Origin of the sequence: Pseudomonas fortuita, assembly GCF_026898135.2 — a bacterium.
GTDB lineage: Bacteria > Pseudomonadota > Gammaproteobacteria > Pseudomonadales > Pseudomonadaceae > Aquipseudomonas > Aquipseudomonas fortuita.
In genome coordinates this window covers 4400049-4630734 of the sequence record NZ_CP114035.2, presented here as the reverse complement: position 1 = coordinate 4630734, position 230686 = coordinate 4400049, and the positions used below count along the sequence as shown (strand labels likewise).

Below are 230686 nucleotides of genomic sequence, written 5' to 3'. Positions count from 1 at the left end.
GAGGTCTGGTAACAGACGTTTCGGGATTGATGCGTTAGAAGAGTTTTGCGCCGGCCGCCGCCGCCGCACAAGGAGATAGCATGATCGTTCGTCCTGTACGCAGCAGCGATTTGCCTGCGTTGATCGAATTGGCACGCAGCACCGGCACCACCGGGCTGACCACGCTGCCGGCCAACGAAGAACGCTTGGGGCATCGCGTTGGCTGGGCGGAAAAGAGCTTCCGTGGCGAAGCCGAGCGTGGCGACACCGACTACCTGTTCGTGCTGGAAAACGACGAAGGCCTGGTGGTGGGCATCAGTGCCATCGCGGGTGCCGTCGGCCTGCGCGAGCCGTGGTACAACTACCGGGTCGGCTTGACCGTCAGCGCCTCGCAGGAGCTGAAGATCTATCGCGAAATCCCCACCCTGTTCCTCGCCAACGACCTGACCGGCAACTCTGAACTGTGCTCGCTGTTTCTGCGCAGCGACTACCGCTCCGGGCTCAATGGCCGCCTGCTGTCGCGCGCGCGCATGCTGTTCATTGCCGAGTTCCCGGAGCTGTTCGGCAAAAAGATCATCGCCGAAATGCGTGGCATGTCCGACGAGCATGGCCGTTCGCCTTTCTGGGAAAGCCTTGGCCGGCATTTCTTCAAGATGGAGTTCAGCCAGGCGGACTACCTGACCGGCGTAGGCAACAAGTCGTTCATCGCCGAGCTGATGCCCAAGTTCCCGCTGTACACCTGCTTCCTGTCCGAGGCGGCGCGCGAGGTGATCGGCCGCGTGCACGTCGACACCGAGCCGGCGCTGGCCATGCTCAAGCAGGAAGGTTTCAACTATCAGGGCTATGTCGACATCTTCGACGCAGGCCCCGCCATCGAGTGTGATACCGCCAAGATCCGCGCCGTGCGCGAGAGCCAGACCTTGGTGCTGGCAGTCGGCACGCCGGGCGATGACGCCACCCCTTACATCATCCACAACCGCAAACGCGACGATTGCCGCATCACTGCCGCTCCGGCGCGGCTGGCCGCCGGTACCCTGGTGGTCGACCCGTTGACCGCCAAGCGTCTGCGCATGGGGGCTGGCGACAACGTGCGTGCCGTGCCGCTGTCGGCCAGCCGGGAGGCCCAATAAATGACCACGCATTACATCGCAGGCAATTGGCTGGCGGGGCAGGGCGAAGCCCTGCAGTCGCTGAACCCGGTAACCCAGGCTGTCATCTGGCAAGGGCAGGGCGCTGACGCCAGCCAAGTGGAGGCCGCTGTGCAGGCAGCGCGCCGGACCTTCCCAGCGTGGGCACAACTGAGCCTGGAAGCGCGCATCGATGTGCTGGAGAAGTTCGCCGAACAGCTGAAAAAGCATGCCGAAGCGTTGGCACAGTGCATCGGTGAGGAAACCGGAAAGCCCCTGTGGGAGTCGGCGACCGAAGTCACCAGCATGATCAACAAGGTGGCGATCTCGGTACAAAGCTACCGCGAGCGCACCGGGGAAAAGAGCGGCCCGCTGGCCGACGCCACGGCCGTGCTGCGGCACAAGCCCCATGGCGTGGTGGCGGTGTTCGGCCCCTACAACTTCCCCGGTCACTTGCCCAACGGCCATATTGTGCCGGCGCTGCTGGCGGGTAACTGCGTGGTGTTCAAGCCCAGCGAGCTGACGCCCAAGGTCGCCGAGCTGACCGTCAACTGCTGGATCGCCGCCGGCCTGCCGGCGGGCGTGCTGAACCTGGTGCAAGGCGCGCGTGAAACCGGTGTGGCACTGGCCGCCAACCCGGGGATCGATGGCCTGTTCTTCACAGGTTCCAGCCGCACCGGCAACTTGCTGCACCAGCAGTTCGCCGGTCGCCCGGACAAGATTCTGGCCCTGGAAATGGGGGGCAACAACCCGCTGGTGGTAGACGAGGTCAAGGACCTCGACGCTGCGGTGTACACCATTATCCAGTCGGCGTTCATTTCTGCCGGGCAGCGTTGCACCTGCGCGCGGCGCCTGCTGGTGCCGCAAGGCGCCTGGGGTGATGCGCTGATCGCACGCCTGGTCGAGGTGTGCAAAACCATCACGGTGGGTGCATTTGACGATCAGCCAGCGCCGTTCATGGGCTCGGTCATTTCGCTGCAGGCGGCGCGAGCGCTGATTGCGGCCCAGGCCGAACTGGCCGCCAAGGGTGGCGTGAAGCTGCTGGAAATGACCCAGCCGCAGGCCGATGCCGCGCTGCTGACCCCGGGCATTGTCGATGTCACAGGCGTGGCCGAGCGCCCGGACGAGGAGTTCTTTGGCCCGCTGTTGCAGGTGATCCGTTACGCCGACTTCGATGCCGCCATCGATGAAGCCAACAACACCCAGTTCGGTCTGGCCGCCGGCTTGCTGTCCGACTCGCGTGCCCGCTACCAGTACTTCTGGCTGCGAAGCCGCGCCGGCATCGTCAACTGGAACAAGCAACTGACCGGCGCCGCCAGCAGCGCGCCGTTCGGTGGCGTGGGTGCCAGTGGCAACCACCGCGCCAGTGCCTACTACGCGGCTGACTACTGTGCTTACCCCGTGGCTTCGCTGGAGACCGCCAGCCTTGCCTTGCCGGCGACACTCACGCCGGGCGTCACCCTATAACAACAGGTCACGGAGCCTAGCCGATGAAATCCTATGAAGTGAATTTTGATGGCCTGGTGGGGCCTACCCACAACTATGGCGGCCTGTCTTACGGCAACGTGGCTTCGCAGAGCAACAGCCAGCAGGGTTCCAGCCCGCGCGAAGCCGCGCGTCAAGGTCTGGCAAAAATGAAAGCGCTGGCCGACATGGGCTTCAAGCAGGGCGTGCTGGCGCCGCAAGAGCGCCCGGATGTGGCCGCGCTGCGCCGCCTGGGGTTTAGCGGCAGCGATGCCGAGGTCATCCAGCGTGCTGCGAAAGACGCCATGCCGTTGCTGGTGGCCAGCTGCTCGGCCTCGAGCATGTGGGTGGCCAATGCGGCCACGGTCAGCCCCAGTGCCGACACGGTGGATGGCCGCGTGCACTTCACCGCCGCCAACCTGAACTGCAAGTACCACCGCAGCATCGAGCACCCGACCACCAGCCGTGTGCTGGGCGCCATGTTCAACAACGAGAAACACTTTGCCCACCACGCAGCATTGCCGGCCGTGGCACAGTTCGGTGACGAGGGCGCGGCCAACCACACGCGCTTCTGCCGTGCTTATGGTGACCCCGGCGTGGAGTTTTTCGTTTATGGCCGCAGTGCCTTCGACAGCCGTTACCCGGCGCCGCAGAAGTACCCGGCCCGGCAAACCCTGGAGGCTTCGCAGGCCGTGGCCCGGTTGCATGGGTTGAGCGATGGCGGTGTGGTCTACGCTCAACAGAACCCCGCCGTGATCGATCAGGGCGTGTTCCATAACGACGTGATTTCGGTGGGCAACGGCGAAGTGCTGTTCTATCACGAGGACGCGTTCCTCGAGACCGACGCGGTGCTTGGTCAGCTGCGCGCTAAACTGGCCAACAAGGGCGGCCACTTCCAGGCCATCTGTGTGCCACGTGCGGCGGTGGCGGTAGAGGATGCCGTGCGCTCTTACCTGTTCAACAGCCAGTTGCTCAGCCGCGATGACGGCTCCATGCTGCTGGTGGTGCCGGAGGAGTGCCGCAACAACGAGCGGGTCTGGGCCTACCTGGGCCAGCTGACCAGCCAAGGTGGCCCGGTCAGGGAGGTCAAGGTATTCGACCTCAAGCAAAGCATGCAGAACGGCGGTGGCCCGGCTTGCCTGCGTCTGCGCGTGGCGTTGAAGGAATCGGAACTGGCGGCGGTGAACCAAGGCGTTATCATGACCGCCCCGCTGTACGACACCCTGGTGCAGTGGGTCGACAAGCATTACCGCGATCGCCTGGGCGAAGCGGACCTGGCCGACCCGCAGTTGCTGGTGGAATGCCGTACGGCACTGGACGAATTGACCCAGATCCTGAAGTTGGGCTCGGTATACCCGTTCCAACGCCAACCTTGAAGAGAGACTTTGCAATGACCGATGCCCTGCGCCTGATCCTTGAAGATGAAGACGGCACCCAGCTGGAAACCTCCTGCACCCGTTTTGCCGTGGTCTGGCAAGGCAAGGAAGTGTGGATTCAGCAGGACGGCCGTGGCCAGCTGCTGATCGGTGTAGATGTCGATGAAGATGACACCGAGTACGCCAACCTGCTGCTGCGCCCGATGGCCACCAACCTGGTCAGCCTGCAGCTGGAAATGGAGCCGGCCGAGGTTGGCGAAGACGACGATCACGTCCATGGCCCTGACTGCGGCCACCACCACTAAGGAAGCCCCTATGCTCGCCCTTGGCAAATTGCTTGAGCTGACACTCACCGATCACGAACCGGCCGAGAAGACCCAAGTGACACCCAAGGGCGCGCGTTTGCGCTGGCTGGGGGAGGGCGCGCTCGAAGTGCGCCCCGCCGAAAGCGATGATTGCGGGCTGGACTTGTTATTGTCTGCGGGCATTCATGGCAACGAAACGGCGCCGATCGAATTGCTCGAACGGCTGTTGCACGGTGTGGCCAACGGCAAGATCAAACCCAAGGCACGGCTGCTGTTCCTGTTTGGCAACCCGGCGGCGATCCGCAAGGGCGAACGGTTCATCGAGCAGGACATCAATCGGCTGTTCAACGGCCGCCATGAGCTTTCCAGTGGCTTCGAGGCATTACGTGCCGCCGAGCTGGAACAGTTCGCCCGGGTGTTCTTCAGCAAGCCGGAGCGCAGCCGCCTGCACTACGACCTGCATACCGCCATCCGCGGTTCGAAGATCGAGCAATTTGCCTTGTACCCCTATAAAGAAGGGCGCAAGCACTCCCGTCGTGAACTGGCGCGCCTGGCAGCGGCAGGCATGGAAGCGGTGCTGCTGCAGAGCAAATCCTCCATCACCTTCAGTGCCTTTACCTACGAACAGCTGGATGCCGAAGCTTTCACTCTGGAACTGGGCAAGGCCCGCCCGTTTGGCCAGAACGAGCAGGTCAACCTCGACCGGCTCGAAGAGCGCCTGATCCAGATCATCGAAGGCACCGAGCCAGAGGGTGAAGGCTCGCTGGATGGCCTGCAACTGTTCAGCGTTTCGCGTGAGATCATCAAGCACAGCGACAGCTTCCACCTGCACCTGCCGGCGGACATCGAAAACTTCTCAGAGCTGAGCAAGGGTTACCTGCTGGCCGAAGACCTGGCCGAAATGCGCTGGGTGGTCGAGGAGGAGGGGGCGCGCATCATTTTTCCCAATCCCAAGGTCAGGAACGGCTTGCGGGCCGGCATCCTGATCGTGCCGGATTCGGGGCAGCGGCTGGGCTGATTACCTGTCTTCCTGCCCCGGCCCTATCGCCGGCAAGCCAGCTCCCACAGGGACTGCATGACAGCCAGACCTGGGGTTATCCTGTGGGAGCTGGCTGGCCGGCGATAGGGCCCTGACAGGATGAATTGGATCCTTCATTCCCCGTGAAACTCTTTTAATTCACCGCCTGTTCCATTTTCCCTTCCCATCGGCGGTAATTGGCTTGCCAGTGGCGAAAGACAGGATTTAGCATCCGGTCATGTCATTTTCGTTTGCATAGCCCGAAAAACCGTCCAAACGATGGTTTCTATCGTATAAACACACTGCATCGAGATTGCAGGACCGATATAATGCGGCCCTTTGCCGTCGTTTCGTCGACGCGTTTGCCCGACAGGGCCGCCGTTTCCGTGGAAGAACCTATGAAAAGCGCAGAAATCCGTGAAGCCTTCCTTCGCTTCTTCGAAGAGCAGGGACACACCCGAGTCGCCTCCAGTTCGCTGATCCCGAACAACGACCCAACCCTGCTGTTCACCAATGCCGGCATGAACCAGTTCAAAGACTGTTTCCTCGGCGCGGAGAAGCGTGCCTACACCCGGGCTGTCAGCAGCCAGAAGTGCGTGCGCGCCGGTGGTAAGCACAACGACCTGGAAAACGTCGGTTACACCGCGCGTCACCATACGTTCTTCGAAATGCTGGGCAACTTCAGCTTCGGCGACTATTTCAAGCGTGATGCCATCACCTACGCCTGGAACTTCCTGACCTCGGACAAGTGGCTTAACCTGCCCAAGGAAAAGCTCTGGGTCACCGTCTACGCCACTGACGACGAAGCCTACGACATCTGGACCAAGGAAATCGGCGTGCCGGCCGAGCGCATGGTGCGCATCGGCGACAACAAGGGCGCCCCTTACGCCTCCGACAACTTCTGGACCATGGGTGACACTGGCCCGTGCGGCCCGTGCACCGAAATCTTCTACGACCACGGCGCTGACATCTGGGGCGGCCCGCCCGGCTCGCCAGAAGAAGACGGCGACCGCTACATCGAGATCTGGAACAACGTCTTCATGCAGTTCAACCGCACCGCCGACGGCGTGCTGCACCCGCTGCCAGCGCCGTCGGTGGACACCGGCATGGGCCTGGAGCGCGTCAGCGCCGTGCTGCAGCACGTGCACTCGAACTACGAGATCGACCTGTTCCAGAACCTGCTGGCGGCTGCGGCCAAGGCTATCGGTTGCAGCAATGACGGCCAGGCGTCGCTGAAGGTGGTCGCCGACCATATTCGCTCGTGCGGCTTCCTGATCGCCGACGGTGTGCTGCCGTCCAACGAAGGCCGTGGTTATGTGCTGCGGCGCATCATTCGTCGCGCCTGCCGCCACGGCAACAAGCTGGGCGCCAAAGGCAGCTTCTTCTACCAGATCGTTGCCGCACTGGCCGCCGAAATGGGCGAGGCCTTCCCTGAGCTGAAGAGCCAGCAAGCGCACATCGAGCGTGTGCTGAAGGCTGAAGAAGAGCAGTTCGCCAAGACCCTGGAGCAAGGCCTGCGCATCCTCGAGCAGGACCTGGCCCAGCTGAAAGGCGACGTGGTACCGGGCGATGTGGTGTTCAAGCTGTATGACACCTACGGGTTCCCGATGGACCTGACGGCCGACATTGCCCGTGAGCGCGAGCTGACCATCGACGAAGCCGGCTTCGAGCGCGAGATGGACGCCCAGCGTGAGCGTGCGCGTTCCGCCAGCGCCTTCGGTATGGACTACAACAGCGTGGTCAAGGTCGACAGCGCCACCGAGTTCCTCGGTTACGACGCCACCGAAGGCCAAGGCAAGATCATCGCCCTGTACAAAGACGGCCAGGCCGTCGACCAATTAGGTGAAGGCGAGCAGGGCGTGGTCGTGCTCGACCGCACGCCGTTCTATGCCGAATCCGGTGGTCAGGTGGGTGACACCGGCTTCCTGCAGGCCGGCGCTGCGCGCTTCGATGTGCGCGACACCACCAAAACCGGCGGTGCCTTCCTGCACCACGGCGTGGTCGCCAGCGGTGCGTTGGTGATCGGTTCGCCGGTCGTGGCCAAGGTCGATGCCGAGGTGCAGCACGCCACTTCGCTCAACCACTCTGCTACCCACCTGCTGCACGAAGCGCTGCGCCAGGTGCTGGGCGAACATGTACAGCAGAAGGGCTCTCTGGTGGATAGCCAGCGCCTGCGTTTCGACTTCAGCCACTTCGAGGCGCTGAAGCCAGAGCAGATCAAGGCCCTGGAAGACATCGTCAACCGCGAAGTGCGCAAGAACACTCCGGTGCAAACCGAACTGACCGACATCGAAACCGCCAAGGCCAAAGGTGCCATGGCGCTGTTCGGCGAGAAGTACGGCGACACCGTGCGTGTGCTGAGCATGGGCGGTGATTTCTCGGTAGAGCTGTGCGGCGGTATCCACGCCAAGCGCACCGGTGACATCAGCCTGTTCAAGATCATCAGCGAAGGCGGCGTAGCCTCTGGTGTGCGCCGTATCGAAGCCGTGACCGGCGCTGCTGCGCTGGCCTACCTGAATGCTGCCGAAGAGCAGGTCAAGGAAGCCGCGCAACTGGTCAAGGGCAACCGCGACAACCTGATCGACAAGCTGTCGGCTGTGCTCGAGCGCAACCGTCAGCTGGAGAAGCAGCTGGAACAGTTGCAGGCCAAGGCTGCCAGCGCCGCCGGGGACGATCTCTCCAACGCGGCTGTTGAGGTCAAGGGTGCCAGGGTTCTCGCCGCCCGCCTGGATGGGCAGGACGGCAAGGCCTTGCTGGCCCTGGTCGATCAGTTGAAAAACAAGCTCGGCCACGCAGTGATCCTGCTGGGCAGCGAGCATGAGGGCAAGGTTGTGCTGGTGGCCGGCGTGACCAAGGACCTCTCCAGCCAACTCAAGGCTGGCGATCTGATGAAACAAGCCGCTGCGGCGGTGGGTGGCAAGGGCGGTGGTCGTCCGGACATGGCCCAGGGTGGTGGCGTCGACGTCGCTGCACTGGACCAGGCCCTGGCGCTGGCCGTGCCATTCGCAGAGCAGGGACTTTGAGATGAAGGGGTGGGTGGTCTGGTGGCCTGTACGGCTAATTCGTGCGCTCAGTCTCGGGTGCAAGGCTTAGCCACACAGGCCACTCCCGTCCACTCCTTCATGTTGGATTGTTTTTTGAGGCCCTGTATGGGCTGAGGCACCATTGAAATGGCGTTGATCGTACAGAAATTTGGCGGCACCTCTGTCGGTTCCATCGAGCGGATCGAGCAGGTTGCCGAAAAGGTCAAGAAACACCGTGAGGCAGGCGACGACCTGGTGGTTGTGCTGTCGGCCATGAGCGGTGAAACCAATCGCCTGATCGACCTGGCCAAGCAGATCACCGATCATCCGGTTCCGCGTGAACTGGACGTGATCGTGTCGACCGGTGAGCAGGTCACCATTGCCCTGCTGACCATGGCCTTGATCAAGCGTGGTGTGCCAGCCGTGTCCTACACCGGCAACCAGGTGCGCATCCTCACCGACAGCTCGCATAACAAGGCGCGCATCCTGCAGATCGACGACCAGAAGATTCGTGCCGACCTCAAGGAAGGCCGCGTGGTCGTGGTAGCAGGCTTCCAGGGCGTCGACGAGCACGGCAGCATCACCACCCTGGGCCGTGGCGGCTCCGACACCACGGGTGTGGCCCTGGCGGCAGCGCTGAAAGCTGACGAGTGCCAGATCTACACCGACGTCGATGGCGTCTACACCACTGACCCGCGCGTCGTGCCACAGGCCCGACGCCTGGAGAAGATCACCTTCGAAGAGATGCTGGAAATGGCCAGCCTCGGTTCCAAGGTGCTGCAGATCCGTTCGGTGGAGTTCGCCGGCAAGTACAACGTTCCGCTGCGCGTGCTGCACAGCTTCAAGGAGGGTCCGGGTACCCTCATTACCATTGATGAAGAGGAATCCATGGAACAGCCGATCATTTCCGGTATCGCCTTCAACCGTGATGAAGCCAAGCTGACCATTCGCGGCGTGCCGGACACCCCGGGCGTGGCCTTCAAGATCCTCGGCCCGATCAGCGCTTCGAACATCGAAGTCGACATGATCGTGCAAAACGTTGCCCACGATAACACCACCGACTTCACCTTCACCGTACACCGCAACGAGTACGAGAAGGCGCAAAGCGTGCTGGAAAACACTGCCCGCGAAATCGGTGCCCGTGAAGTGATCGGCGATACCAAGATCGCCAAGGTCTCGATCGTTGGCGTCGGCATGCGTTCGCACGCCGGTGTTGCCAGCCGCATGTTCGAAGCCCTGGCCAAGGAGAGCATCAACATCCAGATGATCTCCACCTCCGAGATCAAGGTTTCGGTCGTGATCGAAGAGAAGTACCTGGAGCTGGCCGTGCGTGCGCTGCACACCGCGTTCGAGCTCGACGCACCTGTCCGACAGGGCGAGTAAGGCGCTGCCAGGAAGGGCGCGGCTTGCCGCGCCCTTCGCGTTTCTGCTCGCCACGCATGGCCTGTCCTGCCCTGTGTGGCGAGTAACCGGGGCCTGGTCGTCGTCCACGACCAGGCCCTGATACCAAAGACTGTTACCCCTGAATGTTTTGCGTAAGGAGAAAGCTATGTTGATTCTGACTCGTCGGTGCGCCGAGAGCCTGATCATTGGAGACGGCGAGATCACCGTGACGGTGCTTGGCGTCAAAGGCAACCAGGTGCGTATTGGCGTCAGCGCCCCTAAAGAAGTGGCCGTTCACCGCGAGGAAATCTACCTGCGGATCAAGAAAGAGAAGGATGAAGAGCCAAGCCTTTAATTTTTTTGAAGTTTTTTTCAAAAAAAGGGTTGCAAAGGTGAAAGAGGTTCTTTAATATTCGCCTCGTGTTGCGGTGAGGTGGCCGAGTGGCCGAAGGCGCTCCCCTGCTAAGGGAGTATACCTCATAAGGGTATCGGGGGTTCGAATCCCCCCTTCACCGCCATTATTCGCTTAGGGCGCTGTAAACGGTAAGAACGCTAAGTAGTTGATTTTAAACGAAAAAGTTCTTGCAAAAATGTTTCAGCGACCTATAATGCGCGGCAAGACACGGACTCATAGCTCAGCTGGATAGAGTACTCGGCTACGAACCGAGCGGTCACAGGTTCGAATCCTGTTGAGTCCGCCACTTTTTGAAGTGGCTTTGTTTGCAAGGCTGCTTCAAGAAACCAGTGGTAATCTGGTCTAAAACTACCAATGCGGACTCATAGCTCAGCTGGATAGAGTACTCGGCTACGAACCGAGCGGTCGCAGGTTCGAATCCTGCTGAGTCCGCCACTTTTTGAAGTGGCTCTGCTTGCAAAGCTGCTTCAGTCAACCAGTGGTAATCTGGTCTAAAACTACCACCACGGACTCATAGCTCAGCTGGATAGAGTACTCGGCTACGAACCGAGCGGTCGCAGGTTCGAATCCTGCTGAGTCCGCCATACCCCATCAAGAAGCCCGCTCAATTGAGCGGGCTTTTTGTTTTTTGCGCCACTGAATTGTTGGCGATGTCGATCTAAGCTCTTCTGTCATGAGCAGGGTGTAGCGTGTGGCTGTAAGGCAGCCCCAAATTGATCAGGCGCAGCGTACCTGAACTTCAATGTGCTTCCCCATCCACAACAATCGTCGCACTCATAGCTTCGAGCGTTGTCCCACCTTTATCACGCAAACGATTGTTCTGACCAAAATTTTAAGCGATCTGACAGCTTGAGCAGTGTATGATTGCGCCCGTCAGCCCCGCCGGGGCTTGTGGAAAACCACCATGGACTTACCCAGTAGTTACTCGCTAACAAGATTCATACAGAAAGATCTGACCGATTGATTCTCCCGGCGTGCTCCGCTGCTGGGAGTGGAGTTCGCCTATGACTGAAGTAGAAGTAAAAAAAGCGCAAGAAAGCCTGCAGGATCGCCTGGCCCAGGTGGTCGAACTGCTGCAACGCCAGCGTGTGGTCGAAGACCTGACGCACCGCCAGGAAGGCGCGCACAATGACCTGGTAGAAAACCTGGTCCACCGCCAGAACCTCGTCGAGCTGCAGCGCAAGCTTGATGACCTGCACCCCGCCGACATCGCCTATATCCTCGAAGCCTTGCCCCTGGAAGACCGCCTGACGGTCTGGCAGCTGGTGCGCTCGGATCGCGATGGCGACATCCTGCTGGAAGTTTCCGACTCGGTTCGTCAATCGTTGATCGCCGACATGGACGATCACGAGCTGCTGGCCGCCGCCAAGGAAATGGACGCCGACGAGCTGGCCGACCTGGCCCCTGAGCTGCCGCGTGACGTTGTTCACGAGCTGATGGAAACCCTCGATGCCCAGCAACGCGAGCGTGTGCGCTCGGCGCTGAGCTACGACGAGGAGCAGGTCGGTGCGCTGATGGACTTCGAGATGGTCACCATCCGCGAAGACGTCAGCCTGGAGGTGGTACTGCGCTACCTGCGCCGCCTGAAAGAACTGCCCAACCACACCGACAAACTGTTCGTGGTCGATTATGACGGCATCCTGAAAGGGGTATTGCCGATCAAGCGCCTGCTGGTCAACGACCCAGAGAAGAAGGTAGCGGAGGTCATGGCGACCGACCCGGTGTCCTTCCAGCCTGAGGAAGATGCCTATGATGCGGCGCAGGCTTTCGAGCGTTATGACCTGGTATCGGCACCTGTAGTGGACAAGAGCGGTCGTCTGATTGGCCGTTTGACCATTGACGAGATGGTCGACCTGATCCGTGAGGAGAGCGAGAGCGAAGTCCTCAACATGGCGGGTCTGCGTGAAGAGGAAGATATCTTTGCCTCGGTCTGGCGCTCGTTCCGCAACCGTTGGGCATGGCTGGCGATCAACCTGATCACCGCCTTTGTTGCCTCGCGCGTGATCGGGCTGTTCGAAGGCTCGATCGAAAAGCTGGTGGCGTTGGCGGCGTTGATGCCGATCGTTGCGGGTATTGGTGGCAACTCGGGTAACCAGACCATCACCATGATCGTCCGCGCCATGGCGCTGGACCAGGTGTCGCCGGGCAACACCAGTCGCCTGATGCGCAAGGAGCTGGCGGTGTCGCTGATCAACGGCCTGGTTTGGGGAGGCGTGATTGGTGCGGTGGCTTTCTGGTTGTATGGCAGCTGGTCACTGGGTGTGGTGATGACCGCAGCGATGACCTTGAACCTGTTACTGGCGGCGCTGATGGGTGTGCTCATCCCGATGACGTTGGCCCGCCTGGGGCGCGACCCGGCGATGGGGGCGAGTGTGATGATCACTGCCGTGACGGACAGTGGCGGCTTCTTCATCTTCCTTGGCCTGGCTACGCTGTTCCTGCTGTAAACCCCTTTTCTTGCAGTTGCGCGGCCCTGTGGGAGCGGCCTTGTGTCGCGAAAGGGCTGCGAAGCAGCCCCAGAAATCTGTGCATTGCTGCTGATGCCCCGGGGCTGCTTTGCAGCCCTTTCGCGACACAAGGCCGCTCCCACAGGGGCTGCAGCGCGGCTAGTCAGGCGCCCACAAAAAAGCCAGCTTACGCTGGCTTTTTCATGTTCGCTGCACGCCTCAGGAAGCGTCGGCGGCCATTTCCACATCGTGAGCGATGAGGGCAACCAGGGCGTTCTGCTGTCGGTGGGACAGTTGGCGGAAGCGCTGCAGCAACTCGCGCTCATGCAGGGACAGCTCAGGGCTGTCCAGGCGCATGCTCAGCTCGTCACCCAACGCACCTTCCTGGATAAGGCTCTGTTCCAGGCGCGCGATAATTTCAGAGTTCATGCTGCGGTGATGGTTGCGCGCTACCTCGGCAATGCGCTCACGCATCCCGTCTGGCAGGCGGACGACAAATTTGTCAGCGGTGCGGCTTGAATAAATAGCCTGTTTCATTGGGCGCATATAAATTGACCAGATTTTGGTTCAGGGGAAGCGGTTCTCAAATTGGCCGCACGGGGTGGAAATACGACCGTGGCGACGACAAAATGTTCAACCGTCAGTAAAAATGGATGCTCATCTTGCCTTATGGTCGCCGTTTCCTTGGCGTCAATTCTGTGACAAATAGTGAGCCGGATAAAGGCTTTATGCCAGTACCAATTATCAGAAATGAGCACTGGTTTGAAAAGTTTTACATGCTCCGGCTTGCCCAACCGTCAGACTTTTGCCGTCAAAAACAGGTAAAACGCAGCAAAAGGCCAGGAAAACACCTAGAATGCGGCGGTTTCCCTTCATAGAGCATAGTGGCTATGCAACATGACGCAAGCGACCGTCGATCAGGGACAGGCCGGTTGATATTTCTGGTAGGACCGTCGGGTTCGGGGAAAGATTCCCTGATCGACGGCGCACGTGAGCGGCTGGCGGCTGCCGGGGTAGAAATTGCCCGGCGTGTCATTACCCGTTCGGCCGAAGCCAAGGGCGAAGCCGCCCATGGTGTCACGCCTGAACAGTTCGAGACCCTGCGCGTGCAGGGTGCTTTTGCCATGCACTGGCACGCCAACGGCCTGGACTACGGGATTCCCCGGCAGGTGGACGACTGGCTGGCGGAGGGCCGGGCAGTGCTGGTGAACGGCTCGCGCGCTTACCTGGCCGAAGCGCGTCAGCGTTATCCGGGCCTGTTGGCGGTGCTTGTGCAGGTCAGGCCGCAGGTGTTGCGCCAGCGCCTGGTGGCCCGTGGCCGCGAAACCGCCGAGGAAGTCGAGCAGCGCCTGGCTCGCAGCGCCCGCTTGCAGGCACTGCCTGATCCGTCGGTGCACCTGCTGGACAACTCTACAACCCTGGAGGCTGCGGTATCAGCCCTGTTCGGGGTGCTTCGCGATGAAGGTGTGCTGCCGCAGGTGTAGCAGTGCCAGAAAAGGATTACGCGAAAAAGCCCGGTAGGTGCATGACAAATGCCAGCATGCTGGTTAACATGCTGGCCGTCCCGCTGTGCAGCGCTCGCTGCCGGTCGTAGCGTCTCAGTAGCTCAATTGGATAGAGCATCCCCCTCCTAAGGGGAAGGTTGCAGGTTCAATTCCTGCCTGGGACGCCATTTCTTGTCTCTCCTGTCTTGACCTCCGCCTCCTTTGCAGCGGCCGCCGTTTGCTGGCGCATCAGGAAGTACCCCGCCACAACCAGCAGTAGCGTCAGCACCGTGAACCAGAACTGGAAACGCGACGCCGGGTCGAACGCCTGGGTGCCGATCACTGCCAACAGGGCGAACAGCGCAACGATGTTGGCGTACGGGAACAACCAGGCGCGAAAGGCCTTGGGGTCGACCGCTTCGTGACGGGTTCTCCAGCGCATGGCCACGTGGGCGATGATGATGAAGATCCATACGACCATCACCAGGCTGCCGGTACTCTTGGCCAGGGTCATGAACAGGTCACCGGCGCTGATAAAGTGCACGGTCAGGATCATCGTGCAGATCGACAGGCTCAGCAGCAGTGCATTGATCGGCACGCCCTTGGCGCTGGTGCGCGAGAACAGCTTGGGCGCGTGCCCGCGCTGGCTAAGCGAGAACAGCATGCGCGAGTTGGAGAACATGAACGAGTTCATCACCGACATGAACGAGACGAACAGCACCAGTTTCATGGCCACCGCAGCACCGCCGAACCCGGCCAGGGTGAAGAGCGAAACATAGGGCGAGGCCAGGTTGGCCTTGTCGGTCCATGGCAGGCACAGGATCAGGATCGACACGGAGCCAACGTAGAACAACATCACTCGCAGGATCACGCTCTTGATCGCGCGAATCACGTTCTGCCGCGGGTTCTCCGATTCACCTGCGGCCACCGCGGCAATTTCGCTGCCGCCCAGGGAGAATATCACCACGATGACACCCGCCATGACGGGCGATAGGCCATTGGGCATGAACCCGTCGTGGGCGGTGAGGTTGACCAGGCCAGGCGAAGGAATGTCGTTGTGCAGGCCCAGCAGGATCGAGATGCCCAGCAGCATGAAGATGAGGATGGTGGCGACCTTCATGGCCGCCAGCCAATACTCCACTTCGGCAAACGAACGCACCGAGTAGGCGTTGCTGGCCATCAGTGTCACCAACATCAGGAAGGCGCCTGCCCAGATCGGCAGCCAGGGTAGAAAGTCATGCAGGATGGAGCCCAGCAGTACCGCTTCGAGGGTGATGGTCATCATCGACTTGAACCAGTACAGCCAGCCGACTGAAAACCCTGCCCAGTCGCCGAGCCAGGTGTTGGCATAGGTCGAGAATGACCCCGCATCCGGGTTGCGACAGGCCATTTCGCCCAGCATGAACATCACCAGAGTGACCACCAGGCCACCAATGAAATACGACAGGATGGCCGCAGGCCCTGCCGATGCGATCAGTGCGCCCGAGCCCATGAACAGCCCTGCACCGATCACCCCGCCCAGTGCGATCATGGTGATGTGCCGCTGCTTGAGGCTTTGCTTCAAACCGTTGGATTGCATTTCCTTGTCCTCTCTTATTGTTGGGGGGATCCGACAACGTCCCCCAACGCAGGCATCGTCATGCGCCTGCGTCCACGCGTGGCAAATAGCTACCAGCCTGCCACCATGGACAATAAGGCCAAGGACCTCAAACGAATTCTCTGCACAACATCCTGCCGATTTTTCCTGAGGCGTGTTGCCTCAGGCGCTGCTGCACCGCCATCCCTGTGGGAGCGGGCGTGCCCGCGAACACCGGCAAAGCCGGTGCCAGGCACCGCGTCGCCTGCTTCGCGGGCCAAGCCCGCTCCCACAGAGAACGCGGCGGGGCCTTGGTAATCAGGCGATGTTCTGCTCGGCCGACCAGTTGGCGTACCAGCTGCGGAACAGCGCGTATTGCTGCTCGGCATAGTTGCGCTGGGCGTCGGTCAGCACGTCGGTTTCGTTGAAATGCAGGCTGTACTCGCTGTCGCCGTTCAGCACCATCAGGTGCTTGTAATACAGCACCAGGTCGCAGCCCTCATCGAACGACGACAGCACCGCCAGCGCCGCTTCCAGTTCGCGCGCCAGGCGACGGGCCTTGGCATCGCCTTTGGCCGCCTGCTTGCTCAGGCTCACCAGGTGCAGCACCTCACGGGGCAGGGCATTGCCGATGCCGGTGATGGCGCCGGTGGCGTTGCAGTTGACGAAGCCATGCACCACCTGGGTATCCACGCCCACCATCAGGGTCACGTCGTCATCCTTGGAGGTGATGTGCTCGGCGGCATAACGCAGGTCGGCACCACCGCCGAACTCCTTGAAGCCGATCAGGTTGGGGAATTCGCGGCGCAGCTCGAAGAACAGATCGGCGCGGGTGGCGAAGCCGTAATAGGGGCTGTTGTAGATCACCGCTGGCAGCTTGGGCGCGGCGGCGAGGATGGCCGAGAAGTGGTGCTTCTGGGCGATCAGCGAGGCACCGCGGCTGAGCACGCGAGGGATGACCATCAGGCCGGCGGCGCCGACCTTGGCGGCGTGGGCGGCATGGGATACCGCTTCACGGGTGTTCACCGCGCCAGTGCCGACAATGGTCGGGATGCCGGCGGCCACCAGGCGCGCCACGCCTTCCTGGCGCTCGGCCTCGGTCAGCAGTGGCCAGTCGCCCATCGAACCGCAGTACACCACGGCGCTCATGCCGGCCTCGATCAGCTGGTGGCCCATGCGCACCAGGGCGTCGAAGTCCGGTTTGCGCTCGGCGGTGCACGGGGTCATCAGGGCGGGCATGGTGCCGTTGAAGATATTGCTCATGGTGGTTACCTATTGTTGTGTGATTTTTATGGGTTGCTTAACGGCCGGCGTTGCGGGCCGCGGATTCTTCGTCAACGGCGCGCAGCGACTTGCCGCGGGTTTCCTTGGCTGCCGCCACGGCAACAATCGAGATCGCTGCCGCGCCCACCAGGTACCAGGCAATAGGCGTGGAGCTGTTGTATTCCTTCAGCAAGGTGACGGCGATCAGCGGGGCCAGCGAGCCAGCCAGGATTGGCGCCACCTGGTAGCACAACGACAGGGCGGTGTAGCGCACGTGGGTGGGGAACAGTTCGGCCATCAAGGCCGAGTACGGCGCATAGGTCATCGACTCGATGGCCAGGCCCAGCGTGATGGCCGCCATGATCAGCCAGTCGTTGCCGGTGTCCATCATCGGGAAACCGACAAAGCCCCAGAACGCGGTGAGCACGGCGCCGATCAGGTACACCGGCTTGCGGCCGATGATGTCTGAGAGGTAGCCCATGGCCGGGATCATGAAGAAGTGCAGCAGGTGAGCGCCGAACATCAGCAGCAGAATTTGCGAAGTGTCTTTGTGCACCACCAGTTTCAGGTAGGTGATGGAGAACGTGACCACGGTGTAGTAGAGGATGTTTTCCGCAAAGCGCGCGCCAATGCCGATCAGCACTTCGCGCCAGTATTTGGTGACCACCTCCACTACGCCCAGTTGCTGGCTTTCCAGCTTCTGCTGCTTGGCCTGGGCTTCCTTGAAGATGGGGGCATCATCGACTCGGGTGCGGATCCAGTAACCGATCAGCACCACCACTGCCGAGAACCAGAAGGCCACCCGCCAGCCCCAGTCCAGGAACTGCGCCTCGCTAAGGTTGGACGACAACAACAGCAGGATGATAGTGGCGATCAGGTTGCCGGCCGGCACGCCCGCTTGCGGCCAGCTGGCCCAGAAGCCGCGGCGGTTGTCCGGGCTGTGCTCGGACACCAGTAGCACCGCGCCGCCCCATTCGCCGCCGAAGGCGAAGCCCTGGATCAGCCGCAACACCACCAGGAGGATGGGCGCGGCATAGCCGATGCGCTCGAAGGTGGGCAGGCAGCCCATCAGGAAGGTGGTTATCCCGACCACGATCAGGCTGATCTGCAGCAAATGCTTGCGGCCGACCTTGTCCCCGTAATGGCCAAACACCAGGCCACCGATGGGGCGGGCGAGAAAGCCCACTGCGTAGAGGGCAAAGGCGGCAATGATGCCGTCCATGGCGCTGCCCGTCTGGCGAAAGAACAGCTGGCCGAACACCAGCGCCGAGGCGGTGCCGTAGAGGAAGAATTCGTACCACTCGGCGACTGCGCCGGCCATGGCCGCAGCTACCACACGCTTGATGCCCGCAGGGGCCTTGTCTGCTGTGTTTGCGACATTCGCTGATGCCGCCGAAGAGGGTGTGGCCATGGTTTTGCACTCCGATACGTAATTATTGGAAGAAGGAGTAGGCAGGGTGGCGCCGGGGAAATCGGAGCCGCCGATTCCTTATATGGTATTTCGTATACGATATCTAGATAAGCAAAAACGAAGCCAGAAAGGGAGATTTCCAATCGAGCCATTGGCAGGATAGAACGGGGTCATTGTGGGAGCGGGCTGGTCCCGCGAAGGGGGCCACGGGGTGTATGGCACCGGCTTTGCCGGTGTTCTCGGGGCAAGCCCGCTCCCACAGCGTCCCCGTTAAATCAATACGTCATGGTTTTTCTGTAAGGGCCGCAGGAGGCTGCTCCTGCACGGGGCGGTGATAGCCTGTCGGGTCAGTTATGGGGCAGGTGCTCGTACAGGCTCTGGCACACGCCATTGATGTGTTCTTCTATCAGCCGCGCCGCCAGTTCTACATCCCGCGCCCGGCAGGCGGCAACGATATCCCGGTGCTCGTGATCCGCGCGCAGCTTGCCCGCTGACAGGCTCATTTGCATGCGCAGGTAGCGTTCCACCTTGTCATGGATCGAGCGGATAAGGCCGACCAGGTAAGGCCGCCGCGCCGGTTCGTACAGGCAGGCGTGCAGCGCCCAGTTCAGGTCGGCCCAGCGGCCCACATCGTCCTCGCCGATGAACTCCGCGCAGATGGCTTCGGCCTGGGCAAAATGTGCTTCGGTCATGTTCGGAATCGCCAGGCGAATCGCTTGCACTTCCAGCAACACACGTACCTCGAACATCTGCGCCAGTTCAGGTTCCGAGATGCGGGTAACCAGCGCGCCACGGTTGCGCTGAAAATCCACCAGGCCTTCGGCTTCCAGGCGCTTCAGGGCTTCGCGCACCGGGATCTTGCTGACGTTGAACGCCTGCGCCACTTCGTCCTGACGCACCGGTTCGCCTTCGGCCAGCTGCCCCGAGATAATTGCCTCGCGCAGGTGTTTGGCGATGATTTCCGACATCGAGGGCGTTGCACCCAGGTCGGTAGCTTTGAAAGACGGCAACGGCACGGGAAATTCCAGAATCAGGCGGTGCGGATATCTTATACGAAACACTTCGGCAGCCATACCGCCTGCAGCGGTGGGCGAAAATAGCGCGTTGCGACTATTTCCGGCGGCAGCACGGGGGGCATATGCTTGCCGGTTCAAGCATCCTCTTGCCGCCTGCGGCAATTACCACCACTGTCGGCAGCCCCGTGAACGGGGCGCAGTTGCTGGGCATCAGGGAGAGCGTCCATGAATCAGGAAACCGGGCCGGCACCCGCCGGCTTCAGTGAACAGCAATTGCACACCTTGTTCGAGTTGATCAGCGATGGCATCTGGGACTGGAATGCCAATACCGGCTACGTCTATCGCAACCCGGGCTGGTACGCCATGCTCGGCTACACCAGCCATTCAATGGCCAATTCAGTCCTCACCTGGGAAAGCGTGATCCATCCGGAGGACTACCCGCGGGTAATGGCGCATTTCGAGGCGTATATCAACCAGCGCAACGAGCGCTACCTCATCGAATACCGCTGTCGTTGCCAGGATGGCAGCTATCTGTGGATCGAAGACAGCGGCTACATCATTGCCCATAACCAGGACGGTTCGGTGGCGCGCATGCTCGGGGCGCACCGTAATATCGATGCCGGCAAACGCCGGGTGGCCCAGTTGGAACAGAAGAACCAGTCGCTGGAGTGCCTAGTGGCCGAGCGCACTCGCGAGCTGTCCTGGGTGAACCAGCAGTTGCAGCGGCAACTGGACGAAAACCGCGAGTTGGCCGAGCGCGATGCATTGACCCGCATTGCCAACCGCTATCGGTTGGACAAGACCCTGCAACTGGAGTGCGAGCGGGCCAAGCGCTTCCGCCAGCCGTTGTCGCTGATCGCCATGGACATGGATGACTTCAAGCCGATCAACGACCGCTACGGCCATGCTAGGGGCGATGCGGCGCTGGTGCGGGTGGCCGAAAACCTGCGCACCTGCCAGCGTGAACTGGACCTGTTGGCCCGCTGGGGCGGGGATGAGTTTGTCCTTGTACTGCCGCAGACCACGCTGAGGGATGCACTTGAGGTGGCGGTACGCTTGCGTCAGGTGATTGAGCAGCTGGAGCCTGTGGGCGATTGCCGGCTGACCCTGAGCTATGGCGTGGTCCAATGGCAGGAAGGAGAGGACCAGCCTGCGCTGCTGGCGCGGGCCGACAAGGCGCTGTACCGGGCCAAGGCGGCAGGCAAGAACGCCATAGCCGAGTAGCGCGCGGTCATTGTGGGAGCGGTGCCTGTTGCTGGATCGTCCTGTGGCCTGAATGAAAAAAGACCCGCGGCGCCTCTCGGCGCAGCGGGCCAAATCGGCCTCGGCCGCTTCAGTGTCAGATATGCAGGGCGTGGCCCAGGGCGCGCAATGCCGCTTCCTGTACCGCCTCACCCAGCGTCGGGTGGGCATGGATGGTACCGGCCACATCCTCCAGGCACGCGCCCATCTCCAGCGACTGGGCAAACGCCGTAGACAGTTCGGAAACCGCCACGCCAACCGCTTGCCAGCCCAGGATCAGGTGATTGTCCCGGCGCGCCACCACGCGCACGAAACCGCTCTTCGATTCCAGGCTCATTGCCCGGCCGTTGGCGGCAAACGGGAAGTGCGCGACGATGCAGTCCAGCCCTTGCTGGCTGGCCTGCTCCGGGGTTTTGCCGACCACTACCACTTCCGGGTCGGTGAAGCACACAGCAGCAATCGCGGCAGGCTCGAAGCGGCGTGCCTTGCCGGCGACGATTTCGGCCACCATCTCGCCCTGGGCCATGGCCCGGTGTGCCAGCATCGGTTCGCCGGCCACGTCGCCGATGGCCCACACGTTGTGCATGCTGGTCTGGCAGCGTTCGTCGATGGCAATGGCGGCGCCGTTCATTTTCAGGTCCAGGCATTCCAGGTTGAAGCCTTGGGTGCGTGGCCGGCGGCCCACGGCCACCAGCACCTGGTCGGCTTCCAGGCGCAGTTGCCCGCCCTTGCCGTCGTTGGCCAGCAGGCAACCGTTTTCGTAACCTTCGACGCTGTGGCCAAGGTGCAGGGCGATGCCCAGCTTCTTCAACGACTCGGCCACCGGGGCGGTCAATTCGCTGTCGTAGGTCGGCAGGATGCGCTCACGCGCCTCCACTACGCTGACCTGCGCGCCCAGTTTGCGGTAGGCAATGCCCAGCTCAAGGCCGATATAGCCCCCGCCCACCACCACCAGGTGTTGCGGCAGTGCCGTCGGTGCCAGCGCTTCGGTTGAGGAAATCACTGGCCCACCCAGCGGCAGCATCGGCAGTTCGACGCTGCTGGAACCGGTGGCCAGCAACAGGTGTTCGCACTGGATGCGCTGGCCATTAACCTCGACCTGCTTGCCATCAAGCACCTTCGCCCAGCCGTGAATCACTTTGACCCCGTGCTTCTTCAGCAGGGCAGCTACCCCGCTGGTCAGGCGGTCGACGATGCCGTCCTTCCAGGCCACGCTCTGGCCGATGTCCAGGCGCGGCGAAGCAACGCTGATGCCCAGGTCCGACGGCCCGGCAAAGCGTGAAGTCTGGTGGAACTGCTCGGCCACATGGATCAGCGCCTTGGACGGAATGCAGCCGATGTTCAGGCAGGTACCGCCCAGTGCCTGGCCTTCCACCAGCACGGTAGGGATGCCCAGTTGCCCGGCGCGGATGGCGGCCACGTAGCCACCAGGGCCACCGCCGATGATCAACAGGGTAGTCTGGATAGTCTGTTGCATGCTCACTCCACGAACAGGCAGGCGGGTTGTTCGAGCAGGCCACGCACGGCCTGGATGAACAGCGCGGCGTCCATGCCGTCGACCACGCGGTGGTCGAACGAGCTGGACAGGTTCATCATCTTGCGCACGACGATCTGGCCGTCGATCACCACCGGCCGCTCAACCATGCGGTTGACGCCGACAATTGCCACTTCCGGGGTGTTGACCACCGGAGTGCTGACGATACCGCCGAGGGCGCCCAGGCTGGTCAGGGTGATGGTTGAACCCGACAGCTCCTCGCGGTTGGCCTTGTTGGTGCGCGCAGCGTTGGCCAGGCGCGAAATCTCGCCGGCATTGGCCCACAGGCTGCCCGCTTCGGCATGGCGCAGCACTGGCACCATCAGGCCGTTGTCACCCTGGGTAGCAATGCCTACATGCACCGCGCCATGGCGGGTGATGACCTGCGCTTCGTCGTCGTAGGTGGCGTTGATCTGCGGGAAGTCACGCAGCGCCACGACCAAGGCACGCACCAGGAACGGCAGCAGCGTCAGCTTGCCGCGGCTGTCGCCGTACTTGCTGTTGAGCTGCTGGCGCAGGGCTTCCAGGGCGGTGACGTCGATTTCTTCCACATAGCTGAAGTGCGCGACCCGGCGCTTGGCATCCTGCATGCGCTGGGCGATCTTGCGGCGCAGGCCGATCACCGGCACCTGCTCGCTGTCGGTGCGCTTGGCATAGCCATTGGGGGCTTGCCCGGCGGCGCTCTGCGGCTTGCTCATGAAGGCGTCAAGGTCTTCGTGCAAGATGCGCCCGGCCGGGCCGCTGCCGTGCACATAGCGCAGTTCGATACCGGTATCCAGCGCACGCTTGCGCACCGCCGGTGAGGCCAGCGGCTTGTCGCCCGGCTGGCGCGGCACGATGGGCGCAGCTTCGTGGTTGACGGGTGCCTGGTACGCAGCGGGTTTTACGTCTTTCTGCAGTTCCGGCTTGGCTGCCACAGGGGCGGCGGGCGTTTCTATCTGTTTGGCCTGAGGCACATCCACATGGTTGCCGCTGCCTTCCACTTCGATGCGGATCAGTTCGCTACCGACCGCCATCACTTCACCGGGCTGGCCGCCCAGTGCCAGCACCTTGCCGCTGACCGGCGAAGGGATTTCCACAGTGGCCTTGTCGGTCATGACGTCGGCCACCACCTGGTCTTCGGCGATCATGTCGCCGACCTTGACGAACCATTCCACCAACTCGACCTGTGCGATGCCTTCGCCAATGTCCGGCATCTTGATGACGTGCGTGCCCATTCAGACCTCCATGACCTTTTTCAATGCCGCACCTACCCGCGAAGGCCCTGGGAAATACGCCCATTCCTGCGCGTGAGGGTAGGGGGTGTCCCAGCCGGTGACGCGCTCGATGGGCGCCTCCAGGTGGTGGAAGCAGTGCTCTTGCACCAACGACACCAGCTCGGCACCGAAGCCGCAGGTACGGGTGGCCTCGTGCACCACCACGCAGCGGCCGGTCTTTTTCACCGACTCGACGATGGTGTCCAGGTCCAGCGGCCACAGGCTGCGCAGGTCGATCACTTCAGCATCGACGCCGCTTTCCTCGGCGGCCACCTGGGCCACGTACACCGTGGTGCCGTAGGTGAGCACGGTCACGTCATTGCCGGGGCGGGTAATGGCGGCCTTGTCCAGCGGTACGGTGTAGTAGCCGTCTGGCACAGCACTGTGTGGGTGCTTCGACCACGGCGTTACCGGGCGGTCGTGGTGGCCGTCGAACGGGCCGTTGTACAGGCGCTTGGGCTCCAGGAAGATCACCGGGTCGTCGCATTCGATCGAGGCAATCAGCAGGCCTTTGGCGTCATACGGGTTGGATGGCATGACAGTGCGCAGGCCGCACACTTGGGTGAACATCGCTTCCGGGCTCTGGCTGTGGGTCTGGCCGCCATAGATGCCACCGCCGCACGGCATGCGCAGGGTCAGCGGGGCGATGAACTCGCCGGCTGAGCGGTAACGCAGGCGCGCCATTTCCGAGACGATCTGGTCGGAGGCCGGGTAGAAGTAGTCGGCGAACTGGATTTCCACGACCGGGCGCAGGCCGTAGGCGCCCATGCCCACGGCGGTACCGACGATACCGCTTTCGGAGATTGGCGCGTCGAACACGCGGGACTTGCCGTACTTGTTCTGCAGGCCTTCGGTGCAGCGGAACACGCCACCGAAGTAGCCGACGTCCTGGCCGTAGACAACCACATTGTCGTCGCGCTCAAGCATGACATCCATGGCCGAGCGCAGGGCCTGGATCATGGTCATGGTAGTGGTGGCCATGGCGGTTTCCGGGTTGATGCTGTTGTTGTGATCGTTCATCTCAAACCCCCAGTTCCTGGCGTTGACGGCGCAGGTGGTCGGGCATCTCCTTGTACACGTCCTCGAACATCGAGGCGGCGCTTGGGATGTGACCGTTGGCCAGGGTGCCGTACTGCTCGGCTTCTTTTTGTGCGGCAATGACCGCAGCCTCGAATTCGGCCGTGGTGGCCTGGTGCTCTTCCTCGGACCAGTGGCCGATCTTGATCAGGTGCTGCTTCAGGCGGGCGATCGGGTCGCCCAACGGGAAGTGGCTCCAGTCATCGGCAGGGCGGTACTTGGAGGGGTCGTCCGAGGTCGAGTGCGGGCCGGCACGGTAGGTGACCCACTCGATCAGGCTTGGGCCTAGGCCGCGGCGGGCGCGTTCGGCGGCCCAGCGCGAGGCGGCGTAGACAGCGACAAAGTCGTTGCCGTCCACCCGCAGCGAGGCAATGCCGCAGCCCACGCCACGGCCGGCGAAGGTGGTCGATTCGCCACCGGCGATGGCCTGGAAGGTAGAAATGGCCCACTGGTTGTTGACCACGTTGAGGATTACCGGGGCGCGGTACACGTGGGCAAAGGTGAGGGCGGTGTGAAAGTCTGACTCGGCTGTGGCACCGTCGCCGATCCACGCAGAGGCGATCTTGGTATCGCCCTTGATCGCCGAGGCCATGGCCCAGCCGACCGCCTGCACGAACTGGGTCGCCAGGTTACCGCTGATGGTGAAGAAGCCAGCCTCGCGTACCGAGTACATGATTGGTAGCTGGCGCCCCTTGAGCGGGTCGCGTTCGTTGGACAACAGCTGGCAGATCATTTCGACCAGCGACACGTCTCGCGCCATCAGGATGCTTTGCTGGCGGTAGGTAGGGAAGCACATGTCGGTACGGTTCAGCGCCAGCGCCTGGCCGCTGCCGATGGCTTCTTCGCCCAGGCTCTGCATGTAGAAGGACATCTTCTTCTGGCGCTGGGCAACCACCATGCGGCTGTCGAAAATCCGCGTCTTGAGCATGGCACGCATGCCTTGGCGCAGGACTTGCGGGTCGATGTCTTCAGCCCAAGGGCCTTGGGCGTCGCCCTGCTCATCGAGCACGCGGACCAGGCTGTGAGCCAGGTCGGCAGTGTCGGCAGCCTCGACATCGACGGGGGGTTTACGGGCTTGACCTGCGTCGTTGAGGCGCAGGTAGGAAAAATCGGTCTGGCAGCCTGGCCGGCCGGTGGGCTCGGGCACATGCAAACGCAGGGGGGCGTACTCGTTCATGCTTTTTACGCTCGCTCGGGTATTTGTTTTTGTGAGCTCTGAAGCGGCCGCCGCTGAACACCGGCTTGTGACTGGTAGGTCAGCGTCATCTACATCTTAGTGGTCCGGCAGGAGAATTTTTCTCTCAAGTTGATTGCCTTTGCCGAGCGGTGCAGATAAACATTCCGCATAAACACAAAAAACCGGTGATTTTGTCTCATGCGCAAACTCGATCGTACCGATATCGGCATTCTCAACAGCCTGCAGGAAAACGCCCGCATTACCAACGCCGAGCTGGCCCGCTCGGTCAACCTGTCGCCCACGCCCTGTTTCAACCGCGTGCGGGCCATGGAGGAACTTGGGGTAATCCGCCAACAGGTGACGTTGCTGTCACCCGAAGCGCTGGGGCTGGATGTAAACGTGTTCATCCATGTCAGCCTGGAAAAGCAGGTGGAGCAGTCGTTGCACCGCTTCGAGGAGGAAATTGCCGAACGGCCCGAGGTGATGGAGTGCTACTTGATGACCGGGGACCCGGATTACCTGCTGCGGGTACTGCTGCCGAGCATTCAGGCGCTGGAGCGGTTTCTTGACTACCTGACGCGGTTGCCGGGGGTGGCGAATATCCGGTCGAGTTTTGCCTTGAAGCAGGTGCGGTACAAGACGGCTTTGCCGCTGCCGGCCAACGGCATGACCTTGCGGGAATAGAGGTTGCCAGTGCTGGCCTCTTCGCGGGCGCGCCCGCTCCCACACGGATCTCGCTAACTTCAAGGGCGGCGCCGTACCTGTGGGAGCGGGCATGCCCGCGAAGGGGAGCACGCGGTGTTGAAAGCGGGTGCTTGATATTTTAAACACCCCCAGCCTATGTTGTTGTCAGCGTACAACAACAAGGACAAGCGTCATGAGCACTGCTCAGCTTCACGGCATCGATGAAATCGAATGCGTCACCCCCGACCTCAACGGCGTCCCGCGCGGCAAGGTGATGACTGCCGAAGGCTTTTTGGAGGGCCGCCGCCTGCAGATGGCCCGGGGAGTGTTGCTGCAATGCATCATGGGCGGTTACCCACCGGCGAAATTCTACGGCAGCGACGACGGTGACCTGGCGCTGGTGGCCGAACCCAGCCAGGTGCACCGCCTGCCCTGGAGCAGCGACGGCCGCGCCCTGGCCATCTGCGATGCCAATGAACTGGATGGCCGGCCCTCGGCACTGTCCACCCGGGGCCAGCTCAAGGCGGTGATCGCCCGCTATGCCGCGCTGGGGTTGGCGCCTGTGGTGGCGACCGAGCTCGAATTCTTCGTGTTTGCCCCCAACAGCGACCCGCAGCAGCCGTTCCAGCCTCCCGTTGGCAGCGATGGCCGCCGCGAGCTAGGCCATTCGGCGTTCAGTGTCAGCTCCAACAACGGCCTGCGACCGTTCTTCAAAGAGGTGTACCACTGCATGGCTGCGCTCGGCCTGCCGCGCGACACGTTCATGCACGAAATGGGCGTCAGCCAGTTCGAGATCAACCTGTTGCACGGCGACCCGCTGGTGCTGGCTGACCAGACCTTCCTGTTCAAGCACCTGCTCAAGGAAGTGGCGCTCAAGCATGGGCTGACCGTGGTGTGCATGGCCAAGCCGTTGGCGCGCACGCCTGGCAGTTCCATGCACATTCACCAGAGCCTGGTCGAAACCGGCAGCGGGCGTAACGTGTTTAATGACGAGCAAGGCCGGCCGACCGACACCTTCCACCATTTCATCGGTGGCCTGCAGGCGTGCATGGCCGACTTCACCGCGCTGTTCGCGCCCAACGTCAATTCCTATCAGCGCCTGTGCCACCCCTATGCCTCGCCAAACAATGCCTGCTGGTCCGAGGACAACCGTGCCGCCGGCCTGCGCATTCCGGCCAGTGCACCGGCAGCGCGGCGGGTCGAAAACCGCCTGCCCGGCGCCGACGCCAACCCCTATCTGGCCATCGCCGCCAGCCTGGCCGCCGGGTTGCACGGCATCGTGCAGCGCCTGCAGCCATCGCCGGCCATCCAGGGCGAGTTCGAAGTGCCCGAGCACCTGAGCCTGCCATGTACCCTGCATGCCGCCCTCGAACGGCTCAAGCGCAGCGCGCTGGCACGGGAACTGTTCGGCAGCGAGTTCATCGAAGGCTACATCGCCAGCAAAACCCTGGAGCTGACTGATTTCTTCGACGAGATCACCCCGTGGGAGCGCCGGGTGCTGGCGGCGCAGGCCTGATCGCGACATCACCTGCACCGGACACGCCCTGGCAGCGCTATTTCGCTGCCGGGGCCTGCGCGACACAATTTTTGCCCGTATGCTTCTAGCACCCAACCGTCACCTGATCAGGGAGCTTCTCGGTACGTATGCGAAATGTATGGAAGCCGTTTCAGTCGTTGTATTTCGCCGCGCTGATGATGTTGATCGGTTCTGGCCTGCTCAGTACCTACCTGGCCCTGCGCCTGGCGGCCGACCATGTCGACAGCCTGTGGGTGGGTGCGTTGATGGCGGCCAACTACTTTGGCCTGGCCGTCGGCGGCAAGGTCGGCCACCGGCTGATTGGCCGGGTAGGGCACATTCGCGCTTACGCCACCTGCGCCGGTATCGTTGGCGCGGCGGTACTTGGCCATGGCATGACCAGTTGGCTACCGGCCTGGGTCGGGCTGCGGATGATCGTCGGCCTGGGGATGATGTGCCAGTACATGGTCATTGAAAGCTGGCTCAACGAGCAGGCCGATGTGAAGCACCGCGGCGCGGTGTTCAGCGGCTACATGATCGCCTCGTACCTGGGGCTGGTGCTCGGCCAGCTGATTCTGGTGGTGCACCCTGAGCTTGGCCCGGAGCTGCTGATGCTGGTGGCGATGTGCTTTGCCCTGTGCCTGGTGCCGGTGGCAATGACCCGGCGTATTCACCCGGCACCCTTGCGCCCGGCACCGATGGAGCCGAAGTTCTTCATCAAGCGCGTGCCGCAGTCGCTCAGTACGGTATTGGGCTCGGGGTTGATCGTTGGCTCGTTCTACGGCCTGGCGCCTTTGTATGCCTCAAGCCAAGGGATGACGACCGAGCAGATCGGTCTGTTCATGGGTAGCTGCATTTTTGCCGGCCTGCTGGTGCAGTGGCCGCTGGGCTGGTTGTCTGACCGTTACGACCGGGCGGTGCTGATCCGCAGCGTGGCAATAGGCCTGGCGCTGGCCGCTGCGCCATTGGCGATACTGCCCAGTGTGCCGCTGGAGTTGCTGTTCGGGTTCGGCTTCCTGATTTCGTTGCTGCAGTTCTGCCTGTACCCGCTGGCGGTGGCGTTTTCCAACGACCACGTGGAAAGCGAGCGGCGGGTGTCGCTGACGGCCATGTTGCTGGTCACCTACGGCGTAGGCGCGTGTATCGGGCCATTGGCGGCGGGCGTTCTGATGAAAATGCTGGGCGCGCAGATGCTGTATGCGTTCTTTGTATTTTTCGCCTTGGTGCTGGTGTGGCGCATTCGGCCGAAGGCGGTTACCGGGCTGCACCAGGTGCAGGATGCGCCGCTGGGCCACGTGGCGATGCCGGCAGCCGGTTCGCCCTTGTCGGCGGCGCTGGACCCTCGGGTGGATGAGCAGACCGTGCAGGACGTGATGCAGGCGCCGGTGGCGGCTGAGGATACCGAGGAAGAAGATAAAGGTGCTGAGCAACAGGCTGCTGAACCGGAGGAGGTCAGCAAGTCGGTATAAGCCTGCACTGGCCTCTTCGCACAGGTACTGTATAGCCTCAGGTTTGACGCCACCACTGTGGGAGCGGGCTTGCCCCGCGAAGAGGCCGCGGCAGGAAGAACGCAAATGAAAACGCCACCTCAGCAGGTGGCGTTTTCGCATTCAGGCGACGATCAATAGTCGTCTTTGTCAAACCGCCGCGCCTCACGCTGCAGCTGATACACAAAGCTCTCGATCTTGCGCTGTGCCTGCCCGCTCAGGTTGTGGAAGCGCACGCCGGCAAAGGTGGTATTAATGCGCTCTTCATAGTGCAGGTGCCGCAGTTCGACCATGGTGTCCACCAGGCCCAGCGGGTTACCCGCCTTGAAACGTTCGTACACCTGGCCCAGCTGCAGGCGATCTTCGACATTGCCTTCAAAGCGCAGTTTGCACCCGGTGGCCGAGATGTCCAGCAGCTTGCCACGCAGGGCGCCCTTACCCTTCAGGTGGGTGCCATCGAGAATGATGTCGACCAGTTGCGACAGCTTCAGCGCGGCGCGGAAGGCGTTGCGGCGCTGGTGGTAGGTCATCTCCTGCGGCATGGCACCGCTGTAGCAGCGGTGGCCGTTGACTTCGGTGATCTTCAGCGCGTGGTCGCATTCCCAGGCGATGCGTACGCCATCGTGAAAGCCCTCAACGCGGAAGTGCTCGCCGTTTTCGATGAATTTTTCACCGTCGCGCGGGATCATCTCGTCCAGTGCCAGGGTGTTGCTTTCACGGTCCACGTGCACCACATAGCTCTGGAAGCGCTGGCTGCGGTCATGGAAGGTGATGATCAGGGGGTCGTGGCTTTCCTGCAGCTGCCGCAAGTTGGCCGCAATCTCCAAGGGGGTGTTCAGCACCTTTGGCGGTTGCGGGGCTTCGGTTTCATTGAACACGGCTTATCGTTCTCCAGGCAAAAGCGACACACGCAAGTAACGGCATTTTGCCAGTATGTTCCGTGCCTTGATAGAAAAATCACACTTGGCTGAGGGCCCGTGGCTTGGCCAGCGGCGAGGTGCTGCCTCGGCTATCGTAGAGCGACGGTGAGTCGCCGCCCATGAGGATTCTGATCTGGTTGTTGGTGACGTGTTGCTGTACCTGGATGATCCGGCCGTTGGTCTGGTTGACCTGCTGGCAGTCGTCCATCAGTTTCGACAGCATGTCGAGCCGCTGCAGCATCGCGTCGCCATGGGGCGATTGTGCGGCTACCGCCTGCACGCCAGTGCGATCGGCACTCAGGCCCAGGCTGCCGAGCAACTGGCTGCGGCGCTGGCCATGCTGCTCGAGCAAGATGATCAGCGACTGCTTGCGCGCCAGGATCTGTTCCAGCAGCGGCATGTCGCGGCCATGCAGGGCGATCGCTTCTTTATTCAGAAGGTCGAGCAGTTCCTGCATCGGGGCAATGTCATCTTCGATCAGTTGCAGCAAGGTGGTGTCGTGCATGGCTAACTCTTGGCTTTTCTAGCGTCCGTGAAGTCAGCGCGCCGAAGGGTCAGCGCTGGGCTTCGAAATCGAGCAGTTTGCTGGCGACCCGGCCGGCATCGACCTGGTAGCTGCCGTCGGCGATCGCCTGTTTCAACTGGGCCACACGGGCACTGTTGACAACCGGCTCGTCGCGCAGCTTGTCGCTGATCTTTTGCAACTGCTGTGCCTCTTGGCTGAGGTGTACCGCTTCTCCGCTGGCGCTGGTGTCTTTCACCGCTTCCTGGCTGGCTGCCGGTTTTTCGGCATTGCCCGCCGCGGTGTTGCCGCGCACGCCGCCCGTGACGGACGGAGAGTTATTCAAACGACTGAAGTCGATGACCATGATCAGGAACCTCTGGGTATTTGGACGCTTGCCTTGTTTTCGGCCAGCCCGAAAGAAACTTTAGGCACAAATGCTTGGCCGCCTGTCAGCAAGCTCGCCAACCCGTTCTCTGACACAGTTTAGGAAAAGCGGTTCCTCCCTGCCAGCGCAATCTGTGGCGGGCTACATGCTCACCTCGACCTGGCCCGGGCCCGTCACCCTGGCCTTGACCACCCGTTTGGAATTCAGGTTGCGTACCCGTATCTGTTCGCTCAGGCCGCCTTTGCTAAGGGCCTCGCCCGGCATGCGCACGCTCAGGCTGCCGCTGCGGGCGATGATCACCACCTGGTCGCCCTTGCGCACCACCTCGGCCTGCTCCAGATGTTGCGGGGTAAGTACCTGGTCGATCACCGTGGGGCGCAGCATCTTCATGCCCACCGCCTGGTCCAGTTCGGTCAGAAAACCCTGGCCAAGGGTGCCGACATCGCGCTCGCGCAGGGCCACGTCGCCTTCGCCCACTGTGTTGTCGCGCTTGAGCGGGCGGGTGACCACCACCACGTCGCGGAACAGCCGTACCGTGGCCGGGACAAACACCGTCCACGGGGCCGCACTGTCGCAGCGCACCCGTACCGTTACCCGGCCAAGTGGCAGGGAAGGGCTTTCCAGCGAGGCGTCCAGCTGCTGGCTGCACAACGGCATGCGCAGGCGTGGGTCCAGCGGGTTGACCTGGATTTCATAGCGGCCGGGGGTCTGGGTGGTAGCCAGGTAATCTTCGACGGTGAATTCAAGAAACCCTTGGGTGACACCGATAAGCTGTTCAGGCAAGGTGAGCGCGTCCGCTACCGTGCGAACGCCGGGCACCAGCAGGCACAACGTGGCCAGCGAGCCCGTCAGCAGGCGCGTCAATCGTCGGAAAAATGTCGTTTTCGTATGCATGACGCTCAAAAAAGCAAAGCCCGTGCCGACTCGTAACCTGAGTTGCAACGAAAGGCTGAAAGATAAGGAGTCTGGCATGGCGGGTGTTATGGATTCGGTCAACCAGCGCACGCAGCTGGTGGGGCAGAATCGCCTGGAATTGCTGCTGTTCCGCCTCAACGGCGAACAGCTTTACGGCATCAACGTGTTCAAGGTCAGGGAAGTGCTGCAATGCCCTGCGCTGACCCTGCTGCCCAAGGCGCACCCGGTGGTGCGTGGCGTTGCCAACATTCGCGGGGCGACCATCCCGATCCTCGACTTGTCGATGGCCACCGGGTTGCGGCCGCTGCAGGAAGAGACGCGCAACAGCTTCGTGATCATCACCGAGTACAACACCAAGACCCAGGGCTTTCTGGTGCACTCGGTGGAGCGCATCGTCAACATGAACTGGGAAGAGATCCATCCGCCACCCAAGGGCACCGGCCGTGACCACTACCTGACGGCGGTCACCCGGGTGGACAACCGCATGGTCGAGATCATCGATGTGGAGAAGGTGCTGGCCGAAGTGTCGCCGTCGTCCGAGTCGGTCTCGGCCGGGGTGATCGATGCCGAGACGCAGGACAAGGCCGTGCTGATGCGGGTGCTGACCGTGGACGATTCGTCGGTGGCACGCAAGCAGGTCAGCCGCTGCCTGCAGACCGTGGGGGTGGAGGTGGTGGCGCTCAATGATGGCCGTCAGGCCCTGAACTACCTGCGCCAGCTGGTGGAGGAGGGCAAAAAGCCGGAAGAAGAGTTCCTGATGATGATCTCGGACATTGAAATGCCGGAAATGGACGGCTATACGCTAACGGCGGAGATCCGCAGCGACCCGCGCATGCAAAAATTGCACATCTGCCTGCATACTTCGCTTTCCGGGGTGTTCAACCAGGCAATGGTCAAGAAGGTCGGTGCCGATGACTTCCTGGCCAAGTTCAAGCCGGACGACCTGGCCCAGCGGGTGGTCGACCGGATCAAGGCAGCGCATTGAAGCAGCCGGGGGCACGCCCCCGGCACCAGTGATTGAAAAGAGGCGGCAAGAGTGTCTACGGGTAATTTGGATTTCGAACAGTTCCGGGTATTCCTGGAGAAAGCCTGTGGCATCCTGCTGGGCGAGAATAAGCAGTACCTGGTTTCCAGCCGTCTCAACAAGCTGATGGAGCAACAGGGCATCAAGAGCCTGGGCGAACTGGTGCAACGCATCCAGGCCCAGCCGCGCGGTGGTTTGCGTGAGCAGGTGGTGGATGCGATGACCACCAACGAAACCCTGTGGTTTCGCGATACCTACCCGTTCGAAGTGCTGAAGAACAAGGTGATTCCCGAGTTCATCCGCAACAACCCCGGCCAGCGCCTGCGCATGTGGTCGGCGGCCTGTTCGTCGGGCCAGGAGCCGTATTCCATTTCGATGGCCATCGACGAGTTCGAGCGCAGCAACCTTGGCCAATTGAAGATGGGCGCGCAGATCGTTGCCACCGACCTGTCCGGCACCATGCTGACCAACTGCAAGACCGGTGAGTATGACAGCCTGGCCATCGCCCGCGGCTTGTCCCAGGAGCGCCTGCAGCGCTACTTCGACCCCAAGGGGCCGGGGCGCTGGGCGGTCAAGCCGGCGATTCGCAGCCGCGTCGAGTTCCGCTCGTTCAACCTGCTCGACAGCTATGCCGCCCTGGGCAAGTTCGACATCGTGTTCTGCCGCAACGTGCTGATCTACTTCTCGGCGCAGGTGAAACGGGACATCCTGCTGCGCATTCACAGCACCTTGAAGCCGGGGGGCTACCTGTTCCTTGGTGCTTCGGAAGCGCTGAACGGGTTGCCGGAGCATTACCAGATGGTCCAGTGCAGCCCGGGGATCATCTACCAGGCCAAGTAATCAAGAAGGCTGGCAGCGAAAGCTGCCGGCCTTTTTGCTGTATGTGCCGGCCTCTTCGCGGGTAAACCCGCTCCCACAGGTTCGGTGCCGCCCTCAGGCCTTGCACGGGTCCTTGTGGGAGCGGGTTTACCCGCGAAGGGGCCGGCACAGGAAAATCCCTGACGTCAATTTTTTGATTTGCCGCATTTGCCGCCCGGCAATTGCCGCTTTCGCCGCCGTGGGCGGAAGGCCTTTGCCGCTTTTCTGGCATCACCCTGACAGCACTGCGCCTCGTAGCCCCGTATTTGCGGGCTTTGCATGGGTTGGCACAGCCCTTGCTATACCTTGCTCAACGATATTCCGGTCAACCTCCGAAGGTTTCCCCGACATGAGCATCAGCTTCGACAAGGCGCTTGGTATTCACGAAAAGGCTCTGGGCTTCCGCGCCCAGCGCGCCGAAGTGCTGGCCAACAACATCGCCAACGCCGACACGCCCAACTACAAGGCGCGTGACATGGACTTCGCCTCTGTGCTGGCCGCCGAAAGCGACAAGCAGCAAAGCGGCCGTTTCGCCATGGACCGCACCAATAGCCGCCACATCGAAGCCGAAGGCCTCGCCATCGCAGCCGACGATACCCTCAAGTACCGCACGCCGCTGCAGCCGTCGATCGACCAGAACACCGTGGACGCGCAGATCGAGCAATCGAACTACACCGAAAACGCCATTGGCTTCCAGGCCAGCTTCACCTTGCTCAACAGCAAATTCAAAGGGCTGGTATCGGCCCTGCGGGGAGAATGACCATGTCCCTTTCCAGTGTCTTCAATATTGCCGGTAGCGGCATGAGCGCGCAGAACACGCGCCTTAACACCGTCGCTTCCAACATTGCCAACGCCGAAACCGTTTCTTCGAGCATCGACCAGACGTACCGCGCCCGCCACCCCGTGTTCGCCACCACCTTCCAGGATGCGCAAGCCGGCAGCAGCCAGTCGCTGTTCGAAGACCAGGGCGAAGCAGGGCAGGGCGTGCAGGTAAAAGGCATCGTCGAGGATCAGAGCACCCTGGAAGCACGCTACGAGCCCAATCATCCGGCGGCGAACAAGGACGGCTACGTCTATTACCCGAACGTCAATGTGGTCGAGGAGATGGCAGACATGATCTCCGCCAGCCGTGCGTTTCAGACCAACGCCGAGCTGATGAACACGGCCAAGAGCATGATGCAGAAAGTCCTGACCCTGGGGCAGTGATAGGAAGCCGACATGACCACCACCAATTCCACCTCTGACGTCAGCAGCGCGTACCTGACCTCGCTGCAGAAGCAGACGTCGAAGACCGACAGCAGCACCGGCGCTGCCGGCAGCGCGCTGGGCAAAGATGCTTTTCTGCAGTTGCTGGTTACCCAGATGAAGAACCAGAACCCGCTCGATCCACAGGAAAACGGCGAGTTCGTGGCGCAGCTGGCGCAGTTCAGCAGCCTCGAGAGCATGCAGTCGCTGAACGATTCTGTGACCTATATCGCGGCAGGGTTGCAGTCTTCCCAGGCGTTGCAGGCCTCGTCACTGGTCGGGCGCAATGTAATTGTCCAGACCGACAAGGCTGTGGTCGACACCAGCAAGGATATGAAAGGCACGGTCAACCTGACGTCGTCCAGCACCGCCACCTCGGTGGGCATCTACGACAAGGATGACAAGCTGGTACGCACCCTCGACCTGGGTACCCAGAAAGCCGGCAAGGTCGACTTTACCTGGAATGGCCTGAACGACGACGGCGAAGCGGCGCCAGCCGGTACCTACACCTTCAAGGCCACCGCTTCGATCGACGGCAAGGCCACGGCCATGACCACCAACCTGCCGGCCTCCGTTACCAGTGTGACCATGGGCACCAACGGTTCTGAGATGACGCTCAACCTGGCTGGGCTGGGCAGTGTTGCGCTTTCCAAAATCCAAAGCATCGGCATCTAGGGCCTGAGCAAAACGACAGGAGTTACACATGTCTTTCAATACCGGCCTTAGCGGCCTCTATGCAGCGAACAAGGCCCTGAACGTTACCGGCAACAACATTGCCAACGTTGCCACTACTGGCTTCAAGTCCTCGCGCGCCGAGTTCGCCGACCAGTATTCCAACTCCATCCGCGGCACCAGTGCCGGCAAGAACGTGGTCGGCACGGGTGTGAAGACTGCCGCTGTGTCGCAATTGTTCACGCCGGGCAACATCAATGGCACCGGCCAGGCGCTGGACATGGCCATCGATGGCAACGGCTTCTTCGTGATGAACGACAACGGCTCGAAGATCTACACCCGTGCCGGTGCTTTCTACAGCGACAAGGACGGCTACGTGGTCAACTCGTCGGGCTCCAACCTGCAAGGTTATGCAGTGGATGCCAACGGTAAGATCGTCCAGGGCGTGCTGACCAACCTGCAGATCGACACCTCGAACCTGACGCCCAACCCGACCGGGCGCATCTCCGAGAACGTCAACCTCAACTCCACTGCGACTGCGCCCAGCCAGACGCCGTTCGATCCGACCAATACCAGCACCTATAACTACACGTTCAATACCGACGTGTATGACAGCCAGGGTAACGCGCACCAGCTGAACCAGTACTTCGTCAAGGACGCCACCAGCAACTCCTGGACCATGTACACCACCATCGACGGGCGCAACCCGGCCAACCCGGCCTCGACCACGCCGCTGGCCAACAATCTGCCGTTCAAGTCTGACGGCACCCTGGATTCTGCCTCGATGACGGCAGGCCCGGTGGCCGGTGGCATGACCATCGCGGCCAACAAGACCTTCACCCTCGACAACTGGATCCCGGCACAGAAGAACGCCGCCGGTGTGTGGAGCGCCAACGGCGCTACCGCCAACGTCGCCGGGGTGAACCTGGACATGCTCGGTACCACCCAGTACAACGCAGCCTCCGCCACCACTGCCAAGAGCCAGGATGGCTTTGCCACGGGTGAGCTCTCGGGCCTGACCATCGACGAAAGCGGCAATATGTTCGCCAACTTCACCAATGGCCAGGACAAGGTGATCGGCCAGGTGGCGATCGCCAACTTTGCCAACCTGCAGGGCCTGACCCCGGTGGGTGGCACCAGCTGGAAAGAATCCTATGGCTCGGGTGTGCCGGTGATCGGCGCCCCGGATACTGGTACCTTGGGCCAGATTACTGGCGGTGCGCTGGAAGACTCCAACGTCGACCTTACCGGTGAGCTGGTCAACCTGATCAAGGCGCAGAGCAACTACCAGGCCAACGCCAAGACCATTTCCACCGAAAGCACCATCATGCAGACCATCATCCAGATGACCTGATGGCCGCCTGCTAGTGTGGTTTTGTCTGTAATTGGGGCCGCAAAGCGGCCCCAGGTTCTTCAAGGTTCACGCCCATGAAACGGCTAATGCTCACCGCCCTCCTGGCCATGGCCTTGCCGCTCTCGGCCGCTCCCGCCCCGTTCTACCAATGGCAAAGCCTGGCCACCGGCCGCTACCTGTGCTCTGCCAACAACCCGGGCGAGGGCTGGGTACGCCATTCCGGCCCCTACAACAACGCCGCTTGCCGCACCTTCTGAGCACGCCCTTGCCGCAGGCGGCAAACTTCCGCCGACAAACTGACGTTTGTTGCCCCTTGCTGCGCTGGAGCCCCTGTAAACAGGCGGTTTCAGACTTGGTTCGATTATTGCTTCGGACCTGGCCAGTGACAGCGCGGCAGCGACGCGCAGAGGAGATACTGTGGACAAGTTGCTTTATGTGGCCATGACCGGCGCCAGCCAGAACGCGCTGGCGCAAAAGGCCCACGCCAACAACCTGGCGAACATTTCCACCAACGGTTTTCAGCGTGACCTGGAGCAGGCCCGTTCGATGCCGGTGTTCGGCGACAGCTTTCCGGCGCGGGCCTTTGCCATGACCGAACGCCCGGCCACCGACTTCAGCGAGGGCCCGTTGGTCGAGACGGGGCGTGACCTGGATGTCGCCGTGACCGGCAAGGGCTTCATTGCCGTGCAGGCCCCGGACGGCAGCGAAGCCTACGTGCGTACCGGTAGCCTGAACATCGACGCCCTCGGCGTGCTGCGTGCCGGCAACGGCATGCCGGTGATCGGCAACGGTGGCCCGATTGCCATCCCGCCAGAGCAGAAGGTTGAGGTGGGTGCCGACGGCACCCTCAGCATTCGCTCCATGGGTGAAGACCCCCGCGTGATGGCCGAGGTCGACCGGATCAAGCTGGTCAACCCAGACACCAAAGGCCTGCAAAAAGGGCTGGATGGCTTGATCCATACCGCTTCTGGCCAACCGGCCGATGCCGACGTCAACGTTCGGGTGGTGTCGGGCTTCCTGGAAGGCAGCAACGTCAATGCTGTCGAGGAAATGACCTCGGTGCTGGCGCTGTCTCGCCAGTTCGAACTGCACGTCAAGATGATGAACACGGCCAAGGAAGGCGACGAAGCCATGGCTCGGGTTTTGCAAATCGGCTAATCACTTTTGAACGGGTGCCGTAAAACAGGCGCACGAGGAGAAACTACATGCTTCCGGCTCTTTGGGTCGCTAAAACCGGCCTGTCCGCCCAGGACACCAACCTGACGGTCATTTCCAACAACCTGGCCAACGTCTCCACCACCGGCTTCAAGCGTGATCGCGCCGAATTCGCAGACCTGCTCTACCAGATCAAGCGTCAGCCTGGCGCGCAGTCGACCCAGGACAGCGAGCTGCCTTCGGGCCTTCAGGTCGGTACCGGTGTGCGCATTGTCGGCACGCAAAAAAGCTTCGTCGCTGGCAGCCTGCAAACCACCGAGAACCCGCTGGACATGGCGGTCAACGGCCGTGGCTTCTTCCAGATTCTGCAGCCGGACGGCACCGTGTCGTACACCCGTGACGGCACCTTCCACCTGAACTCCGACGGCCAGATCGTCACCGCCAATGGCTACGCCCTCGAGCCTGCCGTTGTGGTGCCGAACGACGCGCAAACCTTCACCGTCGGCCAGGACGGCACCGTATCGATCACCACCGCCGGCAACCCGGCTGCGCAGGTGATCGGCAACATCCAGACCGCCGACTTCATCAACCCGGCTGGCCTGCAGGCCATCGGCGACAACCTGTTCCTGGAAACTGCCGCCAGTGGTGCGCCGCAAGTCGGCACACCGGGCTTGAACGGCTTCGGTACCACCCAGCAGCAGACCCTGGAAAACTCCAACGTCAGCACCGTGGAAGAGCTGGTGAACATGATCACGACCCAGCGCGCTTACGAGATGAACTCCAAGGTCATTTCCACCGCCGACCAGATGCTGTCGTTCGTGACTCAACAGCTCTAAGCCCTGTCGCTTCGTTACACCCGTGAGGTATGCACCATGAATCGTCTGTTGTCCGTGTTCGCCCTGGGGGGGGCGGTGTTGCTGGCAGGTTGCGTCGGCCCGACGCCCAAGCCCAACGACCCGTACTACGCGCCGGTACTGCCGCGCACCCCGTTACCGGCAGCGGCCAACAACGGTTCCATCTACCAGGCCGGTTTCGAGCAGAACCTGTACAGCGACCGCAAGGCGTTCCGGGTGGGTGACATCATCACCATCACCCTGAACGAGAAAACCTCGGCCAGCAAGAACGCAGGTTCGCAGATCCAGAAAAACAGCAAGGCCGATATCGGCCTGACCTCGCTGTTTGGCAGCACACCGAACACCAACAACCCGTTCGGCGGTGGTGATCTGTCGCTGGAGGCCGGCTACAACGGCGAGCGTGCCACCAAGGGCGACAGCAAGGCCACCCAGGGCAACACCCTGACCGGTTCGATTACCGTGACCGTGGCCGAAGTGCTACCCAACGGCATTATCGCCGTGCGCGGCGAGAAGTGGCTGACCCTGAACACCGGCGAAGAGCTGGTGCGCATTGCCGGCATGATCCGCGCCGATGACATCGCCACCGACAACACCGTGCCGTCCACCCGGGTGGCCGACGCGCGCATCACTTATTCCGGTACCGGCTCGTTCGCCGATGCCAGCCAGCCCGGGTGGCTGGACCGCTTCTTCATCAGCCCGCTTTGGCCTTTCTGAGTACGGATGACCATGTTCAACGTGAGGCAGCTGATTGCCGCAACCCTGCTCCTGTCCTGTGCCTTCGGTGCCCAGGCAGAGCGCCTGAAGGACATCGCCAGCATTTCTGGCGTGCGTTCCAACCAGTTGATCGGTTACGGCCTGGTGGTGGGCCTGAACGGCACGGGTGACCAGACCACCCAGACGCCGTTCACCCTGCAAACCTTCAACAACATGCTGTCGCAGTTCGGCATCAAGGTGCCGGCCGGCTCCGGCAACGTGCAGTTGAAGAACGTCGCGGCGGTGTCGGTGCATGCCGACCTGCCGGCGTTCGCCAAGCCCGGCCAGGTGGTGGACATTACCGTGTCGTCGATCGGTAACTCCAAGAGCCTGCGTGGCGGCAGCCTGCTGATGACCCCGCTCAAGGGTATCGACGGCAACGTCTACGCCATCGCCCAGGGCAACCTGGTGGTGGGTGGCTTTGACGCCGAAGGCCGTGACGGCTCGAAGATCACCGTCAACGTTCCGTCGGCGGGTCGTATTCCGGGTGGTGCCAGCGTTGAACGGGCTGTGCCGAGCGGCTTCAATCAGGGCAACAGCCTGACCCTGAACCTGAATCGCCCGGACTTCACCACGGCCAAGCGTATCGTCGACAAGGTCAACGAGCTGCTTGGTCCGGGTGTGGCCCAGGCCGTGGACGGTGGTTCGGTGCGGGTCAGTGCGCCTATGGACCCCAGCCAGCGCGTGGATTACCTGTCGATCCTCGAGAACCTCGAAATCGACCCGGGCCAGGCGGTGGCCAAGGTCATCATCAACTCGCGTACCGGCACCATTGTCATCGGCCAGAACGTCAAGGTGTCGCCCGCGGCGGTGACCCACGGCAGCCTGACCGTGACCATTACCGAAGACCCGATCGTCAGCCAGCCGGGGGCCTTCTCCAATGGCCAGACGGCCGTGGTGCCCCGCTCGCGGGTCAACGCCGAGCAGGAAGCCAAGCCAATGTTCAAGTTCGGCCCAGGCACCACACTGGATGAGATCGTCCGGGCGGTGAACCAGGTGGGCGCGGCGCCCGGCGACCTGATGGCCATTCTCGAAGCCCTGAAACAGGCCGGCGCCTTGCAGGCCGACCTGATCGTGATCTGAGGACGGCGCGGATGAATATCAAAAGCCAGGTCTCCGGCAGTGCCGACAGCGGTGCCTATACCGACCTCAACCGCCTGAGTGCTCTGAAGCACGGTGATCGCGACAGCGAAGCCAACGTGCGCAAGGTGGCCCAGGAGTTCGAGTCGCTGTTCATCAGCGAAATGCTCAAGGCCTCGCGCAAGGCCAGCGACGTGCTGGCCGATGACAACCCGATGAACACCGAAACGGTCAAGCAGTACCGCGACATGTACGACCAGCAGCTGGCCGTGAGCATGTCCCGCGAAGGTGGCGGTATCGGCCTGCAGGATGTGCTGGTGCGCCAGCTGACCAAGGGCCGCAGTGCATCGATCAATACCAGCCCGTTCCCGCGTGCCGATGGCAGTGGTCCGGCGCTGTGGGGCAACAAGGTGGCGGAGCCGGTGCATGCCACGGACTCGGTCAGCACCCGCAACGACGTCGCTGCGCTCAACTCGCGGCGCCTGGCCTTGCCGAGCAAACTCACCGATCGCCTGCTGGCCGGTATCGTGCCATCGGCCGCCAGTGCCAATCCCGCCGCCGTGCCTGCCCGTGACGGCCAGCAGGTGGCCAAGGCTTTCGCTGTGCCGGACAACGGCCTGCGCATTGTCGGCCGCGCCGTGGCCCAGCCCCCGCTGGCGCCGAACAAGGCCTTTGCCGACAGTGACGAATTCGTTGCCACCATGCTGCCGATGGCCGAGCAGGCCGCCAAGCGCATTGGCATCGACCCGCGTTACCTGGTGGCCCAGGCCGCACTGGAAACCGGCTGGGGCAAATCGGTGATGCGCAATACCGATGGCAGCAGCAGCCACAACCTGTTCGGCATCAAGGCCACCGGCAACTGGCAGGGTGAGCAGGCACGGGCGATCACCAGCGAGTTCCGTGATGGCCAGTTCGTCAAGGAAACCGCAGCCTTCCGCAGCTATGACTCGTACCAGGACAGCTTCCACGACCTGGTAAACCTGCTGCAGGGCAATTCTCGCTATCAAGATGCGTTGGCCTCGGCCGATAACCCTGAGCAGTTTGCAAGAGAGCTGCAAAAGGCAGGTTATGCGACCGACCCGGGCTATGCGAAGAAGATCATCAGCATCGCCCAGCAAATGCAGACAACCCCGCAATACGCCATGGCTGGCAGAACCACGAATCTATAAAAGGACTAAATCATGTCGAGCCTGATTTCCATCGGCCTGAGTGGCCTGAGTGCCAGCCAGGCGGCCTTGTCGGTAACCAGTAACAACATCGCCAACGCCGCGACCAGTGGCTATTCGCGCCAGCAGACGATTCAGGCGGCGGGGCCTTCGCACAACATCGGCGCGGGGTTCCTGGGTACCGGTACCACGCTGTCGGACGTGCGTCGCATCTACAGCTCCTACCTGGACAACCAACTGCAGACCGCGACTTCGCTGCAGGCGGACTCGGTTGCCTTCCAGGACCAGATCACCAGCATCGACAAGCTGCTGGCCGATCGCGATACCGGCATCAGCTCGGTCCTCACGGCGTTCTTTTCGGCCCTGCAGACGGCAGCGGCCAAGCCCGGTGACGTTGCCTCCCGGCAGCTGTTGCTGACCCAGGCACAAACCCTGAGCAACCGTTTCAACGCGGTGAGTACCCAGCTGACCCAGCAAAACGAAACGATCAACTCCCAGCTCGACACCATGGCTGGCCAGGTCAACAAGCTCACGGCCAGCATTGCCGAGTACAACAAGCAGATCGCGGCGGCCTCGGGCACTGGCAACACGCCGAACAGCCTGCTGGATGCGCGCAGCGAAGCGGTACGCCAGCTCAACGAGCTGGTTGGCGTGACCGTGCAGGAGCGTGACGGCAACTACGACGTGTACCTGGGCAGCGGCCAGTCGTTGGTCACCGGCAACAAGGCCAACACCTTGTCGGTGCAACCGGGTACTGCCGACAAGAGCCAGGCCAGCCTGCGTATCAACTACGAGTCGTTCAGCTCCGACGTGACCTCGGTCGTGACCGGTGGCGCGATCGGCGGCCTGGTGCGCTACCGCCAGGACGTGCTGACACCGTCCATGAACGAATTGGGCCGTGTAGCCCTGGTGGTTTCGGACAGCATCAACAGCCAGCTGGGGCAGGGCCTGGATGCCAATGGCCAGTTCGGCAGCTCGCTGTTCTCCAGCATCAACAGCGCCACTGCCGTTGCCCAGCGCAGCCTGGCCTCGTCGAGCAACAGCACCGGCTCCGGCAACCTGGACGTGACCATTGCCAACAGCGGCGCGCTGACCACCTACGACTACGAGGTGAAGTTCACCAGCGCCAACCAGTACAGCGTACGCCGCTCCGACGGCACCGACATGGGTAGCTTTGACCTCAGCGCCGACCCGGCGCCGGTCATCGACGGCTTCAGCCTGTCGCTGAAAGGCGGTGGCCTGGCGGCAGGCGACAGCTTCAAGGTCATCCCCACTCGTGCCGCAGCAGGCAGCATCACCACAACCCTGACCGATGCCAACAAGCTGGCCTTTGCCGGGCCGATCAGCGCCGCCTCGGGTAGCGGCAACAGCGGCACCGGCACCATTACCCAGCCTACCTTGAGCCAGTCGCTGGATATCTATGGCGGTGCCGACACCGCACTGATCCAGCAGTCTATTCGCGACTCGATGCCGGTGCGCGTGGTGTTCGACGCTGCCAGTGGTGGCTCACAAGGCTACAAGCTGTTCGATGCCAAGGGCACCCAGATCGGCACCGGCAGCGTGGTGCCGGGTACGGACAACAAACTGTCGGTGGCCGTGCCAATGCTCGATGCGGCTGGGCAGCCGATTCTCGATGGCAGCGGCAACCCGCGCACGTTCAGTGTCGAGACCACCATCGGCGGCAGCCCGGCGGCCAACGACAGCTTTACCCTGTCGTTCAATGCCGACGGCAAGGCCGACAACCGCAACGCAACGGCGCTGCTGGGCCTGCAGACCAAGTCGACGGTGAACACCGGGTCCGGCGGTGGCACTAGCTTCACGTCGGCCTATGCCTCGCTGGTGGAGCGCGTGGGTGCCAAGGCCAACCAGGCGACCATCGACACCACGGCGACCGAGGCGGTGCTCAAGAGCGCCAGCGAAAGCCGCAGCGCGGTGTCTGGCGTCAACCTCGATGACGAGGCGGCCAGCCTGGTGAAATTCCAGCACTACTACACGGCGTCGTCGCAAATCATCAAGGCGGCGCAAGAAACCTTCAGCACCCTGATCAATGCCTTGTAAGGAGTAGACTCTCGTGCGTATTTCCACTGCTCAGTTCTATGAGGCCAGCGCCAGTAGCTACTCCAAGAACTTCTCCACCATGAACAAGACCAACGATCAGGTCACGTCGGGTATCCGTATCCAGACGGCCGCCGATGACCCGGTCGGCGCGGCGCGACTGCTGCTGCTGCAACAGCAGCAGTCGCTGCTGGACCAGTACAGCGGCAACATCAACACGGTGAGCAACGCCCTGCTGCAGGAGGAGAGCGTGCTCTCCACCATCAACGACACCATGCAGCGCGCCAGCGAGCTGGCGATCCGTGCTGGCGGCCCTGGGGTTACCGACTCTGACCGTGTGGCCATCAGTACCGAGCTGAAAGAGATCGAGGCCAACATCTTTGGCCTGCTCAACTCGCGCGATGCCAACGGCGACTACATGTTCGGCGGCTCCAAGAGCACCACGCCACCCTATGTGCGCAACTCCGATGGCACCTACAGCTATCACGGTGACCAGACCCAGCTGAGTCTGCAGGTCTCCGACACCCTGAATCTGGCCACCAACGACACCGGCTTCACCATCTTTGATTCCGCCAGCAACAAGAGCCGCACGCAGTCGACCCTGGTGGTGCCGGCAACTGACGATGGCGTTGTCGGGGTATCGTCTGGCCTGATGACCTCAAGTACCACCTACAACAACAGCTTTACTGCCGGCCAGCCGTACAAGCTGACCTTCACCAGCGCGACCCAGTACACCATCACCGATGCAAGTGGCAGGGACATCACGTCTGAAACCGCCACCAACGGTACCTTCGACAGCAAGACCGAGGGCGCCAACAGCATTGCCCTGCGTGGCGTCGAGTTTGAAATCACCGTTACCGTGGAGGAGGGCGCCGATGCCGACGCCGCGGTGGCAGGGCGCGAGTTTTCCCTGGCGGCGCGCCCGGACTCGTTCAACGCTACCCGCAACGCCAGCAATACCTCCAGCGCCCAGATCACCGGCAGCACCGTGACCGACCAAGCGGCGTATCGCAGCACCTTCCCCAGTAACGGGGCTGTGATCAAGTTCACCGGGCCCGGCGCCTACGAGCTCTACGCCCAGCCGCTGACGGCTGACAGCAAGGCCGTGGCCACGGGTACCTACACCGCGCCAGCCTTGACGGTGGCAGGTGTGACCTACCAGGTGACCGGTTCGCCGGAGGCGGGTGACCAGTTTGCGGTCACCGCCAATACGCACCAGAACCAGAATGTTCTGGAAACCCTCAGCCAGCTGCGTGCTGCGCTGGATACGCCGGTAACGGGAGTAGGCCAGGCCAATGCGCTGAAGGATGCAGCGGCCTCGGCGATCGCCAACCTGGCCAGTGCCCGTGAGCAGGTCGATATCACCCGTGGTTCGATCGGCGCCCGTGGCAACTCGCTGGAGATCCAGCGCCAGGAGAACACCAGCCTGGGCCTGGCCAACAAGACCACCCAGAATGCCATCGGCAACACCGACATGTCGCAGGCGGCCATTACCCTGACCTTGCAGCAGGCCATGCTGGAGGCGTCACAACTGGCCTTCTCGCGCATTTCGCAACTGAGCCTGTTCAACAAGCTCTGATCTGTCTTGCTGCTCCATCAGGCTGGGAATGCCCTGTGGGAGCGGCCTTGTGCCGCGAAAGGGCTGCGAAAGCAGCCTTGGCATTCTGCATTAACGCTGAGATCGCCGGGGCCGCTTTGCGGCCCTTTCGCGGCACAAGGCCGCTCCTGCAGGGATTTGTGTCCGCCTGGTCATTCCCCGAATTCCCCAGTCTCCACGCCCTCGCCACGGCTTTCGTAGCATTTCAATGTGACCAATGAGTCAAAACGATCATCTTCCCTGTATTCTATGCAGCAGCTGTTGCAGCATTTTGTTACCGGTGCGCAGGTGAGCTCTGCCTTCAACCCCTGGCGGTGACGCCCCGGTATTTGGCGCCCTCAATTCATCGAGTGGTGGTCTTTGGCTGTTTTCATTGGGAAGCCAGAATGATTGGCATCAAAAGCATCGCGAGTTACGTGCCTACCGCTGGCCTGGACAACTACGTCCAGGGTGCGAAGTTTGGCAAGGACGAAGAGTTCATGTTCGGCAAGATCGGCGCGTCGTTCCTGCCGCGCAAGGCCGAAGAGCAAGAAACCTCCGACCTGTGCGTAGAAGCCGCCCAGGCCCTGTTCGCCAGCAACCCTGACCTGGATCCGCAGTCGATCGATGCGCTGATCGTGGTCACCCAGAACGGTGACGAAGAAGGCCTGCCGCACACCGCAGCCATCGTCCAGAGCAAGCTCGGTCTCTCTACCCGCGTGGCGGCGTTCGACGTGTCGCTGGGCTGCTCCGGTTACGTGTATGGCTTGTATGCGATCAAAGGTTTCATGGAAGCTGCAGGGCTGAAAAACGGCCTGCTGATCACCGCCGACCCGTATTCGAAGATCGTCGACCCGGAAGACCGCAACACCACCATGTTGTTCGGCGATGCCGCCACAGCCACCTGGATGGGTGAAGGCGCCGTATGGAACCTGGGTCAGGCGCGCTTCGGCACTGACGGCTCCGGTGCCGAGCACTTGAAAGTGACCGACGGCAAATTCTTCATGAACGGCCGCCAGGTGTTCAACTTCGCCCTGGTCAAGGTGCCGGCGCACCTGCACGAGCTGCTGGATGCCAGCGGCCTGAAGTCGTCGGATATCGATGCGTTCTGCATCCACCAGGGCAGTGCGGCGATTGTCGATGCCGTGGCCCGGCGCTTCGAAGAGCAACACCCGGAGAAGTTCGTCAAGGACATGCTGGAAACCGGCAATACCGTGTCCTCCAGTGTGCCGCTGCTGCTGCAGAAGCACATGCTCGACGGCAGCTGGAAGCGTGTGGCGATCAGCGGCTTTGGCGTGGGCCTGTCGTGGGGCTCGGCCATCCTGTACCGCGACTGATCCCTCAGCAGTCCCCCGAAGCGCCCGGCGGCCACCGCCTGGCGCTTTTTTTTGCCTGCAAAATGCTGTGGCATGGCGCAGCTTCTGTGGGAGCGGGCATGCCCGCGAAGCAGGCGACTCGGTGTATGGCACCGGCTTTGCCGGTGTTCGCGGGCGCGCCCGCTCCCACAGGTGGAGGCTGGTAGGTGATGCTCAGTGTGCTTGGGAGTGGAATTTGACGCCAATAAAATGCCCTTAACCCCTTGATTTCTCGGGGCTGGCCCCATGCCAGCATTTTTTTTTCGAAAAACCCCTCAAGCATCCCGCGCACCCGACGATAACTATTACGAAGGTTCTCTAGGCCAGTCCGGCGGTTGCCAAGGCCGGAAGCCGCAGTACCCATCCAACGAGGATTTCGTCATGGCTTTAACTGTAAACACCAACATTGCGTCGATCACCACTCAGGGCAACCTGACCAAGGCTAGCAACGCTCAGACTACTTCGATGCAGCGTCTGTCCTCGGGTCTGCGTATCAACAGCGCTAAAGACGACGCTGCAGGCCTGCAGATCGCCAACCGTCTGACCAGCCAGATCAATGGCCTGGGCCAGGCTGTCAAGAACGCCAACGACGGTATCTCGATCGCCCAGACCGCTGAAGGTGCAATGCAGGCTTCGACCGACATCCTGCAGAAAATGCGTACCCTGGCCCTGTCCTCGGCTACTGGCTCCCTGAGCGCCGACGACCGTAAGTCGAACAACGACGAATACCAGGCTCTGACCGCTGAGCTGAACCGTATCTCGGAAACCACCACCTTCGGTGGCCAGAAGCTGCTGGACGGCTCCTACGGCACCAAGGCCATCCAGGTCGGCGCCAACGCCAACGAAACCATCAACCTGGCGCTGGACAACGTTTCGGCCAAGAGCATCGGCTCGCAGCAGATCAAGTCGGGCACTATCGCGCCGAGCGCTAGCGGCGTGGCAGCAGCAGATCTGGTTGTAACCGGCAACGGCCAATCCAAGACTGTCAGCTATGATGAAGGCGCTTCGGCCAAAGATATTGCTGCCAAACTCAATGGCGCAATCGGTGGCCTGACTGCCTCTGCCAGCACCGAAGTGAAAATGACCGTTGCAAGTGGTGCCGCAGCCACCCCTGCCAACTTCGAGCTGACCGTTGGTGGCAGCACCGTAAGCTTCATTGGTGTTACTGACACTGCGAGCCTGGCTGATCAATTGAAGTCCAACGCCGCCAAGCTGGGTATCAGCGTCAACTACGATGAATCGACCAAGAGCTTGTCGGTGAAGTCGGACACTGGTGAGAACCTGAAATTCACCTCCAAGGCTGGCGCTGATGCCATTTCTGTCGGTGCGCGGGATGGTAATGGTGATTTCCCGAACTCTCTGACCACGCTTTCCGCTACTGCTGATGACACATCGGTTGTAACTGGCCAGATTTCCCTGGACTCTGCCAAAGGTTACTCGGTAGCCGATGGTACAGTCGGTACTGGTGCTACCGACCTGTTCGGTTCAGCTTCCAAGTCTTCGGCCAAGACCACCATCGCCGACACCGATGTGACCGACGCCGTCAACGCCCAGAACGCCCTGGCCGTTATCGACAAGGCCATCGGTTCGATCGACAGCGTCCGTTCGGGCCTGGGTGCTACCCAGAACCGTCTGCAAACCACCGTCGACAACCTGCAGAACATCCAGAAGAACTCCACCGCTGCCCGCTCCACCGTGCAGGACGTGGACTTCGCTTCGGAAACTGCCGAGCTGACCAAGCAGCAGACTCTGCAGCAGGCTTCGACTGCGATCCTGTCGCAGGCTAACCAGCTGCCATCTTCGGTCCTGAAACTGCTCCAGTAATTCAGGCGCCTGAGTAAAGGGTGAAAGGGCGCGTTTACGTGCCCTTTCACCCTTTTTGACATGAGGAGTTCGAAACATGGACATGAGTGTCAAGCTGAGCCAGGTGTATCCGTCGGTGTTACCCCAGGCGCCAGTCGCTGATCGGGATCGGGACCCGGCAGTGCCTGCCAAGGTGCAGGACGCTGCGGCCCCCGATAACCAGCCGCACTCGCGCGAAGACCTGGAAAAAGCGGTTGGCGAGATCCGTGATTTCGTCCAGTCAAGCCAGCGTCAGCTGGATTTTTCCATTGATGATTCCACTGGTCGGGTTGTAGTCAAGGTAATTGCCACCCAGTCCGGTGAGGTGATCCGGCAGCTTCCGTCGGAAACTGCGCTGAAATTGGCGCAGAGCCTCAGTGAAGCCAGCAGCCTGCTGTTCGATGATCAGGCATAGGCTGGCATGATTTTTGTTGCTGCTGGCCCATTGATGGATTTATCCGCCAAGGATCCGGCAGCTACTGAACAAGGAGAGCAATGATGGCAGGTACAACAGTCAGCGGTATTGGCTCGGGCATTGATACCCAGGCGATCGTCGATTCCCTGGTGGCCGCGCAGAAGGCGCCCAAACAGGCGCAGATCAATACCCAAACGCTGAAGGCAACCACCACGTTGTCCTCTATCGGCAAGATTCAGTCGGCGCTGGATGCCTTCCGTGGCGCCTTGACCAACATGACCGACACCAACAGTTTCGGTGGCCTTAGCCTGAAGTCTTCGGATGAGAAGGTGGCGACCGTCACCATGGGTACCGGGGCTGCCAACGGTTCGTTCAAGTTGATTGTCGACAAGCTGGCGACTGCGTCGAAGGTGTCAACGAAGGTCTACGCAAATGGCGCGGGCTCTGTAGTCAACGCCACTGGCAGTCCGACCACGTTGACCATGACCCAGAATGGCAAGGCCTACGATCTGAGTGTTCCTGCTGGCGCAACGCTGCAGCAGGTGCGCGATAGCATCAACAGTCAGTTCAGTACGGCAGGCCTGAGCGCCAACGTACTGACCGACGCCACGGGTTCGCGTCTGATCATCACCTCGACCAAGATGGGTGACGGCTCTGACATCACCCTTTCGGGCAATTCGGGCATTGATACTGGCTATACCGTGGTCGACGAGCCGGCGGACGCCGAGTACACGCTTGACGGTATTGCCATGAAGTCCAAGACCAACGACATCACCGATGCCGTGAGTGGTCTGAACATCAAGTTGCTGGGTACTTCACCGAAAAACGCTACCAGTGGCGAGGTTACAGCCACTGTTCTCTCGCTGACTACCAGCTCCACTACTTTGAAGTCGGGCCTCAAGGGTTTCATCGATACCTACAACGCCCTGCTCAAAGTCATGAATGCCGAAACCAAGGTCACCAAAAACGCTGATGGCACAATGACGTCGGCGGCGCTGACCGGTGATGCCACGATGCGCACGTTGATGTCCTCCATTCGTGAAGAGCTCAATGCGGTGTCGGGCAACGGTACCTTGAAATCGCTCGCTGCCTTTGGCGTCACTTCTGCCCAGGATGGCGGTACGCTGAGCCTGGATGACAAGAAATGGGACAAGGTCGCCTCCACCAATGCGGCGGACCTGACCAGTATCTTCAATGGCAAGGATGGACTGTTGGCACGCCTGCAAAAGGTGACCGAACCGTTTGCCAAGGCCAGTACCGGTACTTTGGCCGAGCGCTCCAAGGTGCTGAGCGAAAGCCTGACCAAGCTCAAGAGCGAGCAAGATACCCTGGACACCCGCATGGAAGCCCTGCAGAAGAGCCTGCAGGACAAGTACAACAACATGGATACCCTGGTCACCCAGCTGCGCCAGCAGCAGAGTTCCGTGCTGAGTACGCTCAACGCGCTGAACAAGTCGAGCAGTGACGATTAAACCGTGAACATTGCATGAAGTGCGGGCATGATGCCCGGCTTCATGTCATCGGCCGGTAAAGTTTTTCACCGTCTGCCCGATACAAGGAATATCTCTCCCTTAAGCCTGCCCGTCACGAGGTCGCAAGATGAATCCCATGAGAGCCCTTCGTCAGTACCAGAAGGTCAATTCCCATGCCCAGATTTCCGAAGCCACGCCGCACCGCCTGGTGCAGATGCTGATGGAAGGCGGCCTTGATCGCATGGCCCAGGCCAAGGGTGCCTTGGCGCGTGGCGACATCGCGGAAAAGGGCCTGATGCTCGGCAAGGCGATCGACATCATCATCGGCCTGCGCGATGGCTTGCAGCCTGAAAAGAGCGAAAACCCGGAATACGTCGAAAAACTGGACGCCCTTTATGTCTACATGACCAACCGCCTGATGCAGGCCAATGTCGATAACGATGCCGGCATTATCGACGAAGTTGCCCAGTTGCTGATTACCGTTAAAAGCGGTTGGGACGGCATTGCCGACGCCCAGCCTGCCAGCTGACGGCAAGGAGATTACCGTGACCGCACTGCAACGCCTCGATGACACCTGCGATGCCTTGGTTGGTGCCTTGGGTGAGCGTGACTGGGATGCCATTGCCAAGTTGGATGTGGCCTGCCGCGCGTGCATCGACGAGGTGCTGGAAACCCATGCGATGGACCAGGCGTTGCTGCGCGAGAAGCTGGAAGGGGTGCTGCTGGTCTACCGCAACCTGATCGAAGTGACAACCGGTGAGCGCCAGGCAATTGCCGAAGAGATGATGCAGATCAACCAAGCGAAAAATGCTTCGAAGGTTTACCATCTGTTCAGTTAAGATGCACACAACTTGACAAAAGGCGCCATAAATTTGACTGTGCGGGCCTTTTTGACTTTACTAGTGGCTGTTCTCGAATTTCAGACGTCCGAACACTGACCATTCAGTCGGAATGATGTCGAGCATGCCCCTGCAGGGCGCCGATATGACTAGGGAAGTTGCTATTGCATGTGGCGTGAAACCAAGATTCTGCTGATCGATGACGACAGCGCGCGCCGCCGCGACCTTGCGGTGGTGCTGAATTTTCTCGGCGAAGAGAACCTCGCTTGCTCGAGCCAGGATTGGCAGCAAGTGGTCGAGCCGTTGTCCTCGAGTCGTGAAGTGCTGTGCGTACTTGTCGGCGCTGTAGACGCTCCGGGTAATCTCCTGGGGCTCATTAAGACACTGGCTGGATGGGATGAGTTCCTTCCAGTGATGCTTTTAGGTGAAATTTCTTCTGCGGAGTTCCCGGAAGACCTTCGCCGTCGTGTGCTGTCCAACCTGGAAATGCCGGCAAGCTACAGCCAGTTGCTGGACTCGTTGCACCGTGCCCAGGTCTATCGCGAGATGTACGACCAGGCGCGCGAGCGCGGCCGCCAGCGTGAGCCCAACCTGTTCCGCAGCCTGGTCGGCACCAGCCGTGCCATCCAGCACGTGCGGCAGATGATGCAGCAAGTGGCCGATACCGACGCCAGCGTGCTGATCCTGGGTGAGTCGGGCACCGGCAAGGAAGTGGTGGCGCGCAACCTGCATTACCACTCCAAGCGCCGTGAAGCGCCGTTCGTGCCGGTCAACTGTGGCGCGATCCCGGCCGAGCTGCTGGAAAGCGAACTGTTCGGGCACGAGAAGGGCGCCTTTACCGGGGCGATCACCAGCCGTGCCGGGCGTTTCGAGCTGGCCAATGGCGGTACCCTGTTCCTCGACGAAATCGGCGACATGCCATTGCCGATGCAGGTCAAGCTGCTGCGCGTGCTGCAGGAGCGTACCTTCGAGCGTGTGGGTAGCAATAAAACCCAGAGCATTGACGTGCGCATCATTGCTGCAACGCACAAAAACCTCGAGACCATGATCGAGGACGGCACCTTCCGTGAAGACCTGTACTACCGCCTGAACGTGTTCCCCATCGAGATGGCGCCGCTGCGTGAGCGGGTGGAAGACATCCCGTTGCTGATGAATGAACTGATTTCACGCATGGAGCACGAGAAGCGAGGTTCCATCCGCTTCAACTCCGCCTCGATCATGTCGCTGTGCCGCCACGGCTGGCCGGGGAACGTGCGTGAGCTGGCCAACCTGGTAGAGCGCATGGCGATCATGCACCCGTACGGGGTGATTGGCGTGTCCGAGCTGCCGAAAAAATTCCGCTACGTCGATGACGAAGACGAGCAGATGGTCGACAGCCTGCGCAGCGATCTGGAAGAGCGCGTGGCCATCAACGGTCACACGCCAAACTTCAGCAACCCTGCGATGCTGCCACCTGAAGGCCTGGACTTGAAGGACTACCTCGGTAGCCTGGAACAAGGCCTGATCCAGCAGGCGCTGGACGATGCCAGCGGTGTCGTTGCACGCGCGGCTGAACGTTTGCGTATTCGCCGGACCACCCTGGTCGAGAAGATGCGCAAGTACGGCATGAGCCGACAGGGCGGCGAGGACCAGGCGGAGGATTGACGCCTGGTCTGGGTGTTCGCCTTGGGCTTTCTGGCGTCTGTGAGATCGAGCGCCGCCCGCGCGGCGCATCGCGAGCTGCGCTCGCTCCTACGTTTTTTTTCGGGCCAGTTATGCCTGTGACAGGCGCGCGCGGCCGCCTGGTGAGTACGACGCTATATCGCGCCATGTGCCAAGGCATTCGCGCGCAAATCCCCCAGGAATAATTGGCCCGAAACAAACGTAGGAGCGAGCGCAGCTCGCGATGCGCCGCGCGGGCGGCGCTCGATTTGCGCCCCCTATAAATCTCCAGTCATGCATTGCGATTGCCACCCTAAAGCAGGCATGCGTTTTGCTTTGCCTAGCATAAAGGGCCCGGGGCCAGTTTTTTGTCGCCGCCCCCTCCGACCAATGCGGACCAACAGTACAATGAAAGCAGTCATTCTGGCCGGTGGGCTGGGCACACGCATCAGCGAAGAATCTCACCTGCGCCCCAAGCCGATGATCGAGATAGGCGGCAAGCCGATCATCTGGCACATCATGAAGATCTACTCGCACTACGGCATCAACGACTTCGTCATTTGCCTTGGCTACAAGGGCTACGTGATCAAGGAGTACTTCGCCAACTATTTCCTGCACATGTCGGACGTGACCTTCGATATGGCGGAAAACCGTATGGATATCCACAATCGCCACGCGGAGCCGTGGCGGGTGACGTTGGTGGACACCGGGGAAAACACCGCCACAGGTGGTCGTCTAAAGCGTGTTCGCGATTATGTCGGCAATGAAACCTTCTGCCTGACTTACGGCGATGGTGTGTCCGACGTCGATATCCCGCGCCTGGTCGAATTCCACTGCCAGCACGGCAAGATGGCCACGGTTACCGCCGTCCAACCGCCGGGCCGTTATGGCGCCCTGGATGTGCAGGGCGAGCAGGTGCGCGGCTTTCAGGAAAAGCCGGCGGGCGACGGTGGCTGGATCAACGGTGGCTTCTTCGTGCTTGAACCGGCTGCGCTCGAGTACATCGAAGGCGATGCTACCACCTGGGAAGACGAGCCCATGCGTCGCCTGGCCGAAGACGGCCAGCTCATGAGCCACCTGCACCGTGGCTTCTGGCAACCGATGGATACCCTGCGTGATCGCACGTTGCTCGAAACACACTGGAAGAACGGCGAAGCAGCATGGCAGCTATGGCGTTGAGCCCGGCATTCTGGGCAGGGCGCCGCGTCCTGCTGACCGGGCATACCGGTTTCAAGGGCGGCTGGCTGGCCGTGTGGCTGCGTCAGCTTGGCGCCGAGCTGCGCGGTTTCGCCTTGCCTGCCGCTACCACGCCATCGCTGTGGCAGGTCGCGCAACTGCAACAGCAGATTCCAGGTGATTTCGCCGATATCCGTGATGCCTCGGCCCTGGCCCGTGCCCTGCAGGATTTCCAACCCGAACTGGTGCTGCACCTAGCGGCTCAGCCACTGGTGCGCGAGTCGTACCGGGCGCCGGCTGACACCTACGCTACCAACGTCATGGGTACGCTGAACCTGCTGGAGGCCGTGCGTGCCACGCCCTCGGTACGTGCGGTGCTGGTGGTGACCACTGACAAGTGCTACGACAACCGCGAGTGGCCCTGGCCCTACCGCGAGCAGGATGCCCTGGGCGGCTTCGACCCCTATAGCAGCAGCAAGGCCTGCGTCGAACTGCTGTGCGCAAGCTACCGCGACGCTTTCCTGCGCTCCGCCGGCGTGGCCCTGGCCACGGCGCGCGCAGGCAACGTATTGGGTGGCGGGGACTGGTCTGCCGAGCGCCTGCTGCCGGATATCTTGCGCGCCTGGCAGGACGGTGAAGAAGTGGTCTTGCGCTATCCCCATGCGACGCGCCCCTGGCAGCACGTCCTCGACCCGCTGATGGGCTACCTGCAGCTGGCGCAGGGCTTGCTCACAGACGCCGAGCGATACGCAACTGCCTGGAACTTCGGCCCGGACAATGCAGGCCTGGCTACCGTCGGCGAAATCGTCCGGCGTCTTGCCCTGCGCTGGCCAGGCGAGGCGCGCTGGTCGGTTGCCGGCGATGCCCAGCCGCACGAAGCCGGTTTGCTGGCACTGGATTCCAGCAAGGCGCGGCAAGTGCTTGGCTGGTCACCGCGCTGGTCGCTGGATGACACCCTGAACCACACCCTGGACTGGCACCTGGCCTGGCGCGCAGGGCGTGACATGAACATCGTTACCCGCGAGCAGATCGCGGCTCACCAAGGCGGAACCCATGAGTGACAGTACGGCGCAGCAGTTGCGCCAACAGATTGCCGAACTGGTCGGGCGCTATGCCGAGCTGCAGATGGCACCCAAACCTTTCGTGGCGGGGCAGAGCAACGTGCCGCCTTCCGGCAAGGTGATTGGCGCCGGCGAGCTGCAGTCCATGACCGAAGCCGTGCTGGATGGCTGGTTGACCACCGGCCGCTTCAACGAGGCGTTCGAGAAGCGCCTGGCCAAGTACCTGGGGCGTCGCTGCGTACTCACCACCAACTCCGGCTCGTCGGCCAACCTGCTGGCGTTTTCCGCGCTGACCTCGCCGCGTCTCGGCGACCGTGCGATCAAGCCAGGTGACGAGGTGATCGGGGTTGCCGCCGGTTTCCCCACCACCGTCAACCCGATCCTGCAGTTTGGTGCGGTACCGGTGTTCGTCGATGTCGAGATGGGCACCTACAATATCGACCCCGCGCTGATCGAAGCGGCCATCGGCCCGAAGACCAAGGCCATCATGCTGGCCCATACGCTGGGCAACCCCTTCGACCTCAGCGTTGTGCGCGCCCTGTGCGACAAGTACGGCCTGTGGCTGATCGAAGACTGCTGCGATGCGCTGGGTTCCACCTACCAGGGCCGCATGGTTGGCGGCTTCGGCGATATCGGCACCCTCAGCTTCTACCCGGCGCACCACATCACCATGGGCGAGGGCGGTGCGGTGTTCACCGACTCGCCGTTGCTCAAGCGCATCATCGAGTCGTACCGCGACTGGGGCCGCGATTGCTACTGCGCACCGGGCGAGGACAACACTTGCAGCAAGCGCTTCTGCTGGCAAATGGGTGACCTGCCGCAAGGCTACGACCACAAGTACACCTACTCGCACCTGGGCTACAACCTGAAGATCACCGACATGCAGGCCGCCTGCGCGCTGGCGCAGATGGACCGGGTTGATGATTTCGTTGCCGCGCGCAAGCGCAACTTCGCCTGGCTCAGCGACCGGCTGGCCGGTTGTGCGGACAAACTGATCCTGCCGCAGGCCACCCGCGAAAGCGACCCTTCCTGGTTCGGCTATCCGATCACCCTGCGCGATGGCTGCGGCATCAATCGCGTCGAGCTGGTGCGCTACCTGGATGAACAGGGCGTGGGCACGCGCTTGCTGTTTGCCGGCAACCTGACGCGCCAGCCCTACATGCAAGGGCTGAATTACCGTGTTTCCGGCGAGCTGTCGGTGACTGACAAGATCATGAACGACACGTTCTGGATCGGCCTCTGGCCGGGCTTGAGCGACGACCATCTGGAACATGCGGCCAGTCACATCGAAGCCTGGCTCAACCGAGGATCCCACTGATGAGCACAGCCCCTACCGCCAACGCGGGAACGTTGTTCGACAAACCGCTGTTCATTCTGGAAATGGCGAACAACCACATGGGCGATGTGGCGCATGGCGTGGCGCTGATTCGCGCCTTTGCCGAGGTGTGCAAGGCATTCCCGTTCCGCTTCGCTTTCAAGCTGCAATACCGTGATCTGGATACCTTCATTCATCCGGCCATGCGCGGCCGTGACGATGTCAAGTACATCAAGCGCTTCAGCGAGACGCGCCTGTCCCGTGAGCAGTTCGATAGCCTGGTGGCGGAAATCCGTGCCAACGGTTTCCTCTGCCTGTCCACGCCGTTCGATGAGGCATCGGTGGAGGTGATCGAGCAGCAGCAGCTGGATGCGATCAAGATCGCCAGTTGCTCGATGAGCGACTGGCCATTGCTGGAGCGTGTGGTGCAGACTCAGCATCCGCTGATCGTTTCCACTGCCGGTTCGACCCTGGAAGAGCTCGATCGCCTGGTCAGCTTCCTTGCCCACCGGGAAAAGAATTTCGCCATTCTGCATTGTGTTGGCGAGTACCCGACCGCCGATGCCAACATGCATCTGTCGCAGGTGGATTTTCTGCGTCGGCGTTATCCGGGCGTGCGCGTGGGCTTTTCAACGCATGAGAACCCGGACAATACCGATATCGTCAAGATTGCACTGGCCAAGGGCGCGCGCATCTTCGAAAAGCACGTTGGTTTGCCCACCGAGCAGTTCCCTCTCAACGCCTATTCGGCAAGCCCTGAGCAGGTTCGACGCTGGCTGGAAGCCGCGCAGTATGCCTTGCTGCTCTGCGGTGAAGGCGAGCAGCGCTTGCCGGTAAACGAGAGTGAAGTCGCCAGCCTGCGCTCCCTGCGTCGTGGTGTATTTGCGCGCAGGGCCATTGCCGCAGGCGAGGTAGTACAGGCTGACGATGTGTATTTCGCTTTCCCGCCGCAGGACGGGCAGATCACTGCCAACGACTGGTCGAAATACGCCACCTTTACTGCCCAGGCGGACATTCCCGAGCATGCAGCGCTGAGCACACAGAACAGCACGCGGCGCGATGTGCGTGACAAGGTCTGGGAGATCGTCCAGCGCGTTCGCGCCCAGCTGAGCAGCAGCCACGTGGTGGTGCCGGGCCGGGTCGATCTGGAAATATCCCACCACTATGGTCTGGACCATTTCGACGAGATCGGTTTGACCATGCTCACCGTGGTCAACCGGGGTTACTGCAAGAAACTGCTGATGCTCCTGCCGGGTCAGCAGCACCCGGAGCAATATCACCAGCGCAAGGAAGAAACCTTCCACGTCCTGCATGGCGAGCTGACGCTGCAGCTGGACGGTGTGAATCGTGCCTGCCGTCCGGGGGATGTGGTCACCGTCGAGCCGGGTGTTCGCCATGCCTTCCACAGTCAGGAAGGGGCAATCATCGAAGAGCTGTCTTCCACGCATTTCAGCAATGATTCGTTCTATACCGACGAAGCGATCAATGCCAATCGCGACCGTAAAACCCTCTTGAGCTATTGGATGGACTGACGTGCCAAGCCCTTATCGTGTTGCCGACTACATTGCTGACTTCATCGCCGATCTGGGCGTGGAGCATGTCTTCCTGTTGCCAGGCGGAGGTGCCATGCACCTCAACGACGCAGTCGGCAAGCACCCCGGCCTGGAGGTAGTGGCCTGCCACCATGAGCAGGCTGCCGCGATTGCTGCCGAAGCCTACTGCCGCATCAACGAGAATATCGGTGTGGCCATGGTCACAACCGGGCCGGGTGCGACCAATGCCGTGACTGCCGTCGCTGGCGCCTGGATCGAGTCGGTGCCGTTGCTGGTTATCTCCGGCCAGGTCAAGCGTGCCGACCTGTTGCGTGGTGCGCCACTGCGGCAGAAGGGCGTGCAGGAAGTGGATATCGTCAGCGTGGTCGAGCCGATCACCAAGTACGCGGTAACCATCCAGCAGCCAGAAGACATTCGCCGAGCGTTGGAGCGGGCTGTCTTTGTGGCACGAGATGGCCGTGCCGGCCCGGTATGGATTGATGTACCGCTGGACGTGCAGGGCGCGCCGATTGATCCCGACAACCTGGTGGGTTGGGACGAGGCCGCTGCACCTGTTGCAGCGCTGGAGGCGCAAACGCTGACGCAGATCCGCAGCTTGCTTGAGGGGGCCCAGAGACCGCTGATCCTCGCCGGCCATGGCGTTCGCTTGAGCGGAGCGGCAGCAGCTTTTCGTGATCTGATCGAATCCATGGGCGTGCCGCTGGTGACGACCTGGAATGCAATGGACCTGCTGCCTCATGAGCACCCGTTGTATGTGGGGCGGCCAGGTGTGGTTGCACTGCGTGCGCCGAACTTCGCGGTACAGAATGCCGACCTGCTGATCACCCTCGGCTGTCGTCTGGACAACATCATCACTGCCTATGCTCCACGCGACTTTGCCCGCAATGCACGCAAGGTCGTCGTGGATGTGGATGCCAACGAGATCGCCAAGCTCGACATGGATATCGATGTCGCCGTTACCAGCGACGCCGCCAGCTTTGTCGACACACTGGCTGCCTCTCTGAAAGGCGCTTCGTTCAGCCGTCCACAATGGTTGGAGCGTTGCCGCGACTGGAAGTCACGCTATGGCGTCAACGACGGCAAGCCCTTCGCCGCCAGCGGGCCGATCAGCCACTTCCAGTTTGCTGACTCGCTTTCCAATGCAGTGCCGGAAAATACCTTGGTCAGCACCGGCAGCTCCGGGCTGGCGGTCGAAGTGTTTTACACCGTATTCCGCAATCGTCCAGGCCAGCGTGTGTTCCTGACCTCGGGTCTGGGTGCGATGGGTTACGGCCTGCCAGCTGCGATTGGTGCTTGCTTCGCCAACGGCTGCAAGCCGATGGTGGCGGTGGAGAGCGATGGCAGCCTGCAATTGAATATTCAGGAGCTGGCCACGCTACGCGGTTTCAACCTGCCGATCTGCCTGGTGGTGATGAACAACGGCGGTTATGCCTCGATCCGCAATACCCAACGCAACTACTTCGAAAGCCGCTATGTGGGCACAGGCCCTGAAGCTGGCTTGTGGATGCCGGACCTGGAAGAACTGGCGCGTGCCTACCATTTGCCGTTCAAGCGTATCAGCGATGCCGCCGAATTGGATCAGGGCCTGGCCGAGGCGATGCAAATGCCGCGGCCGATGATTCTGGAAGTCCTGTTGATGAAAGATGAGGCATTGAGCCCGAAAGTCGCCGCGATTCCGCAGGCCGATGGTTCGATGACCTCCATGCCGCTTGAGGATATGTCGCCCTTGCTGCCGCTGGCAGTACTGGAGGAAGAAATGGCTGGCAACATCGCCCCGGTATCGCGCCAGGTTCGGCAGCAGGTCAAGTGATGAAGCGCCACGTCCTGTTCGACTTCGACGGCACCTTGGTTGACTCCGCGCCGGCCATTCTGGCCTGCTTTGCCCGTGTGCTGAAGGCACACGGTCTGCACGCCATGTGCCCGATAGACGCCAGCCTGATCGGGCCGCCTTTGCGCCAAACGCTGGCGACACTCAGCGGTAGTAGCGACGCAGCATTGCTGGATGCCCTGAGCGCTTCGTTCAAGGACATCTACGACGCCGAAGCCTGCCTGGAAACGGCCGCTTATGAAGGGTGCCAGGCGGCCTTGGAACAGCTGCGCGCGCAGGGCTTCAATCTGTCGATCGCGACCAATAAACGGCTGCTGCCAACCCAGCGCATCATTGCGGCATTGGGTTGGCAAGGGCTGTTCAGCGAAGTGTATGCCAGTGACTCCTACCCTGGTCGCTATTCAGACAAGAGCGGCATGATCGCTGCCTTGCTGGAAGACGGCGGCATTGCAGCGCAATCGGCCATCTACATTGGCGATACTGTAGCGGATGGTCGCGCAGCGGCTGCCAATGGTGTCGAGTTCTGGCCAGTCGTTTGGGGCTATGGCCAATTTGCCAGCGATGAGCAGCCGTTGCCTTCGCCGCAACAACTGTTGGAACGCCTGGTACGCGCATGATGACAACCACTACAGCCAGTGCATGCCCCTGCTGCGGATCCATCGAGATGCTGTTGCCCAGCCCGGAGTACACACCTTGCCGGCTGTGTGGCCATCGCTGGCGGATGCCGTTGGACCAGGCGGGCTACTATGAGACGTTGGTTGCACGTAACGATCTGAACACACCCTGGTTCAAGCGCAAGATGCGTGAACGCGTCGCTGCGGTATCTGACCTGCTGAAGACGGGTAAGGAGCGCGTGCTCGAAGTCGGCTGTGCGGAGGGTGAGCTTGGGCGCGAGATCAAGGCGCGCTTTGCCGTCAGCTATGAGGGTGTGGAGTTGTCGCAAGACAGGGTGCTGGCCGAGCAGAAGCTTGACCGCGTCTTCCATACGCCGACCAGTCAGATCGAGGCAGCGCCGTACCAGTTGATCGTGTCCTTTCATGTGCTGGAGCACATCGCCCGACCCGAGCAGGAGCTTGCGGCCTGGTCGAGTCTTCTTGGTGCGGACGGGCGTGTGCTGATCGAGGTACCGAACCAGGCCGGGCATCCACTGCTGGCCAGTGATCGCAATCTTGAGCACTTGCACCAGTTCACCCCGGCTTCGCTGACCCTGCTACTTGCACGTTGCGGGTTTAGCTGTGATGGGGTGTCCGTGGGGCATTACGAATCACCGGTCTACTCGGACTCGATCCGCATCGTCGCCCGCCTGCAACTTGGGGCAGAGCGCCGCGAGCAGCAGCTGCTGCAGCGTTTTCGTGAAAGAACCGGTGGCCCGTTCCTGGTGTACGGAATTGGCGGCGACTACCTCAATTACCTGGCACCGTTGGCCGAGTCGCTGGATATCCACGCCTTGCTGGACTCATCCGAAGCGAAATGGGGGCAACGCCTGGGTAAACACGTGGTGTGTGCTTACGACCCGCAAGCGCATGCGGAATTACCCATCGTCATCTGCTCCATCCGCTTCGCAGCAGAAATCCGTCAGCACCTGCTCAATCTCGGGATTGCAGCGCAGCGTATCATCGGTCTGGACAGCATTTATGAAGACGCCTGATTCCATTCTTGCGGGGGATTTGAGCGGTATGCTCGCCGCCCCGTTGCCTTGGGAGGCCCTGTACGGTCGTCACATCCTGGTCACTGGGGCCTCGGGTTTTATCGGTGGGCACGTAGTCGAGGCCCTGGCCTGGCTCAATCGCCTTCAGCCCCAGGCGAACCTGCAGGTGTATGCCTTGGCTCGGGACCTGGAAAAACTGCGTCAACGCATGCCCTGGCTGGATATGCCTGGTGAAGTGACGCCCCTGATCCAGGATGTCACCCAGCCCTGTGGCCTTGCTGCACCACTGGATTTCATCATCCATGCCGCCAGCCCTGCCAGCCCCAAGGACTATCTGCAGCGGCCGGTCGATACGATTCGCGCCAATACCGATGGCACCCGGGCACTGCTTGAGCTGGCCCGGGACAAGCAGGCACGTGTTCTGTTTCTCAGCAGCGGTGCGGTGTACGGCGATAATCCCTGGCAAACCGATGCAATCGCGGAAGGTGATTTTGGCCGTGAAGACCCGTTGGCTCCTCGGGCCTGCTATGGCGAGAGCAAGCGCCTGGCCGAAACCCTGTGCCGGGCCTACCACACCCAGTACGGCGTGGATGCCAGGATTGCGAGGATTTCCCATTGCTATGGGCCGGGTATGCGTCTGGACGATGGCCGGGCGATTTCCGATCTGCTTGCCGATGTACTTCACAACCGGGATATCCAGCTGGATTCCGATGGAAGCGCCTCGCGTCCGTTCTGCTATGTCTCCGATACCGTGCTCGGGCTGTTCCACATCCTGTTCCGGGGCCAAGCGGGCCATGCCTACAACGTCGGTGAAACGCAGGAAACCAGTATCCTGGAATTGGCCGAAAAGTTGATTGCCTCAGCCGGTAAGGCTGGGCAGCTCAAAGTCAGGCCGAAGTCGCGCAGTGGTCCGGCGCCCGCCGTGCGAAGCGCCGGGCATTTCAATATCGACAAGATCCGCGCTTTGGGGTGGGTGCCACTCACATCTCTGGATGTGGGTCTAACCAGACTCTTGCAGGCCAATACATGAACGCTCCCGATTCGCGTCCGACTCTGATTGGTTACCTTCCCCCGCCTGAGGGGATTAAAAAGACAGGGGCCAATTACCAGTATCATTCCCAATTTATCAACATTGGGGATATTGTTTACGCCCATGCCGGCGCGCTGTTGACTTCGGGGCGCAATTTTGAGGCCTGGAACTTTCGGATGACCGCAGAAGAGGTCAATGAACGATTCTCCAAGGTGATATTTTTCATCCCTTGCAGGATTGCGCCGCCTCCGTATGACCAGGATGGTTATCCTTACGCCTACGTTACGGACTTTATCGAAAAACTGAAGATTCCTTTTTTCAGCCTTGGCGAATCCATTCAAGCCAGGGAGTACGATTATCAGCCTGGGTTCCACAAGCAGCTTTCGCCTGCGGTGGTCCGCTATCTGAATGTGATCGCTGATAGGTCGCCGGTGGTGGGGACGCGCGGTTATTATTCAGCGGATGTGCTGAATAGCCTCGGGATCAAGAATGCCGTTCCCTTAGGCTGCCCATCCCTCTACTTGAATGGCCCTGCGCTGCGCACGTCCTTGCTGGAGGTGCCGAGCAACCCTGAAAAGGTTGCGGTGTGCTACTCGAATTATCAGGGCAATCGGCATAGCCGGATCGACGACTTTCTTCGCCTTGCGAGTGAGCAGAATTATTACTATGTCGAGCAGGTCTTTGGCCTGCTTACGCAGGCACTCTATTACCCCGGGAAAGTCAGCGGGGCCGATATCCATGCGGCGCGGCGGTTCTATAAAGACTTGGCGCCTGTGCTTGCCTTGTTGAAACAAAAGCGCGTTCGCTACTTTACAAACTACAGCCTGTGGAAGGAATTCCTCGGGTCGATGGATTTTGTGTTCGGGGCCAGAATGCACGGTTTGACGCCGGCGATCCATGCCGGAAAACCTGCCGTTTTCATTGCGCACGATTCAAGGGTGCGGGAAATGTGCGAGTTCTTTTCACTGCCGTTTGTGGCGGAACATGAACTGCCCGCATCAATGGATATCAACTTCTTCTTGTCACGCTGTGACTACACCGCAACGCTTTCGCAGTATCAGGACACGTATGCGCGATTCGTTCAGACGCTGCGCGCGCTTGGGCTGGACGGCAATATCGATGCAGCGGGTTCGATTATTGACTGCTGGGAGCCCGCGCCTGACGTGCAGGTGGCCGGCGAGGAGCGAATCCCCCGTTACTCACCCGAAGAAATGTTTAACCTGGAGCAGCAACTTGCCATTTGCGCCGGGATTCCGGACGAGGCCTTTGTGAGGCTTGCCCAGATCCGTGATATTTCTCAAAGTTGGTACCGTTCTCGCCTCAATACACAGGCGGGCTAAGACCGCTTTTTTGGCCAGTTATTGTTGCGTCTTCTGTTTTGGCAAGGCCGTTCGTAAAGTTCAGGGTAGGCGATATGAGAGCGTGTGAAATTTGTGGCGCAAGCCATCCGGAGCAATTGCACCGTCAGCATTTTCTGTTCCCGGGGCTTCCCCAGGCAGTCCATTACGATGTGGTGGCCTGTCGGAACTGCGGTTTTGCCTACGCCAGCGACATTCCGGATCAGTCGGCGCTCGATCAGTTCTATCAGAACGTCGAGCATCACCTGCATACTGACCTGCCGCCCGGATTGGCGCGGATTCATGGGGATTTTTTCCACTTCGTCGAGCAGTATGCAGACTTGGCAAGCGACGCTCGCATCCTCGATATCGGTTCGGGCATGGGGCATTTCCTTGCACATTTCCAGCAGGCCGGCTTCCAGCGGCTACTCGGTATGGAACCTAGCCCGGCTGCTGCCAAGCTGGCGCGCGAAATCTACGGGGTGGAGATCAGAAGCGCGACCGTGGATGCTTTCGTCACTGAAGAGCGCTTCCAGTTGATCAGTCTTTGCGGCGTGCTGGAGCATATTGCCGACCTGCGCAACAGCCTGGCGAAGATTGCGGCGCTGCTGGCGGATGACGGCTATCTGTTCATCGCTGTTCCCGATGCCGAAGCCTTCGGCAAGACGCCGCCGGCTGAGCCCTTCCTCGAGTTTGCACTGGAACACATCAACTTCTTCAGTGCTGCCAGCCTCGACAACCTGCTGGCGGCTAACGGCTTCGAGAAAGTGACGGTGATCTCCCAGCACAACGATTTCTACGACAACCATTACCTGCTGGCCATGTACCGCAAGACCAGCCCGGCCGCGAAGCGTTTCACGGTTGATGCTGTGGCGGCTGCCAGCCTGCTCAGTTATGTCGAGCTTTCACGGCAGGTATTGCGCCCGGTGGAAGCGCTGGCCCAGCAACTGGAGGCCAGTGCTGAGCCGGTGCTGATCTGGGGTGCTGGCGCGCTTACCAGCCGGTTGCTCTGCGATACCCGGCTGGGCAAGGCCAATATCTGCGGCATCGTCGACCGGAACAGGAACCTGCAGGGCAAATCCCTGCTCGGTTTGACCATTACCGGCCCCGATGAGCTGGCGCAGCACCAGGGGGCCACGGTCTTCATTGCCAGTACCACTTACGCTGCAGAGATCCGCGACACACTGACCCAGCAACATCACTGGCGCGGCAGAATCCTCAGCCTCGCAACCGGAGCCCGGTAATGCCGATGAACACGCTCAACCACATCCGTACGGCCTATGAGGCCGGGGGCTCTGCCAAGCAGGATTACATCGAAGCCATTCACGCGCGGCACACCAGCCTGTTCGAGTACCCTGAGTTTATCGCCGGTACCGATGTGGAGTCTTTGCGCATTCTGCCAGAGGGCATCTTCGTGCGTTCCCGCTCGCAGCAGATCGAGTTGTTTGTGGACCCCCAGGACCAGCATCTGGTGCCCTGCACCCTGATGAACTTCCGTGCCTATGAAACACAGGAAACCGAGTTCCTCAAAGCCATAACCCAGGAAAACGCGGTGATTCTGGACATCGGCGCCAATTGCGGCTGGTATGCCCTGGCGCTGGCTCGGCATTGCCCGTCGGCGCGGATTTACGCCTTCGAACCGATCCCCCATACCCATGAGATTCTCGAGCGCAACATCCGCCACAACGGCTTGTTCAACATAGAGGCGCACCGGCTGGCCTTTTCCAACCAGCAGGCGACGCTGGAGTTTCTTTACACGCCCAACTGCTCCGGCGCCACTTCCCAGGTACTGGCCGGGCAACCCGGCCGCCAGGAAAGTCTTCAGAAGGTATGCTGCCCGGCCACGACGCTGGATAGCTTTTGCGCCCAGCATGAGCTGGCGCCCCAGCTCATCAAGTGCGATGTGGAAGGGGCGGAGTTGATGGTGATCCAGGGCGGCGAGGCGATGCTCGCCCAACACAAGCCTGTGATTCTGATCGAACTGTTGAGGAAGTGGGCCAGGAAGTTTGACTACCACCCCAATGAGGTCGTGGAACGGCTTGGTCGTCTTGGCTATCAGGCCTATACCCTGAGCAACGAGGGACTACGTCCATGCCCGGGCATTGACGAGCAAACCCAGGAAACCAATTTCGTCTTTCTACACGGGCAGAAGCACCGTGATATTCCTGACCTGGTGCGCGCCTTACCATGAAACCCGCCATTCCGCCGCTGACTGTTGCCCTGCTGACTTACAATCGGGTGCACTACTTGGAGCAGTCCATTGCTGCCGTGCTCGGGCAGAGCTATGAGCATTTTGAACTGCTGGTTCTCGACAATAACAGCAGTGACGGGACTGCGCAGTTCATCCTCGGCTTGCAGGACCCGCGAATCCGTTATGTCAGGAACGCCAGCAATGTTTCCACCGTGGAGTTCAACTGCCTTTCGGCTTATCACCTTGCCTTGGGGCATCGGGTGATTGTGACCCACGACGATGACATCATGGAGCGCGATATGCTGGAGCGGCAGATGCGTTTCATGGACTGCCACCCTGAGGTGCGGATGGTATGGACGCGCGTCAGCGACATCGATCAGGATGGCCATGCGCTGGTCGACGGCAGCGCCATGCTCGGCTCGGAGCGGGTTTTCGCGCCCGGGGAATACGTCAGCAGTTTCCTCAAGGAGCGGCTGTGGCCGATGCCCAGCGGCGTGATGCTGGAGCGGGCCGTACTGCCCAAGTCCTATGCGGTACACCGCTACCTCGGCGACGCTCCTCGCAAGCAGACAAAGGACGCGGCGGGCATCGAGGACGTGCTGTTACCGGCGCGCATCAACCGCCGGCATGCCATAGGCTACCTTGACCAACCATTGCTGCGCCGTCGCGTGCATACCAAGCAGTTCTCCCATGTGGCAAGCCTGTCGCTGCCAGGCGTCGCCCTCTATCAAGGGCTCAAACGCATCGCCAAGGGTGTGCCCGGTATGCAGGCAGAGGCTCTGCATTTCGATGCCTGCACAGCGCGCTTCGAAATTCAGGAGGCGATTACCACCCAGCCGGGCAGGGCAATCAGCAAGGGCGTTCTGAGCAAAACCGGCAAAGCTGCCGCGAACCTGCAGCGCAATATGCAGCAAGCACCCGACGCCTTTCTGGCGGGCTTGCCTGTGGTTCTGCTTGCCCAGTTTCTATCGTTGACTGAACAAACAAGCCAGCTGGAGAAACTGTCGGTCTGCGGACATGCCGGCGCAACCCAGAAACTCCTGAGCTGGGCGCGCAGAGCTAGTGAGAGTCCATCGGCGAGCATTCTCGCCAGCCTGGAGGGGCGCCGAATCATCATCTTTGGCAGCGCCTTCATCGCTGCGCTGCTGATTCTTGAAGCCGAGAAGAGCAGCAGCCAGGTCGTTGCCTGCATCGATTCCAACCTCAACCGCCAGGGCAATCAAATGCTTGGCGTACCCATTCAGCCGCTGGCCTGGATAAGCGAACAGGTCGGGGCGGACGATGTCGTGATCATCAGTTCCGAGCGCGACCATGAACATTACATCGAAGCGATCATTCGCCAACATCTCAGGACGCAGGCGCGCATCGTGTCCTGGAAAGAACTGGCTGAATCCGCGTGATTCAGGGCATACCGGCTGCGTGCCGACAGGCGCCGCATTGCCTGCAGCAAGCGAGCAACAATTTAGGGGAGTGACAGCATGACGAATTGGGCTTTGATCGCGGGTGGTCGTTGTATCGGGCAACCTTGGCGGGTACGGGTTGCCGGCTATTGCCTGGGCGATCAGCAGGCATTCCTGCTGTCCGATGCTGATTGGCAAGCACTGAAGGGGCAATTGCCGCTGGAGCCCCTGGCGGTCTATGGCGTCAGCAACGGAATCTGGTTCGAACGGGCTACCAGTGCCGAAGATGAGGCCGATGCTGTCCTGCTGATTGCCCATCCGCGCCAGGCTCAGTTGCCGTTGCAGTTGCCAGCGCAGGCGCAACGGTATCTGCTCCTGCGTAATGCCGAGCAGTCGGAGGCGCTGCAAGAAGACGCGTCTTTCAGTAAAGTGTTGGTCCAGGCATGGTCAGGGCGTACGGCTCATTCGCGGACCTACATCGGCAGTTTGAGGCTTGCTGAGGGCGATGGGCTCGAATTGCAAGCGTGGCCAATTACGCGGGAAGCGCAAGACCGTGATCACTCCCGCAATTACCACTGCTCGGCAGACTACTGGCTTTATCAGGTAACCTGCGCCATCGCCGATGATGCGGCCGCCGTACGCCACGTCGAGCCGCTGCTGAGCGTAGTCATCCCCACCTACAACTACGGGCGTTATCTGGCCCAGTGTGTTCAGTCGGTGCTCGATCAGGGTGTGGACAATATCGAGATCCTGGTCCTGGACAACGCTTCCACGGACGATACCGCTGAGGTAATGGCGGCATTCGCGAGCAACCCGAAAGTGCGTTACATCCGTAACCGATACAATTACGGCCCGGGTTACAACTGGCGAAATGGCTTGCGTATCGCACAGGGGCGTTATTTCACGTTCCTTTCCGCCGATGACTATTTCAACCCGGGGCACCTGACGCGTTTGCTGCCCACGCTGGAAAACAATCCCAACGTTGCAGTGGGCTATACCGGCATTCGCTGGGTCGATGGTGCCGGGCAGCCCTTGAACCGGTCTCGCCATCCGGGATACCGCAATGGCGATTACGTAGGCGAGCGCAATGAAGTCGCTGATCTGTTGATCCACGACCTTTACATGACGCCCTCGGCGGTAATCTACCGGCGTGAAGCGTTTTGCAGTGTCTGGAAGCCGGGGAACACCTACGGTGCTGGTGACTGGGAAATGGTCGTGCAGATGGCGGAGCGTTACCCCGATTTCGCCTACGTCGACATGCCGGGTGTCAGCTATCGCTGGCATGGTGCGCAGTATTCGAGCGGGTTTTATGCCTCCAGCGAGCCATTGATGGGGCACCTGGCCATTGTCGAAGGCGTATTCGAGCGCAATGCGCAGCATCACCTTCACGGGCGTGAGCGCGAGGTGGCGGGGCACCTCAAGCGGCGTCTGGATCTGTATCCTGACGAGCAGGGTTCCGAGCTGGGGGCCCGGGCGCGCCGGCTTTGCGAGCGCCTGGAAGAACAGGCGCGGCAGCAAGATGAGACGTTGTTCTCTGTTATCCTGACCACCTACAACCGCCCGCAATTGCTCAAGGATGCGCTGGACAGCATTGCTCATCAGTCCTTCAAGGACCTTGACGTCATCCTGGTCAATGACAACGGTGACCCGGTCGAGTCGCTGCTGGCTGAGTACGATTTCCCTGTCACGTACATCCGCCAAGGCCGTAATCGCGGCCCTGCCGCAGCCCGTAATACCGCGTTGCACGTGGCCCGGGGTCGGTACGTCGTGTATCTGGACGACGACGACCTGTACCTGCCTGACCATCTTGAAACATTGGCCAAAGCGCTGGATACCCACCCCGACAGTGTGGTGTACACGGATGCAGTCTTCATTCAGGAAACCATTGCGGCAGGCAAGCGGACCGAGGTGTCGCGTGAACAACGCTATCCACACGAGGCCTACTCGCGAGAGCGTTTGCTTGTAAACAACTACATCCCGATCAACACCTTTGCCTGCCCACGCGCGCTTGCCCTCGCCGTGGGGGACTTCGACGAGTCGCTGGCAGGGCTGGAGGATTGGGATTTCCTCATGCGCCTGAGTGCGCGAAGCGCTTTCCATCATGTGCGCAGCGAGACGGTGGAAGTCCGTATGCGCCGGGACGACAATGCACCTGCACGACGCTCCGAGCAGGCACTGAAAGATTACCCAGCGCTTTATCGCGAGCTGTATGCGCGCCATGGCGACGTCGGCAGCGAAGAAGTACAGCGCGGGCGCCAGCAAATGCTGGAGCATCTGGGTGGCAAGCCCAAGGCGTTGACACTGCAAACCTGGCTGGCCGAACGCATTCCGGATGCCATGCAGAGTCGCCTGATCGAACAGCGTCTGCAGGCCCATCAGGGCGGCCCTGTGATCGGCATTATCGTGGTTGACGCTGATGGGCACGCAGATGCATTGAAAGCCTCTGTGCAAAGCCTGAGTAGCGATCACTGCCTCTATTCCACTTTGAAAATTGTGGCGCTGACAAGGGGCGAGGCACCCGCGACTTCGGCGCAGGACAAGCTGCATTTCATGCGTTTGACCGATGCCAGTCTGGGCGATCAGCTGAACCAGGCAGTTCAGGCGGGTGAGTTCGACTGGTTCATGCTGGTAGAGGCGGGGAGTGAGTTCACTGCGAGCGGCTTGCTGATTGCCGCGCTTGATCTGTTGGCGGCGCCAGGCTGTCGTGCCGTATATGGCGATGAAGGGTTGCGTTTCGATGGGGCGGAAATGGGCGCCGCGCTGCGCCCTGATCTCAACCTTGATCTGCTGCTCAGTTTGCCGGCAAGCCTGTCACGCCACTGGCTGTTCAACCGTCAGGTGTGGCTGGAGATGGGGGGCTTCCGCCAGGAGGCCGGCCAGGCATTCGAGCTGGATTACATCCTGCGCCTTATCGAGTCTGCCGGTTTCGAGGGGTTGGGGCATATCAGCGAGCCGTTGTTGGTCTGTGATGCCCCGTCGCTGCGCGACTGCCCGGACGAGCGTGGTGTCATTCAGCGCCATCTGCAGACCCGCGGCTTTGCCCACGCCCGCGTCGGGTCTCGTCTGCCCGGTCGTTATGATCTCGACTATGGCGCCCCCGGTGACGCACCGGTCAGCATCCTGATTCTGCTCCAGGGCAACAGCACCGAGCGGGTGCAGCGTTGCATGGAAACCATTCTGGAGAAGACAACCTATCGAAACTACGAGGTGCTGCTGCTGGCGCGTGATAATGCCAGCCCGGCAGTAAACAGCTGGCTCGACAACGTTGCCCGGCTTGGCACCGATGCCATTCGTTGCATGCGATTCCCGGCAGGCATGGCGCCTGTGCAAATGCGCAACCAGGCTGCCGGGCAGGCCCGTGGTGATTTCTTGCTGTGGCTGGACGAAGGCGCAGCGGTGCTCGATAACGATTGGTTGCAGCAGATGCTCAACCACGGCATGCGCCAGGAAGTCGGCGTAGTGGGGGCCAAACTGGTGGCGGGGGACGCCACCATCAGCCATGCCGGTTACGTGCTTGGCCTGAATGGCCCTGTTGGCGAAGCCTTTGCTGGTCAGCCGATGGACGCGTCCGGCTATCTGCAGCGCCTGCAAATCGATCAGAACTATGTCGCAGTCAGCGGCAAGTGCTTGCTGGTGAGCAAAAGCCTGTTCCTGGAGGCAGGCGGTTTCGACGAGGCGCCCGAGTTGCAGCGCTGGACGGATGTTGATCTGTGCCTGCGCCTGCACCGTGGCGGCTACCTGAACGTGTGGACGCCGCGTGTGCAGTTGCTGCTCAGTGAGGATGCTGTAACGCCGGCCACCGCCGCAGAAGAAGATGCGTTGTATGACCGCTGGCTGCCTGTATTGGCACGCGACCCGCTCCACAACCCGAATTTCTCGCTGTCTTCCAACAATGGCCTCGGCCTGGCGCCCTCCGGTCTGAGCTGGCGACCGTTGTCGTCCTGGAAACCGCTGCCGACTGTCCTTGCCCATGCGGCGGACAGAGGGGGGTGTGGCAACTACCGGGTCATTCAGCCGCTGGATACGCTCAACCGCGAGGGGCTGGCCGAGGGGGTGGTGGCGTGGAATTATCTGGCGCCAGCGGAGCTTGAGCGCTATCAGCCGGACAGCATCATCCTGCAGCGCCAGGTGGGCGACGAGCAGATTGAGCACATGCGCCGGATGCACGCATTTTCGCGGGCCTTCAAGGTCTTCGAGCTGGACGACTATCTGCCCAACCTGCCACTCAAGAGCGTGCACAGGGCGCACATGCCCAAGGACATTCTGCGCTCTCTGCGTCGCGGCCTGGCCTATGTGGACCGCTTTGTCGTCTCCACCCAGCCGCTGGCCGAGGCCTTCGCAGGCCTGCATGGCGATATCCGGGTGGTGCACAACACGCTGGACACCCGCTACTGGAAAGACCTCAAGGCCCTGCGCCGGCAGTCGCGCAAACCGCGTGTCGGCTGGGCGGGTGGGGCGAGCCACACGGGCGACCTGGAAGTGATCGCGGACGTGGTCAAGGAATTGGCCAATGAGGTGGAGTGGGTGTTCTTCGGCATGTGCCCGGACAAGCTGCGGCCTTATGTTCATGAGTTCCACCCGAGTGTCTCGATTGAGCAATACCCCGCGACGCTGGCCAGGATGAACCTGGACCTGGCCCTGGCGCCCGTCGAACAGAACCTGTTCAACGAGTGCAAGAGCAACCTGCGCCTGCTGGAGTACGGCGCCTGTGGTTTCCCGGTGATCGCCAGCGACCTGCGTTGCTACCAGGGCTACAGCGATTTGCCGGTCACACTGGTGAAAAACCGTTTCCGAGGCTGGGTAGATGCCATTCGCATGCACATCTCGGATCTGGACGCCACGGCCAAGGCCGGTGATGCGCTGCGCGATGCAGTGCTGGGCGGCTGGATGCTCGAAGGTGACAACCTGAGGAACTGGCGCAAGGCCTGGCTGCCGGACTGATACATCGCCGTAGGCTTGGGCCGGCCTCTTCGCGGGCTTGCCCGCTCCCATAGGTACAGTACAGGGCTTAAACCCATGCTGGCCCCGTGGGAGCGGGCAAGCCCGCGAAGAGGCCGGCACAGGCAACTCAAATCCCCATCTCCGGCACGGCTATTGCTACACCGCTGGCAACACACCGTTTTTATGACGGTCAGCCACGCGAGAGAGCACGATGCCCCAGGCCGCCCACGTAACCCGAGCCCCCAATCAGCAGGGGCATGCCCCGATCGAGCAGGACAGCCACCAGGGTATCGAGCACGCCTTCGCCCTGTTCAACCAGGTGTCCAGCCAACTCAGCCAGTCCTACAGCCTGCTCGAAGCCCGGGTCAGTGAGCTGAAGGGCGAGCTGGCGGTGGTCAGTGCGCAGCGCATCGAAGAACTCAGCGAAAAGGAACGCCTGGCCAACCGCCTGCAGAACCTGCTGGACCTGCTGCCTGGCGGGGTAATCGTGATCGATGGCCATGGCCTTGTACGTGAAGCCAACCCGGCTGCCTGCGAACTGCTCGGCGAACCGCTGATCGGCGAATTGTGGCGCCAGGTAATCGCCCGCAGCTTTGCGCCGCGCAAGGACGACGGCCATGAAATCTCGCTGCGCGATGGCCGCCGCCTGTCCATCGCCACCCGGTCGCTGGATGCCGAACCCGGCCAACTCGTGCTGCTCAACGACCTGACTGAAACCCGTCGCCTGCAAGACCAACTGGCCCGCCACGAGCGCCTGTCATCGCTGGGGCGGATGGTCGCCTCGCTGGCCCACCAGATTCGCACGCCGCTGTCGGCAGCCATGCTCTATGCCAGCCACCTGGCCGATAGCGAGCAAGCGTTGAGCGCGGAAACCCGCCAGCGTTTCGCCGGTACCTTGAAGGAGCGCCTGCACGAGCTGGAGCATCAGGTGCGCGACATGCTGGTGTTCGCCCGTGGCGAGTTGCCGCTGGGTGACCGGGTTACCCCAAAAGCCCTTTTCCAGGCCCTGCAGCAGGCGGCCCAGGCCCATGTGCAGGGGCACGCTGTGCGCTGGCAGTGCGACAGCCATCTGGGTGAGCTGCTGTGCAATCGCGATACCTTGGTCGGTGCCTTGCTCAACCTGATCGAGAATGCCCTGCAGGCCAGCGACAGCCCGGCGCGGTTGAAGGTGCACCTGTTCCGCCGCGAGCGCACCTTGCAGATGTGCGTAAGTGATGCGGGCAGTGGTATCGACGCCGGGTTGTTGGCGCGTCTGGGTGAGCCGTTCCTGACTACCAAAGCCACTGGCACCGGCCTTGGCCTGGCGGTGGTCCAGGCCGTGGTGCGTGCCCATCAGGGCCGTTTGCATCTGCGCTCGAAAGTGGGCCGTGGCACCTGCGTGCGGGTAGAGCTGCCGTTGATCGACGGGCAATTGGCGGAGGGGGTGTAATGGCAATCAAGGTGCTGCTGGTCGAGGACGACCGCGTATTGCGCCAGGCGCTGGGCGATACCCTGGAAATCGGCGGTTTCGCCTACCAGGCGGTGGGCAGCGCTGAGGAAGCGCTGGAGGCGGTGCTGGATGATGCTTTCAGCCTGGTGGTCAGCGATGTGAACATGCCCGGTATGGACGGGCACCAGTTGCTGAGCCAGTTGCGCCGTCAGCAGCCCCAGTTGCCGGTGCTGTTGATGACGGCGCACGCCGCCGTCGAGCGTGCCGTCGAGGCCATGCGCCAGGGGGCTGCCGACTATCTGGTCAAGCCGTTCGAGCCCAAGGCGCTGCTCAGCCTGGTCGAGCGGCATGCCGCGGGGCGGGTGGTCGCCGAAGAAGGCCCGGTGGCCTGCGAGCCGGCCAGCCGCCAGTTGCTGGAGCTGGCCGCGCGCGTGGCGCGCAGTGATTCGACTGTGCTGATTTCCGGGGAATCCGGCACCGGCAAGGAAGTGCTTGCACGTTACATCCACCAGCAATCGCAGCGGGCAGCGCAGCCCTTCGTGGCAATCAACTGCGCGGCCATCCCCGACAACATGCTCGAAGCCACCTTGTTTGGCCATGAAAAGGGTGCCTTCACCGGTGCTATCGCTGCCCAGGCCGGCAAGTTCGAGCAGGCCGAAGGGGGCACCTTGTTGCTCGACGAAATTTCGGAAATGCCAATGGCCTTGCAGGCCAAGCTGCTGCGCGTGTTGCAGGAGCGCGAGGTGGAGCGGGTCGGCGGGCGCAAGCCGATCAGCCTGGACATCCGTGTGCTGGCCACGACCAACCGCGACCTTGCTGGCGAAGTGGCCGCCGGGCGTTTCCGTGAAGACCTGTACTACCGCCTGTCAGTGTTCCCCCTGGCCTGGTGCCCATTGCGTGAGCGCCCGGGCGATATCTTGCAACTGGCCGAGCGCCTGCTGGCGCGCCACGCGGCCAAGATGAAACACGCCCCGGTGCGCCTGTCGCCGCAGGCCCGGGCTTGCCTGCAGGCCTATGCCTGGCCGGGCAACGTGCGCGAACTCGACAACGCGCTTCAGCGGGCGCTGATCCTGCAGCAGGGCGGGGTGATCGAGGCGGCGGATTTCTGTCTGGCAGGCGCCATTCCATTGTCAGCTGGCACAGAGCCATCACCTGCAGTGTCAGTCGAGGCCAGCGGGCTGGGCGATGACATGCGTCGCCATGAGTACCAGATGATCATCGACACCCTGCGCGCCGAGCGCGGTCGGCGCAAAGAGGCGGCCGAACGGCTGGGCATCAGCCCACGCACCTTGCGCTACAAGCTGGCGCAGATGCGCGATGCCGGGTTCGACGTCGAGGCCAGCCTGTTCGGCTGACACTGCGCCCCGCTGTGAATGGATACCACCCTGTGGGAGCGGGCATGCCCGCGAAGACCCCACGCGGTGGCTGGCACCGGCTGCGCCGGTGTTCGCGGGCTCGCCCGCTCCCACAGGGCCGCGCCAACCCGTGAAGGTGATTGCCAAGGCTGGCACCTTTGTTGCTTTACGTAGGCTATTCGCCGCATGAGTGTCAAAAAAATGCGGCCGCAGGAGAGAGAAGGGTCATGAGCCAAGGTGTTGAATTCAATCGTCTGATGCTGGACATGCGGGCCATGCAGGCCGATGCCATGTCGCTGCCTAAGGTCACCGCAGCCCCCGAGCTGGCACCGGGGCAGAGTACCTTTGCCGACATGCTTGGCCAGGCCATCGGCAAGGTGCATGAGACGCAGCAGGCATCGACCCAACTGGCCAATGCCTTCGAGATCGGCAAGAGCGGCGTCGACCTGACTGACGTGATGATCGCTTCGCAAAAGGCCAGCGTGTCGATGCAGGCCATGACCCAGGTACGCAACAAGCTGGTCCAGGCGTATCAGGACATCATGCAGATGCCGGTTTGAGGACGGACGTAAACCATGGCTGAAGCAGTCGTCGACAACGCCCCCGCCAAGACTGGCTCGGCAGCGGCCAAGCGCCCGCTGCCAGGTATGTCGTTCCTGGAAAACATCGCGCAGATGCCCATGCTGCGCCAGGTCGGCCTCATGGTCGGCCTGGCGGCCAGCGTGGCGATCGGCTTTGCCGTGGTGCTGTGGTCGCAACAACCCGATTACCGTCCGCTGTACGGCAGCCTGTCGGGCATGGACACCAAGCAGGTCATGGACACCCTGGGTGCCGCTGATATCCCTTATAACGTTGAGCCCAACTCCGGTGCTCTGCTGGTCAAGGCCGACGACCTCTCCCGTGCGCGCCTGAAACTGGCGGCTGCCGGCGTAGCGCCCAGCGATGGCAATGTTGGCTTCGAACTGCTCGACAAGGAGCAAGGCCTGGGCACCAGCCAGTTCATGGAGGCCACGCGCTACCGCCGCAGCCTGGAAGGCGAGCTGGCGCGTACCGTTTCCAGCCTGAACAACGTGAAGGCCGCGCGCGTGCACCTGGCCATCCCGAAAAGCTCGGTGTTCGTGCGTGACGATCGCAAGCCCAGCGCCTCGGTGCTGGTCGAGCTGTACCCGGGCCGTGCCCTGGAGGCCGGTCAGGTGTTGGCCATCGTCAACCTGGTGGCGACCAGTGTGCCGGAGCTGGATAAATCCCAGGTCACCGTGGTCGACCAGAAGGGTAACTTGCTGTCCGAGCAGTTGCAGGACTCTGCCCTGACCGAAGCCGGCAAGCAGTACGACTACAGCCGCCGCATGGAAAGCATGCTCACCCAGCGCGTGCGCAACATCCTGCAGCCCGTGCTGGGCAATGACCGCTACAAGGCCGAAGTGTCTGCCGACCTGGACTTCAGTGCCGTCGAGTCGACCGCCGAGCAGTTCAACCCCGATCAGCCAGCATTGCGCAGCGAGCAGTCGGTTGAAGAGCAACGTGCCAGCAGCCAAGGCCCGCAAGGCGTGCCTGGTGCGCTGAGCAACCAGCCGCCAGGCGCCGCTTCGGCACCGCAAACCACCGGTGGCGCCGCTACCCCGGCCGCCGCCATTCAGCCTGGCCAGCCGCTGGTGGATGCCAACGGCCAGCAGGTCATGGACCCGGCCACCGGTCAGCCGATGCTCGCGCCGTACCCGTCGGACAAACGCCAGCAAAGCACCAAGAACTTCGAGCTGGACCGCTCCATCAGCCACACCCGTCAGCAGCAGGGGCGCATGACCCGCCTGTCGGTGGCGGTGGTCGTGGACGACCAGGTCAAGATCGACCCGGCCACCGGCAACACCAGCCGTGCGCCGTGGGCTGCCGAAGACCTGGCGCGCTTCACTCGCCTGGTGCAGGACGCGGTCGGCTTCGACGCCAGCCGTGGTGACAGCGTGACGGTGATCAACGTGCCATTTGCCGCCGACCGTGGCGAAGAAATCGCCGATATCGCCTTCTACCAGCAGCCGTGGTTCTGGGACATCGTCAAGCAAGTGCTGGGCGTGGTGTTCATTCTGGTGCTGGTGTTCGGCGTGCTGCGGCCGGTGCTTAACAACATCACAGGGGGCGGCAAGCAGGCGGCTTCCGATAGCGACATGGAGCTGGGCGGCATGGTGGGGTTGGATGGCGAACTGGCCAACGACCGCGTCAGCCTGGGTGGCCCGACAAGCATTCTGCTGCCTAGCCCGAGCGAGGGTTACGAGGCACAGCTCAACGCAATCAAAGGCCTGGTGGCCGAAGACCCGGGCCGTGTAGCCCAGGTCGTCAAAGACTGGATCAACGCCGATGAGTGATAACCGAGCCGTTACCGCCAAGCTGAGCCGCGTCGACAAAGCGGCAATCCTGTTGCTCTCGCTGGGCGAGACCGATGCGGCCCAGGTACTGCGGCACATGGGCCCCAAGGAAGTGCAGCGGGTGGGTGTGGCCATGGCGCAGATGGGTAATGTGCACCGTGACCAGGTGGAGCAGGTGATGAGCGAGTTCGTCGACATTGTCGGCGACCAGACCAGCCTGGGCGTGGGGTCCGATGCCTATATCCGCAAGATGCTCAACCAGGCGCTGGGCGAGGACAAGGCCAACGGCCTGGTCGACCGCATCCTGCTGGGTGGCAACACCAGCGGCCTGGACAGCCTGAAGTGGATGGAGCCGCGCGCCGTCGCCGACGTGATCCGCTACGAGCACCCGCAGATCCAGGCCATCGTGGTCGCTTACCTCGACCCTGACCAGGCGGGTGAAGTACTGAGCAACTTCGACCACAAGGTGCGCCTGGACATCGTCCTGCGCGTGTCGTCGCTGAACACCGTGCAGCCGGCGGCGCTCAAAGAGCTGAACCAGATTCTGGAGAAGCAGTTCTCGGGCAACTCCAACGCCGCGCGCACCACCTTGGGCGGTATCAAGCGCGCTGCCGACATCATGAACTTCCTCGACAGCTCCGTGGAAGGTGCACTGATGGATGCGATCCGCGAAGTCGACAGCGACCTGTCGGAGCAGATCGAAGACCTGATGTTCGTCTTCAACAACCTGGCCGACGTCGACGACCGGGGTATCCAGGCGCTGCTGCGCGAAGTGTCGTCCGACGTGTTGGTGGTCTCGCTCAAGGGCGCCGACGAGCGGGTCAAGGACAAGATTTTCAAGAACATGTCCAAACGTGCCTCGGAACTGCTGCGCGACGACCTGGAGGCCAAAGGGCCGGTGCGGGTCAGCGACGTGGAAACGGCGCAGAAGGAAATCCTCACCATCGCCCGCCGCATGGCCGAGGCCGGCGAGATCGTGCTCGGCGGCAAGGGTGCCGAGGAAATGATCTGAGTCACTAGCGGCGGGCCTTGAGGGTTCTGTGTAGGAGCGGGCTTGCCCCGCGAACACCGGCAACGCCGGTGCCATGCACCGCGGCGCCTGCTTCGCGGGACAAGCCAGCTCCCACAGGGGCCAGACCTGTATCCCTTTGAACAGGGTTGTGAGTACCTGAAAACATGTCCAGCAAAGAACATCACCCCAGCGACCTGATCCGCGCCCGCGACCTCGAGGGCGTGGACGTGTGGACGCTGCCCAGCTTCGACCCGGAGCCAGAGCCCGTACCCGAGCCTGAGCCTGAACCCGAGGCGGTCGAGGAAGAAATCGAGGAAGTGCCGCTGGAAGAAGTCCAGCCACTCACCCTGGAAGAGCTCGAGGCGATCCGCCAGGAAGCCTACAACGAAGGTTTCGCCACCGGCGAGCGAGAGGGCTTTCACAGCACCCAGCTCAAGGTCCGCCAAGAGGCCGAAGCGGCCCTGAAGGCCAAGCTCGACAGCCTCGAGCAACTGATGACCAACCTGATGGACCCGATCGCCGAGCAAGACACGCAGATCGAGAAAACCCTCGTTCACCTGGTGGCGCACATGACCCGCCAGGTGATTGGCCGCGAATTGCGCAACGACTCCAGCCAGATCACCCAGGTGCTGCGCGAAGCACTGAAGCTGCTGCCCATGGGGGCGGACAATATCCGCATTCACCTCAACCCGCAGGACTTCGAGCTGGTCAAGGCCCTGCGCGAACGCCATGAGGAAAACTGGCGGTTGCTGGAAGACAGCGCACTGCTACCGGGGGGCTGCCGTATCGAGACTGCCCATAGCCGCATTGATGCAACCATGGAAACGCGCATCGAGAAAACCGTGGCGCAGCTGTTCGACCAGTTGCACGATCATTCTCTGCACCCGGCGGCGCCAGACATGTCGGTAGACCTGGACGCCCCCGTCGAGCGTTCGGTGGAAAGCCCTGATGCACCTTAAGCGCACCAGCTTCGGCAAGCGCCTGGGCAGTTATGCCGAGGCCATCGCGCTGCCGACCCAACCCATCGTGGAAGGCCGCCTGCTGCGCATGGTCGGGCTCACCCTGGAGGCCGAAGGCCTGCGCGCTGCCGTGGGTAGCCGCTGCCTGGTAATCAACGACGACAGCTACCACCCGGTCCAGGTGGAAGCCGAAGTCATGGGGTTTGCCGGGCCCAAGGTGTTCCTCATGCCGGTCGGCAGCATTGTCGGTATCGCCCCCGGCGCCCGGGTGGTGCCGCTGGACGACGGCGGCCGATTGCCCATGGGCATGAGCATGCTCGGTCGGGTGCTGGATGGCGCCGGCCGTGCGCTGGATGGCAAGGGCGGGATGAAGGCTGAGGACTGGGTGCCGATGGATGGGCCGGTGATCAACCCGCTCAACCGTGACCCTATCAGCAAGCCGCTGGACGTGGGCATCCGCAGTATCAATGGCCTGCTGACCGTTGGTCGCGGCCAGCGCCTGGGCCTGTTCGCCGGTACCGGCGTGGGTAAGTCGGTGTTGCTGGGCATGATGACCCGCTTTACCGAAGCCGAAATCATCGTGGTTGGCCTGATCGGCGAACGGGGCCGCGAGGTGAAGGAATTCATCGAGCACATCCTGGGTGAGGAGGGCCTCAAGCGCTCGGTGGTGGTGGCTTCACCTGCCGATGATGCGCCGCTGATGCGCCTGCGTGCTGCCATGTATTGCACGCGCATTGCCGAGTATTTCCGTGACAAAGGCAAGAACGTGCTGTTGTTGATGGACTCGCTCACCCGTTTCGCCCAGGCCCAGCGGGAAATTGCCCTGGCCATCGGTGAGCCGCCGGCCACCCGTGGTTACCCGCCGTCGGTATTTGCCAAGCTGCCCAAGCTGGTGGAGCGGGCGGGCAATGGCGAGCCGGGCGGTGGCTCGATTACCGCGTTCTACACCGTATTGTCCGAAGGTGATGACCAGCAAGACCCCATCGCCGACTCGGCGCGCGGTGTACTCGACGGCCACTTCGTGCTGTCGCGCCGGTTGGCCGAAGAGGGCCATTACCCGGCCATCGACATCGAAGCCTCGATCAGCCGGGTGATGCCCCAGGTGGTCGACGCCGACCACTTGCGCCAGGCGCAAAAGTTCAAGCAACTGTGGTCGCGCCTGTCGCAAAGCCGCGACCTGATCAGCGTGGGCGCCTACGTGGCCGGCGGCGACCCGGAAACCGACCTGGCCATTGCCTTGCAATCCAGGCTTGTGGATTTTCTGCGCCAAGGCCTGCAGGAGAATGTGGGCATGGCGCAGAGCCGCGAACAGTTGGGGGCGATCTTCACGCCCCCGGCAGGCTGATAGGGCATGGCCCTGCCTGGGCGCGCGGCGCGCCTGACGCCGGTGGTGGGCATGGCCGAAGAGGCCGAGCGCAAGGCCGCCCAGCGCCTGGGGCATTTCCAGCAGCAAGTGGCCACGGCTCAGGCCAAGCTGGCCGAACTGGAGCGTTTTCGTGAGGATTACCAGCTGCAGTGGATCAACCGTGGCGGGCAGGGGGTAAATGGCAGCTGGCTGGTCAACTACCAGCGTTTTCTGGGGCAGCTGGAAACGGCCATGACCCAGCAGCGTCAGAGCCTGGTCTGGCACCAGAACAACCTCAACAATGCCCGTGGCATTTGGCAGCAGGCCTATGCCCGGGTAGAGGGGTTGCGCAAGCTGGTGCAGCGCTACATGGACGAAGCCCGGCGCGCCGAAGACAAGCGTGAGCAGCGGTTGCTGGATGAGTTGTCGCAGCGCTTGCCCCGCCAAATCCTTTAGCCAAAGCCTTGCGCTGTGCCTTGTAGGAGCGGCCTTGTGCCGCGAAAGGGCCGCAGAGCGGCCCCGGCGATATCTGCTGCGAAGCTGAAAATCTGGGGCCGCTACGCGCCCCTTTCGCGGCACAAGGCCGCTCCTACAGGGGGCGCGTTCTTGCGACCCATGCCATCGCCTGCTAAACCTTACTGGAGTTGCATTCGCCATCATCGAAGGAATCGCTAGCATGGCAGTCGAGACTGATTTTTCGCAGGAAGGGAAAAAGCTGACAATCAAGATCAAGGGGCGCTTCGATTTCGGCAAGCATCAGGAATTTCGTGACGCCTACGAACGCCAGCCCGACCGGCCCGACTCGGTGATCGTTGACCTGAAAGACACCACCTACCTCGACAGTTCCGCGCTCGGCATGCTGCTGTTGCTCAGGGACCACGCGGGCGGCGATGAGTCGGACGTGCGCGTGGTGCATGCCAGCTCTGATGTGCGCAAGATCCTTGCGATCTCCAATTTCGAAAAACTCTTCGACATCAGTTGAGCGTCGACATGCCCGCCGAACAGGCGTTGACAGTGCTGGTCGCCGAAGACGGAGCCGCCGACCGACTGCTGTTGGCGCAGATCGTGCGACGCCAGGGCCATCAGGTAGTCACCGCAGAAAATGGCGAGCAGGCAGTGGCGCTGTTCGTCGAGCGGCGCCCGCAGCTGGTGCTGCTGGATGCACTGATGCCGGTGATGGATGGCTTTGAGGCGGCGCGGCAGATCAAGGCCCTGGCCGGCGAGGCGCTGGTGCCGATCATTTTCCTGACGTCGCTGAATGAAGAAGAGGGCCTGGTGCGTTGCCTGGAGGCCGGGGGCGATGATTTCATGGCCAAGCCTTACAGTGCGGTGATCCTCGGCGCCAAGATTCGCGCCATGGACCGCCTGCGCCGGCTGCAGGCTACCGTGCTGGAGCAGCGCGACCAGATCTCCCGGCACCACCACCACCTGCTCAACGAGCAGCGGGTGGCCAAGGCGGTGTTCGACAAGGTGGCTCACTCCGGATGCCTGTCTGCCCCCAACATCCGCTACCTGCAATCGCCCTATGCGCTGTTCAATGGCGACCTGATGCTGGCCGCGTTCACGCCGGCCGGTGACATGCGCGTGCTGCTCGGCGATTTCACCGGCCACGGCCTGCCGGCGGCGGTGGGGGCCATGCCACTGGCAGAGGTGTTCTACGGCATGACTGCCAAGGGCTACGGCATGGCGCAGATCCTGCGCGAGATGAACGCCAAGCTCAAACGCATCCTGCCAGTGGACATGTTCTGCTGTGCGCTGCTGCTCGACCTCAGCTTGCAGCGTGGCGCAGTAGAGGTGTGGAATGGGGGCATGCCCGATGGTTATCACTTGTCGATTGATGGCCAGGTGCTATCATCGCTGAGGTCGCGGCACCTCCCACTGGGCATCCTGGCTGCGGAGCGTTTCGATGACAGCACCGAAGTGTTGCCATTGGCGCCGGGTGAGCGGCTGTTATTATTGTCGGACGGCGTGCTGGATACCGCCGATGACCAGGAGCGGTTATTCGGCGTCCGGCGCCTGCGTACGGTGCTGGCCGACAATCGCGACCCGGAGCGGCTGTTCGATGAGGTGATGCAGGCATTGAAGCGCTTTGGCGGGCGCCCGCGGGACGATATCAGCCTGTGCGACATTCGCATGTTCAGCGCTGAGGAGCGGGTGCCGGCGCCGATCATCTACTCTGATAGCGGCCGCTCCAGCCCGCTGGACTGGTCGCTGGGGTTCGAGGTGCGGGGCGAAAGCCTCAAGCGCTTCAATCCGGTGCCGTACCTGGTGCAGTTGTTGCAGGAAATTCACGGCCTGCGCGCACGCACCGGCAGCCTGCACGCAGTGCTCAGCGAACTGTATTCCAATGCGCTGGAGCATGGGGTGCTGGGCCTGGATTCGCGGCTCAAGCGCGATGGGCAGGGGTTTGCCGACTATTACCAGGAGCGCGCCCGGCGTCTGGGCGCGTTGACCGACGGGTTCGTGCGCATCGACTTTACGGTTGAACCGCACGCCGGTGGCGGGCGTCTGATAGTTGAGGTGCTCGACAGCGGCGCCGGGTTCGACGTGCAGCGTGTGCTGTCGCGGCCTTCGCTGGCGCACGGCCTGAGCGGGCGTGGCCTGAACCTGGTCCAGCGGCTGGCCAGCAACGCCCGCTGGAGTGAGGACGGGCGTCGCGCGCATGTGGAGTTCATATGGTGAGCCACAGGTTGGCTCGGGCATAATCTGGCTTGATCAAGGAGTGAGCAAGTGACTGACATGCATATTGACCACAAGGTCCTCAGTGACCTGCGTGAAGTCATGGAAGATGGCTTCCTGCAGTTGGTGAAGACCTTTCTCGACGATTCCGAGCGGCGCTTGAGCCAGTTGCACGCGGCCAAAAGCGCCGAAGAGCTCGGTGCTGCCGCCCACAGTTTCAAGGGCAGCAGCAGCAACATGGGCGCAGTGGCCCTGGCTCGCTTGTGTCAGCAACTGGAAGACCGCGCCCGGCAGCGTCCACTGTATGGTATCGAAGACCTGATCAACCGTATCGATCTGGAATATGGCGTGGTGCAGCGCTTTTACCGTGATGAGCAGCAGCGTATTTCTGCAGGCTGATGCGTGAGTTGGCGCGAGTCTTGCTTTTCTCTGGCTGGATGATTTTACTGTTCCTGGCGCGGAGACCGCTCAATGCCTGTCGCACCCAACCCTTTGTTGCAAGCCAACGCCATTAAAAGCACCTCGCGTTCGGCCACCGCGCAGGCGGATAAACCGCTGCAGGCGTTGGGTGACAAGGGTGACGGCTTTGGCCAGGTGATGGCCAGGCAGGGGCGTGACAAGGCCGCTGGGCAAAATGACAAGGTCGCCCCGGCCCAGCTCAAGGACAAACCTGAGGCGGCAGCGGGGGGCAAGAAAGAGCCCGCCGAGAAAACTGCGGTTGCCGATGACGGCAACAAGTTGCCAGCTGATGACGCTGCCCAGGCCGATACCGCGCTGCGTGATGCCAGCCTGGTGGCCGGCCAGGTCACCGACGCCCAGCCTGGCGCCCAGCTGATCCAGGCGCAGGCCGAGGCTGTCGCGCCGGTGCTGCAGGCGGCCACGGCGCAGGCTGCGGCACTGCCCGAAGCGCCATCTGCCGAAGAAGCCTTCGACCCCGATGCCGACCCGTTGGCCAACCTGCCAACCTTGCGCCTGGCGCTGGAGCACAGCGCCCATGCCAAAGGCGCTACCTCGGCGCATGCCCTGGACCCGTCCCGCGCCCAGGGCGAAGATGGGCAGGCAACCGTCAATACCTTGGCGAACCTGGTGGAGCATGCCGAGGGTGAAGCGGGTGAGTCGGGTGACAAGGCTTTTGGTGCCCTGCTTGAAGATGGCCTGAAGGACACCAAGAGCGCCGATAGCGACACCCGCATCGATGATTTTGCCAACCGCCTGGCCAGCCTGACCCAGGCTGCCACGGCCAAGACCGCCAACGCCGTACCGGCCAATGCCGGCCCGCTGCACCAGCCATTGCCGATGAACCAGGGCGCCTGGGCCGAGGGCTTGGTCAACCGGGTCATGTACTTGTCCAGCCAGAACCTCAAGTCGGCGGATATCCAGCTGGAGCCGGCCGAGCTGGGCCGTTTGGATATTCGCGTCAATGTTGCGACGGACCAATCGACCCAAGTCACCTTCATCAGCGGCCACGCCGGTGTGCGTGATGCACTCGACAGCCAGGTGCACCGCTTGCGCGAACTGTTCGCCCAGCATGGGCTGGCGCAGCCAGATGTCAACGTGGCCGACCAGTCGCGTGGGCAGCAACAGCAGGGGCAGGCGCAGGGCAGCAACCTGTCCGGGGTGGCGGCGCGGCAGGCGGAGCAGGGTGGGGCCGAGCCAGTCGAAAGCGCCCGACCTGTGGAACAGCAAGTGGTTATCGGCGACAGTGCGGTTGATTACTACGCGTGATGCATGGCTGGGGGGTTTTGGCGCCTACTTAGATCGAGCGCCGCCCGCGCGGCGCATCGCGAGCTGCGCTCGCTCCTACGTTTGTTTCGGGCCAGTATTGCCTGGGCCGGGCGCGCGCGACCGCTTGGTTTTCAGGACGTGATAACGTGCCATGCGCCCAAGCGTACGCGCGCAAATGCCACAGGATTAATTGGCCCGCAACAAACGTAGGAGCGAGCGCAGCTCGCGATGCGCCGCGCGGGCGGCGCTCGATCTCACCGCCGTAAAATCCCTGAAGCCGAATTCTGGCATAACACTTGCTCAAGCCAAGCCATCCACCTTTGAACCCCCGATGGACGACGGATTATTGGCATGGCGAAGAGCGAAGCAGTCAAAGACCCCGCCACTAAAGGCAAACTCAAGCTGATCCTGCTGGCGGTCGTAGGCCTGTTGCTGGCAATCGGCCTTTCGGTGGGCGCTACCTGGTTCATCATGCACAAGAGCGAGTCGGCCCCGGCCGCCGAGCCTGCCGCCGGCAACGTCAAGCCTGCGGCGATCTACGAGGCGCTGACCCCGGCATTCGTGGTGAATTTCAACCAGAACGGCCGCCAGCGCTACATGCAACTGAGCATCACGATGCAGGCGCGTAACCAGGCTGACCTGGATGCCCTGAAGGTGCACATGCCGGTGATCCGCAACAACCTGGTGATGATGTTCTCCGGGCAGGGTTTCGACACCCTGGCCAGCAGCCCGGTCGGGCAGGAGATGTTGCGCCAGAAGGCTACCGCAGTGGTCCAGGAAGTGGCGCAGAAGGAAGTCGGCAAGCCGGTCATCGACCAGTTGCTGTTCACCAATTTCGTATTGCAGTAGGAGTCCGCAATGGCCGTACAGGACCTGCTGTCCCAGGATGAAATCGATGCCCTGTTGCACGGCGTCGACGACGGGCTGGTGCAGACCGAAAGCGCATCCGAGCCTGGCAGTATCAAAAGCTACGACCTGACCAGCCAGGACCGTATCGTACGGGGTCGCATGCCGACCCTTGAAATGATCAACGAGCGCTTCGCCCGTTACACCCGTATCAGCATGTTCAACCTGCTGCGCCGTTCTGCCGACGTGGCCGTGGGCGGCGTGCAGGTGATGAAGTTCGGCGAATACGTGCACTCGCTGTACGTGCCCACCAGCCTTAACCTGGTGAAGATCAAGCCGCTGCGCGGCACCTCGCTGTTCATCCTCGATGCCAAGCTGGTGTTCAAGCTGGTAGACAACTTCTTCGGTGGCGATGGCCGCCACGCCAAGATCGAAGGCCGCGAATTCACCCCTACCGAACTGCGCGTGGTGCGCATGGTGCTGGACCAGTGCTTCGTCGACCTCAAGGAAGCCTGGCAGGCGATCATGCCGGTCACCTTCGAGTACATGAACTCCGAAGTCAACCCGGCCATGGCCAACATTGTCGGGCCCAGCGAGGCAGTGGTGGTGTCCACCTTCCACATCGAACTGGACGGCGGTGGCGGCGACCTGCACGTGACCATGCCGTACTCGATGATCGAGCCGGTGCGGGAAATGCTCGATGCCGGTTTCCAGTCCGACCTGGACGACCAGGACGAGCGCTGGGTCAAGGCCCTGCGCGAGGACGTGCTGGATGTGGCCGTGCCCCTGACCGCCACGGTCGCCCGCCGCCAGCTGAAGCTGCGCGACATTCTGCACATGCAGCCTGGCGACGTGATCCCGGTGGAGCTGCCCGAGCACCTGGTGCTGCGTGCCAACGGCGTGCCGTCGTTCAAGGCGCGCCTGGGTTCGCACAAGGGCAACCTGGCCCTGCAGATCATCGACCCGATCGAACGCCGCTGACGGCGTACCGGTCGCTCATAACGAATTGAATGCCTGTAGAGGAAACCATGGCTAACGAAAACGAGATCACCTCCGCAGAGGACCAGGCGCTGGCCGATGAGTGGGCTGCGGCCCTTGAAGAGACCGGCTCGGCGGGGCAGGCCGACATCGATGCGCTGCTGGGCGGTGACACCGGCAGCAGCGGCGGCCCCGGCCGCATGCCGATGGAAGAGTTCGCCAGCTCGCCGAAGCCGAACGAAAACGTCAGCCTCGAAGGCCCGAACCTGGATGTGATCCTGGACATTCCGGTGAACATTTCCATGGAAGTGGGCAGCACCGAGATCAACATCCGCAACCTGCTGCAGCTCAACCAGGGCTCGGTGATCGAGCTTGACCGCCTGGCCGGCGAGCCGCTGGACGTGCTGGTCAACGGCACACTGATTGCCCATGGCGAAGTGGTGGTGGTCAACGAGAAGTTCGGCATTCGCCTGACCGACGTGATCAGCCCCAGCGAACGTATCAAGAAGCTGCGCTGAGTGAAGGGCACGATGCGCGCCTTTGCGGCGTTCGCTGCGCTGCTGGCCAGCCAGGCCTGTCTGGCTGCAGCCACGCCGGCGGCAACCCCGGCGACGGCGCCTGGCAGCCTTGGCGGTCAGTTGGCGCAGATGGTCTTCGGTCTGCTGCTGGTGGTGGGCCTGATCTTCTTTCTGGCCTGGGTGCTGCGGCGCATGCAGAGCACGGCGGTGAAGGGCGGGCAGGTGATCGAGATCGTCGGCAGCCGGGCCATCGGCCCGCGTGACCGCCTGCTGCTGGTGCAGGTGGGCAAGGAGCAGATCCTGATTGGCCACACCCCCGGTAGCATCGAGGCGCTGCATGTGCTGGCCGAACCCGTGGAAGTGCCGGCTGGCGCACGTCAGGCAACGCCGGAATTTGCCCAGCGGTTGATGGAGCTGATGGGCAAGGACCCTAAGGACAAGAAGTGATGAGCGGCCCGCTGCGTATGTTGTTGACTTTGGCGCTGCTGCTGGCTGCGCCGCTGGCCCTGGCCGCCGACCCGTTGTCGATCCCGGCCATTACCCTGTCCAACGGGGCGGACGGGCAGCAGGAGTATTCGGTCAGCCTGCAGATTCTGCTGATCATGACGGCGCTCAGCTTCATCCCGGCGTTCGTCATCCTGATGACCAGTTTTACCCGCATCATCATCGTGTTCTCGATCCTGCGTCAGGCCCTGGGCCTGCAGCAGACGCCGTCCAACCAGATCCTGACCGGCATGGCGCTGTTTCTGACCATGTTCATCATGGCGCCGGTGTTCGACCGGGTGAACCAGGACGCCCTGCAGCCGTACCTCAAGGAGCAGATGACTGCCCAGCAGGCCATCGACAAGGCCCAGGTGCCGCTCAAGGACTTCATGCTGGCGCAAACCCGGCAAAGCGACCTGGACTTGTTCATGCGCCTGTCCAAGCGCACCGACATCGCCGGCCCCGATCAGGTCCCGCTGACGATTTTGGTGCCGGCATTCGTTACCTCCGAGCTGAAAACCGCGTTTCAGATCGGCTTCATGATCTTCATCCCGTTCCTGATCATCGACATGGTCGTGGCCAGTGTGCTGATGGCCATGGGTATGATGATGTTGTCGCCGCTGATCATCTCGCTGCCGTTCAAGATCATGTTGTTCGTGCTGGTGGATGGCTGGGCGCTGATCATGGGCACCCTGGCCAGCAGTTTCGGCGGCGTCTGACGCCGTCAAGGAGAGCCGCCGATGACACCCGAAGTAGCCGTCGACCTGTTCCGTGACGCCCTGTGGCTGACCACCCTGATGGTCGCTGTGCTGGTGGTGCCGAGCCTGCTGGTGGGCCTGGTGGTGGCGATGTTCCAGGCCGCCACGCAGATCAACGAACAGACCCTGAGCTTTTTGCCGCGCCTGCTGGTAATGCTGGTTACGCTGATCGTTGCCGGGCCATGGCTGGTACAGAAGTTCATGGAGTACATCACCACCCTCTACACCAACATCCCGCAGCTCATCGGTTGACGCTGACATGCTGGAGCTGACCGACGCGCAGATCGGCACCTGGGTCGCCACCTTCATCCTGCCGTTGTTCAGGGTGACTGCGGTGCTGATGACCATGCCGATCTTTGGCACTCGCATGCTGCCGGCGCGGGTGCGCCTGTACGTGGCGGTGGCCATTACCGTGGTGATCGTGCCGGCGCTGCCGCCGCTGCCCGAATTCGACCCGCTGAGCCTGCGAGGCCTGTTGCTGTGTGGCGAACAGATCATCGTCGGCACGCTGTTCGGCCTGGCCCTGCAGTTGCTGTTCCAGGCTTTCGTGATTGCCGGGCAGATCGTCGCGGTGCAGATGGGTATGGCCTTCGCCTCGATGGTCGACCCCGCCAACGGCGTGAACGTCACGGTGATCAGCCAGTTCATGACCATGCTGGTAAGCGTGCTGTTCCTGTTGATGAACGGCCACCTGGTGGTGTTCGAAGTACTGACCGAAAGCTTTACCACCTTGCCGGTGGGCAATGCGCTGGTGGTCAACCAGTTCTGGGAACTGGTCGGGCGAGTGGGTTGGATGTTTGCGGCCGGCCTGCTGCTGATCCTGCCGGTCGTCGCCGCCTTGCTGGTGGTGAACATCGCCTTTGGCGTGATGACCCGAGCCGCGCCACAGTTGAACATCTTCTCCATTGGCCTCCCGTTGACCCTGGTCCTGGGCATGCTCATTTTCTGGGTGGGTCTGGCCGATGTGCTGTCCCACTATCAGGCATTGGCCAGCGAAGCGCTGCAATGGCTGCGTGAACTGGCGAGGGCGCGCTGAGCATGGCAGAAAGCGAGAGCGGTCAGGACAAGACAGAAGACCCCACCGAGAAACGCAAGCGCGATGCCCGCGAGAAAGGCGAGATCGCGCGCTCCAAGGAGCTGAACACGGTGGCGGTGACCTTGGCTGGCGCTGGAGGCCTGCTGGCGTTCGGCGGTCACATGGCCGAGACGTTGCTGAGCATCATGCGCATGAACTTCAGCCTCACGCGCGACATCATTGTCGACGAGCGGGCAATGGGCGCCTTCCTGCTGGCCTCGGGCAAGATGGCGATATGGGCTGTGCAGCCGGTGCTTATCCTGCTGTTCGTGATTTCCTTCGTTGCGCCCATTGCCCTTAGCGGTTTCCTGTTCTCGGGCAGCTTGCTGCAGCCAAAATTCAGCCGCATGAACCCTCTGTCGGGGATCAAGCGGATGTTCTCGGTGAACGGCTTGACCGAGCTGCTCAAGGCGCTGGCCAAATTCTTCGTGATTCTGGCGGTGGCGGTGGTGGTGTTGGTCAGCGACCGCCAGGCATTGTTGTCGATCGCCAACGAACCGCTTGAGCAGGCGATCATTCACAGCCTGCAGGTGGTGGGCTGGAGTGCGTTGTGGATGTCGGCCGGGCTGCTGCTGATTGCGGCGGCGGACGTGCCCATCCAGCTGTACCAGACGCACAAGAAAATGAAGATGACCAAGCAGGAAGTGCGCGACGAGTACAAGGACAGCGAGGGCAAGCCCGAGGTCAAGCAACGTATTCGCCAACTGCAGCGCGAGATGTCGCAGCGGCGCATGATGGCGGCGGTGCCGCAGGCCGATGTGATCATCACCAACCCGACGCACTATGCGGTGGCCCTGCAGTACGACCCGGAGAAGGGCGGGGCAGCACCCTTGCTGCTGGCCAAGGGCACCGACTTCATGGCCCTGAAGATTCGTGAGATTGGTGTGGAGCACAAGATCCAGATCCTCGAATCGCCGGCGCTGGCGCGGGCGATCTACTACTCCACCGAGCCTGAGCAGGAAATCCCTGCCGGCTTGTACCTGGCCGTGGCGCAGGTACTGGCCTATGTGTTCCAGATCCGCCAGTACCGCGCTGGCAGGGGCAAGCGGCCAGAGCCGTTGAAAGAAGACCTGCCGATCCCGCCGGACCTGCGCCGCGACAGTTGACCTTGTGTCAGGGCTTCTGGCCCTTTCGCGGGCACAGGAAACATAAATCTCCCACCGAGCAAAGTTGGAAGGCTTCTTGCAAAGCCACGCCCAGGCGCCCCCTGGGCGTCAAAGTTTTGCATCAAGAGGACTCGCGGTGGATCGCACTCAGTTAATCAGCAACGCCCGCAACAACCTGGCCGGCCTCGGCCGGGGCAATCTGGGTGTGCCGTTGCTGCTGCTGGTGATGTTGGCAATGATGATGTTGCCGATACCGCCGTTCCTGCTCGACGTGTTCTTCACCTTCAACATCGCCCTGTCGATCGTGGTGCTGCTGGTCTGCGTGTACGCCCTGCGCCCACTGGACTTTGCCGCCTTCCCCACCATCCTGCTGGTGGCCACGCTGTTGCGCCTGGCCCTGAACGTGGCGTCCACCCGTGTGGTCATGCTGCACGGCCAGGAGGGCCATGGTGCTGCCGGTAAGGTAATCCAGGCCTTCGGTGAGGTGGTGATCGGCGGCAACTACGTGGTCGGTGCCGTGGTGTTTGCCATCCTCATGATCATCAACTTCGTGGTGGTGACCAAGGGTGCCGGGCGTATTTCGGAGGTGAGCGCGCGTTTCACCCTCGACGCCATGCCCGGCAAGCAGATGGCCATCGACGCCGACCTCAACGCCGGCCTGATCGACCAGGCCCAGGCCAAGCACCGCCGTGCCGAGGTGGCGCAGGAGGCGGAGTTCTACGGCTCGATGGACGGTGCCAGCAAGTTCGTGCGCGGTGACGCCATTGCCGGCCTGCTTATCCTGTTCATCAACCTGATTGGCGGCATGCTGATCGGCATGCTGCAGCACGGCATGAGTTTCGGTGATGCCGGCAAGGTGTACGCCTTGCTGACCATCGGTGACGGTTTGGTGGCGCAATTGCCATCCCTGCTGCTGTCCACTGCCGCCGCAATCATGGTTACCCGTGCCTCGGGCTCCGAGGACATGGGCAAGCTGATCAACCGGCAGATGTTCGATTCGCCCAAGGCGCTGGCGGTGTCCGGCGCGCTGATGATCGTCATGGGGCTGGTGCCTGGCATGCCCCACGTGGCCTTCCTCGGCCTTGGCCTGCTGGCCTGTGGCGGTGCCTACCTGGTGTGGAAGAAGCAGCACAAGGCCAAGCTGGACGCGCAGCAGGAGGCGCAGCGGCAGCAAGACCTGCTGCCCTCGCCGCAGCGCGCGCTTGATACCAAGGAACTGGGCTGGGACGACGTGACGCCCATCGACATGATCGGCCTGGAAGTCGGCTACCGGCTGATCCCGCTGGTCGACCGCAACCAGGGCGGCCAGTTGCTGGCGCGGATCAAGGGTGTGCGCAAGAAGCTGTCCCAGGACCTGGGTTTCCTCATGCCCACCGTGCATATTCGCGACAACCTCGACCTGCAGCCCAGCGCCTATCGCCTGACCCTGATGGGGGTAATCCTGGCCGAAGCGGAGATTTACCCGGACCGGGAGCTGGCGATCAACCCTGGGCAAGTGTTCGGCACCCTCAACGGCATTGCCGCACGCGACCCGGCGTTTGGCCTGGAGGCGGTGTGGATCGATGTCGGCCAGCGTTCACAGGCGCAGTCGCTGGGCTACACCGTGGTCGACGCAAGCACCGTGGTGGCCACCCACCTCAACCAGATCTTGCAGAAGCACTGTCACGAGCTGATCGGCCACGAAGAGGTTCAGCAACTGCTGCAGGTACTGTCCAAGGCATCGCCTAAACTTGCAGAAGAGCTGGTGCCCGGTGTCATTTCCTTGTCGGGCCTGCTCAAGGTGCTGCAAGCGCTGTTGTCGGAACAGGTGCCGGTGCGCGATATTCGCAGTATTGCCGAAGCCATCGCGAACAACGCCGGCAAGAGTCAAGATACCGCCGCGCTGGTGGCGGTGGTGCGCGTCGGATTGTGTCGCGCCATCGTGCAAAGCATTGTCGGCGTTGAGTCGGAGCTGCCAGTGATTACCCTGGAGCCAAGGTTGGAACAGATTTTGCTCAATAGTCTGCAAAGGGCCGGGCAGGGTCAGGAAGATGGTGTTCTTCTGGAGCCGAGCATGGCCGAGAAGCTGCAACGTTCGCTGATCGAAGCGGCCCAGCGTCAGGAGATGCAGGGCCAGCCGGCCATCCTGCTGGTCGCCGGCCCGATCCGCGCCATGCTGTCGCGTTTCGGTCGCCTGGCTGTACCGAATTTGCATGTGCTGGCGTATCAGGAAATACCGGACAACAAGCAAGTCACCATCGTTGCCACCGTGGGCCCTAACGGCTGAGGTAGTGGATAATGCAAGTTAAGCGATTTTTCGCCGCCGATATGCGTCAGGCCATGAAACTGGTCCGTGACGAGCTGGGCGCCGATGCCGCGATCATTGGCAATCGCCGCATTGCCGGTGGTGTCGAACTGACGGCCGCGCTGGACTACAAGCTGTCCGCCCTGGCCCCGCGCGTGCCTAACGCCGAGCTGGAACAAGAGCTGCGCAAGACCCACACGCGCATCGCTACCGCCCAGGCCGAGCTGGACCACCGCCAGGACAGCAGCGACAACAACCGCCAATTGTTTGCCGGGCAGTCGCTGACGGCCGCCGAGCCGTTGATCGAGCCGCACGTCGATGCCCCTGAGCCCGCCGCTGCCCCGGCTGCCGCGCCGGTCGACCCGCGCCTGTTCGATGCGATGCGCTCCGAGCTGTCGGGCCTGCGCGAGTTGCTGGAAGTGCAGCTCGGTTCGCTGGCCTGGAACCAGCTGCAAGGCAGCAAGCCACAGCAGGCCAATCTCTGGCGCCGTCTGCAGCGTATCGGCCTGTCCGGGCCGATCGCCCGTGAGCTGCTGGACCTCACCACCGAGATCGAAGAGCCTCGCCAGGCTTGGCGCATGCTGCTGGCGCACCTGGCGCGGATGATCGAAATGCCGGAAATCGAGCCGATCGAAGAGGGCGGGGTGATTGCCATGGTCGGCCCTGCCGGCATGGGCAAGACCACTACCCTGGCCAAGCTGGCTGCCCGCTACGTGCTCAAGTACGGCGCGCAGAACCTGGCGCTGGTGAGCATGGACAGCTTTCGTATCGGCGCGCAGGAGCAGCTCAAGACCCTGGGCCGCATCCTCAACGTGCCAGTGACCTACGTCGACCCGGGCCAGTCCCTGGCCGCGGCGCTGGAACCGCTGTTGCGCAAGCGCGTTGTGCTGATTGATACCGCCGGCCTGCAGGCCAGCGACCCGGCACTGCGCATGCAGCTGGAAACCTTGGCCGGGCGTGGCATTGCCGCGAAGAATTACCTGGTGCTGGCCACCACCAGCCAGAAACAGGTGCTGACCGCCGCCTACCACAGCTACAAACGTTGTGGTCTGGCCGGTTGCATCCTGACCAAGCTGGATGAAACGGCAAGCCTTGGCGATGTGCTGAGCCTTGCCATCAGTCATGAACTGCCCGTGGCCTACCTGACCGATGGCCCGCGCATTCCTGACGACCTGCACCTGCCGCGCGGCCACCAGCTGGTCTCCCGTGCGGTCAATGTGCAGCAGCAGGACGAGCCCAGCGAAGAGGCCATGGCCGACATGTTCGCTGATCTCTATCACAACCCCCGGCGAGCGGGTTGACCATGAAGCGTGTGCAAAGTAGCTATGCCAAGGGGTACGCAGAATTGCCCCACGTGTGGCCTGAGTCCCAGCGAGACAAGGTAAAGAACAGACATGGGTAGCATGCATCCCGTACAGGTGATCGCCGTGACCGGTGGCAAAGGTGGCGTCGGCAAGACTAACGTTTCAGTGAACTTGTCCCTGGCGCTGGCCGAGCTTGGCCGCAGGGTCATGCTGCTGGACGCCGACCTGGGCCTGGCCAACGTCGACGTGTTGCTGGGCCTTACCCCCAAACGTACCCTGGCCGATGTCATCGAAGGGCGCTGTGAGCTGCGTGACGTGATGTTGCAGGGCCCTGGCGGCGTGCGCATCGTCCCCGCAGCCTCGGGCACCCAGAGCATGGTGCACCTGGCCCCGGCCCAGCATGCCGGTCTTATCCAGGCGTTCAGTGAAGTCGGCGACAACCTCGACGTGCTGGTGATCGACACTGCAGCGGGGATTGGTGAGTCGGTGGTCAGCTTCGTTCGCGCCGCCCAGGAAGTGCTGCTGGTAGTGTGTGACGAGCCCACCTCGATCACCGATGCCTACGCCCTGATCAAACTGCTCAACCGCGACTACGGGATGAATCGTTTCCGTGTGCTGGCCAACATGGCGCAGAGCCCGCAGGAAGGGCGCAACCTGTTCGCCAAGCTGACCAAGGTCACCGACCGCTTCCTCGATGTGGCCCTGCAGTACGTGGGTGCCGTGCCGTACGACGAGTGCGTGCGCAAGGCGGTGCAGAAGCAGCGCGCCGTCTACGAAGCGTTCCCACGCTCCAAGTGCGCGCTGGCCTTCAAGGCGATTGCCCAGAAGGTTGACAGTTGGCCGCTGCCGGCCAATCCGCGCGGTCACCTGGAGTTCTTTGTCGAGCGTCTGGTGCAGCCCACCAGCGCGGGACCCGTGCTATGAATGCCAGCGGCTTCAAGATGTACAGCCGGGCAGCGAAAGACGGCCAGTACGAGCTGATCGAACGCTACGCCCCGCTGGTGAAGCGCATTGCCTACCACCTGTTGGCGCGGTTGCCGGCCAACGTGCAGGTCGAGGACCTGATCCAGGCCGGCATGATCGGCCTGCTTGAAGTGGCCAACAAGTATGACGCCAGCAAAGGCGCCAGCTTTGAAACCTATGCCGGCATCCGCATCCGCGGGGCCATGCTGGACGAGGTGCGCAAGGGCGACTGGGCACCGCGTTCGGTGCACCGCAACACCCGCATGGTCAGTGACGCGATGCGTGCCGTTGAAGCCAGAACCGGTCGAGACGCTAAAGATCATGAAGTTGCTGCCGAACTCCAGTTGAGTCTCGATGATTACTACGGGATCTTGAACGATACCTTGGGCAGCCGCCTGTTCAGCTTTGACGACCTGTTGCAGGACGGCGAACACGAAGGGCTGCATGAGGATGGCGCCAGTGGCCACGTCGAACCTGCACGTGGCCTTGAGGACGAACGCTTCCAGGCTGCCCTGACCGAGGCCATTGCCAACCTGCCGGAGCGTGAGCGCCTGGTATTGGCGCTGTACTACGACGAAGAGCTGAACCTCAAGGAAATCGGCGAGGTGCTTGGGGTCAGCGAATCACGGGTCAGCCAGTTGCACAGCCAATGTGCCGCGCGCCTGCGTAGCCGCCTGGGGGAATGGCGGGCACGTTGAGCCCGGGGTCGTTGCAGTCGTTTTCCACGTGCGTTTTCCACGTTGTACCGAATTGAATGAGTGCGTGCCCGGTCGGCCGGGCGCGTTTGAGACTGCTTGGAGGTCTAATTGGACAAGAACATGAAAATCCTCATCGTTGACGACTTTTCGACGATGCGGCGGATCATCAAGAACCTGTTGCGTGACTTGGGCTTCACCAACACCGAAGAAGCCGACGATGGCACCACGGCGCTGCCGATGCTGGAAAACGGCCACTACGACTTCCTGGTGACCGACTGGAACATGCCCGGCATGTCCGGTATCGACCTGCTGCGTAAAGTGCGTGCCAGTGAAAAGCTGAAAACCATGCCGGTACTGATGGTGACTGCCGAGGCCAAGCGCGACCAGATCATCGAAGCGGCCCAGGCCGGCGTCAATGGCTATGTGGTCAAGCCGTTCACCGCCCAGGTGCTCAAAGAAAAGATCGAGAAGATCTTCGAACGCGTCAACGGCTGAGTCACGTCAGGGGGCGCGCCATGGATTCATCACAAACGTCTTTGGGGGAGTTCGAATCGACCCTGAAGAAACATGCCCAGGAGTTGGTCGAAAGCCTGGAGCGGGGCCGTTTCGGCGAGGCGGTACAGCTGATTCATGAGCTGAACCAGACTCGCGACCGTGGCCTGTACCAGGAGGTCGGCAAGCTGACCCGCGAGTTGCACAGCGCTATCGTCAGCTTCCAGATCGACCCGACCATGCCACAGGCCGAGGAGGTGTCGCAGATAACCGACGCTACCGAGCGCCTGTCGTACGTGGTCAAGCTGACCGAGGGTGCGGCCAACCGCACCATGGACCTGGTCGAGGAAAGCACCCCGGTGCTCAACGACCTGGCCAGCGAAGCGAAGGCCCTGAGTACCGACTGGCAGCGCTTCATGCGCCGCGAAGTGGCAGCGCCGGAGTTCCGTGACCTGGTCAAACGCGTCGACAGTTTCCTCACGCACAGCGCTGAAGGTAACCGCAAGGTTGCCGGCCACCTCAACGACATTCTGCTGGCTCAGGACTATCAGGACCTGACCGGGCAGGTGATCAAACGCGTCACCACGCTGGTGACCGAGGTGGAAAGCAACCTGCTCAAACTGGTGCTGATGGCCAGCCAGGTCGACCGCTTTGCCGGTATCCAGCATGACCACGATCAACTGCGCGCAGAAAAAGATCTAGAAAAACATCCGACTCGGGGTGAAGGTCCGCAGATTCATGCCGATAAGCGTGAAGACGTTGTGTCCGGTCAGGACGATGTCGATGATTTGCTGTCCAGCCTGGGTTTTTAAGGAGCACGTTTGATGAGCTTCGGCGCCGATGAAGAAATCCTCCAGGATTTCCTGGTAGAAGCCGGCGAAATTCTTGAGCAACTGTCCGAGCAACTGGTCGAGCTGGAAAGCCGACCCGACGATGCCGACTTGCTCAATGCGATCTTTCGCGGTTTCCACACTGTAAAAGGGGGCGCCGGCTTCCTTCAGCTGAACGAGCTGGTGGAGTGCTGCCATATCGCCGAGAACGTGTTCGACATCCTGCGCAAAGGTGAGCGCCGGGTCGATGCGGAACTGATGGATGTGGTGCTTGAGGCACTCGACACGGTCAACAGCATGTTCGGGCAGGTGCGCGAGCGTGCCGAGGTTACCCCGGCCACGCCCGAGCTGCTGGCGGCCCTGTCGCGGCTGGCCGAACCCGGTGGCGCCGAGGTTGCCCAAGCGCCTGTTGCAGCGGCACCGTCAGCCGAGGCGCCGGTTGCGGCCACGGCCCCTGCCGATGAACAGGACATCACCGACAGCGAGTTTGAGCAGTTGCTCGACTCGCTCGATGCGGTCAAGGCGCAAGCCGCGGTCGACGAGCAGATGCAGGGCGAGGCTGGCAGTGGCGAAGGTGACGAAATCACTGACGCCGAATTCGAGTCGCTGCTCGACCAGTTGCACGGCAAAGGCCAGTTCAGTGTCGAAGTCGCGGTACAGCCGGTCGCCGTGCCTGCAGACGCGGCAAGCGACGAAATTACCGACGAAGAATTCGAATCGTTACTCGACCAGTTGCATGGCAAGGGCACATTCCAGGCCGATGCCTTGCCTGCCGCCAGCGCGCCGGCGCCGGTCGCGGTTGACAACAGCGCCGCCGGCGACGAAATCAGCGAGCACGAGTTCGAGGCCCTGCTGGACCAGTTGCACGGTAAGGGCAAGTTTGGTGGTGACGTTGCTGCGGTCGAGGCCCCGGCTGTTGCCAAGGTGCAAGCGCCTGCTCAAGCCAAGGCCGACAGCCAGCCGGTCGCCAAGCCAGCCCCTGCTGCCCCCGCACCCGCGGCCACCAGCAAGCCTGCGCCGGCCCCTCGTGCACCGGCGCCGGCAGCAGAGAAGCATGCCGTCAGCGAAGCGGAAACCACGGTCCGCGTTGACACCGCGCGCCTGGACGAAATCATGAACATGGTCGGCGAACTGGTGCTGGTGCGTAACCGCCTGGTACGCCTGGGCCTGAACAGCGGCGACGAGGCCATGTCCAAGGCCGTGTCCAACCTCGACGTGGTCACTGCCGACCTGCAGACGGCGGTGATGAAAACCCGCATGCAGCCGATCAAGAAAGTGTTCGGCCGCTTCCCGCGCCTGGTGCGCGACCTTGCCCGCCAGTTGAAGAAAGAGATCAACCTGGAGCTGGTCGGCGAAGAGACTGACCTGGACAAGAACCTGGTCGAGGCCCTGGCCGACCCGTTGGTGCACCTGGTGCGTAACGCCGTCGACCATGGTGTCGAGATGCCCGATGAGCGTGAAGCCTCTGGCAAGGCCCGCACCGGCCGTGTGGTGCTGTCGGCCGAACAGGAAGGTGATCACATCCTGCTGTCGATCTCTGACGACGGCAAGGGCATGGACCCGAACATCCTGCGTGCCAAGGCCGTGGAAAAAGGCCTGATGGACAAGGATGCCGCTGAGCGCCTGAGTGAATCGGACTGCTACAACCTGATCTTCGCCCCGGGCTTCTCGACCAAGACCGAGATTTCCGACGTGTCTGGCCGTGGCGTGGGCATGGACGTGGTGAAAACCAAGATTTCCCAGCTCAACGGATCGATCAATATCTACTCGGCCAAGGGCCAGGGCTCGAAGATCGTCATCAAGGTGCCGCTGACCTTGGCGATCATGCCCACCCTGATGGTGATGCTGGGCAACCAGGCGTTTGCCTTCCCGCTGGTCAACGTCAACGAAATCTTCCACCTCGACCTGTCGCGCACCAACGTGGTCGACGGCCAGGAAGTGGTGATCGTGCGCGACAAGGCGCTGCCGCTGTTCTACCTCAAGCGCTGGCTGGTACAGGGCCAGGTGCACGAAGAGCAGCACGAGGGCCACGTAGTGATCCTGTCGGTTGGCACGCAGCGCATCGGCTTTGTCGTCGATCAACTGGTGGGCCAGGAAGAAGTGGTAATCAAGCCGCTGGGCAAGATGTTGCAGGGCACCCCGGGCATGTCCGGGGCCACCATCACCGGTGACGGTCGTATCGCGTTGATTCTCGATGTCCCGAGCATGCTCAAGCGTTACGCCGCACGGCGTATTTGATTTCGGTGGCGCACCCTGGCGGGTTGCGCCGCCTAATGGAGTGTTTATGGCAGTCAAGGTCCTGGTGGTGGATGATTCCGGTTTCTTCCGCCGCCGCGTCTCGGAAATCCTCTCGGCGGATCCGACGATCCAGGTAGTGGGTACCGCGACCAATGGCAAGGAAGCAATCGACCAGGCGCTGGCGCTCAAGCCCGATGTCATCACCATGGACTACGAGATGCCCATGATGGACGGCATCACCGCGGTGCGGCATATCATGCAGCGCTGCCCGACGCCGGTGTTGATGTTTTCCTCGCTGACCCACGAAGGCGCTCGCGTCACCCTCGACGCGCTGGATGCTGGCGCGGTGGATTACCTGCCGAAAAACTTCGAGGACATTTCGCGCAACCCCGACAAGGTCAGGCAAATGCTGTGCGAGAAGGTGCATACCCTTTCGCGCAGCAACCGCCGCCTGGGCAGCTATGCCAGGCCGGCACCGGCCGCCGCGCCGGTGCCGGCCAGCAGCCCTGCGCCCGCCAGCAGTTTCGCCAACCCCGCGCCAGCCCGTCCTGCGGCGCCGGCCCGTGCAGCTGCCCCGGCGGCGTCGCACTCGCCAGCCCCCAAGCGCAAACCCTACAAGCTGGTGGCCATTGGCACCTCCACGGGCGGCCCCGTGGCCCTGCAGCGGGTATTGACCCAGCTGCCTGCCAACTTCCCGGCGCCGATCGTGTTGATCCAGCACATGCCGGCGGCGTTCACCAAGGCCTTTGCCGAACGCCTGGACAAGCTGTGTCGCATCAACGTGAAGGAAGCCGAGGACGGCGACGTGCTGCGCCCAGGCCTGGCCCTGCTGGCCCCCGGCGGCAAGCAGATGATGATCGACGGCCGTGGCACCGTGAAGATCCTGCCCGGTGACGAGCGCCTGAACTACAAGCCGTGCGTGGACATCACCTTTGGTTCGGCAGCAAAGTCTTACGGCGACAAGGTGCTGTCGGTGGTGCTCACCGGCATGGGCGCCGATGGCCGTGAAGGTGCACGCCTGCTCAAGCAGGGCGGCAGTACCGTGTGGGCCCAGGATGAAGCCAGCTGCGTGATCTATGGCATGCCCATGGCCATCGTCAAGGCCAACCTGGCCGATGCGGTCTACAGCCTGGACGAAATCGGCAAGCACTTGGTGGAGGCCTGCGTCTGATGGACGTCCTCAGCCTGATCGGCCTGATTCTCGCCTTTGTCGCCATCGTCGGTGGCAACTTTCTGGAAGGTGGCCATGCCGGCGCGCTGGTCAATGGCCCGGCGGCGCTGATCGTGCTGGGTGGCACCCTGGCGGCAGCCTTGTTGCAGTCGCCGCTGTCTTCCTTCAAGCGCGCCTTGCAGATCTTGCGCTGGATACTGTTTCCGCCGCGGGTAGACCTGGCGGGTGGTATCGACCGTGTGGTGAACTGGAGCCTGACCGCGCGCAAGGAAGGCCTGCTGGGCCTTGAGGGCGTGGCCGATGCAGAGCCCGACCCGTATGCGCGCAAAGGCCTGCAATTGCTGGTGGACGGCGCTGAGCCAGAAGCCATCCGCAGCATCCTTGAAGTCGACTTTCTGACCCAGGAGAGCCGTGACATCCAGGCTGCCAAGGTATTCGAGAGCATGGGCGGCTACGCGCCGACCATCGGCATCATCGGTGCGGTGATGGGCCTGATCCACGTGATGGGCAACCTCGCTGACCCTTCGCAGCTGGGCAACGGCATTGCCGTGGCCTTTGTCGCCACCATCTACGGCGTGGCCAGCGCCAACCTGATCCTGCTGCCGATCGCCAACAAGCTCAAGGCCAACGTCATGCGCCAGTCGCGCTACCGCGAGATGCTGCTCGAAGGCCTGTTGTCGATTGCCGAGGGTGAAAACCCGCGCTCGATCGAGTTGAAGCTGCAAGGCTTCATGGAGTAACCCATGCGTCGCCGTCGTCATACCGAGGAACACGAAAACCACGAACGCTGGCTGGTGTCGTACGCTGACTTCATCACCTTGCTGTTCGCCTTTTTCGTGGTGATGTACTCGATTTCCTCGATCAACGAGGGCAAGTACAAGGTCATTTCCCAGGCCTTGCTCGGGGTGTTCAACGACCCTGAGCGCAGCATGAAACCGATCCCTATTGGCGATGAGCAGCCGTTGAGCGTGCGCCCGGCAGAGCCGCTGGTCAAAGACAGCGAGCAGACCGAAGCGGGCTTGGCGGCGACCCAGGTCGACCCGTTGAAAACCATCAGCGATGACGTGCGCGATGCCTTTGGCGACCTGATCAACAGCAACCAGATGACCGTGCGCGGCAACGAGCTGTGGATCGAGATCGAGCTGAATTCATCGCTGTTGTTCGGCAGTGGCGATGCCATGCCCAGCGACAAGGCGTTTGCCATCATCGAGAAGGTGGCAAACATCCTCAAGCCATTCGCCAACCCGGTGCATGTCGAAGGCTTCACCGACAACCTGCCGATCCGCACGGCACAGTACCCGACCAACTGGGAGCTGTCGTCGGCACGGGCGGCGAGCATCGTGCGCCTGCTGGCCATGGAAGGGGTCAACCCGGCACGCATGGCATCGGTGGGTTATGGCGAGTACCAGCCGGTGGCGGGCAATGACACCGCCGACGGTCGCGCGCGTAATCGCCGGGTGGTGCTGGTGATTTCCCGTAACCTCGAAGTGCGCCGCAGCCTGACGGGCTCGGGCAGTGCCAATGCAACGCCGGATGCCGCATTGCGCCGGGCTGGCACACAAAGTGCACCGGCAACGACAGCAACGGTGGCGGGGCAGTGATCCGTCAATTCCCCGTCGCGCCATTGTATTGAAAGTGACTCCGTCCCCTGTGGGAGCGGGCATGCCCGCGAAGCAGGCGACGCGGTGAGTGGCACCGGCTGCGCCGGTGTTCGCAGGCTCGCCCGCTCCCACAGGGGTCGTGCCGGCTCTTGGATAGTTGTTTCTACAGTGTCCCTGCCAAATCAATAGATAGAGTTTGCTTGATGAGAGTCTGGGCAGTAGCCAATCAAAAAGGTGGCGTCGGCAAGACCACCACAACCATCGCCCTGGCTGGCCTGCTGGCTGAGGCTGGCAAGCGCGTGGTCGTCGTCGACCTCGATCCGCACGGGTCGATGACCAGCTATTTCGGGCACAACCCCGATGCGCTGGAGCACAGCTGCTACGACCTGTTCCTGCACAAGGGCGCAGTACCAGACGGCCTGCCCGGGCAGTTGTTGCTGCCTACCAGCGACGAGCGCATTTCGCTGTTGCCGTCGAGCACCGCTTTGGCAGTGCTGGAGCGCCAGTCACCCGGGCAAAATGGCCTGGGCCTGGTGATCGCCAAGAGTCTGGCGCAGCTGTGGCAGGATTTCGACTATGCCGTGATCGACAGCCCCCCCTTGCTGGGTGTGCTGATGGTCAATGCCCTGGCCGCCAGCCAGCAGTTGGTGATACCGGTGCAGACCGAATTTCTGGCAGTGAAGGGCCTGGAACGCATGGTTGGCACCTTGGCCATGATCAACCGTTCGCGCAAGCAGGCGCTGCCGTACCAGATCGTACCCACCCTGTTCGACCGCCGTACCCAGGCCTCCCTGGGCACACTCAAGCTGCTGCGTGATACCTACGGCCAACAGGTGTGGCAGGGCTACATCCCAGTCGATACGCGCCTGCGCGATGCCAGCCGCAAGGGCGTCACGCCCTCGCAGTTCGACAGCAAGAGCCGCGGTCTGATTGCCTATCGGGCGCTGCTCAAGCACCTGCTGACTTACAAGACCGCAGTGCAGGTGGCCTGATGACCCAGACCCGACACACCAGCACCCGGCCGCAGATGGCCCTGCAGTCGTACCTCGACGGCCTGTTGCAGGAGGCCACCGAAGCCGAAGAGCTGTTTGAGCCGCCAGCGGCGCCAGACGAGTTCGCCGAGGCGGTGCGCGAGGAGCAGGCACGTGATGCGCGTCAGCCCGCCGGGCCGATGCCAGCCCAAGCCCCTGCCAGCCTTGCCCAACGGCCGTTTGCCGAACCCAAGGTGGCGGTGTTGCCCAGCGTCATGCCGATAGAAGCGCCGGTGGTCACGGTGGTCGAGCAGCAGGTGATCGCCGAGGCCGCCATCCCGGTGCTGGTCGAAGAACAAACCGTGGAACCCGCAGTGCCGCTGGTCGACGTGCACCTCCCGGCGCCGAACCTGCCGGTGCCGCCGGCCACCGTGGACGGCCGCCCGGTGTGGGCGGCCGAACCATTCGAATGCCTGTTGTTCGATGTCGCCGGCCTGACCCTGGCGGTGCCGCTGGTGTGCCTGGGCTCGATCTACAACCTGGCCGGCCAGGAGCTGACCCCGCTGTTCGGCCAGCCGGACTGGTTCCTCGGCATCCTGACCTGCCAGGCCGGTAACCTGAAGGTGCTGGACACGGCGCGTTGGGTAATGCCCGACCGCTACCGCGACGATTTTCGCCAAGGCCTGAATTATGTGATTTCCGTGCAGGGCTACGAATGGGGGCTGGCCGTACACCAGGTCAGCCGTTCGCTGCGCCTGGACCCGTCCGAAATCAAGTGGCGCAGCCAGCGGGGCCAGCGCCCTTGGCTGGCTGGCACGGTGATTGAACACATGTGTGCATTGCTCGACGTCGCCGCACTGGCCGAGCTGATCGCCAGCGGCGCGGTCAAGCAGATGCACGCCAAACAGAAATGACACAGAACACAACCGCCAAACAGCGGATTTTGAGGGTAGGGGAATGAAAAAGTCGTCTGCACAAGGTTCCGAAGATCCGATCCTGCAGTGGGTTACCTTCCGTCTGGACAACGAGTCCTACGGCATCAACGTGATGCAGGTGCAGGAAGTGCTGCGCTACACCGAGATCGCCCCGGTGCCGGGTGCGCCAAGCTACGTGCTGGGTATCATCAACCTGCGCGGCAACGTGGTGACAGTGATCGACACCCGTCAGCGTTTTGGCCTGATGCCGACCGAGGTCACCGACAACACCCGTATCGTCATCATCGAAGCCGATAAGCAAGTGGTCGGCATTCTGGTCGACAGCGTGGCCGAGGTAGTTTACCTGCGCCAGTCCGAAATCGAGACCGCGCCGAATGTGGGTAACGAAGAGTCGGCCAAATTCATTCAGGGCGTGTGCAACAAGAACGGTGAACTGCTGATCCTCGTCGAACTGGACAAGATGATGACCGAGGAAGAGTGGTCCGAGCTGGAGAACATCTGAGTTGATCCTAGAGGTTGCTGTCATCTTCCTGGCGCTGGTCTGGGCGCTGAGCCTGTGGTTCTTCCTCAACTACAGCAAGCGCCAGCGCGAGCTGGCTGCGCAGCAGGCCGAGGGCGATGCCCTGCGTGACCAGCGCATCAAGGACCTGGCCAAGCGCCTGGACGACTACCAGAACGGTACCGTGCGCATGGGCGAGGCCCTTCACGAGCTGCGTGTGTCGGTGGCCAGTGTGCCTGACCGGCTGGAGCGGCTGGAGCAACGCGACCCCAGTAGTGTCACGTTCAGCCAGGCGGCCAAGTTGGTGGGGATGGGCGCGAGCGTGTCGGAGTTGACCGAAACCTGCGGGCTGACGCGGGCCGAGGCAGAGTTGATGAGCAAGTTGCATCGCAGCGAATAACGTGAAAAGGCGACCTGAGGTCGCCTTTTTCTATTGCCGCGATTGCTTGCTCAAGCCTGTCGGGCCCTAGCTGGACGTGCCGCTCAGGGCCTGGCCCAGGAGTTGTATCCCCCTATCCTGGCAATGCGGTTGAGTGGCAGCAGTTGCCGTTGCACCGCCTGAAACTCAGGAAGGCTGACGAACTGCCAGGAGTTAGTGCGGGGGAACGCATACAGGTTGATGATCTGACGCATCATGCCGAGCTCAGGCAACAGACGGTCGACCACGTCGGTGAGCAACTTCGGCCCGGTGAGGTGGCTAAGGGCCTGGGCATAACCATAGAACGCTTGCGGGTCGGTTTGTAGGGATGGCTTGCTTTGATAGAAGTTTGGCGCTTGTTCGTAGCGCGCCTGCATTTCTTCCAGGATTGCCTTGAGCGTCGGATTATTCGCGTGGCTGCCTACCAGGCTGCCGTTGTACAGGCAGTTCATGCCCAATTTTTCGTTGGACACCGCCGAGTGCAGCAGCAGGCCGTTTTCAGAGGTGGCAAGTGCTACGTCATCAAGGCGCTCTCCCGGCGTGCCTCTGGGGGCGCCATCGATGAACACAGGGTACTCACCAGGCGCCAGCAGCGTGTCGTCGACATCCATGTACAGGCCACCTTCCTGTTCAAGCAGGGCATAGCGCAAAACGTCCGACGCCGACGAAAAGTTGCTGGCCACCCCACCGTTACCGTGGATCGCTGCCTGGTATTGGGGGAAGTTGGCACTCTCCTTGAAACGCGCATAGAACGGCTGGTCCTCAAGTGGCAATACTTCTACCCCGGGCGCATGCTCCGCCAAAAGCTGCAGGTTGGCCTGGAACGCAGCCGGCTCGGCCCTGGAGAGATACAGGCGATGAACATACTGAGTCTCCTGCAGCGTGCGGGCGTTGCGGGCGATATTGTCGATCAGGGTTTGCTCAATGACCTTGTCGCCTACCCAGATATTCAGGACGTGTTTAGGGATTGGTCGCAGTCCTTCGGTAGGTACGACCGGTAGCGCAATGGGCAGGTTCAGATCAACGCCCAATGCACGCAAGGTCGCCATGCGCATGTCATCGGTCACCTGACGCGCTCGGGCATCCACCTCGACCAGATTGAGCGAGCCGGGCGTTGCGATGTAGCAGCTTGGCTCAACCTCATTGAGGTCGCTTTCCAGGCGAAAGGCATCGAGTTCCATGTCGTAGAGCACATGCTCTTGATAACCGCCGATCATCGTCGTGAGCAGGTCGGGCGAACCGTCGTAGCGAGGCGTCCTGACAACGGCACCAGCCACACCGTCGTCGGCACCCGGCAGAGGCGCGATGGGGTCTGGAGTATGGAAATAATCTGCCACGTCGGCCAGCGGCAGCTCAGGGGGGGTGATGGGGCTCAAGGGGTAGCCGATTTGTTCGTTGACCCGGCTGGGGATCACAAAACCTTCATGCTTGAAGCGCAGCAGCACAGGTGCCTTGGACACCCCGGCAGCCACCAGCGGTAGTGCATTGAGCACCCCAAACACCGACGTGCCGATGCCTTCGGCGCTTTGCCGGGCGTTTTTGGCGTGGATGGCCTGGTCCAGGCCCAGGCCGAACTGGGCGATGCCGCCCAGGGCGAACAGCGGGGCCAGCTCGGGCACTACCAGGGCCAAAGGGCCCAGCACGTTGATTGCCGAGTTCAAGTAGCCGCGCCATTTGGCCTTGGTCACTTCGCTGTCGCTGGTGATGATGAAATGAGCGTCCTGGTAACTGCGCTGTTTCTGGCGGCGGGCCAGGGAAAGGAACAGGTCGCCTTCTATCAGGGGGCTGTAGTCCTTGACCTTGTAGTTGATGTAGTCCTGTGGGGGCCAGATGCCCTGCGCCGTGAAGCCGGGGCGGTTGCTGTCGAGGTGGTAGGGAGCTGGGTAGCTGCCCAGGCCGCACAGGGCAGTGTGAAGGCCGCTGTAGCTCAAACCGTCTTCGCGATCGGCCAGGGCGAAGTGGCCCTGCAGGGCGTCGCGCGTGCGCGGGGTACGGCACTGGTTGGCGAACCAGTCCAGCATGGCCTTTTTGTCGCTGAACTCGTGCAGGGGCGAGGCATTACCCGGAATGTAGAGTAAAACCAGGCCGCTGACGCCGTCGTGCAGGCACAGCAGGTCAGTGGCGGTGTAGCCGTACACATTTAGCCACCTGGCGCGCAGCCTCGGTTTGCTGCCCGGCTTTTCGTCACCGGGCGTTACCGACGTTGAGGCTTGCAGGCCGCATGCCTGCCAGGCCAGCTTTCTGCCGGCATCACTGAGGCTGCCCTCGGTGACTTGCTTGTTGCAGGCGGCGATGAAGTTGATCTTTGCGCTGATACGGTAGCGTTCCAGGTTGGCATCCCAGTAGCTGTCGAGCATCGACTTGTACTGCACCTGCAAGTCCAGGCCCCAGATAAACGACTGGAACTCCTCAGCTGCCAGCGGGACGTGCGTGTCTGCGTTGTATAGCGGGTGGTCGCTGTGCCTGAACAACCCGTTGTAGACGCTATAGGGTGCGTGATGGTCAAACAGGTTTTGCTCGCGCAGTGTCTGGACAATGGTCAGTGGCCCTTCGGGTAACTCGCCTGCCCAAGGAGCATCGATCGCCGCGCCTAACCAGTTGTTGGCCGACTCACCCTGCCAGTTCGAGAGCACGGCCTGGGTCAGTGTCATCTTCTGCGCGACGAGCGCAATCCAGCCGAGCTTGGGGCTGAACTGGTAATGCAGGGTGACCGCGTCGACGCGGTCTGGGTCCAGGTCGATGGAGCGTTCCTGGGCCCACTGATGGATGGCACTGGCTGCCGCACGGTCCGGGCGCGGAAAACCGGCGAGGCTGTCACGCACAAATTGCACGCCCTTGGCATTGACGTATTGGGTTGTCATGGCGGTCACCTTTGAGTCTGTATGGGCTGGCAAAGGTGACCTGCATACGGGGGGCGGTGGCACTACATATGTAGGTGGGTGTCGCAGGCGTTGCGCATCCTTGGTAAACCAAGCCGTGCGCGACGACGAAACCCGTCGATTGCCCCCGGCTTGTACCTGGCCCGCCGCGACCGTTTCAGGTATAGGCCCAGCTGTGCTCGTGGCCCATGCGGGCCACCCTGTCGAGCGGTACGTGTTGTTGCAGCACGGCATGGAACATATCGAAGTTCAGCGTTGCATGGATGTCGTAAACCGGTGACACCAGCAAATGACAGATTTCACGCAGTTGTTTGAGGAGCGGCAGTCGTTGGTCTACTACGGCATTGAGCACACCTGGGCCGGTCAACAGGCTCAGACGCCGGGCGTACGCCTGGAACGGCAACGGCGCCAGGCGAGGGTCCGGGCGGCTGTTGTAGAACTCGGGTTCCATGCCGTAGCGTCGCAGGATCTCATCGGACACCGCGTCCAGCGTCGGGTTACCGGGGAGGCTGCCGATCATGCTGTTGTTGAACTTGACGTACATGCCCAACTGGTCGTTAGACACCGGCGGCGAGAACAGCAGGCCATCATCCGTGGCCTGGAGCATCACGGTGGCCAAGGGTGGGTTGAGCTCACCTCTGGTGGTGTCCAGCAGCCGATCGTCGGCATCCAGATAAAGCCCGCCATAGTGCTTGAGCAAGCGGTAGCGCAAGATGTCGCACGCAGAGGCAAGGTTGCGGCCGAGCCCGCCGTTGCCTGCGATGGCGGCCTGGTACTGCGGGTAATAAGCTGATTGGGTGAACGCCTGAAAGAAACCTTGAGTCTCCAGAGGGAGCAGCTGCGCGCCTTCAGCCCTGGTGCGGAGCAGACGCATATTGCGTTCAAAAACCAGTGGGTCTTGCTGCGATAGCAAAATCTGGTAGCGATACCCGCTGAGGCGGGCGATGCGCGTGTTGTGGGCCAGTGCTTCGAGGAATTCACCTTGCAGCACGCTGTCACCCACCCAGACGCTACTGATCAGTCTGGGAATCGGTGTGCGCACCAATTGCCCGTAAAGGGTGTAGTCAATGGGCATCTCCACGTCGATCCCCAATGCCCGAAGCGTCGTGTTGCGCTGCTCATCGGTGGCGTTGAATCGCCTTCTGGACAGCGTCAGCGAGGTGTCGCTGGTATTGGCGAGCCGCCAGCGCGGTGGCACGATCATGTGTGTGTCACGGGAGCGGACGAAGCTGTCGCTGGCAAACTCGTACTCGACCCATTCGCTGACCACGCCCTCGGGTGTTTGCAGCCATGCCATGAAGCGGTGCTCGAGGTTTTCGTCGACACGCGTCACCACAGCCGCGAGGCTGTCGGAGGACAGGGTCGCTTGCTCACGGAATGCCAACTCTACCGAGTCGCTCGCCTGGGCGATGGGGGCGGCGCCAACCGGCATACCCAGCACATTGGAGAGGCGTGACGGGGTGAAGAACCCGGGGCGGCTGCAACGAAACACCGACGCCTCCCTGGCAAAGCCCTGGCCGGCCAGGGGGAGCGCGTTGAACAAGCCGAATGTCTGGTCGGCGACGCCTGCGCTTCGGCTCTCCAGGCTCTTGCCATTGATGGCCTGATCAAGGCCAAGGGTGAATTGGCTCAGGCCACCGATCACCAGCAACGGAGCCAGTTCGGGCAAAAGGAGGGCAAACGGGGCAAGCAGCGCAGTGGCCACAGAGAGGTAGTTGCCCCAGCGGGACTTGTCGATGTCATGATTGCTGGTGATCAGGCTGTCGGTATCGGCATAGGTGCGGCGCTTGCGCTGCAAGCTCAGGTGCTCGAACAGGTCGCCGATGATCGGGGGGGAGTAGGTGTCGGGGCGATAGTCGATGATCGCTTGCGGGTCCCAATGCCCGCTGGTCGCAAAACCCGGGTGCTGGGGGTTGAAATGATGCGCAGCAGGGTACAAGCCCAAGCCGATCAAGGCCGTACGCAAGCCGCTGAAGTCCAGGCCGTCGGGCCAGTCGGCACGGGCGAAGTGGACCAGCATTGCATTGCGCTTGTCGGGGACCTTGCATTGTTCTGCGAACCAATCCTTCATGGCGGACGCATCGGTGAACGCATGAAGCGGCGAAGCATTGCCTGGAATGTACAGGACAACCCCTGGGTCGCTGGTTTGTTTGATGTACAGAATATCGGTCGCGGTATAACCGTAGACGTTCAGCATCGAAATACTGAGGTCGCCCTGAGGTAACAACCCGCAAACTCGCCAAACCAGCTGGCGCTGAGGCTCGGACAGGCTGCCCTCTATTACCTGACGGTTGCAGGCGGCAATCAAGGCAAGGTGAATGGCCTGCCGATAATCGTCATTGTGTTGAGCCCAGTAGTTGTCGAGTTGTTGTTTGAACAGGGTGTGAAAATTCAGCCTCCAGTTAGCGGCCTGAAAGTCTTCTGCGCGTATCGGCAGGCGCGTATCCGGGGCGTAGCGGGGAGGCTCTGTGCGTTTGTACAGGCCGTTGAACACCTGATAGGGCGAAGCATTGGATAACGGGCTCAGTGGCGCAAGCCGTTCAACGATGGTCAATGGGTCCTGTGGCGGCAGGCCTGCCCAGTCGCCATAGTGGAAACCGTCATAGCCTGCGGCCGGTTCGCCCTGCCAGTTGGCAAGCAATGCTTCGACCAGGTTCATCTTCTGGGTGATGACGGCCTTCGTACTGCCCTGTGAACGCCCTTCTCCCGCCGGTTCTATCCGGTAGTGGAAGGTGACCACGTCGGTCAGCAAAGGCGACTGCGCCACCCCCTTCGAGGTAAGCCATTCGGAAAGTGTCTGTTGTGCCAGCAGGTCGGGGCGGGGAAAGTCCTGCAGTGCCTGGCGGATACGGGCCAGGCTGTGGTGCGGAATGGGGCGCATTGAGTAACCCTTCTATCGATGAAGGGCATCAGGGTAGTGTGAGGGTGCAACTCACGGCGTCAGGTAACGCTGCCGGGAGGGGGCAGCCCCAGCAGCGCTGGCGTGATGTCACGGGGCGTGGCGGTGTCGTCGGCGAAGCCCGCCGGGACGCGGCCGCGCAGTTGCCAGGCGAAAGCAATGATCTCGGCGATGGTCAGGTACAGTGCTTCGGGAATCTGTTCGCCCAGCTCCAGGCGCGCCAGCAGGCGCACCAGCTCGGCATTTTCGTAGATCGGCACCTCGTGCTCGCGGGCCAGGGCCAGGATGGCCTCGGCCAGCGCATCGTCACCCTTGGCGCTGAGGGTAGGGGCCTGCTGGCCGTCGTAGGTCAGGGCGATGGCCTGGCGTGTTGGTTGCTGTGTCATGCGTTTTCGTCTACCCAGCGTTGCTCCACCCGTGTGCGCGGGCCTTGAGGGGGGATGCCCGGGTGGCATTCCAGGTCGCCAACGTCCAGGCCGCGGTCCAGCAGGCGCTGGCGCAAGGCACCGAGCTGGCTGTCGATCAGCCTTGCGGTGGGTTCACGTTCTGCCCACAGATGCCCGCTCAGGCGGCCTTGGCTCAACTGCGCCTGGACTTGCAGCGGGCCAAGGGGTGACAGGTCGAAGGCCAGCTCGATGCGCCACAGGGCTTGCAGCGGGTCTTGCGCTTCATGTTGGCGGTCGGCCTGCTGTTGCGGTGTTTCCTCGCGCTGGATTTTGACTTGCAGCGGGATGAACTCCTGACCGTGGCGGATCGGCACTTCGGTTTGCCAGGTGGTCTGCAGGTTGCCGTTTTCCAGTGTGCCGGTTTGTTGCAGGCTGCTCATGGCATGGTTTTGCAAGCGTGAAACGGCAGCTGCGGCCAGGCGCAGCAGCTGTTGCAGGTCGCCTTCGTCTTCCAGGGCCTTGAGCAGGCGCGACGGCAGGGGGAACGCCCCTGGCTGCGGCTTGGGGCTGACCCGTTCGAGCATGCCCAGTGCGCTGCGGGCCAGCGCCGGCATGGTCACGGCCAGGCTGGCGGGCGCCAGGTTGGGCATGCCTGGTGTGCTGACCGGGGCCTGGGTGATCAGGCGCAGCAGGTGTGCCTTAAGGTCAGTGGCCACGCTGGCAGGAAAACCGCCCAGCAGTTTCGCTTCAAGGAAGGCGCCGCTGTTGTTCAGCGCCTGGGCCACGCCTTTGGCGTCGCCCAGTTGCCGCGCGTCCGGCAGGCCGGCCAACAGGCGTTCGGCACTGGCGCGCAGGTCGCCATCGGCGCTCGGGTCGCGGGCGAGCTGTTGCAGCGCGTTGAGCACACCGGGCAGGGAGGCTTGGCGGTTTTGCTGGGTCAGCAGTTGCTGGGCAATGCTCAGTTGGTCCTGTCTGCCACTAAGCGGTACGAAACGCAGCGACTGGTCGCCTTGCACCAACGCGCTGAGCAGGCTGCCAATGGCCAGGGGGCGTGGGCTGTCGACGCTCAAGGTGGCGCCGGCCTGTGCACTGTTGAGCAGGCTGACCAGCGCCCGGTAGATCGGCGGTTGGCCGGGCGCCTGGGCCAATGCCTGGTTGGTCAGGACCTTGCCTTGCAGCAGGGTGCCGACGGGCACTTTGCTGGTGTCCAGGCGGGTGAGGGTGGCGATCTGGCTGGTATTGGCCTGCTGCAGCATGATTGCCAGTCGGTTGCTTTCGGTTTGGCTGACGGTGACCTGGCTGCCTTGGGGCAGTGGCTGGCTGGCGCTGGCTTGCAGCTGGGTCTGCACGCCGTTGGCCTGTATCAGGCGCAGTACCAACTGGAACTCCTGGCCCGTCTGGCGCAACGACACGACTTCGGCCTGCGCGGTCTCGCCGGGGGCCAGCAGACCCGGCTGCGCCTGGATCAGGCGCAGCAGTTCACCGGTCATGCCTGCCTTCATGGCTTGGCTGTTGATCGCGGTTTGTGCGCCGAGACTATTGATTTCAGTCATGATTGTATACAACCTGTCGAGCCCGGCCTCTTGGCAGCGCGGCGGCGCGTGTAATAATGCCGGGCGCCCGTGGTTGCCAGTATAACGGCAGCGCGCGGGGCGACTTGAGACACAAGGGTTCTGGAGCGGCGTCGCCTGCTTCGCGGGCAAGCCCGCGAAGCAGGCGACGCCGAACCGAAGCCCTACAAAGATAAGGCGAAACCGTGACCCTTCACCTCCAAGCCGCAGGCCTGGCCTGCGAGCGCGACTGGCGCTTGCTGTTCGAGCAGCTCGATTTCGAGCTGGGCGCCGGCGACATGCTGCAAATCAGCGGCCCTAATGGCAGCGGCAAGACCAGCTTGCTGCGCCTGCTGGCCGGCTTGATGCAGCCGACCGCCGGGCAGATTCTGCTGGGCGGCAAGCCACTGGCCGAGCAGCGCCATGCGCTGGAAAGCATCCTGCTGTGGATTGGCCACGCCGCAGGTATCAAGGACCTGCTCACCGCCGAGGAAAATCTCACCTGGCTGTGCGCCTTGCACCAGCCGGCCAGCCGCGAGGCGATCTGGGCGGCGCTGGAGGCGGTCGGCCTGCGCGGTTTCGAAGACGTACCCTGCCATACCCTGTCAGCTGGCCAACAGCGCCGCGTGGCCCTGGCCCGGCTGCACCTGGCTTGCCCGCCGTTATGGATTCTCGACGAACCGTTCACCGCGCTCGACAAGCAAGGCGTGGCCCAGCTGGAAGCGCACCTGGCGGCACACTGCGAGCAGGGCGGCACGGTGGTGCTGACCACCCACCACACGCTGGAACGCAAGCCCTCCGGTTACCGTGAACTGAACCTGGGGCAATGGGCGGCATGAGCGTATTCATTTTGTTGTTGCGTCGCGAAGCGCGGCTGCTGTTCCGTCGCCCTGCCGAGCTGGCCAACCCGCTGGTGTTCTTTGCCATTGTCGTGGCGCTGTTTCCTTTGGCGGTCGGCCCAGAAAGCCAATTGTTGCAAACCTTGTCGCCGGGCCTGGTCTGGGTGGCGGCACTGCTGGCAGTGCTGCTGTCGCTGGACGGCTTGTTCCGCAGCGATTTCGAGGACGGCTCGCTGGAGCAGTGGGTGCTGTCACCGCATCCACTGGCGTTGCTGGTGCTGGCCAAGGTGCTGGCGCACTGGATCTTTTCCGGGCTGGCACTGGTATTGTTGGCGCCGCTGCTGGCGCTGATGCTGGGGCTGCCGAGCCATTGCCTGCCGGTGCTGCTTGGCTCCTTGCTGCTGGGCACGCCGGTATTGAGCCTGCTGGGTGCGGTGGGCGCCGCCCTGACGGTCGGTCTGAAGCGCGGTGGTTTGTTACTGGCGTTGCTGATTCTGCCGTTGTATATCCCTGTATTGATCCTGGGCAGTGGTGCGTTGCAAGCGGCATTGCAAAATATGCCCGCAACCGGCCACCTGCTCTGGCTCGCCAGCCTGACGGCCCTGGCCGTGACCCTGGCACCCTTTGCGATAGCGGCCGGCCTGAAGATCAGCGTCGGCGAATAACGAGTCCCGGGCTCTCAAGCCCGGCAAATACCCTGGATGTACCCTGATGAAAATAAGCTGGACGTGGTTCCACAAGCTGGGCTCCCCGAAATGGTTCTATGCCATCAGCGGCCGCATGCTGCCATGGCTGGCCGGCGCTGCCGTGCTCCTGCTGCTGGTCGGTATCACCTGGGGCCTGGCGTTTGCCCCCCAGGACTACCAGCAAGGCAACAGCTTCCGCATCATCTACATTCATGTGCCGGCGGCGATGCTGGCGCAATCCTGCTACGTGCTGCTGGCCGTCGCCGGTGTGGTGGGGCTGGTGTGGAAGATGAAACTGGCCGACGTCGCCCTGCAATGTGCCGCGCCCATCGGCGCCTGGATGACCGCCGTGGCGCTGGTTACCGGCGCTATCTGGGGCAAGCCGACCTGGGGCAGCTGGTGGGTGTGGGACGCCCGCCTTACGTCCATGCTCATTCTGCTGTTCCTGTACTTCGGCATTATTGCGCTGGGCCAGGCGATCAGTAATCGTGACAGTGCGGCCAAGGCCTGCGCGGTGCTGGCGATTGTCGGCGTAGTCAACATCCCGATCATCAAGTACTCGGTGGAGTGGTGGAACACCCTGCACCAGGGCGCCACCTTCACCCTCACCGAAAAGCCGGCGATGCCCGCCGAAATGTGGCTGCCGTTGCTGTGCACGGCGTTGGGTTTCTACTGTTTCTTCGGCGCCGTGCTGTTGCTACGCATGCGCCTTGAAGTGCTCAAGCGCGAGGCGCGCGCCAGTTGGGTCAAGGATGAAGTGTTGAACAGCCTGGGGCGGAGGGCCGCACAATGAGCTTTGCCACCTTCGGTGATTTTCTCGCCATGGGCCACCATGGCCTGTACGTGTGGTCGGCCTATGGCATCTGCCTGGCAGTGCTGGCGCTGAATGTCGCCGCGCCGCTGCTGGCCCGTCGTCGCTACCTGCAAGAAGAGGCGCGCCGTTTGCGCCGGGAGAACAACCAGTGAATCCGCAGCGCAAGAAACGCCTGTTGCTCATCGTCGGCCTGCTGGTCGGTGTCGGGGTTGCCGTCGGCTTTGCCTTGAGCGCATTGCAGCAGAACATCAACCTGTTCTATACGCCCACCCAGATCGCCAATGGCGAAGCGCCGCTGGACACCCGCATCCGTGCTGGCGGCATGGTCGAGAAAGGCTCGGTGCAGCGCTCGTCCGACTCGCTGGACGTGCGCTTTGTGGTCACCGACTTCAACAAGTCGGTGCCGATCACCTACCGCGGCATCCTGCCTGACCTGTTCCGCGAAGGGCAGGGCATTGTTGCCCTGGGCAAAGTCAACGCCGACGGCGTGGTGGTGGCCGATGAAGTACTGGCCAAGCACGACGAGAAGTACATGCCGCCCGAGGTCACCAAGGCCCTGAAGGAAAGCGGCCAGGCCGCCACAGGAACGGAGGCCAGGCCATGAATGCGGCGCTGGTTATACCCGAACTCGGCCAGTTGGCGATGATCCTGGCCATCTGCTTTGCCACCGTGCAGGCCAGTGTGCCGCTGCTTGGCGCGTGGCGTGGCGACAGCCTGTGGATGAGCCTGGCACGGCCGGCGGCCTGGGGGCAATTCGCCTTCCTGGCTTTTGCCTTCGCCTGTTTGACCCATGCCTTCATGACCGACAACTTCTCGGTCGCCTATGTGGCCAGCAACTCCAACAGCGCCTTGCCCTGGTACTACAAATTCAGCGCCGTGTGGGGCGCCCACGAGGGTTCGCTGCTGCTGTGGGCGCTGATCCTGGGCGGCTGGACCTTTGCCGTGTCGGTGTTTTCGCGGCAGTTGCCGCAGGTGATGCTGGCCCGCGTGCTGGCAGTGATGGGCATGATCAGCGTCGGCTTCCTGAGCTTTTTGATCATCACTTCCAACCCATTCCAGCGCCTGCTGCCGCAAGTGCCCACCGACGGTCGCGATCTAAACCCGTTGCTGCAGGACTTCGGCCTGATCGTTCACCCGCCGATGCTGTACATGGGCTACGTGGGCTTCTCGGTGGCCTTTGCCTTCGCCATTGCCGCCTTGCTCGGCGGCCGTCTGGACGCTGCCTGGGCGCGCTGGTCGCGGCCCTGGACCATCGTCGCCTGGGCTTTCCTGGGGGTCGGCATCACCCTGGGCTCCTGGTGGGCCTACTATGAGCTGGGCTGGGGTGGCTGGTGGTTCTGGGACCCGGTGGAAAACGCCTCGTTCATGCCTTGGCTGGTGGGCACGGCGCTGATCCACTCGCTGGCGGTGACTGAAAAGCGCGGGGTGTTCAAGAGCTGGACCGTGCTGTTGGCAATTGCCGCATTCTCGCTGAGCCTGCTGGGTACTTTCCTGGTGCGTTCCGGCGTGCTGACCTCGGTGCACGCATTTGCTGCCGACCCATCGCGGGGCATTTTCATCCTGTTCTTCCTGTTGTTCGTGGTCGGTGGTTCGCTGACCCTGTTCGCCCTGCGCGCACCGGTGGTCAAGAGCCAGGTCGGTTTCGCCCTGTGGTCGCGCGAGACGCTGCTGCTGGCCAACAACCTGGTGCTGGTGGTGGCCGCATCGATGATTCTGCTCGGCACGCTGTACCCGCTGGTGCTTGATGCCCTGACCGGGGCCAAGCTGTCGGTGGGGCCGCCCTATTTCGATGCCTTGTTCCTGCCGCTGATGGCACTGCTGATGGTGGTAATGAGCGTGGGCGTGGTGGTGCGCTGGAAGGACACCCCGGGCAAATGGCTGGTCAGCATGATGACCCCGGTGCTGATCGGCAGTGCCATTCTTGCTCCGGTTGCCGGTTTTATCGTTGACGACTTCGACTGGCCGACCCTGACCGCCTTCGCCCTGGCTGCCTGGGTGGTACTTGGCGGGCTGCGCGACATCCTCGACAAGACCCGTCACAAAGGCCTGCTCAAGGGCCTGCCTGGCCTGGGCCGCAGCTACTGGGGCATGCAACTGGCACACCTGGGCCTGGCGGTGTGTGCGCTGGGTGTGGTGCTGTCGAGCAACAACAGCGCCGAACGCGACCTGCGCATGGCCCCGGGCGAAAGCGTGGAGCTGGGTGGCTACCAGTTCCTGTTCCAGGGCGCCAAGCACTTCGAAGGGCCGAACTTTATCTCCGACAAGGGTACGGTGGTCGTCAGCCGTGGTGGCCGTGAAGTGACGACCCTGCACCCGGAAAAGCGCCTGTACACCGTGCAGCAATCGATGATGACGGAAGCCGGCATCGACGCCGGCTTTACCCGCGACCTTTACGTTGCCCTTGGCGAGCCGCTTGAGAACGGCGCCTGGGCCGTGCGTGTGCACATCAAGCCTTATGTCCGCTGGATCTGGCTGGGCGGTCTGCTGACCGGCCTGGGCGGGTTGCTGGCGGCACTCGACCGGCGCTACCGCGTCAAGGTCAAGACCCGGGTGCGTGAGGCCCTGGGCGTGTCTGGAGCAGCTGCATGAAGCGTTGGATCATGGTAGTCCCCCTGGCAGTGTTCCTGCTGGTGGCGGTGTTTCTCTACAAGGGGCTGTTTCTCAAGCCCGACGAGCTGCCTTCGGCAATGATCGGCAAACCGTTCCCGGTGTTTTCCCTGGCTTCGACCCAGGGCGACCGGACCCTGACCCAGGCCGACTTGCAGGGCCGCCCGGCATTGGTCAACGTGTGGGCCACCTGGTGCCCGTCGTGCAAGGTCGAGCACCCCTACCTGAACCAGCTGGCGCAGCAGGGCGTGGTGATCCACGGCGTCAATTACAAGGACGACAACGCCGCTGCGCAGAAATGGCTGGCCGAATTCCACAACCCTTACCAGCTGGACATCCGTGACGAGCAGGGCAGCCTTGGCCTGGATCTCGGGGTGTACGGCGCGCCGGAAACTTTCCTGATCGACGCCAAGGGCATCATCCGCTACAAGCATGTGGGCATTGTCGATGCCACGGTGTGGCGTGAGCAGCTGGCACCGCTGTACCAGGGCCTGGTCGATGAGGCCAGGCAATGAGGCGCTGGCTGGCAGCTGCCGTGCTGGGCATGAGCCTGGGCAGTGTGGCCAAGGCGGCCATCGACACTTACCAGTTCCGCGATGAAGCCGAGCGCGAGCGCTACCAGCAGTTGACCAAGGAACTGCGTTGCCCCAAGTGCCAGAACCAGGACATCGCCGATTCCAACGCACCGATTGCTGCCGACCTGCGCCGAGAGATCTTCCGCATGCTTGGCGAAGGCAAGAGCAACCAGCAGATCGTCGACTTCATGGTGGACCGCTACGGTGACTTCGTGCGCTACAAACCGGCGCTCAGCGGGCGTACCTGGCTGTTGTGGTTCGGCCCGGGCATCCTGTTGGCCGGTGGTTTCGTGGTGCTGGCGGTGATCGTGCGCCGACGCCGTGGTACGGCTTTGCCGGGCAACAACGAGCTTTCTGTCGAAGAACGCGAGCGACTCGCCAAACTGCTGGAAAAAGAACAGACCCATGATTGAATTCTGGCTTAGCGCGGGCCTGCTGCTGCTCGCCGCCCTCAGCTTTTTGCTGATCCCGATCCTGCGTGGCCGCCGTCGCCAGCAGGAAGAAGACCGCACTGCCCTGAACGTGGCCCTGTATCAGGAACGCGTTGCCGAACTGGCTGCCCAGCAGGCTGCCGGTGTGCTCGATGAGGCACAGTTGGCCAAGGGCCGTGACGAGGCTGCCCGCGAATTGCTGGCTGATACCGAAGGCGCCGATGCCCCACGCCAGGGGCATTTGGGCAAAGCCCTGCCGCTACTGGCTGCCGTGCTGGTACCGCTGATGGCGCTGGGGCTGTACCTGCATTTTGGTGCGGCCGACAAGGTGGCGCTGACCCAGGAATTCGCCGAAGCACCCAAGTCGATGGAAGAAATGACCACGCGCCTGGAGCGTGTGGTGCAGGCCCAGCCTGAGTCGGCCGAGGCCGTGTATTTCCTGGGCCGTGCCTACATGGCCGAGCAGCGCCCGGCCGATGCTGCGCGTACTTTCGAGCGGGCGGTGGCCTTGGCTGGCCGCCAGCCCGAGCTGCTGGGCCAGTGGGCCCAGGCCCTGTACTTTGCGGCCGACAAGCAGTGGAGCCCGCAGTTGCAGGCACTGACGGATGAAGCGCTGAAGGCCGACCCCAACGAGGTGACCAGCCTGGGCCTGCGCGGTATCGCGGCCTTTGAAGGCGAGCGTTACCAGGAAGCCATCGACTACTGGAAGCGCCTGCTGGCGCAGTTGCCGGAAGGCGATGCATCGCGCGATGCCCTGCAAGGCGGCATCGACCGCGCTGCCGAACGCCTGGGTGGCCCGGCAGGGCAGGCTGCAGAGCCCGCGCCGGTGGCTGCGCGGATGAAAGTGCGGGTGGAACTGGCGGCGGCACTGAAGGACAAGGTAAAACCTGACGATACGGTGTTCATCTTCGCTCGCGCCAGCAATGGCCCGCCGATGCCCCTGGCAGCCAAGCGGGTGACGGTGGCGCAGTTGCCGATCGAAGTGGAGTTGTCCGATGCTGACGCGATGATGCCGCAGATGAAACTGTCGCAATTTGCCGAAGTCCAATTGGTTGCACGGGTTTCCCGCGCTGGCCAGCCTACCCGCGGCGAGTGGATTGGCCAGGGCGCGCCGTTGCCCAGCACCACCCAGGCTACCCAGCACCTGACCATCGACAGCCCAGACCTGTAAGAGAGCAAAGCCATGCACAGCACCGTCCGCCTGACCCTGATCACCCTGGCCCTGGGTTTGTCTGCGTGTACGGTGCATCAGCCGTATGAACAGCCGGCACCCCCGATCGAGCGCGTGCCGCCGCAGGGGCCGGTGGTCAAGCCGTTGCCGGGTGGGCAACCGTCCACCCAGCCGAGCAAACCGGCGGCGATTCCCAAGCCGATGCCGCGTACCTCGGCCAGCTTTGCGCCACCGCCTGGCGGTGCCAGCCACTGGGACCCCAAGCTGGGTGTATATGTATTGGAAAAGCAGCCCAATACGTTCTACCGGCAGCGTACGTACTACCGGTTTGATAACGGCTGGAGCTGGTCGCTGAGCCCGAATGGGCCTTGGCAGGACACTGACAGCAGTGGCGTGCCGGGTGGGTTAGGGCGAGCGTTCGCCCAGTAACCCTGCTTCGGCTTTTGCTTTTGCTTTTGCTTTTGCTTTTGCTTTTAAGCGCGCGGTAGCTCAGGCGACGCAGATTGCGACTTCAGGAGGCCGAGCGCAGGGCTTGCGGAGGGAGGTGACGGGCATGGATGCCCGTCAAGCGCTGGGCCCCAGGATGGGGCCTGCAGCGCGGTCCTCCCGGGAGCAAGCCCGGAGCGAGGGGACCCCGGAGCGCAGCGTAGGGGCCGGATGATGGGAGCGCAGCGTTTTTTGGTTACTTTTTGTCGCGTTTGACAAAAAGTGACCCGCCGTAAGGGCGGAAAGGTGACTTGACGCCACCTTCGAAAATGAATGTTAGCCTCCTCATTGATGCCCACGCCTCCACGCCTCCAAGCGACAAGCGAAACGGTGCTGGTTTTTAGCTCGCGCATAGGCCATTTGCGATGGCGACGCACACTCACCTTTTCGCCCTTACGGCGAGTCACTTTTTGTCAAACGCGACAAAAAGTAACCAAAAAACGCTGCGCTCCCATCATCCGGCCCCTGCGCTGCGCTCCGGGGTCCCCTCACTCCGGCCTCGCTCCCGGGAGGACCGCGCTGCAGGCCCCATCCTGGGGCCCAGCGCTTGACGGGCATCCATGCCCGTCACCTCCCTCCGCAAGGCCTGCGTTCGGCCTCCTGAAGTCGCGAAGAGCAAGATCAAGATCAAGAGCAAGAGCAAGAGCAAGAGCAAGAGCAAGAGCAACGGCTACAGCGGAGCAGCACAGTACAGTTTTGCCTTGTTATTTCAATTGACTGTACTGGCTGGTGACTCCGCATAATGACGCCTCGAATTGACCCGGAGGTGGCATGCGCAAGACAGTCCTGGTACTGGTAGAAACCGTCGACGATTACCTGCCCATGCTGGAGCAGGCCGGTTACCGCCTTATCCGTGCCCCCTCACCGCAACTGCGCGCCGAGGCCATTCAGCGCCACGCCAGTGAAATCGATGCCGTGCTCACTCGCGGCCCGCTGGGGCTGACTGCCGCCGAAATCGACGCATTGCCCAAGTTGCAGATCATCTGCGTGATCGGCGCCGGCTACGAGCAAGTCGACCTGGTTGCCGCCGCCGCCCGCGGCATCACCGTAACCAATGGCGCTGGTGCCAATGCCAGCGCAGTCGCCGACCACACCCTGGCCCTGTTGCTGGCACTACTGCGCGACATTCCCCGTGCTGATGCCAGCACCCGGCGCGGTGAATGGAACCGGGTGATCAGCCCCTCGGTGAGCGGCAAACGCCTGGGTATTCTTGGCCTCGGGGCGGTGGGCCAGGCCATTGCCAAGCGCGCCAATCTGGGCTTCGACATGTCCATCAGCTATCACAGCCGCACGCCGCGCGAAGATGTACCTTACACCTGGTACGACAGCCCGCTGCACCTGGCCGCTGCTGTCGACATCCTGGTCGTGGCCACTCCCGGTGGCGCCAATACCCAGCACCTGGTCGATGCTCAGGTACTGCAGGCGCTGGGCGCAAATGGCTATCTGGTGAATATTGCCCGGGCCAGCGTGGTCGACACGCAGGCTCTGATTACCGCATTGCAGCAGGGTCAGCTGGCGGGCGCCGCGCTGGACGTGTTCGACGACGAACCGGCAGTACCCCAAGGCCTCAAGGCTTTGGCCAATACCGTGCTCACGCCCCACGTTGCCGGCCAGTCACCGGAGGCTGCGCGCGATACCGTGACCCTGGTGCTGCGCAACCTGCAGGCTTTCTTTGCCGGCGAGCCGGTATTGACCCCGGTACGCCCGTAACCCCTTTTCAGACATCTGCCTGGCAAGGCCCGGGCAACAAGGAGTGTGTGCATGCAACTCGAAATCTTCCAGGTCGATGCCTTTTCCGCTGAACCGTTCGGTGGCAACCCGGCGGCGGTGATCCCGCTTGAGGCCTGGCTGCCGGACGATGTGCTGCAGCGCATCGCCGAAGAAAACAACTTGTCGGAAACGGCCTATTTCGTGCGCAACGGCGAAACCTTTGACCTGCGCTGGTTCACCCCGACCGTTGAAGTTGACCTATGCGGCCACGCGACTCTCGCGTCGGCCTATGTGCTGTTCGAGCAACTGGGTGAGCAGGCGCAGGTGCTGCGTTTCAATACCCGCAGTGGCGAATTGCTTGTCAGCCGTGGCGCTGACGGGTTGCTGGCCATGGATTTCCCGGCCAAACAGCCGGGCATCGTGGAAACCCCGGCGGGCCTGTTGCAAGCGCTGGGCCTGAGCCAGGCACAGGCGGTGTACCGTAGCGATGACTACGTCGTCGTGATTGATGACGCCCTGTTGCTCGATACGTTAAAGCCTGACTTTGTGGCACTTTCGGCCTTCGACGTGCGCGGCATTGCCGTGACGGCTGCAGGGCGTGGCTTTGATTTTGTCACCCGCTGGTTCGGCCCGCGGGTCGGCGTGAATGAAGACCCGGTCACTGGCTCGGCACACACCTCGCTGGCGCCGGTGTGGGCTGAGCGCCTGGGCAAGCAGGTGCTCAGCTGCGAGCAGGGCGGTGCACGTAAAGGGCAGCTGCTGTGCGAAGTACCGGGCAATGGCCGGGTGATCATCAGCGGGCGGGCGGCGTTGTACCTGCGCGGCACTGTGTACATCTGACGCTTCACGCGATCCTTTGTAGGCGCGGCCTTGTGTCGCGCGCGGCGCAACGCGCGCCCCTCGGCTTTCGCGTAGATGCATCACCCAAGGGGCTGCTTTGCAGCCCGATCGCGACACAAGGCCGCTCCTACACCGACCGCGTTGCAGCTGGCATCTATAATTGCTGGCCCATCTTCCGCTCAAGGAGCCAGCCATGGCCCTGGAAAAACAAGGCACCTGCCTGTGCGGCGCCACCACGCTCAAGGTCACCGTCGACAACACCCATATCAGCGCCTGCCATTGCAGCATGTGCCGCAAGTGGACCGGCGGCCCGTTGCTGGTGGTGCATTGCAGCCAGCCGCCGGTCATCGAAGGGCGTACCCCCAATGTCTACGATTCGTCCGACTGGGCGCAGCGAGGGTTTTGCGGCCAATGCGGCACGCACCTGTATTACCGGCTGAAGTCCAATGACTTCCATGCGGTGCCGGTCGGCCTGCTGGATGGGGATCAGGAGTGGGATTTCGATCTGCAGATTTTTGTCGAGCAGAAGCCCGCCTGGTACTGCTTTGCCAACCAGACCAAAGAGCTGACCGGTCAAGAAGTGTTTGAGCAGAGCAGTTAAAAGTGGCCTGTCGATCCTTCTTGCCAAACCCGTGCATTCCTGAGAAAAGGGCGGCTTTGTTTTTCAGCGTTGGAGTGTGCCTGTGAGCCAAGAACTGCAGATCATCGACCTGGTCGAGGGTGAAGGCAAAGCCGCCGTCAAGGGCGCCCTGATCACCACCCAGTACACTGGCTGGCTGGCTGATGGCAGCGAGTTCGACTCGTCCTGGTCACGCGGCAAGCCGTTCCAGTGCGTTATTGGTACCGGTCGAGTGATCAAAGGTTGGGATCAGGGCCTGATGGGGATGCGCGTTGGCGGCAAGCGCAAACTGCAGGTTCCAGCACACTTGGGCTATGGCGAGCGCAGCGTGGGGGCGATACCGCCTGGCTCGGACCTGACCTTTGAGATCGAATTGCTGGAAGTGCTGACGCGGGATGATTGAAGCACCGGACATAATTTAGCAACACCCATCCCCTAATCTAGGCTTGCCTAGGGAACGGCATCCACCTCCAGGGAGGAACCAAACGGGTTCAGGGCACTCTGACGCTCACTCGTTGCCAAGGATGGCATTTACTGCAAGGGCGCCCTGCAACCGATGGGGCGATGTGGCGGGTCAACCCGATTTTCTCTGCCACACGAGCCTGCCTTGATGAAGTTGCCCACATTCTTCCGCCGTCGTCGCCATCTGGTACTGAGCCTGGCACTCACGGTCGTCGGCGTACCGCTGGCGCTGGAGGCTGTCGACAGCCGGGCTCAACCGGTGGATGGCACACAGACCCTGGTGTTCCTGCGCCATGCGGAGAAGCCGGGTGAGGGGCTTGGCCAGTTGAACTGCCAGGGCCTCAATCGCGCACTGGACCTGGCAACCTTGCTGCCAGAGCGCTTCGGTAATGCAGACTACGTGTTTGCCGCCAACCCTTCGCGGCAGGTCGAGGAAGGCAGCAAGGACGAAAGCTACAGCTACATCCGCCCGCTGATGACCATCACCCCTAGCGCCATCCGCCTCGGCTTGCCGGTGAATATCGACTACGGCGCCAACGACACCGATGAACTGGCCGATGAATTACTGAGCGACAAATACCGCAACGCGACCATCTACACCGCCTGGTCCCACGGCTACCTGCCTGAACTGATCAACACGGTGGCCGGCAAGGCCTTGGGTGAAGAGCGGGTGATCACCCAGGACTGGAACGGCGATGACTTCGACACCCTCTATGTACTGACCCTGACCTGGCACGACGGCAAGGCTAGCCTGCTCAGCCGCAACGTGCGCCAGGGCCTGAATGACGGTGCGCATAGCTGCCCGACCTGATCCGCTGGTACTGTTTGGCCAGGAAGCCACCACAGGGAAGCGCGATGAAGCAGCGGGTAACGGTAATCGGGGGCGGGGTGGTTGGCCTGGCGACGGCTTACGCGCTTGTTCGTGAAGGGCGGTCGGTTGATTTGATCGAGGCCCGCGACAGCTTGGCGTCGGCGACCAGCTTCGCCAATGGCGGGCAATTGTCCTATCGCTATGTGGCGCCGCTGGCTGATGCCGGGGTGCCGTGGCAGGCATTGGGTTGGCTATTGCAGGGCGAGTCGCCGCTGCGCCTGCGCTTGCGCCTGGACCCGGCGCAGTGGCGCTGGTTGTTGGCATTCACCCTGGCTTGCCGGCGCAGCGTCAATCGCCGAAATGCCGAGCAGCTGCTGGAGCTGGCGCTGCGCAGCCAGGCCGTGCTGGCGCAATGGCGCGAGGACCAGAACCTGGGTGATTTCAACTGGCGGCGCAATGGCAAGCTGGTGGCTTTTCGCAGCGAGCGGGCCTTTGCCCATGGCCGGGCTCAGTTGACGGACCCGGCCAGCCAGCGGGTGCTGGCAGCAGCCGAGTTGCGCGCGCTGGAACCCGCCCTGGAGGGCGCACCGTTTGTGGGTGGCGTGTTCACAGCGGATGAAGAGGTGGGCGATTGCCACTTGTTCTGCCAGCGCCTGGAGGCACTGTTGCGCGCTTCGGGGCAATGCCGTTTCCTGCTTGGGCGGCCAGTGACGCAGCTGGTACGGCGCCAGGACCAGGTCGTAGCGCTGCAACTGGGCAACGAGCAACTGGCCGTGGAACAGTTGGTGCTGTGTGCCGGGCATCGTGGCCCAAGCTTGGCATTACCGGGGGTGCAGATACCGGTCTACCCGCTGAAGGGCTACAGCCTGACGGCACCGATCAGCACTGGGCATCGGGCACCGGAAGTGAGCCTTACCGACTATGAACGCAAGATCGTCTATGCCCGCCTGGGGCAGCAGCTGCGGGTAGCGGCGATGGTGGACATTGTCGGGTTCGACGAATCGGTGGAAAAGCGCAGGTTGCAGAGCATGCGACGGCTGGCGCTGGAGACATTACCGATGGCTGCGGATTATGGGCAGGCGGTGGAGTGGGCGGGCATGCGACCGGCGACACCGACCGGGGTGCCGATCATAGGGGGGACGGTGTATCGCAACCTGTGGCTGAACCTGGGGCATGGGGCGTTGGGGTTTACACTGGCCTGTGGCAGTGCGCAGCGCTTGGTCGAGATGATGGGTTGATAGTACCGGCCTCTTCGCGGGCTTGCCCGCTCCCACAGGTGCCGCACAATCTTTGAGAACAGTGAGGTCCCTGTGGGAGCGGGCAAGCCCGCGAAGAGGCCAGTACAGGCCAATGAAGGATCAGCGGCCTAGGCGCATCGGCCAACCCACCACTTTCTTCACCCGCGGTGTGGCATAGGTGCGCACCTTGGAGGTGCTCAAGCCCATACGCACCAGCGATTCGGCAATGGTCACCGCTGCGCTCACCCCATCCACCACCGGCACGCCGGTGCGCTGGCGGATCTGCTCGTCCAGCCCGGCCATGCCGCCGCAACCCAGGCAAATCACTTCGGCCTTGTCGTCATGCACGGCGCGTTCGGCCTGCTCGACAATCGCCTCCACAGCCCGCTGCGGGTCGGCTTCCAGCTCCAGCACCGCCAGCCCGCTGGCCCGCACCGAGGCACAGCGGTCATAAAGGCCAGACAGCTTCAGACGGTCTTCGATCAGTGGCACGGTGCGGTCCAGGGTGGTTACCACGGAATAAGCATGGCCCAGGTACATCGCGGTGCTGGCGGCCGCATCGGTAATGTCCACCACCGGCACGTTCAGCAGTTCCTGCAGGCCTTCGCGGCCGTGTTCGCCGTAACCGGCCTGGATCACGGCGTCGTAAGGACCTTCGTAGGCGAGCACCCGGTCCATCACCGCAATGGCAGCCAGGTAGCTTTCGAAGTTGCCTTCCACCGACTCGGCGCCGAACCAAGGGGTAAGCCCCACGATTTCGGTACCGGGTGCGGCTACTGCACGGGCCTGTTGGGCAATGGCTTCGGTGATGGCTTCGGTGGTGTTGACGTTGGCGATCAGAATACGCATGGGCAGTCCTCCCTGATCAATGGCTGCTGTGGTCGACGGCGATGCATTCGCCGCTGACGTCGTGGTAGTGGCGGTTGCGTGGTGCGATCAGCAGGTACAGGACGGCGGCGATGCCAGCACCGATCAGCCAGGAGAACGGGGCCACGCTGTGGAAATGGGGTACCAGGGCCAGCACGATGGCCAGCAACGCAGCAGGCACGAAGGCGGCCACGGCGCGCAGGTTGATGCCCTTGCTGTAGTGGTAGGCGCCGGTCGGGTGCTCGGTGTACAGCTCCGGCACGTTGATGCAGCCTTTGCGCAGCAACCAGTAGTCGGACATGATCACCCCGTACAGCGGGCCGAGCAGGGCGCCCAGGCCGGACAGGAAGTACACGATCACCAGCGGACTGTTGTAGAGGTTCCACGGCAGGATCAGCACCGCCAGGGTGGCGCTGATTAGCCCCGCGCGGCGGAAGTTCAGGTGGCGTGGCGCCAGGTTGCTGAGCACGAAAGCCGGGGCGACGAAGTTGGCCATGATGTTCACCGCCACGGTGACAATCAGGAAGGCTACGCAGCCCAGTACCAGGAACAGCGTGCTGGGGATGGCGGCGACGATCTGGGTCGGGCTGTCGATGATCTGGCCGTTGATCTGGAACTGCGCGCCGCACAGCACCACGGTGATCACGGCAAACACCAGTATGTTCACCGGCAGGCCCCAGAAGTTGCCGACGCGGATGGTCTTGCGGCACGGCGAGGAGCGGGCGAAATCACAGAAGTTCAGTACCAGGGTGCCGTAGATCGCCAGCCACAATGCGCCGCCAGCGAAGATGTTGCGCCACATATCAACGCCGGTCAGTGGCTCGGAGACCGACCAGGCGATGCGCGCGTCGGCCTTGACGTACATGAACACCGCCAGGGCGGCAACGGTCAGCAGGATCACCGGGCCGGCGAAGGCCTCGTAGCGGCGCACCATCTCCATGCCGTAGGCCAGGATCACCAGCTGCACCAGCCAGATCGACACGAAGCACGCCCAGCCCAGGCTCGACAGGCCGAGGATGCTGTCGTGGTCGTAGGCCGCCACTTGCGGCCACACGGCTGTAAGCAGCACACGCAGCACCACCGAGGCCAGGTAGGTCTGGATGCCGAACCAGGCAATGGCAATGACTGCGCGGATCAGCGCCGGTATCTGTGCGCCGTGGATGCCGAAGGCAATGCGGCTGATGACCGGGAACGGCACCCCGGTTTTCTGCCCCATATAGCCGGACAGGTTCATGAAGAAGTACACCAGCGCTGCGCCAATGGCCAGCGACAGCAAAATCTGCCAGCCACCCAGGCCAAGGGCGAACAAGCCCATGGCGAAGGAGTAGTTGGCAATATTGTGCACATCGTTTGTCCACAACGCGAAGATGCTGTAGCCACCCCAGCGCCGCCCTTCGGTGCGTGTCGGGGCAAGGTCGCGGTTGTGCAGGCGCGGGCTCAGCGCCAGTTGCGGCACCTCGCCAACAAGGTTGGAAGCGGGGTGGGTGCTGGCGACGGATAGTTCAGGGGCAAGGTCGAGGCTGCTACTCATTCCGGCGGGCTCCTGATGCACTTTGACTGCGATGAGCGGGCATGCGCACGGGCTCGCCACCTCGTCGGTGCAGCTTGGCATCACAGGGTTCTGGGCGCGGCGGCCGGTTTTGGACCGGCGTGGCGGGTTCTTGTGTATTTATGTTTTGTTTAAGTTGTATACAAAACACGAACACACAAAAGCGAGTTCCATGCCAGGGGAAAGGAAGTTGTAACAGATGGACATTTCGAACTTATCTTTTTGAAAGATAAGTTAATGAAATAAGTGAGGTATAAATTGACCGAATGAACAGGTTTAAATTTTCTGTCGACTATTTAGTTGATCGAATGGTCAAAATTAGTTGCGGGTAGTGTGTAACGCAATGGGGCGTTTCTGAAGAAAGTGCACACAAAAATGGCACTTATGGTGACATTTATGTGTACAAAAAATCGTCAGGTTTTTCTGCGCTAGCCTCTTCGCGGGTAAACCCGTTCCCACAGGGTTCATCACAAGCCCAAATCTGGTGCAGTACTTGTGGGAGCGGGTTTACCCGCGAAGAGGCCGGGACAGGCGAATTCATTCCATTGGCGGCAATCGCCGCTTCACCGGGCTTTTCTTGATGATGGCGGTGTTGGTCTCGGCCAGCACATTGATGCGGTCGAGCAGGGTGTCCAGTTGCTCCATCGAGCGCACATGCAACCGGGCAATGAAACAGTCCTCCCCGGTGACCTTGTCGCACTCGGTGAACTCGGGGATGGCGATGATTTGCCGTTCTACCTCCTGCAGCTGGCCCGGCAGTGGGCGGATGCGCACGATGGCCTGTAACTGGTAACCAAAGGCGCGCGGATCGACCTCCACGGTGTAACCGCGCAGCACACCGCGCTCTTCCAGGCGGCGCAGGCGCTCGCTGACGCTGGGCGCGGACAGCCCGCTGACTTGCGCCAGGGCTTTGAGCGAGCGGCGCGAGTCTTCCATCAGTGCATTGATCAACAGTTGGTCGATGGCATCGGTCATGGTCACCTCGTCAGGTAATTCGCGTAATTTGCCTTGATAGTAAAGGCAAGGCTGCAAATCTGCCTTGGTTATCCGCTGGAAGGCTGAGCTGTAACCTTTGCATACTGTTGCCATCAACAACGGGAGGTGTGAGATGGACAGTTCGTTGCGCCGTGGCTCGCTGGAAATGGTCGCCGCCATGCTGATTTCCGGGACCATCGGCTGGTTCGTGCTGGTGTCGGGGCAGCCGGTGCTCGAGGTGGTGTTCTGGCGCTGCGTGTTCGGTGCCGTGACCCTGCTGGTGATTTGCGCCGCTTTCGGCTTTTTGCGGGCCGGAGTCATCAGCCGCACGGCGTTCCTGTTGGCGATCGCCAGCGGCGTGGCCATTGTCGGCAACTGGCTGCTGCTGTTTGCCTCGTATTCCCGTGCGTCGATCGCCATCGGGACCGCGGTGTACAACGTGCAGCCGTTCATGCTGGTGGGGCTGGCAGCGCTGTTTCTGGGCGAAAAGATCACACTGGCCAAGCTTACATGGCTTAGCGTGGCGTTCCTCGGCATGTTGGCCATCGTCAGCGCCCATGGTGCGGGGCAGGGCGGCGGTGAGGAATACTTGCTGGGCATTGCCCTGGCACTGGGTGCGGCGTTTTTGTATGCCATTGCGGCGTTGATCATCAAGCGGCTGAAAGGCACGCCACCTCACCTGATCGCGTTGATTCAGGTAACGACGGGTGTACTGGTGCTGGCGCCGTGGGTCAAGCTCGGCGGATTGCCGGGTGAAGTGCCAGCGCTGGCCAGCCTGTTGATGCTGGGCATCGTCCACACCGGCCTCATGTATGTGCTGCTGTACAGTGCCATTCAGCGTTTGCCCACGGCGTTGACGGGGGCGCTGTCATTCATTTACCCGATTGCTGCGATTCTGGTGGACTGGGTGGCCTTCGGGCACCGCTTGGTGCCGCTGCAATGGCTGGGGGTAGGGCTGATTCTGCTGGCAGCGGCGGGGATGCAGCAGGGATGGTGGTTCCGGCCGGCGCGGCTTGCAGCCAAGAATTGAAGTGACCTTGCCGGCCTCTTCGCGGGTAAACCCGCTACCACAGGATCACCGTAGCTCTGAATACTGTGGGGTCCCTGTGGGAGCGGGTTTACCCGTGAAGAGGCCCTCAAGGTAGAATGCCGCTTTTGCCAGCCTGCGACCCACCATGACTTCCCCGATTCACACCTTGGAGCAACACCTGCTCGCCGCCCTCGACCCTGCCCCGCAGGAAACCCGCCGCCTGTTCCATGGCCGTGGCCGCTGCTGGGCAGGCCTGGAGCAGGTCACTGTCGACTGGCTGCAAGGCGTGCTCTCGGTAGCCCTCTTCCGCGAGCTGCCCGAGGGCCAACTGGCCGAACTGGAAGCCATGCTGCGCAACCTGGCCCAGTGCCCGCAATGGGCCGGCCAAGCCATCCTCATCCAGCACCGCTACTTGCCCGACAGCCCTGGTCAGTGGCTGCTGGGTGAGCCGTGTCAGCAACGTGAGGTGGTCGAGGACGGCCTGTCCTACTTGCTGGACCTGGGGGTGCGGCAAAATATCGGCCTGTTTCTCGACATGCGCTATGGCCGCCGCTGGGTGCGCGAGCAGGCGGCGGGCAAGCGCGTGCTGAACCTGTTCGCCTACACCTGCGGCTTCTCGGTAGCAGCGATTGCCGGGGGCGCCGAGCAGGTGGTGAACCTGGACATGGCCAAGTCGGCGCTGGCACGGGGTCGGGACAACCACCGCCTCAATGGCCATGACGCATCGCGGGTGGCGTATCTGGGGCATGAGCTGTTCAAGTCGTGGGGCAAGGTGCGCAAGTACGGGCCTTATGACTTGATCATCATTGACCCGCCAACCTTCCAGCGTGGCAGCTTCGTGCTGACCCAGGATTACGCGAAGATCCTGCGGCGTTTGCCAGAGTTGCTGAGCGCCGGTGGAACGGTGCTGGCGTGTGTCAACGACCCGGCGATCGGGCCGGAGTTTCTGATCGAGGGGATGGCTGAGCAGGCGCCATCGCTGGCGTTTGTCGAGCGGCTGGAAAACCCGCCGGAGTTTCCGGATGTGGACCCGGCCGGGGGGCTCAAGGCCTTGGTATTCCGCCAGACCTGAAGTTGCCAGTACCGGCCCTATCGCCGGCAAGCCAGCTCCCACAAGGGGCAGCACAACCCTGAATGTGGTGGGGTCCTGTGGGAGCTGGCTTGCCGGCGATAGGGCCAGTGCTGGCAGCATCAAGCCCCCAGGGCCTGCAGCGGCAGCGGGTACACCTGGGCAAAACTGACGTTGTCGGTCTGGTCCACCCGCTTCTTCAGCCGCTCGTTGAACGCTCGGCTCACCGCATATTGCCCGCCGGAAATGGTGCGGAACTGCGCCGTCAGCACAAACCCGTTCAGGTCCATGCGGTCCACCCCGAACACCTGCAGCGGCCCTTGCAGGTTGATGCGTAGCAGCGGGTCTTCGCTGATCGACTTGCCCACTTCATGGATAAGTGCCAGTGACGCATCCACATCACTGTCGTAGGTGAACTGCACCGAGAAGAACGCATAGGCGAACTGCCGCGACTGGTTGGTAACCGCTTTGATCTGACCGAACGGCACCGAGTGCACAAAGCCTTTGCCATCGCGCAGGCGCAACGTACGGATCGTCAGGCTCTCGACGGTACCGGCATGGCCGGAGTCAAGCACGACCCAATCGCCGATGGAAATGGTGTCCTCGATCAGAATGAACAACCCGGTAATCACATCCTGCACCAGTTGCTGCGAGCCGAAGCCGATGGCCAGGCCGATCACCCCGGCACCGGCGAGCAGAGGCGCGACGTTGATCCCCAGGTTGGCCATGGTGGTGATGGTGCAGATGACGATGAGGATGACCTTGATGGCGTTGCGCAGCATCGGCAGGATGGTCCGTACCCGGGTACTCGGCTGGCGCGATGCGCGCCGCCCCACCGCAGGCTTGAGCGCTTCCTGAATGGCAGTATCGAGCACCACCCACAGCAGCCAGGTGACCAGCAGGATCAGGCCGATACTCGACAGCGAATTGCTGATGGCCTGACCGAGGCTGTTGCTTAGCGCAAAGCCGATCACCGAAACGCCCCAGATGCGCCCCAGCAGTTCGATGAAGGCCACTGCCATGGCGATGCGCAGCAGCGCGTGGGCCAGGCTGCGCAGCAGTTCCCTGTAGGGCCGTACCCGTTGCCCGGCATCTGCGTCGCGCGGTGCCAGCAGGTGTTGCAATAGTGTGCTGACAAACACCGTGGAGACCAGTAGCACTGTGGTCAGCAAGGCCTTCTGCAATGCTTTCTGGCTTTCTTCGCCGGCGCCGATCAGGTGAATGGCCGACACCAGGATCATCAGCAGGATCGGCAAATACCACAGCACCGAAAAGATCCGCAGGGTTTCCTGCACCGCGCGATGCTGCACGCGGTCCTTGAAGGCGCGGTTGCGGATCAGGTGCGCGACCGGGCGGCGCAGGCGGACCACCAGGCTGGCGAAGATGAAGGTGGCAATCAGGCCGGTGGCCACGGCGACGCTGGCGGTGATGTTGCCGCCAAGCTGGCGGGCAATCTGTGGGCTGGTCAGGGCATCGCTCCAGGCAGCGAGAAAGCCGATCATGAACAGCGGGCGGGGGGCCAGGCGTTTGATTACCGCCACAGCGGCGCGTTTGTGGCCGGCGTCGAACAGGGTCACCAGGCACAGGATGATCGAGGTCGAGAACAGGCCGCTGCTGGTGGCGTAGGCCAGGCTCAGGCCCAGTGCGCGCGCTACCGACGGGTCGAGAAAGCGGCTGGCGTACAGTGTCAGCGGTAAGCTGGCCAATGCCGGCAGGGTATAGGGCAGCAAGTAGCCGAGCAGGCTGCTGGCGCGCTTGCGTTCGCGTAGCCAGGGCTTGCCTGAAGCGCGGTTGGCGACCCACCGGCCGAGGCTGGTGAATGCGGCGAAGCTGGCGGCCCAAGTCAGGGTAAGCAGGATGAAGTTGCCGATCAGATGCAGCGAGTCGTCGGCCGAGTGCCGGTCAACCAGGCGCTCGACTTCCTTGGCGGCGCGGTCGGTGCGCAGGCGCCAGGCATCAACCAGATGGGCATCAAGGTCGAGTTCCTGTGCGGCGCTGTCCAGGCCGTCGGCCAGGGCGCCCAGCAGGCCGCCTTGCAAGACCGGTGCGGGTTCGGCGGGTTGTTCTTCGGTGGGGGCGGGGTCAGCGGCAAGCAGGTGGGTGCTCAGCAGGCAGCCGAGCAGCAGGGTTGAGAGAAAGCGCAGCACTGGAGTACTCCTTGGGCCGGGGTGAGCGGGGCAGGGTTACTCAAGGAACTGATTGTCGGTTGATGAAGAAAGTTCGAAGAAGTGTGTCAAAGCAACTGGCCCTATCGCCGGCAAGCCAGCTCCTACAGGTACTGCACACGCTGCGGGCATTGTGCAGTACCTGCCTGCATCAATTACTGGCCGGTATAGATCTGGTCGAACACGCCACCATCGTTGAAGTGGGTCTTCTGCACGGTGCGCCAGTCACCGAAGGTCTTCTCCACCGACAGGAATTCCACTTTGGGGAAGCGGTCGGTGTACTTGGCCAGTACCGTCGCATCACGCGGGCGCAGGTAGTTGGTGGCGGCGATCTCCTGGGCTGCTGGCGACCACAGGTACTTCAGGTATTCCTCGGCCACAGCCTGGGTACCTTTCTTCGCCACGACCTTGTCGACCACAGTGACAGGTGGCTCGGCTTCGGCCGACACGCTTGGGTAGACCACTTCGAACTGGTCGCGCCCGAACTCGCGGGCGATCATTTCGGCTTCGTTCTCGAAGGTGACCAGCACATCACCAATCTGGTTGGTCATGAAGGTGGTGGTGGCGGCACGGCCACCGGTGTCCAGCACTGGCGCCTGTTTGAACAACTTGCCAACGAAATCACGGGCTTTGGCCTCGTCGCCGCCTTGCTTGAGCACATAGCCCCAGGCCGACAAGTAGGTGTAGCGGCCGTTACCCGACGTTTTCGGGTTGGGCACGATCACCTGCACGCCGTCCTTGAGCAGGTCGGGCCAGTCTTTCAGGGCTTTTGGGTTGCCCTTGCGCACGATGAACACAGTGGCCGAGGTGAACGGCGCGCTGTTGTTCGGCAGGCGGGTGACCCAGTTATCCGGCACCAGCTTGCCATTGTCGACCAAGGCGTTGATATCGGTGGCCATGTTCATGGTGATGACATCGGCTGGCAGGCCATCGATTACCGCACGCGCCTGTTTGCTCGAGCCGCCGAAGGACATTTGCACGTTGACCTTCTCTTTGTGCTCGGCTTCCCAGTGCTTCTGGAAGGCCGGGTTGTAGTCCTTGTAGAAGTCGCGCATCACGTCGTAGGAAACGTTCAGCAGGGTGGGGGCGGCCTGGGCGAGGTTGCCCAGGGCCAGGCCTGCGGCGAGCAGCGAGGCGGTGAAGAGTTTTTTCACGTTGCTTCCTTGTTCTTGAAGGGTTTTGGGGCAGAGTGCCAGCGACTATAGCGGGTGGCTTGAAGCGGGATAAAGAACAAAAAACACTTTGGTTATGCCGTTGCCAGTCCCGGCCTCTTCGCGGGCTCGCCCGCTCCCACAGGACCACCACAAACCTGAAAATTGCACGGTATCTGTGGGAGCGGGCGTGCCCGCGAAAGGGCCAGTACAGGCAGCATCATTGTTTGGGAAACAGCCCATTCCCACACCGGGAACAGAACGCCGCCCCATGCTCATGCGTCTTCTTGTGACACGTCGGGCAATCATGCTGCAGCTGCTCCCCGCGCATGGCATTGGCCAGTTCGGCGGTAAAGATGCCGGTCGGCACAGCAATGATCGAGTAACCGGTAATCATCACCAGCGACGACAACACCTGCCCAAGCGGCGTCTTTGGCACGATATCGCCAAAGCCCACGGTGGTGAGGGTGACGATGGCCCAGTAGATGCCTTTGGGGATGCTGGTAAACCCATGTTCCGGGCCTTCGATCACATACATCAGCGTGCCGAACACCGTTACCAGGGTCGATACGCTGACCAGGAACACGATGATCTTCTGCTTGCTACCGCGCAGCGCCTCCATCAGGTAGTTGGCCTGCTTGAGGTACGGGCTGAGCTTGAGCACGCGGAAGATCCGCAGCATGCGGATGACCCGGATGATCAGCAGGTACTGGGCGTCGCTGTAGTACAGGGCGATGATCCCGGGGACGATCGCCAGCAGGTCGACCAGGCCATAAAAACTGAAGGCATAGCGCAAGGGCTTGGGCGAGCAGTACAGGCGGGTGATGTACTCGGCCAGGAAAACGGCAGTAAAGCCCCATTCGATGGCCGCCAGCACGCCGGAGTAGCCCTGGTGCACTTCGTCAATGCTGTCGAGGATGACAGTGACCAGGCTGGCGAGGATGATCAACAAGAGGATTTTGTCGAAGCGGCGACCGGCTACGGTGTCGGTCTGGAAGACCATGATGTAGAGGCGTTCGCGCAGGGATAGCGGAGGGGACATGGTTTGTGTTCCGAAAACGAAGCAGTGAGCCTAGAGGGTCTTTGCCCAAGGCTGCAACGAATGAGCTGTTAAAATTGCTAGTTTTCCGGATCGGATTGGCTGGACCAGAATAGCTTAGGGTCAGGGGGCATCAGGCGAGTATGAAATGAACAATGGACAGTTACCCGAGCAAATCGCTGTCGAGGGTGGTCAGGCGAAGTGGATACGGTCATACACAGCTTATGGGTATTCACTGAATTGGCCGATTCCTTCAGTAGGTTTCAATGGCGAAAGGCACGATGGTACCTTGCAAGCCTATGCGCTGGGCAATGGCCACCGATTTTATAGCCCCATTTTTATGCGCTTTCACAGCCCGGATGGTTTAAGCCCTTTTGGGCAGGGTGGGCTGAATGCTTACTGTTATTGTGAGGGTGATCCGATAAACAGCTCTGACCCGTCAGGTCAGATGAAAAGTATGAAAACTGGGCTAACTGCTGAGTTTAAGCGCTTAGGCATACCGAGCGCTTTCAAACCGGGAGTGAAGAAATATTTCGAGAACAGGTCTGAAGCTTACAGCTTGGGTATTGGTAATGCTGGATACGAGATTTCCAAAGGGAAGGATGGACGGTTTACGGTGGCGAAGGTTGCTGGTCTGGGCGCTACTCGGAAACAGTTGGAGCGATCTCAAGCGGACAATGCTCGCCTTCAAGAACAGAATCTAGCGCTGCAGAGGAAGATCGATGAGCAGCTAGCGCTACGCCGTCTTCCGAAGCCTCTTCATCCTCTTCCTCCGCCCTCGCGACCGCCCCCACTTCCGCCCCGGGGCCTACCAAAGAGTATGTCCTCGGCACCCGATCCAGCCCCCATTAGGCAGCCGTCAGAGACGGAGTGGATATCTGCAGCCCCCAGTCAGTTCGGTAATTGATGTGAGCTGTCTTTCTGTGTCCTGTGACCTAGGTGACCCGCTACATGCATCAGCCAACAGGCGGCGACAAAGGGCGCGGTCAGGCCAGGAACCGGCAGCAGCTTGAATAGCGGTTGCAGCAGCAAGGCCAGGGCAATCGCCAGCAGCGTCACCCACGGCTTTTCACCTTGTCTGCTGAAGGCCAGTGCCGCCAAGGCTGCGTTGAAACCGTATAGCCCCAACCAGGCACCTTGCGCCTGATCGGCGAGCAGCGCCACACCGCCACCGATGGCCGAGCCGATCACAGCCCACATTGCCGCATAGGGGTTGGCAATGAACATGCCGACAATGATCAGCAAGCCGGCCCAGGGCTGGTCGAGCAGGAAGATCTGACCCACACCACGCGCCAAGGCCTGCAGCGGGTCGGCTTCGACGAAGCCGCTGGGGGCGGGGCTGGTGATCAGCAGGGTGGCCCAGCCCAGCAGCACAAACGGCGCGGTGTAGGCGATCAGCAGTTTGCCGCCGCGCTTGCGCCACTGGTGGGTAATGATGCTGGACAGCCCGCCGGCAGCGATGATCAGCGGCGGCAGCATGACCGACCAGGGCAACACGGCGCTGATCAGGATGCCGATCAGCACGCCGTTGTAGCAGTACAGCCCGGCCTGGCGGTCGGCGCGGTCGTAGCCGCGGGCCTGGGCGGTGAGCAGGCCGGCCAGGGCGCCGAGCAGGGCGCCGCCGACCAGGTCGGGCGCGGTCAGCAGGATGGCCAGCAGGCAGCACAGGCCGCACAGGGGGTTGCGCAGCAGCAGCACCTGGCTGAAGCCGTTGAGTAACGCCGTGGCCCAGTCAGGGCACGGGTTGACGAAATTTTTGGTGTACATGGGGCAGTCAGTGAGGTTGATGGGGGAGCGGTGGGCCTCTTTGGGCCTCGTTTTTCCGCAGGTTTGTTGTCGTGGTGCAAGGGGAGGGCTTTGCCCTCCATTCGCGGGGCAGGCCCGCGCCCACAGGTAAAGCGCTTTCCTTGGGACAGCGGCGTACTTGTGGGAGCGGGCTTGCCCCGCGAAAGGGCCTTTGGATCAGATCAAAGTCTCGATCCGCAGCGTGTTAGTCGAGCCTGGCTTGCCGAAAGGCACACCGGCAGTGATCAGCAGCGTGTCGCCACGGCTGGCCATGCCTTGCGCCTGGGCAATCTCCAGGGCGGTGGAAACCACCTCGTCCACCTGACGCAGGCGGTCGTTGACCACCGAATGCACGCCCCAGGCCACGCTGAGGCGGCGCGCGGTGTTCAGGTTCGGTGTCAGGTTGAGGATCGGTGCCCGTGGCCGCTCGCGTGCAGCGCGCAGGGTCGAGGCGCCCGACTCGCTGTAGTTGACCAGCACCGCCACCGGCAGGATGCCGCTGATGCGGCGGATGGCGCAGCTGATGGCGTCCGACACGGTGGCCTCGGCTTTTGGCCGGCCAACGTCGAGCTGGGCCTGGTAGTCCGGGCCGTTTTCCACCTGGCGTATGATCTTGCTCATCATCTGCACGGCTTCCAACGGGTAGTCACCCGAGGCAGTCTCAGCCGACAACATGACCGCATCGGCACCTTCGGCCACGGCGTTGGCCACGTCGGTGACTTCGGCCCGGGTCGGCGCTGGGGAGAAACGCATGGACTCGAGCATCTGCGTGGCCACCACCACCGGTTTGCCCAGCTGGCGGCAGGTGCTGATGATGCGCTTCTGGATTTGCGGCACGCTTTCGGCCGGCACTTCCACGCCAAGGTCACCGCGGGCCACCATGATTGCGTCTGCCAGTTCGGCGATGGCTTGCAGTTGTTCGACTGCCGACGGCTTCTCGATCTTGGCCATCAGGTAGGCACGGTCGCCAATCAGCTGGCGGGCTTCAACGATGTCCTCAGGGCGCTGTACAAACGACAGGGCCACCCAGTCCACGCCCAGTTCCAGGCCAAAGGCCAGGTCGCGGCGGTCCTTTTCGGTGAGCGGGGACAGGTCGAGTACTGCTTGCGGTACGTTGACGCCCTTGCGGTCGGACAACTCGCCACCGTTCAGCACTTCAGTGTCGATGGCGTCGTTGTGCTTGGCGGTGACGCGCAGGCGCAGCTTGCCGTCGTCCAGCAAAAGGTCCATGCCGGGCTCAAGGGCTGCGATGATTTCAGGGTGTGGCAGGTTGACCCGACGGCTGTCGCCCGGGGTCTTGTCCAGGTCCAGGCGCAGGGCCTGGCCGCGTTGCAGCTGCACCTTGCCTTCAGCGAAGCGGCCCACGCGCAGCTTAGGCCCCTGCAGGTCCATGAGGATACCCAGCGGGTAGTTCAGTTGCTGCTCCACTTCGCGGATCCACTGGTAACGCAGGGCGTGGTCAGCGTGTTCGCCGTGGCTGAAGTTGAGGCGGAAGATGTTCACCCCGGCTTCGACCAGTTGGCGGATGTCGTCGATGCCGTTGATCGCAGGGCCGAGGGTGGCGAGGATCTTTACTTTTTTATCAGGCGTCATGATTGGGCAGTCTCGAGGATCAGGATGGCGCGGAAGTCGTTGACGTTGGTGCGGGTCGGTTCGGTGACGATCAGCGCATCCAGCGCGGCGAAATAGCCATAGCCGTTGTTGTTGTCCAGCTCGTCGCTGGCCGACAGGCCCAGGGCCTCGGCGCGGGCGTAGCTGCCTGGGGTCATGAAGGCACCGGCGTTTTCTTCCGAGCCATCGATGCCGTCGGTGTCGCCGGCCAAGGCGTATACGCCCGCGAGGCCTTTCAGGCTTTCAGTGAGGCTGAGCAGGAACTCGGCGTTGCGCCCGCCACGGCCATTGCCGCGTACGGTCACAGTGGTTTCGCCGCCTGACAGGATCACGCAGGGTGCCTTCAGTGGCTGGCCATGCTGGACGATCTGCCGGGCGATACCGGCGTGCACCTTGGCCACCTCGCGTGATTCGCCTTCCAGGTCGCCGAGGATCAGCGGGCTGAAACCTGCCTGTCGGGCTTTTACCGCAGCGGCTTCGAGCGATTGCTGGGGTTTGGCAATCAGCTGGAAGTGGCTGCGAGCCAGGGCCGGGTCATCGGACTTGACGGTTTCCGAAGCCGGGTTGTTCAGCCAGTCGATGACTGCTTTGGGCGCTTCGATGTTGTAGCGTTTCAAAATAGCCAGGGCGTCAGCCGACGTGCTCGGGTCGGCCACGGTGGGGCCAGAGGCGATCACGGTGGCAAGGTCGCCCGGTACATCGGAAATGGCATAGGTGTAGACCGTGGCCGGCCAGCAGGCCTTGGCCAGGCGGCCGCCCTTGATCGCCGAGAGGTGCTTGCGCACGCAGTTCATCTCGCCGATGGTGGCGCCGGATTTGAGCAGTGCCTTGTTGATCTGTTGCTTGTCGGCCAGGGTAAGGCCCTCGGCCGGCAGTGCCAGCAGGGCGGAACCACCGCCAGACAGCAGGAAGATGACGCGGTCGTCTTCATTGAGGTTGCTGACCAGCTCCAGCACGCGCTTGGCTACCGCCAGGCCGGCGGCGTCGGGGACCGGGTGGGCGGCTTCGACCACCTCGATCTTCTGGCAGTTGGCACCGTGGCCGTAACGGGTCACGACCAGGCCGGAAACTTCGCCCTGCCAGCTTTTCTCGACCACTTCGGCCATGGCGGCTGCGGCCTTGCCGGCGCCGATGACGATGACCCGGCCGCTACGGTCGGCGGGCAGGTAGGGTTCGAGGACTTGGCGGGGGTGGGCGGCAGCGATGGCTGTGTCGAACAGCTCGCGGAGAATTTTTTGCGGATCGACCGACATGGCAGGCTCCCAGTTATTGTTGTTCTGCAAAACCAAAAACGCCCCTGGAACTGCCTCCGTGCAGGCCGAACCAGGGGCGGGTGTTGCTCGGTGCTCCCGCTGAACCTGTGGTCGCAGGTTCAGCGGTGTTGGCTTTTTCGCGCCGAACCGCCGCGAAGAGGCCGGTACGGTCTACAACTTACTTGTCGCCGCGGATCGAGAAGTTGGCCATGTGCTCCAGGCCTTTGATCAGCGCCGAGTGGTCCCAGTTACCGCCACCCAGGGCCTGGCAGGTGTTGAACACTTGCTGGGCATTGGAGGTGTTGGGCAGGTTGATGCCCAGTTCCTTGGCGCCTTGCAGGGCAAGGTTCAGGTCTTTCTGGTGCAGGTTGATGCGGAAGCCTGGGTCGAAGGTGCCTTTGATCATGCGCTCTGCGTGCACTTCGAGGATTTTCGACGAAGCAAAGCCGCCCATCAGTGCTTCACGCACCTTGGCCGGGTCGGCGCCGTTCTTGGCGGCAAACAGCAGGGCTTCGGCCACGGCCTGGATGTTCAGGGCAACGATGATCTGGTTGGCAACCTTGGCGGTCTGGCCGTCACCGTTACCACCCACGCGGGTGATGTTCTTGCCCATGGCTTCGAACAGCGGCAGGGTGCGCTCGAAGGCTTTCGGGCAGCCACCGACCATGATGCTCAGGGTCGCGGCCTTGGCGCCGACTTCACCACCGGACACCGGGGCGTCCAGGTAGGCTGCGCCGGTTGCCTTGATTTTTTCGGCGAACGCTTTGGTGGCGGTAGGCGAGATCGAGCTCATGTCGATCACGACCTTGTTCGGGCCCACGCCTTCGGCAACGCCGTTTTCACCGAACAGTACGGCTTCCACTTGCGGGGTGTCCGGCACCATGACGATGATGAATTCGGCTTCCTGGGCAACTTCTTTCGGGTTGGCCAGGGCCACTGCACCGGCGGCGATCAGGTCGGCTGGCGCGGCGTCGTGGTGGGTTGAAACGAACAGGCTGTGACCTGCTTTTTGCAGGTTTTGGGCCATGGGCTTGCCCATGATGCCGGTGCCGATGAAACCGATTTTAGCCATGATAATGTGCCTCTTATATTTGTTGATACCTGACTGCGGGGCTGCCACAAAACCCTGTGGGAGCGGGCTTGCCCCACGAATGTGATCGGTCAGGCAATGGAGGTGTCTTTGCGGGCGCTTTCGCGGGACAAGCCCGCTCCCACATGGGTTTTCAGCCAGCCCAGGCCCGCTTCGGTGGTGGTCTTGGGCTTGTACTCCGCGCCCACCCAGCCCTGGTAGCCAATGCGGTCCAGGTGCTCGAACAAGAAGCGGTAGTTGATTTCGCCAGTACCAGGCTCGTGACGGCCCGGGTTGTCGGCCAGCTGAATGTGGTTGATCAGCTGCAGGTTGGTTTCCATGGTGCGAGCCAGGTCACCTTCCATGATCTGCATGTGGTAGATGTCGTACTGCAGGAACAGGTTGTCACTGCCCACTTCAGCCTGGATTTCCAGCGCCTGCTGGGTGGTGTTCAGGTAGAAGCCCGGGATGTCGCGGGTGTTGATCATTTCCATGACCAGACGAATACCGGCAGCCTTGAGCTTGTCGGCGGCGTAGCGCAGGTTCTCCACGAAGGTCTTGCGCACGGTGGCGCAGTCCGGGCCTTGTGGGCGAATGCCGGCCAGGGCGTTGACCTGGGTATTGCCCAGCACCTTGGCGTACTCGATGGCCTTGTCGACACCGGCACGGAACTCTTCGATGCGGTCGGGGTGGCAGGTGATACCGCGCTCACCCTTGGCCCAGTCGCCAGCAGGCAGGTTGAACAGCACCTGGGTCAGGCCGTTGGCTTCTAGCTGCTGCTTGATGTCGGCAGCGCTGAAGTCATACGGGAACAGGTATTCGACGCCGCTGAAACCAGCATCGGCGGCAGCCTTGAAGCGGGCCAGGAAGTCCTGTTCGGTGAACAGCATGGACAGGTTGGCAGCGAAGCGAGGCATGAGTTGTCTCCTTGCGTTGAAGGCCCCCAGGGCGTGCCTGGGGGCGTCAGGCGATCAGTCCAGCATCGAGATGGCGGTTGGCGCGTCGTTGCCGACCAGCGCCAGGTCTTCGAACTCGTTGACCGCGTTGATCTCGGTGCCCATGGAAATGTTGGTCACGCGCTCGAGGATCACTTCGACCACGACCGGCACGCGGAACTCTTCGGCCATCTTCTGTGCCTTGAGCAGGGCAGGGGCGATCTCAGCCGGCTCGAATACGCGAATGGCCTTGCAGCCCAGGCCTTCGACCACTGCAACGTGGTCGACACCGTAGGTGGCGGCGTCGGTCGAGTTGATGTTCTCGAACGCCAGTTGTACACAGTAATCCATGTCGAAGCCACGCTGCGCCTGACGGATCAGACCCAGGTAGGCGTTGTTCACCAGTACGTGGACGTACGGCAGGTTGAACTGCGCGCCAACTGCCAGTTCTTCGATCATGAACTGGAAGTCGTAGTCACCCGACAGCGCGACCACCTTGCGTTTCGGGTCTGCTTTCACTACACCCAGTGCGGCAGGAATGGTCCAGCCCAGCGGGCCGGCCTGGCCGCAGTTGATCCAGTGGCGTGGCTTGTAAACGTGCAGGAACTGCGCGCCGGCAATCTGCGACAGACCGATGGTGCTGACGTAGGTGGTGTCCTTGCCGAATACCTGGTTCATCTCTTCGTACACGCGCTGCGGCTTGACCGGCACGTTGTCGAAGTGGGTTTTGCGTTGCAGGCTGGCTTTGCGCTGCTGGCAGTCTTCCAGCCAGGCAGCACGGTCTTTCAGTTTGCCAGCGGCTTTCCACTCGCGGGCCACTTCCAGAAACACGTCCAGGGCCTTGCCGGCGTCGGACACGATACCCAGGTCCGGGGTGAATACGCGGCCGATCTGGGTCGGTTCGATGTCGACGTGCACGAACTTGCGGCCTTCGGTGTAGACATCGACGGAGCCGGTGTGGCGGTTGGCCCAGCGGTTACCGATACCGAACACCAGGTCGGATTTGAGCAGGGTGGCGTTGCCGTAGCGGTGCGAAGTTTGCAGCCCGACCATGCCGACCATTTGTGCGTGGTCGTCCGGGATGGTGCCCCAGCCCATCAGGGTCGGGATTACCGGTACGCCGGTCAGTTCGGCGAACTCGACCAGCTTGTCGCTGGCATCGGCGTTGATGATGCCGCCACCGGCTACCAGCAGCGGACGCTCGGCGTCGTTGAGCAGGGCCAGGGCTTTTTCAGCCTGTACGCGAGTGGCGGACGGCTTGTTGACGGCCAGCGGCTCGTAGGCGTCGATGTCGAATTCGATTTCGGCCATCTGCACGTCGAACGGCAGGTCGATCAGTACCGGGCCTGGGCGGCCGGTGCGCATTTCATAGAAGGCCTTCTGGAAGGCGTAAGGCACCTGGCCTGGCTCCAGAACGGTGGTTGCCCACTTGGTCACCGGCTTGACGATGCTGGTGATGTCGACGGCCTGGAAGTCTTCTTTGTGCAGGCGTGCACGCGGGGCCTGGCCGGTGATGCAGAGGATCGGGATGGAGTCGGCCGAGGCGCTGTACAGGCCGGTGACCATGTCGGTGCCGGCTGGCCCGGAAGTGCCGATGCACACGCCGATGTTGCCCGGGTTGGCACGGGTGTAGCCCTCGGCCATGTGCGAGGCACCTTCGACGTGGCGAGCGAGGACGTGATCGATGCCACCGACTTTCTTCAGGGCCGAGTACAACGGGTTGATGGCAGCCCCTGGGATGCCGAACGCGGTATCTACACCTTCACGGCGCATGACCAGAACGGCTGCATCGATTGCTCTCATTTTGCTCATGGGTTGTGCCTCATCGATTTTGTAATTGTATACAACTTGCTTTGCGATAGAGTGTATTCACGGCTGGCGGCTCAGGTCAATGGGTTTTCATCGGGTGGGCCAGGATTCGTCAGAGCGGCCGTGAAAACGGCTATTTGCGCCATCGCATACGATCGTTTCAAAATATTGTATACAAAAATGCCTTTCGTTGTGTTCTATTTGCCCTATCGGTTTTCAACTGCCCTCAGGGCTTCTCACAACAAGAAGAGGACCTTTCCATGAACGTCTTGAACCTGAAAGTCGCTGTCAGCCTGGTGAACGCCGCACTGGCGGCGGGCCGCAAGATCAATGCCGCGCCACTGACCGTGGCGGTGCTGGATGCCGGCGGGCACCTGCTGGCGCTTCAGCGTGAGGACGGCGCCAGCCTGATCCGGCCTGAGGTGGCCACTGGCAAAGCCTGGGGGGCGATTGCCCTGGGCAAGGGATCGCGCTTGCTGGCGCTGGATGCGCAGCAACGGCCGGCGTTTTTTGCCGCATTGAACGGGATGGGCGAGCGGCCGGTGGTGCCGGCGCCGGGGGGCGTGCTGATCCGTGATCAGGACGGCAAGGTGCTGGGTGCGGTAGGGATCAGCGGCGATACGTCGGATATCGACGAGCAGTGTGCAATCAGTGCAATCGAGGAGGTGGGTATGAAGGCGGATGCGGGTGTAGCAGCCTAAATCGCTGTGGCCTGATTTGGCCACAGCGCCGGCAAGCCAGCTCCCACAGGTACACCACAGTGATCAGGAACTGTGGAAATCCTGTGGGAGCTGGCTTGCCGGCGATTGGGCTGCAAAGCAGCCCCACTGGCCCTGTCAGGCTGCTTCAGGCTCACAGCCTTTCAAGACCATGCGGATGATGGTCTCGGCTGCCGCGTCATAATCGCTGTCGGCCAGCTTGGCCTTGCCGGTCACCGCAGAAATCTGCCAGTCAAAATCTGCATAGGTCTGTGTCGCCGCCCAGATGCTGAACATCAGGTGGTGCGCATCCACGTGGGCGATCTGCCCGCGGTCGATCCAGCGCTGGATGCACTCGATGTTGTGCCGGGCCTGTTCGTTCAGCTGCTCTACCTGGTTCGGCGACAGGTGCGGGGCGCCGTGCATGATCTCGCTGGCAAAAACCTTGGAGGCGTGTGGCAGGTCGCGCGAAATGCGGATCTTCGAACGAATGTACGCACTCAATACTTCCTTCGGGTCGCCGTCGGCATTGAACGGCGTCGACGCCTGCATGATTGGCGCGATGATGCTTTCCAGGACCTCGCGGTAGAGGTTGTCCTTGGACTTGAAGTAGTAATACACGTTCGGCTTGGGCAGGCCGGCCTTGGCCGCGATATCGCTGGTCTTGGTGGCGGCGAAGCCCTTGTCGGCGAATTCCTCGCTGGCCGCGCGCAGGATCAGTTCCTTGTTGCGCTCGCGAATGGTGCTCATGGTCAGGGATCTTCCTCGTGTCTGGCCACCTCTAAGAGGGATCGGGCATGGTAGCACCGGGCTCGACGGGCGCTCAAGGCAGCGGCTTTGGGCTAGAATCCGTGGCACACACTTATCGGGATACAGGCAAACATGGCAGGAAGCAGTCTACTGGTACTGATCGACGACATCGCCACGGTGCTTGATGACGTCTCGCTAATGACCAAGGTGGCGGCAAAAAAAACTGCAGGTGTGCTGGGCGATGACCTGGCGCTGAACGCTCAGCAGGTTACCGGTGTGCGTGCCGAGCGGGAGGTCCCGGTGGTGTGGGCGGTGGCCAAGGGGTCATTCGTCAACAAGGCAATTCTGGTGCCGGCGGCGCTGCTGATCAGCGCGTTCATTCCGTGGGCAGTGACGCCGCTGTTGATGATCGGTGGTGCCTACCTGTGCTTCGAAGGCTTCGAGAAGCTGGCGCACAAGTTCTTGCACAGCAAGGAAGAGGACGACGCGCAGCACAAGGCGCGAAAGGAAGCCGTGGCTGATGCCAATGTCGACCTGGTGGCCTTCGAGAAGGCCAAGATCAAGGGCGCGGTGCGCACCGACTTCATCCTGTCGGCCGAGATCATTGCCATTACCCTGGGTACCGTGGCCGATGCGCCGCTGAGCCAGCAGATCATCGTGCTGTCGGGCATCGCCATCGTCATGACCATCGGCGTATACGGGCTGGTGGCGGGTATCGTCAAGCTCGATGACCTGGGGTTGTGGATGACCCAAAAGGCGTCGAGCGTGACCCAGGCCGTCGGCAACGGCATCCTGCGGGCTGCGCCCTACATGATGAAGAGCCTGTCGGTGATCGGCACGGCGGCGATGTTTTTGGTCGGCGGTGGGATTCTGGTGCATGGCATCGAGCCGCTGCATCACGCCATCGAAGCGTTCAGCGAGGGGCGCGGTGGCGCCCTGACCGGGGCGCTGCTAAACGGTCTTGTCGGGGTGGTGGCCGGTGCCGTGGTACTGGCGGTGGTAGCGATTGCCGGCAAATTGTGGCGGGCGATCCGGCCGGGCACATGAGGCTGCAGGGCCGGGGCTTTGCCCACAAGTACACTGCAAACCTCAGAAACAGCTTTAACCCTGTGGCAGCGGGCAAGCCCGCGAACACCGGCAAAGCCGGTGCCATATACCGCGTTGTTGGCTCACGGGTTTATTGTTCTACCACCGCACCTTGATCCTGTGGTTTCCAGGCCAGCAGCCCTTTGCTGAAGTCGTTTGCCGCACTCTGGTAGTACGCGATAGCCCGGCGGATCAGCGGGTTGTCGCTGGTGGCTGCCATTTCCCGGCTGTTGCCCAAGGCATCCTGGTGCACCCGCATGCCGCCGCGTGGGCTGAGGATCGCCAGGTCCTTGCCGTCGAACAGCCCCAAGTGCTGGTAGTTGCCGATCAAGACCCGTGGCGGCAAGGCATCCTCACCCAACAGGTCGCGGCCAAAGAAGGTTGAGGTGTAGCTGAGGTTGAGCAGGCCGAGCAAGGTCGGTGCAAGGTCGATCTGGCTGGCCAGTTGTGCGTCTTCGCGCGGGGCGATCAGTTTGGGTGCATAGATCCACAGCGGAATCTGGTAATTGCTCACCGGCAAGTCTTCCACGCCGGCGCTACCGGCGGTGTGGTCGGCGACGAAGACGAACAACGTATTGTCAAACCACGGCTTGCCCTTGGCCTCGCGCAGGAACTGGGCGATGGCATGGTCGGTGTACTTCACGGCACCTTCGCGGCCGTCGCCCGAGGGGATGTCGATGCGGCCGTCCGGGTAGGTATAAGGGCGGTGGTTGGAGGTGGTCATCAGTTGTAGCAAGAACGGCTGCTGCTTGGCATGGTCGGCATCGGCCAGTTTCAGCGCCTGCCGATACAGGTCTTCATCGGCCATGCCCCAGGCATTCTTGAAGCCGATTTCGCTTTCATCCACGCTGCTTTGGTCGACGATGCGGTAACCGTTGCCGCTGAAGAAGGCGTTCATGTTGTCGAAGTATCCGCGCCCACCATAGACGAACACGGGGTCATAGCCGACTGCAGCCAGTTGCTGGCCGAGGCTGCCGTAGCCGCTTTCACGGCCGATGCGTTTGACAATGGAGCGCCCCGGCGTTGGCGGAATCGACAGGGTAATGGCCTCCAGGCCGCGATCGGTACGGGTGCCGGTGGCATAGAAGTTGTTGAAGTACAGGCTCTCGCGGCGCAAGGCATCCAGGTTGGGCGTGAGGTTGCGCGGGTCGCCGTTGCTGCCCATGTACTTGGCGCTGAAGCTCTCGATGGTGACCAGGATGATGTTGGGCTTGCGTGGCTCGCCGCTGGCGCTGATGTGGCGGCGAATGTCCTCGGGCTCGCTGGCCTGGAACCGTGCGTTGGGCTCGGCCAGTTCCTGGTGCATCTGCGCACCGGCTTGTGCTGCGTCGAGGCTGGCATAGAACTGGGTGTAGTCGAGTTCGTTGTTACGGAACGCGGCAAAGAACTGATACGGTCCGTTACTGGCCAACTCGCGCTGGTAGGCATTGCCGCCCTGGCCGCGGGGGAACTGCTGGTCGACCAGCAGCGCGCTCAGCCCGCCTAGCACTGCCAGCAGCGCAATACCGCCCAGGCGCTGGCGCAGGTTGGCGCTGGGCGCTGCCAGCGCCCGGGCCAGTGGTTTGTGCAGGATCAGGGCAAGCAGCACCGCAACCACGGCAATACAGCCCAACAGGGTCGGTAGCGGGTAGGACTCGCGGATGTTGTCCAGCACCTCCTTGGAGTACACCAGGTAGTCGACGGCGATGAAGTTGAAGCGTACCCCGAACTCGTCCCAGAACAGCCACTCGGCCACGGCGACGAACAGCATCACGAACAGGCTGACGACCAGCACCCCGTTCATCAGCCGGTGGTGCCAGCGTGTGCGCCACAAGGCGGCCGGGCACACTGCCAGGTACAACCCCAGCGGCAGTGCGGCGTAGGTGAGGAAGCTCAGGTCGTAAAGGGCCCCACTGAAGAGCAGTGAGAGGTAGTCGCCATGGACTTCATCCAGATGGGTAGCCAGCAATATCAGGCGGGTCAGCAGGAAAATGCCAAACCACAGTGAGCAAACTAACAGAAGATACCGCCAGGGGGCGGTGAGGGAGGTGCGCATTAAGTAGGCCTGTTTTCTTTTTTTGAATGCAGAAGACAAGCATGCTAAAGGGCGGAGTGCAAAAAAATTGTCAAAACAGAGGGGGCTATTGTGCTATTTGATGTGTTGTTGATTGTCTTGATGCTGTGTTTTTTTAAGGCGAGCCTTAATGCAATTAAGAACTATCTGAATCCGCTGTAGGAAATTACTTACATGATGCGCATGGAATTGCACGTGACAACGCGTTAAAAATACAACGCGCTGTCACGTTTCAGCGCATCAGAAGTGCACTTTTACCAGGAAACTCATGGTGTTCTGGTCGGTGGTAAAGGCATCGCTGTCCTTGATGCCATATTTGTTTTTCCAGTAGTCGTATTCCACACCCACATACAGTTGTTTCTCGCCCAGGTGCAGCGCCTTGCCCAGGTCATACTTGATCTGCGGGTTGAAATGCAGGTTGGCGTGGTAGGTACCGCGGCGGTTTTCGTCGTTGTCCACCACCCAGTCCATGAAGCCATCAATCAGCACATCGGAATCGCCCACCGGGATGGTGTACGACCATACCGGGGTGATCTGCCATACGTTGTCGCCCGCGCGGCTGCCGTCGGTGGTGCGGTTGTAGAAGTTCAGCTGGAAGTAGTCGAAGCCGGGAATGGCCAGGTCGAAACCTGGGCCGATCAGGTACGACTCGGTGTCACCCTCGCCAAACTCGTAGGTCATCGCCAGCAGCACATCCTTGACCGGGCCGAACTCGACCTTCTGGTCGAAGATCTTGTTGAACGACAGGCGTGGGCTGATCTCACCGTAATAGGTGTTCGGGCCGTTGCCGGCATCTTTCTGGCCTTGGTAGAAGATCTTGTCGACAAAGATGAAATTGTCTCCGTACTTCCAGCCATCGGCGTGTTCGAACGTGACGGTTTGCTGAATGGCCGGGTTGACCTTGAAGTTCTTGCCCCACAGGTAAGTCAGGCTGTTGTTCTGCCATTGCAGCAGGTCGCCGCCGAAGGTGGTGCCGCAGGCCAGCAGGCCGCCGGCGAGGATCAGGCTGTTGATGGTACGCATTGCGAGTGTCGCTCCCTTGATTGATCTGTTGTCAGCGCTCGTTGATGGCGCTTTTGTTGTCTTGCGAGTCAGCTTTTTTCGATAGGCCACAGCTGTTTGGCAAGGGTTGGGCCAACTTTTCCGGGTTGGCAAAACCTTCCTGCTCGACTTCGTTCTGAACGGATGAAAAGGGTCTTTCAGGCTGGCAACACGTTGGCCAACCGCCCGTATTCATTGACTGAGCGGTCAGTAAACGCAGGCAGAATCCGTTCTGCCCTGATCGAGGGGGCGCGCAGATTACTGGCTTGCGCGCCGCGCCTCAAGTGCTCCGTCCTGGAGCGTGCTGTGTCAAACTTGTGCGTTTGGTCAGCTTCTTAGAAGTGTACTTTGATTAGCGCACTGGCGACACTCTGGTTGCTCTCCAGGTTGCCGCGGCTATCGATGCCATATTTGTCCTTCCAGTAGCTGTACTCAAAGCCCACGTACAGCTGCTTGGCGCCCAGGTTCAGCGCCTTGCCCAGGTCGTATTTGACCTGCGGGTTGAAGTGCAGGTTGGCGTGGTAGGTGCCCCGACGTGTCTGGTCGTTGTCGGGGACCCAGTCCATGTAACCGTCGATCAGAATGTCCGACCTGCCCACCGGGATGGTGTAGGACCAGCCGGGGGTGATCTGCCAGACGTTGTCGCCTGGGCGGCTGCCTTCGGTGTTGCGCACGTAGAAGTTGAGGGTGAAATAGTTGAAGCCGGGGATGTTCAGGTCAAAGCCGGGGCCGATCAGGTAGGCTTCGTTGTCGCCTTCGCCACGCTCGTAGGTCATGGCCAGCAGCACGTCCTTGATCGGGCCGAAGGCCAGCTTCTGGTCGAAGATCTTGCCGAACGACAGGCGCGGGCTGAACTCGCCGTAGTAGGTGGTCACGCCTTTGCTGGCGTCGGCTTTGCCGTTGTAGAAGATCTTGTCGACGAACATGAAGGTGTCGCCGTACTTCCATTTGTTGGCGTGCTCGAACGTGATGGTCTGTTGGATATCAGGGTTGACCTTGAAGTCCTTGCCATACAGGTATGTCAGGCTTTCGCCATGCCATTGCAGCCATTCGCCTGCATGCGAGGGTAGGGTGGCCAGCAGGCTGCTGCCCAACAACAGGGACGTGGTGATGCGCTTCATGTTGTGATTCCCGGACTTATTGTTTTTGTTGGCGGTTTTTTTGGCGCAAAAGCACCCCGGGCGACCCATTCCGGCGGGTCGACGGCGTAGCGGTTACTGCAGGTGTAGGTGAGGGGCGGCAATGCGCCGCCCCTGCAGGCTCAATGCTGGTGACAGACGTCGTTGTGCACCGCGCGGTCGGCGCCACCGAGGATGTTGAACAGGACGTTCAACACCAGGGCACTGACCGTGGCCATGGCGATACCACTGTGGGTGATGGGTTCCATCCACTGCGGCATCTGGGCAAAGAACTCAGGACGCACCACGGGAATCAACCCGAAGCCGACGCTCACCGCCACCAGCAACTGGTTGCGGCGGTCGCCGATGTCCGCCTCCTGAAGAATCTTGATCCCGGTGGCGGTGACCATGCCGAACATGGCAATGGAGGCACCGCCCAGTACCGCAGGCGGGATCGAGGCAATCAGGAAGGCCGCCTTGGGCAGCAGGCTGAGCAGGATCAGCAATGCACCGGCCACGATGGTGACAAAGCGGCAGCGCACCCCGGTCATCTGCACCAGGCCGATGTTCTGGGCGAACGAGGAGTGGGTGAAGGTGTTGAAGAAGCCGGCAATGAACGATGCACCGGCATCGCACAGCAGCCCGCGACGCAGCATCCCTGGCGTGACTTCGCGATCAGTCACCTTGCCCAGGGCCAGGAACATGCCGGTGGACTCGACGAAGATGATCACCACCACCAGGCACATCGACAGGATCGGCGCCAGGCTGAAGGTCGGCATGCCGAAGTGCAGTGGGGTTACCACCTGCAACCACGGAGCGTCTTTCAGGCCAGACAGGTCGACCATGCCGATGGAGCCGGCCAGGATGTAGCCAAGGCCCATGCCTACCAGTACCGACACGTTGACCCAGAAGCCGCGCATGAAGCGGTTGATCAGCAATATCACCGCCAGCACCAGACCGGCCACCAGCAGGTAGATGGGCGAGCCGAAGGTTTCGGCTTCATGGCCGCCACCGGCCCAGTTGACCGCCACCGGGAACAGCGACAGGCCAATCGAGGTGATCACCGTACCGGTGACCAGCGGCGGGAAGAAGCGCACGACTTTGGACATGAACGGCGCGATCAGCATGCCGAAGAACCCGGCGGCGATGGTCGCGCCGAAGATCCCCTGCAGGCCTACGCCGGGCATGCCGGCCATGGCCACCATGCTGCCGACGGCAGCGAAACTGGCACCCATCATCACCGGCATGCGGATGCCCACCGGGCCGATACCGAACGACTGGATAATGGTGGCGACGCCAGCGACCAGCAGGTCGGCGTTGATCAGGAAAGCGACTTCTTCACGGGACAACCCGGCGGCTTGGCCGATGATCAACGGCACGGCAATCGCGCCACCGTACATCAGCAGAACGTGTTGCAGGCCAACCAGGAACAGTTGGAACAGGGGCAAGGGTTCGCGCGGCGGCGCAATGGGAATATACGCCTTGCGTGACTCGGACATGCAGCACCTCGAGTTTTGTTTTTATTCTCGGATCCAAGCGACAAGCTCCAAGCGGCAAGCTTCAGGAAGAAGCTTGGATTTCCCGCTGTGAATGCTGACGCTCGATGCTTGCTTGTTGCGTAACACATGAAGCTTTGAGGCCGGGGCTACCGGCCTCTTCGCGGGCAAGCCCGCTCCCACAGGGGAGGTGATCCCCCTGGGAGCGGGTTGGCTGGCGAGGTGCTATCAGTTGACCTGGGCGCCTTTGGCGATCCAGTCGCCGACGAGCTTGCGCTCTTCGGTGGTCATCTGGGTGATGTTGCCCAGCGGCATGATCTGGCTGGCGACCGCTTGCGCCTGGATGCGCGCGGCCTGGGCCTGGATCTGCTGCGGGGTGTCGAACATCACGCCGGCAGGGGCGGCGCTGAACAGTGGGCTGGTCGGCTTGGACGAGTGGCACACGGTGCAGCGTTCCTGGATGACATTGTGGATCTTGTCGAAGTCGCCACCGCCGGCCTGGGCAGCGGCCTGGGCCGGTGCTTGCGCAGGTGCAGCCGGCGCTTCGGCAGCCTTGGCGGCGTCTTCGGCGCGCTGCTCGGCAGCGGTCTTGCCACCGACGGCAGTCGCAGGCAGCGGCTGGTACTCGACTTTCGCTGCGGCTTGCTCAGGGCTTACGGCCATCGGTTTCGGACCGGTGACGTAGGCCAGGCAGATCATCGCCAGGGCGCCGACCGGCAGGGTCCAGGCGTACTTGTTGCTGTCGTGGCGGGTGTTGAAGTAGTGGCGGATCAGAACCGCGGCTACTGCGATACCAGCCAGGATCAGCCAGTTGTACTGGCTACCGTAGGTGCTCGGGAAATGGTTGCTGATCATGATGAACAGCACCGGCAGGGTGAAGTAGTTGTTGTGACGCGAGCGCAGCAGGCCCTTGGCCGGCAGTACCGGGTCGGGTGTCTGGTTGTTCTCGATCGCCGCCACCAGCTGGCGCTGGGCCGGCATGATGATGCGGAACACGTTACCGACCATGATGGTGCCGATGATCGCGCCGGTGTGCAGGTATGCACCACGGCCGCTGAACACCAGGCTGAAGCCCCAGCAGGCGGCGATGATCAGCACGAACAGCACACCGCCGAGCAGCGCTGGCTTCTTGCCCAGGGGCGAGTCGCACAGGAAGTCGTAGATGAACCAGCCAGCGATCAGCGAGCCGATACCGATGGCCACGCCTTCGGCACCGCTCAGGGTGCTGCCAGGTGCCAGCAGGTACAAGGCCGGGTTCCAGTAGAACACCACGCACAGCAGGGCGATACCGGACATCCAGGTAAAGTAGGCTTCCCATTTGAACCAGTGCAGGTTCTCGGGCATTTTCGGGGGCGCGAGTTTGTATTTCTCCAGGTGGTAGATACCACCGCCGTGAATCGCCCAGAGATCACCCGACAACCCATCGCGCGGGTTGCTTCGGTTCAGGTGGTTCTCCAGCCAGACGAAGTAGAACGATGCACCGATCCAGGCGACACCGGTGATCATGTGAACCCAGCGAATGCTCAGGTTCAGCCATTCGTGAAGGTGTGCTTCCACAGTATGTACCTCTGCCGATCACCTTGCGATGATCGACCTTTTCTTATTGGTGGGGATTGAGGATCAGCATCTGTTCCTCGGTGAAGTAATGCTCATCGCAGTTGTTGCCAGAACCACTGCGATCAACCACCAGGAAATCATCCCGCTTTTCGATCGTGAGCACCGGGTGGTGCCAAACGCCGCGATGGTAATTGATGCCCTGCCTGCCATTACTGCGGAAGGCGCGGACCAAGCCTGATACAGGTGCATCGCCAACGGGCGCGACCACGATCAGAAAGGGGTTGCCGAGCAGCGGGATGAAAGCCTGGCTGCCCAGCGGATGGCGTTCCAGCATGCGCACGGTCAGCGGCATGTCCAGCGCGTCGGCGCGGAAGATGCTGATGATCGCCTTGTCTTCGGGCTCGGCGGTCTCGACCGTGGCGAGCTTGTGGAAGCGCATGGTCGAGCCGTTGTTGATCATGAAGTGGTCGCTGCCGTCGGTTTCGATCACGTCTCCGAACTGGGCGAAGGCTTCTTTGGTCAGGGGCTCGATCATCAGGGTGCGCATGCGGGTCTCTCTTATATATTCGTTGTACTGAAAAGGTTCGGCTGCCGTTTACAACTGCAGCAGGCGGAACAGGGCGATCAGGTTGATCTGCGCCAGGGCTTCCTTGAATTCGGCATCGGCATCGTTGTGAATGCGCTTTTCAAAGGCGGCGAGGATCTGGTGCCGGTTGCTGCCCTTCACCGCCATGATGAACGGGAACTGGAACTTGGCCTTGTAGGCATCGTTCAGCTCGGTGAAGCGGGCGAACTCTTCGGCGGTGCACTGGTGGATACCGGCGCCGGCCTGTTCGTTAGTGCTCGATTCGGTCAGCTCGCCCTGGATGGCGGCCTTGCCGGCCAGGTCCGGGTGAGCATTGATCAGCGCCAGCTGGTCGGCGTGGTTGGCGCTGAGCAGGATGTCGCTCATGCGCTGGTGCAGCGCTTCGATCTCGTCCAGCTCGCTCAGCTGACCCAGGTCGTAGGCTTTTTCGGCAACCCAAGGCGAGTGCTCGTAGATGTCGGCGAAGGCCTCGACGAAGGCGTCACGGCTCAGGGCGGAGGGCTTGAGGGTGTTGAAGGCGGTCATCAGGCGTTCTCTTTCTTGTACGGGTGGGTGGCGTGCCAGTGGCGGGCGATATCCACGCGACGGGCGAACCAGACCTGGTCATGGCTTTTTGCGTAATCGACGAAGCGCTTGAGTGCAGCCAGGCGTGCCGGGCGGCCGACCAGGCGGCAGTGCAGGCCGATGGACAGCATTTTCGGTGCTTCGGCGCCTTCGGCGTACAGCACATCAAAGGCGTCTTTCAGGTACTGGAAGAACTGCTCGCCGCAGTTGAAACCCTGTACCTGGGTGAAGCGCATGTCGTTGGTGTCCAGGGTGTAGGGGATCACCAGGTGCGGCTTGCCGGTGGGGTTGTTCGGCTCCCAGTAGGGCAGGTCGTCGTCGTAGGTGTCGCTGTCGTACAGGAAACCACCTTCTTCCATCACCAGGCGGCGGGTGTTCGGGCCGGTGCGGCCGGTGTACCAGCCTACCGGGCGCTCGCCGGTGAGTTCGGTGAGGATGCGGATGGCTTCGAGCATGTGCTCGCGCTCCTGGGCCTCGTCCATGTTCTGGTAGTCGATCCAGCGGTAGCCGTGGCTGCAGATCTCGTGGCCGGCTTCGGCCATGGCGCGGATCACGTCGGGGTGGCGCTGGGCGGCCATGGCCACGGCGAAGACGGTCAGTGGCACGCCGCTGTCCTTGAACAGCTTCAGCAGGCGCCACACGCCAGCACGGCTGCCGTATTCGTACAGCGACTCCATGCTCATGTTGCGCTGGCCCTGCAGCGGCTGGGCAGCGACCATCTCGGACAGGAAGGCTTCGGACTCTTTGTCACCGTGCAGGATGTTGCGTTCGCCACCTTCCTCGTAATTGAGGACGAAAGACAGCGCGATGCGAGCGTTGCCCGGCCATTGCGGGTGAGGAGGGTTGTTGCCGTAACCGATCAGGTCGCGAGGGTAGTCAGCGCTCACTGCAGTCTTCCTTCTTGTGCGTTAGTGCGGGTGGTGGGCGGGCCGCGTCGGTATGTCGCACCACCGGATGGGCTGATTGTATACAACTTCTGAAATCTTTTGTAAGCCTGTTTTTCCGCATTTCTTTCCTTTTGTCGCCGCGCAGCGACCTTGCAACACAGTGCAAGAAACCTGCCTGATTGGTCAGCTAATGACGTTTGCCTCGTTACGGTGCCTGTATTTGCGACCGGTGGGTCGTTTAAGGGCACGAAACGCTGGGGGCGACAGATGGGTTCAAAAAATTGTGTACAATTTAGCGATGGAATGTCTTAATGGCGTCATTCCCGCCTGCCGCAGGCGCTATGCTGGTGCGATGGCTGAGTATTTTTTGCCCACAGATTGAACAAGAGGCGACACGCAATGGGACGTTTGACCACACACGTACTGGATGCCGCGCATGGCTGCCCGGGCAGCTCGATCAAGGTCGAGCTGTACCGCGTCGAAGGCCAGCAGCTGGAGCTGGTGAACACCGCCCTGACCAATAGCGATGGCCGCGTCGACGCGCCGCTGCTGCAGGGTGACGACTACCGCACCGGGGTGTATCAGTTGCAATTCAGCGCGGGTGATTACTACCGCGCCCGTGGCGTGCAACTGCCGACCCAGGCGTTTCTGGATGTTGTTGTGCTGCGCTTTGGCATCGACGAGTCGCAGGAGCACTATCACGTGCCGCTGCTGATCTCGCCGTACAGCTATTCGACCTATCGTGGAAGCTAGTTGGTCGCTAGAAGAATCTTCGTAGGTCCTTTGGCCCGCTCTCACACTGGCGGGCTTTTTTTCGTCTGCTGTATTTACATAGTGAAGTGAAACAACCCTTCGACTCACATTTTTGTCAGTAGTCGCATTTGGCGGTGTCTGTAATGATCAAGTGCACAACTCGTACTTGAGGACCACGCTTGGTGAACGCAAAAAATGTATATTCGCCTTATGGCTATCACTTGCCTAGCCAGGGTGTGCTCGGTTTCGAGGGTGATCGGCGGGATCCAGTCACCGGACATTACCATTTGGGTAACGGTTATCGAGCATTCAACCCCTCTTTGATGCGGTTCAATAGCCCGGACAATCTGAGTCCGTTCGATCGAGGTGGCTTCAACGCCTATGCCTATTGCCAAGGGGACCCGGTGAATTACCAGGACCCAAGCGGTCATAGCATTTGGAGAATGCTGGCGAGCGCTCTACAGACGCCTAAGCGAGTGGAAACGATGACTGCGGTTTCCCGCGAGGTGAAATTTACACAATTACTGGGGTGGCATGGGACGAGTCGCAAAGAGCTGCCCTCGCTGCACAAAGGTCTATCGTCAGGGCATTCAGAGGTTCATAGACAAGCTCAAGGGCCGGGGTTCTATGTTGCGCCAAGCCGTGATCATGCCCAAAAATACGCTGACGTCCACCCCGACGGTATCGTCTTGGCGGTAGTTGCAAGCGACGATATGAGCTTGGTTCCCGGCATTGGTTATAAAAAGGATGTGTTTGATGTAGTGGTTGTGAGAGAGCCCGCATTTGACGTTGTCAGGGTGCGTGAAGAGGTTCCGGAAGGAGCGACACGGGCTCGACTTCCTCGAACCGGTATCTTCGCGAAAATACCCGCACCGATTAGATAAAAATGAACGGGCGCCGAAACGCCCTTTTTAATGAACGCCTGCTCAGAGGAACACGAACTTTGCAATAAAGATCGCGCACAGCACCCACAGGCTGGCTGAGATTTCCTTGTACTTACCGGTACCCGCCTTCAGCGCCACGTAGCTAATAAAGCCCAGGGCAATGCCGTCGGCGACCGAGAAAGTCAGCGGCATCATGATCACCGTGACAATCGCCGGAATGCTGTCGGTAGCCTCATCCCAGTGTATGTGCGCCATGCTGCCCATCATCAGCATCGCTACATAGATCAGCGCCCCCGCCGTTGCATAGGGCGGAATCATCCCGGCCAGTGGGGCGAAGAACATCGCGGCGATGAACAGCAGGCCGACCACCACTGCCGTAAGGCCCGTACGGCCACCTGCGGCGACACCTGCAGCACTTTCCACATAGCTGGTGACCGGCGGCACGCCGACCACGGCCCCGAACACACTCGAAGCACTATCGGCCTTCAGTGCCTTCGACAGGTTTTCGATACGCCCGTCCGGCGCCACCAGGTTGGCCCGTTGCGCCACCCCCATCAAAGTGCCAGCCGTGTCGAACATGTGCACGAACAGAAACGCCAGCACCACGCTGATCATGCTGACGTTGAACACCCCGGCCACGTCCATGGCCATCCAGGTCGGTGCCAGGCTTGGCGGCATCGACATCACCCCGCCAAACGTGACCAGGCCCAGGCCCCAGCCTGCCAGGGTGACGCCAATGATGCTGATCAGGATCGCGCCGAATACCCGCTTGTAGCTGAGGATGGCAATCAGCAGAAAGCACCCGGCCGCCAGCAGCGGCCCCGGCTCATGCAGCGAGCCCAGCTTGATCAGGGTGGCGGGGCTGTCGACGATGATGCCTGCCGTCTTCAGGCCGATCAGCCCGAGAAACAATCCGACGCCGGCCCCCATGGCATGGCGCAGGCTGACCGGGATGCTGTTGAGCAACCATTCGCGCACTTTCGACAAGGTCAGGAACATGAACAGCACGCCCGAGACAAACACTGCCCCCAGTGCCGTTTCCCAGTTGTAGCCCATGGTGCCGACCACGGTGTAGGTGAAGAAGGCGTTAAGCCCCATGCCCGGTGCCAGGCCCACCGGCCAGTTGGCGTACAGGCCCATCAGCAGGCAGCCCAGCGCGGCGGCGATGCAGGTGGCGACGAAGGCGGCACCATGGTCGATGCCGGCGTCGGCCATGATGTTGGGGTTGACGAAGATGATGTAGGCCATGGTGATGAAGGTGGTCACCCCGGCGATCATTTCGGTTTTGACGGTGCTGCCGTGTTGCTTGAGTTTGAAAATCCGCTCCAGCCAGCTCGTTTCGAGTGGTGGGGCGAGATCCAGCGTAGGGGCTTCGGATTTGCGGCTTTCCACAGCAGGTACTCCTCAAGTCTTTCTTGTTGTTATGGAGCCAGTTTCCTGCGCAATGCACTTGGCGGCTCCGCGAGGGAAGGCAGACGTCTGACCGTTTTGTTGACTCATGGGTCAAGAAGTTGCTCGGTGGATTATGCTTTTGTGTACAAAGAATGCAAATAATGTTTTATGTTTTGTGTGCGCAATGCGTCGTACAACGGCTATATAGGTAAAACGCCCCCTGCGGAATCGCCTCAGCCTGTGTACAATGGCGCCATACTTTCTCTTCGTGCCTCGAGAGCCCATGAACGAACAGCTGCAACCTCTGAAGAAACCTGCACGTGTCGGCAAGGCCGGCCGCAGCGGTACCCAGGACGATATCGTCTACGCGCACATTTTCGAGGCGATCCTCGAGCAGCGCCTGGCGCCGGGCACCAAGTTGAGCGAGGAAGCGCTGGGCGAAATCTTCGGCGTCAGCCGCACCATCATCCGCCGCGCCCTGTCGCGCCTGGCCCACGAAAGCGTGGTGCTGCTGCGGCCGAACCGCGGTGCAGTGGTGGCCAGCCCGACGGTGGAAGAGGCGCGCCAGGTGTTCTTCTCGCGACGCATGGTGGAGCGGGCCATCACCGAACTGGCCGTGCAGCACGCCACCCTGGATCAACTCAACGAGCTGCGGCAGATGGTGCGTGAGGAGCGCGACAGTTTCTCGCGCGGTGACCGCGGTGCCGGTATTCGTCTTTCCGGCGAGTTCCACCTCAAGCTGGCCGAAGCGGCGGGCAATGCACCCCTGGTGAGCTTCCAGCGCAGCCTGGTGTCGCAAACCTCACTGATCATTGCCCAGTACGAAAGCGGCAACCGCTCGCATTGTTCGTACGATGAGCACATGCAGCTGATCGATGCCATCGAGGCGCGTGATGCCGAGCAGGCCGTAAGCTTGATGATGCACCACATGGACCACATTGACAGCAAGCTGAACCTGGACGAGGAGAGTGCCTCGGACGATCTGCATGCGGTGTTCTCGCATTTGCTGAAAAAGCCCAAGGTTTCAGCGAAGGGTTGATCGTTTGCAAGGTGATTGAAGGGGGCTGCTTTGCAGCCCCCAGTCATTTCTGGCCATCAGCCAAAGGTCTGCTAAATTCTTGTGAGCAAACCTTCATCAAGCAGTTGGGCTTGCGCATTCGTTGCGTTCAACTTCTTGAGGAATGGGTTCATGAGCATGTCTTTGGGTAAACGTATGGGTGCCGAGCTGATCGGCACCTTCTGGTTAGTGCTTGGCGGCTGTGGCAGTGCAGTACTCGCAGCCAGTTCCCCTCTCGGCATCGGTGTGCTCGGTGTCGCCTTCGCCTTCGGCCTCACAGTGCTGACCATGGCCTTCGCCATCGGCCATATCTCTGGCTGTCACCTCAACCCTGCCGTGTCGTTCGGGCTGGTGGTGGGTGGGCGCTTTCCGGCCAAAGAGCTGCTGCCCTACGTGATCGCGCAGGTGATTGGCGCCATCCTGGCGGCCGGGGTGATCTACCTCATCGCCAGCGGCAAGGCCGGTTTCGAGTTGTCTTCGGGATTGGCTTCAAACGGCTACGCCGACCACTCGCCCGGCGGTTATACGCTGGGGGCGGGGTTCATCAGTGAAGTGGTGATGACGGCGATGTTCCTGGTGGTGATCATGGGCGCGACCGATTCGCGGGCGCCGGCAGGTTTTGCACCGATTGCCATCGGCCTGGCCCTGACCCTGATCCACCTGATCTCCATTCCGGTGACCAATACCTCGGTCAACCCCGCGCGTAGCACGGGGCCGGCCTTGTTCGTCGGCGGCTGGGCCCTGCAACAGCTGTGGCTGTTCTGGGTGGCGCCGCTTATTGGTGCTGCTATCGGCGGCGCGCTTTACCGGGGGCTTGCCAAAGAACCTTAGCGCTGGTGCACGCAACGCCCTGCAGCGTAGGTTTCACGCACAGTGCGGTCGTCGCCCAGGGTGGTGAGCACAAACAGGGTCTCTTCGATGCTGTTGGACTGCTGAATGCGGTAGTCCAGCAGCGGCGTGGCCTTGTAGTCCAGCACCACGAAGTCGGCATCGTTGCCCGGGCGCAGGCTGCCGATGCGGTCGTCCAGGCGCAGGGCGCGGGCGCCGCCGAGGGTGGCCAGGTACAGCGACTTGTACGGGTGCAGGCGCGCGCCCTGCAGCTGCATCACCTTGTACGCTTCGTTCAGGGTGTTGAGCAGCGAGAAGCTGGTGCCGGCGCCGACGTCGGTACCCAGGCCCACATTGACTTTGAAGCGCTCGGCCTGGGGCAGGTTGAACAAGCCGCTGCCCAGGAACAGGTTGGAAGTGGGGCAGAAGGCCACGGCCGAGCCGGTTTCGGCCAGGCGCTGGCATTCGTCGTCGCACAGGTGCACGCCGTGGGCAAACACCGAGCGCTCGCCCAGCAGCTCGAAGTGGTCGTACACGTCCAGGTAACCCTTCTGCTCGGGGAACAGCGACTTGACCCAGTCGATTTCCTTGAGGTTTTCCGACAGGTGCGTGTGCATGTACACGCCGGGGTGTTCCTTCAGCAACTGACCAGCCAGTGCCAGCTGTTCAGGCGTGCTGGTCGGGGCGAAACGCGGGGTAACCGCGTAGTGCAGGCGGCCCTTGCCATGCCAGCGCTCGATCAGCGCTTTGCTGTCGGCGTAACCGGATTCGGCGGTGTCGGTCAGGTAGTCCGGCGCGTTGCGGTCCATCATCACCTTGCCGGCGATCAGGCGCAGGTCCAGGCGCTCGGCCTCTTCGAACAGGGCGTTGACCGATTCCGGGTGCACGCTGCCGAACACCAATGCAGTGGTGGTGCCGTTGCGCAGCAGTTCCTTGAGGAAGATTTTCGCCACCTGGTCGGCGTGCGCTTTGTCGGCGAACTGCTTTTCGCAGGGGAAGGTGTAAGTGTTCAACCAGTCCAGTAATTGCTCGCCGTAGGAGCCGATCATGCCGGTTTGCGGGAAATGGATATGGGTGTCGATAAAGCCTGGGGTGATCAGCGCGTCCTGGTAGTGCTCCACCGGGATGCCTGCGTCCAGGGTCGGCAGCAGTTCGCTGGCGTGGCCAATGGCGCTGATGCGGCCATCGTCGACCACCAGCAGGCCGTCTTCGAAGTACTCATGGGAAGCCTCCAGGCCCACCTCGGCCGGGTCGGCGATGCTGTGCAGGATGGCGGCGCGGTAGGCTTTACGGGTAACGGTCATAACACACTCGTCAAATAGCTTGGCTGCGCCGGGAGGGCGGCAGCAACTGGGCAATGGGGCCGGCATTGGCCGCAGCGTCGTGCTGGCCGAAGCAGGCGTTGTAGGTGGCGATGATTTCGCCGGCGATGGACACGGCGATCTCGATGGGCAGCTTGCCCTTTACCTCGGGCAGGCCCATCGGGCAGCGCATACGCGCCAGCACGGCCTCGTCGTAGCCGCGCTCGCGCAAGCGGTGCTCGAACTTGACCCGTTTGGTCTTCGAGCCGATTAGGCCGAACCAGGTGAAATCGTTGCGCTTGAGAATGGCGGCGGTCAGCTCCAGGTCGAGCTGGTGGTTGTGGGTCATGACAATGCAGTAGCAGCCTGGTGGCAGGCCTGCGACTTCGTCGACCGGTTCCTCACTGACGACCTTGGTCACCCCGTTGGGGATGAGCTCGGGGAATTCCTGTTCGCGCGAATCGATCCAGCGCACCCGGCAGGGCAGCGCGGCGAGCAAGGGTACCAGAGCCCGGCCGACATGGCCCGCGCCGAACACGGCGATCTGCGCCTGCACGGCGGCCATCGGCTCGAACAGCAGCACGGTCACGCCGCCGCAGCACTGGCCCAGGCTGGCGCCGAGGCTGAAGCGCTCCAGGTGCGGCGTGGTGCGCTGCTCTTCGAGCATTTGCCGGGCGATGTGCAGCGCCTTGTATTCCAGGTGGCCGCCGCCGATGGTGTCGAACAGGCCGCTGGCGCTGACCACCATCTTCGAGCCTGCGTTGCGCGGGGTCGAGCCGCGCTCCTCGATGATGGTCACCAGCACGCACGCTTCACCACGGGACTGGTGGTCGGCGAGGGCGTTGATCCATTGGTGCATGATGCAGATCCTCTTCAGTGCAACGCGGTCGGCTTTGTGTAGGAGCGGCGTTACTGAGTCACAGTTTCCAACTCTGGGGCTTCAGGTTGCGCTGCAGCCACTACCTTGCGCATCTGTTCACAACCCCACAGCACCCGTTCCGGTGTCGCCGGCGCGTCAATGTTCGGCTGCACGCGGTAGTCAGCCAGGCTGGCCACGGCATCCTTGATCGCACACCAGGCCGCAATGCCGAGCATGAACGGCGGCTCGCCCACGGCCTTGGAGTGGAACACGGTGTCTTCCGGGTTCTTGCGGTTTTCCACCAGCTTCACCCGCAGGTCCAGCGGCATATCGGCGACTGCCGGGATCTTGTAGCTGGCCGGGCCGTTGGTCATCAGTTTGCCCTTGGCGTTCCACACCAGTTCTTCGGTGGTGAGCCAGCCCATACCCTGGATGAAGCCGCCTTCCACCTGGCCGATGTCGATGGCCGGGTTCAGCGAATCGCCCACGTCGTGCAGGATGTCGGCGCGCAGCATCTTGTATTCGCCGGTCAGGGTATCGACGATCACCTCCACGCAGGCGGCGCCAAAGGCGAAGTAGTAGAACGGCCGGCCGCGTGCCTGGCTGCGGTCGTAGAAGATTTTCGGCGTGCGGTAGAAACCGGTGCTGGACAGCGACACCTGGGCGAAGTACGCCTGCTGCACCAGTTGCTCGAAGCTGACGATCTGGTCGCGCACGCGTACATGGCCGTTGCGGAATTCGACATCTTCCTCGGTCACCTGATAGTGCCGTGCGGCGAACTCGGTCAGGCGCCGCTTGAGGATTTCGGCAGCGTTTTGCGCTGCCTTGCCGTTCAGGTCGGCACCACTGGAGGCGGCGGTCGGCGAGGTATTGGGAACCTTGTCGGTATTGGTGGCGGTGATCTGGATGCGGCTGAAATCCACCTGGAAGATCTGCGCCACCACCTGTGCCACCTTGGTGTTCAGGCCCTGGCCCATCTCGGTGCCGCCGTGGTTAAGGTGAATGCTGCCATCGGTGTAGATATGGATCAGCGCACCGGCCTGGTTGAGGAAGGTGGCGGTGAACGAGATGCCGAACTTGACCGGCGTCAGCGCCAGGCCTTTCTTCAGGATCGGGCTGTTGGCGTTGAAGCGCCGGATCGACTCGCGTCGCTCGGCGTAGTCGCTGCTGGCCTCCAGCTCGGCGGTCATCTCTTCGAGCATGTTGTGCTCGACGGTCTGGTAGTAGTGGGTAACGTTGCGTTCGGTCTTGCCGTAGTAGTTGGCCTTGCGCACGGCCAGGGGGTCACTGCCCAGGTGGCGGGCGATATGGTCCATCACCTGCTCGATGGCGACCATGCCCTGCGGGCCGCCAAAGCCGCGGTAGGCGGTGTTGGAGGCGGTGTTGGTCTTGCAGCGGTGGCCATGCACGGTGGCATCGCCCAGGTAGTAGGCATTGTCGGAGTGGAACATGGCGCGGTCGACGATCGAGCCGGAGAGGTCGGGCGAGTATCCGCAGTTGCCGGCCAGGTCGAAATTGATGCCGTGCAGGCGGCCGTTGTCGTCGAAGCCCACATCGTATTCGACATAGAACGGGTGGCGTTTGCCGGTCATGGTCATGTCTTCGACCCGTGGCAGGCGCATCTTGGTCGGCTGCCCGGTCAGACGCGCCACCACCGCGCACAGGCAGGCAGGGCTGGCGGCCTGGGTTTCCTTGCCGCCAAACCCGCCACCCATGCGGCGCATGTCCAGCACCACCTTGTTCATCGGCACGTCGAGCACTTCGGCGACCAGTTTCTGCACTTCGGTGGGGTTTTGCGTGGAGCAGTAGACGATCATGCCGCCGTCTTCGGTGGGCATTACCGAGGAAATCTGGGTTTCCAGGTAGAAGTGTTCCTGGCCGCCGATGTGCAGGGTGCCCTGAATGCGGTGCGGGGCGCTGGCCAGGGCGGTAGCTGAATCACCGCGCTGGTGGGTGTGGCTGTCGAGCACGAAGTGCTTCTTGCGCAGCGCATCGACCACATCCAGCACCGGCTCCAGGTCTTCGTATTCGACGATGGCGGCCATGGCCGCGCGGCGCGCGGTTTCAAGGTCACGGGCCGCAACGGCAAGCACCGGCTGGCCGAAGAACTCGACCTTGTCGATGGCCAGCAGCGGGTCACCGGCCACCACCGGGCCGATGTCTTTCAGGCCGGGGATGTCCTCGTGGGTGATGGCGATGCGCACACCCTCGAAGGCATAGCACGGCGTGGTGTCGATGCGCAGGATACGCGCATGGGCGCGGTCGGCGGTGCGCGCATAGACGTGCAGCTGGTTGGGGAATTCCAGGCGGTCGTCAATGTACAGCGCCTCGCCAGATACATGCTTGTCGGCGCTGTCGTGCTTGACGCTGCGGCCAACCCCGGTGGTCAGGTCCTGGCTGAACAGCTCGGCCATCTCGGCCTGGCTCTTGGCTACGTGATGGTTAGACATAAGCGGTCACCCGGGTTTCGATGTGCGGCGTTTGCTGTTCGATGAAGTACTTGCGCAGCAGGTTTTGTGCGGTCAGCAGGCGGTATTCCTTGCTGGCGCGGAAGTCGCTGAGCGGGGTGAAATCCTCGGCCAGGGCCTGGCAGGCCCGCTCGATGGCGGCCTGGTTCCACGGCTTGCCGCGCAGCGCTGCTTCGCAGGCGCGGGCCCGTTTAGGGATGGCCGCCATGCCGCCGAAGGCGATGCGCACACCGCTGACCACGCCGTTTTCGATGCTGAGGTTGAAGGCCGCGCACACGGCAGAAATGTCGTCGTCCAGGCGCTTGGACACTTTGTAGGCGCGGAACGCCCAGTCATTGGTGGCGCGAGGCACGATGATCTTCTCGATGAACTCGCTGTCCTGGCGGGCGGTGATGCGGTAATCGATGAAGTAGTCTTCCAGCGCCATGGTGCGCTGGCGCTCGCCTTGGCGCAGTACGATCTGCGCGTCCAGGGCAATCAGCAGGGGAGGCGAGTCGCCGATGGGCGAGGCGTTGCCAATATTGCCGCCCAGCGTGCCCTGGTTGCGGATCTGCAGCGAGGCGAAGCGGTGCAGCAGGTCGCCGAAGTCCGGGTATTCCTCGTGGAGTGCGCCGTAGCAGTCGGTGAGCGGGGTGGCAGCGCCGATTTCCAGGTGGCTGGCAGTTTTTTCGATGCGTTTGAGCTCGGCCACGTGGCCGACATAGATCATCACCGGCAACGTCCTGTGGAACTGGGTCACTTCCAGGGCCAGGTCGGTACCGCCGGCCAGCAAGCGGGCTTCGGGGTGTGAACTGTACAGGTCGGCCAGGTCGGCCACGGTCAGCGGCACCAGGCAACGCTTGTCGCCGCTGTTCAGCTCGCCGGTCTGGGTCGGTGCAATGGCCTTGAGGCGGCTGATGGTTTGCGCCTGCTGGGCATCGAACTGGTCGCGACAGGGCTGGCGGCAGCTCTGCTCGGCGGCTTCGAGGATGGGGCGGTAGCCGGTGCAACGGCACAGGTTACCGGCCAGGGCTTCCTGGGCCTGGTGCAGGTCCGGGCCGCTGCTGTTTTTTTGCAAGGCGAACAGCGACATGACAAAGCCAGGGGTGCAGAAGCCGCATTGTGAACCGTGGCAATCGGCCATGGCCTGTTGCACGCTGTGCAGTTGGCCCTGATGCTTGAGGCCTTCGACGCTGATCAGTTGCTTGCCGTGCAGCGACGAGACAAAGGTGAGGCACGAGTTGAGGCTGCGGTAGCGCAGGCTGTCGTTGCCTTGCTCGTCCTGGCTCAGTTCGCCGACGACCACGGTGCAGGCGCCGCAGTCACCACTGGCGCAGCCCTCTTTGGTGCCGGGTTTGCCCAGGTGCTCGCGCAGGTACTGCAGCACCGTCATGTTCGGGTCCAGGGCGTGCTCACTATGCAGCTCCTGGTTGACGAGAAACTGGATCACGGGGATAGCCTCGCAATGGTTTTATTGTTGTTGGGCGGACTCTAAGCAACACCTGTCCAGCAGGTCAATATTTTTCTGACTCAAAGGTCAAGAAATTGCACATGTAGCCGCCCGGCCGAACACGTTGCCCATACAACAAGCATAGATCGCGCCGGGCGCGCGGCTGTCTGGCGGGTCAAATAAACCGCCTGGCCCCTCTGCGCGATTACCGCCCAAGTACGCTACAATCCGCCCCTTGTACCCAGTTCAATGATTTTGAAGGAAAACCATGACGTTCAAGGCCCCGGACAGCCTCTCCGAGCAGATTGCCGATTACCTGGCCGAACGCATCATCCGCGGCGAGCTGGCGCCAGGCGAGCGTATCCAGGAGCAGAAGGTGACCTTGGCCCTCAACGTCAGCCGTGGCTCGGTCCGCGAAGCGCTGCTGATCCTCGAGCGCCGGCACCTGGTGGCGATTTTGCCGCGCCGGGGTGCCCACGTGACCGTGCTGGACGAGCGCAGCGTGCGTAGCCTGTGTTCCTTGATGGGCGAGTTCTACATCCTGCTGGGCAACGCGGTTGCGCAAAAATGGCGCACCGATGCCGACCTGCGCCCGTTTCTGGATATTCAGCAGCGTTTGCAGCGCGCCCATGACCAGCTCGACATCAAGACGTTTGTCGCCGAGAGCTTCGCGGTGATGCGCGCGGCCTATCCATTCGCCGACAACCCGTTCCTGCAGGAAACCGTGGAAAACCTGCAACCGGCGATGAGCCGTGCCTACTATTTGTCGCTGGACCAGCGCCAGGCCAACATGATCGATTACCTGGACCTGTTCGCCCGCCTGCTCGACGCCGTGGTCGCCCGCGACCTGCCACGCATCCGGGAGGTGCTAACTGCCTACGGCCAGCGCAGCTGCGAACTGGTGCTGGCGGCGCTGGCCCGAGGCTGACCGATGCGCCTGAAGTGCATTCGCCTGGCCGGGTTCAAGTCGTTCGTCGACCCGACCACGGTCAATTTCCCCAGTAACATGACGGCCGTGGTCGGCCCCAACGGCTGTGGCAAGTCCAACATCATCGACGCGGTGCGCTGGGTGATGGGCGAGAGTTCGGCAAAGAACCTGCGCGGCGAGTCGATGACCGACGTCATCTTCAACGGCTCCAGTGGCCGCAAGCCGGTCAGCCAGGCCAGCATCGAACTGGTGTTCGACAACAGCGAAACCACCCTGGTCGGCGAGTATGCCGCTTATGCCGAAATCTCGATCCGCCGCAAGGTTACCCGCGACGGGCAGAACAGCTATTACCTCAACGGCACCAAGTGTCGGCGGCGTGACATCACCGATATTTTCCTCGGTACCGGCCTTGGACCACGCAGCTATTCGATCATCGAACAGGGCATGATCTCCAAGCTGATCGAGGCCAAGCCCGAGGAACTGCGCAACTTCATCGAAGAAGCGGCCGGCATCTCCAAGTACAAGGAGCGGCGCCGCGAAACCGAGAACCGCATCCGCCGCACCCAGGAAAACCTCGCGCGCCTGACCGACCTGCGCGAAGAGCTGGAGCGCCAGCTGGAGCGCCTGCACCGTCAGGCCCAGGCCGCCGAGAAGTACCGCGAGTACAAAGCGCAGGAACGCCAGTTGAAGGCACGCCTTTCGGCCTTGCGCTGGCGCGGCCTGGACGAACAGGTACGCCAGCGCGAGTCGGTGATTGGCGACCAGGGTGTGTCCCATGAAGCACTGGTGGCCGAGCAGCGCAATGCCGATGCCAGTATCGAGCGCCTGCGCGATGGCCATCATGAATTATCCGAGCGCTTCAACCAGGTGCAGGGCCGCTTCTACTCGGTAGCCGGTGATATTGCCCGGGTCGAGCAGAGTATCCAGCATGGCCAGCAGCGCCTGCGGCAGTTGCAGGACGACTTCAAGGAAGCCGAGCGCACGCGCCTGGAGACCGAATCGCACCTGGGCCACGACCGCACCTTGCTGGCCACCCTGGGCGAAGAGCTGGCCATGCTCGAGCCCGAGCAGGAAATGACCCTGGCCGCCGCCGAAGAGGCCGCTGCGGCCCTTGAGGAAGCCGAGGCGGGCATGCACGGCTGGCAGGAACAGTGGGACAGTTTCAACAGCCGCTCCGCCGAACCACGTCGCCAGGCCGAAGTGCAGCAGGCGCGCCTGCAACAGCTGGAAGCCAGCCTGGAGCGTTTGGCCGAGCGCCAGCGCAAGCTGGGCGAGGAGCGCGAGCAACTGGGGAGCGACCCGCAGGATGCCGCCATGCTCGAACTGGCCGAGCAACTGGCCAGCAGTGAAATGCTGCTGGAAGAATTGCAGCTGTCCGAAGAACAGGTGGTCGAGCGCCTGGAAGGCGCGCGCGAGCAACTGCAACAGGCCACCCAGGCCCAGCAGCAGGCGCAGGGCGACCTGCAGCGCCTGGGTGGTCGTCTGGCCTCGCTCGAAGCCTTGCAGCAGGCCGCCCTGGAACCGGGCGCGGGTGCTGCAGGCTGGCTGCAAGGCCAAGGTCTGGAGCAACAGCCACGCCTGGCTGAAGGCTTGCGCGTAGAGCCGGGTTGGGAGTTGGCAGTAGAAACGGTGCTTGGCGCCGATCTGCAGGCGGTGCTGGTGGATGATTTCGATACGCTCGATTTCACAGGCCTTGAGCAAGGTGAGCTGCGTTTGCTGCAGGCCAGCGGCAAGGGTTCATCGTTGCCTGGCAGCCTGCTGGAAAAGGTCGCAGGTCGCATCGACCTGGCGCCCTGGCTGGGCCAGGTCAAGCCTGTGGAGGACTTGGCCCAGGCACTGGCGCAGCGCGTGTCGCTTGGCGAAGGCCAGAGCCTGGTCAGCCGCGATGGCTACTGGGTTGGCCGGCACTTCCTGCGGGTGCGCCGTGGTGGTGAAGCTGAAGGCGGCGTGCTGGCGCGTGGCCAGGAAATCGAGCGCCTGGGGCAGGAGCAACAGGAGCAGGAAGCGGCACTGGAGCAGCTTGAGCAACAGTTGCAGGCCCTGCGCGAGCAGCAGCTGGACCAGGAAGAGCAGCGCGAACAGCTTCGCCGCCGTACCCAGGAAGAAAACCGTCTGCATGGCGAACTGAATGCCAGGCTCTCGGCCAGTCGCGCCCGAGCCGAGCAGGTCGCGTTGCGCCGTCGGCGCCTGCTTGAAGAACTGGCCGAGCTTGAAGAGCAGCGCGCCGTGGAGCACGAACAGCTAGGCGAAGCGCGCCTGCTGCTGCAGGAGGCCCTGGAGCTGATGGCCCAGGACACCGAGCAGCGCGAGCAACTGATGGCCCGCCGCGACACCCTGCGCGAAGCCCTCGACCGGGTGCGCCAAGAGGCCCGCCAGCACAAGGACCACGCCCACCAGTTGGCCGTGCGCTTGGGCTCGCTGCGCGCCCAGCACGACTCCACCCGTCAGGCCCTGGAGCGCCTGGAGCAGCAGGCAGCGCGCCTGACCGAGCGCCAGGAGCAACTGAGCCTGAACCTGGAGGAGGGCGAGGCCCCGCAGGAAGAACTGCGCCTGAAGCTCGAAGAGCTGCTGGAGCGGCGTATGAGCGTGGACGAGGAAATGCGCTTGGCCCGCCTGCACATGGACGAAGCCGACCGTGAACTGCGTGATGCCGAAAAGCGCCGCACCCAGGCCGAGCAGCAAGCTCAGTTGCTGCGCGGCCAACTGGAGCAATTGCGCCTGGAGTGCCAGGGGCTGGATGTACGACGCAAGACCTTGCAAGAACAGCTGCTGGCCGATGGCTACGACCTGCAAGGCGTGCTCACCACGCTGGAGGCCGAGGCCAGCGAGCAGGGTACCGAACAGGAGCTGGAGCAGCTTGAAGCACGCATCCAGCGCCTGGGTGCGATCAACCTGGCCGCCATCGAGGAATACCAGCAGCAGTCCGAGCGCAAGCGTTACCTGGACGCGCAGGACGCCGACCTGGTCGAAGCCCTCGAGACCCTGGAAAACGTCATTCGCAAGATCGACAAGGAAACCCGCAACCGCTTCAAGGATACCTTTGATCAGATAAATGCCGGATTACAGGCACTTTTCCCAAAAGTTTTCGGTGGTGGCAGCGCTTATCTGGAACTGACGGGCGAAGATTTACTCGATACAGGGGTGACGATCATGGCGCGACCCCCGGGCAAGAAGAACAGCACCATTCATCTGCTGTCCGGCGGCGAGAAGGCACTGACCGCTTTGGCGCTGGTGTTTGCCATCTTCAAGTTGAACCCCGCACCGTTCTGCATGCTCGACGAGGTCGATGCACCGCTGGACGATGCCAACGTCGGGCGCTATGCGCGCCTGGTCAAGGAAATGAGTGAAAGCGTGCAGTTCATCTACATCACGCACAACAAGATTGCCATGGAGATGGCGGACCAATTGATGGGGGTGACCATGCATGAACCCGGTTGCTCACGCCTTGTTGCAGTTGATGTGGAGGCGGCCATGGCCATGGTCGACGCTTGATGCGCGACGATGCGGGCACATTCTGTAGCGAAATGCCCCCGTCATGTGCGACAGACGGTGTAAAGTTGTCTTTGGTCGTGCTAGCTTAATGTCACTCGTTTTTTGCGTGGGTAAAACGCCTGTCAGAACATAGAGTTGGCGCCACGTGTTAAAGGGCTTTGAACCCTTTGTTTTCAAGCATATTTTTATAGAGGCACGGGATTACATGGAAATCGGTCTGCGCGAGTGGCTGATCGTCATCGGCATCATTGTCATTGCCGGGATTCTTTTCGACGGCTGGCGCCGCATGCGCGGCGGGAAAGGCAAGTTGAAATTCCGTCTGGATCGCAGTTATTCCAACCTGCCGGAAGAAGAGGGTGGCGGCGCCGAAGTGCTCGGCCCGTCGCGCGTGCTGGACGCCCACAAGGAGCCTGAGCTGGACGAAAGCGACTTGCCGTCGCTCAGCGCCTCTTCGCGTGACCGCGAACGCGAGCCCAAGCCGGCCAAGGCCAGCAAGCGCAACAAGCGCGCCACCGTAGCGGCTGATGTACAGCAGGGTGACCTGAACCTGAGTGCCGACACGCGCGAGCCCGACCTTTTTGCTGACAGCAATGACGACTTTGCCGCCGACAACACCCGCAGCAGCACGGGTACAGCGCCTGCCAGTAGCGTCAAGGAGCTGCCACCGGCCGAGGAAGTGCTGGTGATCAGTGTTATCTCCCGTGACGAAGGCGGCTTCAAGGGCCCGGCGTTGCTGCAGAACATTCTGGAAAGCGGCCTGCGCTTCGGCGAAATGGACATTTTCCACCGCCACGAGAGCATGGCCGGCCACGGCGAAGTGCTGTTCTCCATGGCCAATGCGGTCAAGCCAGGCGTGTTCGACCTGGACGATATCGACCACTTCAGCACCCGCGCTGTGAGCTTCTTCCTTGGTCTGCCGGGCCCGCGTCATCCGAAGCAGGCGTTCGACGTGATGGTCGCTGCGGCACGCAAACTGGCCCACGAACTCAACGGCGAGCTCAAGGACGACCAGCGCAGCGTGCTGACTGCCCAGACCATCGAGCACTACCGCCAGCGCATCGTCGAGTTCGAGCGCCGCGCGCTGACCCAGAAGCGCTGACAGATCCAGACGAAAGAGCAGCCTGAGGGCGTGCTGGTCGGTTCGGGAGTTACTGCCCGACCCGGCCCTATCGCCGGCAAGCCAGCTCCCACAGGAGTACCACTGCCCTCCAGGCTTGTGGTGTACCTGTGGGAGCTGGCTTGCCGGCGATAGGGCCCGGTCAGGCAATTACCAATCCAGGCCCCAGACACCACCCCAGGCTGCTCTTTTTGCTTTGCAAGAGACCCTGAAAATGACCGCCGAAACCCGTATCCACGAACTGCGTGCCGAACTCGACCAGCACAACTACCGCTACTACGTGCTCGACGAGCCCAGTGTGCCCGATGCCGAATACGACCGCCTGTTCAACGAGCTCAAGGCGCTTGAGGCTGAACACCCCCACCTGGTAACCCCTGATTCGCCCACCCAGCGCGTCGGCGGCCAGGCGTTGTCCGCATTCAGCCAGGTGCGCCATGAAGTGCCCATGCTCAGCCTGGGCAACGCTTTCGAAGAAACCGACCTGCGTGAGTTCGGCCGCCGCGTGGTAGACGGCCTCGACCAGCCCGGTGCGGTCGACTTCAGCTGCGAACCCAAGCTCGACGGCCTGGCGGTGAGCCTGCTGTATCGCGACGGTCAGCTGGTGCAGGGCGCCACCCGTGGTGACGGCACCACTGGCGAGGATATCAGCGCCAACGTGCGCACCGTGCGTAACATCCCGCTCAAACTGCAGGGCGAAGGCTGGCCAGCGGTGCTGGAAGTGCGCGGTGAGGTGTACATGAGCAAGGCCGGTTTCGACCGGCTCAATGCCGCCCAGGCCGAAGCCGGCGGCAAGACCTTCGCCAACCCGCGCAACGCCGCTGCCGGCAGCCTGCGTCAGCTGGATTCAAAGATTACCGCCAGCCGCCCGCTGGAGTTCTGCTGCTATGGCGTTGGCCAGGTGTCCGAGAGCATCGCCGACAGCCACATCGGCACCCTCGAGCAGCTCAAGGCCTGGGGCCTGCCGATCAGTCGCGAGCTCAAGCACGCGGCAGGCATCGATGAGTGCCTGGCCTACTACCGCGATATCGGCGAACGGCGCAACAGCCTGCCCTATGAAATCGATGGCGTGGTGTTCAAGGTCAACAGCCTGGCCGCCCAGCGCGAGCTGGGCTTCCGTGCCCGCGAGCCACGCTGGGCGATCGCCCACAAGTTCCCGGCCATGGAAGAGCTGACCGAGGTGCTGGACGTCGAGTTCCAGGTTGGCCGTACAGGGGCAGTAACGCCTGTGGCGCGCCTGAAACCGGTCAAGGTTGCTGGTGTGACCGTGTCCAATGCCACTTTGCACAACATGGACGAAATCGCCCGCCTGGGCCTGCGCATCGGCGACACGGTAATCATCCGCCGTGCCGGTGATGTGATCCCGCAGGTGATGCAAGTCGTGCTGGAGCGCCGCCCGGAAGATGCCCGCCCGGTAGAAGTGCCGAGCGTGTGCCCGGTCTGTGGTTCGCAGGTCGAGCGTACCCAGCTGGTCAAACGCAGCAAAGGCAAGGCAATCACCAGCGAAGGCGCGGTGTACCGCTGTGTGGGTCGCTTGGCCTGTGGCGCCCAGCTCAAACAGGCGATCATTCACTACGTGTCCCGCCGTGCCATGGACATCGACGGCCTGGGCGAGAAGAGCGTCGAGCAATTGGTGGATGAAGGCCTGATCGGCTCGCCAGCTGATCTGTACAAACTGGAGTTCGAGCAGGTTGTCGGGCTTGAAGGCTTTGCCGAGGTCTCCAGCAAGAAGTTGCTCGATGCCATCGAAGCCAGCAAGCGCCCGAGCCTGGCGCGCTTCATCTATGCCCTGGGCATTCCCGACGTGGGCGAAGAAACCGCCAAGGTACTGGCCCGCTCGCTGGGCAGCCTGGCCCGTGTGCAGCAGGCGTTGCCACAAGTGCTGACCTACCTGCCGGATATCGGCCTGGAGGTGGCCTACGAAATCCACAACTTCTTCGAAGACGAGCACAACCAGAAAGTCATTGAACAGCTTCTGGCCAGCGGCATGAAAATACAGGACGAGGGCGAACTGGCTGCCGAATTTGCTGCCAGCACCAGCTTGGCCGGGATGATCGCCAAGCTCGACATCCCCTCCGTTGGCCCGACCGGTGCCGAGAAGCTGGTGGCCAGGCTCGACAGCCTGGACAAGATCATCGCCGCCGACGGCATCGACCTGCGCCAAGCCCTGGCGGCCAAGCAGGCTGACGCAGTGCGTGAGTTCTTCAAGGATGAAGCGAATCAGAAGCTGGCGCGGGACATCGAAGCCCAGTTGCTGGCGTTCGGCATGCATTGGAGCAGCGAGAAGAAGGTAGCCGAAGGCTTGCCGCTGGCCGGGCAGACCTGGGTGCTGACCGGTACGCTGGAGCGCATGAGCCGCGACATCGCCAAAGACAAGCTGGAAAGCCTGGGGGCCAAGGTGGCCGGCTCGGTGTCTGGCAAGACCCACTGCGTGGTGGCAGGGCCGGGGGCAGGGTCCAAGCTGGCCAAGGCCGCTGAGCTGGGCGTTAAGGTGCTGGACGAAGATGCCTTTGTCACATTCCTGGCCGAACAGGGCATCGCTATCTGAAGCCCTGCGCTATCCCCCGACCCCAACATTCTGGCTCGATACCCAGATTCAGAAGCTTGTACGGTCCCTGTAGGAGCTGGCTTGCCGGCGATCACCGGCAAAGCCGGTGCCATCCACTGCGGCGCCTTCTTCGCGGGCGCGCCCGCTCCCACAGGTTTGCGCGCCAGTTCAGCGCCCATGCGCCTGACAAGTCATTGAGAAATGATGACTTTTTCTACCTCAGAGGTTGTATCTGCCCTCAAGACCGGTACAATGGCGCCACTCGCTGCTCAGCGAGGCATGTAGTGGTGGCCCCATCGGTCCCCCCGCATTGATTACCCGTTAACCTGGTCAGGCCCGGAAGGGAGCAGCCATAGCGGGAACATCGAGTGCCGGGGTGTGGCTGGTGGGGCCGCCTCCATTTCTGGGGTCGGAAAACCTCAGTCTGCAACGAACGCCTTCCTTCTTGCCTGCTTTCCGCCCAATGCTCCGGCCGCCGACAGCTTCATCAGCCGCTGGAATTTCGGGCATGCCAGATGATCCTCCTCCGGGCACTGCGCCGCATGCCGCAATCCCTTGCTCATCGCTTGCAACCGCCTGATTCGCGCATCCAGCTCGTCCGCCTTGGCGATCAGCATCTGCCGGTCGACCTGCAGGTCCACCAGCATCGCCCCTACTTCATCCAGCGAAAACCCCGCAGCCTGCCCCAGGGCGATCAGTGCCAGCCGGTCTGCCACATCAGCCGCAAACTGCCGCCGCTGGCCGCGCCAGATGCCCCGATTACAGCGAACCCCCGATCAGAGTGCGCACTTTTAAGAACTTTGTGGGAGCGGGCATGCCTGCGAAGAACATTACTCGGTGGATGGCACCGGCTATGCCGGTGTTCGCGGGCATGCCCGCTCCCACAGGGTTTGCACAAGCTTTCACAAATTGAGCAGGGCAGTAAGTTGTGCCGGCATTTTGCTGGGCATTTCAGGGCCGGGCCACAGACATATTGTCCGGGTCGCCCGCTCCCCCATACCGCTGCACAATCCGCTCGATCTCACCCGACTGCTTCATTCTTACCAGCGCCCGCAACAGCGCTTGTGTCGGTATCGCCGGATCGTTGCGCACCATGCACCCCAAATCCTGTTCTTCCAGCACCGCCAGCGCCTGCAATTGCTGTTCAGCTGGCAACCCCTGGTTGAACCACTGCAACGACAACTGGTTGCTCACCGCATGCCGATACCGCCCGGCCTGCAGCTTTTGCAGCACCAGCAACTGGCTGCGGCTGTCCTCACGGTGCAGCTGGCCCTTGTCCAGCAGCGGTTGCAGGGTTGAATAGGTGTAGCCCAGCACCGTGCCGATAGCCTGGGGTGGCAGCTGCTCCAAGCGCATCGGGGTGTCGTCGCTGGCGCGGCCAACCAGCACGTCGCGCTGGTGAATCAGCGGGATACTCCACACAAAATCCCCCGGCCGGTCATTGAGCCATCGGGTACTGACGTAGCAACGCACATCTATGTCGCCGCTGCTCATGGCCTCCTCCAGGCGCAGGCGGGCCATGACGTGGTACTTGGGGCGAGCCCCCACTTCCTTGGCCATGGCCTGCATCAGGTCGTAAAGCAATCCCTCCACTGGCTGATCGCCTTCGATGCGTACCAGCGGCATGCCCCAGCTCTCCGCTACGGAGAAGCGCAGTGCCGGCTGTTCAGCCAGGCTGTGGGTGGTCCAGAGCAACAGCAGGGCCAGCAATCTTCGCAAAGGCGTATCCTCCCTGAACAGCGCGCCTGCCTCAAAGCTTAGACGACGCGCGCAGGGTGCAATTTTGCCCCCGCTCCGCTAGCATTAGCGATCTTCCGCTCTATCAGGCTACGATGGTTTTTCGATGAGTTATCAGGTTCTTGCACGTAAATGGCGTCCGCGCTCGTTCCGCGAAATGGTCGGCCAAGCCCATGTGCTGAAGGCCTTGATCAATGCCTTGGACAATCAGCGCCTGCACCACGCCTACCTGTTCACCGGTACCCGGGGCGTGGGCAAGACGACCATCGCCCGTATTATCGCCAAGTGCCTGAACTGCGAAACCGGCATCACCTCCACGCCCTGTGGCACCTGTTCGGTGTGCCGTGAAATCGACGAAGGCCGTTTCGTCGACCTGATCGAGATCGACGCCGCCAGCCGCACCAAGGTCGAGGACACCCGCGAGCTGCTGGACAACGTGCAGTACGCCCCGAGCCGTGGGCGCTTCAAGGTCTACCTGATCGACGAAGTGCACATGCTGTCGACCCACTCGTTCAACGCCTTGCTCAAGACGCTGGAAGAGCCGCCGCCCTACGTCAAATTCATCCTCGCCACCACCGACCCGCAGAAGCTGCCGGCCACCATCCTGTCGCGCTGCCTGCAGTTCTCGCTGAAGAACATGAGCCCGGAGCGGGTGGTTGAACACCTCAGCCACGTACTGGCTGCCGAGAACGTGCCGTTCGAGCCGGATGCCCTGTGGCTGCTGGGCCGCGCGGCCGATGGCTCGATGCGTGACGCCATGAGCCTCACCGACCAGGCCATCGCCTTTGGCGAAGGCAAGGTGCTGGCCGCTGATGTGCGGGCCATGCTTGGCAGCCTGGATCACGGCCAGGTCTACGGCGTGTTGCAGGCGTTGCTCGAAGGCGATGCCCGGGCATTGCTGGAGGCCGTGCGCAGCTTGGCCGAGCAGGGCCCGGACTGGGCGGGCGTGCTGGCCGAAATGCTTAACGTGCTGCACCGTGTGGCCATTGCTCAGGCGCTGCCAGAGGCCGTGGACAACGGCCAGGGTGACCGCGACCGAGTACTGGCGCTGGCTTCGGCATTGCCGGCCGAGGACGTGCAGTTCTATTACCAGATGGGCCTGATCGGCCGCCGAGACCTGCCGTTGGCGCCGGACCCGCGTGGTGGTTTCGAGATGGTCCTGCTGCGCATGTTGGCGTTCCGCCCGGCTGATACCGACGACGCGCCGAGACCGGTGCTAAAGCCAGTGGGGATCAGCCAAGCCACAGCTGATCCTGCAGCGCCGGTGGCAGCCTCGGCCTTGGCCGGGCCTTCATCGCCTGTTGCGGCCGCGCCGGCAGAACCCGCGGCGGCGGCCCCACAGCTGGAGGTGCCTGCACCTGCGACAGCCGACCATGAGCCGGAGGCCGAGCCAGACGCCGAGCTGCAGGCCGAGATCGAGGCCATTTCGGTACCTGAGCCTGTCGCGGAGGTGGTCGACCTGCCGTGGGAAGAGCCGGCAGTTGCACCTGCGCCGGTGGCGGCTGAACCTGTGCCCGCACCTGCGCCCGAGCCTGTTGCCCCTGCACCGGCGCCACAGCCCACAGCGGCAAGCGACGAGCCGCCTTTCGACCCCTCCGCCTACGCTGCCGTAGGCATGGATCGCGATGATGAGCCGCCGCTGGACGAAGACTATTACAGCGGTGAAAGCGACCCGGTCGGTTTCAGCTATCTGGACGAGTTGGCCGAACATGTGCAGGAAGAGGTATCGAAGCCGGCTGCCGAGCCGCTGCCAGCAGCTAAACCGGCCACCGGGCTGGCCCTGCAATGGCTGGAATTATTCCCACAGTTGCCTGTGTCCGGGATGACAGGCAACATCGCGGCAAACTGTACGCTGATTGCCGCTGATGGCGACGACTGGCTGCTGCACCTGGACCCTGGCCAAGGCGCACTGTTCAACACGACCCAGCAGCGTCGCCTGAACGAAGCGCTCAACCAGCACCTGGGGCGCACCCTGAACCTGCGTATCGAGCTGATCCTGCCTGAGCAGGAAACCCCGGCCCAGGCGGCATCGCGCAAGCGTGCAGAGCGCCAGCAGGACGCGGTCACCTCTATCGAACAGGATCCGTTGATCCAGCAGATGATCAAGTTGTTCGGTGCCAAGGTGCGGCAGGATACTATTGAGCCTGTAGAGGCCCTGGCCAAACAGGGCCAGTAACGGATAACCATGCGGCTGGCCCTGCGCCGGGCCGCATCACATGACCCAATCGAGGTATACCCCCATGATGAAAGGTGGCATGGCCGGCCTGATGAAGCAGGCCCAGCAGATGCAGGAAAAGATGCAGAAAATGCAGGAAGAGCTGGCCAACGCCGAAGTCACCGGCCAGTCCGGCGGTGGCCTGGTGAGCGTGGTGATGACGGGGCGTCACGACGTCAAGCGCGTCAGCATCGACCAAAGCCTGATGTCGACCGACGAGGACGACAAGGAAGTGCTGGAAGACCTGATCGCCGCCGCGCTGAACGATGCCGTGCGCAAGATCGAGCAAAGCAGCCAGGAAAAGATGGGCGGCATGACCGCCGGCATGCAACTGCCGCCGGGCTTCAAGATGCCGTTCTAAGCGCATTGCGATACCGAAAACCGCCGCTGATATCAGCGGCGGTTTTTTTTGAGCGATTTCAACCCAGGCGCGGTCTGCTTTTTATGTGATAGCAACAGCAGGCCGGGTAGGCTTGGGGTGACCTTATTTGACGCCGCCGCCCCCGCTGGGTATAAACCGCCTCTTATTGATTTGTCAGGCCATTCCCATGAGCTTCAGCCCCCTTATCCGCCAACTGATCGACGGCCTGCGCATCCTGCCAGGCGTTGGCCAGAAGACCGCACAGCGCATGGCCCTGCAATTGCTGGAGCGCGACCGCAGTGGCGGGCTGCGCCTGGCTCAGGCCTTGACCCAGGCCATGGAAGGGGTAGGGCATTGCCGCCAGTGTCGCACCCTCACCGAGCAGGAACTGTGCCCGCAGTGCGCCGACCCGCGCCGCGACGACACCCAGCTGTGCGTGGTGGAGGGGCCGACCGATGTGTATGCGGTGGAGCAGACGGGCTACCGTGGCCGCTACTTTGTGCTCAAGGGGCACCTGTCGCCGCTGGACGGCCTGGGCCCGGAGGCCATTGGCATTCCGCAGCTTATGGCACGCATCGAGGAGCAGGGCACCTTCACCGAGGTGATTCTGGCGACCAACCCGACGGTGGAGGGGGAGGCGACGGCGCATTACATCGCGCAATTGTTGAGCGAGAAGGGGTTGGTGGCGTCTCGCATTGCCCATGGTGTACCGCTGGGCGGCGAGCTGGAGATGGTGGATGGCGGCACCTTGGCCCATGCCTTTGCAGGGCGCCGGCCAATTTCGCTCTGATTCAAAAATGCTGGGGCCGCTTTGCGGCCCATTCGCGGGACAAGCCCGCTCCCACAGCGATATAGCGATGCTTCACTTTGTGGGAGCGGGCTTGTCCCGCGAATGGGCTGCAAAGCAGCCCCAAAAGCCAACTCAGTACTCGCTGAGGGAAAACTCGGTCAGGCAGAAGGTAGGCACCCCGGCCGCCTGCAACCGACGCGACCCGTCCAATTCCGGCAGGTCGATAATCGCCGCCGCCTCGAACACCTGCGCCCCGGTACGGCGTACCAGGTTGGCTGCAGCCAGCAGCGTACCGCCGGTGGCAATCAGGTCATCGAAGATCAACACCGAATCCCCCTCGCACAGGCTGTCGGCATGCACTTCCAGGAAGGCTTCGCCGTATTCGGTCTGGTAACCCTCGCTCAGCACGTCAGCCGGCAGCTTGCCTTGCTTGCGGAACAGGATCAGCGGCTTGTTCAACTGGTGGGCGATGATTGAGCCGATCAGGAAGCCCCGCGCGTCCATGGCACCAATGTGGCTGAACTCAGCCTCGACATAACGCTCGATGAACTGGTCAGCTACATAGCGCAGCCCGCGCGGCGATTGGAACAGCGGGGTGATGTCGCGAAAGATCACGCCCGGTTTGGGGAAGTCCACTACCGGGCGGATCAGGGCTTTGAGGTCGAAAGCGTCGCTGTGCATTGTTGCGGGTATCCTGGGAAAACGAATGCCAAAGTATACCCGCTATACGCCGGCCTCAGGCCTCGATTGCACCACCGGCCAGCGCACACAGCTGGATCGGGTCGAGGATGTGCACTTCCTTGCCCTCGGCGCGCAGCAGGCCGTTCTGCTGGAAGCGCGTGAACACCCGCGACACGGTTTCTACTGCCAGGCCCAGGTAGTTGCCGATTTCGTTGCGCGACATGCTCAGGCGGAACTGGTTGGCCGAATAGCCGCGGGCGCGGAAGCGTGCCGACAGGTTGACCAGGAAGGTGGCAATACGCTCGTCGGCGGTCTTTTTCGACAGCAGCAGCATCATTTGCTGGTCGTCGCGGATTTCCCGGCTCATGACCCGCATCAGCTGGCGACGCAGCTGCGGCAGTTGCACCGACAGCTCGTCAAGCCGCTCGAAGGGGATTTCGCACACCGAAGTGGTTTCCTGCGCCTGGGCCGACACCGGGTAGGCTTCGGTGTCCATGCCTGACAGGCCGACCAGCTCGCTGGGCAGGTGGAAGCCGGTGATCTGTTCTTCGCCGCTGTCGCTGAGGCTGAAAGTTTTCAGGGCACCGGAACGTACGGCGTAGACCGAGCCGAAATTGTCACCCTGGCGGAACAGGAACTCGCCTTTCTTCAGCGGGCGGCCGCGTTTGACGATTTCATCCAGTGCATCCATGTCTTCCAGGTTCAGCGAAAGAGGCAGGCACAGGGGGGCCAGGCTGCAATCCTTGCAATGGGCCTGGTTGTGTGGGCGCAGTTTGACTGGCTCGGACATTTGAATCGATCCTTGTGGGAAAGCACACATAAGTCGTAAGGGTAACCCACGACACAGGGTGTAGGCCAGCGTGCGCGTTGATGGTGCGCCCTGGCGAAACCCCGGCAGCCGTCCTGCCGGGAGTCCTTGTGTGCCCATAGTGTGCCTGGCAAGGAGGCTTGTCCATGCGGTTGAACGACTCGGTTTTCAGATAACCCGCGAGAAACGCTGGCGGTTGTGCATCGCCAGGTAGGCGTCGAACACCATGCACACCGAGCGCGCCAGCAGGCGGCCAGCCGGCAGGATGCGAATGCCCTTGGCGTCCAGGCTGATCAGGCCGTCGCGCTGCAAGGTCAGCAGTTCGGGCCAGAGCTCGTTGAAATAACCGCGAAAATCGATGGTGAAGGCCTGTTCGATCGGCTCGAAGTCCAGCTCGAAATGGCAGATCAGTTGCTGGATCACCGCCCGCCGTATGCGGTCGTCGTGGTTGCATACCAGGCCGCGCTGGGTGGCCAGCTGGGCGTTGGACAGGCTGTCCTGGTAGGTGTTGAGGTCGCTGCTGTTCTGGCAGTACAGGTCGCCGATCTGGCTGATGGCCGACACGCCCAGGCCGATCAGGTCGCAGTGCCCGTGGGTGGTGTAGCCCTGGAAGTTGCGCTGCAGGGTGCCTTCTTCCTGGGCGATGGCCAGTTCGTCGTCCGGCAGGGCGAAGTGATCCATGCCGATGTAGCGGTAGCCGGCGGCGGTCAACTGGTCAATGGTGGTGTGCAGCATCTCCAGCTTGGCGGCCGGGCTGGGCAGGTCGTTGTTGTCGATGCGCCGTTGGGGCATGAAGCGCTCGGGCAGGTGGGCATAGTTGAACACCGACAGGCGGTCTGGCTGCAGGCGGATCACTTCTTCGACCGTGCGGGCAAAACCTTCGGGTGTTTGTTTGGGCAGACCGTAGATCAGGTCCAGGTTGACCGAACGGAACTGCAGGGTGCGCGCAGCCTCGATCAGGGTGCGGGTCTGCTCCAGACTCTGCAGGCGGTTGATCGCGCGCTGCACGGCTGGGTCGAGGTCTTGTACGCCCAGGCTGACGCGGTTGAAGCCCAGTTCGCGGAGCAGGCCCATGGTCGACCAGTCGGCCTCGCGCGGGTCGATCTCGATGCCGTAGTCGCCGGAATCGTCGTCCAGCAGGTGGAAGTGCTGACGCAGGGTGGCCATCAGTTGGCGCAGTTCCACATGGCTGAGGAACGTCGGCGTGCCGCCGCCAAAATGCAGCTGTTCAACACGCTGCTGCGGGCCCAGGTGGCAGGCGATCAGCTGGATTTCCTGCTCCAGGCGCTGCAGGTAGGGTGCGGCGCGCGCGCGGTCCTTGGTGATGACCTTGTTGCAGGCGCAGTAGTAGCAGATGTTGGCGCAAAACGGCACATGCACGTACAGCGACAGGGGGCGCACGGCTCGACGGCTCTCGCGCAGGGCGTGGAGCAGGTCGAACGAGCCCACCTCGCTGTGCAGTTGCACGGCGGTCGGGTAGGAGGTGTAGCGTGGCCCGGCCAGATCGTAGCGGCGGATCAGGTCGGTATCCCAACGTAGGTCGTCGAGCATGAGGGCGGTCCCCGGAAAGAGCAGCAGTGCACCGGACTATATGGCTGTCTGTAGGGGTGTGTGTTGATTTGTATCAAGGGCGTTGGGGCTGCACAGCAGCCCCCGTCAATGCCCCATCAGCCAGTGCTGGTGTGGGCCTGGCAGGGTCCAGACCCCAAACAGCATCACCAGCACACCGCCCGCCACACGCACGCTGCGGCGCCTCAACAAGGCGTTTACCCGTTCGGCAGCCAGCCCGGTGGCCAGCAACACCGGCCAGGTTCCCAGGCCGAACGCGAGCATCAACGCCGCGCTGTACCCGGCGTTGCCCTGGCTGGCGGCCCACAGCAGGGTGCTGTAGACCAACCCGCACGGCAGCCACCCCCACAAGGCACCCAGCAGCAACGCCCGGGGCAGGCTGGACACCGGCAACAAGCGCGACGCCACCGGCTGGATATGCCGCCACAGCCCGCGCCCCAGGGCTTCGATGCGGGTCAGCCCGCTCCACCAGCCGGCCAGGTACAGCCCCATGGCAATCAACAACAGCGCTGCCACCACCCGCAGCCCCAGGGCGGCGGGGCTGCGGGCCACCGCCCAGCCGGCCAGGCCTAGCAACAGGCCGGCGCTGGCATAACTGAAAATGCGCCCAAGGTTGTACGCCAACAGCAGGCGCAAGCGCCGGCTACGTTGTTCCGGTGGGATGGCCAGGGTCAGCGCGCCCATCAGGCCGCCGCACATGCCCAGGCAGTGGCCGCCGCCAAGCAGGCCCAGGACCAGTGCCGAGCCCAGCAGGGGAAGCAGGTCAGGCACGGGGTGGTGGTTCCTTGTCGGTATCGCCCGGTGTGTCGTCAGGCTTCACCGCGGCCTGGTGGCGCGGGTCCTGGTCGTCGAACAGGATGCTGTGGGCAGGGCCTTCGAGGTCGTCGTACTGGCCGCTGTCCACTGCCCAAAAGAAGATGTACACGGCCACGCCGACCAGCAGCAAGGCTGCGGGGATCATGACATAGAGGGCGGGCATGGTGTCTTCCTCCCGGGCAGGGGTGCTTCGGTTTTCGGCAGGTTCGATGCCAACGGCATGCGGGTCAGGCGCAGGGCATTGAGCACCACGATCAGCGAGCTGACCGACATGCCGATGGCGGCCCACACCGGGGTGATCCAGCCAAGCGCGGCAAACGGCAACATCAGGCCATTATACAGGGTGGCCCACAGCAGGTTCTCGAGGATGTTGCGACGTGTGCGGCGGGCCAGGTCCAAGGCCTGCACCAGTGCCTGCAGGCGGTTGGACAGTAGCACGGCGTCGGCGCTGGTCTTGGCAAGGTCGGTGGCGCTGCCCATGGCAATGCTGATGTCGGCGGCGGCCAGCACCGGCACGTCGTTGACCCCGTCGCCGAGCATCAGCACCTTGCGCCCGGCCGCCTGCAGCGCCTTCAGCCGATCCAGCTTGTCGTCCGGGCGCAGGCCACCAATGGCCTGGTCGATGCCCAGTTGCGCGGCCACCTCGGCGACCATCGGCGAACTGTCGCCCGACAGCAGCAGCGTGCGCCAGCCTCGGGCCTTGCAGGCGGCGAGCAGCGCCGGTGCGTCGTCGCGCAGCCGGTCGTCCAGGCCAAACCACGCCAGAGGCCCGTGGCGGTCACCCAGCAGCAGCCACTGGCCGCGTGGTTCCGGCACGGCGGGGATTTGCGCAGCGCTCAGGGCGCAGACGAAGGTGGCCTGGCCGATACGCAGGCGTTGGCCGTCTACTTGCCCTTCCAGGCCCAGACCTGGCACGGTCTGCACGTTTTCGGCCGGTATGGCGGTGCGGCCGAAGGCGCGGGCGATCGGGTGTTCGGAGCGGTTTTCCAGGGCGGCGGCCAGGGCCAGGCAGCGGTCGGCGGGCAGGTTGCCGAGCGGGCGGATGCTGCGCAACGTAAGGCGGCCTTCGGTCAGTGTGCCGGTCTTGTCGAAAATCACCGTGTCGATCTGGTTCAGGCCCTCCAGTACATGGCCGCGGGTTACCAGCAGGCCCAGCTTGTGCAAGCTGCCGGTGGCGGCGGTCAGCGCCGTTGGCGTGGCCAGCGACAGTGCGCAAGGGCAGGTGGCCACCAGCATGGCCAGCACGATCCAGAAGGCCCGTGCAGGGTCCAGGTACCACCACCACAGGCCGATGGCCACGGCAGCCAGCAGCGAGAACAGCAGGAACCATTGCGAGGCCCGGTCGGCGATTTCGGCCAGCCGCGGCTTTTCGGTCTGAGCGCGCTCCAGCAGGCGGACGATGGCCGAGAGCCGCGAATCGTGGCCGAGTGCTTCGACTTCCACGTTCAAGGTGCTTTCGACATTCAGCGTACCGCCGGTGACCCGTTCGCCCACCCGGCGTGGTTGCGGCAGGTATTCGCCGGTGAGCAGTGATTCGTCCACGCTGGAGCGGCCTTCGACAATGCGCCCGTCGGCGGGGATCACCGCGCCGGGCAGCACTTGCACCGTGTCACCGCAGTGCAATTCGCTGAGCAGGATGCGCTCGCTGCGGCCGATGGCGTCCAGGCGCAGGCACGAGGCCGGCAGCAGGTTGACCAGCTGAGCGGTGGCCGCAGCCGTGCGTTCGCGGGCGCGGCGCTCCAGGTAGCGGCCGGTGAGCAGGAACAGGGCGAACATGCCCACTGTGTCGAAATACAGCTCGCCGCTGCCGGTGATGGCCGTCCAGATGCCGGCGCCGAAGGCCAGGGCGATGGCCAGCGACACCGAAACGTCCATGGTCAGGTGGCGGGTGCGCAGGTCGCGCGCCGCGCCCTTGAAAAAGGGCGCGCAGCTATAGAACACAATGGGAATGGTCAGGAACAGCGCCACCCAGCGCAGGATGGTGTGCAACTCGGGGGACAGGTCGATGTTGAATTCTGGCCAGGTGGCCATGGTCGCCATCATTGCCTGGAACCACAGCAGCCCTGCCACGCCCAGGCGGCGCAGGGCGCTGCGGTTCTCGCGGGCCAGCTGCTCGGCGGCCTGGTCGGGCTGGTAGGGGTGGGCGGCATAGCCGATCTGGCGCAACTCGGCGAGCAGGCGTGAAAGTGGCAGTTGCTTGTCGTCCCAGCTCAGCAGCAGGCGGTGGTTGGAGAGGTTCAGGCGCGCCTCGGCGACACCGGGCAGGTTGCGCAGGTGCTTTTCGATCAGCCAGCCGCAGGCGGCGCAGCTGATGCCTTCGACCAGCAAGGTGGTTTCGGCCAGCTCGCCCAGGTGGCGCACGAAGCTTTGCTGCACGTCGCTGCGGTCGTACAGGGCCAGTTCGTCTTGCAACTGCCTGGGCAGGGCCTCGGGGTTGGCGCTGTTGTCACTGCGGTGCTGGTAGTAGTGCTCCAGGCCACCGGCGACGATCGACTCGGCCACCGCCTGGCAGCCGGGGCAGCAGAACTGCCGCGGCTGGCCGAGGACCACGGCGGTGAAGCGGCTGCCGGCGGGGACGGGCAGGGCGCAGTGGTAGCAGGGGGTGGGCTGGGTCATAAGGTAAGCACGACTGCTCAGGCAGATATGAAACCCTGTGGGAGCGGGCGTGCCCGCGAAAGCGTCAGGCCTGAAAACACCTTTGCCTGAGCTACCGCATTCGCGGGCATGCCCGCTCCCACAGGGATTTGCGATGATGCTACTGTTGGTGCTCGGCACCTTGCAGGGCTTCGTCACCCAGCTGCAAGGTCACACCATGTTCCACTTTTTCCTCTTCGAACAAGCGCCACACCTGGCCCCCTTCGCTGCCCAGCAGTTCCACAAAGCGCCGCCCGTCGACCTTGTCCTCCAACTGCCCCACATAGCGCCCCGCGTCGACCCTGCTCAGCAGCACCCTGCGGTCCTTCTCCGGCTGCGTGGGCGAAATCAGGTTCAGCTCCAGGTTTTGCGGGCCGCTGCTGCCGGTCAGGCGCAGGTCCACTTCGCCGGTCAGCTCGTCCAGGTGCACGCTGGCTTTCAGGCCCAGCTGCTGCGCCAGCAGCTCGCGGTCCAGCGAGCGGTTGATGCCTTTGCCTGCCTCGTAGTAGTTGTCGTTCACCAGATTGTCCGGGTTGCGTACGGCAATGCTGACCATGGTCAGGCTCAGGCACACCGAGGTGGTGAGGATACCAATGATGATCCAGGGCCAGAGGTGCTTGTACCAGGGGCTGGCGGCAGTGGCGGCAGGCATTGTGCGTTATCTCTCTTAGCGGATCTGTGGGCCGATGAAGCGGCTCTTGGCTTCAACCTGGGCGTCGCTGTCGTCGGCGCTCTTGAGGGTGAAGGTGATTTCATTGGTGGTCGATGGCAGTTTCTCGGGGGCGACCGACAGCTGCACCGGCAGGCTGACGATATCACCGGCAGCCACGCGGATTTCGCGCTGGCCTTCGAGCTTGAGGTCCGGCAGGCCGACGGCATCCAGCACGTACACATGGTCGCGCTGGTCCTTGTTCATTACCTTCAGGCTATACACGTTCTCGATCCGGCCCTGGGCGTTCTCGCGGTACAGCACGCGGTCCTTGCTGACGTCGAAGCCAACCAGCGAACGGGTGGCAAAGGCGGTCGCCAGGCCGACAATCATCACCAGCAGCACCGCGGCATAGCCGATCAGGCGCGGGCGCAGCATGTGGGTTTTCTGCCCGGACAGGTTGTGCTCGGTGGTGTAGCTGATCAGCCCTTTGGGGTAGTTCATCTTGTCCATGATGCTGTCGCAGGCGTCGATGCACGCCGCGCAGCCGATGCACTCGATCTGCAGGCCGTCACGGATGTCGATGCCGGTAGGGCAGACCTGCACGCACATGGTGCAGTCGATGCAGTCGCCCAGGCCCTGGGCCTTGTAATCGGCGTCTTTTTTACGTGGCCCGCGGGTTTCGCCACGGCGCGGGTCGTAGGACACGATCAGCGTGTCCTTGTCGAACATCACGCTCTGGAAGCGGGCGTAGGGGCACATGTACACGCACACTTGTTCGCGCAGCCAGCCGGCGTTGCCGTAGGTGGCGAGGGTGAAGAAACCGACCCAGAAGTAGGCCCAGCCATCGGCCTGGCCTGTAAAGAATTCGATGACCAGCTCGCGGATGGGCGAGAAGTAGCCGACAAAAGTCATGCCGGTGACAAAGCCGATTAGCAGCCACAGGCTGTGCTTGGCGAACTTGCGCAGGAACTTGTTGCCGCTCATGGGGGCTTTGTCGAGCTTCATGCGCTGGTTGCGGTCGCCTTCGGTGATCTTTTCGCACCACATGAAAATCCACGTCCACACGCTTTGCGGGCAGGTGTAGCCGCACCACACACGGCCTGCGTACACGGTGACGAAGAATAGGCCGAAAGCGGCGACGATCAAAATGCCCGACAGCAGGATGAAGTCCTGCGGCCAGATGGTGGCGCCGAAGATGTAGAACTTGCGTTCGGGCAGGTTCCACCATACGGCCTGGTGGCCGCCCCAGTTCAGCCACACGGTGCCGAAGTACAGCAGAAACAGCACTGCACCGCCGACCATGCGCAGGCGGCGGAACAGGCCAGTGAAGGCGCGGGTGTAGATCTTTTCCCGGGAGGCGTAGAGGTCGACGGAATCCTTCCCTTTGCTGGCAGGCGGGGTCACATCATGTACCGGAATTTGCTTGCTCATCATCAAGTCCCACGGCAGTGGAGAAACGCCGCAGCCAGTGCGTGCCGGCCGCAGTCTCGCGCAATCTGCTAGCGCTCTGCGGTCCATGATACGCCGCTGATGGCAGTATGGGGCCGCACTGCGACCTTTAGTCGCGTTGGGTTCGTGGTATGAATCGTGTTATGGCGGGTGTCAATTGATCCAGGTCATCCTGGGTGGCATTTGCCGGCCCTTTCGCGGGGCAAGCCCGTTCCCACAAGTCACCCGTTGTTCCGGATTCGGTGGTGTACCTGTGGGAGCGGGCTTGCCCCGCGAAGAGGCCAGGCCTGCTTACTCGGCCTTGGCCTGCGCCTGATCCCGTTGCGACAGGCTGTAGACATAAGCGGCCAGTAAATGCACCTTGTCGTTACCCTGCAGCTGTTCTTGCGCCGGCATCTGCCCTTGGCGACCATAGCGAATGGTCTGCTGCAACTGGGCAAAGCTCGAGCCATAGATGAACGCCTGCGGGTGGGTCAGGTTCGGGGCACCCATGGCTGGGGTACCTTTGCCTTCCGGCCCGTGGCAGGCCACGCAGTTGGCGGCGAAGATCTTCTGCCCGTTCTCGGCATCGGCCTTCGCGCCCTCAGGCAGTGTGCGGCCATCGAGTTTGCTGACCACGAATGCAGCCACGTCGGCCACGCCCTGATCACCGATCACTTCAGCCCAGGCTGGCATTACGCCGTGGCGGCCGCCCATGATGGTGGTCTTGATGGTTTCCGGCTCGCCGCCCCAGCGCCAGTCGTTGTCGGTCAGGTTAGGGAAGCCGAAGGCACCCTTGGCATCGGAGCCGTGGCACACGGAGCAGTTGGAGGCGAACAGCCGCGCGCCCATTTTCAGCGCCTGAGGGTCCTTTGCCACCTCCTCGATGGGCATGGCGGCGAACTTGGCGAAGATCGGCCCGAAGCGAGCGTCGGCCTTGGCCATTTCCTTTTCCCACTCGTGCACGCCGGTCCAGCCCGCCTGGCCGTTGGAAAACTCGGTCTGCTTGTCGTTATCCAGGTACGAGTAGCCCGGCAGGATGCCTTTCCAGTTGCCCAGGCCCGGGTACAGCACCAGGTAGCCGAGGGCAAAGATGATGGTGCCGACGAACAGCCAGAACCACCATTTTGGCAGCGGGTTGTCATATTCCTCGATGCCATCGAAGGCATGCCCGACGGTTTCGTCGGTCACCTCTTCGCGCTGGCCCTTGCGGGTCGACAGCAACAGCCAGGTCAACGAGAAGATGGTGCCCAGGGTCAGGACGGTAACGTACAGACTCCAGAAGGTTGTCATTGTTTTTTGCTCCCAGAAGCTTTTGCTTGCTCGACGTGCCGGGTGGCCTCGGGGTCATCCGCGAAGGGCAGTTGGGTCGCTTCGTCGAAGTCCTTTTTACGCCGTGGGTTGAACACCCACAGCGCCAGGCCCACGAAGGCCACCACCACCACGACGGTGCCCAGGCCGCGAATCATCCCGATATCCATCAGCGTCACCGTTTGCTCTTGATGATGGTGCCAAGACCCTGCAGGTACGCGACGATGGCGTCCATTTCGGTCTTGCCCTTGACCGCGTCACGCGCGCCGGCGATGTCGGCATCGGTGTACGGGGTACCGAGTGTGCGCAGCACTTCCAGCTTCTTCGCGGTGTCCTTGCCGTCGAGCTTGTTCTCGACCAGCCACGGGTAGGACGGCATCTTCGACTCCGGTACCACGTTGCGCGGGTTGTACAGGTGCGCGCGGTGCCAGTCATCGGAGTAGCGGCCACCCACCCGGGCCAGGTCCGGCCCGGTGCGCTTGGAGCCCCACAGGAACGGGTGGTCCCACACGCTCTCGCCGGCCACCGAGTAGTGGCCGTAGCGCTCGGTTTCGGCGCGGAACGGGCGGATCATCTGCGAATGGCAGCCTACGCAGCCCTCGCGGATGTAGATGTCGCGGCCTTCTACCTCCAGCGCGGTGCGCGGCTTCATGCCTTCAACCGGTTTGTTGGTGACGTCCTGGAAAAACAGCGGGACGATCTGGGTCAGGCCACCGACGCTGACGGCGATGACCATGAAGAAGGCCAGCAGGCCTATGTTCTTCTCGACGGCTTCATGCTTCATCAGTGCGCTCCCACAACGACGATCTTGGCGGCTTCTTCAGCCTGTGCCGGGTTGGCGGCACGTACGGTACGGAACACGTTGTAGGCCATCAGCAGCATGCCGCTGGCGAAGAACGCACCGCCCAGGGCGCGGACGATATAGCCAGGGTGGCTGGCCTGCAGGGCTTCGACGAACGAGTAGGTGAGCGTGCCGTCATCGTTGATGGCGCGCCACATCAGGCCTTGGGTGATGCCGTTGACCCACATCGAGGCGATGTACAGCACGGTGCCGATGGTGGCCAGCCAGAAGTGCGCGTTGATCAGGCCGATGCTGTGCATCTGCTCGCGACCGTAAAGTTTCGGGATCATGTGGTACACGGCACCGATCGAGATCATTGCCACCCAGCCCAGGGCGCCGGCGTGGACGTGGCCGATGGTCCAGTCGGTGTAGTGCGACAGGGAGTTCACGGTCTTGATGGCCATCATCGGGCCTTCGAAGGTGGACATGCCGTAGAACGCCAGGGACACGACCAGGAAGCGCAGGATCGGGTCGGTGCGCAATTTGTGCCAGGCACCGGACAGGGTCATCATGCCGTTGATCATGCCGCCCCAGCTTGGCGCCAGCAGGATGATCGACATCACCATGCCCAGCGACTGCGCCCAATCGGGCAGCGCGGTGTAGTGCAAGTGGTGCGGGCCGGCCCAGATGTACAGGGTGATCAGCGCCCAGAAGTGCACGATCGACAGGCGATACGAGTAGATCGGCCGCTCGGCCTGCTTGGGCACGAAGTAGTACATCATCCCCAGGAAGCCGGTGGTGAGGAAGAAGCCCACGGCGTTGTGGCCGTACCACCACTGGATCATTGCGTCGGTGGCACCAGCGTAGGCCGAGTACGACTTGAACAGGCTCACCGGCAGCGAGATGTGGTTGACGATGTGCAGCATCGCGGTGACCACGATGAAGGCACCGTAGAACCAGTTGCCGACATAGATGTGCTTGGTCTTGCGCTTGACGATGGTGCCGAAGAACACCAGCCCGTAGGTGACCCAGACGATGGCCAGCAGGATCGCCAGCGGCCACTCGAGCTCGGCGTATTCCTTGGTGGTGGTGTAGCCCATCGGCAGGGTGATCAGCGCGCCGACGATCACCGCCTGCCAACCCCAGAAGGTGAAGGCGGCCATGCTGTCGGAGATCAGCCGGGTCTGGCAGGTGCGCTGGACCACGTAGTAGCTGGTGCCGAACAGCGCACAGCCCCCGAAGGCGAAGATCACCAGGTTGGTGTGCAGCGGGCGCAGGCGGCCGAAGCTGGTCCAGGGCAGGTCCAGGTTCAGTTGCGGCCATACCAGCTGCGAGGCGATGAAGACGCCGAGGCCCATGCCAAGGATCCCCCAGACCACCGTCATGATGGCGAACTGGCGGACGACCTTATAGTTATAAGCAGTCGGACTGATTGCTGTGCTCATTCTAAGGTTCCACGGTTTTGATGTTCTTGTTGGTCGAAAAATCGGCGCCAGTATTGATAACCAGCAAGGCTACTGCAACGCAACTTTGGTACGCCGACCCGTGTCCGGGCCCGTTCACTGATGTCCCGCAGCGAATGGGTCCGGACGATTGTACACAAATAAATATTTGTAATGTGTACCGTTTTTCACCTTTTTCTGATCGATCGGTCAAGCTTTTTCAGGGGCGGCGACAGGCTATGCGCCGCGTCTGCTCCAGTCCTTTCGGAGCGAAGCCCACTGAGGCAACAAGCTTAGTTGTGTTCGGAGGGGGTGCAAGGGAGGGGGAAAGGCGGTGGGGGGGGTATGGTTTGAGGGGGATGGTGGGGCGGGGGTGTAAGGTTTGATGGTTATGGTGGGGCGGATATCGAGCGCCGCCCGCGCGGCGCATCGCGACGCAAGGCCGCTCCCACATTTGTTTCGGGCCAGTCCCTCCTGTGTCAGGGGCGCGCGACCGCCTTGTTGGTACGACGCGATATCGAGTCATGCGCCAAGGCGTTCGCGCGCAAACGCCACAGGAATAATTGGCCTGAAACAAATGTGGGAGCGGCCTTGCGTCGCGATGCGCCGCGCGGGCGGCGCTCGATCTCACAGACGCCGAACCTCTCTCGGCGAACTCATTTGGCAGTCACGGTTTCAGCAGCACTCTCCTGCGACAGGCTATACACATAAGCCGCCAGCAGGTGCACCTTGTCATTGCCCTGGATATCGGCCTGCGCCGGCATCTGCCCTTGGCGACCATAGCGAATGGTCTGTTGCAACTGGGCAAAGCTCGAACCGTAGATGAACGCCTGCGGGTGGGTCAGGTCGGGTGCGCCCATGGCAGGGGTACCCTTGCCTTCGGGCCCGTGGCAAGCCACGCAGTTGGCCGCGAAGATTTCCTTGCCCTTGGCAACGTCAGCCTTGCTCCCTTCAGGCAGGCTGCGACCGTCCAGGTTGGTCAGCACGAATGCGGCCACATCGGCCACGCCCTGCTGGCCGATCACCTCAGCCCAGGCCGGCATCACGCCGTGACGGCCATTCATGATCGAAGCCTTGATGGTTTCTGCTTCACCGCCCCAGCGCCAATCCTTGTCGGTGAGGTTGGGGAAGCCGAAGGCACCCTTGGCGTCCGAGCCGTGGCACACCGAGCAGTTGGAGGCAAACAGGCGGCTGCCCATTTTCAGCGCCTGCGGGTCCTTGGCGACTTCCTCCACCGGCATGGCGGCGTACTTGGCAAAGATCGGCCCGAACCTGGCGTCAGCCTTGTCCATCTCTTTTTGCCATTCGTTGGCGCCGGTCCAGCCATTTTCATAGCCCGGCAAAATGCCTTTCCAGTTGCCCAGGCCCGGGTAGAGGATCAGGTAGCCGACCGAGAACACCAGGGTGCCGACGAACAGCCAGAACCACCACTTGGGCAGCGGGTTGTCGTACTCCTCGATGCCGTCGAAGCTGTGGCCCATGGTCTGGTCGGTGGTGTTTTTGCTCTCGCCCTTGCGGGTGGCGAGCAGCAGCCAGGTCAGGCCGATCAGGCTACCGATGGTCAGCACGCTGATGTACGTACTCCAGAAGGTGGTCATTGCCCGTTACTCCTTGCAGCAGTCGTGGCAGCAGGTTCCTGCCCGCTAGTGGGCAGGTGGTCGTCGACGAAGGGCAGCAGGCGCGCTTCGGCGAAATCACGGTCGCGGCGGCGGTTGAATACCCACAGGGAGAGGCCAATGAAGGCGATCATCACCACCAGGGTGCCCAGGCCGCGGATCATGCCGATGTCCAGTTCCATCGCATTTACCTCTTGTTCTTGATCGCGGTGCCGAGCACCTGCAGGTAGGCGACCAGTGCATCCATCTCGGTCTTGCCTTTGACTGCGTCACGGGCGCTGGCAATGTCGTCGTCGCTATACGGCACGCCCAGGGTGCGCAAGGTGCGCATCTTGACGTCGGTGTGGCTGTTGTCGACCTGCTGGGCGACCAGCCACGGGTACGACGGCATCTTCGATTCCGGCACCACGTTGCGCGGGTTGTACAGGTGCGCGCGGTGCCAGTCGTCCGAGTAGCGGCCACCGACCCGGGCCAGGTCCGGCCCGGTGCGCTTGGAGCCCCACAGGAACGGGTGGTCCCACACGCTCTCGCCGGCCACCGAGTAGTGGCCGTAGCGCTCGGTTTCGGCGCGGAACGGGCGGATCATCTGCGAGTGGCAGCCCACGCAGCCTTCGCGGATGTAGATGTCGCGGCCTTCCAGTTGCAGCGCGGTGTAGGGCTTCATGCCTTCCACCGGCTTGTTGGTGACGTCCTGAAAGAACAGCGGGACGATCTGGGTAAGGCCGCCGATACTGACGGCGAACACCATCAGCAGGGCCATCAGGCCGACGTTTTTCTCGATGACTTCATGTTTCATCAGGCGTTTCTCCTCAAGCCAACTGGGCGTTCGCAGGGGCGACGTCAAGCGCTGGCGAACGCACGGTGCGCCAGGTGTTCCAGGCCATCAGGAACATGCCGCTGAGGAAGATCGCGCCGCCGACGAAGCGCACGACAAAGCCTGGGTGGCTGGCCACCAGGGTTTCCACGAACGAATAGGTGAGCGTGCCGTCGCTGTTGACTGCGCGCCACATCAGGCCCTGGGCGATGCCGTTGACCCACATCGAGGCGATGTACAGCACGGTGCCGATGGTGGCGAGCCAGAAGTGCGCGTTGATCAGGCCAAGGCTGTACATGCGTTCCTTGCCGAACACTTTCGGGATGGTGTGATACAGCGCACCAATCGAGATCATTGCCACCCAGCCGAGGGCGCCGGCATGCACGTGGCCGATGGTCCAGTCGGTGTAGTGGGACAGGGCGTTGACTGTCTTGATGGCCATCATCGGGCCTTCGAACGTGGACATGCCGTAGAACGCCAGCGATACCACCAAAAAACGCAGGATCGGGTCGCTGCGCAGTTTGTGCCAGGCGCCCGACAGGGTCATCATGCCGTTGATCATGCCGCCCCAGCTCGGTGCCAGCAGGATCAGCGACATCACCATGCCCAGCGACTGCGCCCAGTCAGGCAGGGCGGTGTAGTGCAGGTGGTGCGGGCCGGCCCAGATGTACAGGGTGATCAGTGCCCAGAAGTGCACGATCGACAGGCGATAGGAATACACCGGGCGCTCGGCCTGCTTGGGCACGTAGTAGTACATCATCCCCAGGAACCCGGCAGTCAGGAAGAAGCCTACGGCGTTGTGGCCGTACCACCACTGCACCATCGCGTCGGTGGCACCGGCGTACACCGAGTACGACTTGGTCAGGCTGACCGGCAATTCCAGGTTGTTGACGATGTGCAGAAGCGCCACGGTGAGGATGAAGGCACCGAAGAACCAGTTACCCACGTAGATATGCTTGGTGTTGCGCTTCATCAGCGTGCCGAAGAACACGATGGCGTAAGCCACCCAGACGATGGTGATCAGGATATCGATCGGCCATTCCAGTTCGGCGTATTCCTTGGAGCTGGTATAGCCCAGCGGCAGGCTGATGGCCGCCAGCAGGATCACCAGTTGCCAGCCCCAGAAGGTGAACGCGGCCAGGCCCGGTGCGAACAGGGTGGTCTGGCAGGTGCGTTGCACCGAATAATAGGAGGTGGCAAACAGCGCGCAGCCGCCGAAAGCGAAGATCACCGCATTGGTATGCAGGGGGCGCAGGCGGCCGAAGCTGGTCCAGGGGAGGTCGAAGTTGAGGGAAGGCCAGGCAAGCTGGGCGGCGATGAAGACGCCGAGCCCCATCCCGACGATTCCCCACACCACCGTCATGATGGCGAATTGGCGGACCACCTTGTAGTTATAGGCGGTACTGCTGGTTGTGTTCATGTATGGGTTCCCATCCACGGTTATTTGGCAGGCTTTACAGCGAGGCAAGCATGATTAATGGGCAAAGTGCCGGTATTGACGGGGATCAATGGGCGAAGGTCGGAAATGTCCCAGGCTTGCGCTGCGATCTTCCACAGGTTCAGGGCAAGGACGGCTACAGGGGCTGCCTGATCCTGGCCCATGGTGCAGGTGCGCCGATGGACAGCGGGTTCATGGACGAAATGGCGCAAAGGCTTGCGGCGCTTGGGGTAGCGGTGGTGCGCTTCGAGTTTCCGTACATGGCCGAACGCAGGGTTACCGGCGGCAAACGGCCGCCGAACCCACAGAAGGTGCTGCTTGAATGCTGGCGCGAGGTGTACCGGCAGGTGCGACCTTTGGTCGCGGGCAAGCTGGCCGTGGGTGGCAAGTCCATGGGCGGTCGCATGGCGAGCCTGCTGGCTGACGAATTGGGCGCGGATGCGCTGGTGTGCCTGGGCTATCCGTTCTACGCGGTGGGTAAACCCGAGAAGCCACGGGTGGAACACCTGGCCGGGCTGAAAACACCGACGTTGATCGTGCAGGGCGAACGGGATGCGCTGGGTAACCGCGAGGCGGTGGCGGGGTATGCGTTGTCGCCGGCAATCGAGGTGAGCTGGCTAGTGGCGGGTGACCATGACCTGAAGCCGTTGAAGGCCTCGGGGTTCAGCCATGAGCAGCATATGCAGACGGCGGCGGAACGCGTTGCTGATTTCCTGAAGGATTAGTGCCGGCCTCTTCGCGGGCATGCCCGCGAAGAGGCCGGCACAGGCTGACGCTTAGTCGCGGTACTCGCACAGGTAAGCGGTATCCACCTTCACCTGCAGCTGGAACTTGCTGTCGGCGGCAACATTGAACTTGTCGCCCGCATTGAAGGTTTCCCAGTTGTCGCTACCTGGCAGCTTGACGGTCAGGGCGCCCGATACCACGTGCATGATCTCGCGCTTGGCAGTGCCGAACTCGTATTCGCCCGGGGCCATGACGCCGACAGTGGCCGGGCCTTCTTCGCCCGCGAATGCGATCGACTTGACGGTGCCGTTGAAGTACTCGTTGACCTGGAACATGGGCGACTCCTGAAAAGGGGGGATGAAAAAGGGCTGGCCAGTATGCCCAAGCCCACAGGCCTCGTCATCTGCTTTCAGGGGCTGTTGGCGGGCAGCGTCAACGGTAGTAGCCGCGCCGTGTTGCGCGCATCTTCAAGGGCCCGGTGCTGCTGCCCGCAAAAGTGCATGCCGGCCAGATGCAGGGCACCGTTCAGGCCGGTGGGGCGCTGCAGGTGGCGGGCCTTGGCAAAGCGTTGCTTGAGGTTGATGTGCGGCAACGTCCGTAGCAGGCTGTCGAGCCCGTGCAGCTGCCACTCCTGGTGCAGTTGCTGGCGGTCGTAGTCGCCCCAGCTGACCCAGGCCTGAAGCTGCTCACGGTGGTGCTCCAGCCAGCGCTCGAAGCTTGCCCACACCTCGCGAAACGGTGCAGCGCGATCCACATCATGTTGGCTTATGTGCGTCAGTTCGCGGCAAAACGGGGTCAGCTGTGGCCGCCGGCGTGGCCGCACGAAACACTGAAAGTGGTCGACCTCGCGGCCATCGCGGGTGACCAGGCTAGCGCCGATTTCAATGACTTCCATCTCTGTAACCGGCCATCCACCCTCGTCGGTGGTGGCTTCCAGGTCGATTACCAACCAATGGCCCATACCAGGCTCCCTTGCAGATCCTGCTAGAGCGTAGCCAAAGTCCGCGCATACGGCATCCCGTGGCATATTGCCGCCTGCTTTGGCACAACGAGCGCGCTCCAGCAGTTGTGCCGCTTCCGGAAAACGCCTAGCTTAAGCGGACCCAGGCATGAACCGTGATGAGCGTCCGTCTTGACTCCAGCACCCGGCCTCAAGGCTTTGTCCACCCTGATGTTGCTGGCCGTGTATTGGCTAGCGGTGCCGGCATGGGCTGCCGATGCCGTCGAAGTGAAGATTGGTGCGGCCCATTTCCCGCCCTACACGGTGCGCCCTGAACAGGGGGCTGACACCGGCCTGTTGCCGCAATTGGTCGATGCGCTCAACCGCTTGCAGCAGGGTTACCACTTCGTCCTGGTGCCCACCTCCATCCAGCGGCGTTTCGGCGACTTCCAGCAAGGCCGTACCGACATGGCGATTTTCGAAAACCCGCAATGGGGCTGGGAGCAGATTGCCCACCAGACCGTGGACATGGGCCTGGAGGACGCCGAAGTGTTCGTTGCTCGCCAGGCCAATGGCAGCGACCCGTCGTACTTCGATGACCTGCGCGGCAAACGTTTGGCATTGTTCAACGGCTATCACTACGCGTTCGCCCGCTTCAATTCCGACCCGGACTACCTGCGCACAACTTATAACGCGACCCTGACCTACTCCCACGACAGCAACCTGCTGATGGTGCAGGCTGGGCGCGCCGACATCGCCCTGGTCACCCGCTCGTACCTCAGCGATTTCCTGGCGCGCAACCCGGCCAGCAGGGCGCAGCTGCTGCCTTCGCAACGCATCGACCAAATCTATCACCACTACGCCCTGCTGCGCCCGGGGGCGCCTATCGACGAGCAGTCGTTTGCCGGCCTGCTGCGCGACCTGCGTGCCAGCGGTGAACTGGCCCGAATCTTCGAGCCCTACCGCATCACGGTCTCGGTGCCCAAGGACTAAATTCACGCACTTTCGCAACGTTCTCAGCAGTGAGCCTTTTCTTCATTTTTCGTGAGACAAGCCATGCCGTTCGATGCCGCTTCGCAGCCCCTGTCACCGCCACGCTGGCGCAGCCTCAGTGCCGAGGAGGGTGACAGCTGGCTAGGCCTCTCCCTCGAAGGTCGCCCACTGATCCAGGTGCGCCTGGAGGCGGGCGCTACCCTGCACGTTCACCTTGAGCGCCTGTGTCCCGAGCGCCCTTATCAAGCCTTGTGGTCGGCCTGCTATTGGTTGTTGTCCCGTGATACCACCTGTCAGCGCCTGGTCTGGCACTTGCCCGAAGTGCAGCCGCAGGCGCTGGCCAGTGGCTTGCTGCGAGTGGCTGAGCAGCCGGGCCAGTATCTGTGCGAGCGGGCGCTGTTCTGGCAGCTGCCACAGCCCTGGCTGGGCGATGCGCAGGCTGCGGTGTACCCACAGCAGATGCAGATCAGCAACGGCAAGCGCCACCCATGCCGCGCGCCCAAGCCCCGTGGTGAGGTATACCGGCGCTTCGATGCGCGGCTGGGTAGCTGGGTGTCGCTGCGCACGCTGGAGATCGAACATGACCTGGAGCGCTTCAACCGCTGGCAGAACAACCCGCGGGTGGAGGCGTTCTGGCAGGAGGGGGGCACGCTGGCCCAGCACCGCGAGTACCTGGACAAGCTCGAGACCGACCCGCACACCCTGACGCTGATCGGTTGCTTTGACGATGAGCCGTTTGCCTACTTCGAGGCTTACTGGGCCAAGGAAGACCGCATTGCGCCGTTCTACCCGGCCGATGATTACGACCGCGGCATACACATGCTGGTGGGGGAGGAGAACCACCGAGGGCCGCACAAGGTGGCCAGCTGGCTCTCGGCGCTGGTGCACTACCTGTTCCTGGATGACCCGCGTACCCAGCGGGTGGTGGCCGAGCCGCGTGCCGACAACGGCAAGATGATCGGCTACATGCACGACCAGTGCTTCCACTGCGACAAGGAGTTCGACTTCCCGCACAAGCGTGCGGCGCTGATGATTCTGGGGCGAGAGCGGTTTTTCGAGCGCTGCAAGCTGGCTTGATACCGAGTTGGCTTCTTCGCGGGCATGCCCGCGAAGAAGCAAACCCTGTGTGGTCAGGCCTGCCGGTTGGCCGTCTTGCGGCAATGCACCAGCGCATCGCGGATCATGAAGTTGACCAGTGTCGGCGATACCCCCAGCTCTTTGGCAATGTCTTTCTGCGGCACGCCATGCAGGCGGTACTTCTCGAACGCATAGCGGGTGCGCTGCGGCAGTTCGTTCAGCGCCTGGGCAATGTCATCCAGCGCGGCAAGGTTGATGTGAGTGGCTTCGGGCGAGGCGTTCTGGATGACCACGTTCAGCCCTTCCTCCTCGCTGCCGGAGTATTTCAGCTCCATTGCCTGCTTGCGGTAGTGGTCGATCGCAAGGTTGCGCACGATCTGGAACAGGTAGCTGAGCTGCGCCTTGAACGACGAGGTTATCTGCGGGGCAGCGTTGAGCCGGAAGAAGGCATCCTGCACCACATCTTCGGCGCGCGAGCGGCAGCCGGTGATGCGTGCAGCGATCTTGACCAGGATGCTGCGGTTGTCGACGAAGGCCTGCAGTAATGGTGAATCGCACTTACTTGTGGATAGTTGTTCCGCCATGGAAATCACCTTGTCACAGAGGGGAAAGGAGGCCCCCAAGGCTGGGAAGCTTCCTACGACGTGCGACAAGCTATTCAGAATGATAATGATTGTCAAATACGAAACGTAATTAGTATCTATATCTTTCAGGTCTAAGGTCATCGTGTGACAGCGTTCACCTTTGGCCCCGCCTGCCACTGCGTAATCCCCGCTAATTTCTGCCTGCGCCCATCCGTTCCCCTTTGTACATCTTCGATCGCCCTTTGCTGTCCGCACACGTTCGCGGTGCAGCCGGCGCGCCCCAACAGACACTGGCAGGAACCCCCATGACGGACGCCTTCGAACTCCCGCTCTCGCTGGTCCAGGCACTTGCGCAACGCGCCACGCAGACCCCGGACAAGATCGCCCTGCGCTTTCTGGCCGACGCCCCCGGCGAGCAGGCTGTGCTCAGCTACCGGGACCTCGACCAGCGTGCACGCACCATCGCCACTGCGTTACAGGCCCGTGCCAGCTTCGGCGACCGTGCGGTGCTGTTGTTCCCCAGTGGTCCGGACTACGTGGCGGCGTTCTTCGGTTGCCTGTATGCCGGGGTGATCGCGGTACCGGCTTACCCGCCAGAATCCGCGCGCCAGCACCATCAGGAGCGTTTGCTGTCGATCATCGACGATGCCGAGCCGCGCCTGCTGCTGACCGTCGCGGCGTTGCATGACGGCCTGCAAGGCTTGCCAGCGCTGGCGGCGCACAACGGGCCTGAGCTGCTGGCAGTGGACAGCCTGGACCCGGCGCTGGCCGCAAACTGGCGCGAGCCCGTGCTCAAAGGTGATGACATCGCCTTCCTGCAATACACCTCGGGCTCCACCGCGCTGCCCAAGGGTGTACAAGTCAGCCACAGCAACCTGGTCGCCAACGAGCAGTTGATCCGCTGTGGTTTCGGCATCGACCTCAACCCCGACGACGTGATCGTCAGCTGGCTGCCGCTGTACCACGACATGGGGCTGATTGGCGGTCTGCTGCAGCCGATCTTCAGCGGCGTGCCGTGCGTGCTGATGTCGCCGGGTTACTTCCTGGCCCGGCCGCAGCGCTGGTTGCAGGCCATCAGCGAATATGGCGGCACCATCAGCGGTGGCCCCGACTTTGCCTACCGTCTGTGCAGCGAGCGGGTCAGCGAGGCCTCGCTGGCCGGGCTCGACCTGAGCCGCTGGCGCGTGGCCTATTCTGGCTCCGAGCCGATTCGCCAGGACAGCCTGGCAACCTTCGCCGACAAGTTCCAGGCCAGCGGCTTCGACCCGCAGAGCTTCTTCGCCAGCTACGGCCTGGCCGAAGCCACCCTGTTCGTCAGTGGCAGCCGCCGTGGCCAGGGCATCGACGCGCTGGAACTGGACGCCGAAGCCTTCGCCGCCAACCGCGCCGAGCCGGGCAAAGGCAGCGTGCTGATGAGCTGCGGCTACCCGCAGCCCGGTCACGCGGTACGTGTCGTGGAGCCGCAGCACTTGCAGGTGCTGGGCGACAACCAGGTCGGCGAAATCTGGGCGGCTGGCCCGAGCATCGCCCGGGGTTACTGGCGCAACCCCGAAGCCAGCGCACGCACCTTCGTTGAAATGGACGGCCAGACCTGGCTGCGCACCGGCGACCTGGGCTTCATGCGCAATGGTGAAGTGTTCGTCACCGGGCGCCTGAAAGACATGCTGATCGTGCGCGGGCAGAACCTGTACCCGCAGGACCTGGAAAAAACCCTCGAACGTGAAGTTCAAGTGCTGCGCAAAGGCCGTGTGGCCGTGTTTGCCGTCGAGCAGCAGGGCGAGGAGGGCATCGGCGTGGCGGTGGAGATCAGCCGCAACGTGCAAAAGGCAATCGAACCCCAGGCGCTGGTCAAGACCCTGCGCCAGGTGATCGCCGACGCTTGCCGCCAGGCGCCGGCCGTGGTCCTGCTGCTGAACCCGGGCGCGTTGCCCAAGACCTCCAGTGGCAAGCTGCAACGTTCGGCCTGTCGCCTGCGTATGGACGATGGCAGCCTGGACTGCTACGCCCGCTTCCCAGATGTGAGCGAAACGGCTGCAAGCGCGGCTGCCGGCAATGAGCTCCAGGCACAGATCGCCGCAGTGTGGCGGGACATTCTCAAAGTAGAGGCGGTTGCGGCAGACGACCACTTCCTGCTGCTGGGCGGCAACTCCATCGCCGCCACCCAGGCCACCGCACGGCTGGCCGATGAGCTGGGTATCAACCTGGGCCTGCGCACCCTGTTCGAAGCGCCGGTACTGGCCGATTACAGCAGCGCTGTGGCGTCGATCATGGCCGACGGCGCTGCTGGCACTGCCACCATTGCACCGCTGGAGCGCACCCAGGCCTTGGCCCAGTCGTTGGCGCAAAACCGCTTGTGGTTGATGTGGCAGTTGCAGCCACAATCGGCTGCCTACAACATCCCCGCCGGCCTGCAGCTGCGCGGTGAGCTGGACGAAAGCGCCCTGCAAGCCGCCTTCCAGGCGCTGGTGGCGCGCCACGAATCCCTGCGCACCGTATTCAGCGAAGAAAACGGCCAGCCCCTGCAACGCATTGTGGCGCAACAGCCGTTCAGCCTGCGCCGCCTGGACCTCGAAGGCCAAACGCTGGAGCAGGTCAGCGCCCAGCGGGAAGCCGAGGCCCGTCAGCCGTTCGACCTCACTCAGGGCCCCTTGCTGCGGGTGACCCTGGCACGCCTGGACGACGAAGACCATCAGTTATGGGTGACCCTGCACCACATCGTCGCGGATGGCTGGTCGCTGAATATCCTGCTGGATGAATTCGCCAAACTTTACGCAGCCCGCTGTCAGGGCCTGGAGGCCAACCTGGCGCCGCTGGGCCTGGGTTATGCCGACTACGGCACCTGGCAGCGTCAATGGCTGGCCGCCGGTGAAGCCGAACGCCAACTGCAGTACTGGAAGGCGCAGTTGGGCGGTGATCTGCCGGTGCTGGACCTGTGCACCGACCACCCCCGCGCCAGTCAGCGCGAGCACAGTGCTGCCCGGTTCAACCTCAAGGTACCGGCCACGCTTGCCGAAGCACTCAAGGGCCTGGCCCGCGAACAGCAGGCCAGCCTGTTCATGGTCCTGCTGGCCGGCTGGCAGGCGCTGCTGCACCGCTACAGCGGCCAGGCCGACATCCGTGTCGGTGTGCCCAACGCCAACCGCCCGCGCCTGGAAGCCCAAGGCATGGTCGGCTTTTTCATCAATACCCAGGTACTGCGTGCACAGCTCGATGGCCGCCTGCCATTCACGCAGTTGCTGGCCCAGGTGCGCCAGGCCACCCTTGCGGCGCAGGCTAACCAGGACTTGCCGTTCGAACAGCTGGTCGAAGCCCTGCCGCAAGCCCGTGAGCAAGGCTTGTTCCAGGTCATGTTCAACCACCAGCAACGCGACCTGTCGGCCCTGCGCCGCCTGCCGGGGCTGTTGGCCGAGGAGTTGCCATGGCACAGCCGCGAAGCCAAGTTCGACCTGCAGTTGCACAGTGAAGAAGACCACCAGGGCCGCCTGAGCCTGGCCTTCGACTATGCTGCGGAGCTGTTCGAAGCCAGCACCGTCAAACGCCTGGCTCATCACCTGCTGGCGCTGTTGGAACAGGTGTGCGCCGCGCCGCAGCGGGCGCTGGGCGAGGTGCAATTGCTGGACGAGCCTGCCCGTGCGCAATTGCTGGGCTGGGGCCGGGCACCGGCTACCGCGCCGCCAGGCCTGCTGGTCGAACAGCTCAACGAACAGGCCCGCCTGACCCCGCAACGCACCGCGCTGGCCTGGGACGGCGGCAGCCTCGACTACGCCGAACTGCACCAGCAGGCCAACCGCCTGGCCCACTACCTGCGCGACAAAGGCGTCGGCCCCGACACCTGCGTCGCCATCGCCATCGAGCGTTCGCCACAGTTGCTGGTCGGCCTGCTGGCCATCCTCAAGGCCGGCGGTGCTTACGTGCCGCTGGACGTCGACTACCCGGCCGAACGCCTTGCCTACATGCTGGCCGACTGCAATGCCGGGCTGCTGCTGAGCCACAGCAGCCTGCTGGGCAAGCTGCCGCAGGTCGACGGCGTCAGTGCCATTGCCCTCGACCAGCTGCACCTGGACAGTTGGCCCAGCCACGCGCCTGGCCTGCACCTGCACGGCGACAACCTGGCCTACGTGATCTACACCTCCGGCTCCACCGGCCAGCCCAAGGGCGTGGGCAATACCCATGCAGCGCTGGCCGAGCGCCTGCAGTGGATGCAGGCGACCTATGCGCTGGATGACAGCGATGTGCTGATGCAGAAGGCGCCGATCAGCTTCGACGTGTCGGTGTGGGAGTGCTTCTGGCCGCTGGTCACCGGCTGCAAGCTGGTGCTCGCCGGCCCCGGCGAACACCGCGACCCGCAGCGCATCGCCGCGCTGGTGCAGGCCCATGGCGTGACTACGCTGCACTTCGTGCCGCCGCTGTTGCAGGTGTTCGTCCAGGAGCCGCAGGCGGGTGCCTGCAGCAGCCTGCGCCGGGTGTTCTCCGGTGGCGAAGCATTGCCCGCCGCGCTGCGTGACCGCGTGCTGCAGGTGCTGCCGCAGGTGCAGCTGCACAACCGCTACGGCCCGACCGAAACCGCCATCAACGTCACCCACTGGCACTGCCAGGTGGCGGACGGCGAGCGCTCGCCAATCGGTCGCCCGCTGGGCAATGTGCTGTGCCGCGTGCTGGACGATGAGCTTGAACTGACTGCCCCCGGCGTGTCGGGCGAGCTGTACCTCGGTGGCGCTGGCCTGGCCCGTGGCTACCTGGGCCGTCCGGGTCTTACCGCCGAGCGCTTCGTGCCCCAGGCCGACGGCCACGGCGAGCGCTTGTACCGCAGTGGTGACCGCGCGCGCTGGCAGGTGCAGCTACAGGCCCTGGAATACCTCGGTCGCCTCGACCAGCAGGTAAAGGTGCGTGGTTTCCGCGTCGAGCCGGAGGAAGTACAGGCCTGCCTGTTGGCACAGCAGGGTGTGGAACAGGCGCTGGTGCTGATCCACAAGGACGCCGTTGGTGCGCAACTGGTGGGTTACTACAGTGGCAGTGCGCACCCAGCCGAACTCCTGGCCGTGCTGGCTGAGCAACTGCCCGCGTACATGGTGCCGGCGCAGCTCATCCCGTTGGCACAGCTGCCGCTGGGCCCCAGCGGCAAGGTCGACCGCAAGGCGCTGCCGGCCCCGGTGTGGCAGCAACGCGAACATGTCGAGCCCCACACCGAGTTGCAACAACAGGTCGCCGCCATCTGGCGCGAAGTGCTGAACCGGCCGCGTGTCGGCCTGCAAGACGACTTCTTCGCCCTGGGCGGGCACTCGCTGCTGGCCACTCAGATCGTCTCGCGCAGCCGCCAGGCCTGCGATGTCGAGCTGCCGCTCAAGGCGCTGTTCGAAGCCAGCGAACTGGGCGCCTTCTGTGCCGAGATTGCACGTATCCGCGCGGCCGGCGAGCGCAACCTGCAAGGCGCAATCGCCCGCGTCGACCGGCGTCAGGCGGTGCCGCTATCGTATTCGCAGCAGCGCATGTGGTTCCTCTGGCAAATGGAGCCGGACAGCCCGGCGTACAACGTCGGCGGCATGGCACGCCTGCGCGGCACCCTGCACGTGGACGCCTTCGAGCGTGCGTTGCAGGCGCTGATCGTGCGTCACGAAACCCTGCGTACAACCTTCCCCAGCATCGACGGCGTACCGTATCAGTGCGTGGCCGAAGACAGCGGCCTGCACCTCGCCTGGCAAGACCTGAGCGCCTTGCCCGGCGCGGCCCGCCAGCAACATCTGCAACAACTGGCCGACGACCAGGCGCACCAGCCGTTCGACCTGGAGCGCGGCCCGCTGCTGCGCGCCTGCCTGGTCAAGGCTGACGAGCGCGAGCATTTCTTCGTGCTCACCCTGCACCACATCGTCACCGAAGGCTGGGCCATGGACATTTTCGCCCGCGAGCTAGGCGAACTGTACGAAGCCTTTGTCGATGACCGCGAGTCGCCGCTGGCGCCGCTGCCGGTGCAATACCTGGACTACAGCGTATGGCAACGGCAATGGCTGGAAAGCGGCGAGGGCGCTCGTCAACTGGCCTACTGGAAGGACCGCCTGGGTGACGAGCACCCGGTGCTGGCGTTGCCTGCCGACCGCCCGCGTCCGGCAGTACAGAGCCACCGCGGCGAGCTGTACCGCTTTGAACTCGACCCGGCGCTGGTCGCCCGCGTGCACGCCTTCAACAGCCAGCGCGGCCTGACCCTGTTCATGACCATGACCGCCACCCTGGCTGCCTTGCTGCACCGTTATAGCGGCCAGCGTGACCTGCGCATCGGCGCGCCGGTGGCGAACCGCATCCGCCCGGAAAGCGAAGGCCTGATCGGCGCCTTCCTCAATACCCAGGTGCTACGTTGCGAGCTGGACGGCCAGATGACCGCCAACGCGCTGCTGGAGCAGATGCGCCAGGCCGCCATCGAAGGGCAGTCGCACCAGGACCTGCCGTTCGATCAGTTGGTCGAAGCGTTGCAACCGCCGCGCAGCAGCGCGTATAACCCGCTGTTCCAGGTGATGTGCAACGTGCAGCGCTGGGCCTTCCAGCAAAGCCGCACGTTGGCCGGCATGCAGGTGGATTACCTGGTCAACGATGCCAGTGCCACCAAGTTCGACCTGTACCTGGAGGTCACCGACCTCGACGGCCGCCTGGGTTGCTGCCTGACTTACAGCCGCGACCTGTTCGACGAACCGCGCATAGCGCGCATGGCCGAGCACTGGCAGCACCTGCTGGTCGGCTTGCTGGACAACCCGCAGCAGCGCCTGTGCGAGCTGCCGATGCTGAGCGGTGCGGAGCAGCAGGTGCTGGCGGGTCAGTTGCAGGGCGAGCACGACTTCGACCTCGACCAGACCCTGCACGGCCTGTTCGCCGCCCAGGCGGCGCGCACACCACAGGCTGGCGCGCTGACCTTCGCTGGCCAGCACATGACTTACGCTGAACTCGATCAGCGGGCCAACCGCCTGGCCCGCGCCCTGCGCGAGCGTGGCGTCGGCCCGCAGGTGCGCGTGGGCCTGGCGCTGGAGCGCTCGCTGGAAATGGTCGTCGGCCTGCTGGCCATCCTCAAGGCCGGCGGCGCCTACGTGCCGCTCGACCCCGAGTACCCGCTCGACCGCTTGCGCTACATGATCGAAGACAGCCGCATCGGCCTGCTGCTCAGCCAGCGTGAGCTGTTGCAAACCCTGGGCGAGCTGCCTGAGGGCGTGGCCCGCTGGAGCCTGGAGGACGATGCCGCCAGCCTGTCGGCCTACAGCGATGCGCCGCTGGACAACCTCAGCCTGCCGCAGCATCAGGCGTACCTGATCTACACCTCCGGCTCCACCGGCAAGCCCAAGGGCGTGGTGGTCAGCCATGGCGAATTTGCCATGCACTGCCAAGCGGTCATCGCCGCGTTCGGCATGCGCAGCGATGATTGCGAGCTGCATTTCTATTCGATCAACTTCGACGCTGCCAGCGAGCGCCTGTGGGTGCCGTTGCTGTGCGGTGCCCGCGTGGTGCTGCGCGCCCAGGGGCAGTGGGGCGCCGAGGACATCTGCCAGCTGGTGCGCGAGCAGCAGGTGAGCATTTTGGGCTTTACCCCCAGCTACGGTAGCCAGCTGGCGCAATACCTGGGCGGGCAGGGCGAGCAACTGCCGGTGCGCCTGGTGATCACCGGCGGCGAAGCGCTGACCGGCGAGCACCTGCAGCGTATTCGCCAGGCCTTTGCGCCACAGCAGTGCTTCAACGCCTACGGCCCGACCGAAACCGTGGTCATGCCGCTGGCCTGCCTGGCGCCAGACGAGTTGCCAGCGGACCTTGGCAGTGTACCGATCGGCCGCGTCATCGGTAGCCGCACGGCCTATATCCTCGACGACGACCTTGCCCTGTTGCCGCAAGGCGGCATTGGCGAACTGTACGTTGGCGGCGCCGGCCTGGCTCAGGGGTATCACGACCGCCCGGGCCTCAGCGCCGAGCGCTTCGTCGCCGACCCGTTCAGCATCGAAGGTGGCCGCTTGTATCGCACTGGCGACCTGGTGCGCCTGGGCACTGACGGCCTGGTCGAGTACGTCGGCCGTGCCGACCAGCAGGTGAAGGTTCGCGGCTTCCGTATTGAACTGGGTGAAATCGAGAGCCGCTTGCAGGCGCACGCCGATGTCGACGAGGCCGTGGTGCTGGCCCTCGACCTGCCGGGCGGCAAGCAGTTGGTGGGTTACCTGGTGTGCAAGCAGGCCAACGCGGGTAGCGAGGCGCAAAACCTGCTGCGTGAAGCGGTGAAAGCCGATGCCCGCCAGCACCTGCCGGACTACATGGTGCCTGCGCACCTGGTACTGCTCGACAGCCTGCCGCTGATGGGTAACGGCAAGCTCGACCGCCGTGCGCTGCCGCTGCCGGACCTGGAACAAGCGCGTCAGCACTACCAGGCACCTGGCAACGAGGTGGAAAGGCAGTTGGCGCAGATCTGGCGCGATGTGCTCAACGTTGCCCAGGTCGGTGTACAGGACAACTTCTTCGAACTGGGCGGCGATTCGATCCTGTCCATCCAGGTGGTCAGCCGGGCCCGTCAGGCCGGGTTGCAATTCACCCCGCGCGACCTGTTCCAGCACCAGACCATCCAGACCCTGGCGGCTGTCGTTCAGCACAGCGAAACCGCGAGCACGGTGGAACAGGGGCTGCGCCAGGGCCAGGCCGGGCTGACACCGATTCAGCATTGGTTCTTCGACAGTGAAGTACCCCAGCCACAGCACTGGAACCAGGCCGTGTTGCTGGAGGCGCGCCAACCGCTGGATGAGGCGGTACTGGCGCAGGCCTTGGCGCTGCTGGTGCAGCACCACGACAGCCTGCGCCTGCGCTTCAGCCAGGCCCATGGCCGCTGGCAGGCCGAATACGCCCAGCCTGATGCCAGGCCATTGCTGTGGACCGCCACCGTTGCCGATTTCGCTGATTGTCAGGCGCTGTACACCGACCTGCAGCGCAGCCTCGACCTGCAACAGGGCCCACTGCTGCGCGCCTTGCTGGTGGGTGACGGGCAGGGCAGCCAGCGCCTGTTGCTGGCGATCCATCACCTGGTGGTCGATGGCGTGTCCTGGCGGGTGCTGCTGGAGGACCTGCAGGCGCTTTACCGCGGCCAGCCACTGCCGGCCAAGACCCATGCCATGGGCGATTGGGCTGCGCGTCTGGCCAGCTACGCCGGCAGCGATTCGTTGCGTGACGAGCTGAGCTGGTGGCAAGGCCAGCTGGGCGGCGTGCGTCGCGAGCTACCGTGTGATCACCCGCAGGGCGGCAACCTGCACCGCCATGCGCAGACCCTGGCCATCGGCCTGGACGTGGAGCAGACCCGGCAACTGCTGCAACAGGCCCCGGCGGCTTACCACACCCAGGTCAACGACCTGCTGCTGACTGCACTGGCGCGTGCGTTGAGCCGGTGGAGCGGCGATGAAGAAGTGCTGGTACAGCTTGAAGGCCATGGCCGTGACGGGTTGTTCGAAGACATGGACCTGACCCGCAGCGTTGGCTGGTTCACCAACGCCTATCCCCTCAGCTTGCGCCCGCTGGCAGGCGAAGGCGACGTGGCGCTGGCCGGCTCGATCAAGCGTATCAAGGAGCAACTGCGCCAGGTGCCGCACAAGGGGCTGGGCTATGGCGTCCTGCGCTACCTGGCCGACACGGCCGGGCGCGAGCAGATGGCGGCCTTGCCGCAGGCGCGTATCACCTTCAACTACCTGGGCCAGTTCGACCAGCAGTTCGACAGCGCGGCGCTGTTCCAGCCCCTGGAAGCACCGGCCGGCCTGGCGCATGACCTCGATGCACCACTGCCTAACTGGCTGAGCGTCGATGGCCAGGTATATGGGGGGGCCTTGCAGCTGCGCTGGACCTTCAGCGCCGAGCGCTATGACCCGCAAACCATCGCCCGCCTGGCCGAGGCCTATCGCCAGGAACTGCTGGCGCTGGTCGCGCATTGCCTGGCCGATGGCAACACCAGCTTCACCCCGTCGGACTTCCCGCTGGCGCATCTCACTCAGGAGCAGATCGACGCGTTGCCGGTACCCGCTGCGCAGATCGAGGACGTCTACCCACTGACGCCGATGCAGGAAGGCATGCTGCTGCACACCCTGCTGGAGCCAGGCACCGGCCTCTACTACATGCAGGACCGCTACCGCATCAACAGCACGCTGGACCCTGAACGTTTTGCCCAGGCCTGGCAGGCCGTGGTGGCACGTCACGAAGCGTTGCGGGCATCGTTCAGCTGGAACAGCGGCGAGGCGATGCTGCAGATCATCCACAAACCGGGCAACCTGGCGGTGGACTACCAGGACTGGCGCGGCCTTGCTGACGAGGCCCAGGAGCAGCGCCTGCAGGCCCTTCACAAGCAGGAGCGCGAGGCCGGTTTTGCCCTGCTCAGCGAAGCACCGTTCCACTTGCGCCTGGTGCGTGTGGCCGACGAGCGCTACTGGTTCATGATGAGCAACCACCACATCCTTATCGATGCCTGGTGCCGCTCGCTGCTGATGAACGACTTCTTTGAGGTTTACCAGGCCCTCGGCGAAGGCCGCCAGGCCCAGTTGCCGGTGCCGCCGCGTTACCGCGATTACATCGGCTGGTTGCAGCGTCAGGGCCTGGAGGATGCGCGCGCCTGGTGGCAGGCCAACCTGGCCGGCTTCGAACGCGCCACCGCCATCCCCAGCGACCGCCCGCTGCGGCATGACCACGCTGGCAGCGGCATGGTCGTCGGCGACTGCTACACCCGCCTGGCGGTGAGTGACGGCGTGCGCCTGCGCGAACTGGCCCAGGCCCACCAGCTTACCGTCAACACCTTCGCCCAGGCGGCCTGGGCCTTGGTGCTGGCACGCTACAGCGGCGACCGCGACGTCGCCTTTGGCGTGACCGTGGCCGGGCGCCCGGTCAGCATGCCGCAGATGCAGCGCACCGTCGGCCTGTTCATCAACAGCGTTGCCTTGCGTGTGCAGTTGCCCGCATCCGCTGAGCGTTGCAGTGTGCGCCAGTGGTTGCAGGGCCTGCTGCAAAGCAACATGGAACTGCGCGAGTACGAATACCTGCCGCTGGTGGCGATCCAGGAGTGCAGCGACCTGCCCAAGGGCCAGCCGCTGTTCGACAGCCTGTTCGTGTTCGAGAACGCGCCGGTGGAAACCGCCGTGCTCGACCACGCCCTGCACCTGAACGCCAGCTCCGACTCGGGCCGTACCCATACCAACTTCCCGTTGACGGCGGTGTGCTACCCGGGCGACGACTTGGGCCTGCACCTGTCGTTCGACCAACGGTACTTCGACTACCCGACCGTCGAGCGCCTGCTGGCCGAGTTCAAGCGCCTGCTACTGGCGCTGGTACAAGGCTTTGAAGGGGAGGTGAGCGAGCTACCGTTGTTGGGTGCCGAGGAGCAGCGTTTCCTGCTGGACGACTGCAACCGGACCGAGCGGTCCTATCCGCTGGAGCAGAGCTACATCGCACAGTTCGAAGCACAAGTGGCCGCACATCCGCAGCGCACTGTGGCCCGCTGCCTGGAGGCGTCCTATGACTACGCCGGGCTGAACCTGGCAGCCAACCGCCTGGGCCATGCCCTGGTGGCTGCCGGGGTCGGCGTGGATCAGCCGGTGGCGCTGCTGGCCGAGCGCGGGTTGCCGCTGCTGGGCATGATCGTTGGCAGCTTCAAGGCCGGCGCGGGCTACCTGCCGCTGGACCCGGGCCTGCCGGCGGCGCGCCTGCAAAGCATCATCCAGCTCAGCGGTACGCCAGTTCTTGTGTGCAGCGCCGCCTGCGCCGAGCAGGGGCGGCAGTTGCTGGGCGAGCTGGCGGTTGCACTGCGGCCGCAACTGCTGGTCTGGGAAGACATCCAGGCCAGCCAGATCGCAAGCCACAACCCGGGCATCCACAGTGGCCCGGACAACCTCGCCTATGTGATCTACACCTCAGGGTCGACCGGCCTGCCGAAAGGGGTGATGGTCGAGCAGCGCGGCATGCTCAACAACCAACTGAGCAAGGTGCCGTATCTGGCCCTGAGCGAGCATGACGTGATCGCCCAGACCGCATCGCAAAGCTTCGATATTTCGGTGTGGCAGTTCCTTGCCGCGCCGCTGTTCGGCGCCAAGGTCGAGGTCGTGCCGAACGCCATCGCCCATGATCCGCAGGGCCTGCTGGCGCATGTGCAGGCCACCGGCATCACCGTGCTGGAAAGCGTGCCGTCGCTGATCCAGGGTATGCTGGCCAACGACCATCAGGCCCTCGACGGCCTGCGCTGGATGCTGCCGACCGGCGAGGCCATGCCACCGGAACTGGCGGCGCAGTGGCTGCAGCGTTACCCGCAGATCGGCCTGGTCAACGCCTACGGGCCGGCAGAGTGCTCGGATGACGTGGCGTTCTTCCGCGTCGATGCCGCGTCGACCCAAGGCAGCTACTTGCCGATCGGCACTCCGACCGACAACAACCGCCTGTACCTGTTCGGCGAAGAGCAGGCACTGGTGCCGTTGGGCGCGGTGGGCGAGCTGTGCGTGGCTGGCACGGGTGTTGGTCGTGGCTATGTCGGTGACCCGGCGCGCACGGCAATGGCGTTCATGCCTCACCCTTACGGGCTACCTGGAGAGCGGCTGTACCGGACCGGTGACCTCGCACGGCAGCGCCCGGACGGTGTGCTGGAGTACGTCGGGCGCATCGACCACCAGGTCAAGATCCGTGGTTACCGCATCGAGCTTGGCGAGATCGAAGCCCGCCTGCACGAACAGGCCGAGATTCGCGATGCTGCAGTGGGCGTGCAGGAAGGCGTCAACGGCAAACATCTGGTCGGTTACCTGGTGGTACACCAGGGTATCGCCGCCGATGGCGCATTGCTGGAGCAGATCAAGCAGCGCCTGCGGGCTGGGTTGCCAGAGTACATGGTGCCGCTGCACTGGGGTTGGTTCGACAGCCTGCCGCACAACGCCAACGGCAAACTCGACCGCAAGGCCCTGCCGGCCATCGACATCGGCGGCCAGCACAGCCAGGCCTATCAGGCGCCGCGCAACGAGCTGGAGGAAGTGCTGGCGGGCATTTGGGCCGATGTGCTCAAGGCCGAGCGGGTGGGGGTACACGACAACTTCTTCGAGCTGGGCGGGCATTCGCTGCTGGCCACGCAGATCGCTTCGCGGGTGCAGCAGCAATTGCAGTTGAACGTGCCATTGAGGGCGATGTTCGAGTGCAGCACGGTGGAGGAGCTGGCCGAGTATGTGCAGGGGTTGCAGGGCAGTGCGCTGGATGACGACAAGGTTGACCGGCTTAGTGACCTGATGGCCGAGCTTGAGGGGCTGTAGGATTAGGGTTCGCCCTAGGTTTTGCGGGGCGGCGGAAATCGAGCGCCGCCCGCGCGGCGCTTCGCGGGGCAAGCCCGCTCCCACATTTGTTTCGGGCCAATCACTCCTGAGTCATTGGCGCGCGCCCCCTGTTCGTTCCATTGGATATCGAAGGGTGAGCATTCGCTCCTCTTCCATTTCCAGCCATGCGCCAAGGGTGCGCGCGCGGAAGGCACAGGCGAAATTGGCCCGAAACAGATGTGGGAGCGGGCTTGCCCCGCGAAGCGCCGCGCGGGCGGCGCTCGATCTCCGCCCCACTGCAAAACTCAAGACATCCGCTAGCGTTTACCCAGTATATTGCCCAGCATTTCTGGCCGCGGTGCCCCTTGCTGGCTTTGCAGATTGCCCTGCTCATCCTGATAGAAAATCGCCGGAGTCGCCTGCAACCCCATCTCTTCCATCAATGCCATGTTGGCTGCCAGCTTCTGCTGCACCGCCTCAGGCACCTGCTCCAGTGCCTTCAGCGTGCTGGCCTTGCCGGCTTTTTCATGCTGTTGCAGTGCCTTGGCCGGGTCTTTCGCAGCCAGCAGCGCCGCCGATTTACCCGGGCTGTCCTCGCGGATGATGCCGACCATGATATGGCGCAACTGCACCTTGCCCGACTCCACCCACGGCCGCGCCTGTTCCCAGAACATGTTGCAATAAGGGCAGTTCGGGTCGCTGAACAGGTACACCTTGCGCGGTGCATCGGCCTTGCCGTCGGCGATCCAGGCGGTTTTCTCCAGCTTCGCCCAGATTGCTTTGCTCATCGGTGCATACACCAGCTTTTCCAACGGCTCGGCGCTAAGGTCCTTGCCTTGTTCGTCGAACAGGCTGCCGACCACTACGTGCTTGCCGTCAGGGGTCAGGTACAGGGCCAGGGCGTTGTTCTGGTACTCGGCGGCGTAGCCGCGCAGGCCGTCAGGCGCGTTGAAGCTGCCTTTGATCACGGCGCCCTTGGCTTGCAGTTGCTGAACCGCCTTGGGCAGCTCTTCGGCCTGCAGGGGCGGGGCGGCCAGCAGGGCCAGGGACAGGGGCAGCAGTGCAGTCAGTCGCATGTCAGTTTCCTTGTGCGGCAGGGGCGGGCGCAGTGGCCCGGTCGAAAGGTTCCAGGGCGTGGCGCAGGCTGGCCCGGGACAGCTCGCCCAGGTGGCTGCCGATCAGCCGCCCGTCGGCGTCATAGAACAAGGTCGTGGGCAGGGCCATGGAACCGACCCGTTGGGCCAGCAGGCCGGTGCCGTCGAACAGCACGTGGGTCAGGCTCAGGCCGGTAGTGGCGAGGAAGGTGCTGACGTTTTCCGGGGTCTCGCCCTGATTGACGAACAGGAAGGTCACATGCGGGTATTCGCCTTGCGCCTGTTGCAGCACCGGCATCTCGCGCCGGCAAGGCGGGCACCAGGTGGCCCAGATGTTGATTACCAATGGCTTGCCGCGGTAGCTGTGCAGCGCCACCGGCTGGCCGCCAGCGTTGCGCAGGCTCAGTTCGGGCAGCTCGGTACCTTTGCTGTACAAATGTCCGCCGAAGCTGGCCAGGCCCCAGAACAGCGCGCCGCTGAACAGCGCCCAGCCCAGCGGGCGGCGCAGGCCTGGGTGGCGCCAGCCCTGCCACAGGGCACCAAAGACGATGCCGACAAGGCCCGTCCAGAGCAGGAACCCGCCGTCGCGGATGTCGATCATTTGCAACGGCTCATCGCGGTACATCGGCCAGTAGGCCAGCACGAAGCCGGCACGGGCGCACAGCAGGCCGATCAGGAACAGGTTGAACAGCGCCGATTCCGGGCTTTCGCCGCCACGCCGGGCGACCCACCAGCCGACCACGCTGGCGATCACCAGGGCGGTGAGCATCAACAGGTGGTTGAGGGCCATCGTCAGTGGCCCGAGGGTTACGGTCAGCATCAGCCTTGGCTCCTGGTCTGGGCCCAGTGTTGCTGGAACGCGGCGGCATCCACCTCACCGGTAATGCGCCGCGCGCGGCGTTCGTCGCCTTCCGGGCCGATCCAGATGATGCTGGGCGGGCCGGGTACCTGGTAGCGCTGCAGCAAGGCTTTGCTGGCTGTGCTGTCGGCGGTCACGTCCAGGCGCAGCAGGTGCACCCCGGCCAGGCCGGCCTGCACGTCGCTGCGGGCGAACACCTGTTTTTCCATGACCTTGCACGACACGCACCAGTCGGCATAGTAGTCGAGCATCACCCACTGGCCACGAGCCTTGGCCGCATCCAGTTCACGTTGCAGGTCTTCGGGGCGGCTGACCGTGACGAAGCTGTCTTCGGCATGCTGGCCAGCGACTGGCGCGCCACCACCACCGGTGAACGGGCGCAGCGGCTGCCACAGGTCATCGCCACCGGCTGCGGCGCCTACCAGCAACAGGCCGCCCCACAGGGCGCCCAGCAACGGTACGGCGCGCAACGCTGGCAGGCGCTGCAGGGCCGGCCAGGTGGCCCAGGCCAGGGCGATCAGCCAGGCGCCGCTCAGGGCCAGCAGCAGCGTGGCGGGCAACAGGCTGCGCACGGTATACAGCGCCATGGCCAGGAACACGAAGCCGAACACGCCCTTGACCCGGTCCATCCAGGCGCCTGGGCGCGGCAGGTAACGGTTGCCCAGGGTTACCAGCAACAGCAGCGGTACGCCCATGCCCAGGCCGAGGCTGAACAGCACCAGCGCGCCCTGCAGCACGTCGCCGCTCTGGGCGATGTACAGCAGCGCGCCGGCCAATGGCGCAGTCATGCACGGGCCCAGCAGCAGGCCGGACAACGCCCCGAGCAGCGCCGCGCCATACAGGTTGCCGCCACGGGTGCCTTGCCCGGCGCGGTCAAGGCGGTCCCGCACGGCGGCGGGCAGTTGCAGCTCGAAGGCGCCAAACATGGGCAGGGCCAGCAGCACGAACAGCCCCGCGAGGCTGCCCAGCAGCCAGGGTTGCTGCAGCCAGGCCTGCAGGCTGGCACCCAGCAGCGCGGCAACCACGCCCAGGGCGGCGTACACCAGTGCCATGCTCAGCACATACACCCCGGCCAGCAGCCAGCCGCGTCGGGCGCTGGCGCCATTGCCCAGTACCAGCCCGGCAAGGATCGGCAGCATCGGGAGCGAGCAGGGGGTAAACGCCAGCAGCAGGCCCAGGCCGAAGAACGCCAGCAGGCTCCAGGCCAGGTGGCCCTGTTGCAAGCCACTGGCCAGGGCCTGGTCGCTGGCTTGCTCGGCGGCTGGGGCCACACTGCCGCCCAGCTCGATCAGGGTGGTCTGCGGTGGATAGCACAGGCCGGCGTCGGCGCAGCCTTGCCAGCCCAGGCGCAACTGGCCTTGGGCATTGGCCGGCAGCAGCAGTTCGAGCTGGTCGCGGTACACCGCGCTGTCACCAAAGAATTCGTCATGGTGGTTGAGCGCCGGCGGCAACTGCGGGTGCTGCTCGGCAGGCAGGCCGTCGAATTTCAAGCGCTTCTGGTACAGGTAGTAGCCCGGCTTGATCTGGAAATACAGGCGCATCTGGCCATCGGCCTGGCGGTCGTGGGTGAGCACGAAGGCCTGGTCGACCGGCAGGAAGTCCGGTTTTACATCGAACGGGCTGGCCTGCAACGGCCCGGCCAGAAGCAGTGTGAGGAAGAGCAGGAGGACGCGCATGTCTTCGCCTTGGCAGATCTAGGAATGGGGCCATGCTGGCTGGGATTGATTAAAGGAAGGTTAACTCTGGTTTTTGGGCAGATGCTTGTCGGGGGATTCTTAGCGCCTGGGAGATCGAGCGCCGCCCGCGCGGCGCATCGCGAGCTGCGCTCGCTCCTACGTTTATTTCCGGCCAGTTACGCCTGTGACGGGCGCGCGCGACCGCCTTGTTTGTCCGACGCGATATGGCGCCATGCACCAAGGCGTTCGCGCGCAAATCCCCCAGAAATAACTGGCCCGAAACAAACGTAGGAGCGAGCGCAGCTCGCGATGCGCCGCGCGGGCGGCGCTCGATCTCCCAGGCGCCAAGAATCCCCCGGCAAACACCTGACAGCCCACCCCCAATCCCCCATCACCCCAGACACACCGCGACATATTGTCGGCTTGACTTTGCCTATCCCCACTCACTTGCTGTAAAGTTGACGCACAAGTCAGCTTTCCCCGCTAGCACTAGAATCAAAAATAGGGCAGGCCCCCCACTGCCCAGAGGATCAAGCATGTCCAACCGTGATATTTCCAGGCGCGCCTTCTTGCAAGGCGGGCTGATAGCTGGTGTCGGTGTGACCATGGCGCCACTCGGCAGCCAGGCGTTCGCCGCACTGATGGAGGACCGCGTCACCACCTCGCCGCAGAAGTGGATGAACCATGACGGCAAGGCCCGTTTCCGTAACGATGCCTTGTCCAAGGTGTGTGGCGACAAGGTGTTCGCCCGCGATATCCGCGCCAAGGACATGCCTGGCTGGCCAACGCAGCAAGGCCACGCGCTGCTGCTCAAGGCCACCAAGGCCGACCGTATCTATGCCGGGCATGACCTTAGCCTGCTCGGAAGCGAGTTGCAGCCGGACCGCATCGTTACCGCTGCCGACCTTGAGAAAGACGGTCTCGCCTGGCCCGAGGCCCATTCGCCCGACCCGCTGCTGCCGCCCGGCAAGGTGCCGATGTTCATTGGCCACCCGGTGGCAATCCTGATCTGGCACGACTTCGAGCGCTTCCGCCAGGCCAAACGCAAGCTGCAGTTCAACGAACAGGCGATCCGTTACGGCGCCCAGGCACCGCTGTACCAGCGCGACCCTTACGGCAGCTTCCGCTTCGTGCGCGTCGGCGGTGCCACGCCGTTCGACGACGATGAATTCTCGAGCCTGAAGAATTCCATGCTGTTCCCGACCATTCTCAACCGCAAGCCGGTGTGGTCGAAACAGCCCAACCAGCATGGCGACCTGACCGAGCAGGGGCTGTTCTACGCCAAGCGCATGGCCGAGCAACTGGACAACCCGCCCGAGGACTGGCTGGTGTTCGACGAGCGCTACAAAACGCCGTCCATCGAACCCGCCGCGCTGGAGCCGGACAACGGCAATGGCTGGTACGACCCCGCCAGCGGCACGCTGCACTTCGTGGTCGCCACCCAGTGCCCGTTCGAAGTGGCGCAGGAATGCGTGCACATGATCAAGCCGTCGCGTTTCGCCCTGAATACGCTGAACATGCACCCGGGTTACACCGTGGGCTATGGCTCCAAAGACAACAACATCTTCGTCTTCTACGCCGCCGTGGCTGCGCTGTATGGCGCCGGCGTGCCGATCCGCCTGGCCAACGACCGTTACGAGCAGTTCCAGAGTGGCATCAAGCGCCATGCCTTCGATATTCGCTACCAGTTGGCCGTGGACAAAAAGGACAACAGCTTCAAGATCTTCCGCGCCGACATGAGCTGCGACGGCGGCGGGCGCATCAACTACAGCCCGTCGGTAGCTGCGGTGGGGGCTACGGCAGCGCAGTCGATCTATTACATGCCGCAGAACGACCTGTCGGTCACCGCCTACCATTCTCGCGGTGTCGAGGCCGGCTCCATGCGCGGCTACGGCACCTTGCAGAGCATGGCGGCCACCGAGATGATGGTCGATGAAATTGCCGGCCGCCTGGGCGTCGATGCCATCGACCTGCGCCGTGCCAACGCGCTGAAATCGGGCATGAAAAACACCCAGGGCGCGGTGCCGGCGGGCGCGCTGCGTCTGTACGAGATTCTCGACAAGGCCGCCGTGCATGAAGGGTGGCGCAACCGCGATACGCGCAAGCAGCAGATGGACGCGCAGGACCAGGACCACTGGTACGGCGTGGGCTTTGCAATTTGCCAGAAGGACTTCGGCACCGGCTCCGAGGCGCCGATGGCCAGCATCGAGTTCAGCCGCGAGGGCCGCATCAGCCTGCGCCACATCGGCACCGAGCTGGGCACCGGCATGTCTACCTCGCAGGCCCTGGTGGTCAGCGATTTCCTTGGCCGCTCGGCTGACGAGGTCAGGACTGCGGTCACCGAATGGCCAGAGCTGCAACTGAGTACCAGTGGCAACCCGTACCTGATCAGCCAGCCCGAGCAGGATGCCGCGCTGCGCAACCCGCGCTGGGTGGGCAAGCTGGCGTCGCCATCGTCGGCGACCAACTCGGCCTTCTACTTCAGCCATGCCACCCGCGAAGCGGCGCGCGTGCTGTTCAACCACGGCCTGTGGCCGGCGGCCATGGCCATCTGGAGCCAGGGCCCGCATGGCGGCCAGGCCAACCCGCTGGTGGTGCGCCGCGAGAACGCGGTGTGGGTCAATGGTGAGCTGACCGGTAACGGCCTGCAGCCGATCCCGTTCGCCCAGCTGGCACAGAAGGCCCACGACATGGGCCTGGTCACCGGCGCCAGTGTGCACGGTTTCAACCGTTGGAGCTGGGCCGAGGCTGACTTCGTCATCGACGGCGTGCGCGAGCGCTTCCCGCTCGACGCCGTGGCGGTGAAGTACGGCGATGGCGCAGTGAGCGCCAAGAAGGCGCAGATGAGCAGCCACGGTTACCACCTGCTCGACCGGCAGAACGCAGCCTACCCCGATACCCAGCTGAACAACGCCATGGTCACCTACTACAGCCCGGTGGCAACCCTCGTTGAAGTCAAGGTCAACAAGGGCACCCATGAAGTGCAAGTGCTCAACCATCACAGCTGGGTCGAGTGCGGCCGGGTGCTGGTACCGGAGCTGGTCAAGGGCCAGCTAGAAGGCGGTATCGCCATGGGCATCGGCCACGCGCTGACAGAAGAAATGCCGTTGTACGAGGGTGGGCCCGGGGAGGGCGACTGGAACTTCAACCGCTACCGCCTGCCGCATGCGCGCGACGTGGCGGTGTGGCAGCAGACCAGCGAAATTCTCCCGCCGCTGTCACCGACCGACCCGTCCAAGGGCATCGCCGAAGTGGTGATGATCCCGGTCGTGGGGGCCATCGGCAATGCCGTTGCCCATGCCATCGGCAAGCGCGTGCGCGATCTCCCTATCACCCCAGCCCGTATCAAGGAGGCCCTCAATGGCTAACCGTCCACTGCAACTGACCCTCAACGGTCAACCGGTCGGCCCGGTCGAGGTCCCCGCTGACCTGGCGATGATCGACTACCTGCACGAACACCAGAACCTCACCGGCTCGCGCCTGGGCTGTGGCCAAGGCATCTGCCACGCCTGCGTGGTGATCGTCGACAACCCCGACGGCACCAGCGAGGAAGTGCGCACCTGCATCACCGGCGCCCACTATTTCGAGGGCAAGAAGGTGCGCACCATCGAGGGCCACGCCAAACCGGACGAGGCCGGCAACCTGACGCTGAACCCGATCCAGCAGAAGTTCGTTGACCTGTTCGCCTTCCAGTGCAGCTACTGCGCGCCGGGGTTCGTCAACGCTGCTACCGTGCTGGTGGAAACGGCCCAGCGCCAGCCGTTGAAGAAGAGCGAAGTGGAAGACCGCATCGAGGCCAGCCTCGGGCACCACATCTGCCGCTGCACCGGCTACGTGCGTTATTACGACGCTACCCGCAAGGTGCTCAACGATCTCGGCCTGGTCAAGGAGGGTTGAGCATGGGCTTTGTACGTAGCGCATGGGCGTTGGCACTGGGTCTGGCCGTCAGTTCGTTTGCCCTGGCGGCCGACGAGGCCCAGGTCAAGCGCGGTGAATACCTGGCACGCGCGGCCGACTGCATGGCCTGCCATACTGCCGAAGGCGGCGCGCCGTATGCTGGCGGGCTGCCGATTCATTCGCCGTTTGGCACCATTTACGGCAGCAACATCACCCCGGACAAGCAATACGGCATCGGCAACTACAGCGCCGACGAGTTCTTCGCCGCAGTCACCGAGGGCAAGCGCAAGGACGGCGCCAATCTGTATCCGGCGATGCCTTACACCTCGTACCACCTGATCAAGCGTGAAGATTCGGACGCGATCCTCGCCTACCTGATGACCATCCCGCCGATCAACCGCCCGGCACCGCAGACCGCGTTGCGCTTCCCGTTCAATGTGCGGATGGGCCTGAGTGGCTGGAACATGCTGTATGGCAAGAGCGTGCAGTTGCAGCCAACCGAAGGCAAAAGCCCGGCCTGGCAGCGTGGCCAGTACATGGTCGAGGTCATGGGCCATTGCGGCGAATGCCATACCCCGCGCAATCCCATCGGCGCGCTGCAGCAGGACCAGCGCCTGACCGGTGGCTTGCTTGGCGGCTACCTGGCGCCGAGCCTGCTGGCCCAGGACCTGGCCGAACGCGGCTGGACCCAGCCAGACCTGACCACCTTCCTCAAGCACGGCATCAGTGCCCAGGGCAGCATGTTCAACGAGATGTTCCCGGTGGTGCACCACAGCACCCAACACCTGGAAGACGCAGACCTGGCGGCCATGGCCACTTACCTGCTGGGCGACCAGCCACCGCCGGCCAAGGCCATCCAGGCAGTTGCCCTGGAGCAGATGAGCGACAGCGCCAAGCGCGGCCACCAGCAGTACCTGAACGTCTGCGCCGGCTGCCATGGTGTCGACGGCGAGGGCAAGCCGCACATCGCCGTGGCCATGCAGGGCAACACCGTGCTGCGCCAGGGTGACTCGCGCAACCTGGTCAAGGTCATCCTCGAAGGTATTCGTGAACAGCAGTTCACCGGCTTTGAACGCATGCAGCCAATGCCAGGCTTTGCCGACAAGCTGGATGACCAGCAGGTGACGGATATGGTCAACTACCTGCGCCAGGCGTGGGGTGGACTGCCCGGTGACCTGAAGGTACAGCAGCTCGCCGAGCTGAAGGCGGAGTAAACGTGCAACATCTCGATCTACAGGTGATTCGTCAGGCCTTGCAGTGGTCGTGCAACGGGCAACGTGTGTGGTTGTGCACGGTGCTGGCCACCTATGGCTCGGCGCCGCGTGCGCCGGGCTCGCTGCTGGCTGTCAATGCCAGTGGCCAGTGGCTGGGGTCGCTGTCCGGTGGCTGTGTCGAAGACGACTTTCTCGAACGCGTGGCCCTGGGTGAATTCCCGGAGCCGGTTGCCATCGTGCGTTACGGCGATGGCAGCGACCCGCGTTCGAGTGTCCGCTTGCCGTGTGGCGGTGTGCTTGAAGTGCTGGTGGAGAACCTGCCGGCCGAGTGCGAGGTGCAGGCGCACCTGCGTGAGATGGAAAGCGCGCTGCAGGGCCAGCGCCGGGTGCTGCGTGAAGTGAGCTTGCCCGAAGGTACCCGCCATCTGGCCGATGACCCTTCCCAGGGACCACGCGTCGAGCGGGAAGCAGCCTGTGTTCGCTTGCGTGTCGGCGCGGCCCAGCGCCTGCTGCTGGCCGGCTATTCCAGCGTGGCGCATTTTTGTGCCGAGTTCGGCAAAGGCATGGGGTTTGAAGTCATCCTTTGCGAGCCGCGGGACGAAGTGCTGGATGGCGTGCGGCTGGACGGCGTTGAAGTGCGCCGCGAGTTGCCTTCGGAGTTTATCCACCATGGCGGTTGCCATGCCGACACGGCGGTGGTGGCTTTGACCCACGACCCGAAGATCGACGACCTGGCGATGCTTGAAGCGGTGCGTACCGAGGCTTTCTACATTGGCGTGATGGGCTCCCGGGTGACCTCCGACAAGCGCCGTGAGCGCTTGCAGCGCATCGGCGGCCTGGGTGAAGTGGAATTGGGCCGCATCCATGCCCCGATCGGCCTCAACCTGGGCAGCAAGACCCCGGCCGAGATCGCACTGGCGGTGTTGGCCGATATCCTGCGGGTGCGCAACGGCATTGCGCGGGTGGCGCTGTGAGCGTGGTGGCCCTGGTGCTGGCGGCAGGGCGCGGTACGCGTTTCGGTTCCGACAAGCGCCGGGCCACCCTGGCCGATGGCCGCAGCTTGCTGGCGCATAGCGTGGAGCGAGCCCGGGCGGTGTTCGATGATGTGCGCGTGGTATTGCGCGCAGGTGAGCGGGCCGAGGATTTTGGCGTGCCCCCCGATTGCCAGGTAATCATCAGCCATCAAGCGGCCGCGGGCATGGGGCACAGCCTGGCGGCCGGCGCTCGGTCTTTGCTCGACAGCCATGCCCAGGCAGTGGCCATTTTGCTGGGTGACATGCCGTGGATCGAGTCGGCAACCTTGCGCCAACTGGCCGCAGCGGCCGCGGCTTCGACCATCGTGTTGCCACGCCATGCGGGGCAGCAGGGGCATCCGGTGATGTTCGGGCGTGATTTCTGGCCTGCGCTGGGGCAATTGTCCGGCGATGAAGGGGCGCGCTCGGTGGTGCAGGCCAATCGGGGCAGTTGTGTGGTGATCGAACTGGCAGATGCCGGGGTGTTGCTGGATGTCGATACGCCACAGGGGTTGATGTAGGGCCCTGGTGCTCACCACTGCACCCAAGACGAACACCCTGACCCACCCACAAAGGTCCATAATGCCCCCTTAATCCGCCCAAGGTGCAATGCCAGCCACACCACTCCGGGAGCCCCACCATGCACGTTCTGCTCTGCGAGGACGACGACCTGATCGCCGCCGGCATCTGCGCCGGCCTCACCGCCCAGGGCCTGACCGTGGACCGGGTGGGCAACGCCGCCGCTGCGCGGGCGATGTTGCAGGCCGCGCAGTTCGACGTGATGATCCTCGACCTCGGCCTGCCCGACGAAGACGGCCTCAAGCTGCTGCGCCGCCTGCGCCAGCAGGGTGTGGACCTGCCAGTGCTGGTACTCACGGCCCGCGATGCCGTCACCGACCGCGTCGATGGCCTGCAGGCCGGCGCCGATGACTACCTGCTCAAGCCGTTCGACCTGCGCGAGCTGGCCGCTCGCCTGCATACCCTGCTGCGGCGGGTGGCCGGGCGGGCGGTGAATGTGATCGAGCACGGGCCGTTGCGCTATGACCCGAGCAGCTGCGAGGCGACCCTGGCCGGCCAATCGGTCGACCTGTCCCGCCGTGAGCAGGCCTTGCTCCAGGCGTTGCTGCAAAACCCCGGGCGGGTGCTGTCCAGTGAACAGCTTAAAGATTGCGTATACGGCTTCAGCGATGAAGTCGAAAGCAACGCCCTGAACGTGCATATCCACCACCTGCGGCGCAAGCTGGGCAACGGCATTGTCGAGACCGTGCGTGGCCTGGGTTATCGGCTGGGCCCTGCGCAGGCCCCGGAGGAGGCCGCCTCATGAGCCTGCGGGTACGCCTGAGCCTGATTCTGGGCAGCGCTTTCGTGATCATCTGGGCGCTGGCCGCGGCGTGGATGCTGCGTGACCTGCGCCAGCAGATGATGTTTTCCCTCGACCAGCGTCTGGTAGCCTCGGCGCGCATGGTCGCCGGCCTGATCGACCAGTTGCCGCAACCCCTGACTGCCAAGGGCGGGGAGGCGCACTTTTCCGCCGACCAGTTCAGTGTGCCGGACGGCATGGCCTGCCAGGTCAGTTCGCTGCGTGGCGAGATCCTTGCCAGCAACCATAAGCACGATGGCGCCATGGACGACGAGCGCAGTGGCTTCCGTGACCAGACCATCGACGATGCCCTGTGGCGCACCTTCACCTACAACCATGGTGATGTGCGCATCACCACTGCCGACCGGCACATGGAGCGCGAGGCGCTGAACCAGTCGATCCTGCTGGCCGCTTCGGCGCCCGTGCTGATGGCCCTGCTCGGCAGCCTGGGGCTGTTGTGGATTGGCCTGGGCAAGGGCCTGGAGCCGCTCAACCGCATGCGCGACGCGTTGCGCCGTAGGCGCGCGGACAGTGTCGAACCCTTGCAGGTGGCGGGCATGCCCAGCGAGTTGCAGCCCTTGCTGGAAACCCAGAACCAGCTGTTCCTGCGTATAGCCCAGACCCTCGAGCGCGAGCGGCGCCTGACCGACGATGCGGCCCATGAATTGCGCAGCCCGCTGACCGCCATCAAGACCCACCTGCAGGTGGCACGCATGACCGATGGCGCGGTGCGCGAGCAGGCGCTGGAGCATGCCGAGCAGGGCACCGACCGCATGCACCGCACGCTGGAGCAGTTGCTGATGCTGGCGCGGGTGGAAGGCAGCCTGTCGTTCGAGGATGGGGTGCAGTGCAGCGCCGAGCAGGTGGCCCGCCAGGCGGTGCAGGATGCCGGTGGGGGTGACAACCGCCGCATCGTGCTGCGTCTGCCTGAAGAAGCCACGCAAATCTACCTGGGCATGCCCGCACCGTTGGCGGTGGCCGCGCTGCGCAACCTGCTGGACAACGCATTGCGCCATGGCGGCGATGAGGCGGTGGAGCTGGAGGTGCAGATGGCCGACGGCCAGGTGGGCTTCATGGTGCGCGACCACGGGCCAGGGATTGCCGAAGGCGACCTTGAGCACCTGACCGAGCGCTTCTGGCGCAATGGGCAGAGTGGCGGCTGCGGGTTGGGGTTGGCGATTGTCCAGGCGATCGTGCAGCGGTGTGCGGGTAGCCTGCGCTTTGACAGCCGTAGCGATGGGTTGCGGGTGCTCTTGCAAGTACCGGCGCGATCCGGGCATTGATGTTTATCGGCTGGGCGGGCCTCTTCGCGGGTGAACCCGCTCCCACAGGTACTGCACAGGCTTCAAGAGCGGTGCGATTCCTGTGGGAGCGGGTTCACCCGCGAAGAGGCCGGTGCAGGCAAAGTAAAATCCAGTAACAACCGCTAAATCCTCCCGGCACTCAAGCGTTTTTCAAGCGATAACTGCCCATTCGCTTGCTTGCGAGGATTTACCCATGTCCACCGCTTCCAGCCTTGCCCAGGTTGCACCGGTCAGCGCGTCGCAACCTTTGTACGAGTTTACCGAATCCCCCCTGCTGCAACGCCAGCAACAGCAGGAGTCCAATGCCCGCAGCTACCCGCGGCGTATTCCGCTGGCGCTCAAGCGCGCCCGTGGCATCTATGTGGAGGATGTTGAAGGCCGCCAGTTCATCGACTGCCTGGCGGGCGCCGGCACGCTTGCGTTGGGCCACAACCACCCGGTGGTGGTCGAGGCGATCCAGCGTGTGCTGGCCGATGAGCTGCCCTTGCATACCCTGGACCTGACCACGCCGGTGAAGGACCGCTTCGTCCAGGACCTGTTCGGCATTCTGCCCGAGGCGCTGCGCCGCGAGGCCAAGGTACAGTTCTGCGGCCCGACCGGCACTGATGCCGTGGAGGCGGCGCTCAAGCTGGTGCGCACGGCCACCGGCCGGAGCACTGTGCTGGCCTTCCATGGCGCCTACCACGGCATGAGCCAGGGCGCGTTGAACCTGATGGGCAGCAACGGGCCGAAGCAGCCGCTGGGCGCCTTGCTCGGCAACGGCGTGCAGTTCATGCCGTACCCCTACGACTACCGCTGCCCCTTCGGCCTGGGCGGTGAAGCAGGGGTCAGGGCCAACCTGCATTACCTGGAAAACCTGCTGCTCGACCCGGAAAGCGGCGTGCCTCTGCCGGCGGCAGTGATCCTTGAGGTGGTGCAGGGCGAGGGTGGTGTGATCCCGGCCGATATCGAATGGCTCAAAGGGGTCCGCCGTATTACCGAGCAGGCCGGCGTTGCGCTGATCATCGACGAGATCCAGAGCGGCTTTGCCCGCACCGGGCGCATGTTCGCCTTCGAACATGCCGGCATCGTGCCGGACGTGGTCACCTTGTCCAAGGCCATTGGCGGCAGCCTGCCGCTGGCGGTGGTGGTGTACCGCGACTGGCTGGATACCTGGAAGCCGGGTGCGCATGCCGGTACCTTCCGTGGCAACCAGATGGCCATGGCCGCGGGGTCGGCGGTCATCAACTACCTGGTCGAGCATCGCCTGGCCGAGCATGCCGAGGCCATGGGGCAGCGTTTGCGCCAGCACCTGCTGCAGTTGCAGCGCGATTATCCGCAACTGGGTGATGTTCGCGGGCGTGGCTTGATGCTGGGGGTCGAGTTGGTGGACCCGCAGGGCAGAACGGATGCCTTGGGTCATCCGCTGGCCAACCGCGAGCTGGCGGCCAAGGTGCAGCGTGAGTGCCTGAAGCGCGGGCTGATCCTGGAACTGGGCGGGCGGCATGGCGCAGTGGTGCGCTTCCTGCCGCCACTGATCATCAGCGCCGAGCAGGTTGATGAAGTGGCGCAGCGTTTTGCCGAGGCGCTTGTGGGAGCGGGCTTGCCCCGCGAAGCAGGCAACGCTGTGCATGGCACCGGCTGCGCCGGGGTTCGTGGGACAAGCCCGCTCTCATAGAACAACGTATTGATTTGGCGTCAACTTGTGGGAGCGGGCTTGCCCCGCGAACACCGGCAAAGCCGGTGCCATACACAGCGTTGCCTGCTTCGCGGGACAAGCCCGCTCCCACACCAGGCACTGTTCTCCGCGTGACAGCGCAGCCTATAGGGGATGAGTGGCCTCCCACAAAGTCACCGCTAAATCAGTCAATCAAAGTGTGTTCCATGAGAGATCACCCAGCCCTTCCGGGCTGCGCTGTCGCGCAGCAAACAGGATGCGGATGACGCCAGCTGTGCACCGGCGTTAATCCGTGTCGGCACAGCTTGCTGTGACCACGTATAGAAGAGTGAACACTTCACCGCCATTGACCCCGCGCACCTGTTTGATAGAAGCTGCCTTGCCGGCGAAAGGCGCAAAGCGCCCCCGGCTCTCATAGAACAACGTATTGATTTGGCGTCAACTTGTGGGAGCGGGCTTGCCCCGCGAACACCGGCAAAGCCGGTGCCATACACAGCGTTGCCTGCTTCGCGGGACAAGCCCGCTCCCACACCAGGCACTGTTCTCTGCGTGACAGCGCAGCCTATAGGGGATGAGTGGCCTCCCACAAAGTCACCGCTAAATCAGTCAATCAAAGTGTGTTCCATGAGAGATCACCCAGCCCTTCCGGGCTGCGCTGTCGCGCAGCAAACAGGATGCGCATGACGCCAGCTGTGCACCGGCGTTGATCCCTGTCGGCACAGCTTGCTGTGCCCACCTACAGAAGACTGAACACTTCGTCGCCATTGACCCCGCGCACCTGTGTGATAGAGGCTGCCTTGCCGGCGAAAGGCGCAAAGCGCCCCCGGCTAGTTCCAGTCAATCAAAGGTCCGCCCGGCCCGCCAATAGCCCATCAAGGTCAGGCACTCGCGCGGCAACCCGCGCTCCTTGATCAGGTAGCGGCGAATATCCATGACGGTCGCCGATTCCCCTGCCACCCAGGCATGAAACGCACTGTTGGCGCTACTGGCCTGCTCCCACAGTATCCGTGTATCGATATCCACCTCTTCCAGCTTCACTCGCGGTGCGGCTTGCCCCTGCGGCAGGCTGGCCAGTTCGCGCACGGCATGCTGCATGGCCTGGCCATGCTCGCAATTGAGCAACTCGCGGGGCAACCAGTGAAGGTCGGTGGCGCTGCCATGGTGCAAAGGCAGGCAGTCAGCCTCCAGCGGTACCTCGATGAATGCCTGCACCGCCAATCCGAGCTGGTCGTCGGCCAGTTGCTCAAGAATGCCGGCAATTGCCGGCAGCGCGGTTTCGTCACCGACCAACAGTATGTTGCGCACACCCTGTGGCGGTTTCCATTCATAGCCACCGGTGTCGCCCTCATAGGCCAGGTTGGGCGCCACCATCTGCAAGCTGTCACCCACCTGCGCGTGGGTAGCCCAGGCCGAAGCGGGGCCGTTGACGCCATGCAGCACGAAATCGATATCCACTTCCAGCGCCTCGCGGCGCAGGGCGCGGATGGTGTAGGTGCGCATGGGCGGGCGCTGGTCTGCCGGCAAGGCGCTGTGGGCAGCCTTCCAGTGCCGCTCGTTGCTCAGGTTTGGCCGTGAGCCGTCGGGCGCGGGAAACAGCAGCTTGACCCGCTGGTCCGGCGCCAATGTGGTCATTTCGGCAACATCCGGGCCGCTGAACACCAGGCGGGTCAGCGAAGGGCTGAGCGCGATCCGCCGCTTCAGTTGCACATCGAAAATCCGGTAGCTGGGCTGTTTGCCGGGCAGCGCTTGAGTGACCCGCTTGCGCAGGGTGTTGGCCAGGGTGGAGAGCATCGCGAGGGCCGCCTTCTGGAGAATGGGTATGACGTTCAGACGAGTCGCCCACCCGGCGATTTAAGCGGGCAGCCCGGGCGGTCGTCGGTGGCCGGGGCTTTGG

The 230686-nt window shown here is 62.7% G+C and carries 192 protein-coding genes, 5 tRNA genes, 1 other RNA gene and 3 pseudogenes (1 of these 201 running past the window's edge); 133 read left to right on the top strand and 68 right to left on the bottom strand.

Translation table 11 applies throughout. From position 1 onward, the window contains the following. The 14 genes from aruF to mgtE all read left to right on the top strand — a co-directional run. On the top strand, positions 1-2 hold a 2-nt sliver of the coding sequence (gene aruF, locus OZ911_RS21165; RefSeq protein ID WP_016488492.1) for an arginine/ornithine succinyltransferase subunit alpha. It extends 1018 nt beyond the left edge of the window; only 2 of the gene's 1020 nt are visible here; its start codon lies off the left edge, out of view; the stop codon is cut by the window's left edge — 2 of its three bases fall inside, at positions 1-2. A 78-nt stretch (positions 3-80) separates the two neighbouring features. After that, positions 81-1109, top strand: a complete 1029-nt coding sequence (aruG, locus tag OZ911_RS21160) for an arginine N-succinyltransferase subunit beta (RefSeq protein WP_016488491.1) — start codon at positions 81-83, stop codon at positions 1107-1109. Further along, a complete protein-coding gene (gene astD, locus OZ911_RS21155; RefSeq protein WP_023047696.1) occupies positions 1110-2573 on the top strand; it encodes a succinylglutamate-semialdehyde dehydrogenase in 1464 nt (487 codons plus the stop codon). It abuts the gene before it with no gap. 23 nt (positions 2574-2596) lie between these two features. Beyond that, positions 2597-3946: an N-succinylarginine dihydrolase gene (gene astB, locus OZ911_RS21150; protein WP_070086777.1), complete on the top strand. Its 1350-nt coding sequence runs from the start codon at positions 2597-2599 to the stop codon at positions 3944-3946. Between the two features lie 14 nt (positions 3947-3960). Continuing rightward, positions 3961-4251, top strand: a complete 291-nt coding sequence (locus OZ911_RS21145; protein ID WP_016488488.1) for a hypothetical protein — start codon at positions 3961-3963, stop codon at positions 4249-4251. A 10-nt stretch (positions 4252-4261) separates the two neighbouring features. Continuing rightward, complete coding sequence (gene astE, locus OZ911_RS21140) at positions 4262-5269, top strand: succinylglutamate desuccinylase (RefSeq protein WP_016488487.1); 1008 nt, start codon at positions 4262-4264, stop codon at positions 5267-5269. A gap of 398 nt (positions 5270-5667) precedes the next feature. Further along, complete coding sequence (gene alaS, locus OZ911_RS21135) at positions 5668-8292, top strand: alanine--tRNA ligase (protein ID WP_070086778.1); 2625 nt, start codon at positions 5668-5670, stop codon at positions 8290-8292. A 147-nt stretch (positions 8293-8439) separates the two neighbouring features. Beyond that, positions 8440-9675 (top strand): aspartate kinase, encoded by a 1236-nt coding sequence (locus tag OZ911_RS21130; RefSeq protein WP_016488485.1) that lies wholly within the window; start codon positions 8440-8442, stop codon positions 9673-9675. Between the two features lie 166 nt (positions 9676-9841). Further along, the gene (gene csrA / locus OZ911_RS21125) at positions 9842-10030 is read left to right on the top strand and encodes a carbon storage regulator CsrA (protein ID WP_003254503.1); all 189 of its coding nucleotides are present in this window, start codon (positions 9842-9844) and stop codon (positions 10028-10030) included. Between the two features lie 72 nt (positions 10031-10102). Beyond that, a tRNA-Ser gene (locus tag OZ911_RS21120) sits at positions 10103-10193 on the top strand. Positions 10194-10299: 106 nt separating this feature from the next. Continuing rightward, a tRNA-Arg gene (locus OZ911_RS21115) sits at positions 10300-10376 on the top strand. A gap of 72 nt (positions 10377-10448) precedes the next feature. Then, positions 10449-10525 (top strand) — tRNA-Arg (locus OZ911_RS21110). A gap of 72 nt (positions 10526-10597) precedes the next feature. Beyond that, a tRNA-Arg gene (locus OZ911_RS21105) sits at positions 10598-10674 on the top strand. A 420-nt stretch (positions 10675-11094) separates the two neighbouring features. Next, positions 11095-12537 (top strand): magnesium transporter, encoded by a 1443-nt coding sequence (gene mgtE / locus OZ911_RS21100; protein ID WP_016488484.1) that lies wholly within the window; start codon positions 11095-11097, stop codon positions 12535-12537. A gap of 219 nt (positions 12538-12756) precedes the next feature. Here the strand turns inward: mgtE and OZ911_RS21095 are convergent, their stop codons facing one another. Continuing rightward, positions 12757-13083: an Arc family DNA-binding protein gene (locus tag OZ911_RS21095; RefSeq protein ID WP_003254499.1), complete on the bottom strand. Its 327-nt coding sequence runs from the start codon at positions 13081-13083 to the stop codon at positions 12757-12759. A gap of 344 nt (positions 13084-13427) precedes the next feature. Here OZ911_RS21095 and phnN point away from each other — a divergent pair, with 344 nt between their 5' ends. Beyond that, a complete protein-coding gene (gene phnN, locus OZ911_RS21090) occupies positions 13428-14021 on the top strand; it encodes a phosphonate metabolism protein/1,5-bisphosphokinase (PRPP-forming) PhnN (protein WP_023047695.1) in 594 nt (197 codons plus the stop codon). A gap of 111 nt (positions 14022-14132) precedes the next feature. Continuing rightward, positions 14133-14209: transfer RNA gene (locus OZ911_RS21085), tRNA-Arg, on the top strand. Here OZ911_RS21085 and OZ911_RS21080 read toward each other — a convergent pair. The 4 genes from OZ911_RS21080 to OZ911_RS21065 all read right to left on the bottom strand — a co-directional run bounded on the left by OZ911_RS21080 (position 14188) and on the right by OZ911_RS21065 (position 19239). Further along, positions 14188-15600 carry an amino acid permease gene (locus OZ911_RS21080; RefSeq protein ID WP_031311930.1) on the bottom strand — a complete coding sequence of 471 codons (1413 nt, stop codon included), beginning with the start codon at positions 15598-15600 and terminating at the stop codon, positions 14188-14190. The genes OZ911_RS21085 and OZ911_RS21080 overlap by 22 nt on opposite strands. 315 nt (positions 15601-15915) lie before the next feature. Beyond that, positions 15916-16860, bottom strand: coding sequence for a dihydrodipicolinate synthase family protein (locus tag OZ911_RS21075; RefSeq protein WP_095116799.1), 945 nt, complete (start codon positions 16858-16860; stop codon positions 15916-15918). Between the two features lie 37 nt (positions 16861-16897). After that, entirely contained in the window at positions 16898-18271 is a 1374-nt protein-coding gene (abaF, locus tag OZ911_RS21070) for a fosfomycin efflux MFS transporter AbaF (protein WP_031311623.1), read from the bottom strand. 347 nt (positions 18272-18618) lie between these two features. Then, positions 18619-19239 carry a GntR family transcriptional regulator gene (locus tag OZ911_RS21065; RefSeq protein ID WP_096426987.1) on the bottom strand — a complete coding sequence of 207 codons (621 nt, stop codon included), beginning with the start codon at positions 19237-19239 and terminating at the stop codon, positions 18619-18621. A gap of 273 nt (positions 19240-19512) precedes the next feature. On the opposite strand from OZ911_RS21065, the gene OZ911_RS21060 reads away from it, so the two are divergent. Further along, complete coding sequence (locus OZ911_RS21060) at positions 19513-20511, top strand: sensor domain-containing diguanylate cyclase (protein ID WP_016488479.1); 999 nt, start codon at positions 19513-19515, stop codon at positions 20509-20511. Between the two features lie 115 nt (positions 20512-20626). Here the strand turns inward: OZ911_RS21060 and lpdA are convergent, their stop codons facing one another. From lpdA to OZ911_RS21040, 4 genes are read right to left on the bottom strand one after another with little or no spacing between them, the layout of a single operon-like run. Beyond that, positions 20627-22006: a dihydrolipoyl dehydrogenase gene (gene lpdA, locus OZ911_RS21055; RefSeq protein ID WP_070086698.1), complete on the bottom strand. Its 1380-nt coding sequence runs from the start codon at positions 22004-22006 to the stop codon at positions 20627-20629. 2 nt (positions 22007-22008) lie between these two features. Next, entirely contained in the window at positions 22009-23280 is a 1272-nt protein-coding gene (locus OZ911_RS21050; protein ID WP_016488477.1) for a dihydrolipoamide acetyltransferase family protein, read from the bottom strand. Beyond that, a complete protein-coding gene (locus tag OZ911_RS21045; RefSeq protein WP_016488476.1) occupies positions 23281-24339 on the bottom strand; it encodes an alpha-ketoacid dehydrogenase subunit beta in 1059 nt (352 codons plus the stop codon). A 1-nt stretch (position 24340) separates the two neighbouring features. Then, positions 24341-25573 carry a 3-methyl-2-oxobutanoate dehydrogenase (2-methylpropanoyl-transferring) subunit alpha gene (locus OZ911_RS21040; protein WP_016488475.1) on the bottom strand — a complete coding sequence of 411 codons (1233 nt, stop codon included), beginning with the start codon at positions 25571-25573 and terminating at the stop codon, positions 24341-24343. Between the two features lie 198 nt (positions 25574-25771). Here OZ911_RS21040 and bkdR point away from each other — a divergent pair, with 198 nt between their 5' ends. The 3 genes from bkdR to OZ911_RS21025 all read left to right on the top strand — a co-directional run bounded on the left by bkdR (position 25772) and on the right by OZ911_RS21025 (position 29242). Further along, positions 25772-26257, top strand: a complete 486-nt coding sequence (gene bkdR, locus OZ911_RS21035) for a Bkd operon transcriptional regulator BkdR (RefSeq protein ID WP_012273540.1) — start codon at positions 25772-25774, stop codon at positions 26255-26257. 274 nt (positions 26258-26531) lie between these two features. Continuing rightward, complete coding sequence (locus tag OZ911_RS21030) at positions 26532-27773, top strand: glutamine synthetase family protein (RefSeq protein ID WP_175444023.1); 1242 nt, start codon at positions 26532-26534, stop codon at positions 27771-27773. A gap of 128 nt (positions 27774-27901) precedes the next feature. Continuing rightward, on the top strand, positions 27902-29242 hold the full coding sequence (locus tag OZ911_RS21025; RefSeq protein ID WP_023047023.1) for an MFS transporter: 1341 nt from the start codon (positions 27902-27904) through the stop codon (positions 29240-29242). 152 nt (positions 29243-29394) lie between these two features. Here the strand turns inward: OZ911_RS21025 and OZ911_RS21020 are convergent, their stop codons facing one another. The 4 genes from OZ911_RS21020 to flgA form a co-directional block, all read right to left on the bottom strand. Further along, complete coding sequence (locus OZ911_RS21020; protein ID WP_023047022.1) at positions 29395-30138, bottom strand: flagellar brake protein; 744 nt, start codon at positions 30136-30138, stop codon at positions 29395-29397. A gap of 79 nt (positions 30139-30217) precedes the next feature. Then, entirely contained in the window at positions 30218-30685 is a 468-nt protein-coding gene (locus OZ911_RS21015; protein WP_016488471.1) for a flagellar protein FlgN, read from the bottom strand. A 49-nt stretch (positions 30686-30734) separates the two neighbouring features. Next, positions 30735-31049, bottom strand: a complete 315-nt coding sequence (flgM, locus tag OZ911_RS21010; protein WP_023047021.1) for a flagellar biosynthesis anti-sigma factor FlgM — start codon at positions 31047-31049, stop codon at positions 30735-30737. 162 nt (positions 31050-31211) lie between these two features. Beyond that, entirely contained in the window at positions 31212-31964 is a 753-nt protein-coding gene (flgA, locus tag OZ911_RS21005; RefSeq protein WP_016488469.1) for a flagellar basal body P-ring formation chaperone FlgA, read from the bottom strand. Between the two features lie 76 nt (positions 31965-32040). Here flgA and OZ911_RS21000 point away from each other — a divergent pair, with 76 nt between their 5' ends. The 68 genes from OZ911_RS21000 to OZ911_RS20665 all read left to right on the top strand — a co-directional run bounded on the left by OZ911_RS21000 (position 32041) and on the right by OZ911_RS20665 (position 105829). Continuing rightward, positions 32041-32970, top strand: coding sequence for a chemotaxis protein CheV (locus OZ911_RS21000; protein WP_016488468.1), 930 nt, complete (start codon positions 32041-32043; stop codon positions 32968-32970). Positions 32971-33021: 51 nt separating this feature from the next. Beyond that, entirely contained in the window at positions 33022-33849 is an 828-nt protein-coding gene (gene cheR, locus OZ911_RS20995) for a protein-glutamate O-methyltransferase CheR (RefSeq protein ID WP_023047020.1), read from the top strand. A gap of 367 nt (positions 33850-34216) precedes the next feature. Further along, a complete protein-coding gene (gene flgB, locus OZ911_RS20990; RefSeq protein ID WP_016488466.1) occupies positions 34217-34627 on the top strand; it encodes a flagellar basal body rod protein FlgB in 411 nt (136 codons plus the stop codon). A 2-nt stretch (positions 34628-34629) separates the two neighbouring features. Next, entirely contained in the window at positions 34630-35073 is a 444-nt protein-coding gene (flgC, locus tag OZ911_RS20985) for a flagellar basal body rod protein FlgC (protein ID WP_024087485.1), read from the top strand. A 12-nt stretch (positions 35074-35085) separates the two neighbouring features. After that, the gene (gene flgD / locus OZ911_RS20980; protein ID WP_016488464.1) at positions 35086-35787 is read left to right on the top strand and encodes a flagellar hook assembly protein FlgD; all 702 of its coding nucleotides are present in this window, start codon (positions 35086-35088) and stop codon (positions 35785-35787) included. 28 nt (positions 35788-35815) lie between these two features. Continuing rightward, positions 35816-37138 (top strand): flagellar hook protein FlgE, encoded by a 1323-nt coding sequence (flgE, locus tag OZ911_RS20975; protein WP_016488463.1) that lies wholly within the window; start codon positions 35816-35818, stop codon positions 37136-37138. A gap of 74 nt (positions 37139-37212) precedes the next feature. After that, entirely contained in the window at positions 37213-37395 is a 183-nt protein-coding gene (locus OZ911_RS20970; RefSeq protein WP_024717754.1) for a hypothetical protein, read from the top strand. A 160-nt stretch (positions 37396-37555) separates the two neighbouring features. Beyond that, positions 37556-38296, top strand: coding sequence for a flagellar basal-body rod protein FlgF (locus OZ911_RS20965; protein ID WP_016488461.1), 741 nt, complete (start codon positions 37556-37558; stop codon positions 38294-38296). A gap of 47 nt (positions 38297-38343) precedes the next feature. Beyond that, on the top strand, positions 38344-39129 hold the full coding sequence (gene flgG / locus OZ911_RS20960; protein WP_012273525.1) for a flagellar basal-body rod protein FlgG: 786 nt from the start codon (positions 38344-38346) through the stop codon (positions 39127-39129). A gap of 36 nt (positions 39130-39165) precedes the next feature. Continuing rightward, positions 39166-39861, top strand: coding sequence for a flagellar basal body L-ring protein FlgH (gene flgH, locus OZ911_RS20955; RefSeq protein WP_016488460.1), 696 nt, complete (start codon positions 39166-39168; stop codon positions 39859-39861). A gap of 12 nt (positions 39862-39873) precedes the next feature. Continuing rightward, positions 39874-40983: a flagellar basal body P-ring protein FlgI gene (locus OZ911_RS20950; RefSeq protein WP_024717755.1), complete on the top strand. Its 1110-nt coding sequence runs from the start codon at positions 39874-39876 to the stop codon at positions 40981-40983. Between the two features lie 11 nt (positions 40984-40994). Then, positions 40995-42149 (top strand): flagellar assembly peptidoglycan hydrolase FlgJ, encoded by a 1155-nt coding sequence (gene flgJ, locus OZ911_RS20945; protein WP_023047019.1) that lies wholly within the window; start codon positions 40995-40997, stop codon positions 42147-42149. A gap of 12 nt (positions 42150-42161) precedes the next feature. Further along, positions 42162-44204, top strand: a complete 2043-nt coding sequence (gene flgK, locus OZ911_RS20940) for a flagellar hook-associated protein FlgK (protein ID WP_016488457.1) — start codon at positions 42162-42164, stop codon at positions 44202-44204. A gap of 13 nt (positions 44205-44217) precedes the next feature. Beyond that, on the top strand, positions 44218-45780 hold the full coding sequence (locus tag OZ911_RS20935; protein ID WP_016488456.1) for a flagellar hook-associated protein 3: 1563 nt from the start codon (positions 44218-44220) through the stop codon (positions 45778-45780). Between the two features lie 404 nt (positions 45781-46184). Further along, positions 46185-47114, top strand: a complete 930-nt coding sequence (locus tag OZ911_RS20930) for a ketoacyl-ACP synthase III (protein ID WP_023047018.1) — start codon at positions 46185-46187, stop codon at positions 47112-47114. Between the two features lie 399 nt (positions 47115-47513). Then, positions 47514-48956, top strand: a complete 1443-nt coding sequence (locus OZ911_RS20925) for a flagellin N-terminal helical domain-containing protein (RefSeq protein ID WP_016488454.1) — start codon at positions 47514-47516, stop codon at positions 48954-48956. A 76-nt stretch (positions 48957-49032) separates the two neighbouring features. Continuing rightward, the gene (locus tag OZ911_RS20920; RefSeq protein ID WP_016498529.1) at positions 49033-49389 is read left to right on the top strand and encodes a flagellar protein FlaG; all 357 of its coding nucleotides are present in this window, start codon (positions 49033-49035) and stop codon (positions 49387-49389) included. Positions 49390-49472: 83 nt separating this feature from the next. After that, positions 49473-50861, top strand: a complete 1389-nt coding sequence (gene fliD / locus OZ911_RS20915) for a flagellar filament capping protein FliD (protein ID WP_023047017.1) — start codon at positions 49473-49475, stop codon at positions 50859-50861. 127 nt (positions 50862-50988) lie between these two features. Beyond that, positions 50989-51390 (top strand): flagellar export chaperone FliS, encoded by a 402-nt coding sequence (gene fliS / locus OZ911_RS20910; protein ID WP_016488451.1) that lies wholly within the window; start codon positions 50989-50991, stop codon positions 51388-51390. 16 nt (positions 51391-51406) lie between these two features. Then, positions 51407-51700, top strand: coding sequence for a flagellar protein FliT (fliT, locus tag OZ911_RS20905; RefSeq protein ID WP_024717756.1), 294 nt, complete (start codon positions 51407-51409; stop codon positions 51698-51700). A 168-nt stretch (positions 51701-51868) separates the two neighbouring features. After that, entirely contained in the window at positions 51869-53344 is a 1476-nt protein-coding gene (fleQ, locus tag OZ911_RS20900; protein ID WP_016488449.1) for a transcriptional regulator FleQ, read from the top strand. Positions 53345-53749: 405 nt separating this feature from the next. Next, positions 53750-54520, top strand: a complete 771-nt coding sequence (gene rfbF, locus OZ911_RS20895) for a glucose-1-phosphate cytidylyltransferase (protein ID WP_023047016.1) — start codon at positions 53750-53752, stop codon at positions 54518-54520. Continuing rightward, positions 54511-55578 (top strand): CDP-glucose 4,6-dehydratase, encoded by a 1068-nt coding sequence (gene rfbG / locus OZ911_RS20890; RefSeq protein WP_023047015.1) that lies wholly within the window; start codon positions 54511-54513, stop codon positions 55576-55578. The genes rfbF and rfbG overlap by 10 nt, the downstream gene beginning before the upstream one ends. After that, positions 55571-56896: a lipopolysaccharide biosynthesis protein RfbH gene (rfbH, locus tag OZ911_RS20885; RefSeq protein WP_016488446.1), complete on the top strand. Its 1326-nt coding sequence runs from the start codon at positions 55571-55573 to the stop codon at positions 56894-56896. The genes rfbG and rfbH overlap by 8 nt, the downstream gene beginning before the upstream one ends. After that, positions 56896-58425: an N-acetylneuraminate synthase family protein gene (locus OZ911_RS20880; protein ID WP_016488445.1), complete on the top strand. Its 1530-nt coding sequence runs from the start codon at positions 56896-56898 to the stop codon at positions 58423-58425. The genes rfbH and OZ911_RS20880 overlap by 1 nt, the downstream gene beginning before the upstream one ends. Position 58426: 1 nt before the next feature. Beyond that, a complete protein-coding gene (locus OZ911_RS20875; RefSeq protein ID WP_016488444.1) occupies positions 58427-60256 on the top strand; it encodes a thiamine pyrophosphate-binding protein in 1830 nt (609 codons plus the stop codon). Beyond that, the gene (locus tag OZ911_RS20870) at positions 60256-60891 is read left to right on the top strand and encodes an HAD family hydrolase (protein WP_016488443.1); all 636 of its coding nucleotides are present in this window, start codon (positions 60256-60258) and stop codon (positions 60889-60891) included. Before OZ911_RS20875 ends, OZ911_RS20870 begins: the two co-directional genes overlap by 1 nt. Before the next feature lie 47 nt (positions 60892-60938). Further along, the gene (locus OZ911_RS20865) at positions 60939-61922 is read left to right on the top strand and encodes a class I SAM-dependent methyltransferase (protein ID WP_256550701.1); all 984 of its coding nucleotides are present in this window, start codon (positions 60939-60941) and stop codon (positions 61920-61922) included. Beyond that, on the top strand, positions 61909-62952 hold the full coding sequence (locus tag OZ911_RS20860; RefSeq protein ID WP_023047011.1) for an NAD-dependent epimerase/dehydratase family protein: 1044 nt from the start codon (positions 61909-61911) through the stop codon (positions 62950-62952). Before OZ911_RS20865 ends, OZ911_RS20860 begins: the two co-directional genes overlap by 14 nt. After that, positions 62949-64292, top strand: a complete 1344-nt coding sequence (locus OZ911_RS20855) for a polysaccharide pyruvyl transferase family protein (RefSeq protein WP_023047010.1) — start codon at positions 62949-62951, stop codon at positions 64290-64292. Before OZ911_RS20860 ends, OZ911_RS20855 begins: the two co-directional genes overlap by 4 nt. A 74-nt stretch (positions 64293-64366) precedes the next feature. After that, positions 64367-65533 carry a class I SAM-dependent methyltransferase gene (locus OZ911_RS20850; RefSeq protein ID WP_224372372.1) on the top strand — a complete coding sequence of 389 codons (1167 nt, stop codon included), beginning with the start codon at positions 64367-64369 and terminating at the stop codon, positions 65531-65533. 5 nt (positions 65534-65538) lie between these two features. Beyond that, positions 65539-66480 (top strand): FkbM family methyltransferase, encoded by a 942-nt coding sequence (locus OZ911_RS20845; protein ID WP_224372370.1) that lies wholly within the window; start codon positions 65539-65541, stop codon positions 66478-66480. Then, positions 66477-67880, top strand: a complete 1404-nt coding sequence (locus tag OZ911_RS20840; protein ID WP_023047007.1) for a glycosyltransferase family 2 protein — start codon at positions 66477-66479, stop codon at positions 67878-67880. Before OZ911_RS20845 ends, OZ911_RS20840 begins: the two co-directional genes overlap by 4 nt. A gap of 78 nt (positions 67881-67958) precedes the next feature. Further along, positions 67959-72821: a glycosyltransferase gene (locus OZ911_RS20835; RefSeq protein WP_256550393.1), complete on the top strand. Its 4863-nt coding sequence runs from the start codon at positions 67959-67961 to the stop codon at positions 72819-72821. Positions 72822-73032: 211 nt separating this feature from the next. Next, positions 73033-74250: a sensor histidine kinase gene (locus tag OZ911_RS20830; RefSeq protein WP_023047004.1), complete on the top strand. Its 1218-nt coding sequence runs from the start codon at positions 73033-73035 to the stop codon at positions 74248-74250. Continuing rightward, positions 74250-75605 (top strand): sigma-54-dependent transcriptional regulator, encoded by a 1356-nt coding sequence (locus tag OZ911_RS20825; protein ID WP_070086898.1) that lies wholly within the window; start codon positions 74250-74252, stop codon positions 75603-75605. Before OZ911_RS20830 ends, OZ911_RS20825 begins: the two co-directional genes overlap by 1 nt. Positions 75606-75832: 227 nt before the next feature. Further along, positions 75833-76165 (top strand): flagellar hook-basal body complex protein FliE, encoded by a 333-nt coding sequence (gene fliE, locus OZ911_RS20820; RefSeq protein ID WP_003254438.1) that lies wholly within the window; start codon positions 75833-75835, stop codon positions 76163-76165. 15 nt (positions 76166-76180) lie between these two features. Next, on the top strand, positions 76181-77959 hold the full coding sequence (fliF, locus tag OZ911_RS20815; protein ID WP_070086897.1) for a flagellar basal-body MS-ring/collar protein FliF: 1779 nt from the start codon (positions 76181-76183) through the stop codon (positions 77957-77959). Beyond that, a complete protein-coding gene (gene fliG, locus OZ911_RS20810; protein ID WP_016488432.1) occupies positions 77952-78971 on the top strand; it encodes a flagellar motor switch protein FliG in 1020 nt (339 codons plus the stop codon). Before fliF ends, fliG begins: the two co-directional genes overlap by 8 nt. Positions 78972-79135: 164 nt before the next feature. Continuing rightward, complete coding sequence (gene fliH / locus OZ911_RS20805) at positions 79136-79930, top strand: flagellar assembly protein FliH (protein ID WP_016488431.1); 795 nt, start codon at positions 79136-79138, stop codon at positions 79928-79930. After that, positions 79920-81275 (top strand): flagellar protein export ATPase FliI, encoded by a 1356-nt coding sequence (gene fliI / locus OZ911_RS20800; RefSeq protein ID WP_060519404.1) that lies wholly within the window; start codon positions 79920-79922, stop codon positions 81273-81275. Before fliH ends, fliI begins: the two co-directional genes overlap by 11 nt. A 6-nt stretch (positions 81276-81281) precedes the next feature. Continuing rightward, positions 81282-81731, top strand: a complete 450-nt coding sequence (gene fliJ, locus OZ911_RS20795; RefSeq protein WP_016488429.1) for a flagellar export protein FliJ — start codon at positions 81282-81284, stop codon at positions 81729-81731. Positions 81732-81951: 220 nt separating this feature from the next. Further along, a complete protein-coding gene (locus tag OZ911_RS20790) occupies positions 81952-82257 on the top strand; it encodes an STAS domain-containing protein (protein ID WP_023049336.1) in 306 nt (101 codons plus the stop codon). An 8-nt stretch (positions 82258-82265) separates the two neighbouring features. Then, complete coding sequence (locus tag OZ911_RS20785) at positions 82266-83957, top strand: fused response regulator/phosphatase (protein ID WP_070086896.1); 1692 nt, start codon at positions 82266-82268, stop codon at positions 83955-83957. Positions 83958-84005: 48 nt separating this feature from the next. Beyond that, positions 84006-84353, top strand: a complete 348-nt coding sequence (locus OZ911_RS20780; protein WP_016488426.1) for an Hpt domain-containing protein — start codon at positions 84006-84008, stop codon at positions 84351-84353. A 72-nt stretch (positions 84354-84425) separates the two neighbouring features. Continuing rightward, entirely contained in the window at positions 84426-85679 is a 1254-nt protein-coding gene (locus tag OZ911_RS20775) for a flagellar hook-length control protein FliK (RefSeq protein WP_268968466.1), read from the top strand. Positions 85680-86030: 351 nt separating this feature from the next. Further along, a complete protein-coding gene (fliL, locus tag OZ911_RS20770; protein WP_016488424.1) occupies positions 86031-86528 on the top strand; it encodes a flagellar basal body-associated protein FliL in 498 nt (165 codons plus the stop codon). 9 nt (positions 86529-86537) lie between these two features. After that, positions 86538-87506, top strand: a complete 969-nt coding sequence (gene fliM, locus OZ911_RS20765) for a flagellar motor switch protein FliM (protein ID WP_013973595.1) — start codon at positions 86538-86540, stop codon at positions 87504-87506. Between the two features lie 47 nt (positions 87507-87553). Then, the gene (fliN, locus tag OZ911_RS20760) at positions 87554-88021 is read left to right on the top strand and encodes a flagellar motor switch protein FliN (RefSeq protein WP_023048288.1); all 468 of its coding nucleotides are present in this window, start codon (positions 87554-87556) and stop codon (positions 88019-88021) included. A 12-nt stretch (positions 88022-88033) separates the two neighbouring features. Next, entirely contained in the window at positions 88034-88468 is a 435-nt protein-coding gene (gene fliO, locus OZ911_RS20755; RefSeq protein ID WP_033734953.1) for a flagellar biosynthetic protein FliO, read from the top strand. Next, positions 88468-89223 (top strand): flagellar type III secretion system pore protein FliP, encoded by a 756-nt coding sequence (gene fliP / locus OZ911_RS20750; RefSeq protein WP_016488421.1) that lies wholly within the window; start codon positions 88468-88470, stop codon positions 89221-89223. Before fliO ends, fliP begins: the two co-directional genes overlap by 1 nt. A 21-nt stretch (positions 89224-89244) precedes the next feature. Beyond that, positions 89245-89514 carry a flagellar biosynthesis protein FliQ gene (fliQ, locus tag OZ911_RS20745; RefSeq protein WP_016488420.1) on the top strand — a complete coding sequence of 90 codons (270 nt, stop codon included), beginning with the start codon at positions 89245-89247 and terminating at the stop codon, positions 89512-89514. Positions 89515-89521: 7 nt separating this feature from the next. Further along, complete coding sequence (gene fliR, locus OZ911_RS20740; protein ID WP_016488419.1) at positions 89522-90298, top strand: flagellar biosynthetic protein FliR; 777 nt, start codon at positions 89522-89524, stop codon at positions 90296-90298. Positions 90299-90300: 2 nt separating this feature from the next. After that, the gene (flhB, locus tag OZ911_RS20735; protein ID WP_016488418.1) at positions 90301-91443 is read left to right on the top strand and encodes a flagellar biosynthesis protein FlhB; all 1143 of its coding nucleotides are present in this window, start codon (positions 90301-90303) and stop codon (positions 91441-91443) included. Between the two features lie 136 nt (positions 91444-91579). Next, positions 91580-93709: a flagellar biosynthesis protein FlhA gene (flhA, locus tag OZ911_RS20730; RefSeq protein ID WP_016488417.1), complete on the top strand. Its 2130-nt coding sequence runs from the start codon at positions 91580-91582 to the stop codon at positions 93707-93709. A gap of 11 nt (positions 93710-93720) precedes the next feature. After that, the gene (gene flhF / locus OZ911_RS20725) at positions 93721-95028 is read left to right on the top strand and encodes a flagellar biosynthesis GTPase FlhF (RefSeq protein ID WP_016488416.1); all 1308 of its coding nucleotides are present in this window, start codon (positions 93721-93723) and stop codon (positions 95026-95028) included. A gap of 93 nt (positions 95029-95121) precedes the next feature. Further along, positions 95122-95955 carry a flagellar synthesis regulator FleN gene (fleN, locus tag OZ911_RS20720; RefSeq protein ID WP_016488415.1) on the top strand — a complete coding sequence of 278 codons (834 nt, stop codon included), beginning with the start codon at positions 95122-95124 and terminating at the stop codon, positions 95953-95955. Continuing rightward, complete coding sequence (fliA, locus tag OZ911_RS20715; protein WP_016488414.1) at positions 95952-96692, top strand: RNA polymerase sigma factor FliA; 741 nt, start codon at positions 95952-95954, stop codon at positions 96690-96692. Before fleN ends, fliA begins: the two co-directional genes overlap by 4 nt. Positions 96693-96812: 120 nt before the next feature. Then, a complete protein-coding gene (locus tag OZ911_RS20710; protein WP_161775562.1) occupies positions 96813-97187 on the top strand; it encodes a chemotaxis response regulator CheY in 375 nt (124 codons plus the stop codon). Between the two features lie 20 nt (positions 97188-97207). Next, positions 97208-97996, top strand: coding sequence for a protein phosphatase CheZ (locus OZ911_RS20705; protein WP_016488412.1), 789 nt, complete (start codon positions 97208-97210; stop codon positions 97994-97996). 12 nt (positions 97997-98008) lie between these two features. Beyond that, positions 98009-100252 (top strand): chemotaxis protein CheA, encoded by a 2244-nt coding sequence (locus tag OZ911_RS20700; RefSeq protein WP_070086890.1) that lies wholly within the window; start codon positions 98009-98011, stop codon positions 100250-100252. Positions 100253-100298: 46 nt separating this feature from the next. Beyond that, the gene (locus tag OZ911_RS20695; RefSeq protein ID WP_016488410.1) at positions 100299-101423 is read left to right on the top strand and encodes a protein-glutamate methylesterase/protein-glutamine glutaminase; all 1125 of its coding nucleotides are present in this window, start codon (positions 100299-100301) and stop codon (positions 101421-101423) included. Further along, the gene (locus tag OZ911_RS20690; protein WP_016488409.1) at positions 101423-102163 is read left to right on the top strand and encodes a flagellar motor protein; all 741 of its coding nucleotides are present in this window, start codon (positions 101423-101425) and stop codon (positions 102161-102163) included. The genes OZ911_RS20695 and OZ911_RS20690 overlap by 1 nt, the downstream gene beginning before the upstream one ends. Before the next feature lie 3 nt (positions 102164-102166). Beyond that, positions 102167-103024, top strand: a complete 858-nt coding sequence (gene motD, locus OZ911_RS20685) for a flagellar motor protein MotD (protein WP_023049039.1) — start codon at positions 102167-102169, stop codon at positions 103022-103024. Between the two features lie 203 nt (positions 103025-103227). Next, entirely contained in the window at positions 103228-104016 is a 789-nt protein-coding gene (locus OZ911_RS20680) for a ParA family protein (RefSeq protein ID WP_016488407.1), read from the top strand. Next, positions 104016-104909, top strand: a complete 894-nt coding sequence (locus tag OZ911_RS20675) for a CheW domain-containing protein (RefSeq protein ID WP_023049038.1) — start codon at positions 104016-104018, stop codon at positions 104907-104909. The genes OZ911_RS20680 and OZ911_RS20675 overlap by 1 nt, the downstream gene beginning before the upstream one ends. A gap of 43 nt (positions 104910-104952) precedes the next feature. Beyond that, complete coding sequence (locus OZ911_RS20670) at positions 104953-105432, top strand: chemotaxis protein CheW (RefSeq protein ID WP_003254393.1); 480 nt, start codon at positions 104953-104955, stop codon at positions 105430-105432. A gap of 1 nt (position 105433) precedes the next feature. Beyond that, positions 105434-105829 carry a DUF2802 domain-containing protein gene (locus OZ911_RS20665; RefSeq protein ID WP_016488405.1) on the top strand — a complete coding sequence of 132 codons (396 nt, stop codon included), beginning with the start codon at positions 105434-105436 and terminating at the stop codon, positions 105827-105829. 83 nt (positions 105830-105912) lie between these two features. On the opposite strand, the gene OZ911_RS20660 is transcribed toward OZ911_RS20665, so the two are convergent. From OZ911_RS20660 to fliK, 4 genes are all read right to left on the bottom strand, one after another. Continuing rightward, complete coding sequence (locus OZ911_RS20660; RefSeq protein WP_070086889.1) at positions 105913-108708, bottom strand: dermonecrotic toxin domain-containing protein; 2796 nt, start codon at positions 108706-108708, stop codon at positions 105913-105915. A 175-nt stretch (positions 108709-108883) separates the two neighbouring features. Next, complete coding sequence (locus OZ911_RS20655) at positions 108884-111607, bottom strand: dermonecrotic toxin domain-containing protein (RefSeq protein WP_070086888.1); 2724 nt, start codon at positions 111605-111607, stop codon at positions 108884-108886. A gap of 59 nt (positions 111608-111666) precedes the next feature. Continuing rightward, positions 111667-112011, bottom strand: coding sequence for an EscU/YscU/HrcU family type III secretion system export apparatus switch protein (locus OZ911_RS20650; RefSeq protein WP_023049037.1), 345 nt, complete (start codon positions 112009-112011; stop codon positions 111667-111669). Then, positions 112008-113564, bottom strand: coding sequence for a flagellar hook-length control protein FliK (gene fliK, locus OZ911_RS20645; RefSeq protein ID WP_016488401.1), 1557 nt, complete (start codon positions 113562-113564; stop codon positions 112008-112010). Before fliK ends, OZ911_RS20650 begins: the two co-directional genes overlap by 4 nt. Before the next feature lie 203 nt (positions 113565-113767). Between fliK and ccmA the strand changes: the two genes are divergently transcribed. The 16 genes from ccmA (at position 113768) to OZ911_RS20565 (ending at position 126850) form a co-directional block, all read left to right on the top strand. After that, a complete protein-coding gene (gene ccmA / locus OZ911_RS20640; protein WP_016488400.1) occupies positions 113768-114400 on the top strand; it encodes a cytochrome c biogenesis heme-transporting ATPase CcmA in 633 nt (210 codons plus the stop codon). Continuing rightward, complete coding sequence (gene ccmB / locus OZ911_RS20635) at positions 114388-115065, top strand: heme exporter protein CcmB (protein ID WP_013973563.1); 678 nt, start codon at positions 114388-114390, stop codon at positions 115063-115065. The genes ccmA and ccmB overlap by 13 nt, the downstream gene beginning before the upstream one ends. Before the next feature lie 46 nt (positions 115066-115111). After that, complete coding sequence (locus tag OZ911_RS20630) at positions 115112-115879, top strand: heme ABC transporter permease (protein ID WP_012273476.1); 768 nt, start codon at positions 115112-115114, stop codon at positions 115877-115879. Then, positions 115876-116052 (top strand): heme exporter protein CcmD, encoded by a 177-nt coding sequence (ccmD, locus tag OZ911_RS20625; RefSeq protein WP_012273475.1) that lies wholly within the window; start codon positions 115876-115878, stop codon positions 116050-116052. The genes OZ911_RS20630 and ccmD overlap by 4 nt, the downstream gene beginning before the upstream one ends. After that, on the top strand, positions 116049-116504 hold the full coding sequence (gene ccmE, locus OZ911_RS20620) for a cytochrome c maturation protein CcmE (RefSeq protein WP_016488399.1): 456 nt from the start codon (positions 116049-116051) through the stop codon (positions 116502-116504). The genes ccmD and ccmE overlap by 4 nt, the downstream gene beginning before the upstream one ends. Beyond that, positions 116501-118489, top strand: a complete 1989-nt coding sequence (locus OZ911_RS20615) for a heme lyase CcmF/NrfE family subunit (RefSeq protein WP_016488398.1) — start codon at positions 116501-116503, stop codon at positions 118487-118489. Before ccmE ends, OZ911_RS20615 begins: the two co-directional genes overlap by 4 nt. Continuing rightward, entirely contained in the window at positions 118486-119022 is a 537-nt protein-coding gene (locus OZ911_RS20610; protein WP_016488397.1) for a DsbE family thiol:disulfide interchange protein, read from the top strand. The genes OZ911_RS20615 and OZ911_RS20610 overlap by 4 nt, the downstream gene beginning before the upstream one ends. Next, positions 119019-119495: a cytochrome c-type biogenesis protein gene (locus tag OZ911_RS20605; protein WP_023048719.1), complete on the top strand. Its 477-nt coding sequence runs from the start codon at positions 119019-119021 to the stop codon at positions 119493-119495. The genes OZ911_RS20610 and OZ911_RS20605 overlap by 4 nt, the downstream gene beginning before the upstream one ends. Continuing rightward, entirely contained in the window at positions 119488-120684 is a 1197-nt protein-coding gene (ccmI, locus tag OZ911_RS20600; RefSeq protein ID WP_070087048.1) for a c-type cytochrome biogenesis protein CcmI, read from the top strand. Before OZ911_RS20605 ends, ccmI begins: the two co-directional genes overlap by 8 nt. 12 nt (positions 120685-120696) lie before the next feature. Further along, the gene (locus tag OZ911_RS20595) at positions 120697-121113 is read left to right on the top strand and encodes a hypothetical protein (RefSeq protein ID WP_016488394.1); all 417 of its coding nucleotides are present in this window, start codon (positions 120697-120699) and stop codon (positions 121111-121113) included. Between the two features lie 828 nt (positions 121114-121941). Next, positions 121942-122880 (top strand): 2-hydroxyacid dehydrogenase, encoded by a 939-nt coding sequence (locus OZ911_RS20590; RefSeq protein ID WP_023047692.1) that lies wholly within the window; start codon positions 121942-121944, stop codon positions 122878-122880. 51 nt (positions 122881-122931) lie between these two features. Beyond that, entirely contained in the window at positions 122932-123720 is a 789-nt protein-coding gene (locus tag OZ911_RS20585; RefSeq protein ID WP_023047691.1) for a PhzF family protein, read from the top strand. A 193-nt stretch (positions 123721-123913) separates the two neighbouring features. Then, positions 123914-124321 carry a GFA family protein gene (locus OZ911_RS20580; RefSeq protein WP_016488390.1) on the top strand — a complete coding sequence of 136 codons (408 nt, stop codon included), beginning with the start codon at positions 123914-123916 and terminating at the stop codon, positions 124319-124321. Positions 124322-124403: 82 nt separating this feature from the next. Continuing rightward, positions 124404-124742: an FKBP-type peptidyl-prolyl cis-trans isomerase gene (locus OZ911_RS20575; RefSeq protein WP_016488389.1), complete on the top strand. Its 339-nt coding sequence runs from the start codon at positions 124404-124406 to the stop codon at positions 124740-124742. Between the two features lie 207 nt (positions 124743-124949). Beyond that, entirely contained in the window at positions 124950-125612 is a 663-nt protein-coding gene (locus OZ911_RS20570) for a hypothetical protein (protein WP_016488388.1), read from the top strand. Between the two features lie 44 nt (positions 125613-125656). Continuing rightward, on the top strand, positions 125657-126850 hold the full coding sequence (locus tag OZ911_RS20565) for a D-amino acid dehydrogenase (RefSeq protein WP_023047690.1): 1194 nt from the start codon (positions 125657-125659) through the stop codon (positions 126848-126850). A 120-nt stretch (positions 126851-126970) separates the two neighbouring features. Here OZ911_RS20565 and OZ911_RS20560 read toward each other — a convergent pair whose 3' ends face one another. The 3 genes from OZ911_RS20560 to OZ911_RS20550 form a co-directional block, all read right to left on the bottom strand. Further along, positions 126971-127699, bottom strand: a complete 729-nt coding sequence (locus OZ911_RS20560) for an aspartate/glutamate racemase family protein (RefSeq protein WP_016488386.1) — start codon at positions 127697-127699, stop codon at positions 126971-126973. Between the two features lie 16 nt (positions 127700-127715). Continuing rightward, positions 127716-129248: an NCS1 family nucleobase:cation symporter-1 gene (locus OZ911_RS20555; protein ID WP_023047689.1), complete on the bottom strand. Its 1533-nt coding sequence runs from the start codon at positions 129246-129248 to the stop codon at positions 127716-127718. Between the two features lie 555 nt (positions 129249-129803). Beyond that, on the bottom strand, positions 129804-130241 hold the full coding sequence (locus tag OZ911_RS20550) for an Lrp/AsnC family transcriptional regulator (protein ID WP_019473363.1): 438 nt from the start codon (positions 130239-130241) through the stop codon (positions 129804-129806). A gap of 133 nt (positions 130242-130374) precedes the next feature. On the opposite strand from OZ911_RS20550, the gene OZ911_RS20545 reads away from it, so the two are divergent. Next, positions 130375-131271: a DMT family transporter gene (locus tag OZ911_RS20545; protein ID WP_023047687.1), complete on the top strand. Its 897-nt coding sequence runs from the start codon at positions 130375-130377 to the stop codon at positions 131269-131271. A gap of 145 nt (positions 131272-131416) precedes the next feature. Next, positions 131417-132343 carry a class I SAM-dependent methyltransferase gene (locus OZ911_RS20540; RefSeq protein WP_016488382.1) on the top strand — a complete coding sequence of 309 codons (927 nt, stop codon included), beginning with the start codon at positions 131417-131419 and terminating at the stop codon, positions 132341-132343. A gap of 119 nt (positions 132344-132462) precedes the next feature. Here OZ911_RS20540 and OZ911_RS20535 read toward each other — a convergent pair whose 3' ends face one another. The 3 genes from OZ911_RS20535 to OZ911_RS20525 all read right to left on the bottom strand — a co-directional run bounded on the left by OZ911_RS20535 (position 132463) and on the right by OZ911_RS20525 (position 136698). Further along, positions 132463-134487: a mechanosensitive ion channel family protein gene (locus OZ911_RS20535; RefSeq protein WP_070086967.1), complete on the bottom strand. Its 2025-nt coding sequence runs from the start codon at positions 134485-134487 to the stop codon at positions 132463-132465. A 173-nt stretch (positions 134488-134660) separates the two neighbouring features. Next, a complete protein-coding gene (locus OZ911_RS20530) occupies positions 134661-135659 on the bottom strand; it encodes a sulfate ABC transporter substrate-binding protein (RefSeq protein ID WP_016488380.1) in 999 nt (332 codons plus the stop codon). A 217-nt stretch (positions 135660-135876) separates the two neighbouring features. After that, on the bottom strand, positions 135877-136698 hold the full coding sequence (locus OZ911_RS20525) for an ion transporter (protein ID WP_023048605.1): 822 nt from the start codon (positions 136696-136698) through the stop codon (positions 135877-135879). Between the two features lie 145 nt (positions 136699-136843). On the opposite strand from OZ911_RS20525, the gene OZ911_RS29045 reads away from it, so the two are divergent. Then, entirely contained in the window at positions 136844-137602 is a 759-nt protein-coding gene (locus OZ911_RS29045) for an RHS repeat-associated core domain-containing protein (RefSeq protein WP_083283713.1), read from the top strand. Here OZ911_RS29045 and OZ911_RS20515 read toward each other — a convergent pair. From OZ911_RS20515 to gcl, 6 genes are all read right to left on the bottom strand, one after another. Then, entirely contained in the window at positions 137587-138462 is an 876-nt protein-coding gene (locus tag OZ911_RS20515; RefSeq protein WP_016488378.1) for an urea transporter, read from the bottom strand. The two genes, OZ911_RS29045 and OZ911_RS20515, sit on opposite strands and share 16 nt — an antisense overlap. Positions 138463-138657: 195 nt before the next feature. After that, on the bottom strand, positions 138658-140073 hold the full coding sequence (gene pyk / locus OZ911_RS20510) for a pyruvate kinase (RefSeq protein WP_016488377.1): 1416 nt from the start codon (positions 140071-140073) through the stop codon (positions 138658-138660). Next, entirely contained in the window at positions 140070-141344 is a 1275-nt protein-coding gene (locus OZ911_RS20505) for a glycerate kinase type-2 family protein (RefSeq protein ID WP_031311965.1), read from the bottom strand. Before OZ911_RS20505 ends, pyk begins: the two co-directional genes overlap by 4 nt. Before the next feature lie 178 nt (positions 141345-141522). Continuing rightward, the gene (locus OZ911_RS20500) at positions 141523-142416 is read right to left on the bottom strand and encodes a 2-hydroxy-3-oxopropionate reductase (RefSeq protein WP_016488375.1); all 894 of its coding nucleotides are present in this window, start codon (positions 142414-142416) and stop codon (positions 141523-141525) included. Positions 142417-142505: 89 nt separating this feature from the next. Beyond that, positions 142506-143330: a hydroxypyruvate isomerase gene (hyi, locus tag OZ911_RS20495; protein WP_016488374.1), complete on the bottom strand. Its 825-nt coding sequence runs from the start codon at positions 143328-143330 to the stop codon at positions 142506-142508. 54 nt (positions 143331-143384) lie between these two features. Next, on the bottom strand, positions 143385-145160 hold the full coding sequence (gcl, locus tag OZ911_RS20490) for a glyoxylate carboligase (RefSeq protein WP_016488373.1): 1776 nt from the start codon (positions 145158-145160) through the stop codon (positions 143385-143387). A 257-nt stretch (positions 145161-145417) separates the two neighbouring features. Between gcl and OZ911_RS20485 the strand changes: the two genes are divergently transcribed. Further along, positions 145418-145858, top strand: coding sequence for a GlcG/HbpS family heme-binding protein (locus OZ911_RS20485; protein ID WP_016488372.1), 441 nt, complete (start codon positions 145418-145420; stop codon positions 145856-145858). A gap of 135 nt (positions 145859-145993) precedes the next feature. Here OZ911_RS20485 and OZ911_RS20480 read toward each other — a convergent pair whose 3' ends face one another. Continuing rightward, entirely contained in the window at positions 145994-146605 is a 612-nt protein-coding gene (locus OZ911_RS20480; protein WP_010955036.1) for a TetR/AcrR family transcriptional regulator, read from the bottom strand. A gap of 132 nt (positions 146606-146737) precedes the next feature. On the opposite strand from OZ911_RS20480, the gene OZ911_RS20475 reads away from it, so the two are divergent. Continuing rightward, positions 146738-147652: a DUF808 domain-containing protein gene (locus OZ911_RS20475; protein WP_016488371.1), complete on the top strand. Its 915-nt coding sequence runs from the start codon at positions 146738-146740 to the stop codon at positions 147650-147652. 130 nt (positions 147653-147782) lie between these two features. On the opposite strand, the gene OZ911_RS20470 is transcribed toward OZ911_RS20475, so the two are convergent. The 8 genes from OZ911_RS20470 to puuE form a co-directional block, all read right to left on the bottom strand. Then, positions 147783-149726, bottom strand: coding sequence for an LTA synthase family protein (locus OZ911_RS20470; protein WP_023047852.1), 1944 nt, complete (start codon positions 149724-149726; stop codon positions 147783-147785). A gap of 258 nt (positions 149727-149984) precedes the next feature. After that, on the bottom strand, positions 149985-150767 hold the full coding sequence (locus OZ911_RS20465) for an outer membrane protein OmpK (protein WP_016488369.1): 783 nt from the start codon (positions 150765-150767) through the stop codon (positions 149985-149987). 353 nt (positions 150768-151120) lie between these two features. Next, entirely contained in the window at positions 151121-151906 is a 786-nt protein-coding gene (locus tag OZ911_RS20460) for an outer membrane protein OmpK (protein ID WP_023047851.1), read from the bottom strand. Positions 151907-152046: 140 nt separating this feature from the next. After that, positions 152047-153402 carry a nucleobase:cation symporter-2 family protein gene (locus OZ911_RS20455; RefSeq protein WP_016488367.1) on the bottom strand — a complete coding sequence of 452 codons (1356 nt, stop codon included), beginning with the start codon at positions 153400-153402 and terminating at the stop codon, positions 152047-152049. Positions 153403-153627: 225 nt separating this feature from the next. Further along, positions 153628-154956: a urate hydroxylase PuuD gene (locus tag OZ911_RS20450; RefSeq protein WP_016488366.1), complete on the bottom strand. Its 1329-nt coding sequence runs from the start codon at positions 154954-154956 to the stop codon at positions 153628-153630. A gap of 43 nt (positions 154957-154999) precedes the next feature. Beyond that, complete coding sequence (locus OZ911_RS20445) at positions 155000-155503, bottom strand: ureidoglycolate lyase (RefSeq protein WP_016488365.1); 504 nt, start codon at positions 155501-155503, stop codon at positions 155000-155002. 48 nt (positions 155504-155551) lie between these two features. After that, positions 155552-156067: a 2-oxo-4-hydroxy-4-carboxy-5-ureidoimidazoline decarboxylase gene (gene uraD, locus OZ911_RS20440; RefSeq protein ID WP_016488364.1), complete on the bottom strand. Its 516-nt coding sequence runs from the start codon at positions 156065-156067 to the stop codon at positions 155552-155554. After that, on the bottom strand, positions 156067-156993 hold the full coding sequence (gene puuE, locus OZ911_RS20435; protein ID WP_016488363.1) for an allantoinase PuuE: 927 nt from the start codon (positions 156991-156993) through the stop codon (positions 156067-156069). The genes uraD and puuE overlap by 1 nt, the downstream gene beginning before the upstream one ends. 399 nt (positions 156994-157392) lie before the next feature. Between puuE and uraH the strand changes: the two genes are divergently transcribed. Both uraH and OZ911_RS20425 read left to right on the top strand, forming a co-directional pair. Beyond that, on the top strand, positions 157393-157746 hold the full coding sequence (gene uraH, locus OZ911_RS20430) for a hydroxyisourate hydrolase (RefSeq protein ID WP_023048949.1): 354 nt from the start codon (positions 157393-157395) through the stop codon (positions 157744-157746). A gap of 179 nt (positions 157747-157925) precedes the next feature. Beyond that, positions 157926-158187: pseudogene (locus OZ911_RS20425) on the top strand (RHS repeat-associated core domain-containing protein); the annotation flags it as partial. 485 nt (positions 158188-158672) lie between these two features. Here OZ911_RS20425 and OZ911_RS20420 read toward each other — a convergent pair. Further along, the gene (locus tag OZ911_RS20420; RefSeq protein ID WP_070086504.1) at positions 158673-160022 is read right to left on the bottom strand and encodes an NCS2 family permease; all 1350 of its coding nucleotides are present in this window, start codon (positions 160020-160022) and stop codon (positions 158673-158675) included. Positions 160023-160305: 283 nt separating this feature from the next. Here OZ911_RS20420 and OZ911_RS20415 point away from each other — a divergent pair, with 283 nt between their 5' ends. Both OZ911_RS20415 and aqpZ read left to right on the top strand, forming a co-directional pair. Further along, on the top strand, positions 160306-161061 hold the full coding sequence (locus tag OZ911_RS20415; RefSeq protein WP_012273431.1) for a GntR family transcriptional regulator: 756 nt from the start codon (positions 160306-160308) through the stop codon (positions 161059-161061). A 150-nt stretch (positions 161062-161211) separates the two neighbouring features. Further along, positions 161212-161910 carry an aquaporin Z gene (gene aqpZ / locus OZ911_RS20410; RefSeq protein WP_019472843.1) on the top strand — a complete coding sequence of 233 codons (699 nt, stop codon included), beginning with the start codon at positions 161212-161214 and terminating at the stop codon, positions 161908-161910. Here the strand turns inward: aqpZ and guaD are convergent. Genes guaD through xdhA form a run of 4 tightly spaced genes read right to left on the bottom strand, consistent with a single transcriptional unit; the run spans position 161907 to position 167964 of the window. Then, positions 161907-163211: a guanine deaminase gene (gene guaD / locus OZ911_RS20405; RefSeq protein WP_016488360.1), complete on the bottom strand. Its 1305-nt coding sequence runs from the start codon at positions 163209-163211 to the stop codon at positions 161907-161909. The two genes, aqpZ and guaD, sit on opposite strands and share 4 nt — an antisense overlap. Positions 163212-163221: 10 nt before the next feature. After that, positions 163222-164067 (bottom strand): xanthine dehydrogenase accessory protein XdhC, encoded by an 846-nt coding sequence (gene xdhC / locus OZ911_RS20400; RefSeq protein WP_016488359.1) that lies wholly within the window; start codon positions 164065-164067, stop codon positions 163222-163224. A gap of 50 nt (positions 164068-164117) precedes the next feature. After that, the gene (gene xdhB / locus OZ911_RS20395) at positions 164118-166517 is read right to left on the bottom strand and encodes a xanthine dehydrogenase molybdopterin binding subunit (RefSeq protein ID WP_070086503.1); all 2400 of its coding nucleotides are present in this window, start codon (positions 166515-166517) and stop codon (positions 164118-164120) included. After that, positions 166510-167964 (bottom strand): xanthine dehydrogenase small subunit, encoded by a 1455-nt coding sequence (gene xdhA / locus OZ911_RS20390; protein WP_016488357.1) that lies wholly within the window; start codon positions 167962-167964, stop codon positions 166510-166512. Before xdhA ends, xdhB begins: the two co-directional genes overlap by 8 nt. A 268-nt stretch (positions 167965-168232) precedes the next feature. Here xdhA and OZ911_RS20385 point away from each other — a divergent pair, with 268 nt between their 5' ends. The 5 genes from OZ911_RS20385 to ffs all read left to right on the top strand — a co-directional run bounded on the left by OZ911_RS20385 (position 168233) and on the right by ffs (position 176437). Then, on the top strand, positions 168233-168892 hold the full coding sequence (locus OZ911_RS20385; RefSeq protein WP_016488356.1) for a GntR family transcriptional regulator: 660 nt from the start codon (positions 168233-168235) through the stop codon (positions 168890-168892). A 3-nt stretch (positions 168893-168895) separates the two neighbouring features. Then, positions 168896-172384, top strand: coding sequence for a chromosome segregation protein SMC (smc, locus tag OZ911_RS20380; RefSeq protein ID WP_070086502.1), 3489 nt, complete (start codon positions 168896-168898; stop codon positions 172382-172384). A 205-nt stretch (positions 172385-172589) separates the two neighbouring features. Continuing rightward, the gene (gene zipA / locus OZ911_RS20375) at positions 172590-173483 is read left to right on the top strand and encodes a cell division protein ZipA (RefSeq protein ID WP_016488354.1); all 894 of its coding nucleotides are present in this window, start codon (positions 172590-172592) and stop codon (positions 173481-173483) included. A 232-nt stretch (positions 173484-173715) separates the two neighbouring features. After that, positions 173716-176046 carry an NAD-dependent DNA ligase LigA gene (gene ligA / locus OZ911_RS20370; RefSeq protein ID WP_023048264.1) on the top strand — a complete coding sequence of 777 codons (2331 nt, stop codon included), beginning with the start codon at positions 173716-173718 and terminating at the stop codon, positions 176044-176046. Positions 176047-176340: 294 nt separating this feature from the next. After that, positions 176341-176437, top strand: an RNA gene (gene ffs / locus OZ911_RS20365) — signal recognition particle sRNA small type. Between the two features lie 28 nt (positions 176438-176465). On the opposite strand, the pseudogene OZ911_RS20360 reads toward ffs, so the two are convergent. Together OZ911_RS20360 and OZ911_RS20355 are read right to left on the bottom strand one after the other, a co-directional pair. Then, a pseudogene (locus OZ911_RS20360) lies at positions 176466-176789 on the bottom strand (MerR family DNA-binding protein); the annotation flags it as partial. Positions 176790-176997: 208 nt separating this feature from the next. After that, a complete protein-coding gene (locus tag OZ911_RS20355; protein ID WP_031312043.1) occupies positions 176998-177765 on the bottom strand; it encodes a substrate-binding periplasmic protein in 768 nt (255 codons plus the stop codon). 124 nt (positions 177766-177889) lie between these two features. On the opposite strand from OZ911_RS20355, the gene dnaX reads away from it, so the two are divergent. From dnaX to recR, 3 genes are all read left to right on the top strand, one after another. Next, entirely contained in the window at positions 177890-179959 is a 2070-nt protein-coding gene (gene dnaX, locus OZ911_RS20350; protein ID WP_016488350.1) for a DNA polymerase III subunit gamma/tau, read from the top strand. A gap of 64 nt (positions 179960-180023) precedes the next feature. Then, a complete protein-coding gene (locus OZ911_RS20345; protein WP_016488349.1) occupies positions 180024-180359 on the top strand; it encodes a YbaB/EbfC family nucleoid-associated protein in 336 nt (111 codons plus the stop codon). A gap of 187 nt (positions 180360-180546) precedes the next feature. Continuing rightward, positions 180547-181149: a recombination mediator RecR gene (gene recR / locus OZ911_RS20340; RefSeq protein ID WP_003254304.1), complete on the top strand. Its 603-nt coding sequence runs from the start codon at positions 180547-180549 to the stop codon at positions 181147-181149. 132 nt (positions 181150-181281) lie between these two features. On the opposite strand, the gene OZ911_RS20335 is transcribed toward recR, so the two are convergent. From OZ911_RS20335 to ccoN (OZ911_RS20260), 16 genes are all read right to left on the bottom strand, one after another. Further along, positions 181282-181830: an adenine phosphoribosyltransferase gene (locus OZ911_RS20335; RefSeq protein ID WP_009683910.1), complete on the bottom strand. Its 549-nt coding sequence runs from the start codon at positions 181828-181830 to the stop codon at positions 181282-181284. A gap of 55 nt (positions 181831-181885) precedes the next feature. After that, complete coding sequence (gene fnrA / locus OZ911_RS20330) at positions 181886-182620, bottom strand: Crp/Fnr family transcriptional regulator FnrA (RefSeq protein ID WP_012273416.1); 735 nt, start codon at positions 182618-182620, stop codon at positions 181886-181888. Between the two features lie 186 nt (positions 182621-182806). Next, positions 182807-184189, bottom strand: coding sequence for an oxygen-independent coproporphyrinogen III oxidase (gene hemN / locus OZ911_RS20325; protein WP_016488348.1), 1383 nt, complete (start codon positions 184187-184189; stop codon positions 182807-182809). A 105-nt stretch (positions 184190-184294) separates the two neighbouring features. After that, positions 184295-184978, bottom strand: a complete 684-nt coding sequence (locus tag OZ911_RS20320; protein ID WP_016488347.1) for a sulfite exporter TauE/SafE family protein — start codon at positions 184976-184978, stop codon at positions 184295-184297. Continuing rightward, positions 184971-185186, bottom strand: coding sequence for a cbb3-type cytochrome oxidase assembly protein CcoS (ccoS, locus tag OZ911_RS20315; protein WP_016488346.1), 216 nt, complete (start codon positions 185184-185186; stop codon positions 184971-184973). Before ccoS ends, OZ911_RS20320 begins: the two co-directional genes overlap by 8 nt. Continuing rightward, entirely contained in the window at positions 185165-187639 is a 2475-nt protein-coding gene (locus tag OZ911_RS20310; RefSeq protein ID WP_016488345.1) for a heavy metal translocating P-type ATPase, read from the bottom strand. The genes ccoS and OZ911_RS20310 overlap by 22 nt, the downstream gene beginning before the upstream one ends. 139 nt (positions 187640-187778) lie before the next feature. Further along, entirely contained in the window at positions 187779-188309 is a 531-nt protein-coding gene (locus OZ911_RS20305) for a FixH family protein (protein ID WP_016488344.1), read from the bottom strand. Positions 188310-188324: 15 nt separating this feature from the next. Further along, positions 188325-189740: a cytochrome c oxidase accessory protein CcoG gene (ccoG, locus tag OZ911_RS20300; protein ID WP_031312364.1), complete on the bottom strand. Its 1416-nt coding sequence runs from the start codon at positions 189738-189740 to the stop codon at positions 188325-188327. A gap of 309 nt (positions 189741-190049) precedes the next feature. Further along, a complete protein-coding gene (gene ccoP / locus OZ911_RS20295; RefSeq protein ID WP_016488342.1) occupies positions 190050-191030 on the bottom strand; it encodes a cytochrome-c oxidase, cbb3-type subunit III in 981 nt (326 codons plus the stop codon). Then, positions 191027-191218 (bottom strand): CcoQ/FixQ family Cbb3-type cytochrome c oxidase assembly chaperone, encoded by a 192-nt coding sequence (locus OZ911_RS20290; RefSeq protein WP_031312363.1) that lies wholly within the window; start codon positions 191216-191218, stop codon positions 191027-191029. Before OZ911_RS20290 ends, ccoP (OZ911_RS20295) begins: the two co-directional genes overlap by 4 nt. Positions 191219-191223: 5 nt before the next feature. Continuing rightward, positions 191224-191832 (bottom strand): cytochrome-c oxidase, cbb3-type subunit II, encoded by a 609-nt coding sequence (gene ccoO, locus OZ911_RS20285; RefSeq protein WP_016488340.1) that lies wholly within the window; start codon positions 191830-191832, stop codon positions 191224-191226. Continuing rightward, positions 191832-193274 carry a cytochrome-c oxidase, cbb3-type subunit I gene (gene ccoN, locus OZ911_RS20280; RefSeq protein WP_016488339.1) on the bottom strand — a complete coding sequence of 481 codons (1443 nt, stop codon included), beginning with the start codon at positions 193272-193274 and terminating at the stop codon, positions 191832-191834. Before ccoN (OZ911_RS20280) ends, ccoO (OZ911_RS20285) begins: the two co-directional genes overlap by 1 nt. A 653-nt stretch (positions 193275-193927) precedes the next feature. After that, positions 193928-194869 (bottom strand): cytochrome-c oxidase, cbb3-type subunit III, encoded by a 942-nt coding sequence (ccoP, locus tag OZ911_RS20275; protein ID WP_023048603.1) that lies wholly within the window; start codon positions 194867-194869, stop codon positions 193928-193930. Next, positions 194866-195069: a cbb3-type cytochrome oxidase subunit 3 gene (locus OZ911_RS20270; RefSeq protein ID WP_016488337.1), complete on the bottom strand. Its 204-nt coding sequence runs from the start codon at positions 195067-195069 to the stop codon at positions 194866-194868. Before OZ911_RS20270 ends, ccoP (OZ911_RS20275) begins: the two co-directional genes overlap by 4 nt. Before the next feature lie 5 nt (positions 195070-195074). After that, the gene (ccoO, locus tag OZ911_RS20265; RefSeq protein ID WP_016488336.1) at positions 195075-195683 is read right to left on the bottom strand and encodes a cytochrome-c oxidase, cbb3-type subunit II; all 609 of its coding nucleotides are present in this window, start codon (positions 195681-195683) and stop codon (positions 195075-195077) included. A 13-nt stretch (positions 195684-195696) separates the two neighbouring features. Beyond that, entirely contained in the window at positions 195697-197121 is a 1425-nt protein-coding gene (ccoN, locus tag OZ911_RS20260) for a cytochrome-c oxidase, cbb3-type subunit I (RefSeq protein ID WP_016488335.1), read from the bottom strand. A gap of 50 nt (positions 197122-197171) precedes the next feature. Here ccoN (OZ911_RS20260) and OZ911_RS20255 point away from each other — a divergent pair, with 50 nt between their 5' ends. Further along, positions 197172-197864, top strand: coding sequence for an alpha/beta family hydrolase (locus OZ911_RS20255; RefSeq protein ID WP_016488334.1), 693 nt, complete (start codon positions 197172-197174; stop codon positions 197862-197864). 51 nt (positions 197865-197915) lie between these two features. On the opposite strand, the gene ppnP is transcribed toward OZ911_RS20255, so the two are convergent. Next, on the bottom strand, positions 197916-198200 hold the full coding sequence (ppnP, locus tag OZ911_RS20250; RefSeq protein ID WP_016488333.1) for a pyrimidine/purine nucleoside phosphorylase: 285 nt from the start codon (positions 198198-198200) through the stop codon (positions 197916-197918). A 74-nt stretch (positions 198201-198274) separates the two neighbouring features. Then, positions 198275-198826, bottom strand: coding sequence for a 3'-5' exonuclease (locus OZ911_RS20245; protein WP_016488332.1), 552 nt, complete (start codon positions 198824-198826; stop codon positions 198275-198277). 171 nt (positions 198827-198997) lie between these two features. On the opposite strand from OZ911_RS20245, the gene OZ911_RS20240 reads away from it, so the two are divergent. Both OZ911_RS20240 and OZ911_RS20235 read left to right on the top strand, forming a co-directional pair. Next, positions 198998-199798, top strand: coding sequence for a substrate-binding periplasmic protein (locus OZ911_RS20240; RefSeq protein ID WP_016488331.1), 801 nt, complete (start codon positions 198998-199000; stop codon positions 199796-199798). A gap of 63 nt (positions 199799-199861) precedes the next feature. Next, positions 199862-200875 (top strand): GNAT family N-acetyltransferase, encoded by a 1014-nt coding sequence (locus tag OZ911_RS20235; RefSeq protein WP_060519314.1) that lies wholly within the window; start codon positions 199862-199864, stop codon positions 200873-200875. Between the two features lie 53 nt (positions 200876-200928). Here OZ911_RS20235 and OZ911_RS20230 read toward each other — a convergent pair whose 3' ends face one another. Then, positions 200929-201459 (bottom strand): RNA polymerase factor sigma-70, encoded by a 531-nt coding sequence (locus OZ911_RS20230; protein WP_268968464.1) that lies wholly within the window; start codon positions 201457-201459, stop codon positions 200929-200931. A gap of 305 nt (positions 201460-201764) precedes the next feature. Between OZ911_RS20230 and OZ911_RS20225 the strand changes: the two genes are divergently transcribed. Further along, positions 201765-214718 (top strand): non-ribosomal peptide synthetase, encoded by a 12954-nt coding sequence (locus tag OZ911_RS20225; protein WP_070086820.1) that lies wholly within the window; start codon positions 201765-201767, stop codon positions 214716-214718. A gap of 317 nt (positions 214719-215035) precedes the next feature. On the opposite strand, the gene dsbG is transcribed toward OZ911_RS20225, so the two are convergent. From dsbG to dsbD, 3 genes are read right to left on the bottom strand one after another with little or no spacing between them, the layout of a single operon-like run. After that, entirely contained in the window at positions 215036-215794 is a 759-nt protein-coding gene (gene dsbG, locus OZ911_RS20220) for a thiol:disulfide interchange protein DsbG (RefSeq protein WP_023048273.1), read from the bottom strand. A gap of 1 nt (position 215795) precedes the next feature. Then, a complete protein-coding gene (locus OZ911_RS20215) occupies positions 215796-216632 on the bottom strand; it encodes a TlpA disulfide reductase family protein (RefSeq protein ID WP_016488322.1) in 837 nt (278 codons plus the stop codon). Further along, positions 216632-218347 carry a protein-disulfide reductase DsbD gene (gene dsbD / locus OZ911_RS20210; RefSeq protein WP_070086819.1) on the bottom strand — a complete coding sequence of 572 codons (1716 nt, stop codon included), beginning with the start codon at positions 218345-218347 and terminating at the stop codon, positions 216632-216634. The genes OZ911_RS20215 and dsbD overlap by 1 nt, the downstream gene beginning before the upstream one ends. 536 nt (positions 218348-218883) lie before the next feature. Here dsbD and OZ911_RS20205 point away from each other — a divergent pair. From OZ911_RS20205 to OZ911_RS20170, 8 genes and pseudogenes are all read left to right on the top strand, one after another. Beyond that, positions 218884-221715, top strand: coding sequence for a xanthine dehydrogenase family protein molybdopterin-binding subunit (locus tag OZ911_RS20205; RefSeq protein WP_016488320.1), 2832 nt, complete (start codon positions 218884-218886; stop codon positions 221713-221715). Further along, positions 221708-222244, top strand: coding sequence for a (2Fe-2S)-binding protein (locus OZ911_RS20200; protein WP_016488319.1), 537 nt, complete (start codon positions 221708-221710; stop codon positions 222242-222244). Before OZ911_RS20205 ends, OZ911_RS20200 begins: the two co-directional genes overlap by 8 nt. Before the next feature lie 2 nt (positions 222245-222246). Further along, positions 222247-223458, top strand: coding sequence for a cytochrome c (locus OZ911_RS20195; RefSeq protein WP_016488318.1), 1212 nt, complete (start codon positions 222247-222249; stop codon positions 223456-223458). Positions 223459-223460: 2 nt separating this feature from the next. Next, complete coding sequence (locus OZ911_RS20190; protein WP_016488317.1) at positions 223461-224432, top strand: XdhC family protein; 972 nt, start codon at positions 223461-223463, stop codon at positions 224430-224432. After that, entirely contained in the window at positions 224429-224992 is a 564-nt protein-coding gene (locus tag OZ911_RS20185; RefSeq protein WP_023047084.1) for a nucleotidyltransferase family protein, read from the top strand. The genes OZ911_RS20190 and OZ911_RS20185 overlap by 4 nt, the downstream gene beginning before the upstream one ends. A 119-nt stretch (positions 224993-225111) precedes the next feature. Further along, positions 225112-225795: a response regulator gene (locus tag OZ911_RS20180; protein ID WP_016488315.1), complete on the top strand. Its 684-nt coding sequence runs from the start codon at positions 225112-225114 to the stop codon at positions 225793-225795. After that, positions 225792-227114 carry an ATP-binding protein gene (locus OZ911_RS20175; RefSeq protein WP_016488314.1) on the top strand — a complete coding sequence of 441 codons (1323 nt, stop codon included), beginning with the start codon at positions 225792-225794 and terminating at the stop codon, positions 227112-227114. The genes OZ911_RS20180 and OZ911_RS20175 overlap by 4 nt, the downstream gene beginning before the upstream one ends. A 214-nt stretch (positions 227115-227328) precedes the next feature. Next, positions 227329-228720: pseudogene (locus tag OZ911_RS20170) on the top strand (aspartate aminotransferase family protein); the annotation flags it as partial. 909 nt (positions 228721-229629) lie between these two features. Here OZ911_RS20170 and OZ911_RS20165 read toward each other — a convergent pair. After that, positions 229630-230583: a siderophore-interacting protein gene (locus tag OZ911_RS20165; RefSeq protein WP_023047086.1), complete on the bottom strand. Its 954-nt coding sequence runs from the start codon at positions 230581-230583 to the stop codon at positions 229630-229632. Positions 230584-230686: the final 103 nt, after the last annotated feature.

Coding starts and splice junctions, on each gene's coding strand:
- aruG (WP_016488491.1), top strand. CDS start 81: ATGATCGTTCGTCCTGTACGCAGCAGCGATTTGCCTGCGTTGATCGAA.
- astD (WP_023047696.1), top strand. CDS start 1,110: ATGACCACGCATTACATCGCAGGCAATTGGCTGGCGGGGCAGGGCGAA.
- astB (WP_070086777.1), top strand. CDS start 2,597: ATGAAATCCTATGAAGTGAATTTTGATGGCCTGGTGGGGCCTACCCAC.
- OZ911_RS21145 (WP_016488488.1), top strand. CDS start 3,961: ATGACCGATGCCCTGCGCCTGATCCTTGAAGATGAAGACGGCACCCAG.
- astE (WP_016488487.1), top strand. CDS start 4,262: ATGCTCGCCCTTGGCAAATTGCTTGAGCTGACACTCACCGATCACGAA.
- alaS (WP_070086778.1), top strand. CDS start 5,668: ATGAAAAGCGCAGAAATCCGTGAAGCCTTCCTTCGCTTCTTCGAAGAG.
- OZ911_RS21130 (WP_016488485.1), top strand. CDS start 8,440: ATGGCGTTGATCGTACAGAAATTTGGCGGCACCTCTGTCGGTTCCATC.
- csrA (WP_003254503.1), top strand. CDS start 9,842: ATGTTGATTCTGACTCGTCGGTGCGCCGAGAGCCTGATCATTGGAGAC.
- mgtE (WP_016488484.1), top strand. CDS start 11,095: ATGACTGAAGTAGAAGTAAAAAAAGCGCAAGAAAGCCTGCAGGATCGC.
- OZ911_RS21095 (WP_003254499.1), bottom strand. CDS start 13,083: ATGCGCCCAATGAAACAGGCTATTTATTCAAGCCGCACCGCTGACAAA.
- phnN (WP_023047695.1), top strand. CDS start 13,428: ATGCAACATGACGCAAGCGACCGTCGATCAGGGACAGGCCGGTTGATA.
- OZ911_RS21080 (WP_031311930.1), bottom strand. CDS start 15,600: ATGCAATCCAACGGTTTGAAGCAAAGCCTCAAGCAGCGGCACATCACC.
- OZ911_RS21075 (WP_095116799.1), bottom strand. CDS start 16,860: ATGAGCAATATCTTCAACGGCACCATGCCCGCCCTGATGACCCCGTGC.
- abaF (WP_031311623.1), bottom strand. CDS start 18,271: ATGGCCACACCCTCTTCGGCGGCATCAGCGAATGTCGCAAACACAGCA.
- OZ911_RS21065 (WP_096426987.1), bottom strand. CDS start 19,239: ATGTCGGAAATCATCGCCAAACACCTGCGCGAGGCAATTATCTCGGGG.
- OZ911_RS21060 (WP_016488479.1), top strand. CDS start 19,513: ATGAATCAGGAAACCGGGCCGGCACCCGCCGGCTTCAGTGAACAGCAA.
- lpdA (WP_070086698.1), bottom strand. CDS start 22,006: ATGCAACAGACTATCCAGACTACCCTGTTGATCATCGGCGGTGGCCCT.
- OZ911_RS21050 (WP_016488477.1), bottom strand. CDS start 23,280: ATGGGCACGCACGTCATCAAGATGCCGGACATTGGCGAAGGCATCGCA.
- OZ911_RS21045 (WP_016488476.1), bottom strand. CDS start 24,339: ATGAACGATCACAACAACAGCATCAACCCGGAAACCGCCATGGCCACC.
- OZ911_RS21040 (WP_016488475.1), bottom strand. CDS start 25,573: ATGAACGAGTACGCCCCCCTGCGTTTGCATGTGCCCGAGCCCACCGGC.
- bkdR (WP_012273540.1), top strand. CDS start 25,772: ATGCGCAAACTCGATCGTACCGATATCGGCATTCTCAACAGCCTGCAG.
- OZ911_RS21030 (WP_175444023.1), top strand. CDS start 26,532: ATGACTGCCGAAGGCTTTTTGGAGGGCCGCCGCCTGCAGATGGCCCGG.
- OZ911_RS21025 (WP_023047023.1), top strand. CDS start 27,902: ATGCGAAATGTATGGAAGCCGTTTCAGTCGTTGTATTTCGCCGCGCTG.
- OZ911_RS21015 (WP_016488471.1), bottom strand. CDS start 30,685: ATGCACGACACCACCTTGCTGCAACTGATCGAAGATGACATTGCCCCG.
- flgM (WP_023047021.1), bottom strand. CDS start 31,049: ATGGTCATCGACTTCAGTCGTTTGAATAACTCTCCGTCCGTCACGGGC.
- flgA (WP_016488469.1), bottom strand. CDS start 31,964: ATGCATACGAAAACGACATTTTTCCGACGATTGACGCGCCTGCTGACG.
- OZ911_RS21000 (WP_016488468.1), top strand. CDS start 32,041: ATGGCGGGTGTTATGGATTCGGTCAACCAGCGCACGCAGCTGGTGGGG.
- flgB (WP_016488466.1), top strand. CDS start 34,217: ATGAGCATCAGCTTCGACAAGGCGCTTGGTATTCACGAAAAGGCTCTG.
- flgC (WP_024087485.1), top strand. CDS start 34,630: ATGTCCCTTTCCAGTGTCTTCAATATTGCCGGTAGCGGCATGAGCGCG.
- flgD (WP_016488464.1), top strand. CDS start 35,086: ATGACCACCACCAATTCCACCTCTGACGTCAGCAGCGCGTACCTGACC.
- flgE (WP_016488463.1), top strand. CDS start 35,816: ATGTCTTTCAATACCGGCCTTAGCGGCCTCTATGCAGCGAACAAGGCC.
- OZ911_RS20970 (WP_024717754.1), top strand. CDS start 37,213: ATGAAACGGCTAATGCTCACCGCCCTCCTGGCCATGGCCTTGCCGCTC.
- flgG (WP_012273525.1), top strand. CDS start 38,344: ATGCTTCCGGCTCTTTGGGTCGCTAAAACCGGCCTGTCCGCCCAGGAC.
- flgH (WP_016488460.1), top strand. CDS start 39,166: ATGAATCGTCTGTTGTCCGTGTTCGCCCTGGGGGGGGCGGTGTTGCTG.
- OZ911_RS20950 (WP_024717755.1), top strand. CDS start 39,874: ATGTTCAACGTGAGGCAGCTGATTGCCGCAACCCTGCTCCTGTCCTGT.
- flgJ (WP_023047019.1), top strand. CDS start 40,995: ATGAATATCAAAAGCCAGGTCTCCGGCAGTGCCGACAGCGGTGCCTAT.
- flgK (WP_016488457.1), top strand. CDS start 42,162: ATGTCGAGCCTGATTTCCATCGGCCTGAGTGGCCTGAGTGCCAGCCAG.
- OZ911_RS20930 (WP_023047018.1), top strand. CDS start 46,185: ATGATTGGCATCAAAAGCATCGCGAGTTACGTGCCTACCGCTGGCCTG.
- OZ911_RS20925 (WP_016488454.1), top strand. CDS start 47,514: ATGGCTTTAACTGTAAACACCAACATTGCGTCGATCACCACTCAGGGC.
- OZ911_RS20920 (WP_016498529.1), top strand. CDS start 49,033: ATGGACATGAGTGTCAAGCTGAGCCAGGTGTATCCGTCGGTGTTACCC.
- fliD (WP_023047017.1), top strand. CDS start 49,473: ATGGCAGGTACAACAGTCAGCGGTATTGGCTCGGGCATTGATACCCAG.
- fliS (WP_016488451.1), top strand. CDS start 50,989: ATGAATCCCATGAGAGCCCTTCGTCAGTACCAGAAGGTCAATTCCCAT.
- fleQ (WP_016488449.1), top strand. CDS start 51,869: ATGTGGCGTGAAACCAAGATTCTGCTGATCGATGACGACAGCGCGCGC.
- rfbF (WP_023047016.1), top strand. CDS start 53,750: ATGAAAGCAGTCATTCTGGCCGGTGGGCTGGGCACACGCATCAGCGAA.
- rfbG (WP_023047015.1), top strand. CDS start 54,511: ATGGCGTTGAGCCCGGCATTCTGGGCAGGGCGCCGCGTCCTGCTGACC.
- rfbH (WP_016488446.1), top strand. CDS start 55,571: ATGAGTGACAGTACGGCGCAGCAGTTGCGCCAACAGATTGCCGAACTG.
- OZ911_RS20880 (WP_016488445.1), top strand. CDS start 56,896: ATGAGCACAGCCCCTACCGCCAACGCGGGAACGTTGTTCGACAAACCG.
- OZ911_RS20870 (WP_016488443.1), top strand. CDS start 60,256: ATGAAGCGCCACGTCCTGTTCGACTTCGACGGCACCTTGGTTGACTCC.
- OZ911_RS20865 (WP_256550701.1), top strand. CDS start 60,939: ATGCTGTTGCCCAGCCCGGAGTACACACCTTGCCGGCTGTGTGGCCAT.
- OZ911_RS20860 (WP_023047011.1), top strand. CDS start 61,909: ATGAAGACGCCTGATTCCATTCTTGCGGGGGATTTGAGCGGTATGCTC.
- OZ911_RS20855 (WP_023047010.1), top strand. CDS start 62,949: ATGAACGCTCCCGATTCGCGTCCGACTCTGATTGGTTACCTTCCCCCG.
- OZ911_RS20850 (WP_224372372.1), top strand. CDS start 64,367: ATGAGAGCGTGTGAAATTTGTGGCGCAAGCCATCCGGAGCAATTGCAC.
- OZ911_RS20845 (WP_224372370.1), top strand. CDS start 65,539: ATGAACACGCTCAACCACATCCGTACGGCCTATGAGGCCGGGGGCTCT.
- OZ911_RS20840 (WP_023047007.1), top strand. CDS start 66,477: ATGAAACCCGCCATTCCGCCGCTGACTGTTGCCCTGCTGACTTACAAT.
- OZ911_RS20835 (WP_256550393.1), top strand. CDS start 67,959: ATGACGAATTGGGCTTTGATCGCGGGTGGTCGTTGTATCGGGCAACCT.
- OZ911_RS20830 (WP_023047004.1), top strand. CDS start 73,033: ATGCCCCAGGCCGCCCACGTAACCCGAGCCCCCAATCAGCAGGGGCAT.
- OZ911_RS20825 (WP_070086898.1), top strand. CDS start 74,250: ATGGCAATCAAGGTGCTGCTGGTCGAGGACGACCGCGTATTGCGCCAG.
- fliE (WP_003254438.1), top strand. CDS start 75,833: ATGAGCCAAGGTGTTGAATTCAATCGTCTGATGCTGGACATGCGGGCC.
- fliF (WP_070086897.1), top strand. CDS start 76,181: ATGGCTGAAGCAGTCGTCGACAACGCCCCCGCCAAGACTGGCTCGGCA.
- fliG (WP_016488432.1), top strand. CDS start 77,952: ATGAGTGATAACCGAGCCGTTACCGCCAAGCTGAGCCGCGTCGACAAA.
- fliH (WP_016488431.1), top strand. CDS start 79,136: ATGTCCAGCAAAGAACATCACCCCAGCGACCTGATCCGCGCCCGCGAC.
- fliI (WP_060519404.1), top strand. CDS start 79,920: ATGCACCTTAAGCGCACCAGCTTCGGCAAGCGCCTGGGCAGTTATGCC.
- fliJ (WP_016488429.1), top strand. CDS start 81,282: ATGGCCCTGCCTGGGCGCGCGGCGCGCCTGACGCCGGTGGTGGGCATG.
- OZ911_RS20790 (WP_023049336.1), top strand. CDS start 81,952: ATGGCAGTCGAGACTGATTTTTCGCAGGAAGGGAAAAAGCTGACAATC.
- OZ911_RS20785 (WP_070086896.1), top strand. CDS start 82,266: ATGCCCGCCGAACAGGCGTTGACAGTGCTGGTCGCCGAAGACGGAGCC.
- OZ911_RS20775 (WP_268968466.1), top strand. CDS start 84,426: ATGCCTGTCGCACCCAACCCTTTGTTGCAAGCCAACGCCATTAAAAGC.
- fliL (WP_016488424.1), top strand. CDS start 86,031: ATGGCGAAGAGCGAAGCAGTCAAAGACCCCGCCACTAAAGGCAAACTC.
- fliM (WP_013973595.1), top strand. CDS start 86,538: ATGGCCGTACAGGACCTGCTGTCCCAGGATGAAATCGATGCCCTGTTG.
- fliN (WP_023048288.1), top strand. CDS start 87,554: ATGGCTAACGAAAACGAGATCACCTCCGCAGAGGACCAGGCGCTGGCC.
- fliO (WP_033734953.1), top strand. CDS start 88,034: ATGCGCGCCTTTGCGGCGTTCGCTGCGCTGCTGGCCAGCCAGGCCTGT.
- fliP (WP_016488421.1), top strand. CDS start 88,468: ATGAGCGGCCCGCTGCGTATGTTGTTGACTTTGGCGCTGCTGCTGGCT.
- fliQ (WP_016488420.1), top strand. CDS start 89,245: ATGACACCCGAAGTAGCCGTCGACCTGTTCCGTGACGCCCTGTGGCTG.
- fliR (WP_016488419.1), top strand. CDS start 89,522: ATGCTGGAGCTGACCGACGCGCAGATCGGCACCTGGGTCGCCACCTTC.
- flhB (WP_016488418.1), top strand. CDS start 90,301: ATGGCAGAAAGCGAGAGCGGTCAGGACAAGACAGAAGACCCCACCGAG.
- flhF (WP_016488416.1), top strand. CDS start 93,721: ATGCAAGTTAAGCGATTTTTCGCCGCCGATATGCGTCAGGCCATGAAA.
- fleN (WP_016488415.1), top strand. CDS start 95,122: ATGGGTAGCATGCATCCCGTACAGGTGATCGCCGTGACCGGTGGCAAA.
- fliA (WP_016488414.1), top strand. CDS start 95,952: ATGAATGCCAGCGGCTTCAAGATGTACAGCCGGGCAGCGAAAGACGGC.
- OZ911_RS20710 (WP_161775562.1), top strand. CDS start 96,813: ATGAAAATCCTCATCGTTGACGACTTTTCGACGATGCGGCGGATCATC.
- OZ911_RS20705 (WP_016488412.1), top strand. CDS start 97,208: ATGGATTCATCACAAACGTCTTTGGGGGAGTTCGAATCGACCCTGAAG.
- OZ911_RS20700 (WP_070086890.1), top strand. CDS start 98,009: ATGAGCTTCGGCGCCGATGAAGAAATCCTCCAGGATTTCCTGGTAGAA.
- OZ911_RS20695 (WP_016488410.1), top strand. CDS start 100,299: ATGGCAGTCAAGGTCCTGGTGGTGGATGATTCCGGTTTCTTCCGCCGC.
- OZ911_RS20690 (WP_016488409.1), top strand. CDS start 101,423: ATGGACGTCCTCAGCCTGATCGGCCTGATTCTCGCCTTTGTCGCCATC.
- motD (WP_023049039.1), top strand. CDS start 102,167: ATGCGTCGCCGTCGTCATACCGAGGAACACGAAAACCACGAACGCTGG.
- OZ911_RS20680 (WP_016488407.1), top strand. CDS start 103,228: ATGAGAGTCTGGGCAGTAGCCAATCAAAAAGGTGGCGTCGGCAAGACC.
- OZ911_RS20675 (WP_023049038.1), top strand. CDS start 104,016: ATGACCCAGACCCGACACACCAGCACCCGGCCGCAGATGGCCCTGCAG.
- OZ911_RS20670 (WP_003254393.1), top strand. CDS start 104,953: ATGAAAAAGTCGTCTGCACAAGGTTCCGAAGATCCGATCCTGCAGTGG.
- OZ911_RS20660 (WP_070086889.1), bottom strand. CDS start 108,708: ATGACAACCCAATACGTCAATGCCAAGGGCGTGCAATTTGTGCGTGAC.
- OZ911_RS20655 (WP_070086888.1), bottom strand. CDS start 111,607: ATGCGCCCCATTCCGCACCACAGCCTGGCCCGTATCCGCCAGGCACTG.
- OZ911_RS20650 (WP_023049037.1), bottom strand. CDS start 112,011: ATGACACAGCAACCAACACGCCAGGCCATCGCCCTGACCTACGACGGC.
- fliK (WP_016488401.1), bottom strand. CDS start 113,564: ATGACTGAAATCAATAGTCTCGGCGCACAAACCGCGATCAACAGCCAA.
- ccmB (WP_013973563.1), top strand. CDS start 114,388: ATGGGCGGCATGAGCGTATTCATTTTGTTGTTGCGTCGCGAAGCGCGG.
- OZ911_RS20630 (WP_012273476.1), top strand. CDS start 115,112: ATGAAAATAAGCTGGACGTGGTTCCACAAGCTGGGCTCCCCGAAATGG.
- ccmD (WP_012273475.1), top strand. CDS start 115,876: ATGAGCTTTGCCACCTTCGGTGATTTTCTCGCCATGGGCCACCATGGC.
- OZ911_RS20615 (WP_016488398.1), top strand. CDS start 116,501: ATGAATGCGGCGCTGGTTATACCCGAACTCGGCCAGTTGGCGATGATC.
- OZ911_RS20610 (WP_016488397.1), top strand. CDS start 118,486: ATGAAGCGTTGGATCATGGTAGTCCCCCTGGCAGTGTTCCTGCTGGTG.
- OZ911_RS20605 (WP_023048719.1), top strand. CDS start 119,019: ATGAGGCGCTGGCTGGCAGCTGCCGTGCTGGGCATGAGCCTGGGCAGT.
- ccmI (WP_070087048.1), top strand. CDS start 119,488: ATGATTGAATTCTGGCTTAGCGCGGGCCTGCTGCTGCTCGCCGCCCTC.
- OZ911_RS20595 (WP_016488394.1), top strand. CDS start 120,697: ATGCACAGCACCGTCCGCCTGACCCTGATCACCCTGGCCCTGGGTTTG.
- OZ911_RS20590 (WP_023047692.1), top strand. CDS start 121,942: ATGCGCAAGACAGTCCTGGTACTGGTAGAAACCGTCGACGATTACCTG.
- OZ911_RS20585 (WP_023047691.1), top strand. CDS start 122,932: ATGCAACTCGAAATCTTCCAGGTCGATGCCTTTTCCGCTGAACCGTTC.
- OZ911_RS20580 (WP_016488390.1), top strand. CDS start 123,914: ATGGCCCTGGAAAAACAAGGCACCTGCCTGTGCGGCGCCACCACGCTC.
- OZ911_RS20570 (WP_016488388.1), top strand. CDS start 124,950: ATGAAGTTGCCCACATTCTTCCGCCGTCGTCGCCATCTGGTACTGAGC.
- OZ911_RS20565 (WP_023047690.1), top strand. CDS start 125,657: ATGAAGCAGCGGGTAACGGTAATCGGGGGCGGGGTGGTTGGCCTGGCG.
- OZ911_RS20560 (WP_016488386.1), bottom strand. CDS start 127,699: ATGCGTATTCTGATCGCCAACGTCAACACCACCGAAGCCATCACCGAA.
- OZ911_RS20555 (WP_023047689.1), bottom strand. CDS start 129,248: ATGAGTAGCAGCCTCGACCTTGCCCCTGAACTATCCGTCGCCAGCACC.
- OZ911_RS20550 (WP_019473363.1), bottom strand. CDS start 130,241: ATGACCGATGCCATCGACCAACTGTTGATCAATGCACTGATGGAAGAC.
- OZ911_RS20545 (WP_023047687.1), top strand. CDS start 130,375: ATGGACAGTTCGTTGCGCCGTGGCTCGCTGGAAATGGTCGCCGCCATG.
- OZ911_RS20540 (WP_016488382.1), top strand. CDS start 131,417: ATGACTTCCCCGATTCACACCTTGGAGCAACACCTGCTCGCCGCCCTC.
- OZ911_RS20525 (WP_023048605.1), bottom strand. CDS start 136,698: ATGTCCCCTCCGCTATCCCTGCGCGAACGCCTCTACATCATGGTCTTC.
- OZ911_RS29045 (WP_083283713.1), top strand. CDS start 136,844: ATGAACAATGGACAGTTACCCGAGCAAATCGCTGTCGAGGGTGGTCAG.
- OZ911_RS20515 (WP_016488378.1), bottom strand. CDS start 138,462: ATGTACACCAAAAATTTCGTCAACCCGTGCCCTGACTGGGCCACGGCG.
- pyk (WP_016488377.1), bottom strand. CDS start 140,073: ATGACGCCTGATAAAAAAGTAAAGATCCTCGCCACCCTCGGCCCTGCG.
- OZ911_RS20505 (WP_031311965.1), bottom strand. CDS start 141,344: ATGTCGGTCGATCCGCAAAAAATTCTCCGCGAGCTGTTCGACACAGCC.
- OZ911_RS20500 (WP_016488375.1), bottom strand. CDS start 142,416: ATGGCTAAAATCGGTTTCATCGGCACCGGCATCATGGGCAAGCCCATG.
- hyi (WP_016488374.1), bottom strand. CDS start 143,330: ATGCCTCGCTTCGCTGCCAACCTGTCCATGCTGTTCACCGAACAGGAC.
- gcl (WP_016488373.1), bottom strand. CDS start 145,160: ATGAGCAAAATGAGAGCAATCGATGCAGCCGTTCTGGTCATGCGCCGT.
- OZ911_RS20485 (WP_016488372.1), top strand. CDS start 145,418: ATGAACGTCTTGAACCTGAAAGTCGCTGTCAGCCTGGTGAACGCCGCA.
- OZ911_RS20480 (WP_010955036.1), bottom strand. CDS start 146,605: ATGAGCACCATTCGCGAGCGCAACAAGGAACTGATCCTGCGCGCGGCC.
- OZ911_RS20475 (WP_016488371.1), top strand. CDS start 146,738: ATGGCAGGAAGCAGTCTACTGGTACTGATCGACGACATCGCCACGGTG.
- OZ911_RS20470 (WP_023047852.1), bottom strand. CDS start 149,726: ATGCGCACCTCCCTCACCGCCCCCTGGCGGTATCTTCTGTTAGTTTGC.
- OZ911_RS20465 (WP_016488369.1), bottom strand. CDS start 150,767: ATGCGTACCATCAACAGCCTGATCCTCGCCGGCGGCCTGCTGGCCTGC.
- OZ911_RS20460 (WP_023047851.1), bottom strand. CDS start 151,906: ATGAAGCGCATCACCACGTCCCTGTTGTTGGGCAGCAGCCTGCTGGCC.
- OZ911_RS20455 (WP_016488367.1), bottom strand. CDS start 153,402: ATGTCCGAGTCACGCAAGGCGTATATTCCCATTGCGCCGCCGCGCGAA.
- OZ911_RS20445 (WP_016488365.1), bottom strand. CDS start 155,503: ATGCGCACCCTGATGATCGAGCCCCTGACCAAAGAAGCCTTCGCCCAG.
- uraD (WP_016488364.1), bottom strand. CDS start 156,067: ATGACCGCCTTCAACACCCTCAAGCCCTCCGCCCTGAGCCGTGACGCC.
- uraH (WP_023048949.1), top strand. CDS start 157,393: ATGGGACGTTTGACCACACACGTACTGGATGCCGCGCATGGCTGCCCG.
- OZ911_RS20415 (WP_012273431.1), top strand. CDS start 160,306: ATGAACGAACAGCTGCAACCTCTGAAGAAACCTGCACGTGTCGGCAAG.
- aqpZ (WP_019472843.1), top strand. CDS start 161,212: ATGAGCATGTCTTTGGGTAAACGTATGGGTGCCGAGCTGATCGGCACC.
- guaD (WP_016488360.1), bottom strand. CDS start 163,211: ATGACCGTTACCCGTAAAGCCTACCGCGCCGCCATCCTGCACAGCATC.
- xdhC (WP_016488359.1), bottom strand. CDS start 164,067: ATGCACCAATGGATCAACGCCCTCGCCGACCACCAGTCCCGTGGTGAA.
- xdhB (WP_070086503.1), bottom strand. CDS start 166,517: ATGTCTAACCATCACGTAGCCAAGAGCCAGGCCGAGATGGCCGAGCTG.
- OZ911_RS20385 (WP_016488356.1), top strand. CDS start 168,233: ATGACGTTCAAGGCCCCGGACAGCCTCTCCGAGCAGATTGCCGATTAC.
- smc (WP_070086502.1), top strand. CDS start 168,896: ATGCGCCTGAAGTGCATTCGCCTGGCCGGGTTCAAGTCGTTCGTCGAC.
- zipA (WP_016488354.1), top strand. CDS start 172,590: ATGGAAATCGGTCTGCGCGAGTGGCTGATCGTCATCGGCATCATTGTC.
- ligA (WP_023048264.1), top strand. CDS start 173,716: ATGACCGCCGAAACCCGTATCCACGAACTGCGTGCCGAACTCGACCAG.
- dnaX (WP_016488350.1), top strand. CDS start 177,890: ATGAGTTATCAGGTTCTTGCACGTAAATGGCGTCCGCGCTCGTTCCGC.
- OZ911_RS20345 (WP_016488349.1), top strand. CDS start 180,024: ATGATGAAAGGTGGCATGGCCGGCCTGATGAAGCAGGCCCAGCAGATG.
- recR (WP_003254304.1), top strand. CDS start 180,547: ATGAGCTTCAGCCCCCTTATCCGCCAACTGATCGACGGCCTGCGCATC.
- OZ911_RS20335 (WP_009683910.1), bottom strand. CDS start 181,830: ATGCACAGCGACGCTTTCGACCTCAAAGCCCTGATCCGCCCGGTAGTG.
- fnrA (WP_012273416.1), bottom strand. CDS start 182,620: ATGTCCGAGCCAGTCAAACTGCGCCCACACAACCAGGCCCATTGCAAG.
- hemN (WP_016488348.1), bottom strand. CDS start 184,189: ATGCTCGACGACCTACGTTGGGATACCGACCTGATCCGCCGCTACGAT.
- ccoS (WP_016488346.1), bottom strand. CDS start 185,186: ATGCCCGCCCTCTATGTCATGATCCCCGCAGCCTTGCTGCTGGTCGGC.
- OZ911_RS20310 (WP_016488345.1), bottom strand. CDS start 187,639: ATGACCCAGCCCACCCCCTGCTACCACTGCGCCCTGCCCGTCCCCGCC.
- OZ911_RS20305 (WP_016488344.1), bottom strand. CDS start 188,309: ATGCCTGCCGCCACTGCCGCCAGCCCCTGGTACAAGCACCTCTGGCCC.
- ccoG (WP_031312364.1), bottom strand. CDS start 189,740: ATGAGCAAGCAAATTCCGGTACATGATGTGACCCCGCCTGCCAGCAAA.
- ccoP (WP_016488342.1), bottom strand. CDS start 191,030: ATGACAACCTTCTGGAGTCTGTACGTTACCGTCCTGACCCTGGGCACC.
- OZ911_RS20290 (WP_031312363.1), bottom strand. CDS start 191,218: ATGGATATCGGGATGATTCGCGGCCTGGGCACCGTCGTGGTGGTGGTG.
- ccoO (WP_016488340.1), bottom strand. CDS start 191,832: ATGAAGCATGAAGCCGTCGAGAAGAACATAGGCCTGCTGGCCTTCTTC.
- ccoN (WP_016488339.1), bottom strand. CDS start 193,274: ATGAGCACAGCAATCAGTCCGACTGCTTATAACTATAAGGTCGTCCGC.
- ccoP (WP_023048603.1), bottom strand. CDS start 194,869: ATGACCACCTTCTGGAGTACGTACATCAGCGTGCTGACCATCGGTAGC.
- OZ911_RS20270 (WP_016488337.1), bottom strand. CDS start 195,069: ATGGAACTGGACATCGGCATGATCCGCGGCCTGGGCACCCTGGTGGTG.
- ccoO (WP_016488336.1), bottom strand. CDS start 195,683: ATGAAACATGAAGTCATCGAGAAAAACGTCGGCCTGATGGCCCTGCTG.
- ccoN (WP_016488335.1), bottom strand. CDS start 197,121: ATGAACACAACCAGCAGTACCGCCTATAACTACAAGGTGGTCCGCCAA.
- OZ911_RS20255 (WP_016488334.1), top strand. CDS start 197,172: ATGATTAATGGGCAAAGTGCCGGTATTGACGGGGATCAATGGGCGAAG.
- ppnP (WP_016488333.1), bottom strand. CDS start 198,200: ATGTTCCAGGTCAACGAGTACTTCAACGGCACCGTCAAGTCGATCGCA.
- OZ911_RS20245 (WP_016488332.1), bottom strand. CDS start 198,826: ATGGGCCATTGGTTGGTAATCGACCTGGAAGCCACCACCGACGAGGGT.
- OZ911_RS20235 (WP_060519314.1), top strand. CDS start 199,862: ATGCCGTTCGATGCCGCTTCGCAGCCCCTGTCACCGCCACGCTGGCGC.
- OZ911_RS20230 (WP_268968464.1), bottom strand. CDS start 201,459: ATGGCGGAACAACTATCCACAAGTAAGTGCGATTCACCATTACTGCAG.
- OZ911_RS20225 (WP_070086820.1), top strand. CDS start 201,765: ATGACGGACGCCTTCGAACTCCCGCTCTCGCTGGTCCAGGCACTTGCG.
- dsbG (WP_023048273.1), bottom strand. CDS start 215,794: ATGCGACTGACTGCACTGCTGCCCCTGTCCCTGGCCCTGCTGGCCGCC.
- OZ911_RS20215 (WP_016488322.1), bottom strand. CDS start 216,632: ATGCTGACCGTAACCCTCGGGCCACTGACGATGGCCCTCAACCACCTG.
- dsbD (WP_070086819.1), bottom strand. CDS start 218,347: ATGCGCGTCCTCCTGCTCTTCCTCACACTGCTTCTGGCCGGGCCGTTG.
- OZ911_RS20205 (WP_016488320.1), top strand. CDS start 218,884: ATGTCCAACCGTGATATTTCCAGGCGCGCCTTCTTGCAAGGCGGGCTG.
- OZ911_RS20200 (WP_016488319.1), top strand. CDS start 221,708: ATGGCTAACCGTCCACTGCAACTGACCCTCAACGGTCAACCGGTCGGC.
- OZ911_RS20195 (WP_016488318.1), top strand. CDS start 222,247: ATGGGCTTTGTACGTAGCGCATGGGCGTTGGCACTGGGTCTGGCCGTC.
- OZ911_RS20180 (WP_016488315.1), top strand. CDS start 225,112: ATGCACGTTCTGCTCTGCGAGGACGACGACCTGATCGCCGCCGGCATC.
- OZ911_RS20175 (WP_016488314.1), top strand. CDS start 225,792: ATGAGCCTGCGGGTACGCCTGAGCCTGATTCTGGGCAGCGCTTTCGTG.
- OZ911_RS20165 (WP_023047086.1), bottom strand. CDS start 230,583: ATGCTCTCCACCCTGGCCAACACCCTGCGCAAGCGGGTCACTCAAGCG.